Consider the following 230,686-nt stretch of genomic DNA (forward strand, 5'->3'; position numbering starts at 1 on the left):
TACCAATAATATCAAGCCGGAGGATAGCTTTGAGCAGTCCTTTACACGTTTCAAAGATTTTTCTTCGGCCTCCAGCTCCATACAGGCACAAGAGGAGCCGATGATACGGGATATAAACCAAATGCTTACCGAAGACATTTATAACAGGGCGTTTGCTAATTGGTAACCCAGTGGGCCGTCAAGTGAGCGGGGCCGTCTATCCATTGAAATAGTTTAGTTATCGATTATAACAGGACGTGTGTAGTGGAAAATATAGATTATAAGGAACTGTACAACAAGGCATTATCGAACCCATCGGCGGTTGATCAGGATACGTTGTCAAACCTGATAGCACGGTATCCATACGCGCAACCGCTGCGGCTCCTTCGTGCGCGAAAGCAGTTTCAAACCCACGGGGAGGCGGATGACACCGCATTGCTGTATACCGGATCACCCAATTGGTTGTATGGCTTTATCGCAGCGGCGGAACATGATCGGGCCGAGGCAATGATGCCGGAAATCCCGCCTGCTGAAATAGAGACGCCGGACGCGGATGACATCGAAGCGCAATGGGAAGAGGTGGAGGAATTACCTGATCATCCCTCGAGCATGGATTATCTGGTACCGCTGTCCCAGGCTACACCGCACGAAAAGGTAAGCCTCTACAACGATGAGCACATGCCATACAGCTTCCTTTGGTGGCTGAATAAGGCCCGCATGGACCATGCGCACACGTACCAGCCTTATGCGCCGTTGAATAATAAACAGCCCTATGTGATCAACTCAACGCCTAAGGCGGATGACGGACAGCTATTGGACCAGCAAATCAGGGAAAACATTTTCCACTTGCAATCACCGGAGGAAAAACTGAGCATCGGTGATGCAACGAATACGAATACCATATCATTCCAGATCCCAAAAAAGATAGACCCGATTATCGAGCGTTTCATCCGTGAGGAGCCACAGATCAAACCCCCGTCGGTAGACAAAATCGATTCGGAGAACAAAGCACGCAAAAGCGCCGAAGACCAACTGACATTGGTGACCGAAACGCTGGCCAAAATATACGCAGAGCAGGGACTGTATCCGAAAGCAATCGCGGTGTACCAAAAATTAAGTTTGAAATATCCCGAAAAAAGTGCTTACTTTGCCGCTCAAATTGCTGAGCTGGAGAACAAATTAATTTAATATAATACAAAAAATGCAAACGTTATTAATCATATTGATCATTTTGGCCTGTATCCTCTTGGCCTTCCTTGTTTTAATCCAAAACCCGAAAGGCGGCGGATTGGCCGCTGGATTTGCTGGAGGAACGAACCTGATGGGGGTAAAGCGGACAGGTGATATTTTGGAGAAGGGTACTTGGGGGCTCATCATTGCGATCATGGTTTTCTCGTTGCTCATCAACATCATGGGGCCTTCTTCGGGCACGGGCGGCAGCGGTCTTACCGAACAAATCACCCCTGCTGCTCCTGCGACCAGTTCACCGCTTGCTCCGGTAGATACATCGCAAGCGACTCCGGCCCCAGCAGACACGGCACAATAAAACGGGCGATATCTCCGTTTTAACATAGACAATAAAAGGCCCTGCATGCGCCGGGCCTTTCTTTTTCAGCTTACTGACACAATGCTGACATCCTGACACGAGCATGTTTCAATGCGTCACTTCTGTGGCGGAGAAATGAAAAAATGGCAAGTTGGTCCCAAAAAATAAGACTTGGCATAAATGATGAAGTAAGCTAATTGGAAAAATCAAAACACATTAATTTAAGTATTTAAATAAAATCAATTATGGCGTTAAGTATTAAACCTATCGGAGACAGAGTGGTGGTGGAAGCCGCCCCTGCAGAAGAAAAGACGGCATCAGGTATCTACATTCCCGATACCGCCAAGGAAAAGCCACAACGTGGAACAGTAGTGGCAGTCGGTGCAGGAAAAACAGACGAGCCTTTGACGGTTAAAGTAGGCGATCAGGTGTTGTATGGCAAGTATGCCGGCACTGAAATTACTTACGAAGGAAAAGAATACTTAATCATGAAGGAATCCGATATCTACGCGATCGTGTAGTAATCGGTGCACGGATGTGTTTCTTCGTATAATTTTTTGGATTAACCGTTCACACATCTCAAATCTCAACTCAATTTAAAAACATGGCAAAGCAAGTAAAGTATAATGTGGAAGCACGTGATGCCCTCAAAAGAGGTGTAGACACGTTGGCAAATGCAGTGAAGGTAACATTGGGTCCGCGTGGCCGTAATGTCATCATCGAGAAAAAATTTGGATCACCATCGATCACGAAAGATGGGGTCACCGTTGCAAAGGAGATCGAATTGAAGGATGCCCTTGAAAATATGGGCGCCCAAATGGTTAAGGAAGTCGCTTCAAAAACTGCTGACCAAGCCGGGGATGGCACCACTACCGCTACGGTATTGGCTCAAGCCATCATCGCTCCGGGCTTGAAGAGCGTGGCTGCCGGCGCTAACCCGATGGACTTGAAACGCGGTATCGACAAAGCGGTCGCTACGGTGGTAAAAAGCTTACAAGCGCAGTCACAGACGGTAGGTGAAGACAACAACAAAATCAAACAAGTAGCCAGCATCTCTGCTAACAACGATGAGCTGATCGGTGCGCTGATTGCCGAAGCCATGGAAAAAGTGGGCAAAGACGGCGTAATCACCGTAGAAGAGGCCAAGGGCACTGAAACCGAGGTGAAAACCGTAGAAGGTATGCAGTTTGACCGTGGCTATCTTTCACCTTATTTTGTGACGAACACGGACAAAATGGAAGCTGAATTGGAAAGTCCTTACATCCTGATCTACGATAAGAAGATCAGCAACATGAAGGAACTGCTCCCTATTTTGGAAAAACAAGTGCAAACCGGCAAGCCGCTGCTGATCATCGCTGAAGACCTTGACGGTGAAGCATTGGCCACGTTGGTCGTCAATAAAATCCGCGGCTCGCTGAAAGTAGCTGCTGTAAAAGCTCCGGGCTTCGGTGACCGCCGCAAAGCCATGTTGGAAGACATCGCTATCCTCACGGGTGGTACGGTGATCTCCGAAGAAAGAGGCTTCAAATTGGAAAATGCCGACCTTAGTTACCTGGGTCAAGCCGAGAAAGTGGTTATTGATAAAGATAACACAACGATCATCAACGGTTCAGGCAACTCGGATGATATCAAAGGCCGCGTGAACCAAATCAAAGCGCAAATCGAAACCACTACATCGGATTACGACCGCGAGAAATTGCAAGAACGCCTGGCTAAATTGGCTGGCGGCGTGGCTGTACTGTACGTCGGTGCTGCTACCGAAGTGGAAATGAAAGAGAAGAAGGACCGCGTAGACGACGCCCTGCATGCTACCCGTGCTGCGGTAGAAGAAGGCATCGTAGCCGGTGGTGGTGTAGCCTTCATCCGCGCCAGCGAAACGTTGAAAGACCTCAAAGGTGCTAACGAAGACGAAAACATCGGTATCGAGATCATCAAACGTGCCATCGAAGAGCCGTTGCGCCAGATCTGCAATAACTCCGGTATCGAAGGTGCTGTTGTGGTACAAAAAGTGAAGGAAGGCAAAGCTGACTTCGGCTATAATGCCCGCACGGATAGCTATGAAAACCTGATCGGTGCCGGCGTAATCGATCCGACCAAGGTGACCCGTATTGCATTGGAAAATGCGGCTTCTATCGCTGCCATGTTGCTGACTACCGAAGTGGTATTGGCAGATGAGCCGGAAGACGAAAAAGCCGGTGCCGGTGCGCCCCCAATGGGCGGCGGAATGGGCGGAATGATGTAGTCACTATCCCGATGCATTATCGGGGAACATCATCATATACAAAAACGGTACATCTCAATAGGTGTACCGTTTTTTATTTCTTGACTGCCTCGCCTGACTATTTGAGTTTCTCGTTATTCCGATGCCGATCCGCATCCCGGATGTTTTTCTTTTCCAGGTTTTTAGTCAACGCATCGGTGAGATCTATACCCGTTTGGTTAGCTAAACAGATCAGCACAAAAAGCACATCGGCCATTTCATCCGCCAGATCTACCTGCTCGTCGGATTTCTTAAAGGATTGTTCGCCATATTTGCGGGCCATGACACGTGCTACCTCCCCCACTTCTTCCATCAAGATAGCCGTATTGGTAAGTTCATTGAAGTAACGGATGCCTGTCGTGTTGATCCATTGGTCTACCTGATCCTGCGCTTCTTTGATGGTCATGTTGTTGGTGATTAGTGATTGGTGGTTAGTCAGTGGTTATCTTTATCCTTGGTATCCATGACAATGGTTACTGGTCCGTCGTTGACAAGGGAGATCTTCATATCCGCGCCGAATACTCCCGTGGCAATATCCCTGCCTAGCAGCGCGCAAAGCTCGGCGACCATGGCCTCGTACAAGGGAATGGCCTTGATGGGCTTCGCTGCACGAATAAACGATGGGCGGTTTCCTTTTTTGGTCTGCGCGAACAGCGTGAATTGAGATATGAGCAAGATATTGCCATCAACCTCGCGTATAGACTTATTCATCAGCCCGTTTTCGTCGCCGAATACCCGCAAATTGGCGATCTTCTGGGCCAACCACGCTACGTCATCGCTGCTATCAGCTTCTTCGATGCCCAATAGCACCAAATAGCCACGCCCGACCGACCCGGTAATCTGCTCGCTTACGGTGCAAGAAGCCTCAGTAACCCGTTGTATAACGGCCCTCACGCTGTACAGTCAGGTGCGATCCGTGAATTACTTGCCGATTCGGTATAACCTCCCGCCATCTGTAATGGCGTAAAGCGCCCCATCCTTGCCTTGCTGCACATCTCTAAAACGCTGGGCCTCATCGATAAGCAGCCGCTCTTCGCCTATTACCTTGTTATCTTCAATCACCAACCGAGCGATATGCACGCCACTTAGGGCCGCAATGAACAGGTTGTTTTCCCATTCGGGAATCGAATTGCCCGAGAAAAAGGTCATGCCGCTCGGCGAGATGACCGGATCCCAATAATATACGGGTTGTTCTAAACCGTCTTGCTGCTGGATGGCATCGCCGACCTTGTTGCCATTATATTCAATACCGTAGGTAATGGTGGGCCATCCATAATTCTTGCCGGGCTCAATGCGGTTGATCTCATCGCCACCACGGGGACCGAACTCCCCTTCCCACAGGTCACCGGTAACAGGGTGAAATGCCAAGCCCTGCACATTACGGTGTCCGTATGAATAGATTTCCGGCCGGGCATCATCCCTTCCCTCAAACGGGTTACCCGGTGCCGGCTTGCCCTCGGGGGTAATGCGCAAGACCTTGCCCAAGGCCGAATTGAGGTCCTGGGCCTGAGGGCGGGTCACGATATCCGACCGCTCTCCGGTACTGACAACGATGTTGCCGGTTTTATCGAACAGGATGCGCGAACCATAGTGCAGGTCGCTTTTATGGGCGGGTGTAGCGCGGTAGATGACCTGCGCATTTTCGATGGTCTTCTCATCATCGGACAGCCGGCCTTTGGCAACGGCGGTCAGTGTACCCTGTGGAGAATCCTCCGAAAAAGACCAGAAGACCATTCGATTACTGTCGAATGCAGGGTCAACGGTAATCCCCAACAATCCCCCTTGGCCCGCATCCTTGACCGCTGGCAGTCCTGTGATCGGCGCACTCAGATTGCCGTCTTGGGCGGCGATCCGCAGCGTACCGCTTTTCTCCGTGATCAATAGCCGCCCATCAGGCAGCACCGTAAGGCCCCATGGCCGCTCCAGCCCTTCGCTCAGCACCGCCACGTCGTACGGCGTAGTTGTTTTGACACCGGCTATGCGGGTCTGCCCTTCAAACGCCGGTTTATACTCCGTGTTGGGCGCTTTGGTTTCTACCGGCGCATATGTTGAATCAACCTGTCCGTTTTCGTTTTCCTGAGGAGCCGACGAGTCGCAGGAAGAGATCATCATGGTCAATCCCATGAACGCGCTTATTGACTTTAATGTGTGTTGCATAGTGATAATTTTTCCTAAAGATAAATACATTTTTGCTATAAAGTCAACCATACCTTGCCTGTAAATGATAAGCGTATTATTATTTTTACAACATTGCGTCCGTGCCAGCATCGCTGCCGCCGTCTAAAACCGAAGATTCAGCCCCAGTAAAAAGTTAGCCGTTGCCTGCGGGTAGTAGAAATTATAGTCTACCCTATCCGTTTCGGACAAGTAGTATCCCCAGGTGTATCCGCTTGACGCATACTGCGTATTAAACACGTTGTTGACCAAGAGTGTCACTCCCAAGTTTTTCAATTTCCAAAAGGACGTATTGTACGCCACCCGCACATGGTTTACAAAAAACCCCTCGATACTTCTATCTTCATTGCCCGTATTATCCAGATACTGCCTGGACACATATTTGCTGAGCAGCGCCAGTTCAACGGGTTTCCATGGCCTGAAACTTAGCTCGCTTGAGGCCACCCAATCCGGTGAAAACGAAATATCCGTGGTCTCATAAAAATTCTCCACATCGCCGACCACTTCCGTGAAATTGTTAATCTTATTTTGACTATAGACACCCGTGGCGCTCCAGGCAAACCATGGAGTGGGTGCCCACCTTCCGTCAACCTCCAAACCGATGCGATAACTATCGTCGACATTTTTTCTCAACGTACTGCCGACATCATTGAGTTGCCCGGTGAGCACCAGCTGGTTGTCATAAAGCATCGCATAGCCGTTAATCCCGACATTGAATTGCTGTGACCGGATGCGGTAACCGGCCTCCATATCGTGCAGCCGCTCCGCCTTGGGGGTCTGCTCAACAGGCCAATCAGTGAAATCGCTGCGTACCGGCTCCTTATTGGCCAACGCATACGACGCATACACATTGCTTGATGCCGATAACTGGTAAGTAAGTCCAACCTTGGGGTTGAAAAAATCAAATGTGGCACCCTGCGTAATGTCCCGCAGATCATTATCTATACCCGCAATGGCATAGTCAATATGCCGGTATTGGACGTCAGCAAACAAGAACAGCTTATCCAGTTGGTACGAAGCCTTCAGGTAGGTATTGAAATCCTTTTTGGTGGCCTCCCCATCGTAGTAACGATGGGTGGTCTGGAAACCGCCATCTTCACCAATCGGATATGACCGATCGATCGCAAAAGGATATTCGGACCAGACAACATCGCCATAATGCCCTCCTTCGTATTGATTATAGGCCCCTCCCCAGGTAAGCTCAATCCCGCTTTCATGTTCATAGACCAAGGAATAGGTACCGCCGTAAAAGTGATTATCCAACCACCGCTGGCGCACGAGATCCATTGCCGTTATCGTGCGCTCGCCCACAACGATCGGAGACAATCCATAAGCCGCGAAGTCATCCTGATCCCGGAACTGCTCGTAATACCCTTTTCCCCGTGTGTAGTGCAGCGCTGTGTTCAGGGTAAACTGCTCATTCAACGCAGAAGAAAAGAGCAACTGGTAATGGGTCTGCTGGTAATTATCGGTTTCATTGTCATACAGGTATTTATTGTAGCGCCTATCGGAGCGCAATAAGTTTTCGAGCTCATACGCTGTCAGCCCGTCATCCGCTGCGTACGCTTCCATGGCCTGCACATCGCCGGTAAGCCGCGATTCGGGTGTGCCATACCACGCCTGGTACGTCTTTTCCTTGCCGCCGAACACATTGGCACGCAACAGGCTATTCTTGCCGTGCCAAGCTCCGGAGAAGAAGAAAGACTGCAAATCAGCCGTTGCGCGATCGATATAACCATCGGTTTCGATACGCGACAGGCGTCCGTCGAAACTGAACCGATTATCGATTAATCCTGTTCCGATACGCACGGTGTTTTTCCATGAGCGGTAGGAACCGAATGAATTATCCACTTCGGCATACGGTGCCGCCTGAAGGGTATTGGTTTGAATATTGAGGCTGGCACCGAACGCGCCCGCACCATTGGTAGACGTGCCGACACCGCGTTGAATCTGTATATTATCAACGGAAGAGGCAAAATCGGGCAAATTGATAAAAAACGAACCCAAACTCTCCGCATCGTTGAGCGGTATGCCATTGACCGTGACGTTTGTCCGTTGCGCATCACTTCCGCGAATACGCATGCTGGTATATCCGATACCTGCTCCGGCATCCGAAGAGATCACCACCCCGGGGGTTTGATCAAGCAAATAAGGAATATCCTGCCCCAGGTTATTTTTGACGATATCCGCCTTGCCGAGATTTTTATAGGTGGTGGCCGTATTCTCGGTGGCACGCGTAGCCTGTACAACCACCTCGTCGGTAAGCAACGTGGTCCGTTGCAACGATAAACGGACGGTCTCATCGCCCGAAAGCGAAATCTGTCTTATCAACGGCGCATAGCCAAGATGGCTCACCGCAATGGAATAAGTACCCGCTTTTACATTGCGGATAACGGCCTGGCCAGCGGCATCCGTTTGGCCTTGATAAATGGTTCCCTCAACGCGTACGGTAGCACCCGGCATGGGCCGACCACTATCCGTGTGGGATACCTGCACGGTAATACTATATTGTGCCATGGAAATCCCTGCATGCACAACAAACGCAATCCCTGCGATCAATTTTTTAAACATCTGAATTGATTTTAGTTAAATGCCACTGTCATAAGGGGCTAATGACAGCTCAATGATTTAACTTACCTCCCTACGCCGGCATTATCCGGATCAGGTGCTTGGCATCTCAACGCCAATGGGTATAATCTCAGCCTTTATTTGTGTTTGCTTGTACAAACAAGGCACCCCTAAATGATACCGCAAATGTATACTATTTTTTGTTGTGCAACAAATTTTGCCCCGCCAAACCCCCTGCCGTGATTTAGGCAGTTGCAGGTGAGACCTTGGAGACGGAAGCGGAGCGAACCGGATCCCCATCGAGACGCAACCCGCCTGAATCACACTATTTATAAACATTCTAAATATATGTGTTTTACACGTTTCTGACACACCACAGGTAGGAGATGTTGTACTTTTGCTACCAGAAAATTAGGGGGATAGTATAGCCTTGAAGAATCTTAAAGTCATCGCGTTTACCCACAAATATGTGGATTTAAAGGACTTAGGTAACCTTGTGATTTGCAATGAAGAATTGGAAAGTCGGCTAATCAACCTTAAAACCAGCTTTGACATCCCTGAAATTTTTTATATCGGCACCTGCAACCGTGTGGAATTCGTCTTTTATGGCGCCCATGAACTGAAACCGGCGTTCATCAAGGAATTCATGCACAAACTCAACTTCTGTGTTCCATCTGATCGATTGGAGTGTTTTCTGGATCAGGTAACGACTTATGAGGGCCTCGACGCCCTCAACCACTTGCTTCGTATGTCCTGCTCCTTGGAAAGCCTGGTCGTCGGTGAAAAGGAGATTCTCGCACAGGTGCGCAAAGCCTATGAACGCTGCCGCAAGAGCGGATTTACGGGAGATTTTTTGCGATTGGTCATGAATTGCCTGGTCAAAACGGCTAAGGAAGTGTATACACATACCCGGATTTCACGCAATCCGGTTTCCGTCGTTTCACTGGCTTACCGCAAATTAAAAGAGACCAAATTGCATGACAACCCCCGCATCCTCATCATCGGAGCGGGTGAAACCAATCAAAACATCGCCAAATATCTTCAAAAGCATCGGTTTTCCAATTTTGTCGTCTTCAACCGCACCGTGGAAAATGCCCTTGCGCTGAGTACCGAATTAAATGCCAAGGCCTATCCGCTGAGCGAGCTGCCGCATTACAAGGGCGGTTTCGACATCATGATCACCTGTACGGGGGCGCCGGAAGCCATTGTGGATACAGCATTGTATCAGTCGCTGCTCAACGGGGATACCGACAAAAAGGTCATCGTAGATTTGGCCATACCAAACGATATACACCAGGATGTGCGCCAGCATTACCCCATCCATTACATCGAGGTAAGCAGCTTGCAAGCCGTCGCGTCAAAAAACCTGCAGGAGCGCTATGATGAGCTAGCGCATGCCGAGCAAATCATTGCCGATAATATCCGCGAGTTTCTCCCGATACTCAAGCAACGCCGGGTAGAGCTGGCCATGCGTGAGGTACCTGAGAAAGTAAAGGAAATCCGATCGTTTGCACTCAATGAGGTGTTTGCTAATGAGGTGGGTGCGCTGGATGATCATTCGCGAAAAGTACTGGAAAAAGTGATTGACTACATGGAGAAAAAGTACATCAAGGTGCCTATGGTCATGGCTAAAGACATTTTAGTCAAAACAAACCACATCGACTTTAATTAAATCCTGCCTACTGCCATTAGTCTTGTTCAACTTGACAATCTTTTAAATATCCGCGCGGATAATGCTTTTATTCGCTAAATTTGCGTATGCTAATAGAGGAATCCTTGACTAAAATCGCTAAAAAGCACACCCAAAAGGTGGACCGCACGCTCATCATCGGTACCCGAGGCAGTGAGTTGGCGTTATGGCAAGCTAATTATATCAAAGATAGGCTGGCTGATATTGGTATTCAGGCTGAACTGAAAATCATCAAAACCCAAGGCGATATCGTGCAGCACCTGCGATTAGACAAGCTTGAAGGAAAAGGATTTTTCACAAAGGAATTGGAGGAAGAGCTATTGAATGGGAATATCGACTTGGCCGTCCATTCACATAAGGACCTCCCCACCGTGCATCCGGTGGGTCTCACGGTTGCTGCGGTATCATCCCGTGAAGATCCCTCGGAGTTGCTCATCATCCACAAGGATTGTGTAGACCTCAAAAAACGGCTCTCCCTCAAGCATAATGCCACCGTAGGCACCTCATCCAACCGTCGGAAGGCGCAGTTACTGGCCATGCGGCCCGATCTTGAATTTGATGACCTGCGGGGCAATGTCTTGACCCGCATCGAGAAACTCCGCGACGAAAATTATGACGCCATCATGTTGGCCAAAGCCGGCATCACACGCATTGCCGCGGATTTAAGCGATTTTCATATCGAAGAATTGCCCCCCGTTGAAATCATTCCGGCTCCTGCGCAAGGTGTATTGGCGGTGCAGATCCGTGACAATGACAAGCAGCTGCATGACCTCCTGCAAACCATCAACGACACAGCAGTAGCAGATACCATTGCCGTGGAGCGCAAGGTGTTGAATATCTTCGACGCGGGATGCCACGCGCCACTGGGCTGTTATTGCCGTAAGCAAAATGGCAAATACGAAGTATGGACATCCAAAGCCGACAGCGATGAGGAATTTCCTGACCGCTTATATCTTTCAGCTGACGACACGGCTGGATTGGCCGAGCGGATAGCCGCCAAATTTGACAAGAACAGGAAACTGCCTTCCCACGTATTCATCACACGCGATATATCAGAAGCCAGTTATTTTCAACGGGCGATGGCCAAACACGGCATTACGGTGGAAGGCCGCTCGCTCATCCGGATATTTCCCATCATCAACAAGCTGGACCCCTACATTCTCAAGTACGTCGACTGGATATTTTTTGGCAGCAAAAATGGGATAGAGAATTTCTTTAAGCTGAATCCGCGGCTCAGCAAACGGACAAAATTTGCCGTCATTGGTCGAGGGTCAGAAGAAATGCTAAGGCAATTCGGCCATGCACCCGATTTTTCGGGTGAGCGCTTGGGCATCAACATGGAGGAGATTGCTGCTGAATTTGCCAAAGTAGCCTCCGGAACAACGGTACTCATCCCAAGGGCTAAGGACTCACTGGAGACCATCCAAAAATCGCTAACAGCCGAAACGAAGATCATCAATCTGCCCGTCTACCAAACACGCATTGATACAAACGCTTCTAAATCGAATGCGGATGTGCTCATCTTCACCAGTCCCACCAACGTGGAGGCTTATTTTGTTGACAACCTGGTCGATCCCGGCCAAAAGATTATCTGTATCGGGCATTCCACAGGCAGGAAAATAGCGGAGCTGGGCTTATCATACACCTTGCCCTATTCGCCGGATGAAATCGGGTTGGCAGAGGCCGTCTTTGGGTTGGATTACTAATAACGGAAGGGATAGGGCAAACTAAAAATGAGTGAACACATGTTAACCAGACCCAGAAGGAACCGGAAATCTGCGGTTATACGTGATATGGTGCAAGAAACACGCCTGAATGCGGCTAATCTCATATTTCCGTTATTTGTCATTGAAGGCAATGATATCCAGACGGAGGTGACTTCCATGCCGGGTATTTACCGCTATTCCATCGACAAGTTGCTGCATGAGGTAGAAAGCTGCATGAACCTGGGCCTCCGGGCATTCGATCTATTCCCTAACATTGACGAATCACTTAAAGACAAGTATGCCTCGGAAAGCTATCGAGAAGGCAGCTTGTACCTGCGTGCGATCCATGAGGTGAAGCGGCATTTCCCCGAAGCATGTGTGATTACCGATGTAGCCATGGATCCCTATAGCAGCGACGGACACGACGGCATTGTCGAAGAGGGCCAAATACTCAACGACGAGACCCTCGATATCCTGGGCAAAATGGCCTTGGCCCATGCGCAAGCTGGTGCAGATATCGTGGCGCCATCAGATATGATGGACGGCCGCATTGGCTATATCCGCCATGTATTGGATGAACACGGATTCGCCAACGTATCGCTTATGTCTTATACAGCCAAATATGCCAGCGCCTTCTATGGCCCCTTTCGCGATGCGCTCAATTCGGCGCCGAAGCATGGAGATAAAAAAACCTACCAGATGAATCCGGCTAACCAACGGGAGGCCCTGATAGAAGCCGAACTGGACACGCAGGAAGGCGCCGACTTCTTGATGGTAAAACCGGCTTTGGCCTATTTAGATGTCATCAAATTGCTCAAAGACAACTTTGACCTGCCCATCGCTGCGTACAACGTGAGTGGTGAGTATGCCATGATCAAGGCTTCGGCACGCAACGGCTGGTTAGATGAACAACGGGCTACCATGGAGGTACTCACCGGCATACGGCGGGCGGGCGCCACGGCTATCCTCACGTACCACGCCAAAGAGGTGTTGGAAAAGAAATGGCTCTGATGAGCATAAACAAACACGATTCATATCCTACATGTTAAATACATTGAAAAAGGCGTTTGGTGGCAACGATGATTCACAGCCGCCAACGGGCAAAAAAAGAGACATCTCCAGGGAAAAGTCTGCCGCGCTCTATGAAAAAGCCAAGCAGTATTTTCCGGGAGGCGTAAACTCACCGGTACGGGCATTTAAATCGGTATACGGTACCCCGCTTTTTATCGAACGTGGCGATGGATGCTTCCTGTGGGATGCAGACGGCAACCAGTTTATCGACTTCTGCTGCTCTTGGGGACCGCTGATCTTGGGGCATAACCATCCGAAGATACGGGAAAAGGTGACCAAGACGCTGGAAAAAGGGTTGAGCTTTGGCGCGCCCACAGCCCTGGAAAACGAGCTCGCCGAGCTTATTCTCAAACACAATAGTTATATCGAAAAACTCCGTTTCGTCAGTTCCGGCACAGAGGCGGTCATGTCTGCCATCCGCCTGGCACGCGGATATACCGGCCGTGATAAGATCATCAAATTCGAGGGGTGCTACCACGGGCACTCGGATTCGTTGTTGGTCAAAGCTGGATCCGGGTTGGTTACTTTTGGCGAAACGTCTTCGGCGGGGGTGCCCAAGGCATTTGCCGATGAGACCATCGTGATCCCCCTGGATGATCGGAAAGCATTGGAAACAGCTTTTTCCGAATTCAAGGATCAGATCGCTGCGGTCATCATCGAAGGGATCCCTGCCAACAATGGCTTGCTCATACAAGAAAAGGAATACATCAGCTTCCTCCGCAACATCACGAAAGAAAACGGCAGCCTGCTCATTTTTGATGAAGTCATCACCGGTTTCCGATTGGGTTTCGAAGGTGCGGCCGCGTATTACGATATCCAGCCAGACATCATCACCTACGGTAAGATCATCGGCGGCGGCATGCCCGTGGGCGCCTATGGCGCATCGGCCGAACTCATGGGTCACATCTCACCGGATGGCGGCGTCTATCAAGCCGGCACGCTATCGGGCAATCCCGTGGCGATGGCTGCGGGAATTGCACAGCTCACCGAGCTCCGCAGCAACGGCTTCTATAAAAATCTCAATCAGAAGACTGCTGGGTTCGTGGAGGCTATTCAACGATATACCACTGCCAAGAATTACAGGGTCAGGCTGTTCAGCGTAGGTTCTATTTTCTGGTTTGCTTTTAGCGAAAAAGAGCATATCCGTGCGGCGACCGATATCGACCATCATAGCATGGAGCTATATAAGATCTTTCATCGCGAGCTGCTGAACCGGGGCATCTACCTTGGCCCGTCAGGCTATGAGGTGGGATTCGTGTCGGCAGCACATACGAAAACCGAACTGGAAAAAACCAAGCGGGCGGTTTTTGAAAGCTTGGACGAGTTATTCAGGCATAATAAGCCTACCGCCTGAGCCGTGGCTTACGGATTGCTAAAATCCGACACTTTTCAACCGAAGTCCGGCGGTCTCCTCCAGACCGAATAGGAGGTTCATGTTTTGAACGGCCTGCCCGCTGGCACCTTTGAGCAGGTTGTCGATGGCGCTCACGATCAACAACTTGTTGCCATGCTTTTCAACATGCAGGATGCACTTGTTCGTATTGACCACCTGCTTCAAATCGATATTGGCAATACTCACGTGCGTGAAGGGGTGGGGAGCATAATAAGACGCATACAGCGCATAAGCATCGTCTTCGCTAAGGTCGCTTTCTAAATAGATGGCCGATAAAATACCCCGGGCAAAGTCGCCCCGCTGGGGAATGATATTGATACGCTGTTGTGCCTGCTGCTGCAGTGTCGCTTCTCCACGCGGCAAAAAGCCTGGTTGCAATTTTTCCAGCGATTCACTAATCTCTTGCAGATGCTGGTGTTCAAACGCCTTGTAAACCGAGAGGTTATTGTTGCGCCAGCTGAAATGCGAGGTGGCAGCAAGCTTTTGTCCGGCACCGGTAGAGCCTGTTGTGGCGTTGACATGGATTTGCTCCGGCAATGATCCGCTGGCTGCCAACGGCAACAGCGCCAGTTGTATTCCGGTGGCGAAGCATCCCGGATTAGCAATATACTGCGCCGACCGGATGGCATCGCGTTGCAGCTCGGGCAGCCCGTAGATAAACGGCCGATCTTGATATTCCGCATCGGCACTTAGCCGGTAATCCTGTGAAAGGTCGATGATCTTGACGTGCGGCGCGACGGTGTTGGCCGCTAAAAACTTGCGCGCATCGCCATGACCCACGCACAGGAATAAAACGTCGATGTCGCTATGGTACGCATCACTAAATTGCAGATCGGTATCGCCCAGTAAGTCGGTGTGTACATCGGAGACCCTTTTGCCGGCATTGCTGGAACTATGCGCAAATACAATGTCTACATGGGGATGATTAATCAGTATCCGCAGCAACTCCCCTCCGGTATACCCTGCCGAACCGATGATACCTACGTTAATTTTATCCATTTTAAATCCTACTCCTTCTATCCTTGTTCCTACGTTGTTCCTATTTCCCGTTCACCTTATGCCAAATGGAAACCTGGTTTCCGAAAATCTTGGAGAATCCTTTAACGTCATCGCCGGTCCAGGTATTATTCATTTCACCATAGCTGCCAAACTTGCTGGACATCAGGTCGTGCGGCGACTCGATACCGATTACCGTAAAACGGTATGGGTTCAACTCCACGAAGACTTTGCCGCTTACGGTTTCTTGTGCACTTCTCAAAAAGGCCTCGATATCGCGCATTACCGGATCGTGCATCTGCCCCTCGTGCATCCAGTTGCCATAGAATGCCGACAACTGGTCTTTCCAGCTCAATTGCCATTTGGTGAGTGTGTGCTTCTCCAAGGTATGGTGTGCCTTGATGATGATGAGCGGGGCCGCTGCTTCGAACCCCACACGCCCTTTGATACCGATGATGGTGTCGCCCACATGGATGTCGCGCCCGATGCCATAGGGCTGGGCGATGGCCTGCAACTCCTGGATGACCTTCACGGGGCCGATCTGCCTGCCATCCAACGCCACGGGCTCTCCCTTTTCGAAATCGATGGTCACACGTCTCGGTTCGGCAGACGTCACAGGTGTCGGCCAGGCTTCGTCCGGCAGCGTTTCATGTGAAGTAAGTGTTTCCTTGCCTCCTACAGAAGTGCCCCAAATGCCTTTATTAATAGAATATTTCGCTTTTTCGGCATTGAACTCCACACCGTGTTTGTGCAGGTATTCGATTTCCTCCTCGCGGCTCAGCTTAAGGTCGCGGATCGGGGTGATGATCTCCACTTCCGGAATGAGCGTATTGAAAATCATATCAAACCGCACTTGATCATTGCCCGCTCCGGTACTGCCGTGCGCGACATACTCGGCCCCTATTTTCTTGGCGTAGGCGGCGATCGCTGTGGCCTGGCTTACCCGCTCGGCGCTCACCGAGAGCGGGTACGTGGCATTTTTCAATACGTTGCCGAAGATTAGGTATCGGATGCTGCTGTCGTAGTAGTTTTGTGTTTCATCAGCCACAGCATGTGATTTCACGCCGAGGGAATAAGCCCGTTGCTCAATTTGCTCGAGCTCATCTGCAGAAAAGCCGCCGGTATTGACGATGACCGAGTGTACTTCCAACCCCAAATCCCTGGATAAATAAATACAACAAAACGAGGTGTCAAGTCCCCCACTGAATGCTAATACGACTTTCTTCATGATCTATTAAGTTATGTAGCTATACTGTCTTTGGATGCCGGGCGATGAATGCTGTAACCATTTTCTTGGTCGATTTCCACAGTTTTGCCTCGATGCGCTTCAACAGCGACGATTTCTTGGTAATTTGCTTTAGCCGCTCTTTCGCCTTGGCCTTCATCTCAATCCGCTCGCGCAACTCCTTCTCTTTCTCTACCGGATCCCAAAGCATTGCGGTACACATGCAATTTTTACGCTGCTTGCTGGTCAGGATGTCGTAGTTGACACAACTTTGACAGCCTTTCCAAAACTCTTCATCTTGCGTCAGTTCCGAATAGGTCACCGGCTCATATCCCAGGTCCGAGTTGATCTTCATCACGGCCAATCCTGTCGTAAGACCGAATATTTTAGCCTTGGGATATTTCTCCCGGGAGAGGTCGAATATACGTCTTTTTATCGCCTTGGCCAAACCGGCCTTCCGAAACTCGGGACTGACGACCAAGCCCGAATTGGCCACAAAGTCACCGTGGCTCCAGGTTTCAATATAGCAAAAACCAGCCCATGCCTTATCTGATTTGCGCAGTGCGATCACTGCCTTCCCCTCACGCATCTTGTTTGCGACGTATTCCGGACTACGACGGGCGATCCCTGTACCACGGGCTTTTGCCGATTCGGCCATTTCGTCGCAAATCTGTTGGGCATAATCAATATGCTGTTCGGATGCAGGAATTACCAAAAATTCTGAAAGTTCCATTGAATAGAAGAACCAAAAACTGAAAACAGCCAACCGGAGTTGTATGTTTCTGATGATAAAAAACTAAAAAACTATTGATGATGTACAGCTATCGGACCTAATACTGTACGTTTTTCGGAAAAGGGTGCCCCACCATTAAGCCCGGGGCAATATGGGTCGTCGGAACCGGAGCACCGGCTTTTCGGCCGTTGAATCCTCACACAAAAAGCACCTTGTGTGGTACTGAACGTACGACACGGTAGACACTGGGATTATAGTTTTTGTGTTCATCATTAAAGCTATTACAGCCCCGTTGCAATTTGGGTGCCAAATCTAAGAAAAATATTTCTCTTAGACAAAGGTAATGCGATTTTTCCGTCTTTTGGACTTATTTAGCTTTACCGTAGCAAAAGCAGAAAACCGGGATGGCAAGAAGCAGCATTACAAATAATTTTACGACCTTTGTGCCGTTATGACAGGAACCAGCTGGTTTTTTATCTTCATTTTCGCTATTCCGCTCATCGCCTTTCTGATTTGGCTGATGAAACAGGACAAGCGTAAGGGAATATGGGGCATTATTATCGTTGTAGTCCTCACCATAGGCGCTATACTCGCTTCGTCAAGAGCAAGCCGGAATGCCGCGGCAAATTTCGAACTGCGGAAAAAAGAGGCGCAAGAAAAAAGCACCCCTTCCCCTAATCCGTAATCCCTTCCAACGCCAGCAAAAAGGCGTATTCAAGGGCTACTTCTTTGAGGTAATCGAACCGGCCAGATGCCCCGCCGTGACCGTAATCCATCTCTGTCTTTAGCAGCAGCACATGACGATCTGTTTTCGTAGCCCGCAGCTTGGCCACCCATTTGGCAGGTTCAAAATATTGCACCTGACTATCATGCAGCCCTGTGGTCACCAACATATGGGGATAATCCTTCGCCTCGACATTTTCATAGGGTGAATAGCTCTTCATGTAGGCATAGGCCTCCTGCTCATTGGGGTTTCCCCATTCATCATATTCGTTGGTCGTGAGTGGTATGGATTCATCCAGCATGGTATTGACGACGTCTACAAAGGGCACCTGCGCAACGATGCCATGCCAAAGCTCGGGCGCCATGTTGACCACCGCGCCCATCAGCAAACCTCCGGCACTCCCTCCCATAGCATATAAGTGTTGCGGAGCGGTATACTGCTGACCGATTAAAAACTGGCCACAGGCGATGAAATCGGTAAAGGTGTTTTTCTTCTTCATCATTTTGCCGTCTTCATACCACTGCCTGCCCATCTCCTGCCCGCCACGGATGTGGGCGATGGCGTAGACAAATCCCCTATCCAAGAGGCTCAGCCGCGATGAACTGAACGAAGGGTCCATCGTGGCCCCGTATGAACCGTACCCATAAAGCAACAGCGGCGCATGGCCGTCTTTCTTGAATCCCTTTTTGTACACCAAAGAAATAGGTATCAAGGTGCCGTCCTCAGCATTGGCATACAGGCGTTCGGTCACATAATCAGCAATCGTATATCCGCCTACGACTTCCTGTTGTTTCAGCAAGGTCCTTTTACGGGTACTCATATCATAGTCGTAAGTGGACGAAGGTGTCGTAAGTGAGGTGTATCCATAACGCAAGGTTGCGGTTTCGTATTCCGGATTCGTGGAGGGATAGGCGGTATACGCTTCCTCTCCGAAATCGAGGTAATGCGCTGCACTGTCCTTCAGGCTACGGATGGCCAACTGAATGAGACCATCTTTGCGTTCGGAAACGACGAGAAAATCCTTGAACTCATCCACGTCTTCCAGCAGTACATCTTCGCGGTGTGGAATCACTTCCTGCCAGTGTTCCACACCGGTACGGTCAAACGGGCATTCCATCAACTTGAAGTTCTTGGCGTTTTGGTTCGTCACAATAAGGAACCGGTCTTCTAAGGCCGTCACGTCATACAACACATCCTTCATGCGAGGCTGAAACACCTTAAAGGCGCCTGTGGGATCATCGGCTTCCAAATAACGGGTTTCGGACGATAAAGTGCCGCCCGAATAGATATAAATAAACTTACCCGACTTTGCTTTTCCCACGCCGATATAATTGGTATTATCCTGCTCATGGTATACTACCGCATCCTCCCGACTATCCGTATCCAAAACATGTCGCATAACTTTTTCCGTAAGCAAGGTAGATGGATTATTTTGGGTATAAAAGAGTGTCCGATTGTCATTCGCCCAAACAGATCCACCCGACGTACCCGGAATCGCATCCGTCAGCAAATCGCCCGTCTCCAAGTTTTTGACATGGATGGTATACTGCCGTCGCGAAACCGTATCCACACTGTATGCGAGCAGTTTGTTATCAGGACTCACATTGAACCCCGTAGCCGCATAATACGAATGACCCGCAGCAATAGCATCTACGTCAAGAAGCACCTCTTCGGGCGCATCCAAGCTGCCCTTCTTTCGACAAAACTTGAAATACTGCTTGCCTTCTTCGGTACGGGTATAATAATAATAGCCGTTTTTGAGATACGGTACAGATTCATCTTGCTCCTTAATCCGGCCCTTCATTTCGTCAAACAGCTTGGTCTGCAAGGGCTCCGTACCTTTCATCATCGTATCGGTGTATTGGTTTTCCGCCTCGAGGTAGGCGATCACCGCAGCCGAGTCGGGTCCCTTTTTGAAATAATCATTCAGCCAGAAATAATTGTCGATTACCGTATCGCCATGAAGCACCCGGCTATGTTGATGCACGGCCGCTACCGGTGCATCGGCGGTGGGCCATTCATATGTTTTTCGATCGGAACTGTTTTGTGTACAGGAAGTGATGATTGTACTCATTAACAACATATAAGTAATTTTAGTATCCATAAACAAGATCATTTATACGAATACGACATAGACACATCAAAGGCTTTTTGTCATCGCGTGGTTAATCCAATACAAATGAAAGAATTATAATCATTCCGTTAAACCTTTTCATGGGATATTTATCAAACTTAGGCAACTTGCATGCTAAATGCAGGTTGCTGATCTCTCATCTGCCATTGAGAAATTCATGCTCAGATGAAACTTTAACAATTACCTCGTGACAATAAACATTATATTTGCCCGCACACATTAAATTAGACCACTGTATGGCGTTCCACAGGTTGCTCAACGCGTTTTTCATTGCCCTGCTCCCGTTATTTTCTCTTGGACAAACGAAAGAAAAACCTCCTGCTAATTGGTTCAATCTCGATTTTGAGCGGGATGGTGTCATGGGTATCAGTACTGAAAAAGCCTATGAACTGCTGTTGAAAGACAAGAAAAGCACACCGGTAGTGGTAGCCGTCATTGATGGCGGTGTAGACGTGAATCACGAGGATCTCCATGATATCATTTGGATCAATGAAAAGGATAGTGCATCCACAGGTGCTGATGCGGATGACAACGGCTATATCAACGATAAATACGGTTGGAATTTCCTGGGTAATGCCAACGGCGAAAATGTACAATATGATAATATGGAGGTGACGCGCCTCATCAGGGACCTCGAGCCGGAATATGTATCCGTATTACCCTCTACCCCCATGAGCGGAGAGGAGCGTCGGGAGTTTCAGGAATATCAAAAAATGGTTACCTATTACGCCAATAAGATGCAGGAGGCGCGGTTTGGCCAAATCAGTTATGCCGACTTGAAACGCACGATAGACACCATGGTGGTCCGCATGGGCAAAGACAAACCCACGCTCGCTGATTTTGATACCTACCGGCCAGAAGGCGATCTGGAAAAGATGGCCTTAAAGATTGTCAGGAAAGAGCTGAAAGACGAACCGGATTTCAGCAAATTCTATGAAGAGCTGGAGGAAGGTGTGGAACATTTCAATAATCAGGTCAATTACCACCTCAACAAAGAATATGACCCTCGCCACATCATAGGCGATGACTACGAAAACAGCCGTGAGCGCGATTACGGCAATCCCGATGTGGTAGGACCCGATGCCGAACACGGCACGCACGTAGCCGGCATCATCGGCGCCATCCGGGATAATGATACCGGCATTAAAGGCGTAGCTGACAATGTACGCATTATGGCGCTGCGTACCGTGCCCGATGGCGATGAGCGCGATAAAGATGTGGCCAACTCGATCCGCTACGCGGTAGAAAATGGAGCCAAGGTCATCAACATGAGTTTTGGCAAAGCCTTCGCCAAGGATAAGCAGGTGGTGGACGACGCCGTGCGTTTTGCCATGGAAAACGATGTGCTCATCGTACACGCTGCCGGAAACGATGGCCAAGACAACGATGCTGACCCCAATTTCCCCAATCGCAATTACGTCGATAGCCTAGGGATCAACAAAGGCGAGGCCGGTGCCTGGATAGAAGTGGGCGCTACCCATTGGAAAAACGATGGTGATCTGGTCGCCTCCTTTTCTAACTATGGTCGCCGATCAGTGGATGTATTCGCGCCTGGAGTCGATATTTACTCCACCATGCCGGGTTCGACCTATAAAGACCAGCAGGGCACCAGTATGGCATCTCCTGTGGTAGCCGGATTAGCGGCACTGATACGCTCGTATTATCCAACGCTTCCGGCCATGGAGGTGAAACGTATCATCATGCAATCCGTCACACGGGTAGACCAACGGGTCAAGGTAACCGGGCCGGAAGGTCAGAACATGCGGGTGTCGCTGAATGAGATCTGTGTGACCGGCGGAATCGTCAATGCTTATAAAGCCCTTCAATTAGCCGAACAGCAAGCGGCAGAACCGACGCGCAAGAAATAAGCCTCAAAAACGTTACAGTATCCATACTAATATTCGTTTTGTCGCGTTGTAATAAAATATATATCCGCGCTTATGATAGAAACGTGTACAAAAAAAAACTCACCCCGAGGGGTTATTAGAAAACTAGAACGAGAATTCATCCGACTGGATATGGACGATCAACTGTTCTACGATTTCCTGAAAAGCAAGATGGATACCCTGCTCCAGCAACCGCAAACCAGAAGTGTAAACAAAATCACGTCGTATTCGAAAACCTGGCGAACACCTGCGGGCTGATTTAGTCTTTGTTTGTAATTTTCCCTATGTTTGGCTATGCTCAAAAAAGAACGATACCGGGCATTTGTGGACTATTTTTCGGCGCATAATCCCGATGCGCAAACCGAATTGAATTACAGCAACCCTTACGAGCTTCTGGTAGCGGTGATCTTGTCCGCCCAATGCACAGACAAACGCATCAACCAAGTAACCCCTGCATTATTTAACCGCTTTCCGGATGCCGAAAGCCTCGCGGCCAGCACGTCCGATGAGGTGTATACGTACATCCGGAGCGTAAGCTATCCGAATAATAAGGCTAAACACTTGGTAGGCATGGCACAAACGCTAATCCACGACTTCGATGGTGTAATACCCCATACAGTGGATGATCTGCAAAAGCTGCCAGGTGTTGGGCGCAAGACCGCTAATGTCATCGCTTCAGTCGTGTATCAGGCCCCGGCTATCGCCGTAGATACCCATGTATTCCGCGTAGCCAACCGCATTGGGCTTACCGATGATGCAAAGACGCCCCTCGCAGTGGAAAAGCAGTTGGTAAAATATTTACCCAAAGATACTTTGGCGATTGCCCATCATTGGCTAATTTTACATGGACGATACATCTGCCTTGCCCGTAAGCCGAAGTGTGATGAGTGCCCCATCACCTGGATGTGCCGGTATTTTGAAAAAACGAAAAAAATTAGTAAAATAATAAAATAAATCATACCTTTGACTAAATAATTACTAAATCAATGAGCAATCAAGACAAACTAAAGGCCTTACAGCTGACGTTAGATAAACTGGAAAAATCTTACGGCAAAGGTGCCGTCATGAAATTAGGTGATTCGGCAGTGGAGCCTATTGATGCTATTTCAACGGGTTCCATCGGATTGGATATTGCATTGGGCATCGGTGGCGTGCCAAAGGGCCGGGTAATCGAGATCTATGGCCCCGAGTCTTCCGGTAAAACAACATTGGCCACCCATATCATCGCAGAGGCGCAGAAGAAAGGCGGTATTGCGGCCATCATCGACGCCGAGCATGCATTTGACAAGTACTATGCTAAAAAGCTCGGCGTAGATATCGAAAACCTGTTGATATCCCAACCGGACAACGGTGAACAGGCGCTCGAAATCGCCGACAACCTCATCCGGTCCGGTGCCATTGACGTCATCGTCATTGACTCCGTAGCCGCTTTGGTACCCAAGGGAGAAATCGAAGGCGAAATGGGTGATTCAAAAATGGGTCTTCAAGCCCGCTTGATGTCCCAAGCGCTGCGCAAGCTCACGGGCACCATCTCCAAGACCAACTGCTGCTGCATCTTCATCAACCAGCTGCGTGAAAAGATCGGCGTGATGTTCGGCAACCCCGAGACAACCACCGGCGGCAACGCCCTCAAATTCTATGCTTCGGTACGGCTTGATATCCGCCGCATGGCGCAGATCAAGGACGCAGATGAGGTGTCAGGTAATCGCGTGAAGGTAAAGATCGTGAAAAACAAGGTCGCTCCTCCTTTCCGTATTGCCGAATTCGACATCCTATTCGGCGAGGGCATATCCAAATCCGGAGAAATCATCGACTTGGGCGTCGATTTCAACATCATCAAAAAATCCGGTTCGTGGTTCAGCTACGGTGACACCAAGCTCGGCCAGGGGCGCGATGCGGTGAGGACGCTGCTGCTTGACAATCCGGACCTGATGGATGAATTGGAAGCAAAGATCAAAGCGGAAGTAACCGCAGAGAAACTGGAGGAGCTGTAAATAAGCTCCTTTTTTTGCCCTACGTTTATTCGAGCACCACCGCCGTGCCGCTGGCGGTGACCATCAGCATACTGCCGCCACTGCCTACGGTTTCGTAGTCGAGGTCTACGCCAACCACTGCGTTGGCACCCAAAGACGCGGCATATTGCTGCATCTCGTAAACAGCCGTCTCCTTGGCTTCCCGTAATACTTTCTCGTAAGATCCTGACCGGCCTCCTACAATATCACGTAGGCCCGCAAAAATGTCTCTGAAAAAATTGGCCCCAATAATGGTCTCACCGCTCACTAAGCCAATATACTTCACGATTCGTTGCCCCTCTACCTGGGGTGTTGTTGTAATAAGCATAATTGTCCTTTTTTTCTCTTGGATGCTCGCCGTAGAAAAAAGTTACAACCTATGCCGTCTCGAGTTCACTAACCCTTCACCACCCGGTCAAGTATCGCGATATACAACCGGATCCCTTCACCTATTTCATCCACATCAATGTATTCGTCTGCCATATGCGAGCGGGCCGAGTCACCCGGACCGAGTTTGAGTGATGGAATATCGAGCAGCGCTTGATCACTGGTAGTCGGAGAACCATACGTGGTTCGCCCAAGTGCCAAACCCGCCCTCACGATGGGATGGTCTTTGGGAATAGATGAAGGCTTAAGCCTTACCGAGCGGGGTTTGACTTCACAGCTCACATGCTGGCGGATGATTTCGAGCACCTCCTCATTACGGTAGGCATCGGTTACCCGCACATCCACGACAAACTCACAGGTGGCGGGCACCACATTATGCTGCGACCCCGCGTGGATAACGGTCACACTCATCTTGATCGGGCCAAATGCTTCGGACTCCTTGGCGAAACGGTAGCCAACAAACCATTCGATATCCTTGAGGGCCTTATAGATGGCATTATCCCCCTCTTCCCGCGCTGCATGTCCCGCTTTGCCGTGTGCAACACAATCCAACACCATCAAGCCCCGTTCGGCCACGGCCAATTGCATGAGCGTAGGCTCGCCCACGATCGCGAAATCCAACGGACCCAAATCCGGAATAACCAACTCTAGTCCGTTGACCCCGGAGATTTCCTCTTCCGCGGTAGTGGCAATACAGAAATTATACCGAAGTCCTTCCTGCGCGTAAAAGTGCAGAAACGTCGCTATTAAAGACACCAAACATCCGCCAGCGTCGTTGCTGCCCAATCCATATAACTTACCGTCTTCGATATCCGGCGAAAACGGGTTACGCGTATACCCTGTATTAGGCTTCACCGTGTCGTGATGCGAATTGAGCAAGACGGTGGGTTTCGTTGGATCGAAAAATTTATTGTATGCCCATACATTGTTCATCTTGCGGTGCGTGCGTACGCCCCGCTGCTGCAGAAATCGTTCGATGACATCTCCGGTTAGGTTCTCTTCTTTACTGAAAGAAGGGATCCGGATCAGGTCACGCAACAAAGATGTGCTATCTTGGATCAGCTTATCAATCATTATACAGTCCTCCTGCTTTCAGCGCAGACAGTTTGATACCCTTGATAAACGCTGAGCTAAATCCATGATGTTCCATTTCATTCAGTCCGGCAATAGTACATCCCTTGGGAGAAGTAACCTTATCGATTTCGCTTTCAGGATGGCTTTGGGTCTGCAGCAGCAGGTCGGCCGCGCCTTTGGCCGTCTGTACCGCCATTTTCAGTGCATCATGGGCATGAAAGCCGATCTCAACACCCCCCTGAGAAGCGGCGCGGATGCTGCGGAGGAAAAAGGCAATCCCACAGGCACAGAGCGCGGTTGCCGAAGTCATGAGGTCCTCATTGATGGTGACTACGGCACCTACCGTTTCGAACATCTTCGTCACCCGCTCCAATTGGTCGTCAGATGCATTGTCAGATGCGATACAGGTCATCGACTGCCCGATCGCGATGGCTGTATTGGGCATTGCGCGGATGACTTGTACATTATTGCCCAGCTTGTCGCGCACATTGGCACAGGTAACACCCGACACCACCGATACCACGGTTTGCCTTTCCGGTGACACCGCGGGGGCAATTTCTTCCAGTACCTTTTTCAGTTGCTGCGGCAGTACCGCCAATACGATAACGCTGGCGTCGTAGATGGCCACCTTATTGTTGTCGCTCACGTTGAACCCTTTGGCAGCCTCTTCGCTGAGCGATTTCAGGCTGCGCCGCGTCAGGGTGATGTCTTCGGCCCGGCAATACGCCTTGTTTACCAATCCCCTGGCCAATGAGAGACCAATGTTGCCGCTTCCGATGATGGTAATCTTACTCATTATATATGGTTTAAAAATGCTGTCGTAATACTAAAATTGTAAATCGTAAGTCTAATCACCGTATCAATCGGGTGCCGAACTGCCGTTCGCGCAACAAATGAAGATCATCAGCGTGACCTATGCATACCTCGCTGACTCCCTTAGCGATGGCGTCAAATGCATTATGCAGCTTAGGCACCATGCCATCCGCTACGATCCCATCGGCTTTCAGTTGCTCAAATTCTCCGGCGCGGATCTCCGCAATGGCCGAGTCATCATCGTTGACATCACGCAATACGCCCCGCTTTTCAAAACAATATACCAACGAAGTATCGTACCGTCCGGATAGGGCCACAGCCAATGCCGAAGCGATCGTATCGGCGTTGGTATTCAGCAGTTGTCCATGCCCATCATGGGTAATGGCCGAAAAAATCGGTGTAAAGCCGGCGTCCACTAATGTCGCTATGGCATCGGCGTCCACCGATCCCGGCAGGATATCCCCTACAAACCCATAGTCGATGTCACTCACCGGTCGCTTCACGGCCTTGATCGTATTCCCGTCAGCTCCGCTGAGTCCGATTGCATTGCACTTCTGCGCCTGCAGCGTAGCCACGATCTGCTTATTGGTCAAGCCCGCATATACCATGGTCACCACACGCAACATTGCTTCGTCGGTGATGCGGCGACCCTCCACCAGCTTCGCCTCAACGCCAAGGTCGCCCGCGATCCGCGTAGCGATCTTACCGCCACCGTGTACGAGCACTTTATTTCCCCTTAGGGTGGTAAAACGCTCAAGAAAACGACTTAGTCCTTCGGAATGGTCGATAATATTACCACCGATTTTAATCACCCATAAACGTGACGTTCCCATAATTATATCTTACTGACCGATTCTTCTAACAAACGTTTCAGCACCGCCTGCGCTGCCCAGACCCGATTACCCGCCTCTTGGATCACTAGGGATTGAGGACCATCCAGCACTTCGCTCGCCAGCTCAACATCGCGGCGTACGGGCAAACAATGCATCACTTTGGCGTTGCTCGTCAGTGCAAGTTTGTTATTGTCAAGCATCCACTGCCCTTCAACCGCATGAATTTTCCCATAGTCCTCATACGAAGACCAGTTCTTCACATATACAAAGTCCGCTCCCTCCAAGGCCGCGTCCAGCGTGTGGGTTATCGACGCCCCTGGAGTGAAACTTTCAGCAAGCGTATATCCCGCCGGATGTGCAATCGTGAAATCAACCATGCCCTCCGCCTGTGCCCGGCACATCCATTCGGCAAACGAATTGGGCACCGCCTGTGGCAAGGCCTTTACATGGGGTGCCCATGCCAGTACCACCTTGGGGCGTGCTGTACCCTTCCATTGTTCCTTGATCGTAATCAGGTCCGTAAGGCTTTGCAGCGGATGGCGGGTAGCGCTTTCGAGACTTATCACAGGTACCCCGCAAAAGCGGATAAATTTCTTGAATAGCTCCTCGCTATAATCCTCCTCACGATCCTGCAACCTCGGAAACGACCGTATACCTAAGATGTCGCAATACTGTCCCATCACGGCTGCGGCTTCGCGGATATGCTCTACCGTGTTACCATCCATCGCTACGCCGTCCCTCGTCTCCAGCGCCCAGCCATCCTTATCCATGTTCATCACCATCACCTCCATTCCCAGATTCAACGCTGCCTTTTGTGTGCTCAGGCGTGTGCGCAGGCTCGGGTTGAGAAATACCAGGCCCAGCGTCTTTCGTTGGCCCAACTGTTCGTAGCCAAAAGGATTACGCTTCAGCATCAAGGCCTCATCTACGATACCGGACAGGTTCGCTACGTCCGCGACCGAAAAAAATTGCTTCATAGGACTATATTTTATCTACTGAGGTACACGCCTTTCAACCGTTCGTCCAATGCCTCCAAAAACCGGTCGGCATGTGCCTTCGTCAAGCTCAACGCTGGAAGCAATCGGATGACGTTTGGTTTGGCCTCGCCTGTGAAGATACGGTTTTTGGCCAACAAATCTCGCTTGACCGAGGCGAACCGCTCCGGCAAATCGATGCCAATCATTAACCCCCGCCCACGGACCTCCCGGATCATATCAAATTTGCCAAGCTCCTCCGTGAGGTAATGGCCCACTTCGGCCGCATTACGCATCAGTGTTTCTTCCTGCATCACTTCCAATACCGCCAACGCCGCGGCGCAGGCCAAGTGGTTGCCGCCAAAAGTGGTGCCCAGCATGCCAAACCAAGGCTTAATCTTTGGCGATATCGCGATGGCCCCAATGGGAAAACCATTGCCCATCCCTTTGGCCATGCTATAAATATCAGCCTCCACTTCAGCATGATCATGCGAATAGAACTTACCCGTTCGGCCGTATCCGCATTGTACGGAGTCGGCGATGAACACCGCACCGTACTGCTCCGTCAGCGTACGGATTTTCCGCAGGAAGTCGCCCGAGGCCACCTGAATGCCCCCGACCCCCTGTATACCTTCGATAATGACCGACGAAATTAATTCTCCATAGGATGCGAATGCATTTTCTAAGGCTTCTATGTCGTTGAATGGTAAAAAGGTAACGTTATCCGTCTCGTTCACCGGTGCGACGATCTTGGGATTATCGGTGGCCGCCACCGCCAATGATGTACGCCCATGGAAAGCGCCTTTAAACGCAATAACCTTTTTCCGTCCGTTATGGAAGGAAGCTAGTTTCAGTGCGTTTTCATTGGCTTCTGCCCCCGAGTTACACAGAAACAACTGATAATCCTTCTTTCCGGATACATCGCCCAACAGTGCGCCCAATTGTCGTTGCAAGGGCATTTCCACCGAGTTGGAATAAAAACCAATTTTATTCAATTGCTCGGTGATCCGTTTTACGTAATGGGGATGCGTGTGGCCGATGGAAATAACGGCATGACCGCCGTATAAATCAAGGTATTCATTTCCCTGCGCGTCCCATACGATACTGCCTTTGGCGCTGGCGATGGCAATGGGATTAATGGGGTATACGTCAAATAAGTTCATGTGTTGTCAAAATTAAAAAGAGTTTGTCAAATGCAACTAACTGATCAAATAATAATGATGAAAAACGTCCCAATAAAAAAACCCGCTTTTTTTTCAAAAACGGGTTTAACTCATTCACCAAACCAATCGCTTAGTCTTTCTTCTTCCCTTCCTTTGGCGTTTCTTCCGTTTCTGTGGTGTCGTCTTCGGCTCCAGTTGCTTCAGCAACCGTGGCTTCCGGCGTTTCAGGTGACTCTTCGGCTGCTGGCTCGGTTACCACTTCCTCTTCGGTCGTGTTCTCCGTAGCTACCTCAGCAGGGGCAGCGCCTGTCGCACCGGCTTTCTTCTTGCCTCCGCGTCGTCGTGTAGACTTGCGTTCTGTCGTCGCACCATTCTTTTGGTACACCTCATTATAATCCACTAACTCGATGAATGCCATTTCGGCGTTGTCACCCATCCGGTTTTCCAACTTAATGATGCGTGTGTAACCACCCGGACGGCTAGCCACTTTCTCCGAGATTTCACGGAACAGTATCGTCACAGCATCCTTGTCTTGCAAGTAGCTGAATACCGTACGGCGTGAATGCGTGGTATCACTCTTGGATTTGGTAATCAATGGTTCTACATATTGGCGCAATGCTTTGGCTTTGGCCAGGGTAGTGGTAATGCGCTTGTGCTTGATCAGCGAAGTGGCCATGTTAGACAACATCGCTTTACGATGACTTGCTGTGCGGCCTAAGTGGTTGAATTTTTTTCCGTGTCTCATTTTGATTTTAAAATTTGTGCATACCGTTCTTTCGAAGTCAAAAGTTAAAAACCAAAAGCATGACGGCTGTTAATTTTTACTTTTTATTTTTACTTTTTCCTTTGCCAAGAGGAATTATGCAACAGGTCGCTATTTATTTACTACTTATTCTTCGTCCAGTTTGTATTTTGACAAGTTCATTCCAAACGACAAACCTTTCGACTTTACCAGTTCCTGAATTTCACTCAGGGATTTCTTGCCGAAGTTCCTGAATTTCAGCATGTCGGCCACATCATACGTCACCAACTCAGCAAGCGTGCGGATGTCAGCTGCTTTCAGGCAGTTAAGTGCACGTACCGACAAATCCAAATCGACCAATTCGGTCTTCAGGATCTTGCGCATGTGCAGGATCTCCTCATCTACCACCTTCGTCTCTTCCTTGGCTTGCGATTCGAGCAGCATATTTTCATCAGAGAAGAGCATAAAATGCTGAATCAAAATCTTGGCGGCTTCCTTGAGCGCATCTTCAGGATGGATAGAGCCGTCGGTCGAGATATCCAACAACAACTTTTCATAGTCGGTCTTCTGCTCGACGCGGTAGTTCTCGATAGTATACTTTACGTTCTTGATCGGCGTAAAAATCGAGTCCACAGCAATCACGCCCACCGGACCGTCCGTTACCTTGTTTTCCTCCGCATTCACGTATCCCCTTCCTTTATTGACAGTGATTTCCACCTCCAGCGTCACCGAGCTTTCCATATTACAGATGACCAGGTCTGGGTTCAGCACGGTAAAATTGGTAGAAAAATTGGTGATGTCTCCAGCAGTCAGTTGATCTTGTCCATTGACCACCATGAAGATCTTCTCAGAATCACCCATTTCTCCTGTCTTCTTGAAACGCACCTGTTTCAGGTTCAGGATAATCTCGGTAACATCTTCCACGACACCTTTGATGGTAGAAAATTCGTGTGATACACCTGAGAAACGAACCGATGTGATTGCATATCCTTCTAAAGAGGACAGTAGAATACGGCGTAAAGCATTACCAATGGTCACACCGAAACCTGGCTCCAATGGACGAAATTCAAACGTGCCATCGAAATCCGTGGATTTCTGCATGATAACTTTATCAGGTCGTTGAAATGCTAAGATTGCCATTTAACTTATTCTTAATGTTTGTTTACAATAATTGCTATACAGCAGAAATAGCATAGACTAACAAACAGCCCATGCTTTCTCCGCTCATTACTTATTTGGAGTACAACTCGACAATTAAGTTTTCTTTGATATTCTCAGGAATCTCGGTGCGTTCCGGATAATTGAGGAATTTACCCGTCAGCTCGTTTGCGTTCCACTCCAACCAACTGAATTTGTTGATCTTGTGGCCAGCCACTGTGCTGGCAATCGCTTCAAGCGATTTTGAGCGCTCACGGACCGCCACCACGTCACCGGGACGGAGGCTGTATGAGGGGATGTTCACCAATTCGCCGTTTACGGTGATATGTTTATGGCTCACCAACTGACGAGCAGCTGAACGTGTGGGCGCAATGCCTAAGCGATAAACTGTATTGTCCAAACGGGCTTCCAGCAATTTCAGGAATACCTCACCGGTGATACCGTGTTTCGACGAGGCCTTTGCAAACAGGTTGGCAAATTGCCGTTCCAAAACACCATAGGTATATTTGGCTTTCTGTTTCTCCAGCAACTGCACGGCATATTCCGATTGTTTGCCTCTACGCTTTGAAACCCCGTGCTGTCCGGGAGGGTAATTTTTGCGCTCCAGCGCTTTGTCGGGCCCGAAAATAGGTTCTCTAAATTTCCGGGCAATTTTGGACTTCGGTCCTGTATATCTCGCCATATAATTGTTGGTTTTAAAGTATCGTTCAGCCTATAGCTGAAGAATCTTAGCTTTAAAAAATTGTTATTATACTCTTCTACGTTTGGGGGGGCGGCATCCATTGTGGGGCAGCGGCGTAATGTCTTTGATAGCCATTACTTCAATACCCGAATTTTGCAAGGTCCGGATGGCCGACTCGCGTCCGGCACCAGGGCCTTTTACGAAAACCTCCACTTTGCGCAATCCCAAATCGTGAGCCACTTTGCCGCAGTCACCAGCCGCTTGAGAAGCCGCATAAGGGGTGTTTTTCTTAGATCCCTTGAAGCCCATTTTGCCGGCACTTGACCACGAGATGGTCTGTCCCTGATTGTTGGTAAGCGTAACGATGATGTTATTAAAGGTAGCGTTGATATGCGCCTGGCCAACAGGCTCGATGGCAACGATACGCTTCTTGCTTACTTTTTTACTCTTAGCCATTGTCTCTTCTCAATTATTATTTAGTAGCTTTTTTCTTATTTGCAACAGTCTTGCGCTTGCCTTTCCGTGTGCGCGAATTGTTCTTCGTGCGTTGACCGCGGACAGGCAGGTGCTTGCGGTGGCGAAGGCCGCGGTAGCAACCGATATCCATCAAACGTTTAATATTCAATTGAACTTCCGAACGGAGTGCACCTTCTACTTTGATCTCCTCGTTGATGACGTTCCGGATGGCCGACAACTGCTCGTCATCCCAATCCTGTACCTTCACGTTGTAGTCGATACCGGCCTTATTCAAAATACGTTGGGCAGTAGACCGGCCAATTCCATAGATGTAGGTGAGGCCAATCTCTCCTCTTTTGTTTTTCGGTAAATCTATACCTGCAATCCTTGCCATATTAATTATTTACGATGTTATCCCTGACGTTGCTTAAACTTCGGGTTCTTCTTATTGATTACAAATACTTTGCCTTTGCGACGGATAATCTTGCAATCCGCGCTACGCTTCTTGATGGATGCTCTGACTTTCATGATCTTTATATTATCAGGACTCTGCTTTTTTGTTTTTACTTTTAACTTATCACTTATATCGATACGTTATTCTTCCTTTTGTCAAATCGTATGGCGACATCTCCAGTTTTACCCGGTCTCCAGGTAAAATCTTAATGTAATGCATCCGCATTTTCCCCGAAATATGGGCGATGATCTCATGCCCATTCTCCAGCTCCACACGAAACATGGCGTTGGAAAGTGCTTCTTTAATGACTCCGTCTTGCTCAATTGAGGCTTGTTTAGCCATATAGTCTTGATTATTATCTAATTATACCCCAATACAAACAGGGATGCAAAGATAAGCAAAAAAAATTGTTTGTCAACCCTTTTTATTCAAAACTTCATCAATATAGTCAAACGTCGTCAGTATATCTGGCGTCCCCTTCCGGATGGCTACCATATGCTCGTAATGGGCTGATGGTTTGCCGTCTACGGCGCTTACCGTCCACCCGTCGTCCCAAAACTTCACCCCTGCCTTCCCCATGTTAATCATGGGCTCTATGCAGATGACCAGCCCTTCCTCCAGTTTGACTCCCGTGCCCCGTTTCCCATAGTTGGGTACCTCGGGTTTCTCATGAAGCTTATAGCCTACTCCGTGGCCCACCAACTCCCTTACAATACCATAGCCGTATTGGCTTACGTGTTCCTGCACCGTAAAGGCGATATCTCCGACTCGTTTGCCGGCTACGGCTTGCCTCGTAGCGAGCTCCAGCGACTCCAATGTCACCCGCAGGAGCTGCCGGACATCATCGCCCACCTCTCCCACCTCAAATGTATAGGCCGAATCACTGATAAAGCCGTCCAGTTCTACTCCGCCGTCAACGGAGACGATGTCTCCATCCTTCAGCTCATAGGCACTGGGTATACCGTGAACCACCTGATCGTTTACCGAAATGCACAGGGAATTAGGGAAACCGTTATAGTTCAAGAAGGCCGGCCGACCGCCGTGGTCCTGTATATATGCATAAGCCAGCTTGTCTAATGACAATGTCGTGACACCCGGCTTAATTTCCTTGGCTATTTCACCCAGCAACCGCGAAAGTACATTGGCTGACTTTCGCAGTTGCTCGATATCCTCGGCAGACTTGTAATAGACTTTAGACATGCTAAAGGTTATATGACTGATTGAGTAGGTCCTGAACTCACGGGGGTACGCCCCTTTATCCGTCCAGTCTTCATCAACCCGTCATAATGACGCATCAGCAGATGGCTTTCGATTTGCTGCAAAGTATCCAACACCACCCCAACTAAAATAAGCAACGACGTACCGCCATAGAAATGCGCAAACTGATTATTCACTCCGAAAAGGCTGGCAATGGCGGGCATGATGGCAATAATGGCCAAGAAAACCGCTCCTGGCAGTGTAATCTTGGATATCACGCTGTCGATATAAAAATTAGTCGCTTGTCCGGGTTTAATGCCGGGGATAAACCCGCCGTTTTTCTTCATATCCTCAGACATCTGCTGTGGATTGACCATGATCGCCGTATAGAAAAACGTAAACGCAATGATCAATATGGAAAACGTCACGTTATACGCCACTGACGTATAGTTGCTCAGCGATGTCAAAAACGGAGACTGCAGATCAGGGAAAAACTGGCTAAGGCTCATCGGCACAAACATAATGGCCTGCGCGAAGATGATGGGCATCACCCCTGCCGCATTTACTTTCAGGGGAATATACTGCCGCACACCGCCATACTGCTTGTTCCCTACGATCTTCTTCGCATATTGTACCGGTATTTTGCGGACACCCTGTACAATGAGTATCGTGAAGATGACCACAAAAAACAACGCAATAAATTCCAGCAACAGCGGAATTGGGCCGCCGCCGCCCGTACTCATGCGAGAGAACCACTCGGCGGTAATCCCACTCGGCAATTGAGCAATGATACCGACCATGATGATCAACGAAATACCGTTGCCGATCCCCTTATCGGTAATCTTCTCGCCCAACCACATGACAAACAATGTCCCCGCCGTCAGTACAAACGCCGCCAATATCGTAAACATGGGATCCGCAATCATTTTCGCACCCCCATCTATTTGCGTACGAACGTAGGCAACAGATTGCACCAAGGTGATGCCCAGCGTGAGGTAACGCGTGATCTGGCCCATCTTTTTGCGCCCGCTTTCGCCCTCTTTCTGCATTTTCTGGAAATAAGGCACTGCTATCCCCAATAGCTGCACCACGATAGATGCCGAGATATAGGGCATTACCCCTAATGCGAATATTGCCGAACGGGAAAATGACCCTCCGGCAAACATATCCAGCAATCCAAGCAGCCCTTCCTTGGCTTCAGTCTGAAGCGCGGCCGGATTGACCCCCGGAAGCACAATATGGCATCCAATACGGTAGATCAATAAAAAGAGAAGCGTATTCAAAATACGCGTTCTTAGATCATCGATCTTCCAGATATTGGTTAAGGTTGTAATTAGCTTCTTCATGTATTAAAGTTTTACGATCGAGCCTCCTGCAGCTTCAATCGCTTGTTGTGCCGTGGCTGAAAACGCATGTGCTTTTACCTCGATCTTCAAGGTCAATTCCCCTCTGCCCAAAATCTTCACCAAGTCGCTTTTTTTCGAAACCAACCCGTGTGACTTCAATGCATCAAAGTCAATAACAGACAACTTGAATTTATCTGCCAGTCCTTGCAGAACATCCAGGTTGATCCCTACATATTCCACCCGATTGAGGTTTTTGAAACCAGATTTTGGCACACGCCGCTGCAAAGGCATCTGTCCGCCTTCAAAGCCGACTTTCGAACTATGGCCTGAACGCGATTGAGCCCCCTTGTGTCCCCGGGTTGACGTGCCTCCGCGTCCCGAACCGGTACCACGGCCTATGCGTTTCCCGCTCTTTACTGATCCTGCTGCTGGTTTTAGATTACTTAAATTCATCTCTCAAATTCATATTATGCTGCACCTTCGCTTTCACTATACAGGCACAGCGATTAAACGTATGTTATACTTGCTCTATTGCCACAAGGTGATTAACCTTGCGCACCATACCGATGATAGAAGGCGTGGCTTCCACTTCCACTGTGTGGTTGATCTTGCCAAGACCCAATGCTTTAATCGTACGCTTTTGGCGCTCACTCCTATCGATGATGCTCTTTATTTGGGTGATTCTGATCTTTGTCATGATAGTTATCCGTTAAATACCTTATTCAAATCCACACCACGCTGTTGGGCCACGGTATAAGCATCGCGCATTTTCAACAAGGCATCGATGGTTGCCTTCACTACGTTGTGCGGGTTGGATGAGCCCAATGATTTGGCCAATACATCGGTGACGCCAGCGCTTTCCAATACCGCACGCATGGCACCGCCGGCCAATACGCCCGTACCGTGTACGGCGGGTTTGATCAGCACATTACCGCCTGAATACTTGCCATATTGTTCGTGAGGTACTGTGCCTTTGATGATTGGCACTTTAATCAAGTTTTTCTTCGCGTCATCGATTCCCTTCGTGATGGCCTCGGTTACCTCCTTGGCTTTGCCCAATCCATAACCCACTACGCCATTCTCATCGCCCACTACCACGATGGCAGAAAAGCTGAATGTACGGCCGCCCTTGGTTACTTTGGCTACACGCTGGATACTGACCAAGCGATCCTTCAATTCGATTTCGCTCGACTTTACTCTTTTTATATTGCTTAATGACATGTTCTCGATGATTAAAAATCCAAACCGGCTTCCCGGGCACCTTCGGCGAGTGATTTTACCCGGCCGTGGTATAGATACCCATTACGGTCAAAAACTACTTTACTAATTCCCGCTGCCAATGCCTTCTCCGCAATCAGTTTACCCACAGCCTTAGACTGGTCTACTTTATTGCCTGATGCAGCGAAATCCTTAGCCAAGGACGATGCCGAGACCAGGGTTACGCCCGCTTGGTCATCAATCACCTGCGCATATATTGCTTTATTACTCCTGTATACGGATAAGCGTGGGCGTTCCTGAGATCCAGCAACATGCTTTCTGATCCCCTTTTTGATACGCTCCCTACGCGAAACTTTACTTCCTGCCATGGTTACTATTTTTTAGCTGCTGATTTACCTGCTTTGCGACGCAACTGCTCACCAGCAAATTTAATACCTTTTCCTTTGTAGGGCTCTGGTGCACGCAATGAACGGATCTTTGCGGCCACTTGTCCCAATAATTGCTTGTCGATAGACTCCAGTGTGATGGTTGGGTTTTTCCCTTTTTCAGCCGTCGTGGTTACTTTCACTTCCTTCGGAAGGATAAGCACCACCTGGTGCGAAAAACCCAGCGTCAGATCAAGCGTGCTTCCTTGTGCGCTGGCGCGGTAACCCACACCCACTAATTCTTGGACAGTTTTATACCCATCGGTGACACCGACTACCATATTGTTCAGCAGCGAACGGTACAAACCATGGAGGGCCTTATGCCGCTTTTGTTCCGTAGGGCGCTTTACCAACAGCTTGCCATCCTCTTGCTCCACCTGTATATCCTTATCTACCTGCTGGCTCAGCTCACCTTTGGGGCCTTTCACCGTCACTAGGTTTTGATCCGATACCGTTATCGTCACCCCTGTGGGTATGGCGATAGGTGCTTTTCCAATTCTTGACATTTTGTGTGCTCCTCCTGATTAATATACGTAACATAAAACTTCGCCGCCGACATTTTGAAGACGGGCCTCCTTATCGGTCATCACACCTTTCGAAGTAGAAAGGATGGCGATTCCCAAACCGTTCAACACACGTGGCATCTCATCCACTCCCGCATATTTCCTCAGACCAGGCTTGCTCACACGTTTCAAGGTGCGGATAGCAGGTACTTTGCTCACCGGATGATATTTCAGGGCAATCTTGATGATGCCTTGTATTGTTTCATCCTCAAATTTGTAATTCGCAATGTAACCTTTATCAAAAAGCACTTTCGTAATCTCTTTCTTGAGGTTCGATGCAGGAATTTCTACAACCCTGTGGTTGGCCTTGATGGCATTCCTTACTCGGGTAAGGTAATCCGCTATTGGATCTGTATTCATCTATATATTCATTGTGATAACGGTATCCTTCAGCCACCATGGCTTCCGGACCTATTACCGGTTAATAATTCATTTTTCTTCTGGGCCACCAATCACTCACCACCAGTCACCCACCACCCATCACTACCAGGAAGCTTTCTTCACGCCCGGGATCTTTCCAGCCAACGCCATTTCGCGGAAGGTTACCCGTGAGATGCCAAACTGGCGCATGTAGCCCCTAGGGCGTCCGGTCAGCTTGCAGCGGTTGTGCAAACGGACAGGAGAAGCGTTCTTGGGCAGCTTATCGAGCGCCTCATAGTCGCCGGCAGCTTTCAGGGCAGCGCGTTTCTCTGCATATTTCGCCACCAATTTGGCGCGCTTAATTTCGCGTGCTTTAATTCCTTCTTTAGCCATTAGTTACTGTATTTTGATTTTTGAATGGTAATCCAAACTGTTTCAACAATTCCAACGCCTCAACGTCTGTCTTTGCGCTGGTTACAAAGGTAATATCCATTCCCTGGATTTTATTGATTTTGTCAATATCAATCTCTGGAAATATGATCTGCTCGGTGATTCCCAACGTATAGTTGCCACGGCCGTCAAAACCTTTGTCATTGATGCCGCGGAAATCGCGGATCCGTGGCAGCGCTACGGCTACCAACCGATCAAGAAACTCATACATCTTGCTGTCGCGGAGGGTGACACGCACACCAATCGGCATTCCTTTACGGAGCTTAAAATTGGAGATGTCCTTCTTCGACTTGGTTGCTACGGCTTTCTGACCGGTGATCAATGTCATTTCATTGATGGCATTGTCTATTAATTTCTTGTCAGCAGTAGCAGCACCTACCCCTTGGCTCACCGCTATCTTTTCCAGCTTGGGCACCTGCATGACGCTCTTATATTGAAACTTCTCTTTCAGCGTCGTACGGATCTCATCCTTATATTTCGCCTTCAGTCTTGGTACGTAAGTCATTAGTCAATTTCCTCCCCTGATTTTTTTGCAATACGAACGATTTTCTTCTTGCCGTCCACTTCCTTCAATTTACGCCCGATACGAGTAGGTTTCCCAGATTTCGGGTCTACAAAAGCGAGATTGGAGATATGGATCGCGGCCTCCTTTTCAATGATTCCCCCATTGGGGTTGGCTGCACTCGGCTTGGTGTGTTTCTTCACGATATTCACCCCTTCCACGATCGCCCTGTTTTCGGCTATGAATACCTCCAACACTTTACCCTGAGTACCTTTGGAATTGCCAGAAATGACTTTTACCAAATCTCCCGTACGGATTTTAATCTTATGTGTCGATGTCTTTGTCTGTCCCATGATTATAATACCTCCGGTGCTAATGATACGATTTTCATGAACTGCTTTTCACGCAATTCCCGAGCTACCGGGCCGAAGATACGTGTTCCGCGAGGTTCATCCTGATTGTTCAACAATACGGCAGCATTGTCGTCAAAGCGGATATAGGATCCATCCTTGCGGCGGATCTCTTTTTTCGTCCTTACGACCACTGCCTTGGAAACCGTTCCTTTTTTTACGTTTCCTGAGGGCAAAGCACTTTTCACAGTAACAACGATCTTGTCGCCAATTGATGCATAACGCTTGCCGGTACCGCCCAATACGCGAATGACTAATACTTCCTTAGCCCCGCTATTGTCGGCCACATTGAGTCTTGATTCCTGTTGTACCATGTTACTTAGCCCTTTCTAAAATTTCTACTAAACGCCAATTCTTGGTCTTGCTCAGCGGACGCGTTTCCATGATCAACACCGTGTCGCCGATACCGCACGTGTTGTTTTCGTCATGAGCCTTGAATTTGGTAGTTTTCTTTAGGAACTTGCCATAGATCGGGTGCTTCACTTTACGTTCCACTGCCACCACGATGGATTTGTCCATTTTGTTACTCACTACCAAGCCGATCCTTGTTTTTCTTAAATTTCTTTCCATTTCGACTTTCTGTTTATGCCTCAGCGGCTGTTTCATTTGCTGCGCTGGCCGCTTTTTCGGCCTTTTTACGCTTCGTCAACTCGGTCATCAAGCGGGCGATTGTTTTACGCCCGTACTTAATCCGGTTTGGATTCTCTATTGCTGAAACAGCATGTGCAAATTTCAATTTGGTGAGGGCAGCCTTCTCTTCAGCGATCTTGGCCACTAAATCCTCGTTTGACAATTCTACGATTTCTGAATTTTTCATCTCTATTCATTGTTTTACCGGATATCTGCTTCCGATTACTCCCACGGTTTAACACCCCGTAGCGGCTTGCCGGTAACGGCGGCAAGACCAGTGGCAGACAGCGCCAGTTTCATTTACGCTTGTTCGTAGTCTCTACGTATCACAAACTTCGTTTGTACAGGCAGCTTTTGTGCGGCAAGGCGCAAGGCCTCCTTGGCTACTTCCAGGGGCACGCCTTCTGCTTCAAACAGCATGCGTCCGGGACGCACTACTGCTACCCAATATTCTGGAGCACCTTTACCCTTACCCATCCGTACCTCTGCAGGCTTCTTAGTCACGGGCTTATCCGGGAAAACACGGATCCACACCTGACCTTCACGTTTCATATAACGGGTTACCGCAATACGAGCTGCTTCGATCTGGCGGCTGGTAATCCACGCCGGCTCCATTGACTTGATACCGAAAGATCCGAAAGCCAACTCCGCCCCACGGGTGGCGTTGCCTTTCATGCGCCCTTTCTGCATCTTCCTGAACTTTGTTCTTTTTGGCTGTAACATGTTCGTATCTTAATTAACGCTGCCGATAGGCAGTTGCTATTTTTTAAAAATTACTTAACCTCTCCTGTTCTGGCCGCCACGATTTCCACCGCCACCACGGTTCTGTCCGGGTCCTCCGCCACGGCGTTGATCGCCGCCACCGCCACCACGACGGTCATTGCTCCGACGATCGCCACCGCCGCCTCTGCGGCTATCACCCCGGAACTCGCCAGTAGCACCTTCGGTACGTGGCTTCACCCCTGAAGTCTGACCCACGTTGGGAGACAGGTCGCGTTTACCATACACTTCGCCCTTGCATATCCACACCTTCACACCAATCTTACCATACGTGGTCAATGCTTCTACCAATGCGTAGTCGATGTCCGCGCGGAAGGTATGCAATGGGATACGTCCTTCTTTATATTGCTCGGTACGGGCCATTTCAGCGCCGCCCAAACGTCCTGCGCACATAATCTTGATGCCTTCAGCACCCATGCGCATCGTCGAAGCAATTGAAGTCTTCATCGCGCGACGGAAGGAGATGCGCGCCTCGAGCTGCTTGGCAATGCCCTCAGCCACCAGGTGTGCTTCCAGTTCCGGACGCTTGATCTCGAAAATATTGATCTGAACATCTTTCTTGGTCAGCTTCTTCAACTCCTCTTTGATCTTATCCACTTCCTGTCCGCCTTTACCGATGACAATGCCCGGACGCGCGGTGTGGATCGTCACCGTGATGCGCTTCAATGTACGCTCGATGACCACCTTGGATACGCCACCCTTTGCGATACGAACCGACAGATATTTACGGATCCGCTCGTCCTCCACTAATTTATCGGAATAGTTTTTGCCTCCGAACCAATTGGAATCCCAACCTTTGATGATTCCTAATCTGTTACCTATTGGATTTGCTTTTTGTCCCATTACTTGATAAATTAGTTTTGTGTTGCGTTGTTCTTGCTGTCCACTACCAACGTGACGTGATTCGAGCGCTTACGGATACGGTATCCACGGCCTTGCGGTGCCGGACGTAACCGCTTCAATTGGCGTCCTCCGCCCACGAATACTTCTTTGACGAACAATTCGCTTTCTTCCACGGACTTATCTTCATTTTTTGTTTCCCAGTTCTTGATGGCTGAGAGCAGCAGTTTTTCTACACGGATCGCTGCTTCCTTATTCGTATGCTTCAAGATGTACAAGGCATGCTCTACTTTTTCGCCGCGGATCAGATCTACCACCAACCGCATCTTACGAGGCGAGGTAGGGCAATTCAATAATTTGGCAGTAGAAGCTCCTCCTACCTGAGCCTTTTCCTGCTCTTTGCGCTGTTTGATAATAACAGACTTCTTTAGTTTTCGTGTTGCTTCCATTGCCTATTACTTTTTCTTTTCTGCGTGCCCCCTGAATGTGCGCGTTGGCGCAAATTCACCGAGCTTGTGACCTACCATGTTTTCCGTTACATATACGGGAATAAATTTATTGCCATTGTGCACGGCAAAGGTATGGCCAACAAAATCCGGCGAAATCATGGATCTACGAGACCAAGTCTTGACTACCGATTTCTTGTTTGTTTCATTCATAGAAAGAACTTTTCTTTCTAAGTTGTGGTCGATATAAGGACCTTTTTTTACTGAACGAGCCATTATTTCTTCCTTCTCTCAATAATGTAACGATTCGATACTTTCTTCTTGCTGCGGGTTTTGTAGCCTTTGGCCAACAGCCCTTTACGTGAACGCGGATGACCTCCCGAAGCACGGCCTTCGCCACCACCCATCGGGTGATCTACCGGGTTCATGGCCACACCACGTACGCGTGGGCGGCGTCCCAGCCAACGTTTCCGTCCCGCTTTACCCAATACTTCATTGGCTTTCTCCGCATTGGATACCGAGCCGATCGTGGCTAAGCAAGTAGCCAATATCATGCGGCTTTCACCAGACGGCAACTTAATGATCGCATATTTACCATCGCGGGCAGACAGCTGCGCATACGTGCCGGCGCTGCGGGCAATAGTCCCCCCTTGTCCTGGGTTCAATTCAATGTTGTGAACGATGGAACCCAAGGGAATGTTCTGCAAGGGCAGGGTGTTGCCGATTTCGGGAGCTACTTTCTCGCCCGATACAATCGTCTGCCCTACTTTCAATCCCGTCGGCGCGATGATATAACGCTTTTCGCCATCCGCATAATGCAACAAGGCAATACGTGCTGAACGGTTGGGATCATACTCTATCGTGGCAACTGTTGCGGGGATATCTTTTTTATCGCGTTTAAAATCAATCAATCGGTATGCTTTTTTATGCCCCCCACCGATGTAACGCATAGTCATTTTACCGGAATTATTTCTACCGCCTGACTTCTTGATCTTCACAACCAACGACTTCTCAGGAACGTTGGTGGTGACATCCGAATAGACACCGCCTACTCGGAAGCGGGTGCCAGGGGTAACCGGTTTGAATCTTTTAACTGCCATCTCTAATTATATAGTACTGTAAAAGTCAATCGTTTCGCCATCCTTGATCGTGATGATGGCCTTCTTATACTTCGGGGTTTTTCCGGATACAAAACCAGCTTTCGTATAGCGGTTCTTGGCTTTGCCGGCTACCACGATGGTATTCACCGCCAGGACCGTCACGCCGAACATTTGCTCTACGGCTTGCTTAATCTGTATCTTGTTCGCCCTGTGGTCCACTTTGAAAGCATAGCGGTTTAGCTTTTCAGTAAGCAACGATGCTTTCTCAGTCAATACGGGTTTCTTGATAATTTCCATATTACTTGGCAAATGCCTCCTCCAATATTTTAACAGAAGCGGTGGTCAACAAAAGCTTACCGGCGTTCAACACGTCATAGGTGTTCAGCTCACCGGCTGTGATCACTTTTGTTTTCTTCAGATTTCTGCTTGATAAATAAACGTTGTTGTCTTGTGCGGATAAAACCAATAAGGTTTTTTCAGCGGCGATGTTCAAGCTATTTACCAGGTTTACATAGTTCTTGGTTTTGATGGAATCGAAGTTCACTTCGTCCAACACCAATATGTTGTTTTCCTTGGCCTTATAACTCAATGCAGACTTACGTGCCAATGCTTTGAGCTTCTTATTCAGCTTGAAGCTATAGTCCCGGGGCTGCGGACCGAAGATCCGGCCACCACCGTTGAACAAAGGGGATTTAATACTACCTGCACGGGCACCACCTGTTCCCTTTTGCTTATGCAGTTTGCGCGTAGAGCCCGCGATTTCATTACGCTGCTTGGATTTGTGTGTACCTTGACGCTGGTTAGCGAGGTATTGCTTCACATCCAAGTAAATCGCATGGTCGTTGGGTTCTACCCCAAATACCGATTCAGGAAGTTGCACCTTGGCACCTGTTTCTTTACCTGATATATTTAAAACGTTAACTTCCATCTCCTTATTTATCTACGATTACGTAAGAACCTTTGGCTCCGGGGATAGAACCACTGATCACGATCAGGTTTTCCGCTTCATAAACCTTCAATACTTGCAGGTTTTGAACCTTTACACGGTCACCCCCGGTACGGCCTGCCATACGCATGCCTTTGAATACGCGCGACGGCCATGACGAGGCACCCAATGAACCGGGTGCACGCAAGCGGTTGTGCTGTCCGTGGGTAGCCCCACCAACACCACCGAAGCCGTGACGTTTCATTACACCCTGGAAACCTTTTCCTTTTGAAGTACCTACCACATCCACATACTCACCTTCTTCAAAAATGGAAACAGTCACCACGTCGCCAAGTGTTTTCTCGTCGGGGAAGGTTTTAAATTCTACCATTTTACGCTTGGGCTCGGTCTTCGCTTTGGCGAAGTGCCCTTTCAAAGGGGCCGAAGTGTTCTTCTCTTTCGCATCATCGAAAGCGAGTTGAACAGCGGAATAGCCATCCTTTTCATCCGTGCGTATCTGCGTTACCACGCACGGGCCAGCTTCGATCACCGTACATGGGATGTTTTTCCCGTCGGCATCGTAAATGCTGGTCATTCCTACTTTTTTTCCAATAATTCCTGACATGTTTCTATTAATCTATTAACGTCCATCGAAGCAGTAGGGCTTCGTTCAAGACATACCATCCCCTCAAAAGGGACGGCAAAGATAGGAAACTTACTTTAAGTATCAAATAGTTAGTAAATTATTTTTTTACTTTTCCTATTGGGCGTCGCTTCGCGTCTCGTCTGAAGCCGAACTACCCAACGTTTGGCAAACCAATTGACGTTTCTATTGTTCTCTTTTTATCTCTATGACAAACTTCATCGATACGGAGCGTGATCCTCGCACAGTATGGGGCTGACCGATTACGATACGCCAACAGCTTATGATGGCAAGCATATTTCGAATTTCACTAGGGGTATTGCTCATTCTCATCGAAAGCCATTATGCGAATGCACAGACAACCTATGGCGTAACCTACCATTTTGCCGACGATACCGTTGAAACATCAAGCGGAAAAACATTCAGCAATCGCCTCATTGTCCAAAATCACGGAGATTCCGCCGTCACCCTCGCGGTAACAGATACCGCCCAACTGACCGGACTGATCCGCATACCGGCATCCTTTGCATTGAAGCCGGGTGAAACGCGGAGTTTTCCGGTAAAATACATCGCCGACAGACATACGATCAAGAAAAGCGTCCAAGCCATCCGGATAGGGCTCCGGGCCATGGCATCCCAAACGGAGGTGTCGCCTCCGGCGACCTTTTATATCCGGCTGACCAATGTGAGCGGTCTCCTGCTGGAAACCGAACAGCCGGTTTATTACCTCAATCAGGGCAGCAACCAAACGCAGCTCATGCTCAACTGCTCCAATACGGGCATCATCCCCATTGACTTCAGGCTCGTGCTCACCGAAGTTCCCGAAGGCTTGGAATTTACCGGCGAGCAGCTTTCCATGGCCCTTCAACCCGGCGCTTTGCGGCAGCTTCCCTTTACCGCGCGCAACAAATTGAGCATCCGGCAGCCCGCTGATTTTTCAGTCACCATCGAGGCCGTCGATGCCGGCGGCAAGACAATCGCCAGCACGCGCATCCGTATACAGAGCGCAGGCAGCATCAATACCTTTGCCAACGCCCCGTTCGGCAACGTGACCAATAACATGGCTGCCCTGCGTCTGCTCAGCATTAACCAGCATAGTTCCATTTACCAGATGCAGGCAAACGGCGACCTGGATTTCTCCCGGAATCGCAGCCTGCACTATCAACTGCAGCTGGATTACTATCAGCAGTTACAGGGATTCAACGCCTATGATACCCACCTCTCCTTTCACTCGGACCGCATGGGCATCAAATTGGGCAACATCTACGAAAACCTAGACTACGCCATTAGCGGGCGGGGAGGCAAGGCCACGTATCATTTCAACGGCGAAAATCACGTCAGCCTCTATGCCCTTCAGAACAACTATATGCTGGTCAGCAACGTCTTCCAGCAAATTCCCGGCGAAAACATACTGGCTGCAAACTACGCTTTCCTGAAAAACGAAAAAGAAGGGCGGATCACCTACCTGCACGGACGGAATGCGTTCAACGCGCTTGACAACGACCAACTGAGCGGGCGGATACCCATCAACATGAAGACGCCGAACCAACAGTTAATACTCGAAGCGGGATATAGTCGGGAGACCTTCCGGGACGAATCCAGTACCAAGCATGCCGTCGCTGCGGGATTCGACTACTCCATTTCGGCAAACGGTCTGCAGTTCGCCTCCAACAATTACTACAGTACGCCCTACTATACCGGCATACGCCGCGGTCTGTGGCAAAGTGATACCCGGTTGACCAAAACCACGGCAGATGGCCAAATATGGTCCGCTCGGGTCGGGCTGCTTAACAACCGTCCGCAGTTTCAGGGGCGGTGGTACAGCCAACGCTTTAATGCCTATCAGAATGGCATTAACACATTCGAAATCGGTTACAGCCGCACCGTCGGCTCCGTATACCTCACGATCAACCCTTATCTCATGCAGCAGCGCCTGACCAACGGGAGCACGGCGCTCGACGACAACAACACCGAGGTGGCGTGGGCATCATCTGCGATACGTACGCAGATCGGTTTGAACTACGCTTCCCCAAACCACGGCTTTTATGTCCATGCCGATTATGGATACACCTATAAGCACAGCGCCGGCGCATCCACGGCACCCTTCCACTCCTTACGCATCAATGGCAACTATACCAATCCCTTTTTCGGGATCAGCGCCTTCCTGCAACTTAATCCTTATTACCTGAGCGATGTCTTCTCCATCGCTCCTGGCGCCTCGTACCGGTTATTTTCCGTTGGACCGAATACGCGGTTCAGTGCATGGGACAATAAGCTACAGGTCCAGGTAAGTGCCCTTTATAGTTACTACGGATTTACCAATAACCGGAATTATTCGCTTACCGGCAGCGCCCGGTGGCAAATGAAAAATCACTGGGCCATCGCCGCCGATGCCTTTTACACTGTCACGCACATGCGTCCCGCATTCTTCGATACACGGCAATTCCGGGTGGGTATTGAAAAACAATTCTCCGGTCTAACGGCCGCCCGAGGAAAAAAATTGGCGCTGATTTATTATGAAGACCGTAATAATAACGGCATGCGTGACGCCGGAGAGCCCCCTGCGCCCGATATGACCGTCAAAATCAAGGATAAAACGGCTTTTACGGATGGAGAAGGCCGGGTTGAATTCCGGCAAATGCCCCCAGGCAACTATACCGTGGAGCTGCTCACCAACGGAGGATGGGCTGCCGGTGCGCCGATGCATATCGTGGTAGAAAAAAACAAGACCATTGAATTTCCATTGATCAAATCCCAGGTATTGCAGGGCAACCTCATCGTGGTCGGCAAGAACTACCTGACCACAAAACCCGTCCTGTCCGGCATTCGTATTCAGGTAGCCGACGATCAGGGGAAGCAGCAACACACCCTTACCGATGCCGATGGTCATTATACCTTTTATTTGCCTCCGGGCACTTACCAGGTGTCCGTCGCGACAGCTGACATGCCTTTTTCTATTGAAAATGAGCGCGAGCATATCACCATCACGGACAGCAACACGCCATTCGAGCTGAATTTCAAGTACCGTGATGAGCGCAGGCGAGTAGGTGTTACGCGGTTTTAAAGTGCAGTGAAACTATAGATCACCTGCGCACTATACGTTCCTGCGGCTTTCCCCAGCAATCGTGCGGTCTCAGCCGGTGGGATGCTGTAGCGCAGGCTGAGCGTCCTGTCGACCGTCGGGTTGGCATTATCGATGAGCAGCTGAGGGGTGGTAGACAACGTAACGGTATTGACCCCGCTTTGCCCAGGTACGGGGCCGATACGAAGTATGCCGACAGGGACCTCGCCATTGGGAGCGCTGAAATTCTCGCTTGCCGACCGGGCGTATACGCTGTATGGGGTGGTTCTGCTCAAGCGTAGGTGTTGGGCCATGTCCACGGTGATTCCTTGGCGGTAGTCGTCGGTGGTCGCGAAACCCAGCGCCACTGTTTGCTGGTTGGCCACCAGTTCGGCCATATCGCTCACGACAACCTGGAGCGTGCCAGCACGTGTAGCCTGCAATGTGCCGGTTGGATAAGCCGATGCCAATTTGCTCCAGGTGTAGGTAATCGGAACACTATAGGTTCCCGCCTGGAGAAACCCCGCACGCAGATTCGGTCCCGTTATGGAAAGCGCGGCGTTCAGCGTTTGGTTATTCCCCGTCGGCACCGCGATACCCGTAGCCGGGGTAAGCGACTGACTGGTGGTCGATAGGGAAATGACATTCGCACCGGCAACGTTGGAAAGCGTTCCGTTCACCAGGCTGACCGCCGTAGCTGGAAGCTGATTGTATGCAGTACTGGTCGTAAAGCTGAATTGGGCACTGCCCGCATTTAGGTTCAGCAGATAGGGTACTGTGGTGGATACGGTTACACTTCCGGTAGTACTTACCCCGGTTGCCGCCCGGTATAGTCCCAGGCTGTTTACCGCGAGGTTAAACGCGGGCAAGGTCGTCTGTGGCGCGATAAATCCCGGCACATTGATCACCAAGTTGGGCGTGGTGGGGGTGATCTGATTGGGAGACAAGGTACCCGTTCGGAATTGAATCGGTGTGCTATAAACCCCCGCCACCCACGTGTGGCTACCGGTTGTCACCCGGTAATCGGCCGTTACGGCTCCCGAAGAGATGCTGGCCAACGCGGTATAGAGTGTGCCATAGGTCGTGCTGAGCATGACCTCCGTCGAGGAACCGAGCAGGGACAACGATCCGATACTCCGAATGCGGATGTGCATCATGTTCAGCGGTACGGTAGTGGTCCCTCCCGCGGTATTAGCGAAATTGGCGGTATTTGCCTTCACCTGGATCGTTGGCAATAAGGACACCACACTCGTATACGTACCGCTGGCGAGGCTCGCCGTATAGTCGCTACGGGCCGTAATATTGGCTTGGGGGAGGTTAACGGTTATTTGGCTTAAGGCGGACAAACTGCATAACCAGAGACCAAAGCCAACTGCCAGCTTGTCAATATGTAATCTCTTTTTCTGCAACGTTCAATTCATAACGGCCTCCAGCGTCCAATATCGCAATGGCTAGAAATTTCCCTTTCAGGTGCGATGGCAGTTGCACATACACCCACTGCTCCGCATCGGGAAGCATGGCTATGGCCGTAGTGTTCACCGGGATTTCTTCACCCGTGCCCATATCCGTAAGCTCAAAGCGTACATGGGCATCTCGGTTCACCTGCCCCCGGTTTTTGATCTTGACTGCCATTTGCCTCGTCGTGTCCGTAGGCGTCGTGACGATGCCCTGATCCTCAAATGCAAGAAACGCCAATTCGCCGGCGGCGAGCCCCAGCGGACGATTATATACCTGTATGCCCACCTCTAGTAAGACGTTCACGCCCAGCCGTGACTTGGTTTCGCTGATCGGCTCCTGCTCTTTCACCTGTGTGAAGAACACCATGCTATGCGTGAGCCCGGAAAACCCGTTTTCGGGAACCGACAAGGTCACTGATACCGTTTTGGTTTCTCCCGGATTTAGCGTTATTGTGCTCGCCGAAAGCCGTAACCATCCAGCATTCGATTGCGCTAACTCTCCAGCCGGGAAATATATCTTCCGGCCCAGTGTATCCCGCTGCCAATCTTTAATGGACGCCGAGAAGGTCATGTCCCCATCAGAGCGGTTCGTAAACGTGAGCAACTGCGTGGCAGTCTGCCCAGGCGAGCCCTCGAAAAAAATTCGCGAAGGGGATAATGATAAGCCCTGGCCGCTAGTTGCTGTCCATGACAACATCAACAATAATAGTAATCCCGGTCGAATACAGGCATCCTTCATCAAAGCTGTGTAGCGGTATACACGACCGTCGTTGAATATTCCTGGGGAACTTTATCCAACAAAGGTGTTGCGTCTGGAATCGTGTAATTGATATTGAATATCGTCCCCAGCGAAGCGGGTGCTGCGGTGGCCAATACCGTGGTTTCACCCGCTGTTGTCGTAAGCGGCACGACAGCGGTCGTCCCCGCACCCGTCGTCGACCCATCTACACTCACTTGTACCGCATCGAGCGGTATGGGTTCCTCGTTGGTCGCATTGACAGTAAACTCGCCTTGGGCCAATACTGAGACTTCATAGCTTTGGTTGCTCACAACCGTAAAATGCGCGGGCTTCGCAATCACCTGCGCGGTGTTATAGTCTTCGGGGGTTGCATAGACAAACTCCACATCCGGAGCGGCGCCTAACTCAATCGAAATAACCTCGGCCGACAAATCAATGCTTACCGTTACCGGTGCCGTCTGGCTTTCCTGGGCATTCGCCAGACCGACGACCATTGTACATCCAAGAAAAACTGCTGTCAATAAATGCCTTTTCATAGATTACAAATTAAATAAAACAAAGGCCACGCCGTCATTTCATCAACCTATAAAATCGACGCGGCATATTTCTATTACAAGTATATCCGTCAAATGTTTGGTGCCAGCAATGATTTTCTCTTTCGCCCACGGTTGAGGGCGGCTTCAGCATGTATTCGATTACCTTTGCAGCGCTCTTCGATACATGGTCAAGACTGCTCCGAGACTCCTTCGGTATGCACGTACCGTGCAGGCACGGTAAGTCCACGTTGAGTCCACGTTTTACCACATAAACGTGGACTCGCCGTGGTTGCACCCCGGATATACGGTAGCCGCATTTCGACGCAGGTACGGAGCAGTCTCGGAGCGATCCCGAGTCGGCTTCAACGGTTAGCCGAACAGCGACTATCTTTCCAGCAGCCGTTTATATCGCATCAACGCTTCAATGTAGTAATAATCGGCATACGTGAGCGGCACATCGATTTCGCTGCCATGTGGGATGGAACCCACGCTGTACTGTAAAATGAATCCGCCATTGGTCCCGATCTCGGCTTTATAGGGTACCGCGGAGAGCGTTTGAAGGATTTGCTCGGCTTTCGCCAAATAATTAGCGCTTTCCTCACCTTCAGTATGCGTGCTGAGTTCAACCAGCGCCGAAGCCATTACAGCAGCCGCGGAAGCGTCTCGGTTGGCTTTATACTCGGCGGCATAGGGGCTGTCCGTCGGCAGATCAGGTGCATTGAAATCCCAGTAAGGCACAAGGTCGTCCGGCATGTTGGGGTGGTTCAAGAGAAATGCCGCAATGTTCTTCGCAAAATCCAGATAGGTTTGGTCTCCCGTCTCGCGGTACATCATCACATAGCCATACAGTCCCCATGCCTGTCCGCGCGCCCAGGCTGACTCATCATAGGCGCCTTGGGCAGTCTTTTTAGCCACAATGCTGCCGTCCGTTGGGTTGTAGTCGATCACATGATACGAGCTGTAGTCCGGACGGTAGTGGTTTTTGATGGTGGTGTTGGCATGTGTCGTTGCAATGTCCCGGTACTTCGGATCCCCGCTCAACTTGGAGGCTTGGGTGAGAAACTCCAAATTCATCATGTTGTCGATGATCACCGGATAGGTCCACCCCTCCCACGAGCGTATGGCCTTGACCGTCGGATTATACCGGCTGATCAGCGACTCGGCACCCGTAAGCAATATTTCCTTATAAGCCGCTGTATCGCCCGTCAACCGGAGGGCGTTGCCAAAGCTGCAATACAGCATGAAACCGAGGTCGTGTGTGCCTTTATTGTGTTTTTCCTTTTCGAGGATACCCAGTTTGTCTTTCGCCAACTGAAGCAATTGCTCATCGCCGGAATACTCATATAGATAAAGCAAAGACCCCGGATAGAAGCCCGATGTCCACCACTCCGTGTCGGACGTCACGCTCGTGTCGCCCTGAAATGTCCTCGGCATCCGTTCTGCCGGAACGCTGTCGGCCAATACCTTGATCTGCGTCACAGCGGCGTCGAGCTGTTGGTCGATAAATGCTGCACTGAGTTGCAGATCGTCGCGATGTTTCGCGGATTGATTTTGGCATGCCGAAGCTACCGCCGCCGCAACGACGAGGGCAAACATGAACCGTGCTGGAAAAAAAACCATCTTCATTAACTTATAACATTATTACACTGGAGAGTGGCTCAAAAATACACATTTGCCCGGAAAGCGCAAACGTTTACGCGAATCTGGTATGGGGAATACATGGTGTGGCGCTTTATCGCAACGCGAATTTTAAATTTTCAAATTGTAATGGAACTACCTGAACAGGAAATCGAACATCGAATCAAGTTGATAATAACCCACACCTGCTTCTTTTAATTTTTCTGCTTCTTTCTTGGCTTCTTCCATTATATCGTCACTTCTAAATGTCCAAGCATTCAGCACCCCAACCGCTAATATGCCATGCTTCTTAGTCCATTCTACATCTTCCTTGGTTATATTTTTGGAAAACAGGTAATAATCCTCAGACTTAAATCCCGGCTTTAACATATTGTCTTCAAGCTGCTGACGCGTACAACTTAATTTTATCTTCCCGGTAAAAAACGGAGTAGACTCAGTAGTTCCAATCATCATCGCTTGTTCCGAACGTTCATATTTTTTTATTAACTCCACTACTTTGCCGAATAAAACGGTATCATTTCCGCTGATTTTATTATCAATCATCACTTGTAGATTACCTTCTTGACAACGCCTTAACGCTTCTTCAAAAGTAAGGACCTTGTTGTCTAAGTTACCCACCAGTTCCTTGATTTCACTCCAATCCATTTCGGACACAGCTTTATCTACACCAAAGTATCTTTTAAAATTCGGATCATGATGAATAATCAGTATACTGTCTCGCGTTAAACGCAAATCAACTTCGACCATCCAATACCCTTCCTTTGAAGCTTTCTGCAAAGCAGACAAACTGTTTTCAGCCGTTAGGCTATCCACAACTCCTCCACGATGGGCTATTAAACGGTATTTAGTTTGCGTCTCTTCCGTGTTAAGCTGCCCATAGATAGGCCCGAGTAAAAAGAAGAGTCCAATGATCAAGAAGTTGCTCTTAATTATGGTTACGTTCATCTGCGTTTAATTTATGACGCTAAAGGCAGCTCATCAACGCAAATGGACCTTGGCCACTACCGGCTGGTGATCCGACGGATAGCGTTGGTCCTTGGCATCGGTCAACACGGCATATTTTGATACTTGGAAGTGGTTACTGACGAATATATAGTCGATACGATGCTTCATCGGCGCCGTAAACCGGAACGCATTCGTCGTACCCACGGGACCATAAGGCGGCATTTGGGTGACCGCATAAGCATCGTTTAAGATCGCTGACATTCCCTGGATCTGCTCGGTTTCGGGTGTCGAATTAAAATCGCCTGTGCAGATCACCGGAGCATCCTTAGCAATTTCCCGGATCTTCTTCACCATCAACTTACCCGATTCCTGCCGGGCGACCACCCCTTGATGGTCGAAGTGGACATTGAACACATAAAACTCACTATCGGTATGCTTGTCTGTAAATTTTGCCCATGAACAGATCCGGTTACAGCAGGTGGCATCCCATCCCTTTCCGGGTTTGTCCGGCGTCTCGCTGAGCCAGAAATTTCCCGAATCGACAATGGCGAAACGGTCTTTCTTATACAGGATCGCCGAATGTTCTCCTGCTTCCTTACCGTCGTCGCGCCCGGCGCCGAAATAAGCAAACCCAGGGATTTCCAGAAGGCCCTTCACTTGGTGGATAAATGCTTCTTGGATACCCACAATGTCGAAATCATGGTATTGAATCAGGGCTTTGACGTTTTCCTTGCGATGTGGCCATGCATTCAAGCTGTCTGCCGGTGTGTCCATGCGGATGTTGAAACTGGACACATTGATGTCTACATCACCTTCCTGAGAAAATGCGGTAGCAGAAAGAAAAAGGGCAAAAATAATTAGATATACTTTCATGATGGATAAGATTTATCGTATGGCATTTCACTCGTCAAAAATAGCCATATCACATATATAAACAAACTACCAATCTGGATTCTGACCCAATGCCGGATTCCGCTCACGATCCGCTTCGGGTATCGGATACAGATACTTCTTATCGAGCCACTCGCGCGCGCCGGGATTCCACTGTACCTCACCCGAGGTGCCGTTGGACAATTGTATCCTCCCGGTGGCAGACGACGGACTGACATCGACGAATGCAATTGCTGGGTTGGACGGGGTCGGCCGCGTGCCTTGGTAGAAGGATACATCCATCACGCCATCGTCATTCAGGTCGTACTCACCTAACGCAGGTACATACATGCCGTTCATCGGGGCTTCCTCAAATAGTTCCCCGATATGCCACCGTTTCAGATCGTCCGGACGCAGCCCTTCGAACACCAGCTCCACAGCCCGCTCCCGCATGACCTCCAGCAACACCGGATTGGTGAATTTGCCGAGATAATACTCAACCAGATACGGATCGGCAACGGTCGGCATGGTATTCAAGGTAGTGCCTGTGATCCCGGCGCGCGCGCGCAGCGCACCGATGGTCGCCGCCCACTCGGCGTCCGTCATCGCGCCCAATTCGGCCAGCGCCTCCGCCTTGTTCAGCAACACCTCACCCCACCGCATGATGATGTGGGCATTGTCGTTCCGGCTTTCGTCGTCATACGGGAACCGCTCGTCATAGCACCATTTGATGGGTTGGTAGCCCGTAAATGTCTGGTTGAAATTCGGCGGAGCAATCACCGGAACACCATTCTCCGTGCGGTGGTAATCACCCAACCGGACGGTTTGTTTCAACCGCAGGTCACGGTCTTTCACCTCATCGACAAACGGCGTGGTCCGGTAATCGGGGTCGGCCGTAAACGGTGTGCCGTCCAGTTTCAGGTAGGTGTTTACGAATTGACGGGTCAGGCTAGGGCGGCTGCCATAGGTCGGACTGATAAACCGGCGATTGGCTGAGCTGAACACCTGCAGGCTGGCATCCAGCGCCACAGCCAAAATGGTCTCATCCACATAGGGGCTCTTGGTGATGAACAGCTCGCGGTAAGATCGATCACCCGTGGTCCCTTGATGCAGGGTAAACCCCGTAATGCCATTCGCCGCTTCCACCACCTCCTGGTACCAGGCGTCGGCTGTGGACTGCATCTCATAACGAGTATGGTATTTCCTGAAGGATGCTTCATAAAGGCATATCCTTGTTTTGTATGCCCGCGCGACATTTTGGGTGATCCGCGTGCAGCTTGGATCGGAGGTCAGCGTAATGTTCTCGATGGCAAAGTCCAGATCCGCCAGCACGTGGTCCATCACCTCGAAACGGTTGTCGCGGGGCGCTTTCAGCGTTGTGCTATCCGCCACGTCGATCGTCCGGTCAATCCAGGGCACATCGCCGAAACGCTTGACCTTATCGAAGTAAAACAAGGCGCGGAAAAACCGGGCGAGCCCCAAATAGTGGTTTTTCTCGGGCACCGTACTTTCCTCGGCATTCTCGATGAAATAGTTGATGTTGCGCAGGCCGCTCCAGTTCCATCCTGAACTCGTGATGGGGCTCAGTGCGCCGGGAGCCAGGAAATCGTCCACCCCGTTGCGGGCTACCAGATCCGACATGTTATCGTCCTGGAATACCCCCACGTCTGTAGACGGCAAAAGATCGTAAAACGAAAGCGCGTAGAGTTCCATCCCGCTTGCCGATCCGAAAATCGCTTGATTCGTACCGGTATCCACCGGGATTTCGTCCAGATCACACGCCGCGAATGAGAGGAGTGCAAATGCGATCGATAGTTTATATAATGTCTTCATGATTATTCAAACTTAGAAATTAAGGGTTAATCCTAGTGAAATCGCTTTAAGCATCGGATAGTTATACCCATCGCCGCTCGTGCCCCTACCATCACCGCTAAGATCGCGATCCGAGCCGTAGATGTTGGTCACATCGGTATCCTTGGTCCATTTGTACATGGGCGACCATGTCCATAGGTTCTCTGCAGAGAGGTATACCTTCAGGTCGGTAGCATTAAACTTCGAGAGTAACCGGCTTGGCAGGGTATACCCCACCTGGAGGTTCCGGAGGCGGATGTATGCGGCATTTTGCAGGTAGCGATCGTTTGGCACATTCAGCGCACGACCGGTTCCCTGCGCCACGTAGCCGACTAAACGAGGGAGATACGCGTCGAAGTTGCCCAGTTCGGGACGAAACATGTTGTCTTCATGCCAAGCCGGATATTGGTTGTACGGACGATTGTACTGCCCCCAGAAACGTGCTTCCGGTGATGGATAGTAATCCTGCTTCATCACCCCCTGAAAGAATGCCGAGAGGAAGAAGCCATTCCAATCGCCATTTAGGTTGAATCCGTAAGTATAGCGCGGTTCCGAATTGCCGATGATGGATTTATCGCCCGAATCGCCGACCTGGTTCGCCCCTTGGTAGATCTCATCGTCGCCATTCAGGTTCTTAAACTTAATATCTCCAACGTAGTTTTTCCGAGTATTGGTGTTGGGGACATTCGCCTGCGAAGGGGAATTGGCGATTTCCTCTTCCGAACGGAACAGCCCCTCTACCTGATACCCCCAGATTTCGCCCACGCGCTGGCCTACGTAATAATCCGATAGGTTCATCTCGGGATTATTGTACTTGGTGATCGTCGCCCGGTAGTCGGCCAAGGTAACCCGTACATCGTAGCTAAAGGGTTTGCCAGCCGCCATAAATTGATCCCGCCAGTTCACCGAGATCTCCCATCCCGTAGTTTCCAGATCGGCATAGTTGCCCTTGGGCACCGTCGTACCATAAACGGCCGGCACCGTAGGACCAACGGTGAACATGTCACTCGTCCAGCGGCGATATAGATCGCCTACAAACGTAAGCCGGTTATTCAAACTCGAAAACTCCAGACCGAGATTGCCTGTGGTAGATGTCTCCCAAGTCAAGCCATCAGGCACCACTCCCGGCTGGCCTGTCTGCTGCGGACGGGTGCCGTTGATGATGCGCTCAGACTGTGAAATCGAAAAGTTCTCGGTAAACGAATAGGGGTTGATATTACCGTTGCCCAGGGAGCCGTAGGAAGCCCGGAGCTTCACATTGGACAGTGCGTTAGGGTTGACCTTCCAAAACGGCTCTTCCGAAATCCGCCATCCGACGGACGCCGATGGGAAGAAGGCCCATTGCTGGTCGGTCGGGAATTTCGACGAACCGTCGTAACGGCCATTGACCTCCAGCAGATAGCGTTCTTTGAAGTTATAGTTCACCCGGAAAAAACCGCCGGCAATGGCCCATTTCCGATACCCGCCCTGGGTGACGATGCTCTGCCCCAGTGCCAGGTTGATGTCGTCTGCATCCGCGTATACAATGCCGTTCCGTTGTGCGGTCAGGTTTTTGTACAACGATTGCTCATAGTTATACCCGACCAAGAGGGCAATATTATGCGCGGCGTTGAACGACTTCACATAATCGGCGTACACGTTTGTGGCGATATACTCCGTGGTTTGCCTGCGCTCCTGCAGGTCATTGGTGTTCGTACCCGTATACCCGATCACGCCCTCGTAGCGGCTGTACGGCACCTGCACACGGTTTTGCTGCGAGCCGAGGTCCGTGCTCTGAAACGTGAAGTCGCTGCGCAGTGTCAGGCTTTTATCAAAAAACTGCGCTTTGCCGGCTATCCTGTTCTTCAGGAAACGCTGGGCATGATCGGTACCGTTTCTACCAATATAATAATCACCTACCGTGTAGGCCGCCGGAAAGGACAATGTCCCATCCGGATTGAGCAAGGGTGCCAGGGGGTGCCCCTCATCTGCCATATTCCGCCAGATGCCGCTGCCCTCACCCACATTCAGCGGCTGGTGATAGTTCATCCGGGAGTATTCAGTGTTATTTTCCACCGATAACCAGGGTGTCAGCTGGATATTGCCTTTTGCGCGTAGGTTATACATCGCATAGGTGTCTGAGTTGTAGCGGAACAGCCCATCTTGCCCATTATAACGCCCACTCAGGTAAAACGCAGCCTTGTCATTACCGCCGGTCAGCGCCAGGTTATGGTCCTGTGCATAAAACTGATCTTTATACAGTTCGCGGTACCAATCGGTGCTGTAGTAATATTGGTATTCCCCTGTTGATGGATTCACTTCGACCCGCGGCAGCGAAGGGTCTTCCCACCGCCTTTTTATTTCGGCCAGGTAGGCCGGGGAGAACGGCAGCGTTTTGTTTACCGCTGTTGGCGTGTTCCCGTTGTCATTCCACCTAGACCACGCATCGCTGAATCCCTGGGCCCAGGGGTAAGATTCCGTGACATTGTCCGGGACCGTCGTGGGTGATTTGATGGACACGTTGGTCGAATAGGTGATGGACGTCTTGCCTTCAGATGCCGATTTCGTCGTGATCAGCACCACCCCAAACGCCGCGCGGGCACCATAAATAGAAGCCGAGGAGGCATCCTTCAATACGGAGATGCTTTCGATATCGTTCGGATTCAGCATCCGAGGGTCTCCTTCTACCCCATCGATCAGGATCAATGCGTTGCCTCCCTGGCCAATCGACGTTGTCCCCCGCACGTTAAATGCCGGTGATTGGGTTGGTTTTCCGTCCAGCATCCGGATGTTCAGGTTGGGCACCGCACCCACCAATCCCTGTGAGATATTGGGGATGGGCCGGTTCTGAAATACTTCTGAGGTCACCTGATCCACGGCTCCTGTCAGATTAGCTTTCCGTTGCGTTCCGTACCCCACCACCACCACTTCGCTGAGCGCGCCGCTCGCTTCCGCGAGCACAAAATTAACATCTACGCTTTCGCCCGCGCTCACCGATACCGCCTGTTGCTGGTTGCCGTAGGAGATGAAAGAAGCTTCCACGGTATATTCGCCCGCCGGCAACGCAAGCGAAAACCTACCGTCATCACCGGTTGCCGTATTTCGTTGCTGGCCCACGATCCGGATACTGGCGCCCGACAGCGGCAGCCCCTGTACATCCGTCACCCGACCGACGATACGGCCGGGTTGTTGCATTTCCGACGTGCGCGGGAATGCCTGCAATGAGCTAGCAATAGCCGCAATCAGGCAAAGTATAACTTTGTTCATACATCAAAATTGAATTGTTGATTTGTCGGCGCAATGATACACCCCGCCCAACAACTGGGAGTTAAGCCTAGGTTATGTTTGTTTTAACAAGGTAACGATTTAAGTGGTCATCCGCCTCACCAAATCCACCGGGCACACCTGTGGTTCTGCGACAAGGGTTGACGAATCCGAATGGCGGTGTTGAAGCGCATTGATCAGGGTATAGGCCACACTGTCAGCCATCTTGCTCGGGTGCTGCTCGATGGAGGTGATGGATGGGGTGATGATGGCCGTTCGCGGGTCGTTGGAATAGCCGATGATTTTCAGGTCTTCAGGAATACGGATACCCCGCTCCCGCGCAAATTCCACCGCCGCAATGGCTGATGTGTCATTGGCGGCAAACAGCCCATCAGGCACGAGCCCTCCGCCGAATAACTTGCGAAGGGTAGTCCACGCGTTCTCTGCGGTAAGCTCCTGGTGAAATATCCAGTCCTCGCGCAACGGCATGCCCTGTTTCGCCAACGAATCAGCGAAACCGCGGGTACGCGCTTGGTATATGCTGCACGACAGCGGGCCGCTGATGTACGCAATGCGCTGGCAACCGGCCTGCATCAGGTGATTGCCGGCCAGCAATCCCCCACGGTAGTCATCACCCTTCACCACATACGCCCCGGTTTCCGCCGTGGGTACGCGGTCATAAAATACCAACGGTATCCCCTGTTGCATGAATCCATCGAAATGCGAAATATCGGTGGTATAAAGCGTGAGCGATACTACCAGCGCATCCACCCGCGACGAGTATAAGGTATTCGCAAGCGCTGTTTCCACGCTCACCGAATCGTTGGATTGGCAGATCATCAGGTTATACCCTGCGGCCTGCAGCTGCCGTTGCAACGAGGTGATGAAAAAAGCGTGAAAATACATGGATATACGCGGCACGATCAACCCAATGATGTTGGAGCGCCGGTTGCGCAGCGACGAAGCCATGCTATTGTGCCGGTAGCCCATTTCCTTTGCCTTCGCCTTCACCCGGTTGCGCGTCGCCTCGCTGATGCGCGCATTGTCATTAAGCGCCCTGGAGACGGTGGCTGGAGATATCCCCAACGCTTTGGCAATATCGACGATGCTATTTTCTGACTTTGGCCTTTTCGGTGTCATTGTTTGTGTACGGCGTATCAAAACAACATTAATTTATTGGAAAATGCAAATTTGGGCGGACGTCATGAATTGCTTATGTTTGTCGGTAATGCATAAGTTATGCTTCGTGTCAGCGGACTCTACATCTATCCCATCAAATCCTTAAGCGGCATCTCGCTGATGGAAGCCCGGGTGGGCGACCGCGGCTTTACCTTTGACCGGCGCTGGATGCTGATCGACCGGCACAATCGTTTCCTCAGCCAGCGGGAGCAGCCACAGATGGCGCTGTTCCGCGTGCAGCTGGAAACAACCGGATTAGCCGTCACTTACCCTGGCAAAACCAATCTTACTGTCTCTTTTGCCCAATCCTATGAGAAAAGCGAGGCGGTCACCATTTGGGATAATACCTGCCACGCCATGCTTGCCGATCCGACATGTCATCGTTGGTTCAGCGAGGCCCTGGACATCGACTGCCGTTTAGTCTACATGCCCCAAAGTACCCATCGCAGGGTTGATCAGCGCTACGCTGCGGGAGATTATATCACCTCTTTTTCGGATGCTTACCCTTTTCTGATGATCGGCCAGGCCTCGCTAGATGACCTCAACAGTCGGCTGGACACTCCTGTGCCGATGAATCGCTTCAGACCGAATATCGTCTTTTCGGGCGGTGAGCCCTATGACGAGGATCGCATGAATCACCTCCAGATCGGCGCTGTTCCGTTTCAAGGCGTAAAACTCTGCTCACGGTGCGTGGTGACCACCATTGACCAGGGGAATGGGCAAAAAAGCAAAGAGCCACTAAAAACCCTGGCGACCTACCGCAGCAAGAATAAGAAAATCATGTTCGGGCAAAATCTCATCCACCATGGTACCGGTATCATCCGAGTAGGTGATCAGATCAGCATAGAGAGCGTACATACCGAAGACCGGTTTGTGGTGTAATCACTCAGCAACGATATGCTGATACACCCAGATCAATACTGTCCAGTGCTCAGCAGCACCAGTGTACAGGCCTGTAACGTGTCGATTCCGTGTTCCCTAGCGAGCGCCTCCAGTTCAGGATTTTCGGTGCCCGGATTGAAAACAATGCGTTTAGGTTTGGTTTGTAGGATATAGTCATAATAGGCAGGCTGCCGCTGCGGACCGATGTAGAGTGTGATCGTGTCGATATCGGTCAACGGCGCGCCCATCGGCCGGATCGGCACGCCAGCCACTTCTCCCTGCTTGATACCGATATTGACAATCTCGTGCCCCGCTGCGGTTAGCCGGTTAGCTGCCAGATACGCGTAGCGTGCCGGATTGTTCGTAGCGCCAATAATTAATGTTTTTTTCCGCTCCATACCATACAAAAATACGGATATTAATGAAAACTTCACTCCGCCATGAACTCCCCCGTGGCCGAGTAAGCCCCCTGGCGGATCACCGGCATATCCAAGATCTGATACAGCTCGTCCAAATGAAGCAGGCTGCCATTGGTCAGGTTAGAGAGCAGCACGATGGTGATATCTTCCTTCAAGTCGCGGATATACAGGTTGCGGAAGCCATGCCACCACCCCGTGTGATACACGACCTGATGATTGCCGGGATTGAACGTGCGCCATCCGAATCCATAGTTGAAAACCTCCTTGGTGGGTTTGCTATACCCGGCATAGGCCGAGTCCAGGGTCTGCGGTTTGAGCAACCGCCCATCGCGGAGCGCGCAATCGAACAAAAACAAGTCCTGCACGGTGCTATAGATACCCTTGTCGCCCACGGGGCCGTCCTGAAAATTCTGCACCACCGAACGCCGCCAGACGCGGTCATGGCCCACCACTCCTGTGGGTATCTTTTCATACACCGCCTTGGAATACACCGCCGTATTTTTCATTCCCGCAGGTGCAAATATCTTTTCCTGCATGTACACCGCAAAGTCCTGACCGCTTACCTTCTCCACGATCGCCGCCAAAATCATGTAATTGGTGTTATTATAGAAAAATCGCATATCCGGTTTAGCATATGCATCCGGCTTGTACCGGGCAAACAGACTCATGACATCCTTATTGGTCATCCCCTTACGCTTATCCGCCCATATTTCCGTCTTATCCGTAAAGTATATGTAGTTCGTAAGCCCCGAGCGGTGCGTAAGCAGTTGCTTGATCGTGACCTCTGGATAAGGGAAATCCGGAAAAAATTCATCCACGGTCTGTTCCAGCTTTATTTTCCCCGCTTCCCAAAGCAGGAGCACACCTGTCGCCGTAAGCGGTTTAGAGACCGAAGCCAGTTCAAATTGCGAAGCGATCTCGAGACTGTCCTTCATCAGGTAATCCGCCCAGCCAAATGCATTTTGATACAGTATTTTGCCTTTTTTGGCAATCAGCACATTGCCATTGAAACCCGAGCGGCTATGTAGCTTTTGCATAAATGCGTCGAGGCGGGGGTCAGCTTTTGTCGTGTCATAAACCAGCCTCAAGCTATCTTTTTCATGTTGTTTGCGTTCGGCTTTGACGTGTTTTTTTTCCGGTGAGGCACATGATGCGCCGAGGATAATGATCAGTATAAAAATAACGATGTTAAATGGCTGCTTTCCCGTAATGTTCATAACGCGCTAAAGTATTGCAATTGACTTGCAACGACAAATGCTTTGCACTATTTAACGCGTATCTATTTAAATTATTACGCAATTGTTTGCCTGCCTCGCTTACGGGTTTCGCCAAATGGGAATGGCTTGCCCACTTGATAACGTCGGGAAGACTGCTGGTCGTTACCTCATTGGGTATTTACGCATGCACTCACCCGTCTCCATGTCTCCTTGTAACTGACCTGGTTTACCTTTCCTGCGATGACTAAATGACCATCCTCCATAAAATGGTATTGAATCTCATACGCATTCCCCTCCAGACTTTGGTTCAATGCCTGACCGATCTGCTCAACGTAGGTACTGTCAGACAGCACCTTGAAACTCCCCGTTTGGGAATAACACGCTCCAGCTTTTGTCACCACCATAAAGTGATAACTGTTATCCGCTCCGAAAATCTTGAAATTGCCGGGTGGGATTTTGACCGTGTTACCCTGCGTGTTGGAATTTTCTAAACCAACCAGTTCCCACACGCCGAAGAACGTGTCTGCTTTAGATTCCTGACCGAAAGTGCTTAGCGGCAGAAGAGCAATAATCGCCCACAAGTACGGTAATAGCGCCGGCAGTGGTTTATAAATGGTGTATTTCATAACGGTTATGGTTTATTTGCTGCAATATACCGATTTGGTTTCTTATTTTCAAATTATCTCGCCGTCCACTGGGTGGGCTGTTGTTCCAGGAATCGCGCGATCCAACGAACAGGCATGGATAGGCGCGTGTCTTTATGGGGCTGCCATGACAGGGATCCGATTTTCGGCAGTGTGGACAGTTCTATTTCACCCAATGTACCATTGATGGTCAACTGTTGTATCCGAAGTTGGTCAACAACTGGCGCAGCTGATGGCTCGATACTCCTTGATCCGCCCGCGCTTACCAACGGTTCCAATTCATAAACACCCAGATTCAGTCGAGATGCTCCCCTAGCGTTGATCACCAGTTCGTCTAACGCTACCAGTCCGCATCCAAATGACGTCGCCGATGACATATCCACCTCCAATTGCTTGGCATTTCCTTGCCAACTACCCGACGACCCTAGCCTCAAGGTCAGTCGCACGCTATCCCTAAACAAGTTATTGCGGTCTACCGTAACCTTTCCGCCAGCACCTGCTTCGATTTTCAACTGCTGATCAAACACGGAATGATGTATGACGGTATTGCCGTCATTTGCCGTGATACGATCAATCGATGGCGAATAGATGATATATGAACGATCGTCAAAACCTGTGAGGGGATAAATGTGCAGCGCGCTATCCTTTACTTCGAGTTTCACCTGGCGCATGTCAAATTCGTCCTGATATTTCACCCCGTAGACATCAGCCTTTACCCAACCCATACGCGTTCTGTGGTATGGAGTGCCATGCATCGCTTTATTTGTCTCTTGGGGAGTAGGATGCAGTACAATCCGGGTAAATGGCTTATCAAAGCGGTGGCGCTTGTAGTTGTACAGCATGGAGTCAAAAACGATTCCGCTGATTTCATTCTGCCGGAATACGGCTTCGGTCACATAATTTCTCGCCCCGCTCCATTTGCTGAATCCGAAAAAAGACAATAACACGATGACTAATAAGATCAAAAATAAGCTACTGGTCTTCATATTTACTCCAATTGGTCGTTGTTTTCCTTGATAAATTGTTCATATCGCGCTTGGATATCTTCCCACCGGATACCCGTCAATTGCAAGGTTCTAAAGATGGAGGGAAGTTCGTCATCCATAAATACCTGCTTACGCCGTTGCCGGATAATGGCTTTGGCCTGGCGCTCCACAAAAAAACCGATCCCCCGCTTATTACTGATTATCCCGGATTGTTGTAAGGTTTCGAAGGCGCGCATGGCCGTATTGGGATTGACCTCCAATGCAGCGGCAACTTCCCTCACCGACGGGATTTTTTCTCCCTCGTTCCACTTTTCCAACAGGATTTGCTCAGAGAGATACTCCGCAATTTGCAGGAAGATAGCCTTGTTACTATTGAATTCCATACAACTTCCAATCAAATTTCCCTGTCCTTGAACCGATGATATAGGGTCAGACCAGCCAGCAACAGCACCAACACGGTGCAGCCGGCGGTGACGGCAATTTGTTCCAGTAAGGCCGTCTCCCACCCATAATCCACCGCCCTAATTTTTCCATACTTGAGCGAGTCACCTACCATATCACCGAGAAAGGTGGTGACAAAGACGAATCCAACAATGACAACGGCAGTCTTCACAAAAGGCAACTTTTTGAAAAACAGGGTACCTACCAAAAACAACATGCCTATTGCGCTCCAAAGGAGCAGGGGGATGTAGTCATCAGGTGCCCAGCTATCCGAAAAATAAGGAAATCCAAATGTTGTCGGGAACAAAAGATTCCCTGAAAGATCCCTTACCGCGACTACGCGACGCATCGCAGCGATGGAATCTGCGTAGATGTGTTGCAAGGCAGACACAAAGGCGGTGTCTATAACCAGAAAGAGCGTCACATACGTTATTATTCCGCCAAAAACAGGAAATAGCAGCGCACATATGGCACGTTCCAACGCCGATACAGGCAGCGTAAACGCCTGGATATTCCGAGTACGATCATTGAGGTCCCCAAAATAGTTCCCTGCCAATAGCGCCACATACAAGGCACCCACGATGAGCATATACTCTTTGCGCCCATGCAAAGACGAAAAATCCACGAAGCTGCTCGACCATTCGATCACGTACATCTGCTGTCTGACATATAATTTGGTGAGATAATACATGCTGATCACCCCAGCCACGATGGGTATGCTCAGCAAATAGATGCCTCGATGTATCGCCCACTGCTGGTGTACGAATAGCATGAATCGGCGAAAATTAATCCTGTTGTTCATCAGATAGCATTTTTTGAGTGGTAAATTGAGTAGCAACAGCCTGGCCTTCCCTCACGATGGCCTTGAATAACAATTCCAAGTTGACCTTGGAGTATTGTACCGAGGGGTTTCGGTTCACCGTGTGGTAGCCACTTAGCGACTCTTCATAATAGATCGCACCTTTCGGCACCTCATCCGAGCTGCCAAAATAGAGGCGGGTCGCGATCTCGTCCATTGACGCTGCCAATGCCACTCGGGTATCCCGCAACACAATCACCTCATCAATGAGGTTGTCTAGATCACGTACTTGATGCGTGGAAATAAGAAAAAGACGTTCCTTCGTAAGCGCAGAGGACAATACGCGCCTCAATATCGATTTTGACGGAATGTCCAACCCGTTAGTCGGTTCATCCATAAGCAGTAACGGTGTACGGGAAGCTAGTCCAAATGCGATCAGCAGCTTTTTGCGCTGCCCATACGATAAATCCTCGATACGGCTACCGCGATCGATACGAAATTCATCCAATAGGTAAAAAAAATACGTTGCCCCAAACTTTTCGTAGAACGGCGCGTAAAGACCGACATACTCAGCAATGCGAACCGGAGGGAGGTAAAAATCCTCCGGGATAAAAAACAGGTTCGAGAGGAAGGATGCTTGCCGGTGCCTCGGCTGATGACCAAAGGTATCAATATCGCCCGACTTCGGAAAAACCAGGCCGGCCAACAGCTTTAAAAATGTAGACTTCCCCGCGCCGTTTTCGCCCAACAATCCATAGATATGACCCTTTTGCAGTTCCAAACTCACGTTTTCTAAAACGGGCTTTCGCCTGCGATATCCGAAGGAAACCTGTGATAATGTAATAGCAGCATTCATATTATTACTGTATTAGTAAAATAGTACACTGCAAAAATGAAGAATCTATTTCGCTCTACCAAATATTTTTTTTAGAAAATCAACAGGAATCTTACATCAGCAGCGTATCAATGCGGTGACCGTGTACCATTTGCTGTTTTTCTGACCACACGAATACGGTGAAAGCGCCATCTTGGGAAGCCACCATGGCGAGGGAATCGTGCTGGTCATTCACAAATTGTGCGGCGGCGAGGTGTCGCGTGCCACCGATGTTGGTGGCATCGAGCAATTGCGCAGCGCTCCCTTCCACCGGTTCGGTGATCATCAATCGGGTGACGGGCAGGGAGTGGGGCGAGCGGGCCACCTTTGCACCAAAGGCCAATAAGCGGTGATCTTGGGTAATCACGGTGGCGCCATCGACCGCCGAATATCCGCCCACTGCGCGGATCATTTTATGCAACGTATCCATGTAAATAAGACTGGAAAGATTGGATGGCGCTTCTTCGTCATCAACAGGCAGCATCGCATGTGGCTCCACCAAATAGTTGATCGGTGTCACGATCGAATGCAGCCATGCCGAACTGTTGGGGGGCACCACCAAAAGCAGTGCACCACGTCCGTGACCGCGCATGGCTAATGCCAGCTGCACCAGTATATTTTCTGATTGCTCGACGGATGGTGCATTGGAGAGGCCCAATAAGGAAGAGAGCATGCCCGGGCAATCGGTCAGCCCCCAATGGTTGTCATCAATGATGCTAATCTGATTGCCCTTCAGCACCGCCACGTTGATAAATTTACCCAAGCCGTCGCGGTGTTTCTGCTTAACCACCAGCAAACCTGCCTCCACCACTTCTACTACCATGGTATGCGCAGGCACGTCGTGAGTGGTCCCCCATATGTAGAAATGGTCGTCCTCGATCCACACCCCGAGGTGTATGCCCGGCTGCACCACAGCAGGCGACAGCTTGACCAAGTTATGCGGAGTAAAGCGCTGTTGCTGACGGAAAACCAAGCTGTTGCTCGCCATCTCTGGCGAGACAAACGCTAGGGAGATTTTCGGTTCGTAGCCCTCCTCTCGCCGGAGGCTGGCCCAAAAAGCGGTGTCGATCAGGATCTCGATCGTCCGCGCATCCGGATTATCCGTCCTTTCGATTCCCAGATGGGCCTTTGTCAGTTTCGAAAAATGTGCGACTATCCGGTGTGAAACCATTTTCGCCGCTAGGTATGTGGGTTCTGAAATCATTTTTGCTTATCAGCCAAACAATTTAGCCAATATTACGATTGATGGATTATATTAGCAAACTTACTTAATGTATACAACTTAACGAAACAGAGGATTAAAACAAACCCTATGCGCTACATCATTGATCTATTATTGACAGGCTTGGCCATCTTCTTGGCGGCCTATATCCTGCCCAGCTCGGCGGTAAGTGTCGAAAGTTTTGGTTGGGCTATTTTGGCGGGGCTCATCATCGGCTTCGTAAACGCCACCATCGGCACGGTGCTGCGGATTTTCACGTTCCCGCTTAACCTCCTCACCTTGGGGCTGATCTCGTTTATCATCACCACACTGATGGTGCAGTTTACCAGCTATTTGATGGGCAGCAAGTTTGATGTGGCCAATTTTTGGTGGGCAGCGGTGTTTGCGATTATTGTGGCATTGATCCAGCTGCTCCTGAACAGTATTTTCGGATCGAAAAATCCGGAGTGACATTATTGCGCCAGGTATCCTCCATCCACCGCGTAGTAGGCGCCGTTGACGAAAGACGCCTTATCTGTACTCAGCCACAGCACGAGCTCGGCCACTTCGTTTGCCTCGCCCAAGCGGCCGATGGGATGCTTGGTCACCAACCAATCGATGGTTTGGCTATCCATGTCTTTCAACAGCGGCGTATTGATAAATGCTGGTCCCACCGCATTGGCGCGGATACCGCCAGCGGCATATTCCAATGCAATGTTTTTCGTGAGTCCGACCACACCGTGCTTTGCCGCCACATAGGCCGTAGAATTGGCGAAACCCACTTGCCCCAGGATGGAGGCCATGTTGACGATAACCCCACCCCCAGCCTGCAACATGGCGGGTATCTGATAGCGACAGCCGTAGAACACGCCTGAGAGGTTGATGGCGATGACCTTATCCCACCCTTCCACCGGATATTCCCCGGTTGGCGCCGAAGGCCCCCCGATGCCGGCATTGTTGCAGGCAATGTGCAGCGCCCCATACTGCTCGACCGTCTGTTTCACCAACTGATCGTTGTCCTCCGCTTTAGCGGTATCAGCTACAATGAAAAAAGCCTCTCCGCCGGTATCACGAATCAACTTTACCGTTTCCTCCCCGCCGCCTACGCTGATGTCGGAGACGACCACTTTCGCTCCTTCCCGTGCATATGCCTGTGCTACCGCGCGGCCAATGCCCGAGGCAGCCCCGGTCACGATCGCTACTTTATTGGTTAGTGATCCCATAGTCGAGTTGTTTTGATTAGTAATATACAAAGATAAGCGCATTTGGTTGACGTCAAGCATCAAGATTCTCTTAAACAGGAATTACTGGGCAGGTAACCATTAAGGCAGCACCCGCCCAGTAGTTTTTGATTTGGTAGCTTGTACTGGTTTCATTACCTTTGCTTTATGACAACGCTACGGGTTGAAATTAAGAACAAGCAATCGGAAAAGGTTGTGTTGGCCGTATTGAAGGCGCTTGACCTCCGGTACCAAGTGGAGAACGGAGCGTCTGCCACCGCCGAAAATCCCAGCCCTTCTGGGGATAAGTGGTTTCTTGACCCTGAAAATATGGCGCTGGTAGAAAAGGGTATTGCAGATGTAAAGGCAGGGCGGGTTACTAGAATTGAAGACGTCAAGAAATTATGGGAAAGTATTTTGTAGACGTTTCAAAGGAAGCCAAGCAACATCTCGCCTTTCACCATAAGTCAGGAAATAAAGCTACCATCAAAAAGATTGAGCACATAATCGTTGAATTATCAGAAACTCCCTATACCGGAACCGGAAAACCCGAGCAGCTCAAGGGAAATTTAGCCGGGCATTGGTCGCGACGAATCAACCAAAAAGACCGCATCATTTATCACGTCGACGACAGTGTTGTCACGGTGTCGGTCATCTCCGCGAAAGGTCATTATGGGGATAAATAAGCACTTTTCATGAAAACCAGGTGTGTGCTTTACTTGTAAATACCATAAAAGTACGTATCTTGTGAATCTATTTTTTTATTAACCAATAAAGACACACCATCATGTTTGGCGTCGTTACGAGGATGAAGAAATGGATCGTTGGCCTGGGTATTGCACTTGCCATCTTAGCGTTCGCCATGTGGCAACGGAAAGACGAGCCGGTCGATTTCAGTGCGGACGTGAAGCCCATTCTCAACAAACACTGCATCACTTGCCACGGCGGAGTTAAGAAAAACAGCGGCTTCAGCCTCCTGTTTGAGGAAGAAGCTTTTGCGGCAGCAGAATCGGGGAATCCTGCCATTATACCGGGCGATGCCGAGCATAGCGAGTTTATCCGTAGGCTCACCTCGGATGACCCTGAAGAGCGCATGCCGTACGACGCGCCTCCACTGAGCAAACAGGAGATCAAGGTGCTCACCCGTTGGGTGGAGCAGGGTGCTAAATGGGGCACGCATTGGGCATATTCCCTGCCCAAGGAGGTCGAAGTGCCGCGCCGTCGCCTCGCCACGGCCTCGTGGTTCAACTTCTGGGATAGCAACCCCATGCATAGCGATATCGACTATTTCATTAAGGAAAAACATGAGGAACACCAGCTGGAGTTCGCGCCGGAGGCCGATCGTGCCACGTTGCTCCGCAGGGTATCATTAGACCTCATCGGGTTGCCACCTACACCTCAGCAGGTAGAAGCCTTCGTCAACGATACCCGTAAGGATGCTTACGAACGCCTCGTGGATAGCCTGCTGGCTTCGCCCCGGTTTGGCGAACGATGGGCCTCCTGGTGGCTGGACATCGCCCGATATGCCGACACCAAAGGCTACGAGAAAGACAATTCGCGGCAAATATGGGCGTACCGCGATTGGGTCATCAAGGCGTTTAATCGGGATATGCCATTCAATACCTTTACCATCGAACAACTGGCCGGAGACCTGCTGCCCAATGCCTCTAAAGATCAATTGATCGCCACGGCATTCCACCGCAACACCATGGTGAATGACGAGGGTGGCACCGAAGATGAGGAATTTCGCGTAGCGGCCGTTATCGACCGCGTGAATACCACCTATCAGGCGTGGATGGCTACGACATTCGAATGCGTCCAGTGCCACAGCCATACCTACGACCCGATCAAATTTGAAGAATATTATAAATCAATGGCGTTCTTCAACAACACGCGGGACGAAGATACACCGGGTGATTACCCCACGCTCCGCTTTTACAACAAAGAAGACAGCCTCCAGGTCGTACGCATTAAAGAATGGGTGGGCAAGTATGCCGAACCCGAGGCTGTCGCATCCACCGATCTTTTCCTGTATACACTCGAACCCAAAATTCATGCTCATGCCTGTGATCAATTGGTCAACGGGGCATTGGTAGACACCAAGTGGCTGGGCATACGCAACGGCGGCAGCGCCCGGCTGCCGGACATCACCTTGGGCGATAACGACCTCTTTTATGTCAACTATCGCACGGGCGCGAGCGGCGGTAAGCTTGAAATGCGGGCAGACGGTCATCAGGGGCAGGTGTTGGCGAGGGTCGACTTGCCTGCTACCAAGGGGATGCAGACGATAGCCATTCCCATCACTGCCTTGGGTGGCAAACGCGATGTTTACCTGAAATTCAACAACCCGTCGATCCCAGCGGATCAACCGGTGTGCCTCGTCGAATGGATGGCCTTCCGCGAAGCGCTGCCCGGGCACGACGACCCGGAGTACCCGCAGGTGCAACAGACGTTTCTTGAGCTCATCAACAAAAGTACGCCTGCCGTACCGATATTGGTCGAAAACCCGCAGCATATGCGTCGGCAGACCCAGGTTTTCGAGCGTGGAAATTGGCTGGTGAAGGGGCAAACCGTGGAACCTGCAGTACCGCAATTCCTCCACGATTTCCCTAAAGACGCACCCCGCAACCGGCTTGGCTTCGCCCAATGGCTGGTTAGCGAAGAGAACCCATTGACAGCCCGTACGCTGGTAAACCGCCTTTGGGCGCAGCTCTTCGGGCATGGCATCGTGGAGCCCTTGGGCGACATGGGGTCCCAAAGCGATCCGCCCACCCACCCGGAGCTGCTCGATTGGCTGGCGCTGCAGTTTATGCACGAGATGGACTGGAGCGTCAAACGCCTCCTGCGGGAACTGGTCCTTTCCACCACTTACCGGCAGTCGTCAGCGCTGGCGCCCGGAGGGGCAGAAAAAGACCCGGGCAATAAATATTATGCGCGCGGACCACGGTTCAGGCTTTCCGCGGAGCAGGTACGCGATCAGGCACTGGCGGTAACGGGCCTCTTGAGCGCCAAAATGTATGGCCCGAGTGTGATGCCTTACCAGCCCGAAGGGGTGTGGATGAGCGTCTATAGTGGCGAAAGCTGGACCAAAAGCGCAGGTGAAGACCAATACCGCCGCGGGGTGTACACCTTTATCAAGCGCACCAGCCCCTACCCATCGGCCGTCACCTTCGATGCCTCCAGCCGTGAGGTATGCTTGGTCGACCGTATCCGTACCAACACCCCCTTGCAGGCGCTCACCACGCTCAATGACCCCGTATACCAAGAGGCAGCTCTGCATCTGGCCAGGCACATGGAAGCTGCCGGAAAGGGAAAGATAAGTGCGGCTATCCAATCGGGCTACCAATCCGTGATGCAACGACCGTTGCCGCAGGATAAGTTTGCGGCGCTCGAAAAACTCTTCAGGGAATCGCTCGGGCATTACCGCCAGCGACCGCAGGAGGCCGCCAAATTATTGGGCGCCTCGGCGACCGGCGCTGCACAGGCTAATGCCACCACGGCGGCCTATACCATGGTCGCCAGCGCACTGCTGAATCTCGATGAATTCCTCACCAAATCTTAGTGTTGAAATGGAAAAGTTATTAAAAGAAGCACAAGAAGCGCAATTGAAAGCCGTCACCAGGCGGCATTTCCTCATGGAGTGCGTCGCGGGCGTGGGTGGTCTGGCCCTGGGCTCCATGCTTGGTGGATGCATGGGATCTCGTGCAGGGAGCGCACAGGGTACGGCGCCGCTTGCGGACACCATGAATCCGCTCGCTCCCCGGTCTCCGCATTTTGCGGCCCGTGCCAAGAACGTGATCTACCTGCACATGGCAGGAGCCCCTTCCCAATTGGAGCTTTTCGATTACAAGCCCGAATTGCAGAAGCTTCATAACCAACTTTGCCCGCAATCCCTCCTCGAAGGCAAGAAATTTGCCTTCATCCGGGGTACACCGAAGATGCTGGGGCCTCAGACCACATTCCAGCAATACGGCCAAAGCGGCGCCTGGGTATCGGATCTGCTGCCACATTTCTCAACGGTGGTAGACGAAGTGAGCTTCCTAAAGGCCGTGCATACCGACCAGTTCAACCACGGACCGGCGCAGCTTTTCATGCACACCGGCCACGCCCGGTTGGGTAGACCCAGCATCGGATCTTGGGTTACTTATGGCTTGGGGTCGGAAAACAGCAATTTGCCGGGCTTTGTGGTACTCACTTCCGGGGGTAAAACACCCGATGCGGGTAAAAGCGTATGGGGCAGCGGCTTTCTTCCCTCGGTGTATCAGGGAGTGCAATGCCGCTCGCATGGCGATCCGGTACTCTACATCAGCGACCCTGAAGGCGTGAGCCGCGACCTTAAGCGGAAGGCCATCGACGCGATCAATACCGTGAATATGGAAGAGTACCAGACCTATCAGGACCCTGAAATCCTTGCCCGCGTCGCACAATATGAGATGGCTTACAACATGCAGATTGCAGTGCCCGAGGTGATGAATATCAACAATGAACCGGAATATATCCATGAGCTGTATGGCACGGAGCCCGGCAAGGAATCCTTTGCCAACAACTGCCTCCTGGCCCGCAAGCTGGTGGAGCAGGGGGTGCGCTTTGTTCAACTGTTCGACTGGGGCTGGGACAGCCATGGCACCGGTGCCGACACCGCGCTCGACCTGGGATTTCGCAACAAATGCCGGGAGATCGACCGCCCGATGACCGCCCTGCTGCTCGACCTCAAGCAACGGGGCCTGCTGGACGAGACGCTGGTGGTATGGGGCGGCGAGTTCGGGCGCACGCCCATGCAGGAAAACCGCGACAACAAGGATATGCCCTTCGCGGGGCGTGACCACCATCCCGATGCGTATACCATCTGGATGGCTGGCGGCGGCGTGAAAAAAGGCGTCACCTGGGGTGAAACCGACGAAATCGGTTTTTCGGCCGTAAGCGGTAGTACGGCGGTGCATGATGTACACGCCACCATGCTTCACCTGCTAGGCTTCGATCACGAAAAGCTGACATACGAATTTCAGGGTCGCCCATTCCGGCTTACCGACGTGGAAGGCCACCTTATCCAAGCACTCATTTAATCAGCTCATACGTTCAATGAATCTCCTTACACACCTTATTATCCAATTACTTTTCATCAACGTATTATCGTCTGCAGTCAATGCCCAAACACAACAACCCCAGGCTTCGATCACCTACTTCTGTACCGATTGGGGCCGATCCGTACCTTGGGATGACTACTGCAAGCGCGTAGCCGATGCGGGTTATGACGGCGTGGAAACCTGGATGCCTACCGACAGCGCCACGCTGCAAGAATTGCGCACGGCCTTAGACAAATACGACCTGTCTTGCATCTTTCTATGCAGCGGATCCGGCAAGGATTTCAACACCTACCTAAATACCTATAAGCGCAACTTGGAACGGGCCGCTGCCCTTGAGCCTGTGCTCATCAATAGCCATACGGGCAAAGATCATTTCAGCCGCCCGCAAAATGAGGCACTCGTTGCTGCTGCCGATTCGATAAGCCGGGCAACCGACATACCCATTGCGCATGAGACCCATCGCGGGCGCTTCAGCTTCGCCGCCCACGTGACCCGGGAATACCTGGAGCGCCTACCCTATCTTCAGCTGACGCTAGACATTTCCCACTGGTGCAATGTCCACGAATCGATGCTAGACGACCAGCCGGAGGCCGTAGCGCTCGCGCTTCAGCGGACGGCACACATCCACGCCCGTATCGGCCACCCACAAGGACCGCAGGTCAACGACCCACGGGCGCCCGAATGGGCCGACATCGTGCAACGTCATCTCACCTGGTGGGACACCGTCGTTGCCAACCACCGTGCAGCGCGCAAGCCACTGACCATCACCATGGAGTTCGGCCCGCCGAATTACCTACCCACGCTGCCCTATACACGGCAGCCGGTGGCCGACCAATGGCAGATCAACGAATACATGCTTAACCTACTCAAAACCCGTTACAGCGATTGATGGAAAGCAACGGTGATCTTTTCTTGTTTTTAGGCCGATGGCATCCCCTGCTGGTGCACCTCCCCATCGGCATGCTCATCATGGCTTTTTTCTTGGCCCTGCTTGATCGGAAGAATGCACACCCTACCTATTCGCCAGCGGTATCCGTTATCCTTTTATTCGGGGCGGCTTCGGCGGTGCTGGCCAGCATCTCCGGATACCTGCTATCATTGGGCGGCGGATACGATGTCCGTACACTGTCGCTCCACCAGTGGCTGGGCATCTCGGTAGCAGTAGTCAGCACGTTATGTTGGCTCCTATACCGAAAACCGCCAGCCGAAAAAGACGCGTTCCGACCCCTTCGCCGATTCCGCTTGGCCTTCCTCACGCTGATGGTCATGCTGATCGGCATGGCCGGGCACTTCGGCGGTACGCTTACGCATGGCAATGGATATTTGGTTGAAGCCCTACCCGAGGGGATGCGCCGCACCATGGGATGGGAGCCCGAACAGGTCATCATCGAAAACGTGCAGGAAGCATCCGCATATGCCGATGTCATCCAACCGATATTCCGTCAACGCTGCCAAAGCTGCCACGGCGCTAAGAAACAGGAGGGTGAACTCGCCCTGCACACATTGGAGATGCTTCAGCGCGGGGGCGAAAGCGGGAAGGCGATGGTTGCAGGCCGCGCGGACTCCAGCGAGCTCTACCGCCGCCTCACACTGCCCGAGGGCCACGAAGAGCGCATGCCGCCCAAGGGACGTACCCCCATTACCGCCGACCAAATCAAGCTGATCGCCTGGTGGATCGATGCCGGTGCACCGGCAGATAAAAAGGTGAAGGAATTGGAGCAGCCCGAGGCCATCCAACCCATATTGCTGGCGTTGGAAGGCGATACCGGCGATTCGGATGCAACCGGCACCGGCACTTCGTTGGCCGACATCCCACCCGCCGATGCAGATGCCGTCGAAAAACTGCTAGCCAAGGGAATAAAGGTCGTGACACTGGCGACCGGCAAACACCAGCTGGCCATCAACGCCATCAATTACCCGCAATTCAATGATCAAGATGCCCAACTGCTGGCAGCATTAGGTGAACATATCATCCAACTTAAACTTGACGATACGCAAATTACAGACAGTGCCCTGCAACAGATCGGAAAGCTCCCCGCGTTGCAACGATTGCACCTGGAAAATACCGCTGTAGGCAATGCCGGCCTCGCCCATCTCAGCACTTGCAAACAGCTCCGGTACCTCAACCTGGTCAATACCCAGGTCACGGATGAAGGATTGACCTTGCTGGCGCAGCTTCCCGCGTTACAAACGGTATACCTTTATCAAGCGGGCGTAACTAGCCAGGGCTTATCTAGGCTCAGCCAAGCCCGTCCCGAGGTGCAGATCGACACCGGGAACTACCGCCTGCCAGCGCTGCCAACGGATACCATTGTGTATTGAAATACCCGGCCATAAAAATAAGGTGACCGGCGATACGCCGGCCACCTCCTTGCAAACCAAACCACCAACAGGATTACCTATTCCTCTTCGGTCTCTTCCAGTACATAATCCAGTGGCGGCACGTTATTTTCATAGCCAGCGTACCCTTTATTCTGGTTGATCACCGCTTCGGGATTGCCGTTAATAGCGCTAATAGGGATCGGCCATAATACATGGTACGGGCTCATTCGGTAAGTCACGCCGAAATTAGTAACGACATCCTTATTATAAAAGTCGCTTTTGGCCATCACCCGATCATACATGAAATTATCATCGGAGAAATTGGCCAAACTATATGATTTTCCATCATCAGCAGCCATCCCCGTTTGCGCATAGATATAAGCGATGCGCGTGAGTTCCGTTTTACGGGGCTCCTCATAGTACAATTCGCGCGCACGTTCATCCAATACCGCACCCATATTCACCTCCGACGCCTCGAGCGGGGCTGCGCCTGCCCGAGTCCTTACGGCGTTGATGTCAGCCGCAGCGCTGGCCAGATCGCCCTTCCATACATAGGCTTCAGCACGCAGCAGGTAGGTTTCTGCCAAGCGGAACACATACCAGTCTGTATTGCCCCCTGTGGGCTGCACCCGTAGCGGGTCTTCAATGAACAATTTATAGTGTGGCCAACTGAACCATTGGCGGATGGTATCGGCTGCCAATATGGTCCCTTGCGCATTCCTGAACTGCAATGGCTGTCCATAATACGGGTCACCGGCATCTTTCAAGGTCGGTGCATTATATACCAAGTCTTCCATGTCCATCCAGTTGCCCGGCGCATGACGAAGGTCGTTTTCATCATCCCAGATGCCCTGCTGGCTATACCAGGTAGGGCGCAAACGGCCGATACCCCTACCTATTTGCAAGACCAGCGGTATTTCGGCCGTCGCCAAATCAGACGTTCCTCGGCTGCCCGAGGGCGTAATAATTCCCGATGCATGCCAATAGGGTACCGCGTTACGCATCAGTTGTATGCCATCTGCCACATTACCGTCGATGTTGATCCGGTCTATGACGAGCATAAGCGCTTCGGCATTCGCCGCAAGCGATTTATTTTCCGGGCGATGCAAGTCCCAAATCAGGTTCCGGCTGGTATCGTTCTGGAACGCTCCAAACCGTTCGGTCATCAGCTTATAAACACCGCCGTTGATGACATTGTTCGCCGAAGCGATGGCATCGTCAAACAGTCCCAGCGCCAGATTGACCTTGGTCAGCAGGTGACTTACAGCCCCTTTGGTCACCTGCCCTTTGTTCACATTATCCGGTACCCACTCTTGGGCAAACTCCAGATCCTGCTTTAATCGTTGCAAGATCACATCCCTTTTGGTACTTTGAAAATCGAGCTTGGGTTCTTTCGGCATGAAGAACACCGCAGGGATATCGCCAAACTGGTGCACCAACCGGTAGAATCGCAATGCACGGTGAAAATAGGCCGCGCCGAGCAAATGATTTTTTTCTTCTTCTGACTCATAATCCTGGGGCACATCGATGTATTCAATCGCGGTATTGGCATAGCGGATGGCCCGGTACCCTTCCAGCCAATACCATTCGATTTTATTATAGTCCGTATGATTCAATTGGGCATCTGGCGTGATGGCCTGATTCAGATCCTGCGCAGGCCCCGGCTTGTCCGTCGTACCTTCAACAGCCACTTCCGAAAAAATCATCTCGGTAATCAGCGGAGCCGCATCGCCCACATATTCAATCCGTAAGTTCCGTTCACAAGCCACCAAGGTGGCCCACAGCGCGTCCGCCGTCTGGAATGTTTCTTCGGGCGTATAGATGGATAGCGGTTTTGGATCCAAAAACTCCCGCTTACAACCTGACACGAGGATGAGAAAGGAGCTCAGCAATATGCTTCTGTTAGCTAATATTTTCATGATATTCATCTTTAAATTTGTAGATAACTTATAGCGTCAGGTCTACGCCAAAATTGAAAAACCGCGGCGTCGGACCGGCAGATTGGTCGGGATGCCATTCAGGATCCCAGAATTCCCAATCCGGCGCCCACAATGCAGCATTCCGCACATTGACGTAAAGCCGCAATCCTTGAACACGATATCTGCTCAAAAACGTATTAGGTACCGTATAGGCCAGGGAAATATTATCTACCCGGATAAATGAACGTTTGCGATACACGTTGAAACCCGTAGCACTGCCTTCATTGGAGTTGATCCGCGCCCATTCCGTAGATTGATTTTCAGGCGTCCAGTAAGGAAAGACATAGCTATTTGTCCGATCTGGGAAAGAATTTCGGCTCTTCACCCAGTTGAAGGCGGACTGATGACCCCACAGGGAATACATGGAAATGGAGGCACTGAAGTTTTGCAGGAACTGGAATTCATTGCGGAACGACCAACGGAAGCGCGGTTCCGAAAATCCCAAAAACTGACGATCGGCATTGGTATAGAGACCGTCATCGTCGACATCCTCCAAGTGATAGTCGCCCGGACGCAATCCATAGCGGGCAGCTTGTTCTTCCTGCCCCAATTGGTATACTTCTAAAGCCTTCCAATCCCATATCGCGTCAATGGGTTGTCCGATAAACCAGCGGTTTTGGACGTCATCCCGTTCGCGGCCATCCGGACCGTAGTTTCGATAGATATGCTGGATGGCATTTCGGTTGAGCTGGAAGAGTGCGGTGCTGCGCCAAGAGAAGTTTTCCCGCTCAATATTCAGCGAGTTCAATGTTACTTCGAAACCCCTGTTACGCACCTCGCCCAAATTGTCCATTCGATTATCAAATCCAGTTACATTGGGCAAACTGCGCAAGACCAACAGATCGGTCGATACCATTTGATAGAACTCGAGGCTCCCATCCAAGCGGTTATTGAATAACGCGAAATCAAGTCCCAAATTATAGGATGTATTGCGTTCCCATCGGAAGTCAGGGTTTTGCATCCGGCTGATCCACAGCTGGCTGCCTTGTATCACCGTACCATCCGGCTCTACATACAGGTATTTCCCCGTCGTGAGGTCGGCTAGGGCGACATACATGTCTCTTCCGGATCCGACATCCCGATTGCCATTGCTGCCCCAAGATGCCCTCAGCTTACCGAAATTGAACCACTCGCTGTCAAAAAACGGTTCCTCGCTGAATGTCCATGCCAGGGCTACCGAACCGAAATTGGCGCGTGGATGGCGCTGACCGAATGCCGAATAGCCATCGCGGCGGTACGTACCGGTCAATACGTAGCGGTCTTTCAACGAATAGACCAGCCGTGCCATCAAGGCATCGCCGGTGCTGTATGTATCGTTACTGGTCAATACGGGCTTGATACCCCCTTCTATACCGTGGAAACCGCGGTCGTCATTTGGGGCGAAATTTTCATTGGTCATGGTATTGTCCCAACGCTGGAATTTTTCGGCATTGGCCAAGAGCGTCACGTCAAAGCGGTGGATATCGGCCAGTTCTTTTTCCCATTTAAGGATGTTGTCGATCTGCCAATAATAGGTTTGCTGCTGCTGGCGGGAGGCGCGCCCGCCAAAAGCAGCCCAGGACTCGTGGCTGGACTTCTCATGATTATACCGCTCGTACAATTGGAGCTGTGGCGTGAAATTAGTCGTGAAGGTAAGGCCAAAAGGGAGCTTCAATTTGCCGAAGACAGTACCGTTCAACGCGTTGGTCCGCTGCAAGCGGTCCGTATGGAAGGCATCGTATCCGGGGTTGACCCCACCGGAGGCCTCGGTATTCGGTCGCCAAGTCAACTGCCCCTCTTCATCATACTGCGTACCCCAAGGGGAGAGGGCGACAATCTCATCCCAATCATAGGCAATCGCACTTTCGTTGCGCGAGGTACCCTGCATATTTGTGCCCACCGAAAGCCAGTCGGTGATAGTTGCTTCGAGATTTATCCGTGTACGAAGTGTCTTAAAGCGGTCTCCCACGATAACACCCTCGTTATCCAGATAGCCCGCGCCCACATAATAGGAAATATCCTTGTTCCTGCCGGATATGCTCAGGTTATGATCCTGCTGAAACCCATTATGGAATACCTGATCGTACCAATCGATGCTGCGTCCCGCCATATAGTTGTCTACTTCATTAGACTGAAGGTTGAGCCGCCTCAACCATGTTTCAACCGGATCCCCGGTAGAACCATCATAGGCCATCCAATCATCGACACTAATGTCCGGGGGTAGTGCCCGCGGGTCGTCAAACCGATAGGGCTCGGCGTTCGCGTTGATGCTTTTGAATACATCCGACCGCCAATCTACGAACGCCTGCCCTTCATAAACCGGTTCACGTACGGCCATGGATGCTAAGCCGACGGTGGCGTTATAGTTGATCACCGGTTTGCCTTCCTTGCCTTTCTTGGTGGTGACCAAGATAACGCCGGATGCGGACTTAGCTCCGAAAACGGCAGCCGAGCTGGCGTCCTTGAGCACATCCACCGATTCGATGTCCGATGGGTTGATGTCTTCCCATGCTCCGTAATAGATTGCGCCGTCCAGTACGATCAATGGACTTGTGCCGGCATTGAAAGACGTTCGGCCGCGGATCTGCAAACTCCCTCCACCTTTGGCACGTGCGTTGAAACCCACGTTCAATCCGGCGATATTACCCCGGAGGGCATCGGTCAATTGGGTCGGGGCTTCGTTCTGGATTTTGGCCGCGCTGAGTTGCGATACCGCACCGGTGAGATCTCGTTTCCGCATGGTGCCATAGCCTACTACCACCACTTCATCCAGATCGGATACCGAAGCGGTTAGAGCAGCATCCACGTTTTGTTGGTTTTGCACCGCAATCTCGATGGATTCATACCCCACGGACGAAAAAACGAGCATCGCATTGGGGTCTACATTTTGTAGTACATATTCCCCATTTTCGTCGGTGCGAACACCATTATCGGTATCTTTCACCTGCACCGTCACGTCCGATAACCCGGTGTTCGTACCGGCATCGGTAACCTTGCCTCGCACAGTGATGCCTTGCTGGGCAAAAGACCACGCTGGTAATAACAGCATTAGCACCATCGCTCGCAGCATCAGATGCTTAGCCCTAGATTGGGAAAAGCTTCGTTGGTAAATGATCATAATTTATCCTCCTTTGTGTGTTTAATTGGCAGTGGTCAGCGGATGGTATCTGTCTGTGTACAAATACAGCATCCTTTGTACCGAGGAAATGCCCAAAAAACAGCCCAAACCCAAGATGATGATGTGTTTTGTTAACAGTTAAGAAATATTACGGGATAAAAACCGCATTTTCACTACTATTCAATCGGTAGACTGATTTGCGGTTTTGTAACAGGCTTGTTGCTTCCTTCACCTGCTGAGGATGGTTTCTCCCAAAGAAGGAGACCGGAGTTCATAATAAAAATGGGTGTCTAAAAGACCTTCTTCGTATAGGCCTTTTAGACACCCTTATTAGGCAAACACTATCTTGTTTTAAGATCCGGCCTGCGGCCCTAGGACCGTTCCTTCCGCAGGTACCTGAAGCGGGGGCAAATTTCGCTCCGCACCGGGGTAGCCGATGTTTTGATTGATCACACCTTTTGTATTGGTGTTAATCGCATTTGCCGGAACGGGCCAAAGCATATGATGTACACTAATTTTGTATTCCGCCCACTTATGCCGCACACCCTTATTGTAGAAATTGCTTCTCGCGACAACACGATCGTACCAAAAATTGACCCCTTCCTGTTTCACATTTGAACCCGTGCCTCCCGGTCCGCTGAGGTTTTGCAGGTTATAGGTCCGTCCCCCGAATATTTCGCAGGGCTTGCCTGTCCTGGCATAGATATAGGATATCCGCACCAATTCGACATGGCGGTTTTCTTCATAATACAGTTCCCGCGCACGCTCATCCAGGATTTCACCGATGTTGATATCCCCGGCGGTAAGCGGTTCGGCACCTGCCCGGGTCCGCACTTCATTAAGTGCGGTCGCAGCCATATCAAGTTGCCCTTTCCAATAATAGGATTCTGCGATCAGTAGGTATACCTCTGCCGAGCGGTAAATATACCAAGGCGTTTCTCCTCCTCCCCACTGTGTTTGTAAGGGATCGGGCACAAAAATTTTGTAATGAGGCCAAGAAAACCATGTCCGAATAGTATCTTCGACACTCATATTTGCGGGTTTCACAAAGTTTTGGCCGTACCAAGGATTTCCGCTTGTCTGCAAGCTCGGACTGTTATACCTGAGGTCTTCCATCCGCCGCCAACTATCGCGGTTTCGGATACCACGCATGTCGTTAGCTTCCTTATCTGCTCGCCAGATCTCATTGGTGTAATACCAGGTCGGACGTAAGCGACCGATACCCCGTCCATAGGATTTGTTCAAATCCATCTCCGGATCCGTCTCTCCCGCAGCAGGGGCGACGCTGGTCCCGGTCTGTCCATCGGGGGTTTTGATGCTTCCGCTGTTCCAAAAAGGAACGGCATTACGCATGGTTTGGATGCGATCCGACCCTTCCACTTCCGGAAAGGCTACCACATACATCAAGCCCTCTGTATTGGACATGTCCAATTTGGCCTCCACGCTATGTAGATCAAACATCAGATTGGTGTTCGGCTTGCTTTGGTTGGCCGTAAACCGATTCTTCATCAATGGATGCTTTGCCACGATCTCCTGACCAACCTGTATCGCACGGTCGAAATCCCCGAGCACCATACAGACTTTCATCAGTAACACTCCGCAAGCGGCTTTCGAAGTACGGCCGCGGTCTACCACCTCGGGCACCCACTGATAGGCATATTCCAGATCCGTCTTCATTCGCTCTAGAATGCTCCAGCGATCATAGGAATAGAAATCGTATTTAGGCGCTTCAATTTCCCAATCGAGGTAAGGTACGTCGCCGAACTGATGGGTCAGCTTGTAATAGCGATATGCGCGATGGAAATAAGCAGACCCCAGCACGGCATTGCGTTCCTCCTCGCTGTTGAACTCCGTGACGTCAATGCGGGAAATGACTGTATTGGCATACTTGATTCCCTTGTAGCCTTCGTACCAATACCATCCTACACGAGTGTAGTCACCGCTATTCAATTGGGCATCGGGCAATAACGACACGTCCATGTCCATCTGAGGACCGGCTTTGTCGGTAGTGCCCTCAACTGCAACTTCCGACTGAATGATTTCCGTCAATATCGGGGCGCCGTCGCCGAAGTACTCATGGCGCATATTCCGTTCGCAGGTCGTTAGTGCCGAATACATCCCTTCAATATTGGACAACGCGACACCCGGCTCATAAAAGGATAAGGGTTTTGGCGTCAGCCAATCTTCGTTGCAGCTCAGGAAGAAAAATACTGAACCCGCGGCTATCCAAGCGACGTTGTTATATTTCTTTATCCAGTTCATCTCTTTTTGCTTTTCAATTACAGTGAAAAATTGATACTCAAGTTGTAGGTTCGCGGAGTAGGCATGCCCCCCAGATCAGCGTTGTCGTATGATTCCGGGTCTCCAAATTCCCAATCGGGTGCCCAAAACGCCACGTTACGCACCGCGGCCGATATCCGTAAATTCTGAATGTTGACAGACTGCAGGAGCGATGCAGGTACGGCGTACGAGAGCGATACATTATCCAAACGGACGAAAGAGCGTGATACATAATTGGAACCAACGTTCTTCGAGCCTATGCGCCCGTAATCGTTAATCGGATTATCCGGTGTCCATCTTGGGATTGCATAGTCGGTCGCCCGGTCAGCGAAGTTCGCATTATTGGCCGCTCGGTTATAGGTGTCCGTTTGCCCCCAATTGGAGTAGATGAAGAACGAAAGATCGAAGTTCCCGTAACGGAAATCATTGCGCAACGACCAGCGGAATCGGGGTGTCCGCCACTGTTGGAATACCCGGTCTTCATCGGTCATCACACCGTCGCCATCCTGATCTTTGTACTTGAAATCACCCGGTTGAAGCCCGTAGGGCTCTGCCGCATCTTCTTCGCCTACTTGCCACACGCCGATACGCTCGTAGTCCCATATCCGATCCGGGTCCTGTCCGATAAACCATCGATTTTTAATGTCATCCGCTTCACGCTGTCCGATGACATTGCCGTCGGCATCGAGGATATCCACCATATCACCATATAACTTATTGATTTTCCTACGATTGAGCATGAATATGGCAGAAGCATTCCAATTGAACTTCTCGCGCTCAATGATCTTACTATTCAGGGTGACTTCAAATCCGCTATTCTCCAATTCGCCCAGATTCGCAGCCACGCTGTTGAACCCGATAATCTCCGGAAGGGCGCGGTCGACTAACAAATCCAGGGTCGTTGAGGTATACACATCTATGGTTGCGCCGATTTTGTTATTGAATAGCGAAAAATCCAACCCAAAGTTATAAGCCGATCGATTTTCCCAGCGCAATCCAAGGTTCGCCATTCGATTTACATAGAGCTGGGAGTAGAGATAAAGGGCTCCATTTTGGTCGATATAAGGATGTAGACCGGATGTCATATCCGATAGTGCCTCATACTGTCCGATGTCCCGGTTGCCGTTCTGGCCCCAAGACAAGCGCAGTTTACCGTAATCCAACCAGCTGTCGGCACCGGCCATAAACTGCTCGTCTGAGAAATTCCAAGCAAACGCCAGCGCCGGAAAGGTGGCGCGTGGATTCTGCGCACCGAAGGCCGAATACCCATCGCGCCTCACCGAAGCGGTCAACATGTATCGGTCATGCAAGGAGTAGAATAATCGTGCCATTAGTGCATCACCGGTACGATAAGTGTCGTTGCTCGAATTTAACGGCACGGAACCGGCCTGCAAGCGATGCCACCCCAATATGTCGCTCGGACTGTAGTTGGATGCTGTGGCCTGGGTTCTCCAGAACTGGCCCTTTTCCGCGTTCTGCAACAAGGTAACCTCAAAACGGTGTATGTCAAACGTCTTATTCCATCTCAATACGTTGTCAATCTGCCAGTTGTAGGTTTTTTCAAAGGTTCGCTCCGAACGTCCACCGCTATTGGCCCACTCCGGATTCTGTGACGATTCGTGATTATAGTATTCACGCCAGATATACGAAGGCGTAAAGTTCGACTGTAATTCGATGCCGAACGGCAAGGTTATGACACCAAATAGTGTCGCATTCAAGGTATTATACCTGTCGACACGATCTCTGAACAGATTATCGAAAAATGGGTTTTGCGGTGTAGGGTCGCCGGTAGGCAACCTCCGGTAAGGACTGGTGAGATCGTCAATATTGTTTGATCCATAAGGAGAAATAATTGCCGACTGACCCCAGTTCGCCTGCAAGAATCCCTCATTTCGCGTGGCAAAATTGGCATTGGCGCCTACGCGCAGAAATGAGGTGATCTTGGACTCCAGGTTCAACCGGGAGCGCAGGTTTTTAAATCGGTTACCCACGATAATCCCTTCGCGGTCCACATGATTCAATGACCAATAATAATTGATGTTGTCCGTCCGGTTGGAGACACTCACCGCATAATCCTGTTGAACGCCTTGCTGGAAAACCAGGTCCTGCCAATCCGTGATCCGGCCATTCATGTAGTTATCGATTTCTGGAGTACGGAGTTCGAGGCGGGAAAGCCACGTTCGAATAAGCTGCTCGTCGGTTACGGAAGTCACGGGGTCATTTTGATCATAATTGTACCAGTCCAATTGATTGGTTTGGCTTAATTGCCGCGGATCCACAAACATCTCCGGGTATTGCTCGTGATAATCGTTGGTACGTCGACCCATCTCATAGTCATACCGGTAGGCCAGAAATTCATCAGCGGTCATGACACGGGGCATGCCTGCATTTTCCACAAAGCCTAAGTTACCATTAAACGAAATTTTTGGCTTCCCTACTTGACCGCGCTTAGTCGTGATCAGCACCACACCGTTAGCCGCTTTGGCACCGTAAACCGCCGTCGCACTGGCGTCTTTCAAAATGTCAATAGACTGGATGTCGTTCGGGTTCAGATCAGCAAACGTGCCGTCAAATATGACCCCATCTACCACGTTCAACGGGCTGCTACCTGCTTTCAAGGTTCCATTTCCGCGGATCAGCAGCGAAGCATCCCCTTTGGCGGTGTTCCCTTGCCCGATAATCATACCCGCGGCATTCGCGCGTAATAGATCCTGTACCGACCGCGGCGCTTGGGTTTCGAGCTTTTCCGCCTGAATGGAAGCAACCGCACCAGTCAGATCTTTCCTTTTGGCCGTTCCATAACCGATCACCACGACCTCGTCCAGATCCTGGATATCCGCTTCCAAGACCACATCGATTAATGTTCCAGGTGTCACCTGCACTTCTTCCGTTCCGTAACCCGTGAATGAAAACACCAAGGTCACTTCCCCCTCAGGCAGGGGCATCGTAAATACGCCGTCAGCATTGGTGGTTGTTCCCTGCGCGGTACCCTTCACGGTCACCGTCACCCCTTCGAGTGCAAAGCCCAGCTCATTCTTGACCGTGCCGGAGATAGTTTGTTGAACCTGATCATTTGTGATTAGCGTGTTTTCAGACGGCTTGGCCTCCACGTGCTGCACGCCCAAAAGCAGCAGCAATGCCAATAATTTGGCAAACTGTAGTTTCATTGAATCATAATTTAGTTTGTAATCAGTTTTAAATGAATAATGGAGCCGCTATTATAGGCTCCCTTCAGCGGCAAACGCCGTCAGGTAACATCAAACAAATGACGTCTAATCATGCTCCGACAGAAGCATCGCGGGTACATGTCAATCATAACCTTTCCTCCTTATTTTAGTTTATTAAATTGGCAACGGTGAACGCTCATAAAGACATTTCATCTTTCGATGCGACTTCCAATCCATTACATTGAATGTGGTCTTGTCGTTGGTCAGCTGATAAGTTCAGCGTTTAGTTATCCAAAAATAACCCAAACAAAGTTTTATACGGCATAAACGATAAATACGGGCGAGCGCTATGGTATCTTAACAAATAAAAACCGTGTTCTTGACACAATTCAATCGGTGTCTCAATTTTATGTGATTAGCAGCCGATGTAACAAAACAGTAGAAGTCCAGTGCGGCCACCGGGAGTGGCGCTGCGCTCGGGATCAGGCACCCAACGCGTAGACAATGATATTCACGGCAAATTGCGTGTTGTCCTTGGCCAGAAACCGCTTATTGCGAAAATCGTAGTCCCACTCACAGCCGTAGTCTTTATTGCTATACAGCACGCCTATTTTGCCGTCCACCTCGATGGCTTTTAGGTAATCGTGTACCAAGTCATCACCCCAGCCATTTAGCTCAAAGGAGCTGGTGGGAGGGCCTTTTTCAAAAGTGAAAAATGAAGAATAGAGCGCATGGTCATTGGGGATTTTCTTCAGGGCATCGGCACCAAAAAGGGCGCCCATCTGCTCCTCGAAGGATTTGGCAAAGAGTCCGTCGATGTCATGGTTGCAGTCATCTACGAAGACAAAGCCTCCGTTTTGCACGTATTGTTTAAAATGACTGGCTTCTTGTTGGTTGAATTGCACCAGTTTATGGCCGCTCAGGTAGCAGAAGGGATGGTTAAACAATTCGTCGGTGGCCAGATCGACGATCTTCTCTTCCATGGTGAGCGGTATGGTGGTGTATTCCAATAGGGAGTTCAGCACATTGGAAGGCATCCGCTGATCCGTATCCCAATCGCCTGACTGATACTTCAACCGAACAAACGTAAACGTCGATCCTAACATTTTCACAAAGTACTGCCATTATGATAAAAAAACAAGCCGTTTTGTGCCGTTTTATTGTAATTTTATTGATAAGCACACTGCCATTGCTTTATTTTAATGAAAATTGACGCTATATTGAGCATGTTTTCATAAACGGGCGTTTTTTATTTAATTTTTTTGCTTTGAACGTATCAGAAACAACAGTAACAGCATTGGTCGCCAGACTCTCCTTATTAAAAAAAGAAATCCAAAAGGTCATCGTCGGACAGGATGACATCATCGAAGAAATCTTGGTCGCGTTGATGGCAGGTGGCCACTGCTTATTGGAAGGGGTGCCTGGTCTGGCAAAGACCCTGCTGGTCCGTACGCTGGCGCAAGCGCTTGACCTCCCCTTTAAGCGTATTCAATTTACACCGGATTTGATGCCCGCAGACATCATCGGTACGGAAATCCTGGAGGATGAAGACAATCAACCCGGCAAACGCCATTTCCGGTTCATCTCCGGACCGTTGTTTGCCAACATCATCCTAGCCGATGAGATCAACCGCACGCCACCCAAGACCCAGTCGGCCCTGCTGGAAGCCATGCAGGAGTTTGAGGTGACCTATGCGGGCAAAACCTACTCGCTCGACAAGCCTTTCTTTATTCTCGCCACGCAGAATCCCATTGAGCAGGCCGGCACTTACCCGCTGCCCGAGGCGCAACTGGACCGTTTTCTGCTTTACATCAAAATAGGGTATCCCGCGGCGGAGGAAGAGGTGCAGATCTTGCGCAATACGACGGGGACGAAAAAAGAACACGTGGAAGCGATCATCGGCGGTAGCGACATACAGCAGCTGCAACAGCTGGTGCGCGAGGTGGAAATGAGCGACCAGCTGATCGCCCATGTCAGTGCGCTCGTGCGGGCGACACGCCCAGGCGATGGGGCGCTGCCTTATGTAAACGATTGGGTGCAGTGGGGCGCAGGGCCACGGGCCGGACAGGCGCTCATCCTCACGGCCAAGGCCCGGGCGTTGCTGCACGGCCGCTTTGCCGCCATTCCTGAAGACATCCATCAAATGGCTTTCCCCGTCTTGCGACATCGCGTGTTGATGAACTTCGCGGCCGAAAGTGAGAAGATAACGAGTGATGAGTTGACTAAGGAACTGATCAGCATATTGGGCAAGAAGCTTTCTTGACCGCATAAAATATAGCGAAAGGAGATATTGTGAAGCAGCTGCCCGACCCGAAAACCATGATGGCCATCAAGGATCTACCGTTGGTGGCCCGGACCATTGTAGATGGTTTCATGAGCGGCATGAACAGTAGCAGGCTCCGGGGTGAGGGCGTCACGTTCAGCCAGTACCGAAACTACCTGCCGGGGGATGATCTCCGAAACCTCGACTGGAAAGTCTTCGGCCGAACCGGACGGCATTATATCCGGCAGGCGGAGGCCGAAAAGACCACCGCTGTGCACCTGATGATCGATGCCACCGCCTCCATGGGGCACGACTGCGGTGGCTACAGCAAAATCCAATATGCCCGTCAGCTCGCCGCAGCACTGGCATTACTGGCCTACCGCCAGGGTGACAAGGTGGGTCTGACGATATTCAATGGTGAGGGCGTCCAGCGGATCGCACCGAGGCAACACAGCCAGCAGTTGCAGCGCATCTATCACATGCTGGAGCGGATGGAAGCGAAAGGCCGTATCGACCAACTCGAACAATACCGTCAGTTGTACCAAACAGCGGGAAAGGAATTGCTGGTGATGATCACTGATTTCTATGAGCACCAAGACGAGCTGACCAAACTGATGGGCTTGCTCCATGCCCAAGGACAGGAAGTGATCCTGCTCCACTTGATGGCGGCAAATGAGCTGGAAGGCCGGTTTAAGGGATACGATGCATTGGAAGACCTCGAAACCGGGGAGGTCATCACGCTCGGCGGGGCAACCACCGGAAGCGCGGCACGGCTGCACGATTACCTGGAAACATCCAAAAAAACGCTGCTGCGAAACCATGTCTACTATGAGTTGGTCAATGCAAATGATACACCCGGACAAGTATTGAACAGTTTTTTGACGCGCAGAAATAAATCACCGCGATAAGGTGTTTATCGAATTATTATATCCACTTGGCTTCTTGGCAGCTGCCGGCATCCTGGTTCCGGTACTGATCCACCTGTGGCGCAAGGAGCGGCGCAATGTACTGCGGGTCGGGAGCGTCCGCTTGTTTGACAATGCCAAGAAACAACGGATCAATCGCGTGCGGATCGCTAACTGGCCGCTATTGCTCGTGCGTTGCTTCCTTATCCTGATCCTGGCCACGTTGTTAGCGGCGCCTTATGTCGACCTCAACAGGCGGAAAGCCGACGAAACCGGATGGGTACTGCTGGGGGCGGGCTATGGCGAAAACCTGGGAGAAGACCAGCTTCGCTTGGTAGACAGCTTGCGCCAACGGGGATATGGCCTCCGGGCATTTGAACCCGGTTTCCGCCCCATCGATAGACAGGCAGGGGATACCGTCGCTCCCGCCGCGAATCCTTTTAGCCTGGTCCATCAACTCAATGAAATCCTGCCAGCCGATTTTCCGGTCATCATCTTCAGCCACCCGCGGATCAGGTTGTTGACTGGCGAGGTACCGTCGGCAACCTCCAAGCTTACCTGGCAGGCGTTTGCGCAACAGGAAGACTCGACCCGCACGCAGTGGGCCACGCACGCGTGGAAGACCGCGTCCGGCGAGATCGCGCTGACCATCGCCTCCTCCAGCGCCACCGAAACCCGCTTTGAACGAATGATCGTACAGGGCGATGGCAGGCAACAGGGTGTGCAGGTGAAGGTGGAGCAGGGACAGGCGATGGTGAGGTTGGCCAGCCAACCGGATTGGGTGACGGTGGATGACCGCACGTGGCGTGTCCGCTTTGCGACAGATGCCGCCCTGCCTGATGTCGGCTATCTAAAGGCGTTGCTGACCGCTTTCGAGCAGGCTGCCGACCGGCCGATGGAGATGGGTACCTACCAGCCGGGAGATACCTGCGACCTGTTATTTGACTTTACCGCCGCCGGGGTGACCGATACGGCGGCTGCCCGCACTGTTTTTCGCTATATGCCCGGAGAACCGGAGGACCAGCAGGATAATTATCTGGTACATGATGGTTTTCACCCCGGTCAGGATAAAGCGAAAATCCATCAGATGATCGTGGCTGAAGACGACGGCACGCCGCTCTGGTCAGATGCCTTTGGCCGGCCGCTGCTGACGGCAAGCGAGCGGCAGGGACAAACCATGTTTCGCTGCTACACCCGGTTCAATCCGCAGTGGACGGACCTGATCTGGTCTGAAGCGTTTATCAACAGCCTGGTTCCCCTCTTGACCGATACGGAGCGACCGCTCCTTGCAGGTGGCTTTCATGCGCATCCGATGGATGAGAGGACGTTTGCGGGGGCGGTCTCCTTACCGCATCGCGCCAAAACGGCACGGGATATCGGTCTGGTGCCCAAACAGGCAAACGCCGCGCCGTATCTGGCTTGGCTTGCCCTATTGGTCTTTGCCGTGGAGCGGGTGATGACTTATCGCGCGAAACCGAAACCGAGGAATGGAAAATATGAACGGGATGGAAAATACGAACGGGTTGAAATGGATCACGAAGCGTAAGCAGCAGTGGCTGGCGTACCAGCTCACGGCCAAGCTGTTGTATGCGGTTGCGGCGACGCTGATTGTCGCCGCAGCCCTACTGTTCGTCATGCACCCGCCCTTTTGGGTGTATCCGCTGCTATGCGGTGCGTTTTTCACCGCTATGGTGCATTTTTCGGGCATCGCCAAGGTCGGTCACCGCGAAATAGCCAATATGTTGGATATCCGCTTCCCACAATTGGAACACAGCGCTTCGTTGTTACTGAAGCCCCAGGAGTCTTTGGGTTTGCTCCAACAGTTACAGGTCCACCGCCTTTACCGATCGGCATTCGATCTGCCATCCGGCGATTTTGTCAATCACCGCATACTCTATCGGCCCATCACCGCAGCGTTGCTGGCCGCGGCCATCTACTGGGGGGTCTCCCACTACGCCGCTCCCTATTGGCATACCGGCCAAACGCACCCTGCGCAACCGGCGGTTTCCACACCAACCGTGCCGCCGAATCTACCCCCAGCGATAACAGATGCACAAGTAAGCATCAAGCCGCCTGCGTATACCGGACTACCCGAACGCAAACAACGCGATATGGCAATCGCCGCGCCTACCGGCTCGACGATCTACCTGCGCCTCACCGCCAGCGAGCCTATCCGCGAAATGGCCCTATTGCTCGACGGCAAAACACCCGTCAGCCTCCAGCCGCAGACGTCCGACAGCCTACGATGGGAATTGACGTTCAAGCCACAGAAGAGTGGTTTTTATCAACTTTCGCTGGATGGCGAACGCTCTGCCCTTTATCCGCTGGAACTGACGCCCGACATGCCGGTAGCCATCCGCGTGAACGGCCCCAAGCAACATACGGTCATCGATTTCGGTTTCCCCGAAGTGGTCACGCTGAACGCCGCGTTGCAGGACGACTACGCCATCCGTGAAACGCAGCTCGTGGCCACGATATCGACTGGCAAGGGCGAAGGGGTCAGCTTTAAATCACACGAAATCCCGCTCCGCACCGCCGTAAAAAACAAGAAGGAGGCGACTATCGCCCAAAAAATCGATTTGAAGCAACTGGGTATGGGGGCAGGTGATGAGCTGTACTTCTACCTGAAGGCGCATGACAACGCCGGACAGGAAAGCCGATCGGATGTGTTCGTCGTGGTGCTTCAGGATACGGCCGAACTGTTCAGCATGTCGGGCCTGGTGAGCGGGGTGGACCTCGTGCCGGAGTATTTCAGGAGTCAACGGCAGATCATCATGGATACCGAGCGCCTGATTGCCGAGATGGATACGCTCTCCGCGTCGGCTGCCCAAAACAGGAGCAATAACCTCGGCATTGACCAACAGTTGCTGCGCCTGCGGTATGGGCAGTTTCTGGGCGAAGAGGCGGAAGACGCCATCGGCGGGCATGTCGGGCATGACCATGGTGAAGAAGACCAGCAAGGGCACGGTCACCTGCCTAAAGAAGAAGTGGTCGATCACAAAACCGTGCGGGACTGGAAAAACCACGACCCCAATCATGAGGGTCATGCGCAGGAGTCTCAAGAACCCCCGAAAGCGCAAGCGGCGGAAGTGCCGGTGGATGTGAATGTGCTTATCGCCGAGATGTCGCACAAGCATGACCGCGCCGAGGATGCCACGTTTTTCGATGCCGAACAAAAGGCGCACTTAAAGGCAACACTCACCGAAATGTGGAACACCGAATTGCGCCTGCGGACCTATAAGCCTCGTGAGGCCCTGCCCTACGCCTATAAGGCGCTTCGGCTATTGAAAGAGTTGCAGCAAAAATCAAGGGTGTATGTGGGAAAGGCGCCCACCAAAACTACTCCCCTGAAGCCCGAAAAACGGCTTACCGGCGACCTGGAAGCGATCACCGGCGCGAGCAGGCAGTATGCGGTGCTCGAAGAGCCCGATGAAGCGAAGGTGCAGCAGCAGTTGAAACGCGCGCTTGCTTACTTATCCAACCTGAAAATTACCCAGCGACTGGATGATGCTGGCCGGCAGCTACTGATCGAAGCCGAACGCAGCGTGATGGATGCCGCAAGCCTCGAGCCCGCTAAATACCTGAATGCGCTCAAGGCGATACGGCTACTGGAAGAACGAAATGGTAAAAACAGCATGGCAGAAATCCAGCTGGTCGAAAAAACGATCCATGAGCTCTTGCCCGTGCTGAGACAACAGCCGCTGAAGAAAAGCCAAGCCAGCAAGGATAACATCTATCAACTTTATTTTGAACAATTAACCCGCTAAGTGAATATGACGTTGCCTCAGGCGCTTTTTCTATTGATTGCACTGGCGTTGTTCGTGTACGTGGTACGCAACGAAAGGCGGGTCACCAGCAAGGTGCCATTGCTGGTCAGGTATGTTGCGGGCATCCTAGCGCTATTGGCGCTGCTGGGGTTCCTATTTCCCGTGAAGTATCCCATCAGTCGAGGCAGCCAGGGCCAATCCAACGAGCTGGCGGTGCTCACACGGGGTACCCCGGTGGGCAGCATCCGCGCGGCGGCGCAAGATAATCACACGGTGACGACCGACAGCGCGATCTCCCGACGATATGGGGTGCCGCTTATCCGTGACTGGGCGGCTTTTGCAGACCAGCATCCTGCCGCGGCGCTTGCGGTCCACGGGTTTGGCCTCACGCCGCGCCAACGGAATGCCCTGTCGACCCAATCGTTGCGCTATCACCGCCCACAACCTCCGCAGGGCATTGTTTTTTGCGATTGGCCCCAGCAGTTGCAAGCTTCCACACCGTTGACCGTGCAGGGCCGTTATCACAACCCCTCGGACCGTAAGGTAAAAATCGTCTTACTGAGTGCCTCCCAAGCGGTCGATTCGGCCACGGTGGCGCCACAGGGCATTCACCCGTTTGCCTTGTCTTACCAGCCCAAGCAGGTCGGCAACAATTTGTTCGCTTTAGCGGCGATAGACGGACCGGATACGGTGCAGGTTGAGCAAGTGCCGGTATCCATCGAACCTGCACAAACACTCGCCGTGGTCCTGCTGGCCGCCTCGCCGTCTTTTGAGTACAAATTCATCTCCGGCTGGTTTCAGCAACTGCACTATGGCACGGCCCTCCGGACGCGGATCGCTACGGGCAAGTTTTCCACAGCCTACAGCGAGCATATGCAGACATCGCTGGCGTCCCCGCTTCGCGACGCGACGTTCAAGGATATCGACCTCCTGATTGCGGATGAGACGGAATTGGCGGCGCTCTCTTCACACGAGCAGCAAGCCGTTTCCAACGCGGTCCAATCGGGCATGGGCCTGCTACTGTTCATGGACGGTGCCGCAAACCGGTCGTTGCCGGGCAGGGAATTTCGCCTTTTGGCCGCATCAGGCAATCAGGAACAAGCTGTGGTCCTCAGGTCAATAAACCAGCAGACCTACCCCGAGTTGCGCATCGCTGCGCTCAGCGGCATACAGTCAATGCCCGCTCAGCAGCCTCTCCTATACGCAGGTGACCGGCTTGTGGCGGCTTCGCAGGGGTATGGCAAGGGACGCATCACGGCCACGACCATCCACAACAGCTATTCCTGGTGGCTCAGAAACCAACAGGAGGCTTACGCCCAATTTTGGTCCTTTTTGGTGGATAACACGACCTCCGGCCATCAACAAGGGCGCCTCGACATGCAGCTATCCCGCTTCCCGACAGCTCACACCTGGATGGACGTGCTGGTGCAGCAGCGTGCGGATACATTGCTTGCCATCGATGGCCAACCCTATCCCGCGCTCCAGCATGAACAGTTACCCGATTTCGTTCAGTTGTCCTTTTGGCCATCCGCCGCCGGATGGCATTCCGTGAAAGCATCGCCCGCTGACAGTACTTGGTTTTATGTATACGGCCAAACCGACTGGCTTCCTGCAAAAGATTTCGATAACATGCAGGAGATGGACGATTTTTATCGTCGCTATGGGGAAGATAGGACATTAAACACCTCTAAAGAAGCCGAAACACCAAAAGAATTGGTGCCGAAATGGGTATTTTTTCTAATTTTTCTTGCTGCTTCTGGAACATTATGGTACGCATCCAGACATTATAACCAAAATGTTATATAAATTTTGATTATTTTGCGCTTACAAACCTTATTTTGGATTGCTCATTCAACTATTAGCAACCGAAGGGCTATTTTGCAACACTTTAAATGATCATACAAACTTGAAAAGAAAAGACTTCTTAAAAATAACCGGCTTAGGTTTGGGGGCTTATGCACTGGCAGACGTACCTGCTTTCGCCAACGTGATCGAACCGGAAAGGGCATTGGAACGGATAGCGGTATCGCTGAAGAAAGAGCTGGCAGATGTGGCGCTCAACGTTGCCAAAAGCAAGGGCGCTACCTATGCCGATGTCCGCATCGGGCGATACCTCAATCAGACAATCGCGACGCAGGAAAAACGGGTAAGAGGCCTGCAAAGCACCGAATCGTACGGCGTAGGTATTCGGATCATTGCTGATGGATGCTGGGGGTTTGCGGCAACGGATAAGGTAGATAAGGACAGCATTGCCCAGGCAACGGCCTTGGCGATCGCCATCGCCAAAGGGAATGCCCGCTTTATGACGGAGCCTGTACAGCTGGCACCCCAGCAGGGTCTTGGTGAACAGACGTGGGCCACCCCCATCGAAAAGAATCCCTTCGAAGTGCCCGTCGGCGAAAAAGTGGACCTGCTGCTGTCGGCTAACCAGTCGGCGCTGGATGCGGGGGCTAATTTTGTAACCTCCAACCTGTTCATGATCAATGAGCAGAAGTATTTCGCCAGCACAGACGGTTCGTACATCGATCAAGACATTCACCGGATCTGGCCGACATTCACCGTCACGGCTATCGATAGGGCCTCGGGCAAATTCCAGACCCGTGATAGCCTTAGTGCGCCCATGGGAATGGGCTATGAGTACCTGACTCCCGGTAACCCTTATCATATTGACGGCGTGCCCGTGACCCTGTATAACAAACGGTACGATATCCTCGCAGACGCTGCCGCAGCCGCCCGCCATGCCAAGGAGAAGATCAGCGCTAAATCGGTGGAACCCGGCAAGTATGACCTGGTCTTGGATCCGCTGCACCTGGGGCTGACCATCCACGAGTCGGTAGGCCACTCCACCGAGCTCGATCGCGTGCTGGGTTATGAAGCGAACTATGCAGGTACCAGCTTCCTCACGCTCGATAAGTGGCAATCCAAATCCTTCAACTTTGGCAATGAGCTGGTGAATGTGGTGGCGGACCGCACGCAGGTAGGCTCCCTGGGCGCTGTGGGGTATGACGACGAGGGCGTACCTGCCGGCAAATGGGACATCATCAAAGACGGCATATTGGTCAATTACCAAACCATCCGCGACCAAGCGCATATCCTGGGCCTCAATGCGTCACAGGGCTGCTGCTATGCCGACAGCTGGAACAGCACCCAATTCCAGCGCATGCCCAATATTTCCCTGCAACCCAATAAAAATGCCCGCAAGGTTGCCGACATCATCAAAAACGTAGAAAAGGGTATCTATATCGTGGGCCGCGGATCCTATTCCATTGACCAGCAACGGTACAACTTCCAGTTCGGCGGACAGCTTTTCTATGAGATCAGCCAGGGCAAGATCGTGGGCATGCTCAATGACGTGGCATACCAGGCCAATACGCAGGAGTTTTGGAATGCCATGGCCGATATCGCCGACGAAGAAGATTATCGCTTGTTCGGCACTTTTTTCGATGGCAAGGGGCAGCCATCTCAGGTCAGCGCCGTGTCACACGGGTCTTCAACAGCGCATTTCAAAGGCATCAACGTCATCAATACCGGCAGAAGCATCGGATAGTAACAACCAACGTGCAAATAGGATTCATTTAACCAATTTATAGGAGACGACACATTGAACAGAAAAGATTTCCTCTACTACACATCGATGGGGATGGGGGCATTGCTGACGCCCAATGTGGGGTTATTCGCCCGACCCATCGACCCGTTGGAAGCCCTGACGGAGCGAGCAGACGCCCAAGCCAAAAAGGCATTGGCGGATGTGGCGCTGAATGAAGCTACGTCAAAAGGCGCTACCTACGCCGATGTACGCATCGGGCGTTACCTCAACCAATTCGTCTCCACGCGGGAAAAACGGGTGCAGGGCGTAGCCAATACGGAGTCCTACGGCATCGGTGTCCGCGTCATCGTCAATGGCTGCTGGGGATTTGCCGCCACCAATAAAATGACGGAAGATGACATCGCTAAGACTGCGGCGCAGGCGGTGGCCATTGCCAAAGCCAATGCAAAGATCCAAGGCAGCCAGGTTACCTTGGCCCCACAACAGGGTTATGGGGAGGTCAGCTGGCAGGCCCCCGTGGAGATCAATGCCTTTGAGGTACCCATTAAGGAAAAAGTGGACCTGCTGTTGCAGGTCAATGATATCGCCCTCCAAAATGGGGCAAACTTCGTCAATTCCCTTATTGCGGCCATCAACGAGCAGAAGTATTTTGCCTCTACCGATGGCTCTTATATCGATCAGGACATTCACCGCATCTTCCCCACTTTCAATGTGACGGTCATCGACCGCGCCTCGGGCAAATTCCAAACGCGCAATGCGCTGAGCGCACCGATGGGCATGGGCTACGAATACCTCCACGCCCGCCCCGAAGATAAGGTAGCCGGCGTGGTCACCCGCTATAAGCAGCGGTATGACATGCTGGAAGACGTAAAGGCGGCTGCACAGAACGCCGCCGAAAAGATAAAAGCCAAATCGGTCGAACCCGGCAAGTACGATGTCGTGCTCGACCCCTCGCACCTGTGGCTTACCATCCACGAATCGGTAGGGCACTCGACAGAGCTCGACCGCGTGCTGGGCTACGAGGCCAATTATGCCGGAACAAGCTTCCTCACCATGGATAAATTGAATTCCAAAAACTTCAACTTCGGCAATGAGCTGGTCAATGTGGTGGCCGACAAAACACAGGTCGGTTCGCTCGGCGCGGTAGGGTATGATGATGAGGGGGTAAAGTGCAAAAAATGGGATTTGATCAAAGACGGTATCCTCGTCAACTTCCAGGCCACGCGCGATCAAGTGCATATCCTCGGCGAAAACGCATCGCATGGCTGCAGCTACAGCCAAGGCTGGGAAGATGTGCAATTCCAGCGCATGCCCAACGTATCGCTGCAGCCGGGCAAGGACCAGCTATCGGTAGATGACCTGATCAAAGATGTCGAAAGGGGCATCTACATCATCGGCGACGGCAGCTTTTCCATTGACCAGCAGCGTTACAACTTTCAATTCGGTGGTCAGCTGTTCTATGAAATCAGCAACGGCAAGATCGTCGGCATGCTCAATGACGTAGCATATCAATCCAACACGCAGGAGTTTTGGAATTCCTGCGCCGGCATCTGCGATGCTTCTGACTATCGGCTGGGCGGTGCATTCAACGACGGCAAGGGTCAGCCTTCACAGAGCAACGCCGTGTCCCATGGCAGCGCCACCACCCGGTTTAACGGAGTTAATGTAATCAACACAGCACGAAATATTTAACGATTATGGCTATTTTAAGCAAAGAAGAAGCACAAGCAATATTGACTAAGGTACTGAGCTTTTCCACGGCCGATGAATGCGTTGCCTCCCTGGGGGGCAGCGACGACGGAAATATCCGCTATGCCAACAATGCCGTATCAACTGCGGGTGCGGCGAGCACGATGAGCTTATCCGTGAGCTCTGTATATGGCAAAAAGGTAGGATCCGCCAGTATCAACGAATTCGACGATGCCTCCTTGAAAAAGGCGGTGGCACGCTCGGAAGAACTGGCGCGGCTCGCACCGGAAAATCCGGAGTACATGCCCATGCTGGGTCCACAGACCTATGATGAGTCGCTCACGTATGTCCAAAGCACTGCGGCCATCGATCCCGCCGGGCGTGCCGACATGGTGGCCCAAAGCATACAGGTATCCAAAGGCGAAAACCTGGAGGCTGCCGGGTTCTTGAATAACAGCACAGGATTCAGGGCCATGATGAATTCCAAAGGTCTTTTCGCCTATAACAATAGCACGAACGTGTCCTTTTCGGTAACCATCCGCAACCAGGAAGGTACCGGATCGGGCTACACCAGCAACAGTTTCAACGACGTAAACAAGCTGGATACCCTCGCGATGAGCAAGGTCGCCGCTCAAAAGGCTAAAACCTCGGCGGGCGCCAAAGCCATCGAGCCGGGCAAGTATACGGTGATATTGGAGCCGCTGGCCGTCAGCGATCTGGTGGGATGGATACTGCGCGGATTTGACGCGCGGAGCGCCGACGAGGGGCGGAGCTTTATGAGCAAAAAGGGCGGCGGTACACGTTTGGGCGAGCAGCTCTTTGACGAGCGCATCAGCATCTTTTCGGATCCTTTGAATCCCGATTTGCCCTCATCGACGTGGGACGGTGACGGCCAACCGCTGAAAAAGACCACCTGGGTAGAAAACGGCGTAGTGAAAAACCTGGCCTATTCCCGGTACTGGGCGGCGCAAAAAGGCGTAGACCCGCTCCCTTCAAGCTGGGGCATGATCATCCCCGGAGGCAGCTCCTCGTTGGAAGAGATGATCAGCAGTACCGAAAGGGGCGTCTTGGTCACCCGCTTCTGGTACATCCGTTCGGTAGATCCGCAGAGCCTGCTCCTCACCGGACTGACCCGCGACGGTACGTTTTACATCGAAAATGGGCGGATCCAGTTCCCCATCAAGAATTTCCGGTTCAACGAAAGCCCCATCATCATGCTCAACAATGTGGAGGACCTGGGCAAGACCCAACGTTCGGACAATATCATGGTACCACCCATGAAAATCAGGGACTTTACATTCACTTCCCTGTCCGACGCCATCTAGTTCACCGCGTTGACAAAAAACGAAGGCCGTCCGAGAACGCATATCCGGACGGCCTTTTCTGTTGTCTTCAACGATCGCGACCTGCCCGCGATCTACTGTTCGTCTTCAAACTTCCATCGCACAAACGCTTCAATGGCTTCGTACTCAGCCATACCCAAGCGGTCATATAGCCGCGCCGTTTCGCGCGTGCGTTCCTCCGCACGCACCCAAAATTCGCGGGCATCGTCACCCGGAAATACAGGCACATCTTTCTGCGATTGGTGCTTGAAGATGGCATGGCGTTTACGCAGCACCTCATTGGGCGACAGGGGCACCGCCATCTCGATCTCATGGACATCAAACTCATGCCATGCGCCGCGATAGAGCCATACCCAGCAATCTTTGGTCCATTCTTCCGTTTTCCGGAGGCGTTTCATGGCTTCATGGATGATATCGAAGCACACTTTGTGCGTGCCATGCGGATCGGCAAAATCGCCCGCGGCAAAGATCTGGTGAGGCTTGATCCGCTGGAGCAGCAGCATCGTCTGTTGGATGTCATCTTCGTATTCCAGGCTTTTGCTATACTTGCCCCGGTCGTAAAACGGCAGGTTCTGGAAGTGAATGTTTTCATCCGGAAGACCAGCAAAACGGGCCCCTGCAATCGCTTCCCCTTTACGGATAAGCCCTTTCACCGTCAGCAGCTCCGCTGTGTCAATCTGGTTAGGTTTTTTGTCCGCGATAAATTGGCGCGCCTCCTTATACAGCGTTTCCAATTTCTGCGTGTCCATGCCCTGTGACTTGGTAAAGTCGGTGGCGAATTCAATGAAGCGCAACGCGTCATCGTCCCACACGGCCGTATTGCCGGATGTCTGGTACGCTACATGCACCTCATGCCCTTGGTCGGCTAAGCGGATAAACGTACCGCCCATCGAAATCACGTCATCATCCGGATGCGGCGAGAAAATAACGGAGCGTTTCTTCGCCGGCTCACGGCGCTCCGGGCGCTGGCTGTCGTCTGCGTTCGGCTTCCCCCCCGGCCATCCGGTAATGGTATGCTGCAATTGGTTGAAAATATCGATATTGATATGGTATACGGGGCCTTTCTCCGTAGCCAACTGCGCCATACCATTGTTGTTATAATCATCCTCAGTAAGCTTGAGCACCGGCTTACCTAAGTGCTCCGAGAGCCATACCACCGCCTTTTTGATTGTCTTGCCGTCCCAATCACAGTCTTTCACCAACCAAGGCGTGTCAAAGCGCGTCAATTGCGAGGCGGCGTCCACGTCCAGCACAAACTCCACATGATCCGACAGCTGAAGGAAGGTCGCCGGTACATCGGCGGAAATTTCGCCTTCCACCGCTTTCTTCACGATTTCGGCTTTCTTTTCATTCCAAGCCATGAGGATAATTTCGCGCGCCTTGAAGATGGTACCGATACCCATGGTGATGGCCTTGGTCGGCACATTTTCCTTGCCCCCGAAATCACGAGAAGCGTCCCGGCGGGTCAAGTCGTCCAACGTCACCAGCCGCGTACCCGAATTGGGTGCCGAACCCGGCTCATTGAATCCGATGTGTCCCGTACGGCCAATGCCGAGTAACTGCAGATCCAACCCGCCGAGGGCGGTGATCTTTTGCTCATATGCCAGGCAATATTGGTGAATTTCCTCCATGGATAGCGTGCCGTCGGGGATGTGCACGTTTGCCCGTTCGATGTCTACATGGTCAAAGAGCGTGCGGTTCATGAAAGCCACGTAGCTTTGCTCCGAGTCGGGCTGCATGGGATAATACTCATCCAGGTTGAAGGTCATTACGTTTTTGAAGCTGAGCCCTTCTTCCCGATGCAGGCGCACCAACTCTGCATACACTTTTACAGGGGTCGCACCTGTAGCGAGACCAAGGATGGCCTGCTCACCTTTTTCTTGTTTGCCACGGATCAGGTCGGCAATACGCTTAGCCACGGCCAACGATGCCGCGGATGGGTCGGAGTAAACACTTACGGGTACTTTCTCGAAGCGTGTTTCCTCCAGTAAATTTAATCTTGCCATGTTCGGAATTACGTATAAGGTGAGACGCAAAAGTACTTATATTTGATTATTCAGCAAAGCCAATCCCCACAATTAGGAAAATTGGGCAATCGGTTGCGTTGCAAAAGTGCTTTGATAACTCGGCAAACTGTACTATACTTGCTAAGTGTAGGCAGCCAGTCAAGCCAGCGCTCCTAACGAGCTAATGCTCATTTGTATGACGATCCCAAATGCCCAGTTTATGAAACCTTCATCAAAGGTTCCATCTGACTATTGAAATTAAATTATAACCAGATGAAATATAACCGAAGAAATTTCCTCAAAAACGCTACCCTCCTTTCGGGAGCCGTGGCAGCCTTACCAGCCGCTGCGCGCGAAGCAAGCGTCAACAGCGAAACTCCTACATTTCCCTATCAACCAGCTCGGCCCCAACGTTTTAACATGAGCGGTTATGCCGCCCCCAAAATCGATAAGGTCCGCATCGGCTTCATCGGCCTGGGCCAACGGGGGCCAGGGGCCGTACAACGAATGTCACATATTGATGGTGTGGAAATCAAAGCGCTCTGTGACAAGTATCCGGATAGAGCAACGAAAGCCCAGGGCATCCTCGAAAAAGCGGGACTCCCCAAGGCCAAGGAATATTCCGGTGAGGATGGATGGAAGGATATGGTCGCCAACGAAGAATTGGATCTCGTCTATATCTGCACGCCCTGGCATCTCCATACACCCATGGCGGTCTTCGCTATGGAGCAAGGTAAGCATGCCGCTTCGGAGGTGCCCATTGCCATCACGATCGATGAGTGCTGGCAGCTGGTCGAGACGTCAGAACGGACCAAGAAACACTGCATGATGCTCGAAAACTGCTGTTACGACTTTTTCGAGATGCTCACCCTCAACATGGCGCGCAACGGCCTATTCGGTGAGATCATCCACGCCGAAGGTGCCTACATCCATAATTTGCTCGACCTCAATTTTGACAAAGACGGGTATGCTGACATGTGGCGGCTGCGGATGAATGCAACGCACAACGGCAACCTCTACCCCACCCATGGCCTGGGACCCATCGCTCAATGTCTCGACATCAACCGGGGAGACAAGATGGATTACCTGGTATCGATGTCTACCAATGACTTCTTGATGGCCAAAACGGCCGAAGAAAAAGCAAAAGAAGATGCTTTTTTCCAACCGTTCGTTGGCAAGTCCTACCGGGGCAACATGAACACCACCATGATACACACCGCAAAGGGGAAGACCATGATGGTACAGCACGATGTCACCTCCCCGCGTCCTTACTCCCGCATACACCTCGTCAGCGGCACCAAGGGTGTGGCATCCAAATGGCCTTCGCCCGAGCGCATCAGCTTCGGTCACGAATGGATTAAAGAAGACGAATTGAAAGAACTGTATACCAAATACACCCCGCCGCTTATTCAGCATGTCGGCGAGGTAGCCAAACAGGTAGGCGGCCACGGCGGCATGGATTTCATCATGGACTGGCGCCTCATCGATTGCCTGCGCAATGGTTTGCCGCTGGATCAGGATGTGTACGATGGCGCATCGTGGAGCTGTGTATTTCCGTTGAGCGAACAATCCGTAGCGAAGCGTTCGCGCTCACTGGATGTGCCTGACTTTACCCGCGGTGCCTGGCAGACCAATAAACCGGTAAGCCTGACCTTGGAAGGCGGAGCCACCACCGGCGTGCGGAAAAATAGTTAATGTAATAAACGATAGGCGGGATAAAAGACCCCGCCTATCGTTAAAATTCCAGTCGAATTGCTCCTATACTTAACAATCAGTAAAAAAAGCATGCTTTAATCGAAAATCTGCAATAAAAACCCCCATTCAATTGTAAAATTCCCGTTAAACCGCGCCTTTTACCTTATCTTTACAGTTTTTTAACACAAAATCTCTTGTTCCTAAAACTAACTTTAAATACTTTTGGCGCCGAACATGGAATTGCTGCTGAAATTCATCATATCACTTTGCCTTGCGCTATTCAGCGTAAACCATCAACCTTACGCGCAACAGCATAAACACAGCCGACAGCTTCAGCAAGCCCGCTTTCTTAATGTTCATCATCCACCGATAGGTCATGCTGCCTGGCATCCCCGGCACGTCATTTCCAAATCCACATCATCGGGAAAAAACCAACAAAACCACCGTACGAGCAAACACGACATTGCAGAGGAATACAATGAACTCAACACGTCGAAAAAGCAGTTAGCAACTCCGGTCGCGCTCCTGTTCCTTTGTCTTGGCTTAGCCTTCGGACTTACCTTTAACCTGAAATCCGGCCTGTTTTTCAACGGGCGGCCAACCCCATACCGTGCATCCGACCCGCTCTACATCCGCCTGCGTACCATCCGGGTCTGACTAGCTTCTCCCAGGCAGGCCAGCTAATGTTGCCTGCACCACCTTCTCAATATTTTCCATTTTCACGCCGTAAGTAGCCTTATCGGCATGGCTATGCGATGCGTTAACAGTGTTGACTAAACAATCAAACGAACACAATAAGATGACAACAATTACCAGAACTTTGCTCCTGCTCGCAGGTTTGTGCACCGTGCTGTGCCATACCAGCTGCCAAACAAAAAAAGAAGCCAAACACGAAGAGGAAACGAAATACCTCGTTACCTCCCCGATTAAAAAAGATACCACCGTCACCAAAGACTATGTCGCCCAAGTGCACTCGATACGCCATATCGAACTCCGGGCCCGGGAAAAAGGGTATTTACAGCATATGTTTGTCGATGAGGGCCAGTTCGTCAAAAAAGGGCAACTCCTGTTTCAGATCATGCCCAACCTATATGAAGCCGAGCTCCAAAAAGCCGAAGCTGAGGCTAAGTTTGCCGAGATCGAGTTCGAAAACACCAAAAAACTGGCCGACAGCGGTGTCGTCGCACCCAATGAACTGGCCATGGCCAAAGCCAAATTGGACAAGGCCAATGCCGATGTGGCGCTGTCCCGGGTTCACCTCCAATTCACGGAAATACGCGCCCCATTTGACGGCATCATCGACCGTTTCCTCGTCCGGGAAGGGAGCTTCCTTGATGAAGGAGAGTTACTTACCGAGCTGTCGGACAACAGCCACATGTGGGTGTACTACAACGTGCCCGAAGCCGAGTACCTCGACTACAAGCTGGAAGCCGATCCGGACGACCCCAGCTCAGTGAACCTGCTAATGGCAAACAACCGGTTATTCGACCACCCCGGCGTGATCGGAACCATCGAAGCCGACTTTAACAACGAAACTGGCAATATCCCATTCCGCGCCACGTTCCCTAATCCAGACGGATTGCTACGGCATGGCGAAACCGGCAATATCCGCATGTCCATTCCCATTAAAGACGCCATCATCATCCCTCAGAAGGCCACGTTTGAAGTCTTAGACAAAAAATACGTCTTCGTCATTGACAAGGATGGCATTGTCAAAACTCGGAAAATCACCGTTGGTGAGGATATCGAAGACCTGTTCATCGTGAGCGAAGGCCTGACCGAAAACGATAAAATCCTGTTAGAAGGAATCCGCAAAGTAAGGGATGGCGATCAGATTGCCTACACCTTCGAAGACCCCAAGAAGGTCGTGTCCAACCTGAAATTGTATGCTGAATAACGTAGTGACTAAAATGTAAGAAGATGTTCGATAAATTCATTCATAGGCCCGTACTCGCCATCGCGATTTCCATCGTGATCATTTTTATGGGCATCCTATCCATCAAAACCCTCCCGATATCCCAGTTTCCGACCATCGCTCCGCCGATGGTGGTGGTGAATATCGCCTACCCTGGCGCCAGCGCCAATGTCTTGGTCAACTCCGTACTCATCCCGATGGAAAAAGCCATCAACGGCACCCCAGGCATGAAATACATGACCTCTGATGCCACCAGCGCCGGAGAGGCCACCGTCCAAGTGGTGTTTGACTTGGATGTAGACCCTAACCAGGCGGTCGTCAATGTCAAAACCCGCATCGAGCAGGTCACCAGCCTACTACCCGAACTGGTGCAGCGCGAAGGGATTGTCGTCAGCTACACCTCGCCCAACATGCTGATGTACGTCAACCTGTACAGCGAAGATGAACATGCGGATCAGAAATTCCTCTACAACTTCGCCAATGTGAATATCATTCCCGAAATCAGCCGCCTCAAGGGCGTGGGAAGCGCCAAGATCCTGGGCAGCCGCCAGTATGCCATGCGTGTCTGGCTGAAACCCGACCGCATGCGCGCCTACAATGTATCCACCGAAGAAGTGATGGAGGCCCTACAGGAACAGAGCATCATCGGTTCACCAGGCAGGTTGGGCCAAAGCTCCGGAAAAAGCTCCCAGTCGCTTGAATATGTCCTTACCTATCCGGGTCGGTTTAATCAAACGGAACAATATGAAGATGTCATCATCCGGGCCAATCCCGAGGGCGAACTCCTGCACCTCAGCGATGTGGCCGAAATCGAACTCGGCAGTGAGTTTTACGATATTTACTCCAACTTGGATGGCCACCCGTCGGCCGCCATCACGCTGAAGCAGACCTATGGCAGTAACGCCAGTGACGTCATCGCCGAGGTAAAAGCGAAGCTCGAAGAAATTAAAGCCAGCTCCTTTCCTCCGGGCATGGAATACCAGATCAGCTACGACGTATCCAACTTCCTGGATGCCTCCATTGAGAAAGTCATTCATACCTTGGGCGAGGCCTTCCTCTTGGTTGCACTGGTGGTGTTCATCTTTCTCGGCGATTGGCGCTCCACGCTGATCCCCACGTTGGCCGTACCCGTATCGCTGATCGGCACCTTCATCTTCATGCAGTTTTTCGGGCTTACCATAAACCTCATCACCCTGTTTGCCCTCGTCCTGGCTATTGGCATCGTGGTCGACAATGCCATTGTGGTCGTCGAGGCCGTGCACGCCAAAATGGAAGAAGCGGGGCTTTCACCATACAAGGCCACGGTAGACGTGCTCCATGAGATCAGCGGCGCCATCATCGCCATCACCTTCGTTATGGCGGCCGTATTTATCCCCGTGGCATTCATGACCGGTCCGGTCGGCATCTTCTACCGGCAGTTTTCGATTACCATGGCTACCGCCATCGTGCTTTCCGGTGTGGTAGCGCTGACACTCACGCCCGTGCTGTGTGCGATGATTCTGAAAAATCCGCATGGCAAGCAACGCAGGAAGTCGCCGATCGACAAATTGCTCGATGCCTTTAACCGGTGGTTTGAAAAGCTGACCGGACGGTATGCGCGTCTGCTCGGCAAGATGGTCAGCAAACGGGTGATTACGTTCGGCATCTTGCTGCTGTTCAGCGCCGGTATCCTGGCGATCAATGGCGTACTACCCTCCGGCTTTATCCCCAACGAAGACCAGGGCATGCTCTATGCCATTATCCAGACGCCGCCCGGCTCCACGCTGGAGCGGACGAATGATGTCGCGCGGGAACTTCAGGAAATTGCCGAGCACGTAGAAGGCATCCAATCCGTATCAGCGCTGGCAGGCTATGAGGTACTGACCGAGGGTCGGGGATCCAATGCGGGAACCTGCCTCATCAACCTGAAAAACTGGTCCGACCGCCATCATTCCGCTGCGGAGATCGTCGAAGAGCTGGAAGAGAAAGCACACGAAATTCCCGGTGCAACCATCGAGTTTTTCCAACCACCTGCCATTCCGGGTTACGGTGCAGCCGGCGGATTCTCCCTGCGCCTGTTAGACAAAACCAACACCGGCGACTACAACGCTTTTGAAAAGGTCAACAGTGCCTTCATGGAGGAGTTGGAGAAACGCCAGGAGTTGACCGGTCTATTCACCTTTTTCGCAGCAGATTACCCTCAATACGAACTGGAAATTGACAATAAGGCCGCCATGCAGAAGGGCGTATCCATTGCCAAGGCACTGGATAACCTGTCCATCCTCATCGGCAGTACCTACGAACAGGGGTTTATCCGCTTCGGCAGTTTTTTCAAGGTTTACGTGCAGGCCGCGCCGGAGTATAGGCGACTCCCCGAAGACGTCATGAAACTATACGTCAAAAACGACCGTGAGGAGATGGTGCCTTACTCCTCCTTCATGAAGATCAAGAAAACCCAAGGGCTTAACGAGATCACCCGGTACAACATGTACACCTCATCGGCCATCAACGGTTCACCGGCCCCCGGCTACAGCAGCGGCGAGGCCCTTGGTGTCATCCAAGAAGTAGCGAAGCAAACCTTGCCACGCGGATATGACATTGACTGGCTCGGCTTGTCAAAAGACGAAGTGGCCCGCGGCAACGAAGCACTCTACATTTTTCTGATCGTGCTGGCTTTCGTATACATCGTGCTCGCCGCACAATACGAGAGCTTCATCCTGCCGTTTGCCGTCATCCTATCACTCCCCATCGGGGTATTCGGCGCCTTTATGCTCATCAAATTCATGGGTCTGGCAAACGACATCTATGCCCAGGTCGGCCTCGTGATGCTGGTCGGCCTACTCGGCAAAAACGCCGTATTGATTGTCGAGTTTGCCGTCCAGAAACAGCTGCAGGGTGCCACTATACGCGAAGCCGCCATCGAGGGCGCTAAGGTGCGTTTCCGTCCGATTCTGATGACCTCATTCGCGTTTATTGCGGGGTTGATTCCCTTGCTGTTTGCTACCGGGCCGGGTGCTATCGGTAACCGGACCATCGGTGCCTCCTCTGCGGGCGGTATGCTCTTGGGGACACTGTTTGGCGTACTTGTCGTCCCAGGGCTGTACTATGTATTTGCCAAGCTGGCCGAAGGCCGCCACCTGATCAAAGATGAAGATGAAGTTCCGTTAACCGAAGAAATCGATCACCATGTTTAAGAGAATAATCAAAATAAGTACCTACGCGGCCTGCCTCTCATCCGCCTTCATGGCGTGTAAAACACCAGCGTTGGTGGAGAAAACCGTAAACACCGCCGTTCCCGCGAGCTACAATGGCTCATTGGACACCCTCCATTCGACCACCGTGGCGTGGAAAGACTACTTCAGCGATCCTTACCTCAGCGCGCTGATCGACACCGCACTGAAAAACAACCAGGAGCTGAACATCACGTTGCAGGAAATCGAGATTGCCCGCAATGAAGTCCGCGCCCGGAGAGGGGAGTACCTCCCTTTCGTCGGACTTAAAGCCGGTGCCGGCGTAGACAAGGCCGCACGCTATACGAATATCGGCGCCCTGGAGCATGCCACCGACATCGTTCCGGGCAAGGAAAGGCCGGAGCCATTGCCGGATTTCCTGGTGGGCGCCTATGCCACCTGGGAAGTCGACATCTGGAACAAACTGCACAACGCCAAAAAGGCCGCAGTAAGCCGTTACCTGGCTACCGTAGAAGGCCGCAATTTTGTGGTCACCAACCTGGTAGCCGAAGTGGCAAACTCCTACTACGAACTGCTGGCGCTGGATGCGCAATTGGACATTGTCAAGCAGAACATCGACATCCAAAACAACGTGTTGAAAATTGTCAAGCTGCAAAAAGAAGCGACGCGGGTCACCGAACTTGCCGTACGGCGATTCCAAGCCCAGGTACTCAACACCCAGAGTCTGCAATTCGACATCCAGCAGCGGATGACCGAAACCGAGAACCGGATCAACTTCCTGTTGGGCCGGTACCCACAGCCCATCTCACGGCAACACGGTGTATTCACCGACCTGGTACCCAAAGCCCTCCAGGTCGGCATCCCTTCACAATTGCTGGCCAACCGTCCAGACATCAAACAAGCCGAGCTGGAGCTAGCGGCCTCCAAACTCGATGTCCAGGTCGCCAAGGCCCGTTTTTACCCATCGCTGGGCATTTCGGCTGCGGTGGGTTACCAAGCCTTTAATCCGAAATACCTGCTCAACACCCCTCAGTCGCTGCTCTATTCGCTGGCTGGCGACCTGATGGCCCCGCTGATCAATAGAAACGAGATCAAAGCCACCTATTACAGCGCCAATGCGAAGCAATTGCAGGCGGTATACGAATACGAGCGCACGATCCTGAACGCCTATGTCGAAGTGGCGAACCAACTCTCGAAAATAGACAACTTGCAGCAAAGCTATGCACTGAAATCCAAACAGGTCGATGCACTCACCGAATCCGTATCGATTTCGGACAAACTATTTAAATCTGCACGAGCGGATTACATGGAAGTTTTGTTGACGCAACGTGAAGCACTGGAATCCAAGGTCGAACTCATCGAAACCAAGATGCAGCAATTCGCCGCCACGGTAGCGGTATACCGAGCATTGGGAGGGGGATGGGAATAACCCCACCGGAAACGCCTCACACGGTACCGATAGGTGTGAGGCGTTCCATTCGGTCAACATGCCCGGCTTTCCCGGAGGATTTCCCGGTAAAAACGGATGCTATCTTCCAACTGAGCAATATAGGCTTCCTTATCGTGAATGATTTTATGATACAGGGCTTTCTCCTCGCTGATAAAACGGGCGACGTCATCGTTGTCCATTCCATCCTTACCCAGCAACTGATGCAGGTCCGCACCCAACACTTCGGCGATCTGCCCAAGGCGGTCAATATCGATACGGGTAACCCCGCCCTCGATGTTCTGGTAGGTTTTCAGCGCAATGTGCAGGGCTTCTGCCATGTCAGCCTGTGACAGTCCACGTCCTTTCCTCAACTGCTTGATTTTACCCAAAATGTCCAATTGTGCCATGCCTGCCTTTTTAGGCATAAATCATGCTTAACGAAGCATGATTTATGCGTTTTTTACCTTACATAAACCACTTACCTTTGTTTCAAAGCAAAGGTATTATTTTTTATTAAAAGACTACCAAATTAGTAGATTTTATTTGTCCATGCTGCAAATGGCAGGCACATGATAAGAGGTTTGTTTGTTGTTTAGTGAAAGCGGTGCGTGGCGACACGCGCCGCTTTTCATTAAAAAGCACACCGCAGCGTCACCCCGTACGTCCTGGGATCTCCCAGCACACCCGCGTAGTGGCCCACATTGCCCGCACCGGGCAGCAGCTGCTCAAAATACGCCCTATCCAACAGGTTCCGCGACCACAGGAAAATCGACACGCCATCCGTGGCCCTGAAGCCTAAGCGGGCATTCAGCAGCATATACCCCTCAACCACCAAGTAGCTCGAAGGCGATGGGTTCGACGAAAACAACGAGCGGTAGTAGCCGTCCAATCCCAAAAAGAACTGGCCCTCCTGACCAAATAACGTACCCCTTGGTGTGGCCGCCTCACCACCGAATGAGGCCGCCCAGTTGGAAATGCCCGGCAGCTCCCCGCCCGAAATATCCTTAAACGTCGGCCCTCCCGTTTCTTCCAAAGGCGGCGGCGCATTGGTAAAGGACACATACTTGCCATCGGTATAGGCAAGCGCACCATATAACGAAATGTTATTATTGACCTGTAGATTTCCGTCAAACTCGATCCCCTGCACCCGTACCTGCTCCGCATTGGCCAGGTAGCCCCTGTTGACGGAGAGATCAGCCGTCTGCACCTGTGCCTGATAATCGCGGACATCGGTACGGTATGCGACCAAATTCAATGAAACCTTGGCCGTCGGCTGAGCCTTTACCCCGACTTCGTAATGATTCACCCCTTCGGGCTTGATGACCGCCAGCTCGAGCATCGGTTGGCCGTTGGCACTGGGCAGCCCGCCCAGATTAAGACCTACCGGCTTAAATCCATTCGCGTAGGTGGCGAAGGCGTTGATTCTCTCCGTTACTTTGAAGGCTACGGTCAGCTGTCCCGATACATTGGTATCATCAATATCCGCCCGAAAAGCCTGCGCGCTATACAGCGAATTCTTGAGCGCGATCAGTTCGGGATCATCCGTCTCCAGTCCACCGTAAGGTTCACGGCGGAAGTCGACCGACTTATCGTCATAGTTGAGCCTGATGCCCGGCAATATCCGCAATCGGTCGGTAACCGCCCAATCGACCTGCCCAAAAACAGCCCCGCTGAAGGTGCGCAGGCTGGGATAGGTCTTCATGCCAAACCCGTCAAACAGTCCCGGTGTCTGCCACAGCGGGCTTTCCGAGCTTTGGGAAAACCGCCATTGGTCCCTGCCCGCCTCTTCCGTATGCGCCGGATCCGCATCCAGGGCCTGCCAGAAAGCGAAGACACCCACAACAGCGCTCACCCGGGAAGAAAACTCACCTGCCCACCGGACCTCCTGCGACCATTGTTCATGCCGAGATGGGGCCTGTGACAGGGCAAGGCCCTGCAACCCGAGGAAATCACGGTCGTTCGATGGGTCCCAATTCCAATAGCGCCACGCCGAAGTCGATGTCAGCGTTCCCGGTCCCAGCGCCACGTCCACGTTGGCTGATACACCCCCTAGGTCTTGTCCCGACCGCCACGGCGTATCGTGGTCAATCAGCCGGTCAAACGGATCACGGCTTGGCAACTCATAGCCGAGGTCTGCGATGATCCGCTCGAACTGCCGGTACTCGGCACGCTGCGTTGGTGCCACGCCCGCAAACACTTGCGCATAGCCATCCGGTCGCTGGCGGCTTACATCTCCCGCCAATAGCACTTGCAGCTTATCCGAAGGCGTGTATAGCAGTTGCCCACGTAATCCCAGGTTGTTTAGGTCATTTACCGGCTTTTGCGTGGTCACGTTGTACAGTACCCCATCCCGCTGCGTACCACTGAACGATAATCGCGCCGCCAACTGCCGACCCAGCGGTCCGCTTACGGACGCCTTTGCTTGGATGTAGCCATAGTTGCCGTAGCTCAGTTCAACATTCGCTTCGGGCGTAAAGCTCGGTTTGCGGGTGATCATATTGAATGCGCCCGCTACCGTATTCTTCCCAAATAACGTCCCTTGTGGACCACGCAGCACCTCAATTTGTTCCACGTCAATGAAGTCAAACGTCGTGGCGGCGGTCCGGGCATAATACACCCCATCGACATAAAATCCTACACCGGGGTCTATCCCATCGTTGGTCAGCCCAAAGGTGGTGCCTAACCCGCGGATGCTCACGCCTGTATTGCGGGGATTTGAAGAATACAGCTGTACCGTTGGAATCAACTCTTTCAGCCGGTTGACATTAAACGAGCCGGTTTCCTCGGCAAACGTACCGCTGATCACCGAAACCGGGATGGGCACTTCCATCAACAACTCCCGCCGACGCCGTGAGGTGACCACCACCTCATCCAAACCGGTCGCATTCCGCTCCAGTTCAATCGTCAGCGGACTTTCCGTTGCGATCACTTCTTTCGTTTGATAACCGATGTAAGAAACGATGATCGTCAACGGCAGTTTCTGTCCCGTCACAAACCGAAACCGTCCGCGGCTATCGGTCTTTGTGATGTGGGTGACACCGGCCAGCTGCAAGGTAGCGCCAGCAAGGGGATCCTGGGTTGCCGCATCCAGCACCACACCATCCAGCGTGGCGTTGACCAAGGGTGTGGTCTCTTGAGCATGTACGGAGGTAAACACCGCCGCACCGGAACTTACGAAGACAAGCAGGCCTAATGCCTTTAACTGAACATGTATCGTTTTCAACATAAAAATCAAGATTACGTTCATTGTCGCCACTTCCTTTAGGTTGCTGCATTCGTGCAGGGAAGGGACTGAACAAAAGTATACTTATTCAGTAGACATTAAAAGGCATAAAAACTGCCTACCATAGGCAGAAAGTATGCGCAAAAGGCGGTATTATGGTATAAAAGGGAAGACCTCGCTCTCGGTATGTGATGCCTCCATAAAGGTTTCTATCTGCTGTACAATGTCGGGATGGCTCGCAGCGACATCATGTGTCTCGGCCACGTCGCTCTCCAAGTCGTACAATTCAATGGGCGCCTGCGGATCCGTTAGCACGTTGAGCCGTACACCTTTCCACTTTCCGTATCGGACAGCCTGTTTGCCTCCCCGTTCGTGAAATTCCCAATAGAGGTAGTCGTGTTGTTTTGGTTGTTCGCCTCCCAACAGTGTGCCCGCAAACGAAATACCGTCCACGTTTTCGGGTGCCTCGCCCCCGGCTAGTTCCACAAAGGTGGGCAACAGATCCCAAAACGCTCCAATGTGTGCGTTGGTTTGATTAGACTTGATTTTGGCCGGCCACCGGGCGACGAAAGGTACGCGGATACCGCCTTCGTAGAGATCGCGTTTGAACCCCCTAAGCCCCCCTCCGCTGTTGAAAAACTGGGGGTCGGCACCGCCTTCTACATGCGGACCGTTATCGCTGCTGAACACGATCAGGGTTTGCTCATCAATGCCCAGCTCCTTTAACCGCTCAACCAATTGCCCGACGTAAACGTCCAGCCGGCTCACCATGGCGGCAAAGGTGGCGCGCGGATAGGGTTGCGAGGCATACCCGCCGGGCTTGGCCCCACTTCCATAATCGTCGCCTTGATGCGGGGTTTCCGCAAATGTCCCCTTATAGCGGTCAAATAGCGAGTCGTCCGGCACCAGCAGTTCCGCATGGGGAAGGATGTATGGCAGAAATAAGAAGAACGGTCGTTCCTTGTTTTCGGTCACGAACGACAGCGCTTCCTGCTGGATCAGATCGGGCGCATATTGCCGTTGGTATTCCAAGTTGCCATTCTCTTCGAGGATTACCTTCTGATCATTGTGCCACAGGTGCGTGGGATAATAGCGGTGTGCCAAGGATTGGCAATTATAGCCATAGAATTGGTCGAATCCCTGCTTGTTGGGGTCGCCCTCGGAGCCGACCGGGCCTAACCCCCATTTGCCGAAAGCTCCGGTGGTGTACCCCTGTGCCTTAAGCGCTTCTGCGAGCGTAAACAGGGAATCCGGAATGGGGTATTGTCCTTCCGGTTCTACCCCTTTGTTTCCCCGGATAAACGTATGGCCGGTATGCTGGCCGCTGATCAGGGACGAGCGCGAAGGGGCGCATACGGTAGTCCCCGCGTAAAATTGTGAAAAGACCATCCCTTCCCGGGCCAAACGATCAAGATTGGGTGTCTTGATCCGCTCTTGTCCGTTAAACCCGACATCGCCATAACCCAGGTCATCGGCCAGGATAAAAATAATATTGGGTTTTTTGCTGGCCTGGGCAGATACCGCAACCACACTCAGTATTCCACATACGATTAACAGTAGCCTAATCATCGATCTATTTGTTTTGGTATCCTTAATTTACTTGGTACGCAGGCAAGCCCTTCCACCAGTCCAGCATGCTGGCCGTAAACCGCCTTACCAACGCTTCATTTTCAGCCGCCACATTGTGGCTTTCCGTTTGGTCTGTTGCCAGGTCATACAGTTCTACCCCGCTGCCATCGGCATTCATCAAAAACTTCCAGTTTTTTTCCCGCATGGCCAGTGCCGGGCTCCGGTTCTTCCCTTTCGGGTAATTAAAGGCGGTATCATTCCGGCCATATTCCCAGTAGATCGCTTTCCTCCGCCGTGACGCCTTTCCCAACAGGGCATCGCTCCGGTCTTCTCCGTCCGATCGGTAATGCCGATCTGGCCTTGCGCCGGCCATGCGGCAAAACGAGGGGAGCAGGTCATTGGCCGCGATCACCGATGTTGAATCGACTGCCCGATTGATTTTACCCGGCCAGCGCACAATGAATGGAAGCCGTATGCCGCCTTCGTATAAGGACAGCTTGCTGCCGCGCAACTGCTTGGATCGGTCCTGCCTGAAATTGGGCATGGGACCGTTATCGCTGGTAAAAATCACCAGCGTGTTATCGTCAATGCCTAATCTTTTCAATCCCTCCATCAGGCGACCGATTTGGCGGTCGTATTCCGCCAACACGGCGGCAAAGTTCGGTTCCCCTTGAAAGCCTTCGCGCAATCCCTCGGCTCCCTCAGGCACCCACGGGGTGTGCACATCATCCGGCCACAGGTTGATGTAGCAGGGCTTGCCTTTGTTTTCTTCAAGAAAGCGCAGGGTTCTGTCTACGAAGTATGCGGTGCGGTCCCACCGTTTGATGCTGTCCTGGTCACTCCATATCCAGTCGGTGGCGGTGAGCAACGGATCCGGATCCGGACTCTCATAGGTGCTGGCCCATTCATCGAAACCGTATTGGTCGAAGTTTGGTGCCTCCGTCACATCCCGCCCCCCACCCATGTGCCACTTGCCGAAATGGGCGGTGGTATAGCCAGCGGTTTTCAGGAATTTGGCAACAGTCGGTGCACCCGGATCCAAAAAATCCTTCTGCTCGGCGTGCCGATTGGCCTCCTTGTTATTCAAAAATGTCGTAAAATTCCACCTCCCCGGCGCCATGCCCGTCAATAGACCGACGCGGGAAGGCGAGCATATGGGTGCGGCGCTGTAGTAATTCGTAAAACGGATACCCTCTTCCGCCATTTTGTCGATATGGGGGGTACCGTACGGACCGCCATAGCTGCTGATATCCCCGTATCCCATGTCATCTGTCAGGATCAGAATGATATTCGGTTTCGTTGTTTCTTGTGCCGTGAGGGGCATGTTCGACGCCAGAAAGGAAAACAGGATGATCCAGACCGGTTTATTCGTTATGGTGTGATGCATGTTCAAAATAGTTACCCAAAAAGCAACCAGGCAATGGCCAGTGTCACTAATATATTAAATGACTGTGCAATTAGGAACGCCCAAAAAGGCTTGATATTGTTGTTGCCGAACAACTCCTTCACGTTTGTCTCCAAGCCGATGCTGGTAAACGCCAGCGCAAACCAAAGCCCTTGCAAATTCTTGATGCCCGATTTCACCTCGCTCACCGTGCTGGCATCCAGTACAAATGAAAACAATAACGATGCGGCGAGAAACCCAAGGACAAATTTTGGAAAACGCTCCCAGATGATGCCCAGCCCAGGCTTTTCCACTTGCGCTCCCATCGGTGTGCCGCGATAAGTCCAATAAATGGAAATGGCAAGAGCAGCAACACCCAATAGCACGTTCTGCGAAAACTTCACAATCGTGCTGATTTCCAACGCCCGCTCACCCACCAAGCTGCCCGATGCCACCACTGCACCTGTCGTATCGATGCTCCCGCCAAGCCAGGCGCCGGTCACCTCTTCCGATAAGCCGAGCATACGGGCAAGGTAGGGCATGCCGATCATCATCGGTATCGCCGTAATCAACACCATCGAAACGACGTATGATAGTTTTTTCGAATCGCCTTTGATGGCTCCCGAAGTCGCAATCGCCGCCGAGACACCGCATATCGATACCGCACTGGAGATCATCATGGTCAATTCCTCATCTACTTTCAGCTTCCGGCATAGCCAAAAGGCAAAATACCAAACGGACAATACCACGATGAGCGATTGCACCAACCCCAACGAGCCTGCTTTGAGGATGTCCGAAAAAATCACACCGGTACCCAGCAACACCAAGCCGATCTTGACCAGCAATTCGGCATTCAGCGAATCTTTGAACCACGTTGGCAGCTTAAACAGGTTGCCGATCAGCAACCCAATCAGCAAACTGAAGATCACCGCCTCCAGTCCGAGGTCATTCAAAAACGCATTACCGGCCAACAGCAGCGCCCCGATGGTCAGGGCAAACACGATGGGAAACCCCAGTAACTGCGGCTGGATGGGCTTGCCCGTCACGACCGCACCGATGACTACGATGGCATAGGCAAACAGAAACTGATAGACGGCGCTGAGTCCGTTCGTCGCGGAAAACAGGGAACCCAGTTCAGGGCCATTCGCCCATTGATAAGCCGGGGTGGGAATCGTAAGCCCCCAAACCGCCAGCGCGATAATGATAAATCCCAACAGGACGACCGCCCAATCTTCGGTAAGTTTCATCGGTTTAAAAAATATCTTTCAATGCCTGTTTAGCAGCATAATACCCCCCCATACCGTGCACGCCCCCACCTGGCGGCGTCGATGCCGAGCAGAGATAAACACCCTTGGCCGACGTGCGATAAGGCGAGAACCGCAAAGCAGGCCGGTTGAACAGCTGGGCGATATTGACCACGCCGCCATTGATGTCCCCACCGATATAGTTTGGGTTATACGCCTCCATTGCCGCGGTATTGAAGGTATGTGTAGCCAATATGGTATCCCGGAATCCGGGAGCGAAACGCTCCACCTGACCGGTGATCGCTTCGGTCATATCCGCTGTCGATCCATTCGGCACATGGCAATAAGCCCAGCCGGTGTGCTGCCCCTTGGGGGCACGCGAATCGTCAAATACGCTCTGCTGTGTAAATAAAACGAATGGTTTATCCGGATGCCGGCCCTGCCAGACCTGCCGCTCCCCATTGGCCACCTCCTCGAATGCCCCCCCTAGGTGCACGGTCCCTGCCGCCCGAGCAGCATCAGCGGTAAAAGGCACCGGTTCGCGCAACGCCCAGTCTACCTTGAATACCCCCATCCCATACCGGTGCCGATTCAGTTGCCATCGATAAAGCCGGGACAGCCTGTCCCCGCAGATGCGCAGCAGCTGTTTGGGCGATACGTCGAAGAGTACCGCTTTGGCGTCGGGCAGCTCGTCCAGCGTCCGGACCTCCACCTTCGTCTGTATGGTTCCCCCCAACGATTCAAAGTAAGCTCCCAGCGCATTGGCAATGCCCTGCGATCCGCCTTTCGGTATCGGCCATCCACTGCGGTGGCCTGCGATGGTGAGCACAATCGCAATGGCCGATGAGGTCAGCGCTTCCAGCGGGATCATGCTATGGGCCGCGATGCCTGACCATAGGCCCCTGGCTGCTTTGGTGCGGAAGCGGGCCGCGATCCCTTTGCCCGACTGGAGGGATTTCAGGCCAAATGCGGCCAGCGCAAACGGATGGGTTGGAATCTTCAGCATCGGCCCTAAGATATGCGTGTCAATAAGCGGCCAGTTTTCAATCAACGGCTCAAAAAGCCGCCGATAAGCAATGCCATCCGCTCCCAGTCCAGCTACGGTCTCATCGATCGACTGGTATAAGGCGGCCGCGGTGCCATCGTCAAACGGATGGGCAGCCAGCACGTCCGGATGGATATACGCTAGCCCAAATTCGTGCAGGGGCAATGACCGCAGGAAAGGAGAAGCCGCGCCCATCGGATGGACGGCCGAGCACACATCGTGGTGGAATCCCGGCAGCGTCAACTCGCTTGTCCGCATCCCGCCACCGATGGTTTCCTTGGCTTCCAGCAATAGCACCTGCAAACCCTCCTGCTGCAACGTGATGGCAGCCGCCAGGCCATTGGGGCCTGAGCCTACTACGATGGCATCATATGTTGTAGGAAGTATTGCCAACGCTTCAGGGATTGGATGGCCGTTCTTTTAGGGGACCCGTGTACCGCCGTTCACCCGCCCTGATGGCGATTGACAGGTTGTTCTCCGCTGGCGGCACCGGGCAGCGGTAGCCGCTGCTGTACGCGCAGTACGGGTTATAGGCATCATTGAAATCGATGACGAGCTGCCCATTGCGGATATCGGCCGTCGACAGGTCGATATAACGTCCGCCGCCGTAGGTCTCCTCGCCATTTGTCCCATCGGTAAAGGGCAAAAACAGGTGGTTGCGGTAAGCCGAGTCGGCAAACAACGCCACGCTCCGGTACAGCGTCAATTCCACAGGTTCGCCATGGAACCGGAACCTGGCCTTGGCGTACCGCACATATTCCTTACTCGTTCCGTCAGATGTCGGGATCCGGAAAGGCTGCTCATTGATCAGCAGCTCAACAGTCGCCTGCACACGGTATGTGCTGTCCGGGTCATAATAATGAAGGTACCCCGTATCAGCCGCGCTCAGCGGTGCTCCGGGATCTTCAGCAAAGTTTGCGGCCTTGGCCTCCCGGAACGCCAGGATGTTATCGCGGTAGGTCTGCGCCATCCCGAGAGGAATGCCGACGATCGATAAGATGAAGCATAAATGCGCGATGCGTAACGAAAAGACCATACGCAAACTTAGTTAAATTTGCGGTACATGCAAACTACTGCCGGTCTTTCAGTAGTTCCATATCGCGCGAAGTCGCCCAAAGCATCAGCCACGTGAGCGCCGCGTTATAGACGATCAATTCAAAGCCAATGACGTATGCCGTGTAGGGTACTAGCACATAGGTATTCACCACATAGCATACGATCGGCGATAATAAGCAGATGTAAGGCACCAGCCGATCGGTTACCTGCCGTTTGGTGAGGATGCCGAAAGCGAAGAGGCCCAATAGCGGACCATACGTGTAGCTGGCGGCGGTGAAAATAGCGTTTACCACCGAATCATCGTTGATCACGCGAAACACCAAGATCACCAGGAGCATGACTATCGAAAATGCGAAATGCACCCGGTTGCGCGTCTTCACCAGCGCCCTATCGTTGGGATCAAGCTTTTTATTGAAATTGAGGAAATCCACGCAGAAAGAGGTGGTCAGGGCAGTCAACGCCGAATCCGTGGTGGCAAATGTGGCCGCGGTAAGCCCCATCATAAAAATAATGCCCGGCACGATCGCCAGGTGATGCAACGCGATTTCTGGATACAGATAATCGGGCGTAGGCAACCCGGCGACGTCGATCCCCTTCTGCTCCGCATAGATATAGAGCAGCGCGCCTACGGCCAGAAAAAACAGGTTGATGACCACAAAGATGCCCGTAAACGTCAGCATGTTCTTCTGGGCTTCGCCGATGGTTTTCATGCTCAGGTTTTTCTGCATGAGGTCCTGATCCAGGCCGGTCATGCCGATGGTCACAAAGATACCGCCGATGAAATGCTTCCAGAAATGCATCTTATTGCCCAGCAAATCCTCCCAAAAAAACAACTTGGAATAGCTGCTCTCCTTCACCGTTTCAAGCGTTTCCATCAGCCCCAGCCCCAGGCTATCCGCCATGAAATAGATGGATAGGACCACGGCCAGCACCAGAAAAAACGTCTGCATCATATCGGTGATGATGATGGTTTTCAGTCCACCTTTGTTGGTGTACAGCCAGATCAGCAGCAGACAGATGATGATGGTCACGGCAAAGGGCACGTTCCATGCATCAAAGATAAACCGCTGCAATACGATGGCTACGAGGTATAGGCGAAAGGCGGAGCCGATCGTGCGTGATATCAGAAATATCATCGCCCCGGTCTTATAACTCCGGTGCCCCAGCCGCTCCTCCAGGTAGGTATAGATGGACGTGAGGTTCATCCGATAATAAAGGGGCAACAACACATAGGCGATGATCACAAAGCCAACCGCATTGCCCAGTATGAATTGGAAATAACCGAAGTCGCTATTGCCCACCGCGCCCGGCACCGATATGAAGGTCACACCCGACAGTGCCGTACCGATCATCCCGAAGGCGACCATATACCACTTGGCGCTCCGGTTGGCCACGAAGAAAGTCGCATTGTCTGCTGACTTGCGCGAGGTAAAATACGCTACACTAAGCAGCAAACAGAAATAAACGACGAGAAAGAGCAAGAGAACAGCAGGTGTCATGTCGCTTCGAGATTAATGATCCGTCACGCGGGAATGCTCGATCGCCTTGCGCACACTACCGTACTTTTCCAATAAATCCGATGCCGTTTGCGCATCGATTCCGGTTTCCTCCATGATGATCCGGATGCCGCGGCTGAACAGTTTGTTGTTCGTCAGCTGCATGTCTACCATCTTATTCCCTTTCACCCGGCCCAGCTGGATCATCACCGTCGTGCTGATCATGTTCAATACCAGCTTCTGTGCCGTCCCGGCCTTCATCCGCGTCGATCCGGTGACAAACTCGGGACCTACGATCACCTCTATCGGATATTTAGATTCGGCAGCGATAACCGTATTGAAGTTGCACACGATACAGCCCGTCACCAGTCCCGCGGCATTCGCCTTGTGAAGCCCGCCCTGTACATAGGGCGTGCCGCCCGATGCCGCTATACCGATGACCACATCTTTGCTGTTGATGCCATATTCCTGCAAATCGATCCAAGCCTGCTCCTCGTCATCCTCGGCAAACTCCACGGCCTTGCGGATGGCGGTATCACCACCGGCAATGATCCCGATAATCCAGTCATACGGCACGCCGAATGTAGGTGGGCACTCCGATGCATCCAAGATCCCTAAGCGGCCGCTGGTGCCCGCGCCGATGTAAAACAGCCGTCCGCCCTCTTTCATGGAAGCCACCGTCGCCGCTACCAGGCGTTCGATCTGCGGAATGGCCTGCTGCACCGCCAAGGCAACCGTCTGGTCCTCCTTGTTGATATTCGCCAATATCCCACCGACAGACATCTTGTCCAAATCTTGGTAATTCGATTCTTTCTCCGTAGTGTTTGTCATCTCGCTCTCTTATTGTATTTAATTTATTTCTTAGTGATTGGTGACCGGTGTTCTGTGACCAGCTGTCATCGTCAAATTATCTTGCGTAAAAACCGCCGCAAATTACTGAAATAATTTATCTATCCGTTCAAACCCATATCCCCTCGCCTGCAACTCCTTCATCAACATCGGCAGCTTGTGATACAATTTATCCGTCCGCCTTGGGTCGGTGCCCAAATGTATTAATAACATAAAACCATTCAATCCGTTTGTCTGCTCAGCCTCATGCGCCAGCACCTGTTCATAAAGCCCCTGTGCGTCTGCATACCGCTTGCCCATTTCCGGATAGGTATAATCCGCTGCGGTGCGCACACCGGGCGTAAAATTGACCAACTGTATACCTCGCTCCGCTGCCCATTCCACGATGCGGCGATTGTACCACTCATAGGGCGGCATAAAGAAGCGCGCTTCTCCTTCCCTGACACCCCATTTGGCCATCTCGGCATAATTCGCCTCCAGATCCCGGTCAAAATCCGCCTTGCTCACCAGCAAGCTATCCCGCTTGGCCCAATCGCAATACAGCAGGTGCCTGTCCGAATGCGGACCAATATAGTGTCCATCGGCCACCATCCGCTTGATCGCCGCGCGATTATCCGGTTCACGCAGGTAATTCCCCGTTAAAAAAAAGGACGCCTTGACCCCCTCACGGTGCAATGCCGTTAATATAAACGAAGCACCCTCCCCAAATTCGTCGGCCGTAAAGACCAGCGCCAGCTTCCGTTGGGTGCTATCCCCCCGGATCAGGCACCCATAGGCATCGCGCACTACTTTTTTGGCTGAGCCGCCTCCACAGACTCCTGTTCTTTCGCCGCCAACAGATAGATCAACGATGCCGTGCCATCCATCGTCGGCTCATTCGTACTATAGTCGCCATAATCGTCGTGATACACCGCCAGATCCGACTGAAACGGCGCATGCGCATCCACCTTGGTCAGCTGTATGCCGATCAAGCTATTGAATATGCTTCCGTATACCGGTCCGTCTACCAATCCGCCGTCAATCGGGAAGTTCCCCAAATGCGTAAAGGCCGAATGCGGATCCCTGGGTGTATCGCCCCACGCCGGAAGACCATACACCATGCTCGTGCCCCAGGGATTGCAACCAAAGAGCCAGTCGACATTGGCCTGCTCCAGCTGCGCATACGTTTCATCCCCCGTCAGTTCCCGATACCACAGGCATTGGATGGCAAACGACGTGGTGAGGTTATTGCTGCACCAAATAAAGGGCACGCCTCTGAAAAACGCATTCTGCTCCGCTCTCGCCCACACCTGCTCAATACCCTTGCGGTAATACGAGATGATCTCCTCCCGGCCAGCGGAGTCGAGCTGCTTGGCCAGTTCATAGTGGCCCAGGTTGATAAACGGATACCATTGGTAATGCGCCGCGGTATCCCGCTCCATCCAGGGCGTCACCTGTTCCTGCCGCGCATAGCCCAGGCCTTCCCGCAAAAATGCAGCATCCCCGTTTACGCTACCCTGCGTAGCCGCCGCCAGCTCCATATCATCCACCCAATTGTCTTCTGCATAGATATAAGGCGACTTCACCGAGGCGGTCTGCGTGACGCCCGGTTTCCGCTGGGCAAAGGCATATGCCGTCGCCGCCTTTTCGCGCATCTTGCGCGCGTAGGAAGCCTCCAGCATTTCAAACACCTGACTGCCCAGGGTAAAGGCACTGGTAAATTTCGCCGCCGTAGAGCTCGTACCTGTCGTGTTGTTCATAAACTTGCCCCGTTGCTGCGGCTCACCGCTCACAAAATATACCGGTCGCTCATGGCCCCTTCCATAGAAATCATCTTCGGCAGGCAGGCGCATGCTGGCATGATCGCGGTCGTCGGCGATCTGGTTAAACAGCAGCTGCGGTTCCGGATGCATCTTCAGCAGCCAATCCAAGCCCCACTTCGCTTCATCCACCACATCCGCCAGCCCATTGCTCCCGTCCAGTCCATTCGCCTGCTGACGATCCCCAAACGCTCCGGGGAAATCCCGGTATGCCGCCAGCAGGTGGTACGTCGCATTCGCCGAAGTCGTCGCATATTGCAGGTAATCCGAGGCATCGTGCCATCCGCCCCCCACATCGATCCGTGTACTGTCCGGCAGACCGGCCTCCGCGGCATATACCGTAAAACCATCATGCGTATGGCAACTGTCTTTCAAAAAGGGGTTAAACAGCGTACGTTGCTGGCGCATGTACCGCAACGCGAAATCCGCCGCCCCATCATATACCTCGGCTGCGACGCGGAATTGAGGCGAACGCGCGCCATCCACCTCCAGGTAATACGTACCTGTATCCGCATAAGCCGAAAAATCCAGCCGATAGGAAGAAGCAAACGGACCATAAGCGCCGAAATCCTTGCCCGCCTTGCCCTTGAATACTGGCTCCCCGGTTTGCGCCGATACCAATGCAAACCTGGATACCCGCTGCGCCCCCTTACTGCCCAATACCGCCACCTTGCTACCCTGCGGCAGATACCCCAGTTGGTTGATGCGTATCCAAGCCCGCCGTTCTTCAAGACCATATTCCAGGCACACCACCTTACCGTCCATCGTGCTGGCCACTAATCGTTTCCCGTCCAGCACCAGCATGGGATTCACCATCCCGTTAGACAATTTATACTGCCAGGCCACCTCGCCGCTTGAAGCATTGAGGCCGCTCACCAATCCCGAATGGCTCGGGATGAATACCAATCCGTCCTTGGCCGAAATAGCTGAAGGCGTGAGTTCATATGGCAGCTGCAGCGTCGACCGCCAGTCGATCTGCATGGTATCCGCGGTAGTCGACACCCCCAGCACCTGTCCATCCATCGTCTTCACATATACCAAGCGTCCATCCTCGGATAGTCCCATGGATTCCCGCACCCGTATGCTGTCTATCTTTTTGCGCCAGATCTCCGCACCGCTAGCCGCATCCAGCGCCGTCATGTACCGATCCGGCGCTACGATGAACACCCGTCCGTTGACCCCGACGGGGTAGCACGCCGCGGGCGACAGCATCCGGCTGGCAGACCCATTAGACCATTCCCATTTCAACCGGCCGGTTACCGGATCGAGTGCATAGAACCCATTCCCCCAAGAGCCGAAGTACAGCGTATTGTCATACCACAGCGGCTTACCCGATACATAGCCCTTCACCTGGTCAAACGACCAGCGCAACCGGCCCGACCGGATATCAAACGCCCGGAATTTCCCGTCAGAGGCCCCGATGTAAGCCACACCATGGTGCACCAAGGGCGATCCCAACACCGCCTTTTCAGCAGCGTGTTTCCACAGCAGCTTACCCGTCTTGGCGTGCAGGCAATAAATAAAATGATCGGACGATCCCACCACGACGAAATTCTTCCAGACAACCGGAGTAGCATACACCTTGCCCCCCGTCTGGAAGCTCCACGCTTTCCGTCCGGTACGGGCATCCAGCGCATACACCTGCCCCGCCGTGTTCGCCGTGATCACCAACTCCTTATAGGCTGATAATCCCGCGCCGATATCGCTTTCATCCTGAAAGGCCCATGCTTCCCGCACTCCGGCAAACCGCGTATTCACCGCATAGTCCGGCCGGTGGTACAGTTTGCGCTCCGCGGCAAAATCATGATCCTGCAACGGGATGATCGCCCAAGGCTGCTTAGTCCCCACGCCGGGGTTGCGCTCTTGATAAGTTGCCTGTCCGTCAGCAATCGTCACGATGTTATACCCCCCTACGGAATCCTTCGCTCGCAGGTTCGAGCGGCCCATGATGCTGGGAATGCCCTCAAAGTCATATTGCTTATTCTGATGACCGTGCCCGCAGAAAAAGAGCTGCACGTTGCGGGTCTTCACCCGGTCGAGCGCCTCGAACCAGTTGTTGAGCGACGAATCCTGCGGATAATGATTGATATAGATCAGCGGCATATCCTGATCAGGATGCGCCGCAAACAGCGAATCCATCCATACCAGGTTTTCGCGGGGCACCTGTCCAGGGCTCATCCGCATATTCGGACCCGAATTGGTGCCCACGAAAAAAAAGCCCTTATGTTCAAATGCAAACGTCTCCCCGCCAAATACCTTGCGGAAGCTGTTGCCCCCGCTCTCCGACCAATTTGTGTCGTGATTACCCGGGATGACATACCAAGGGATGCGCAAACTATCCAACATCCGCTTCGCTAAGGCCAGTTCTTCGTCTGAGCCAAACTCCGTGACATCGCCGGATAGGATCACGAAATCCAAATTGGGATTGGCGTTGATATCCGCTACCGTGCGCCGCAGGTCCTCCTCACCCGTGGCACCCCCCACATGCGTATCCGTCACATGGGCGAATTGGAAGGGCTGGCAAACGCCGCAAAACGTCACCAGCCACAGTACCCATGTCAGCATATAGCGTTTTACCATACCGCACTCAACCCGTTTAAAGCATTATTCAAAATCTTCGTAAAGCAAATATTTTTTTCTCATTGCCTTGTAGGCGGTCAACTCGGCAGCCCAAGATGCCCTGATCTCGTCCTCCGTCTGTCCGGCGAGGATCTGTTTCCGCAACTGGTCCGTACCGGCGAGCTTGTCGAAAAACTCCGGACGGGCGAAGAATTTGTCCTTGAAAGGTGCCTTTTCGTAAAAATCGAGCAAGTATTTCAGCGTAAACTTTTCCTTGGCAGCGTCCACCTTACGCAGGTCAACTCCATAGCACAAATTACCCTGTTGCTCCACATGCGCAGCCATGCCTGGGCGCGTACCGGGCGTGAAGGTAAACTCGCCAAATACCGGATCGGGGTAGCCCACCACTTGGAAAGGCCAGTCCGTGCCGCGACCAATGCTAAAATCGGTTCCTTCGAACAAGCAAAGCGACATATACAGCCTTACCGATGTATAGTTCGGCAAGCTGGGCGAAGGAATCACCGGCAGCTCATAGGGCGTGCTGTGGTCCCAATTTGCCACCGGGACCACCTCCAAGTCACACGGTTTTCCACCATCAAGCCAGCCCTCGCCATTGATCATCAGCGCCAGCTCACCGACAGTAAGCCCGTGAATCATGGCGATTTTGTGGTAGCTGATGTTCGCTTTAAACTTATCGTCTTTCCGCACTGGACCATCCACCTGGTCGCCATTCGGGTTTGGTCTATCCAACACAATGATCTTCTTGCCTTGGTTTGCACAAAGCTGCATCACCCGGTGCATGGAAGCCACATAGGTATAAAACCGCGCGCCCACATCCTGTAGGTCGAAAATCATCACATCCACAGAGCCCACGATGGAATCGGCCTTTTCGTTCTCGCCATACAAGGTATGCAGCGGCAGGCCGGTTTTCGCATCCGTTGTATTATCCACTTTCTCACCGCGCTCGATATCGCCCCGGAAGCCATGCTCCGGAGCGAAGGCGAATTTCAGATCAACCCCTTCCTCCAACAAGACATCCACCAGGTGACGGTCGCCCACCACGGAGGTTTGGTTACCCATCAAGCCCACTTTCTTGCCTACCAACAAGGGAAGGTATCGGTCGAGTTGGTCGGCGCCGGGAAGTATAACTGCTGAGTCAACATTGTCCGTAAGCGTTGCTTTCCGACTGGAGGCTTGACCACATGACAATGCCGCCGTTAAAAGCCCGATTACACTAATTACAGAAATAATAGTTTTCATGAGTTTTCTTTTTAACACCGAGGTACCCCATTCGAAATTATCATACCTTGACGTTATTGGAGGTGCTATTCCCATCCCGGATTTTGTATCAATTCAATACCTTGATCCTGATACAATTTAATCTGATCGAGCGGTATTGGATCCAAGTACACCCGGTCATTATCAAACACCCGATAGGCCTGAGGTGCTGCTGGACGGATGTATCCTTCGGTACCACCGCCCTCGATAACCACATTTGGCAGCGAAGATGAGTAATCTGCCTTATTTATCCACGCTCCCCGATTGATATCCGGACGCGAAGGATTATCGGTATATTCCAGTTTCTTCCACCTCGCCAAATCATCAAATCGAAAACCCTCCATTGTCAGCTCAATTCTACGTTCCCTTCTGATTTCCCATAACAATGAGGAAACCTCCGAATCTTTATCCGGATCGGTGTACGCCACTCCGTCAATGGCCGGCATGCCACCAACAACCTGCAAGTCGGGCATATCGATTCCATTACGTTTGCGCAACACATTGATTGATATATCCAAATCCTGTTGCGTCAATGTACCCAACTCTGCAGCAGCCTCAGCATAGTTCAACAGCACTTCGCCATAGCGTATAATCGGTGCGTCCGTTATATTTTGATTTTGCAATCCAGCAGGGGCATCCTTTAATTCCTCGTTGAGGAATTTATGAACGACATAACCACTTGTGGAATAATTCGGATAAGGAAGATCCGGATCGCCGTTGAGCCGCAATTCAGGTGCAAATGTCTCATGCATCCTGGGATCCCTATCTGCCATCACGTCTTCAATCGATTTGTCTCCAGCGTAAGCAGGGGATATCGATATAGGCAACCCGTCGTCCATGAGGTAGCTCTCCATAAGATCTTTGGAAACTCCGGTTTGCGGCTCTCTATTGACATAGCTCATTAAACTATGCATGACTTGTGCCGTATTATACTGCCGATACATAATGATCTCAGGATTACCGGCCAAGTCTTCCGAGGTAAACAATGCCCGGTAATTTGGTCCCAATGCGTATCCGCTGTTCATCACCTCCGATGCTGCCCATTTTGCAGCCTCTAAGTAGGTTTGTGCTTTCGCTTGATCGATATCATGATACTTGAGAAATGTGCCTTCAAAGAGGAAAACCCGAGACATAAAGGCCAGCACAACATCCCTGTTGATAATTAATCCCTTTGGTCCGGTCTCTTCGTCCGCTACGCGCACGTTTTCCGCGGCAAACTGAAAATCTGCCAACACATTATCCATCACCGTTGTGCGCGGATCACGAGGACGATACAGTTCAGGAGAATCCTCTTCTAGCACTTGGTCATACCAAGGCACATCGCCAAAAGATTTCACCAAATTGGCATATTCTAAGCCACGGAGAAAACGTCCCACTCCCGTCCAATGATTAATGGCTTCTTCATCCATTGGTACCCGCTGGATACGATCAATATACAAGTTTATTTTCCTCACTTGCGTGAAGGACCACCCCCCACCGGAAGCAGGCACCACCGAAGTAAATGTAGACGGATTACCCGGTGCAAAATCATCATTCAGCGACTGCCCCGAGAAGTAGCCTCCCCAACCTAAATCATATCCGGCAGAATAACCGGGAAAAACGGTAGTATAAAAACTCCACGTAAATGTCCGCACATTATTTTCATTCGTCCAATAGGTCTCGTCTGTCAACCCATCAAGGGGTAGTTTATCGAGAAAATCATCCTTGCAACTTCCCAATACCATCAGGGAAAGCACCATTGTCGAGATAATATATATTTTCTTATTCATGACTTTTTCTTGATTATAACGTTACCTGGATTCCAAAAGACAGTGTTCTCCGATAAGGATAAACGCGCCCAAATGACGTTAGGTCTGTTTGTTCGGGGGTATAGTCGATCTCCGGATCAATTGGCATGCCCACGTTCGAAAACTCAAATAAGTTCTCGCCGCTGAAATAAATACGAACTTGACTCATTTTAGCCCGGGAAATGAGCTGCTGCGGAAGTGAATAACCCAATGTGATGTTTTTCATCCGAAGATACGACAGATCCAGCAAGTATCTCGATTGTGTCCTGAAATTGAATGCATCATTCCGTTGGTTGGTCTGCGAGATACGTGGATAAAACGCATCAGGATTTTCCGGAGTCCAATAATCGGTTTGATGGGCATAGAATGCCTCCGTACGATAACCCGGAATGAATATGGGGCCTGAAGCCCAGAAGTCTCGTTTCCCGACACCTTGTAAGAAGGCATCGAAGTCAAAACCTTTCCACGATGCTCCTAGTCGAAAACCGTATTGCCACCTGGGTGTAGAATTACCAATTACTTCAAGATCTCCGTGATCATCAAGCGTAGAAGAACCGTAGTCAATTACGCCATCCCCATTTAAGTCTGTATACTTAACATCACCCGGTCCATACTGAAACCAAGACCAAGCAGCATCCTCCGCCGAAATCAGCGGGCCCTGAGTTGCAATGCCGTCATTGAGTATCCAGCGTCCAAGCTCATTCTGCCCTGAAAAATCACCTTCCGTAAAAAGTCGATCAGTCTGTAATCCCCAAATCTCGCCCAGAATCTTCCCTTCATAATTGGAATTGACATTTTGGGTTGTATTGGCAAATTTCGTGATCTTTTCCTGGAAATCAGACAACATTCCCATCGCGTTCAATTGCAGGCCGTTGTCAAATTGATGATTCCAATCGATGGCCAATTCCCATCCACGTGTTTGCAATTCACCGTAATTCCGCCGAGGAGCACCCGCGCCGAATGAAGAAGGAAGTGTAATGCCGGGACTCAGCATATTGCTGGTAGTGCGGTCATACCAGTCAAAAGTAAGACCTAAGCTGTTACCTATGAAACGCGCATCTAACCCCACATCCAACGTAGTTACTGTTTCCCAGGTCAGGTTGGAGGAAACCGGCGCCGGAGTTCCGATGGTCAATTTATTTTCATCACCTATCCACCATCCGGAGTTTTGGGTATCCATAATCGGTATGAACGGATACAGTACCACATTGCTATTTCCACTTCTCACCACATCCTGATTACCCACGCTTCCCCAAGATGCCCTTACTTTCAAGAAGGATAAGGCTTTTGATATGGGTTGCATAAACTCCTCCTCGGTAAGCACATAGCCGGCCGACATAGAGGGGAAAAAGCCCCATTTTTGATTGAGCGGAAAGCGCGAAGAACCATCATACCTTCCATTAAACTCCAATAAATACTTATTCTTATAAGCGTAGTTAATCCTACCGAAGAACCCTAATGTTGACCAATGTCTCCGGTATCCACCAACAAGTTGCTCCCCGGTAGCGAGTGAAATTTCTCCGAGCTGGGGATCAAACATTTCCTTTCGATGGGACATCTGACCATTATATTCAAACAATTCCAGGTCTCCTCCAGCGAGTAGCTTGAAGTCATGATCATTCACCTTCTTTCCGTAGGTGATAAACATCTTACCCGTATTGATTTCATCCCAATTGGAATTATACTGAACCCGGTCATAGGAAGCCGATTGATAATTTTCCAAATAATTCAATGTACCTGCCCAAAAGTCAATTCCAGAAGTCCCACCGCCGACAGAGCGAATGTGCTGGTTTAAGCTGGAATACGTATAATCAAAATCAATCGTCAAATCGGATATCGGCCGCAAGGTAACTCCTCCGGATACCCGGGTATATTGCTTTTTGTCGGAATCCATCTGTGCCTGTTCCGTTTCTGTCAGTGCACTCCGAAATGGCTTGCCCTCGTAGGTACCATAAGGATATACAGCAGGCCAACGGTACAGATAATACCAAGGGCCGTACGTCGCATTAGAAAAACTAAAAGGGGTCTCGGTTACCGTGTTAGAGAAAATGACTTTACCCCTAGCGTCAATCCAGTCATTTATTGCCGAATTAACCCCCAAAGAAAGGTTATACCGATCAAATTTATCAGGCTTCACCTTGAGCACGCCATCTTGCCCTTGATAGCCCAAACCGAAATTATAGCTTGTTTTTTCACCTCCTCCAGAAAAGGAAAGGTTGTGCCGTTGCTGCGGTGTCCAGGTTTTCATATACCGCTCGTTCACATCCCATGGCCGATAAAAAAACAATTTATTATCCCGGATTTCAAAATCACGACCCATTACCATTTCATCGCCTAGTCCAGTTCCATCGCCATACTGATCTACCCATTCACGGATTTTTTGCAGACCAACTTCGTCGAAGGACATACCCAGCATGGAAAACTGAGATATGTCAGGATTATTTGCCGTCCGCCTCAACGCATCAAGTATCATTTCCGTACCTTCCACACCCCCTGCAATTTCAGGTGTTTGGGTCGGCGTTTGCCATGCGAGGTTGTTACTGTAGGAAATCTTACTTGGTGCTCCTTTCTTACCTGATTTTGTCGTAATCAGAATAACACCCCAAGCACCCCTTGTCCCGTAGATAGAGGTAGACGCAGCATCTTTAAGCACAGAAATGGACTCAACATCATCTGGGTTGACCAACTGCAAGCTTTGAATTTCCACGTTGTCCAACAAAATAAGCGGTTTTGCTCCTGCCGCATTGAGCGAACCGGTCATACCACGTAGCCGGATATTTGCATCTCGGCCCAAATCGCCACTGGCGGTCGTTATTGTCAAACCCGGAGAAGCTCCCTGTAACCCCCTGGCCAAATCCGCCACCGGCCGTTGTCCAATGGTTTTTTCCACATCAATCGTCGCGACAGCTCCTGTTAGGTTAGCACGTTGCTGAGTTCCATAACCTACGACGACCACCTCATCGAGCGGATTGCTTGAAACTAGGCTCACATCGACAACTGTACTTTGGCTGACCGTTCGTTCCACAGGTTGTGCGCCGATGTAGGTAAAAACCAAGGTCTGTCCTTCTCCAGCAGCAATAGCATAACGACCATTATCGTCGGTGCTGGTGGTCGCCCCTGTTTCCTTCACCCGTACGGTGGCACCGACCAAAGCCGATTGGTCTTCGGCTGCGGTCACTGTCCCCGAAACAGTCTTTTGTTGTGCCATCACATAGGGGGAGACGAAAAGCAGCCCCATGCATAGCAAAAGTAGTGTTCGTTTCATACTTGATTTAGTTAACAATTAGGTGAAAATATGTTGATTATGTGATATTAGTTTAAGAACGTTGTGTGTTAGTTAATTATATGCTTTTGATATTTCTACTTACGCTAAATCAGATTTAGTTTCAGTGTCGATTGATCGTTTAGTTACCCAAATGAAACCTCGCCGCTTCGCATATTCGCTTTTCAATTGGTCACACAAGTATAGAAACTATTTTTGAAATTATGCATGTTCTTGCATGTTTTTTTTTATTCATTCACAAAATTGAGCAAAAAGACACAATAAGTTAACTTATGCCGCTGTTATTCGACATAAAAACGCATAACTATGATAATATTCGAGAGTGGTGGTGACGTACGGCGGTGGATGCGGGATGGCTGATCTTGAATGGCGTGGTCATTGGAAACTACGGTCTAAAGGAGCAGTCGGTGAAGATCCCGCTTGAGTATGATCGGCACATCTAACCCGACGCGTGGGCTACATCCCTTTCGGGTAGGATCGGAGCGGCCGCATCCCCCTGTTTGCCGTTGTCATATAATGGCAAGGCGAGAAAAAAAACCGAGCCTCGGCCCAGTTCGCTTTCCGCCCAGATACGTCCATTTAACCGGAGCGCGAGCTCACGGCACAGAAAGAGGCCTAATCCAATCCCCTTTTCGCTTTCGGTGCCGTAAGTCGATTGGATATGGCCATTGAACGCCTGCTTTACGTCTTCATCGGTCATGCCTACACCATCATCGCGCACAGCAATCGTGCACTGTTTGTTTGCGATATCCTCCATCAGCGACAGGGATACCGTACCGTTTTGGGGAGTAAACTTCAGGGCATTGTTTACGAGGTTGCGGATGATCACTTCCAGCATTTCGGCATCCGAAAGCACGTTGATTCCCTCCTCGACGTTTAGCTGGATAGTTATTCCCTTCTTCTCGGCGATGAACGCCTGCACCGCCAATACCCGCTCCATCACCATCCCGGGCGCTACCCACGTGAGTACCGGGTTGATGCCCTTGATCTGCCCGGATACCCAAGCAAGCATATTATTGAGCAAGTCGGATGTATTGCGGGCTGCAATCAATAAATCATCTTTGAGTTTTTTCCGTACATCAAGGGGCAGGTCTTCCGTTGCGAGGATTTCGAGCGTGCCGGTAATGGCGTTCAGCGGATTCCGCAGGTCATGGCCCAGAATGGATATCAATTCGATCTTTTCGCGATTGGCTTCGGTCAATAATTGGTTCTGGGACCGGATCCGCTCGTTTTGACTTTCGATTTGCTTCGCGTGGGCCTCGGCCGCCGCCCGTTCGCGCTCGTACCCTTTCCGGAGGTAGCTCGTTGCAGCAAAGATGCAGACGACGACAATCGGAAAGGATGTCATCAGGTCAAAAAAACGCGCGCTTCTAGCGTCGTATTCAGCAACCACTACCGCCGGGTGGAAGTATTCAATCAGCAGCAGACCCGCCGGTAGCAGGATATGCAGTACCGTCCAGACCCATTGCAGCCGTATACTGGTGAATGCGATCAAGAGCTGATAGGTAAGCAGGAAAAAGTAAAGCGCAGGCCCCGCACTGCCGCCGTTATACAGGTAGGTGAAGATGATCAGGAAATAACTATAGATGGCGTATACATGCAAGCCCATACGATGCAGGCCCCGGTAGCGCGATAGACTGAACATCGTGATCAACATGACCTCGGTCACGACCAGCGCGACCAAGATTTCCCATAGGCCTAGGTAAATGTCCAGCGGGATCAATACCGCCAGCAGCGCGATCGTGTACAGCGATACGACATTGAAGCTGCGGTTTTCGTGCGGCAATTCACCCGGTTTCCCCACCAGTGCCTGCCAGCTTGTCCTCATTAGCAACTCAAAAAATGACCGGGAGTGTCTGCCTTTCAATAGCAATTTTCAATTTGTGTACACCGAATTGCAAACTTAGTTGAAAACAATCTAATTTCCATGAATCCAAGTCCACATTTCTGTCATAGTAGCCCCATAGTCAAAAAGCCTTCGTGACGGGTATGCGGCGCAAGGTGAATGAAGTGGTACAGGCGTTTTTGGAAGACAGGGTAGCCGCCGGTTATTTCTCCGAGCCCAGGCTGGCGCTGACGGTTTATCTGGAGCTTCGGCGCGAGCTGTCTGTTGGCTCGTTTTCCATTGCCGATCTGGATAAAAGCCTCGCGGTGCTTACACGGGCGGGTGGACCGCTGGTGCGCTCGAAGCTGGATACGCAGCTGCGTTATCATGAGCCGCTGGCAAAAAAGAAACCTAAATCCGATATCTAGCTGGTAAAGTAGAGAAAGCGACCATTGAAAGGATTTTACAAAAGCGAAAAGCCCGGCCTTTTGGGATTGCCGGACTTTTCTATCAACCTAAACCTATACAAATAAACGCAGAGCGACGGCGTGTATTGTGTTTGACAATCCCAAGTACTTGGATTTTATAAACCAACTGCTTACCTTTAACAAAAACGGACGCGACCTGGGCCTGAAATAAGGGGATAATTTTTGGTTTGAGCGATTACGGATATCTTGGATAAAGATTTCGAAGAGATCAAAATGTTGGCTGGTGCTATAGACGAAGAATCGGATTAAAACGGAGGCAATGAGATATCCATATCATTTTGGCTCCGCAATTGTGTGTCAAACTTAACCGAAACAGAGACTAAACCGAATCAAGAAATGTTTGAAAACCGGCTTAATTGATACCAATTGGGGGGCCCATTTGGAACCGCCGAACCGACAAGTCAAGAACTAAATTAATTTTATCATGCATATAATCGAAATCGCTAATTTATTAAAGAAAATACGGCCAAAGCTGGAATTTCAGCGGACTATTTTAAATACCGGTAATGCCAAAAAGAATTATTTAAATGGCCTTACAAAATTTAGACTTCTAATTCAAGATCTGGCGGCAGTACCAGCACTAGACGTCTCTCTTGAACCGATTTCAAAGTCTTCCATTTTCCAAACCGATTCTGATGAACTGTATATTACAGATCAAGAGCTAGGTGCTCTTGATAGGCAAATGGAAAAGTTGCATTTTGCGTTAGATGCAATCATTTCATTAGGAGAAACGTCCGATTCGCACGAAGATCATATTAGAATAAAATTGCCCCCATTCCAAACCTTTGAGGATCTCCAAAAACTTTCGGGGGACTTAAAATTAGCAATTGAAATCCCGCTAAAAAATAGCAAACTGGATACCTCTGTTAGCATAAATAAATTGGAACCGGGCTCCACCTGGCTCGTAATCGGATTGGGAGTTCGTTTAGCTACACAATTCTTGGCCGACTTAGCGAATTTGGCTTTGAACATCAGAATGAAAAAAAGCGAATCAGATAAACATATGGAGTATGCAAAACAGATAAAGGCAAACACTGAAATGTTGGATGCTATCTCTAAATTAACGCGAGAATCTGTTGATCAGTACTTGAATGAACAAACTAAACAACTTCAAAATAAATATTTCGATCAAAAAAAGAGCAATGATATATTAAACGTTATAAAAACCTCTACAGAAACTTTTGCCAATCTCTATGAGAAAGGAATGATTATTCAAAGTACCATCCCCAGCGCTACTCAGAATGATAAAAACTTGGTTGAATTTCCTTCTTTGGATAAAATACGATCCATCAAGGAAGGTGTAAAGCAAATTTCTCCGGGCGAAAATGATGCGGAAGAAAAAACAGAGAACCCTAAGATTCGTAAACACAACCATGTAAACAAATCCCCGATTCAAAAAAAATCATGAGGTACAACGAGGACTTATTATACAATCATCAAGAAAGATTTTTACCCTCCAAGCCAGATCGAATAAAAGCTCAAATGAGGGTGATATCCGATGCTGAGCCATATGAATTTGAAATTTCATTTCCAAAAAAGACCAACGGCGACAGCATACTATTAAATCACAGGGTAATCACCGATAACGGAGATTTTAAATATATTGCACCTAATGACTTTGAAGATTCTTCGGGGATGATGCATAAAGCGATCTATGATTGGTCGGTAACCGTAATGAATAAATTATCTGATTTTAAAAAGCTATATGGAAATGGCTTTGAATAACCAATGCCTCAAAGAAAATCTCTATATATTATTTATTTTTGTCAGTAATTAATCCAAAAATTGGGTCGCCAATAAAATATCCAATAGCAAAACAACTACTTATAAAAACCAAAATAACTATTATCCAGTGAAAGATATGGACTTGTTTTATGTTGTCGCGTGTTATAATCCAAATTAATAATACAAACAGACATAGCGAATAACCAAAAGCCATGATGAACCGATAGTATACGTGAGGATCATAAGCGACTTCTTTTTGTGAGAATATTTGAATGCTTCCTATTGAGAATAGCGCGACCGCAGAAAATATAGCGAGGATTTCCACAGATCTCCTTTCTTGATTGCGCATCTTTGCCGATGACTCATTCACGTCTTCAACTACATATTGTAATTTGTCATATACCGAATCTAATGTGTCGTATTTGAGCTTTCGCAACTGTAATTCGTCCTTTGACCTCGACGTTTGGCCATAGTTTAGGGGTAGTAAAAAAGACGAAAAGAAAAATAATTTGACCTTAGGGTACCCGTCGATAGTTATTTCGTAATCCGACTGGCATTCTCCGAATGGCATTTGTATCGGCAAAAAACTTTTAAACCTACTCCACTTTAATGTCTCTTCAAATTTGCCTAGTGTCTTGGAGTACAGAGCCAAGAAAATTTTAAACTGTTTATATTTTTCTTTGTCAACCAAGTTATTAAGCAGAGCCTCAATTTTTATTCCAATAGTCTTTGCTAGCTTCTCCCAAGGAAAATAATTCCGTACATTATTGATATTCTGATGATTGCGTATTCCATCATATAAATCAACACATTGCTGATACGTAATTTTTGAATTTTCACATTGAAGCGATACATCATTGTTAAATAAGTAAGAATAGGTGACTTTTCTGGCATATTCGTCCAGTCTCAATGAGGACAACACTGGCTTCTTACTAAATTCTGTTAGCAGATTCGACGTCTGTTCCTTATTCTTTGTATCATCCTTATAGATTTTTATCAAGCCATGAAAGTCTTTATAGCAATAATTAGCTTGTAGCTTTTCATATATGCTTTGGACGCGCTTACGTTGTTCCGATTTAAAATTTGAAGTAAAACCATAATGGGTTTTTATAAGGCCGTCCCATTTGGTTAGACTTTCATCAATTGAAATACCGTCAACACTTAGTTCCCTGTCAGCCTGTTGATCAAAAGAATATATGAGTTCTGCAGCTCCATCGGCACTTGTGGTCTTAATTCTATACAGAATCTTCTTAAGAAGGAAGTTCAGTTTCACTAAAATTGCACTTTTTAAATTCTCGTCTTTAATCAGCAACTCGCTCACTTCTTTTTCCAGAAAAAGCAGATCTTTAACTACGTTCTCATTTTGATGATAACGAAAATGCTCTATTCTGGTAAAATATATTGTATGTTCAAATGCTCTAGAATATGCCAAAACATCTTGATCTGTATCATGTTGCTTTTCTCCTATTTTGTCTCCTCGGAATAATTGCCTCTTATGTTCAAGGTCAAACTGAACCCGCAAATCACGTGCAAGATAATCGATATGGAGTTTAATGGTATGTTTCAGGGGATGTAAAATATTATCGAAAAATCTACTTTGCAATTCAAGCTGAATTTCTCCATTCTCCTTAATTTCAATTTGACTAGACACTTTTTCGAGAAAGATTTCAAGGTCTCTGATACTGAGACTTTCATTATCTTTGTCAGACAGACGGCAATATTCTCCACTTAATATTAACAGAGTATAATATTTGAAAATTTCTGTTGAGGCATTAATAATATTATTTACCAAGACATCTTTATAAGTGTCTGCGGAAATCCCACTTGGCACTTTTAGCCAGTTTTCATGAAAAAAATCCGATTCAAGCTTAGTTATAAGAGTGGAGATAGGTAAAATATACTCCATAGGCGGGTTAGGTTAATATAAGCTGTACAATTTAGTCTCCTGTTGTATAAGTTCTTTACTAATTGGCTTTGAATAAAACCCTGAGTTCCTTGCTTGCTCAAAAGTATATCTCCATGAAAACCACCGATGACTTAACTCAACGAGGTCAAAAGGCGGCAACGATATAAGATCAAAATTTTGTGTTTTTAGATTGTTGACAATTTCATCCATAACAAACGACTGTTCATGTTGAATGTCGTTCAAATTCGAGCCAGGCCTTATTAGCAACTTAAAATTTGTAACATCAAAATGCTCCAATGTTGACAAGGCATTATACACTTCACTTTCGACATGCCCATATGGCATAGCACGAAAATCATCGAAGATTTCTAAAGCTTCATGGCTGGTTGAACAAGCAAAAAAATGCAGCTTTACAACCTTGAGCTTGCTTAGGTCGTTCGATAGATGATTATTAAATTCATTAATGCTAGTGTTATGATATTCGCAAAACCATTCCATCAATCTCTTGAGAAAATATTCGAACAAAATGATTTTTGGAGTCATATAATGAATTTCTACACTGTTAATTCTAAGATATAATTATGTCAATATCAATAAAGTAGATACGATTCGGCTAGACAAATGTTTTGGTTACCGCTTACTCGCCCTTATCTCGAAAGCAGCTATTAAATATAATTGTTATATTTAATAATAGCAAAGGTAAAATTTATTTTTTATCAGCTTCGAGAAAATACCATGTTTTATTCTTTTTTAACAGAAATCGGTTTGCTGTATGATAAAACAATTTCAGAAAAGCGAAAAGCCCGATGTTTTTGGATTGCCGGACTTTTCTATCAACTGGATCTATCTCGATTAAACGCACAGATATAGCATCCATTAACAAAAATCGGAGGCCTTTTAATCAAAGAACCTCCGACGGTCTGTCTCTACTTTCAATTACGGTTCTATGGCTTATCCCACCACACAGGCTCGCTGAGATAAGTTGGGTTTCCCGCATTAGGATTCGCCGCGCGTACTTGTTCGCTATTGTAGTTGATTTCATAGCTTGCCACCGCAAATCGCCTTGGCCAGTCGGTTGCCGTTGGGTACGCCTCCACATAGACGTGCGAGGGACGCTTGAATCCTTTGTAGACGCCTGCGGCTTCGTTATAATTACCCGAGGCATCCGTACAATAGTCCATACGCCTCAAATCCGCCCATTGCTCTGGCGAATAAGAAAGTGCAATATATTTCTGAATCATAATATGGCTCAACGTGAGGTCACTTGGATTTTGAATGACCGATGTGCTGTTGAGAAAGGCGTCGATCTCGCCACCGTCAACACCCATAATGTTCATGTGTGATCGTATCCCAGCTTTATATGCAGCCAGTGCTTCGCTGGCCTGACCTTGGCGGAATTTCACCTCTGCTTCAATGAAACGCGCCTCAGCATTCGTGAACAATAGCCCTTTCCCTCCCCGCTGGGTGTACCACACACCCGTTGACAGCTTCCGGGGGCTACCCTTATACATCCCGTCGGCCACCCGCATTTGGATGTACACGGAATCCGCATTAGAGAATTTCTCGTCATCGGCACTATAAGAATATTGGGCGGGACCGGTATTGGGCAATTCTGATGTCATATCTACTCCTTGCGATAATCGGAACGTGCCGTCAGGTTCCTGCGAACGGGGGATCAGAAGGGTCAGCCTCGGATCTACCATATCATTAGTCCCCGTAGGCGCACCCGTATAGTTATTGGTGATATAATCTACATACAGCTTGGTGACGCGCGCGGTCAATCCCGTATTTTGATATTGCAGGGCGGACTTTGCCAGATTAGTGGTCGTCTCTGATTCATCCACATATTGCATGATCGAACTTTGGTCATCCGTCTGCGGACCATTGGCGAGCGCACCCAATACCGCTTGTGAATCGTAAGACGCCTTCTTGGTCAAATGGTTGAGCTGACGGGCTTTCAAGCCGTATGCAAGCCGGATCCAATTATCCACCCGGCCACCGTTCAAAATGTCGCCTTCGGCCAAGTCGGGGGCCCCAACTTCTTGCGTTTTCCCTAAATCAGCGATCGCCTCATCCAGCAGTTCGAGGACTTTGCCATGGATATACTCGCCGTCGTCAAATTTAGGCGTAATGGTGCTTACATCATCGAACTCATCGTAAGGCATCATGCCATAAAAATCTGAAAGCGCTGCAAAACCCCACGCTTTGATAATCTTCGCGACGCCGATATAATGGTAGGCGCCAACTTTCTCCGCAGCGGCAATGGTAGGCGTTATATTCACTGCGCAATTGACATACCAAGCCTGCCAGGGCCAATTGGCGCTGGATTCGTTGGAGTACCAGCGGGTAAGATTCCAGTTGTTGTTGATGGCATAGGTAACCGCCAGCTGTTGCGTTAAGAATGCCGCCCTTGTGCCAGCACTTTCGTAACCGTCTGAAAACTGTGCTAACAATGGCGGGAGGCGCTGTTCTGGTGTAGGTACGGTAGAATTAGCCGAATTGGGGTTGTCATTGATGTCCAGCCACTTTTCGCACGATGCAAAAATGAAAGACAACATGAAGATATATATGATTCTTTTCATCGCATTAAACTTAAAAATTAACATTCAAACCCAACGTAAACCCAGCTGTATTGGGCACGCCGGCATAATCAATCCCAACAGAACCTGATCCGATCACTCCGGCACCGGCGGCACTGGTTTCCGGATCCATCCCCGAATAATTGGTGAATAACAGCAGGTTGGTTCCTGTAGCTGTTACGGACAACCCTTTAATAAAACCCGTCCGGTTGAGCAATTGTTGCGGAAGTGCATATGATAAGGAGACACTACGCAATCGCAGCCAGTTGACGTTTTCAACAAAGAATGGCGTGTGATTCAAATAGATATCGCGGTAATACCGCTCATCGGCAGCAACCTCCCTCGTGACAGCCTCGTATTGACTGGTCTCCGGATTAAGCGACATGCCGGTGAATGTAATGGTACTGCCTCTATTTTCCGTCATTTTACTCAGGCCATAGGCGGTCAACAAATACTCCGTGGCATTGTATACATCACCACCTTTGCGGAAATCAAACAGGAAGGACAGATTCCAGTCTTTATAGCTTAATGAATTGTTCCATCCGCCAATGAAATTGGGTTCCCTATTGCCAATGGGCAGAGTGGCCAGCGTGGAGGTGAGCGGGTATCCGGTATTCCAATTCAGCAATAAATTACCCGCTTCATCCGTTTGCCATTTGGATCCGCTAATGCCCATGAAGTTTCCGTCTCCGAAAGAAGCAGCTTTGCCATTACCGACCTGTACATCGGTCACATACAAAATAGGCAGCGCGCCGGGCAATTCCTTCACTACTCCTTTGTTGTGAGACAAATTCAATGTGGTTTCCCAATTGAAATTTTCCCGTTTAATCGGTGTAGCATTGAGCGTCAGTTCGACACCTCGGTTTTCTATTTCACCGGTATTTACATAACTCAATATATACGCTGTGGCATTACTTACGCGAGGCTGCAAAATCTGGTCTTTACTGTTATTCACGTAGTAAGCAAAATCCAACCCCAGCCGATTCTGCAAGAAGCGCAGTTCTGTGCCTATTTCCATGGAAGTGGTAGTTTCCGGTTTTAACTGGTCATTGCCCCGTGTCCAATAATTTCTAAATCCGCCGCCGATGGTCAATTCGGGACCGAACAGATAGGTATTAGTCTGATAAGCCGGGGCATCCTTCCCAACCCGCGCCCAGGATGCGCGCAGTTTACCAAAAGACAAGATATCATTTGGCTGGATTAACTCGGAGAACACAAAACTGCCGCTGAATGACGGATAAAAAAATGACCTGTTTTGTATGGGAAGCGTAGAAGACCAATCGTTCCGCCCCGTGACACTTAAGTATGCCATATTTTTGTATCCTAAGCGGATATCGCCATATACGCCCACCAAACGCCTTTCTGTGATTGCCTGGTTGAAATATTTGTTCTCTTGCTCTGCATTGTTCAGCGAATAGAAATTGGGAATGACAAAATCCTCTGCCCTTGCCGAATTGGATTTTATCCGTGTATCTTCCGATGTAGTCCCCAGTAATAGATTGAAATCCCAATCCGCCGCAATGGTTTTATGGAAATTCAGCATCAGATTCGAATTGATATAATTGTAACTTCTATCCGTTTCCGAAAGCATCCCATTCTGCCAGGCCTCTTTTACACTCGATCCGGGGACAGTCAAACTGGAAAATCCGGTGGTATAATTGTCTATTCCGAGCCGGTAAGTGGCCTCAAACCAATCTGTTATCTTTACCGTGGTGTAGGCAGTCCCGATAAACCGGTCTGTTTGATCCTTTTGTGGATTTCTGTTGATGATCCAATAGGGATTATCCGTGTCACTATCCAAAGCAAGGTCAGGAAGCAACCGATGCTTTGTCCCATCGGGATTCAGCCAGTTTTTCATGTCATCATTCCGCGGCCAGGCAATGATGCTCTCCATATAACCACTTCCATTGGATCCCCAGAGACCACTTCCCGTCAGTGTTTTACGGGTATTGCTTTTGGCATAAGAGGCATTGACACCGAACGTGAAAATTCCCGCTTTCTGTTCTCCGTTAAATCGGACCGTACTCCGACCATAATCGGTTGTGGGAACTACCCCCGACTGGCTAAGGTTTGAAGCGGACAAATAGAAGTTTCCATTGGGACTACCCCCGGAAACACTGAAACTATTGTCGTATGCATATGCCGTTTCGAAGAAATCGCCCATATTGTCATAGATTGGTTCATCGGCCGCAAAACGGTCACCCCACGAACGCGAAGTTTGATCAGTGAATGTTCCGTTGTAATAAGTCCCTTGCTTATACATCGCTTGCTGCTCAGGAAGCTTATTCACCCAATTGGACATGAACCTCGATGATACCGATACGTTCGTCCTACCCTCGGAGCCTTTTTTAGTGGTAATGATAACCGCGCCCGCGGCGGCCCGAAGCCCATACAATGCCGCAGCGGCAGGACCTTTTAGTATCGATATGGATTCGATATCCTCCGGATTGAGGTCCATCGCACGGTTACTGTTGGTGGTCGATAAGTTGACCGAACCGTCAAAAGCACTGTTATCTCCCTGACCGGTCGAATTGTCCATTGGCATCCCGTCAATGACAAACAATGGTTGATTGTCACGTTCAAGAGAGGTGCCCCCGCGGATAACAATGGAAGCCGACGAACCCGGTGCACCGCCAGCGTTGGTTACGTTCACACCGGCTATCTTACCATTTAATGAGTTGATAACGTTGGGATTCTTGTTCTTTAGCAATTCATCAGATTGTATTTCTTGTGCCGCATAACCCAGCGCCCTTCGTTCCCGTTTAATTCCCATAGCCGTCACAATGACCTCGCCGAGCGCCTCGGCTGACGGAGACAATGCCACATTAATGACTGATGCCACGCCTACTTCGCGTTCCACAGATTCAAAACCGACTGATTGAAAAATAAGCGTTCGGCCTTGTTGCACCGAAATCATGTACGCCCCCGATCCATCTGTTTGAGTCCGGGTGCTGCTCCCCTGTATCGTCACCGTCACCCCCTTCAAGGGCTCACTGGTTTCAACACTTGTCACTTTGCCGGTTACGGTTTTTTGTTGCGCCATTACATGGGGGGAAATACACATTAGCCCCATGAACAACAGAAGTAACATTCTATTCATGTTTTGAAGATTTAATTAAGTGATTTTATGATTGATTAAAGTGCCGTCTGCGTTTTTAGTTGATTGTAAGATTTTATTACTTCATATCGTTTAGTTTTAGGTAAAAAGCAGGTTAAATGATGATATCGAGAACGAATAACAACTCCCAAGCAGTTTTAACTCAAAAATCTATCCTACGTCAATTGGCAACAGGTCAATACTAATTGGATATGCAAGTATAAAACTAAATTTGGAATTTTTGCATGTTTTTGCATGATTTTTTTTATTCATTCACAAAATTGAGCAAAAAGACATAATAAGTTAACTTATCTCATGTGTTCTTCGACATAAAAACGCATAACTATGATAATATTCGAGAGTGGTGACATGCGGCGGTGGACACAGGAAGGCCAATCAAAAAATTAGTAATATTGTCAACGTATTACCATAATTTTAAGTAATTTTGTCAACAAGTTGACGATTTTATATGAAATTACTGCCGAGAACAATAGAATCCCAATTGAAAGCACTTATTGGGCAAAATAAGGTTTTGCTGATCCTGGGTACCCGACGCGTGGGGAAGACCGTGCTGATCAACAAATTGGTCAAAGAATACAATGCCCCTGCTGTCGTATTGAACGGAGAAGACCTGGATATTCAAGAATTGCTCCAACGGCGAAGTGCTGCCCATTATCAAAAGATCGTGGGGGCTGCTAAACTCTTGGTGGTGGATGAAGCACAAGCTGTGCCGGAAATCGGAAAAATTCTTAAGCTGATGATCGATACCCAACCCGAATTGACAATAGTCGCCACCGGTTCATCTTCATTTGATTTGCTGAACAAAGCGGGAGAACCGCTAACCGGACGCAAAATCCAGTTTCAGCTTTACCCGATTGCGCAAATGGAGCTGAAGGATCGGGAAACTTTTCTGGAAACCCGGCAGCACCTAGAAGAACGCTTGGTGTTTGGCTCTTATCCTGAGGTGTTATCGCTACCCTCTTATCGAGAAAAAGAAAACTACCTATATGAATTGGTTCAATCTTATCTACTGAAAGACATCCTCTCTTTCGAAGGTATCCGCCAAGCCGATAAAATAACCAAGCTATTGAGACTCGTCGCGTTTCAAACCGGCAGTGAGGTTTCTTATAATGAGCTAGGCAATCAGCTGGGTATCAGCAAAAATACCGTAGAGAACTACCTGGATTTATTGAGCAAGGTGTTTTTGATCTATCGTCTATCCGCATACAGCACGAATCAACGCAAGGAGATTTCCAAAGGATCAAAATGGTATTTCACGGATAATGGCATCCGGAATGCCATTATCAACGACCTGCGCTTGCTAGATATACGCCAAGACGTGGGTAGCTTATGGGAAAACTATCTCATCACCGAACGCATAAAGCGCAACAGCTACCTTAACGAACATGTCCAATATTATTTCTGGCGAAATTACAACCAGCAGGTAGTGGATTTGATCGAACTGCACAGCGGAGCACTTCATGCTTATGAATTTAAGTATAATAGCAAAAAAACGGTAAAAATCCCCATGGCATTCAGCGGTGCTTACCCGGCTGCGACCTTTACCTGTGTATCCAAAGAGGACTACTTGGATTGGATCGGTGGTTAACCGTCCAATAACCCGCATCGGCAATGTCGCGGAAGGGAACACCAAAAACGCATAAACTATCAATAGTGGCGTTAATAAATCCAAAAAAAGCCGCCCCTTGGGCGGCTTCTGCTTTAAATATTCCATTTCATAGCATCAGGGCATATCCCACCAAAGGGGGGTATCCAGCGATTCCTGCGTGGGAATATTGACCCTGTTGCTTACGATTTCCGTGTTGGGTATCGCTACCCGGCGGATAAACGTCGGCAGCACAGCCCCTCGTGGCATCTGAAACCCGTCATATTCATAGTCATGCCGGCGGGCATCGTTCCATGCCTCGTAATTGAGGTAGGTGGCCACGTATTTTTCCTTGAAAATCAGATCCAATGTCAGATTACCCGCGCCTACACCGACCGTTGCGTGCCCCATGTAGGCGGTTGCTTCGGCGCTGGGCACCCCCAGCTGGTCCATGCTGGCCCGTATCCCTTCGAGATAGGCTTCGTACGCACGGGGTCTGAGCCCCGCCCGCAGCGCCGCCTCGGCTTCAACGAATTTCAATTCGGCATAGGTCATGATATAAATCGGAGAAGCTTCGCCAGTCACCGGGCTGTTGGTAGAAATATAGCATTCATCAAGAACCGTGTTTGCTAATGGCCCTTGGTTGCCACCGCCGTTGGGTGTGCCTTTATAATCACCATTCACCGTCATATCGGTAATCCTGCTCACGCGAGGATCTACAATACCATAGGTCACGCCGTTGAGGTGATTCACCCAATTGGAAGAGAGCCATCCTCCAAGCAGACCACCCAGGTTGCTGGTGGCAATCTCTGACCAAGGGTTGTTCCCGGTAAATATGCCTAACTTCATGTCGTCACCAGCCGATGCATACGAATTGTCCAATGCGGCAAGCACCGCTTGGGGATCATAGCTGGACTTCTTACTGATTTTGTTCAGGTGCCGGGCTTTTAACCCATAAGCGGTGCGGATCCAATGTGCTACATCTCCTCCGTGGATAACATCGAGGTTCGGATCAAGTGCCATCGTGGCGTCGGTACTGCCCAATGCGGCAATTGCTTCGTCGATCAGCTGGCCGATCGTTGCATACAGCTGCTCGGGCGAATCGTAGACCGGCGTCAAGGTTTCTACCTTATTAAACGCTTCGGTATAAGGGGCAGTGCCCCAGGTGTCGAAAACAAGGCTCAATTGATAGGCCGTCAACAATTTCCCTACGCCCACGTGCAGGTCTGCCCCAGACGCCTCGGCCATCACGATCATATCATAAGCATCTGACATGCCGTAATAGGCTTGCGACCACGAAGTGGATAAATCCGTGATGTCGTAAATATCCGTAGCCGATGCCGCCGTCGGACTGGCGATGTATTGCACATAATTGGCTACCGCGCTGCCATACCGGTAGGCATTCATCCCTGTACGATGGGTCACCGAAGCCAATAAGGAGTTCAGGCTGGGCTCCGTCACCAGGTTCGGGTTATTGCCCACATCAAAATAATCGCCGCAACTTTGGAAGGCCAAAGTAATCGACAGTGCTCCTATAGCTAGTTTTTTCGTTAATTTCATTATTGAGGTATTCATGATGTCTCCCAATTAAAATCCAACATTTAACGTGAACAAATAACTCCTCAACGCGGGGTAGGTCATCCCCGCAAACCCTTCTGCATTCGATCCGCTGTTGGTGGTTGAGTTCTCGGGGTCGTAGCCGTTGTAATCCGTGATCACCAAAAGGTTATTGCCCGTCACACCTACGGAAGCGTTCCTGATGAACCGCGTGCCGAACCACTTGGCCGGCAGGTTGTAGTTGATCGAAACCGAACGCAGCTTCACCCAGCTGGCATCCTGTACGAAGGCCTCCGAATTTCCGCGGTAGTAGTCACGATAATAGCCATTGCCGTAGTCCCGGTCGGTCACCTCATCGTATCCTTGGCCCAACCATACCTGCTGGGTATTGGGCGACCCATCGGCCAATACCCCCTCAAAGACGAGGTGATCGTTGCGGTTGAGGGTGTAATCTGCCATGCCGAAGGCAGCCAAGAAGTTGTCCATCTGGTTGTAGTATTTCTGGCCGAACTGCCCGTCAATCAACACGGAAACCGCAAGGTCTTTGTACCGGAAGTTATTATACCAGCCCCCGATTAACTTGGGGAATACATTTCCTAACTGTTTTGCATCAGCCACCGGGCTCAATATTGGGAAGCCGTTTTCTCCGATGAGCAGGGGCCGGTCTTCATCCACCGCCAGCGATTGGTCTACGCCCGCCTCGATTTCATCAGGCGAATAGTAGCGCTGGTACGTACGGCCATAGAGGATGCCATAAGGCTGCCCGGGAATCACGCGCATTTCCACGTTGGAGCTCAAGTAGCCAAATTCGGAAGTGACCACCAGCTCCCCGCCGAGCTCATCGTTGAGCGACAGCACCTTATTCCGGTTGGCCGAGAGGTTCAATTCGGTATCCCAGGTAAAGTTTGAGCCTTTCACCGGCGTCGCCCCGAGGGTCAGCTCCACGCCAGTATTCCGTATATCCCCTACGTTGATGGACGCCGTACCATATCCGGTAGTCGTTGATATCGGCGCCTGCATAATCTGGTCTTTTGAAATTGAACGGTAGAAGTTGCCATCGAATCGCAAGCGGTTGCTAAAGAAATTCAAGACCAAGCCCACCTCGTAAGTGTTGGTAAACTCAGGCCGCAGATCAGGATTGCCCAGCAGCGCTCCCCGGGTAAATCCGGTGAAACCGGTCGGCAACGAACTGTATCCCGTATAGCCCAAGCTGGTCGCATAAGGTATCGCATCCTTGCCGATCTGTGCATACGAAAACCGCAAACGGGCATGGTTGATTGCGTCAGGAAGCTGCAGGTGATCAGACATGACGTAGCTGATGCTGGCCGATGGATAGAAGAACGAGTTATTCGGCTTCAATAGCGATGAGGTGATGTCGTTCCGGATGGTTGCATTCAGGTAAAGATATTCCCTGAAACTCAGCGTCGCATCGGCGAATGTACCCATTAACCGGTACTCCTCGCGATTCGTACCCAGAGCAAGTTGATTGACGTTGCTCATATCAAACCAGTTCCACACGGAGAGGTCCCAGCCTTCCGCGGCAGATTGATAGCTTTTCCGATCAAAAATTTCGTTACCCAACCGCAGTGAACCATGGAAATCCGGCGTAAACTGATGGGACAGGTTGGCCATGAAGGTACTGTTGAACGTCCGGTACTTGGTGTCGTATACATTGTAGAACCCACGACCGGATGCCCCTTCTCCTCCATTCACCCCTACCAATATTTCTCCTTCCAATCCCTGAAATCCGGGAGCCGTGCCCTGGCGGTTGTCCCGATAGGCATCCACCCCGAGGGTATACGTAAAGCCCAGCCATTCAAAAGGATTGTAATTGAGTGTCGTATTGCCTATGAAACGCAGCACATCGTCTACGAACCTATTGGTCTTGGCTACATAAATGGGGTTTTCAGACAATCCCGGGAAGGCCATAAACAACGTGCCGTCTTCCTTTTGGTAGTCCCGCACATCCCAGCGCGGTACCCAGTAGGCCAGCTGCTCGTTGTACAATCCGGCATTGCCGCGGCTACCCCCGCTATTGTTGATGCTCATGTTGGTTGCAATGCTGAACTTTTCACTGGCTTTCACCTGGGTATTCAACCGTGCCTGGATGTTCTTGAAATCCGTGAATGGCATGATACCCTCTTGCTTGAATTGGGACAGGGAAGAATAATAGGTGATCTTATCTGAACCCCCTGAAATGCTCAGCGTATTTTTATATTGATGCCCCGTATCGAAGGCATCCTCCAGGTAATTGTACAACTCGGCCGGGTGGGTCGGATCGATCTCGCGGGCTTCGGCCACTGTAGGGCCAAAAGCCGGCCAAAAGGACCCCGTGTCATATACGCCGCCCCATCCCTGGGTGTAGACATCCTGCATTTTGGGGAATTTGTTTACCTCATCCAGCCCTACGGAACCCTGATAATTGATCCGCACGTCTCCGCTTTTTCCTTGTTTGGTGGTGATCACCACCACCCCATTAGAACCGCGTAGGCCGTACAGCGCTGTTGCGGCACCACCCCTCAGGATGTTCATCGACGCAATATCATCGGGGTTGATGTCGACACTGCGGTTGCTCATCCCACGTCCCGCAGCCGATGAACCTTGTGTGGAGGTACTGTTGTCCATGATCACGCCATCGATGACAAACAGCGGCGAATTATCGCGGCTCGGATCCAGGGAGTTGACGCCCCGTATCTGAATCTTGGCACCCTGCCCCGGCGCACCGCCAGTGTTGCGGATCTGCACCCCGGCAATTTTACCTTGCAGGGCATTGACCATGTTGGGTTGCTTGTTGACGGTCAATTCCTCGGATGTAACCGACTGAGCGGTGTATCCCAGCGAGCGTTCTTCCCGCTTGATGCCAAAGGCCGTCACGGCGACCTCCTCCAAGGTTTCCGAAGATTCATCCAATGTCAGGTTGATGGTGGAGCTGCTACCGACGACGACTTCCTTGCGCCCCATACCGATCAGGGAGAACACCAGCGTGTTGCCCGTTGATGCCGAGATGCTGTAATCGCCATTGCTATTCGTGAGCGTCTGTCGCCCAATAGTCGATACCGACACGGTAACCCCTTCAAGCGGCTGGCCTTGGGCGTCTACCACTTTGCCACTGATGGCACGTTCCTGCGCATAGGCCAATGGCACCAACCATAGGAATAGTAGCATAAGCCCGCAGCATTTGTTAAGTTTGGTTATGTTCATAATTAATCCGTTGTTTGTTGTTATTTTGGTCAATTGAAAAAATACTCCGAAAGGAATCGTGGTCGCCACGCTAATCAGCGCGACGTGGAACATAAGGGTTAAATTTTCGCTTCATATCAAAAAATACCCCTTCGACCTCGGAATCGGCCCACAATTGGTTATGCCTAGCAATAATAGGAAATAAAATGAAGATTTGACTATGTTTTTGCAATTTCATTCCGACTATTTCATTAAAACCGCACAAAAACTATTAAATAAGGAGAAATTCCATACTAAAAACATACATATGCGCATAAAAACGCACCGTATCCTCAAAACTTTCCCCATTAAAAGTGGCAAAAAACCAACTACAACGTTTTCGTAAATAATACTGTGTAAACGTTTGCATATTTAGCGTTTCTTTATTACACTTGCATTGACTAACGATTATATTATAAACAATACCAAAATTATGAAAGCGGAATAGGTGCAGAAACAGCCTCCTATTTTAATCCTTCATAAAAACATGTCTAATGCAATTTTTGGCCATCCCCAAACCGGAATGTCCAATAGTTGAAATGATTGTCCTTTTAAAACCAATGGTCAATATGAATTTTTACGTTATCCCTCCTTAGCCCCCGTCGGCGATCCATAGGAGATAATCCATGTTACATATTTTATTGGACCAGATTATGAATAGAACCAATTACAACCAAATTTCCTATTGCTATTTGCCCACGAAAAATAAGTGGTTAGCCGTATTGCTGCTTTTCTTGTTTTCGTTTGCTGCTGAAGCCGTCCCCACCGGCCGTGTGGATCAGAAAATCATTAAAGGTTTGGTCAAAGACCAGAATGGCGTACCCTTGCCGGGCGTAACGGTGACCATCAAAAACTCCACAACCCACACCACGACCGATGAGAATGGCAGTTTTATATTGGATCGGGTGCAGCAGGGCGACATCCTCGTGATCACCTCTGTGGGTTATTCACGGATAGAGGTCACGGTAGGTGCCGACGACTTCATCGACATCACCATCGAAGAAGACCAAGCACTGCTTGATGAGGTCGTCGTGGTCGGCTACGGCCAACAGAAAAAACAGAGTGTCATCGGCTCGATCGTGCAAACCACCGACAAGGAATTAAAACGGCAGGGAAACCAGCCTGACCTAGCTCAAGCGCTTACCGGACAATTACCTGGTATTGTCACATTAACGTCCTCCGGCGAACCCGGAGGGGTCACCACCGGTGAAAGCGCCACTAACATCTTTATCCGCGGAAAAAACACGTGGAATGGTGGCCAACCGCTCATTCTTGTAGATGGTGTTGAGCGGGCGATGAACAACATCGATGTCAATGAGGTGGCCAGCGTGTCCGTATTGAAAGACGCTTCTGCCACCGCCGTATTCGGTGTTAAAGGTGCCAATGGGGTTATCCTGATTACGACCAAACGGGGAATGGAGGGTAAAACCCAGCTTAATTTCAACTATACGGCGATGGGCATGGCCATTTCAAAGCTTCCGCAAAAGCTCGATTCATACGCCGCCATGATGGCCAAGAATGAAATAATTGAGCGCGAAGGCGTACTAAACGAGCCCTCATGGAACAATTATGTGCCATATGAGATTGTACAACGCTACCAGCTGCCCCAAACACCGGAATATGCTGAAATCTATCCCAATGTCGACTGGCAAAAGGCCATGTTTAAGGATGTAGGCTTTTCGCATAAAGCCACCTTGAACGCCAGAGGGGGCAATCAGATGGTGCAATATTTCGGTTCACTCGCTTATCTCCACGAAGGGGACATGTTCCAGGACATGGACAATGGCAAGGGCTATGAACCAAATTACAACTTCGATCGCTTTAATTTCCGCAGCAACATCGACATCGCATTTACCAAGCGAACCAAGATGAAGCTCAATTTGGCGGGTTTCTACGGACAAAAAAACACCAATTACAACAACGAAGGAAGCACTAGCCGGGCTGACGCGTGGATGTGGCGTTCGGTGTATGGCCTTGCCCCTAATCTCTACCTGCCTATGTATTCTGATGGCCGATGGGGGGCATATCAAGAGGGGGGCAATAATACCTTAAATCCGCTTGCCGTTGCTTACAACTTGGGAATCCGCCAAGCGCGCTATACCGAGCTGAATTCTGATTTTCACCTGGAGCAGGATTTAGGTTTCATTACCGAAGGGCTGAGTGCTGTCGGTTCGTTCTTCTACGACAACAATGTGCGGTCTGAAGGGGGTATCTACGATATCACCAATCATACCCGCCCCGGTGAGGCAGCTACCAATGTGATGTTCAAACAGATTTATCCAATGCTGTATAAAGGTCCGGATCAAGACCCGAATGAATATACGTTATACTTGCCCACCAGTGACGAGGAATACGATTGGATTATCCGTCCGTGGACCATCCGCCAGGAGGAAATCGCAAATTCCAACTGGATCGGCTACATTCCCATTACGCGGCGGATGATGTACCGGGCGCAGTTGAAATATGCCCGCCAATTCAACGACCATAATGTGACAGCGATGGGGTTGTTCCAACGGGAAGAATCAGCCCGGGGAAGCGCCTTCAAAACCTATCGTGAAGATTGGGTATTCCGCGCGACATATGATTACAAAACCCGGTACCTCCTCGAAGTCAACGGTGCCTATAACGGTTCCGAAAAATTCGGGCCGGGCTATCGGTTTGATTTCTTCCCTTCCTTGGGTATGGGCTGGTACCTCTCCAACGAGCCGTTCTTCAAGGTCAATTGGGTTGATGCCCTCAAATTCCGGTATAGCATCGGCATGGTGGGCGATGATAGCGGTGGTGGCAGGTGGCTTTATGCTTCGCAATATGCGTTTGGTACAGCGGCACGGCTGAACAACGCAACCGATGGCCAAAGCCCTTACACCTTCTACCGGGAAGAGACGATCGGAAATCCCAATGTGCATTGGGAAACCGCGACCAAGCAAAACCTCGGACTGGACCTGGCGCTGTTCAAAAATGTGCTAACGGTAACGGCCGATATCTTCAACGAAAACCGCACGAATATCCTGATTGCTGGCGGCAGCCGGAATGTCCCCCCTTTCTTTGGCACCACGCCACCGGCGGCCAATCTGGGCCAGGTAAAATCCAAAGGCTATGAGCTGGAAGTTGGGGCTACCAAACGATTCAACCCATCGATGACGCTATGGGGTAAAATAGCCATCACCCACAACGAAAATACGGTCATTTTCAGGGATGATCCGCCGCTCCAATATGACCACATCAAAGCCGCCGGCTATCCCATAGACCAGCGGAAAAGCTTAATAAATTCGGGGTTTTATACCAATTGGGATGAGGTATATGCCAGCGTTCCAACCGAGACGAACGACATGCAGAAATTACCCGGATATTATGATATGGTGGACTTTAATGCTGACGGTGTCATCAAAGCTAACGAAGACGCCGCTCCAATCGGCTATTCCGGCGTCCCTCAAAAAACGCTAGCCTTTACCGTTGGGTTCGACTATAAGGGGTTCAGCATGATGGCCCAGCTTTATGGCGCCAGCAACGCTACGCGTTATATCCCATTCAATAACTTCAATTACGACACAGACATTGTCTTTGGGCATGTCAGCGACTACTGGTCAATGGATAACCCCGACGCTTCCTCGTTCTTACCACGATGGAAGACACAGGCCGAAAACATCGGCAACTACTATGTCTATGATGCGTCGTTCCTCCGCCTGCAGAATGCAGAAATCGGCTACTCTTTCTCCAAAAACGGATGGATCAACCGAATCGGCCTTGACAACCTACGGGTCTTTGTGAATGGAACAAATTTATTTTTCTGGTCGGACCTACCCGATGATCGCGAGGGTTCGTACAGCGGGGGTAGTGATACGGAGGGGTCTTATCCCAACATGCGACGGTTTAATGTCGGAATTGATGTATCCTTTTAATTCGTGAGCGATGAACATAAATTCAAAAATTAGAGCAGTGTTATTTCGGATGGCGTGTTTATTCGCTGTCCTCGTGACCTCATCTTGCGAAAAATACCTTGACAAAGCACCCGAAGCCGATATTTCCGAGAAAGATGTATTCGGAAATTTCATCAGTTTCCAAGGGTTTGTCGAAGAGATGTATAACTGTATCATGGACCCCAATAAAGGTGGAGCGTGGAACCAATACCTTTTTGCAGACGAGACACTCAATAATAGTCCATACGCCTTTGACAATGGCAACTACTGGGGCGACCACGGCTACTTCTTCGGGCAATCCGTGGCGATGACCAACCGAGATACACGTACTAAACGGGTTTGGGAATACGCTTGGTACGCCATCCGTAAAGCAAATGTGGCACTGGCCAAACTGGATGAAGAGGGGCTATTCGAAGGTTCCCAGGAAGAACGGGACCACCTACGCGGCCAGGCGCTGTTTTTCCGGGGTTGGTTTTATTTTGAGCTCGCGCGCTATTGGGGTGGAATGCCGTATGTGACGCGCGCACTTGAGGCCTCCGATGAACTGACCACCGAAGAGTTCCAGCGCTTGAATTTTCAAAATTGTGCGCTGCGGATGGCGGACGATTTCCGGGCAGCAGCGGCCTTATTGCCCGTGCATTGGGATCAATCCGGACCTGGACAGCGCACGTTGGGGCATAATAGCGACCGCATCAACAAATTCCACGCGCTCGGTTATTTAGGCAAGGCATTGCTCTATGCCGCCAGCCCGATGATCAATGAGGAGGCAACAGGGAACAACGTTTTTGATGCCGAACTATGCAAGCAAGCGGCAGAGGCGTTCGGCGAACTGTTGCAGCTCGCTGACGAAACGGGCACCTATCGCCTGCAATCGTGGGATTCATGGACAGACAATTTCTGGCGTTGGAATTGGGAGCGGCCAGGCGGTACCGAATGCATCATGATGCCCACGGTCTACCAGCGTGATCGAGTGCGCTGGTCTGCACTCGGTGGCACCGTACCCTCTTCTCTGGGACTCAATAGCGGTAGCGCTGCCGATGTGCCTACCCACAATAATACGCAAAACTACGCGATGGCAAATGGCTTACCCATTGATGACCCCGACTCGGGTTACGACCCAAGTGATCCTTGGACAGGCCGCGAACCCCGGTTTTATAAAGACATTCTGAAAGACGGCGATCAGATCATCAATGAATCGGGGCCGGATCGTTTTGCGGAATTATACAATGGCGGTCGGCATCGTTCGCAGATTAACCCGCCCAGTGTTACGGGTTACTATGCCAAACGTTATTCGCCGATGGGCAGCGAACTGACCATCTCGCGCACCGGCGCTTTGCAGGCCTACGTTCCTTATCTTCGACTGGCAGATATCTACTTGATGTATGCAGAAGCGGTGCTCTTCAGCCCCGGCGGGACACCGAAAGCTGCTGCAAGCAATTATGCGATGACCGCAGAGGGTGCAGTGAATGTGGTGCGTAACCGTGCCCAGCTTCCAAACATCGCGGATAAGTATACTGCCACGAATGACGCGTTTTTTGAAGAAATCGTACGGGAACGTGCGGTGGAACTGAACTTCGAAGGGGCCCGTTTCTGCGACCTCCGCCGATGGAACCGGAATGGTGACCCCAGGTATCTGGACAAAACCGCCATCGACTTCGCCCGTGGAAGCGACGGGAAGCCCATCAACCTCCGTGAACGGGTGGTGGTCAGGCGTGTGGCCGAACGGAAACATAATTGGCTGCCAATCCAGGTAAAATTTACCACGCAATACGAAGGGTTCCCGCAAAACCCGGGATGGTAAGTTGGTTCAAGTTGTAAATCTAAATGGAAAAATTGATGAACTGGAAATATAACATTCGACGGAAGACCGTTTTGTGGGCGCTGACCGCGGCTATCGGGCAATCCGTGGTCGCACAAGAAACCGACACCACCGCGACCCAACAAGAAGTGAACATCGCTTTCCGGCGTGTGAAAGCGGACGGAATTGTGGGCGCCGTTACGAAAGTGGATGCGGTAGACGTAAACAACAAGGACAACACCATCTGGACCAATAATGTTCTCAACGGGCGGACATTGGGGATGCTTGGTTCGACTACCATCCGCGGACTTGGTATTAATATCAACACCTCCGATGTGACAGGGACGGGCACCCAATCCGGCAATGCGCTGTTCATTGTCGATGGACTCCCGCGCGACGTCGAAAACATCCGCCTTTCGGAGATCGAGAGCATTACCGTTTTGAAAGATGTAAACGCCGCCGTATTATATGGCAGTGCGGCAATCAACGGCGTGGTATTGATGACCACCAAACGCGGCGAATCTGACGGCAAACAACACGCCAAATTCGCGCTCAATTATGGCGTATCATCACCATTGGAATTACCGCAATTCCTGAATTCGGCCGACTACATGTCGTATTACAACCAAGCCCGGCTGAACGATGGCCTTTCCGAACAATTCAGCCCGCAGACCATTGCCAATTACCGGAACGGTAACCGGTACCGGTATCCGGATAACAACTACTATGGCGATGACTACCTGAAAAATTATAAGCCTTATTTTGATTTTCTCAGCGAATTTTCAGGGGGTAATGAAAATGCCCGCTATTATGCCAACATGGGTTGGAACTCCGTGGGCAGCCTCATTGACTTCGGCGACTGGAATAAAGCGCGTTATAATACATTTAATGTGCGGGGGAATGTGGACCTCAAAGTCGCCGAATGGATCACCACACAGGTGGATGTGGCTGGCTATTTTGCCGTTGACCGCGGGCAGCGTGGCACATTCTGGAGTGGTGCGGCAACCGAACGCCCTTATGAGTATGCACCCTTGCTTCCGATTGACCTGATTAATCCGGATGACCCGACACTACGAGCGCGGAAAAATGATATCGGCGGACAGTACATTCTCGGCGGTACGGCCAACTACCTGACCACCGGTGCCGGTTTTGGCTATTCCGGAGGAAGAAACGAGCGGGTGGACCGCAAGTACCTATTCAATAACCGGATCAATTTCGACCTGGACCGTATTACCGAAGGGCTCTCCCTACACACCAACATCAGTTTTGACTACTACCTCCGATACGATCAGGCAATCAATAACCAATTTGCGGTCTATGAACCGGTCTGGGCGGAAGATGAAGACCGTATCGTGTCCTTAAGGCAACACGGCACTGATGCACGGCCCGGCTCATTGGATATCGGCAGCCGTACGTTTAAGCGTCGCTTCGGTTTCTATGGGATGTTGGCTTACGACCGGGTATTCGATCAGGATCATCAGGTATCCGCAAACCTGATCGGTTTCGGCAGCAGTTTCAAAGAGCCGGGCAATTTGCAAACGAGTTTTCAGGGGGTCAAGCAGGCACACCTTGGCCTGCAGGTTACGTACGGCTTTAAGGAAAAGTACTTGGTCGACTTCAGTGGTGCCTATGTCAATTCCGTAAAATTGCCGGAAGGCAACCGCCTTGGCCTGTCACCCACATTTGGTATTGGATGGGTAGTAAGCAAAGAAGACTTCATGTCTGCCGTGAATTGGGTGGATTGGCTGAAACTACGGTTGACCGGAGGGTATATCAATTCCGACATCCCGGTGGGCGATTTCTTCTACTACGATAGCCGCTATACCACATCGGGAAGCTACAACTGGTACGAAGGAACGCGTAGTCGAAGTGGCGTGATCTCCAGCTGGCCCAGCAATCCCAACCTCGGATTTGCCAAACGCAAAGAAGTCAACTTCGGACTGGAAGGCCGGTTCTTCAATAACCTGCTGGGTATTGAAACGAACCTATTCTATAACCGGTACGCTGACCTGATTGTCAGACCGGGCACCCAATACCCGAGTTTCTACGGCAATTTCATCCCCTACGAGAATTTTGGGGAGGATGAATACCAAGGTGCCGAACTGGGCATTGATGTGCAGCGGTCTTTTGGCGATTGGCGGATTTACGCAGGCGTGAATGCGCTCTATGTGACCTCCAAAAGATTAACCGTGGATGAGATATACGATGATGAATACCAATACCGTGCAGGACGGCCCGTGGATGCGACATTCGGTTTGGAGTCTATCGGGCTCTTCCGTGACCAGACGGACATCGACAATAGTCCTGCGCAATTCTTCGGAACGCCACGCCCCGGCGATATCAAATACAAAGATCAAAACAACGACGGAATCATCGACGTGAACGATGAAATTTACCTGCGGCGCTGGCAAGCTCCGCTTTCGGGAGGACTGCAGCTGCAGGTGGGGTACAAAAATGTTGGGCTTTACGTCTTAGGAGCCGGACAATGGGGCGCCAAGAACTTCCGCGAAGGTGATTATTTCTGGGTGGATGGGAACAAAAAATATTCCGAGGTCGTATTGGATAGCTGGACGCCCGAAGCGGCTGCTACAGCCACCTATCCCCGGCTAAGTACGCAAACCAACAGTAACAATTTCCGGCGATCCAGCTACTGGCTGTATAGCAATGATTTCCTCCAAATACGGAAAATACAATTGACTTACCGCTTTGCGGACGCATTTTCCCGTAGGTTATTGATGGACGGACTTGACCTGTTTCTCGATGCTAATGACGTTTATCAATTTGCGAAAAACCGTAAAATACGGGAAACGCAAGTGGGCAATGAGCCCTATTATCGGACTTTTTCCATTGGTGTAAAGGCACAATTTTAATCAGACTGTAACATGGAACGTAAACTACATATCTTTTTGTCGCAAGTGATGGTGGCAGTCCTATGCCTGCAATCGTGCAGCCTCCTGGAACCTGAAGACGACAACCACAATACTATTAAACGGGTATATGATGATCCGGCTTTCGCCGAGGGACTTTTACTGACGGCCTATACATTGATTCCCACTAATGATTATCGATTTGATGACGTGGCAACTGATGATGCGGTTTCCAATGATCGGTTCAATAATTACCTCCGGATGGCCACTGGTGAATGGTCTGCCGGGTATAATCCACAAAATCTTTGGGACGATTGCAACCGGGCCATTCTTTATATCAATCAGTTCCTGGGCATTGTAGACAGCGTGCCCTGGAAATGGACCAACCCGGATATTTCCGCCCTGTATATCCGTAAGTTCAAGGGCGAATCATATGCATTAAGGGGCTTGTTCAAATATTTCCTGCTGCGGAACCACGGAGGGCCGGCCGGGGGCGGTCAGCTGCTGGGCACCCCGATCTACAACGAGTTCCTTACATCGGAAGAGCAGTTTGCGGCACCGCGTGCCGATTTCCAGGGATTTGTAAACAGCATTACGGCAGATTTCGAAACCGCACTAAGTTTTTTGCCCTCGGACTATGGCAATGTGGGAACCCCTCCTCCGGGCTTCGATGATGTGAATGTCGATCATTATAACGAGGTCTTCGGCGATTTTGCCGTGCAACGGATGAGCGGTCGGCATGTACTGGCTATGCGGGCACGTCTTGCCCTGCTGGCAGCCAGTCCGGCATTCAACCCCAATAACGATGTAGCTGCCTGGGAGCATGCCGTCAATGAGTTTGCCGCCTTGCTTGATGACATCGGAGGCGTGGACGGCTTGGATCCGAATGGCCACCATTTTTACCTGAAGGCACAGGTAGATGAAGCCGACATTACCACCGGCAACCGGTTGGACCTGCAGGAAATCCTTTGGCGCAGGCCCATTTACAACAATAATGTACGTGAGGCGGACCACTTTCCTCCCTCGCTTTATGGTAGAGGACGGCTCAACCCTACGCAGAACCTCGTCGACGCGTTTCCCATGGCCAATGGATTTCCCATTGATGATCCAAACAGCGCATATGACGAAGAGAATCCGTATGAAAACCGGGATCCGCGTCTGTCGCTATATATCATTTATAATGGTAGCCAATTTAAGGGAAAGACCATCAACACCAGCACTTCCGGTGGCGAAGATGGGCTGGATCGACAACAGACGTCAACACGTACAGGATACTACCTCAAAAAACTACTGCGTGAAGATGTGAATATGGATCCGGCCTCCTCTTCCAGCCAAAAGCACTTCAATACGCATATCCGCTATACCGAATTATTTCTTTCTTTCGCAGAAGCGGCCAACGAAGCATGGGGACCCGATGGGAATGGCCCCGGATTCAGTGCCCGGGATGTGATTGCGGCCATCCGCAAACGGGCAGGGATCGAACAGCCCGATGCCTATCTGGCTTCCGTGAGTGATAAAGAAGCGATGCGGAATCTTATCCGTAATGAAAGGCGGCTTGAGTTGTGCTTCGAAGGCTTCAGGTTCTGGGATCTCCGCCGCTGGAAGGCCGACCTGACTGAGCCCGCTATAGGCGTCCGCATCGACGGAAATACCTATAACGAATTCACCGTCGAAGCAAGAAGCTATGACAACGATTATATGCACTATGGCCCCATTCCGCAAGGAGAAGTGGTTAAATTTGGATTTGAACAAAACAACGGTTGGTAATGAAAAAGATTTTTCTATTTATTTGTATCACAGCGGGGATTTTTGGATGCAAAAACAGTGAAAACACGTTTCCGGATTTTGGCTATACCTCCGGCTATTTTCCTTATCAATTCCCCGTGAGGACGCTCATACTCGGCGATGATATCTACGATAATGCTAACGACAATGCCCACCGGTTCGTCATTTCCGTGGCGATGGGAGGAGTATATACTAACGAACTCAACCGGGTGTTTGACTTTGAGGTTGACGAGTCCCTGTGCGAACAGGTGACCTTCGGCGGCAGTGATAACCCAATACGTCCGTTGCCGAGGTCCTATTACACGCTGAGTTCGGATAACCAGATCGTCATTCCCAAAGGGGAAATGAATGGTGGAATTATCGTCCAGCTTACCGATGCGTTCTTTGAGGATCCCGATGCTATTGGCCTGAACTATGTCGTCCCTATTCGGCTGACGGGATCAAACAATGTGGATTCTATCCTCAGTGGGAGCACAACCCGCGCCAATGCCGATATCCGTTTCGCAGGTGACTGGAATGTGGCTCCCAAGAATTTCACGATGTTCGGCATCAAATACATCAACGAATTCCATGGCACCTACTTCCACTACGGCGAATGCACGGTAAAGGACGCCAATGGCGCTACCGTTGATGAAAAAACCTATCGTGCAGACTATGTCGAGCAAAATACCCCGGTGAACCTCGTTACTGCAGCAAGGCACCGGATCTCCATCAGCACTTCTTTCCAATCGGAACTGATGGAGGGATCATTGGATCTCGTCCTCAACTTCGACGGCAATTCGTGTACCGTTTCAGCTCCCGAAGGGGCTTCGTATACGGTAACCGGAAGCGGCGAATTTAAGGAAGATGCGTATTCGTGGGGTAATAAGTCCCGCCATGGACTGACCATCAATTACACAGTATCCAACGGAACACATACCTACGAGGCCGACGATACATTTGTGGTTCGTGATCGCGGTGTCGTTATGGAAGTGTTCAATCCTCAGGCAGCCGAATAGGTCATCATCATGAATATTATGCAATATCACGTCAAATGCGCCTTATATTTGCTGGTGACCATCTCGGTCACGGCATCCGCAACCGCGCAACCGAATCGCGATTTTATAGTCATCAGTGACCGCCTAAAGACTTCGCTGCTTTCGGGCACTGTCGAAACGTCTCAGCTCGCGAAGATCACCGCCGAACTGGCCGATGACGGAACTTGGCCCTCGATCAACTACCAAGATACCAGCAAGACAGGATTCGAACACAGCGTCCATCTCGGGAACCTACAGGCGATGGCCAAAGCTTATCAAAAAGCGGATGGCGCATACTATCACGATGCCCGGCTTTTAGCTGCGTTCAGGAAAGCATTGGCCCATTGGCTGCAGCAAGACTATCGCTGCGAAAATTGGTGGTGGAATGAAATCGGCACACCTGATGCCATGGCAAATATCCTGCTATTGATGCGCGACGAGCTGAGTGACGATGAGCTTGCCGCAGGATTGGCAATTGCCGCGCGTTCCAATTTTGATGCGTTCGGAGCCCGTCCCGGCGGCGATTTCATCAAGATGGCAGCGATAAATGCGGTCACGGAATTGGTTCGGCAGGATACCGCGGCTTTTGCACGGGCCATCAAAACGATGGGCGACCAGATCTATATCACGGAAGACCGCGGCATCAAGCCCGATATGAGTTTCCACCACCGGACGGATGGTGTGCCTTCCACGTTGTCCTATGGCCGTCAATATGCAGGTTCCTTCGCGTACTGGGCAGACCTCGTGCGCGACACCCGTTTTGCGTTCGAACCCCGCGCCATCGCACTGGTGATCGACTACTACCTCGATGGTATGCGCAAAGCCATGCCGTTCGGTCGCTTTGACGACCCCGGAATCAAGAACCGTGACGTCTCCAGACGGTCCTCGACGGGCCAGCGGGATGACCCTACCGGTCGACTGCTGGCGCGCATCAGCAACTATCGGAAAGATGAGCTGGAAAATCCCAACTTGCGCAGTAATCAATATTTCTGGTATTCCCATTATCATTCTCATCAACGGCCGAAGTATTTCGCGTCGGTACGGATGTACTCCAACCGCTCCAATAACATCGAATCTCCCTATAACGAAGAAGGCCTGAAAAATCATTTCTATGCGGATGGCAGCCAATTCATCTCCCGCACGGGGCGTGAATACCGCAACATTTATCCTTCATGGGATTGGCGGAAAATCCCCGGCACCACCGTGGTACAGGTCGACACGTTTCCGCATTGGGACGATATGGTCAAGAAAGGGACGACCGCGTTTGTGGGCGGTGTATCCGACGGCGAATACGGTGCAACTACCTTTGACCTGCTCAGTCCGCTTTCAGGGCTGAAGGCCCATAAGTCATGGTTCTTTTTCGACGACGAGATCGTCTGTCTCGGCTCGGGCATTACGTCGACAGCTTCTCAACCGGTGATGACCACCCTGAATCAGTCGCTATTATACGGCCCGGTATGGGCGAATGATAAGCGCGAAAGCGAGGAAAAAGAACAACAAATACAAGGGCCTGCGTGGGTCAATCACGACAGTATTGGCTATATCATCTTAAATACAGACCGCATTTGGCTCCGCCAGGGAAAATCTACGGGAACTTGGCGCAGTATCAGTCATCAGGATGCAGCCACCGACGAACCCATCACGCAAAATACATTCACATTGGCCATCGACCACGGCACGCGGCCACACGATGCAACCTACGCATACATCGTGCTGCCGGCGACGGACGAATCGCAAACCCGGGCCTATGCCCGACAGCGGCCAGTGGATGTCATAAGCAACACCGTCGAATTACAAGCGGTATCGCATAGGGGACTGGGTCTTCACTATGCGGTGTTTTACAAACCCGGTCGTGTGGCCTTTCCGGACGGCACACACCTGACAACTAACGAACCGGCCTTGTTCATGATCAAATCTTCACAAGGCAGCGTGCAATGGATTACCGTGGCCGACCCAACCCGCAAATTAACGAAACTCACGTTCCGACTGGAGTTTGCCACAGGGCACGATACGACCCTCACCGTGCCGCTACCCCAAGGCACCCTTGCCGGAAAATCACTTCGATTGAATGCCCAGCAGGACGGTTTAGCATTGACCGATGAATTTGTAAACAAAAATCTGAAGGAAGCCGTCGCACAATATCACACATTGATGAAACGGGTGCCCGAAGGCGTATTGCCCCGCACTTACAATAGTGCCGATGATTCTTTGGTCACAGCCAAAAGCAGCTCCTGGATATCGGGATTCTATCCGGGCACGTTGCTTTACCTGTATGAATATAGCCGGGATGGCGCGTTGCTAAAGGAAGCAGAAAACCGGCTTCAGCTGCTGGAAAAAGAAAAAGAGAACAAGGGCACGCATGACCTCGGTTTCATGCTGTATTGCAGTTTTGGCAATGCGCTGCGACTTACGGGTAATAAGCAGTACGAGTCAATATTGCTTACCGGCGCGGAGTCGCTCGCCTCGCGTTTCAACCCAGCAGTGGGCTGCATACGTTCGTGGGATCACAACGGCGACAAATGGACATTTCCGGTTATCGTCGATAACATGATGAACCTCGAGTTCCTGAATTGGGCATCGCGCGTTTCTGGAGATTCCAAATACGTCGACATTTCGAAGACACATGCAAATACCACGCTTAAAAACCACTTTCGCGCGGATAACAGTTCCTACCATGTTATTGACTACGACCCGGAAACCGGAGCCGTACGCAACAAGCATACGCACCAAGGTGCTCATCATGAATCGGCCTGGGCGCGCGGACAGGCCTGGGGACTCTATGGGTATACGCTCATGTACCGGGATCTCAAAGACGAGGCGTACCTCAACCAAGCCCGGAAGATTGCTGCCTTCCTATTGGATCACCCTAACCTTCCGGAAGACGGCATCCCCTATTGGGATTTCAGCGTGACCGATGCCAATGCACCGCGGGACGCCTCGGCGGCTGCGATCATGGCGTCTGCACTTCTTGAGCTCTCGGGCATGGTCAAGGGAAAAGAAAGCAAACGTTACCTTCAAGCTGCCGAACGGATGCTCGCTAGCCTGTCGTCTCCGGCTTACAAAGCACCCGTTGGCACGAACGGCGGGTTCATCCTAGAACATTCCACCGGGCATCTGCCTGGAAATAGCGAGATCGACGTGCCCCTATCTTATGCCGACTATTATTATGTGGAAGCCCTGCTCCGTTATAAAAATTTGTTGAACCTGTAAAAAACCATATCAGATGGATACGAAGACAAAACGATTCGGCCTTTACCTTTTTATCTACGCATCGGTATGCATCATTGCGGTGCCGACCTCAGAAGCGCAGACACCTGCTGGAAGCAGTCCAAAACTGCAAAACCCCATCACCGTCGCATACCTTAAAAAACACCTGTACAAGTCCAAACCCCGTTTGGTGCTCAATGGCGATATCGAAAAACAGCTTAAGCAGAAACTGGATACCGACCCCATCACACAAAACCTCTATAAAGCCATCCAACGGGATGCCGCGGCGATTCGGGATGAGCCTTTACTGGAACGCAAGCAGATCGGTCGCAGGCTCCTTTCCGTATCCCGGGAAATGCTTCGCCGGATGAATATGTTGGGTATGGTCTACCGGATAGACAAAGAGCCTGGGGTATTGCAGCGCATCAACGATGAGGTGCTGGCCGTCTGCCGGTTTTCCGATTGGAATCCTTCGCATTACTTGGATGTGGGCGAAATGGCGATGGCGGTTGCCATCGCGTTGGACTGGACCGCCGGTGACTTGCCCGAAGCGACCATCGAGGAAGCGGAGAAAGCGCTCATCGAAAAAGGGATCCTGCCGAGCTGGCCAGCTGATGGCAAAAATCCATCGTGGGCCTATGGCAACAACAACTGGAACCAGGTATGCAATGGCGGAATGATCGCGGCGTCCATCACGATCGCCGAGCGTGATCCTGAACTAGCTGCAAAAACGCTCTACCGCGCACTCGACGGGCTCCCGAACGCCTTGCATGAATATATGCCGCACGGCATTTATCCCGAGGGGTCTACTTATTGGGACTATGGCACCGGGTTCTCCGTTATTTCGATAGCGATGCTGGAAAGTGCTTTCGATACCGACTTCGGCTATGGCGACTTCCCCGGATTCCTCGAAAGCGCCACCTTCCGGGTGCTTACCAACGCCCCATCGGGCATGTACTACAATTTTGCGGATTGCGGGGACCGCCGGGGACGGAACGGCGATATTGTATTGGCGTGGTTTGCTAAGCGAACGGGCAACCCCACCTACCTGGAGAAAGACCGCTTTTTGATGCCTGTAGAGGAGATGGGGCACCTCTCACGGCTGGATGGCGCGGGTTTGGTTTGGCTGGCGCAATTCGAGGAAAAAGCCGGAGCGAATATTCCCACCGCTTGGAAAGGGGATGGCTCCAATCCGGTAGTCTTTTTTACCGGGGGTGAAAACGATGTCCGCGGCTATTATTTCGGCGGCAAGGGCGGACGCGGCACGGTCAACCATGGCAACATGGACGGGGGTTCGTTTGTCTTTGAACTGGACGGCGTACGGTGGGTCATCGACCCCGGTAACCAAAGCTACGAGGACCTTGAAAAAACAGGCTTCGATCTTTGGGGGAAAAAACAAAATAGCCAACGCTGGACCTTGCTTACCAAAAACAATTTCGGCCACAGCACGCTTACTGTCAATGGGCAGTTGCACCAAGTAGACGGGATGGCAACCATCGCCGATTTCAAGGACGGTGCGACACCCGAGGCTACTATTGATCTCTCCGCGGCCTTCGGCGACCTGCTAACGGCTGCCCGCCGCCGTTTTGTGAAAGATAGCCCGACGTCCCTAACCATCGAGGATGAAATCGTCGCATCGGAAAAAACCGAAGAGGTGACGTGGCAGCTGCTGACGACAGCCGATGTGGTCCTTCAACCTGACGGTGCCCTGCTGCGTCAAGATGGCAAGGAATTGCGCATCGAAAACATTTCTCATCCGCAGCTCAGGTTTTCCGTGATTTCGTTGGATCCGGCCCCCCTGCAACTGGACAGGCATATCAAAGGATTGAAGCGCATCGAATTGCGCATACCACGCTCGACCATGGCCGACGGCGCAGAGACATTGAAAATCCGGCTCGCAGGCATCGAACCATAATGATTGACCTATGATGACGGCATCCGCTAACGGATGCCGTTTACCTTCCCGCTACGTAGTCATAAAACAGCCGTGAAACCCCGGATAGCGCGGCTTTCGACTCGGTTTCCCCTAAATTACCAGACAGCAATACCAATACGTACTTCCGTCCGTCGGGCAGGTATACAATCCCCGAATCGTGGTATATTTTGGTGATCGACCCTGTTTTGTTGGCCACCTTTACCCCATCAGGCAACTTGGCGGGAATGGTACCCCGAAAATGCTGATCCATCAAGATCTTCACCATCTGCTCGCAGGCTTCTTCATTCACGATGCTGCCCTTCGCCAGCTGCTCGAACACCAGCATCAGGTCGTAAGCAGTGGTGGTGTTATTCAGACCTTTTTCATAAGCCTTATCGTCCTCCACCCCGCGCAGCACCTGGATGTCGTTTGCACCGATCGCCTTCATCGTCTTCATCACGTTTTTGGCGCCCACCTGGTCGATAACGATGTTGGTGGCCAGGTTACTGCTCTCGGTGATCATGCGGTATAATAGATCATACCAGGTGACCTTTTTGCCTACTTCGGTATACAGTGCTTGTTCGCTGTCATCCTCCGGGGAGAGGGAGTAACGGCTCCGGTCGACAATACTTTTGAATTCATTATAAACGGTAATGGAGTCCGTCAACGCGAATTTCCCTTGTGTCGCTTGCTTGAATGCTTCAATCATCACCGGAGTCTTCATCGTACTGGCTGCATGGAACGCCTCCTTTTCGTTATACAATACCCGTTCGCCGGTAGCCACATCCATGAATGCATAAGCAAAGCGGCCTTCGGGATACTTGTCCAGTGTCTGCTTGATACGGGCATTGAGCGCTACTGTATCCAATATGGCATCCTTGTCTGGCCGCAGCACCAGTCTCGTCAGCGAATGCCCATCGTCGGAGCGCTCGGAGACAAAACGGGCTTCGCGGATGGATTTATCGGCATTCAACAAAAAGGTCAGGAAGGCACCACCATCCCGCTCTGGATTGTCCGCCACCAACCGGAACAGATCACCATGGAAGTGCGATAGCCTACCGCTGTATTGCGGCGACTTCACCAGGTCCAGGCGCAATGCAGTATCGCCAAGTTGGGTAATGACGGCACGGCCGATGAATTCATCCTGATAGGTCCCTGTATATGCGGCAAGCGGCAGCGAGCGCTTCAGCGTACTGTCCGGCAGAATGGGCTTAAGCCGCCGTCTGCTGGAATCCTGCCGAGCCAATGAGCGGTCGACATCTTTCTTATACCCCGCAATCCAATCGAAGGGCTCAGCCTTCAAGTAGTGATCCAGAATCCGATGGATAATGGCCCAATAGGCTCCCGAGATGGATTGGTTTGTCAGCACCACCACGCCGAGCCGCCTGTCGGGCAGCATGGCAATTTGCGATACAAAGCCGGTGAGCGCCCCTCCGTGGCCCACCACCTGTTCCCCCCGGTAATCGTACGTCCGGAAACCTAATGCATAACCATAAAAATGCTTCTGCGCCGGTTTCAGCCATTCGGGTTCCTTGCTGACCGGCATCGGCCGCACGATCTTCCAGAGTTCTTCGGTGACCTTGGGTGTAAACAGCCGGCCCTTCTCAGGTGTCCGTCCGGAATCCAAATGGGTGATCAGCCACTTGGCCATATCGACAGCCGATGCGGCAATGCCTCCTGCCGGATTTCCCGGATCACCGATGTTGGAATCAAAGAAGTGCTCAATGACTTTCACCTCCCCGTTGCGGCGCGCATGCGAATAAGCCACATTGGGTTGCTGCCGCAGCGTCGAAAATCGGTCGATGCTATTCGCCATGCCCACTTTGTCAAATATCCGCTCCTTCACGAAATCCTCCCAAGAGATGCCCGATACCGCCTCGATCACCTCCCCTGCCGCCAGGTACAGGATATTGTCATAGGCATACACCGAGCGGAAATCGTATTCCAACGGCACATCCTTGAGTTTGAGCAGCAATTCCTTGCGGCTTAAATTTGCCGGCGGAAACAAGAGCATATCATTGGCATAAGCGGGTAGTCCGCTGTGGTGCACCAGCAGGTCGCGCACGGTGAGGTGCTGCGTCACATAATCGTCAGACAAGGCAAACCACGGCAGGTATTCCGTTACGCGGTCTTCCCATTTCAGCTTGCCTTCTTCCACGAGCATCGCCAGGGCCGTAGCGGTGAATGCCTTGCTATTGGACGCGATGCTGAACAGCGTATGTTCATCCACCGGATCGGGGCTTCCGAGTTTTTTCACGCCATAGCCCTTGGCCAGCACCACCTTCCCGTCTTTCACAATGCCCACCCCCACACCAGGCACGTCAAATTCAGCAAGCACCTGTTCGATATAGGTATCCAGACCGGGTGGAAGGTCCGCTTCCTGGCCCATCACAGGCATCCACCAATGAAGGCTGCAAACCAACGATAGCAACCCATATGTAATCCATTTATTCATCACGCCAATGTCTGTTGTCTCATGTCTGTTGTCTGTTGTCTCAAGTCTATTGTCTCATGTCTATTGTCTCACGTCTGATGTCTCGTGTCTCAAGTCTGATGTCTCGTGTCTCACGTCTCATATCTACGGCTTCAAATGCTTCACCAAAAAATCAGCCGTCGCCTGATCCACTTGCACCTGATGCTTATATTGCATCCAGTGGTGGGTCTCGTCCGGTATCATGAGTGTTTCATGGGGTACGCCTTGCTGCTGCAAGCGCCGGAGGAGATCAAGTGTCTGCTCAAAATCGACATTGGCGTCATCATCTCCGTGGATGAGCAGTACGGGCGACTTCCACGTGTCTACATAAGACACCGGTGAGGACGTCTTCGCCAGCTCAATGGCCTTCGCCGCATCGGGCGCAGGCTCAGCGCTCACCGGCGGGATACGGCCGATGTAATTATGCACCCCATGGATGTCCACGCCCGCGGCGAAGAGGTCCGAATCCTTGCCCAGGGCAAGCGCCGTCAGAAAGCCCCCATAGGACCCGCCGTACACGCCTATCCGGTCGGCATCTACCTGCGGCTGCGCAGCCAGCCATTCACCGGCGGCCTTGATGTCTTGGTATTCCGAGGCCCCATACCGTCCGGCAAGCAGTGGCTTGTGGAAATCGAAACCATAGCCGATGCCCAAGCGATAGTTGACCGAGAGGACGACAAATCCCCGGCTGGCCAGGTACTGGTTGAGCGCATAGGTATTGGCGTAGTAGTCGCCGTAGTGCCACCCCAGCAACATCTGCCGTTGCGGACCGCCATGGATGAAGACGACGGCAGGCTTCTTGGCTGGCCCTCCGACCGGTTCGAACAGCTGCCCATAGACGGTCATGCCATCCGGCGCCTTGAATTCCACGCGCTTCGGTGTCACCAGCGGCGCATTCCGCAGCGCATCCGGAATCAAGTGTTCGCCCAGTAGGCGCATCTCCCCCTTCGCGTCGGGCCAGGGCAATATAGCCGGTACCGTCGGACGTATCGCCGTAGCGCTGAGAAACACGACATGCGTTCCGTCGCCGGTCACCGCTGGGAAGGTTTCGATGTCATCACCGGGGGTCATGACCTGCATATCGGCCCGGTCCACCGGCGCGCGAATAAGGTGGCGGCGGTCGATATCATCCCCATCAGGCCCGGCATTGGCGCTGGCCAGCAGCCACTGTCCGTCGGGCGATGGCTTGACATGCTCCACCATGAAGTTTCCGGGGGTAAGCAACAGGGCTTCGCCTCCTGTATCGGATACCGAATACAGGTGCGGCCAACCGTCGTGGTAGGAAACAAATGAAATCCGATGGGGCACAGTCCAGTGGAGGTTAGTGCCGCCGTGCGTGCTCGGCACCGCGCCTTGCGGCGTATTCGGCGCCATCCAGATCTGCTCGGCCGTTCCGGTTTCCACATCCGCTACCCATATCGCCCAGGGATCCATCTGGGGGGCCAAGATGGAATCGGGGGCTCCCCCAGACGCATGCCGCCTAACAAACGCGATGCGCTTACCATCCGGTGACCATTTCGGAGCGGCATTCCGCGCGAAGGCGGGAGCAACCCATTGGATGGGGGTGTCTTTATCGCGGAATACGCCTATCAGGGAATGACCTCCCCGCGAAGACACGAACGCCAGCGCCTGCCCATCGGGCGACCACTGCACCGCGCCATTGGAGCCACGCGCATAAAACAGCTGCTCGGCCTTGTCTGAGCCATCGACAGCGCAGGTCCACACCTGCCCTTGGCGGATGAAGGCAACGCGATTTCCCTTAGGTGAAACGACCGGATCATCTCCCTCACCCAGCAGTATAGGCTTGCCGCCGTCAAAGGCAATACTCCACACCTGTACCTTGGTGGCCACCGGCAAGGAAGCCGGGTTACGGGGCGTGTTGGCATTGGAGCCGCCGTGGTCACCTCCTTTGACGTACACGATCCATTTGCCGTCAGCCGAAAGTTGCACACTGGTGATCTCGTCGCCCAGATCATCGTCGTAAGCCGTTAGTTTCCGCAGCTTGAAATCAGGGCCTTCCGCTACGTAAAGGTTGCGCCGCCCCTGTTCATTAACAGCCAACGCCAGCCGGCTGCCGGTCGATGCCGTGGTCAATTCGGAAGGGAATGGATACGCCGTATACTGTGCCATGGTCATTTCCTGAGCGAAGAGGAGACTGCTTGAACAGGTAAACAGCAGTAAAAAAAGAAGGTATTTCATGTTGTAAGTCGTTATGGTGATTGTCTTTTATTTGTTGGCCACTTTTTTACTCTCATTCCCCAGGCGGTCCACCGCCGTCACGATTACCTCGCCGAGCTTGCTTACACCATCGGGGGCATACCTCGGCAGCGTCAGCTCCGTCACACCCTGCTCCAGGATACGATAGTCCCAAGCCTCACCCAGGTGGTAATACACCACCCACTTGAACACCTCGTTTATCCGTGGATGCTGCCAGTGTATGTCCACCTCCTTGCCACGGTCTTCCAAAACAACGGTTGGCGCAGGGAGTTTGCCCTTGCCCAGCCAGGGGCTGGTCGGTACCAAAGCTTGCTGTTTGTACGGACCATCCAACAGCCCCTGCGCAAGCAAGGGGTGGCGCGTCAGCGACGAGATGCTCCAATGGATCGCCCCCTTGCTGGCCGGCACCATGCCGCGGGTGATCATGAGCTCGTTGACCACCTCTTTCAAGTTTGCCGTATCTCCGCCGCGGCCCACATTCATACCCGGCCACAGGTGGCGCCCCCGCGTATTTTCGGCCTGCCACCACCCCAGCAACACCGGAAAACTCTGTGGGAGCTGTGCGATGGGCCAGTAGAGCTGGGGGGCGAGGTAATCGACCCAACCCTTATTGAGCCACAGCTTCGCGTCGGCATAGAGTTTATCGTATTGATCCATACCTGCAATACCTTGCGGATAGCCGGGTCGCCAGATACCGAACGGACTCAGCCCTAATTTAACGTGTTTTTTGGTTGCCTTGATCTCCTTGTATACGCGCTTGATAAACCGATTCACGTGGCTTCTGCGCCAGTCGCCCCTGGAAAGGGCGCCTCCGCTTTGCTGATATGCCGCCCATGAATCGTTATCCGGGAAATCGGCACCGCCATTGTAGGACTCGTAGGGGTAAAAATAGTCGTCGAAATGCACCCCATCGATGTCATAGCGCTTCACAATATCCATCACCACGGCCGCTGAATGATCTTGTGTGGTCTTTTTGGCCGGATCGAACCACCAATATCCCTCCTCCAACTTTACCACCGACTCGCGCATGGCATGGACGAGCGAAGGCGGCTCCACCTCTCCCGCCGCAATATGGTGCGCGCGGTATGGGTTGAGCCACACATGCAGCTCCAGTCCGCGGCGGTGGGCTTCCTCGACCCAGAACGCCAGCGGATCATAATAGGGATCAGGCGCAAGACCTTGTTTCCCGGTGAGGTAGTATGACCACGGCTCCAATTCGCTGGCATAGAGGGCATCCGCCTGTGGCCTCACCTGGAAAATCACGGCATTGAAATGGTGGTCCCGCAGAAAATCGAGCAGGATCAATGCCTCCTGTTGCTGCTCGGCCGTGCTTAATCCCGGTTTGCTGGGCCAGTTGATGTTGTCTACGGTGGCGACCCACGCCGCCCGGAATTCCCGCTCGGTTGCGGGTAGGGACTCCAAACCGGGAGCATCCATGGACAACGGCTTCGTGGAACCGCAAGATGCCAGCACCAACAAGCCAAGGAAAAACAAGATGTGTATATTTTTTACCATTCCAATCCTCCGATCACTCAATTCCACTCAAAAACCCGCGCAACCCATCCACGATGCTGCCAGCCACTTCGTCGTGAAACGCCGCATCAAGCAACCGCTCCTCGTCAGCTGGGTTGGAGAGGAATGCCACCTCCACCAGCACGGAGGGAAAGGCCGTGGGCGAATTAAGGGTAAAGTTAAACCCACCCACGTTGCCGAAGTCTGCCAGCTCCAACTTCCGCATTTCGGCCAGAATATGTTGCGAAAGCGGACGGTAGGCTTGGTGACGGTAATAGGTGGATGTCCCCTGCACCAAAGGATTTGCCGATGCATTGCAATGGATGCTCACTAAGAGATCCGGATTTTGTTTCTCGAGCCACTTCAGCCGGTCGCCATTATTGACCGACCGGTCATCCTCGCGTGTCATGATGACCCTGGCGCCTTCTTTTTCCAGTACCGATTTCAGCTTCAGCGCCATCGACAGGTTGAGGTCTTTTTCCAGTACGCCGGTCATGCCACTGGCACCGCGGTTGCTGCCACCATGGCCAGCATCCACGGCCACTGTGAGTTGCCGGAAGGCAAGATCCGTGGGTTGCGGCTTCACCCGGATAAGCAGTTGCCGATCGTTGTAGTGTACATCATACCCCCAGAGCTGCGTTTTCTTCGTTTCGATGTATACCCTGAACACGTCCTTACTCAGCTGCTCGTACCAAACATTTTGGATAGCGATCAATCCATCTTTTTGCGTGATCCAATTGCTGTTTGACACCGCGCCGTAGACATCTACCACAATGCGCGTAGGGTCTTGCTGCACGACCGCCGTGTAGGGGAGCCGCTCGCTCAGGCCGATGCTGACAAAGTCATTGGTGCTGTCTGAATACACCGACCAGCTCCCCGTGAGGGAGTATGGCCGGAAATGTACGCCCTTTTGCAAGCGTACATCGCTCACCGGAACATACGCCTGCACCTGCTCGGAAAGCCGTATCCGGTACATGTCGTTCATCTTGCCCGTGATTTCCAGCTTGACCAAGCTATCCAAATAGCCCATCTTGGCACCTCCCAAGCGGTCTGTACCCAACCCATAAAACAGGGGAACTTGGTCTGTCGTGGTGAGGCCCGTCAGCGCATACGGTTGATTGAGTACGGTGAGCTGCTGTCGGCTTTCCACCGATACTGCTTTCTTCGTGCCTTCATCGCGCAGGTAGAACCGGATGGGTTGATTCTTCAGGCTGTCCGACGGCTGGATGGTATATTCGCCCCGGTAGATGCCCGCAACCGGCACCTCGGAAGTGTCCATTTCAATAAGCGGAATATCCTTGAAAAATGTAGCCTTCATCCCAGGTGTGGCTTTCATCTCCACCTGCAGCAGGTCGCCCGGCTGCAACCACAGGTCGCCTCCGGTGGATAGGTGCACGGATTCAATGGCGAATCCCGCGGTAGGCACAGGTGGAACGGGCTTTTTATAGACAACCACCATTCGCTTTGACAGGGTGTCTGCTGCCAGCACATGCAACACCTGAAATTCGTTGAACCCCTCATTCAAGCGCATAGGCCCCGCAAAAACACCGGTGCCGGCCACTGCTATGGTATCCCCGTTGAGCAACAGCGTCCCTTCTGGGTTGGCAAAACCTTTGAAATAGGCCGTTTCCTGATTGACTATACTGCTATCCGCGGCGGGAGCGACCACCTTTAGCCTAGGCGGTTGGCCCGACACCTCAAAAACGGAAAGCATGCTCCCGAAAGCCGTCAGTATCCAAAATAAAATGCGATCTAATTTGCCCATACATATTAATTCACGACAGTACCCCGTCATCCCTAAATGTTCCCGTCGAATTTAACCGGTTGGTCTTTTGGCCAAGCAAGATTAACTAAATATTTTGATAAAATTGCATGTTTCTGCCTTTACAATCAAAAATGTTGCAACAATGCGTAATGCAATTATTTCTCCAGACTTTTAAGTAAACTTGCACCATGGAACCCGCTGCACTATACCCCTATTTCCTCCAGCATCCGCTCATCAGCACGGATACGCGCAACATTCAGCCCGATAGCTTGTTTTTTGCCCTCAAGGGAGCCACCTTCAACGGCAACGCCTTTGCTGCAGAAGCGCTTGAAAAAGGCGCTCAGTACGCCATCATCGATGAGCCCCAATACGAAGCGGACGAGCGGTTTCTACTGGTAAGCGATGTCCTCACCGCGTTGCAGGAATTAGCCCGTCACCACCGCTCCCGGCTCCGCATCCCATTCATCGGGATTACAGGCACGAATGGCAAGACCACCACCAAGGAACTGGTACATGCCGTGCTTTCGCAGCAATTCAATACCTACGCCACCAAGGGCAACCTCAACAACCACATCGGCGTACCGCTCAGCGTACTTTCCATTACCAACCAAACCCAAATCGCCATCATCGAGATGGGCGCCAACCATGTGGGCGAAATCGCGTTCCTCTGCGGCATCGCCCGGCCTACCCACGGCCTCATCACGAATGTAGGCAAGGCGCATTTGGAAGGCTTTGGCAGCTTCGAAGGTGTCAAAAAGGCCAAAGGTGAGCTCTATGATCACCTGGCGGCGGTTGACGGCACCCTGTTCCTGCAGCATGACAATCCATTGCTCCGGCAAATGGCGGAGGCTCGACCGATCCGCCACGTGGTCCACTATGGCTTCTCCGTGGAAAATGACCTGTTCGGCGAATTGGTCAGCGCCAACCCCCTGCTGGAAATGCGCTGGCGGGAGAAGGGCAGCGAAACCGACCATATGGTACGCACCCAGCTGACGGGTTCTTACAATGCAGAAAATATCTTGGCCGCGGCCTGCATCGGTAGACACTTCGGCTTGACCCCCGAGAAAATCAACCAAGGCATTGCTGGTTATACCCCCGCCAACAATCGTTCACAACTTACGCAGACAGCTGCTAACCTCCTCATCCGCGACTATTACAACGCCAATGCCAGCAGCATGGCCGCGGCCTTGGACAACCTCCGCATGCTGGATGCTGATAAGAAAGCAATCATCCTCGGTGATATGTTCGAAATGGGCGATGACTCACATGAGGAGCACGGCAAGGTGGTGCAAGCGGCCGCGGAATTGCACGCCAACCGTACCCTCTTCGTGGGCAAGGCGTTCTACCAGCACCGCCACCCCGATGCTGAATTCTATGAAACCACCGAGGCGGCCAAAGAAGCCTTGTCCAAACGTCCCATACAGGGGGCTTTGGTATTGCTCAAGGCTTCACGAGGCATGGCTTTTGAGAAACTGGTAGATATGTTGTAAAATCCGTAAACTTGCAGGAATCATAAACAAATGCCATGACCCTACGCTGCTTGATTACCTTGACCCTCATTAGTATTGGCTTTGGCTTTTCGGTCAACGCCCAGCCCGCACCCGCCGAACTACTATATGTACGCGAGCATTACCATAAAAAAGAAGTGATGGTGCCCATGCGTGACGGCACGGAGCTATTTACATCCATCTATGTACCGAAGGACACCACCAAAACATATCCCATCCTATTCATGCGTACGCCTTACAGCGTAGCCCCATACGGGGAGCAGGCGTACCGCCCGTCACTCGGTCCGAACATCCAGTTTACGTACGAAGGGTTTATCTTTGTTTATCAGGATATCCGGGGCAAATACATGTCAGAGGGCGACTTTGTTGCGGTGCGCCCCTATCAACCCGACAAAAAGAGCAACGCTGATGTCGATGAGAGCTCGGATACGTATGACACGATCGACTGGCTCGTCAAGAATATCCCGGGCAATAATGGAAAGGTGGGCATGTGGGGCATCTCCGCTCCCGGGGGCTACACTACTGCGGGTTTGATTGATTCACATCCGGCATTGGTAGCCGCATCGCCCCAAGCGCCGGTAACCGATTGGTTCATGGGTGACGATCGCCATCACAATGGTGCGTTTATGCTCATGGGATCGTTCTCCTTCGTGTCTTCATACGGGCGCCAGCGGGATACCCCATCCCCACAGGGTATGCGTGGATTTACGGCCTATGGGACGCCCGACGGGTATGACTTCTACCTCAAGGCAAAAACGCTTCAGCATCTTACCGACAAATTAACGGGCACCAATAACATCCTGTGGAATGATCTCATGACCCACGGCACCTATGATAGCTTCTGGCAGGCCCGCACACCGCTTCCCCATCTAAAAAACATCAAACCGGCCGTCCTCACCGTCGGCGGATGGTTTGACCAGGAGGATCTCTACGGTCCCATCAAAACCCAGGCCGCCATTGCCGGACAAAGCCCGGAGACGAAGCAGCACTTCATCATGGGACCCTGGTATCATGGCACGTGGTCACGGGGCAAGGGCGACTGGCTTGAAAACGTTCCGTTTGGATCGGCCACCAGTGAATTCTACCGGGAACAGATCGAATTGCCGTTTTTTCTGCACCACCTGAAAGGGAGGCCCGATCCGCACCTGCCAGAGGCGTATATCTTCGATACAGGCAGCCACGCATGGAATGCCTACCACCAATGGCCCCCGGCGGCGGCCCAGCCCCGGAAACTGTATCTGCATCCACAAGGGCGGCTGGGCTTCGATGCGCCGCGCGCCACTGGCGATTCCGCATCGGCAGCCTATTATAGCGATCCCAACAAGCCCGTGCCCTACACCGCCGAAACCCGGCTGATCCGGGGTAGCGCCTATATGGTCGAGGACCAGCGCTTCGCTGCCCGACGACCGGATGTACTGGTGTTCTCTACGGAGCCCTTAGAAGAAGATATCCAGATTGCAGGTCGGTTGGCTGCCAACCTGTTTGTCAAAACCACCGGCACGGATGCCGACTTCGTCGTGAAGCTCATCGATGTCTTTCCCGATACCATGACCAACCATCCTGAAAAACCTACCGCGGTAATGGGCGGCTACCAGCTGCTGGTCCGCGGGGAGGTCATGCGCGCCAAATTCCGCAAGAGCTTCGAAAAGCCGGAACCCCTCGAACCGGGCAAGATTACCGATGTCTCCTTTGACCTACAGGATGCCGCACACACCTTCAAAAAGGGACATCGCATCATGGTGCAGGTGCAGAGTTCGTGGTTTCCATTGGTCGACCGCAATCCGCAGGTATTTACGGATATCTATCACGCCGATGAAGAAGACTTCAAACCCGCGTGGCATGAGATCCACTTTTCAACGGAACATCCATCCCATATCGACCTAATGGTGCTAGACGGACCATCCGAAAAATGATTGTACGCTACCGCACATCCGGTGTCCGATATCGGACAGTTTTATTTTGGCGCATGTGGCAATAACCTGTTTTCAAATCAGTTATATTTTTGGCACCGGCGTTGTATAGTGGTAGTCGGTCACCGACCACTGATCACAAAAAGAAAAATGGACAGAGCATTACCAAAGAAAACATGGAACAGTAAGCGCATCGCGATGGTTGCGGGCGGGGTAGGTATCTTGGCGTTGATATTCGCCAGCTATTATTTCACCTCGGGCAATTCCCGGCTCAATGTGGCTGCTGAACGCATCACCATATCTGAAGTCAAGGAAGATTCCTTCCGCGAATTCATCCCGGTAAATGGCGCCGTACTGCCAATCACCAGCATTTTCCTGGATGCCTCCGTCGGCGGACGGGTGGAAGAGAAGTTTGTCGAAGATGGTGCACACCTCAAAAAAGGTGACCCCATCATGCGCTTATCCAATACCGACCTGGAGCTGAGCTTGGTGAGCCAAGAAACCAACGTATATAATACGCTCACCCAAATGCAAATCTCGCAAACCAGCGCGCAGCAAGCTTCCATCGCCAACCGCAACCAGATGGCGGAAGTCGAAAATGCACTAAAAGAGGCCAAACGGGTTTATGAGCTCAATAAAAAACTGTACGAGCAGAAAGCCATCGGCTCCCAAGAATTCCAACAGGCAAAAAACAACTACGATTATCAGGTTGAGCGGATCAAGCTGACCAGGGAAAACCTCCTGCAAGACTCCATCCGCACCAGCCAATCGCTCGAACAAAGCCGCCGGGCTTATGCCAGCACGAATGCAGCGCTGGAATTAATGCGGCAAAAAGTGAACGACCTCATCCTTCGTGCCCCTGTCGATGGGCAGCTCACCTCGTTCGATGCCGAAATCGGCCAGAACAAACCCGCTGGCGACCGCCTCGGGCAGATTGACGTGCTCACCGGCTTCAAAGTACGCGCAGATATCGATGAGCACTACATCTCGCGGATTTATCCCGATCTGGAGGGCGAGTTTACATTTGCCGGCAAAAGCTATAAATTGGTGATCAAGAAAGTATACACGCAGGTGACCAATGGCCGCTTCCAGGTAGACATGGAATTTGTAAACGAGGTGCCCGATGGCATCCGTCGCGGGCAGACACTGCAAATCCGGCTGGCGCTTAGCGACGAAACCAAGGCCGTATTGCTCGCCAAAGGTGGATTCTACCAACAAACCGGCGGCAATTGGGTGTTCAAGCTCACCGATGATGGCAAAACCGCCTACCGGGTAGATGTGCAGCTCGGTCGCCAGAATCCCGACTATTATGAGGTCGTCAGCGGCCTGAAGCCGGGCGATAAGGTGGTGACCTCGAGCTATGAAACCTACGACCGGGTGCAGGAGTTGAGTATCAGTAATTAGCCATGCTTAAAAACTATTTCAAAACCGCCTTCCGTACGCTCGTCAAGAACAAGTCGTACTCAGCCATCAACATCTTCGGGTTGGCGATCAGCCTTACGGCGGCCATCCTTATCCTGCTGTGGGTATGGGACGAACTAAGCTTCGACCGCATGCATACCAAGGGTGATCGGATCTATGTAGCCGCTGCGGCCATCGGGAAAGGCAAAGATCAGCTTTGGCCGGTCACCAATGCCCCACTCGCTATTTTCGGTAAGGCTGAAATCCCTGCCATTGAGGACGCTTGCCGACTATCCACATTCAACGGGAGTATGCTCCTCGAATATGGCGACAAGAAATTTGACGAATCCACCATATATGTTGATCCGAATTTCTTTCAGCTCTTCGACTTTAAGCTATTGGAAGGCAATCCTGACAAGCCATTTGCCGACAACCGTTCCATTGTATTGAGCAAGGCTACCGCTGAAAAATACTTTGGCAGTGAACCTGCTATGGGTAAAGTACTGCAAGTAAAAGATGGCAATAGCTATAAAGTGACCGGCGTCATGGAGGATACGCCGGAAAATTCTACGTGGCAGTACCCACTGATTATGCCTTTTGACATACTGGCAGAAAACAGACCCAATAATCCACTGAACGCGGATTGGGGTAATCTCAACTACCAGACGTTCTTTCTGCTCAGGCCTAATGCCGATGCAGCGGCAGTGGGCAAGCAATTGGCCGACATCCACCGGAAAAACCAACCAGCGGATTTCTGGAAGGATCTCAACTACCTGATGCAGCCGCTTACCAAGTACCATCTGTATTCGCCGGATGGTGATGAACAGGGCATGAAACAGGTGAAAATCTTTGCCTTAGTCGCCGTCGTGATCTTGCTGATCGCCTGCATCAACTACGTCAACTTGGTCACCGCCCGCGCTACCCGCAGGAGCAAGGAAGTGAGCGTGCGCAAAGTGGTAGGGGCCAATAAAGGTCACCTATTCTGGCAATTCATCTCCGAGTCTTTTGTGGTGTTTTTCATTTCCATGCTTATTGCCATCGGGCTGCTGTATGCGTTGATGCCGCTGTACAATAGCCTATCGGGAAAGGAGATGGTATTCAGCTTGCTGGATGGCAAAGTATGGATTATATTCGGTTTGTCCTTATTAGCCGTACTAGCACTGGCCGGCGTATACCCCGCCTTGATGCTTTCTGCTTTCAATCCCGCCCTGGCGCTCAAAGGCATTATACCCGGACTTGGAAAGAACAGCGGATTCCGCAAGGCCTTGGTGGTGATTCAGTTCACCTGCTCCGTAGTATTGATCATATCGACCATCATCATCAGTAGGCAGCTGGAATACATCAGGAGCCTGAATTTAGGGTATTCCAAAGAAAACGTCTTTACGTTTGAGAGCTACAACTTCAGGAAAAATTACGAAAACATCAGCCAACAATTGGAACAACAGCCCGGCATACTGGGCGTAACCACATCCAGCCAAGGCATATTAAACGTGCAAAGCTCCACGGGTGATCTGGAATGGGAAGGGAAGCCGGCCAATATGAGCAGCTTTATGATCAATCAACTGTCCGTTGACCGTACATTTCCCGAAGTGATGGACATGCAATTGGTTGCCGGTAATGGCTTCACGGGAACCCCCGCAGATAGTGGCCATTATCTATTGAACGAGACGGCGATTAAGGTGATGGGGCTGGAAGATCCCATCGGAAAGCCCGTGACGTTTCACGATGAACCCGGCATTATTGCCGGTGTGGTTAAGGACTTCCATTTTCAGGACATGAAAACCGCCATCGAACCCTGCATCTTGTTCATGGATCCCGATTGGAGTTGGAACACCATGTATGTAAAAACTACTGGAAATGACGCCAAAATAGCCCTTGCAGCGGTAGAAAAGCTTTGGAAACAACATAACGCTGACTATGAATTCAATTACAAATTCATGGACGAATCCTTCGACAATATGTACAAGAGCGACATCCGCTCGGGCAAATTGTTCAACATCTTTGCAGGGGTTGCCATCCTGCTTTCCTGCCTCGGCCTGTTCGGTCTGGTCACCTTCACCGCTGAAACCAAAGTGAAGGAAATCGGCATCCGCAAGACATTGGGCGCAAGTGTATCCAACATCATCCTGTTGATATCGAAAGACTTCCTCAAACTGGTGGGCATTTCCTTCTTAGTGGCTTTCCCATTGGGGTGGTGGATGATGAACAAGTGGCTGGATAATTACGTGTACCGCACGGGCATCGAATGGTGGGTGTTTGCCGTTGCCGGTTTCGCCGCCTTTGCCATCGCGGCCATCACCGTATGCGGCAAGTCACTGAAAGCCGCGCAGGAGAATCCGATTAAGGCTATACGGACAGAATAATAAACGACAATGATCAAACCATCCCGATCATTATCGGGATAGCTGAAGCACCATTAAAAAGCAGACAAAATGCTGAAACCATCCGCTTGCGGATCGCTGTAACACCTAAAGAAGACAAATATAATGTTACAACCACCCGAGCAATCGGGTAGCTGAAGCACCGATAAAGACGAACAAAATGCTGAAAAACTACCTCAAAATCGCTTGGCGGAATTTGGTGAGGAATAAGGTTTACTCGCTTATAAACATCTTAGGGTTGAGTATCGGGATGGCCTCGTGTATGTTGATTTTGATCTGGATACAAAACGAAGTCAGCCACGACCAATTTCACGAAAAGAAGGACCGGATTTTCATCGCCAACAACAGCGACGTCAACGAAGGGGTGAAAAATGCCTGGGCATGGACACCAAACATCCTGGCGCCAACGCTCAAACAGGATTACCCTGAAGTCGAAGATGCCATCAGAGTCGATGACTACAATAGCTTCCTGTTTACCGTGGGGGACAAAAAACAAAAGCAATCGGGTGCATTTACCGATCCGGGATTTCTGACCACCTTCTCCTTTCCGCTGAAACAGGGTGATCCCCAAACAGCGCTGAACGAAACCTATAACATCGTACTGACGGAAAAACTGGCGAAAAACCTGTTCGGTGATGGCGATGCCATGGGAAAAATCATAAAAATCGACAGCGCGGACAATTTTACGGTATCCGGCATTCTAAAAGATTTGCCCGGTAATACCCGTTTTGATTTCGATTATTTACTGCCTTGGGATTACAGTGTCCGCCTAGGCTGGAGGGACAGCTCCTGGGGGAATAATTCCCTGCAAACCTTTGTACTGTTGAAGGAAGGTGTGTCGCACGCCGCATTTGATCAGAAAATAAAAAGCATTACCAAAGACCATCTGGCCGACAATCCCTTGTACAAAAACCGTGAGGTGTTCACACAGCCGCTAACGGATGCCTGGCTGTATTCCAAGCAAGAGAATGGCCAATATACGGGCGGCAGGATTGAAATGGTGAGGCTTTTTTCAATCATTGCCGTGTTTATTCTTGTCATCGCCTGTATCAATTTCATGAACCTGAGTACGGCACGAAGCGAAAAAAGAGCAAAAGAAGTGGGTATCCGCAAGGTTGTAGGGGCGCAAAAAGGATTATTGATCGGCCAATTCCTGGGCGAAAGCATTTTACTGGCATGCATCGCCTTCGTCTTTGCATTGGCCATCGTGTTTTTCACGTTGCCTCCCTTTGGCAACTTGGTCAACAAAACGTTGTCAATAGACTTCGCAAACCCTTTATTTTGGTTGCTCTCCCTTTCCTTTATCGTCATTTGTGGGCTGCTGGCCGGTAGCTATCCGGCCTTCTACCTATCTGCTTTCAACCCCGTCAAAGTACTTAAAGGCCTTTTCAAACGCAGCAATGCCGCGGTGAACCCGAGAAAAGTATTGGTGGTATTGCAATTTAGCTTTGCCATCATACTCATTATTTCTACGATCATCGTCTCCCAGCAAATCAAATATGCCCAATCCAGGGACAATGGATACGACCGTACCGACCTGGTGTATTTCCAGATTGAAGGCGCGATCGATGGCAAATATGAACTCATCCGGAACGAATTGATCAGCAAGGGAGCTGCAGTAGCCGTCACCAAATCCATGAGCCCGATCACCACCCGCTACAGCGACAGTTGGGGATGGAGCTGGACGGGTAGCACAGAAGAAGACAAACGGATAGACTTTGTAAGGATGGCTTCCGATGCAGACTTTGTAAAGACCATGGGTGCAAAATTGGTAATGGGTAGGGATATTGACATTTATAAGTTTCCGGGTGACTCCACATCGATTGTATTAAACGAGACTGCGGCAAAGATGATGCACCTGGACGATCCGCTGAGCACCATTTTGAAAGCAGACGGCATGGATTGGACCGTAGTGGGCGTGGTCAAAGACTTTATTTATGAATCGCCCTACGATAAGGTACAACAATTGGTTGTTTTCGGGCCGAAATCATGGTTTTCGACCATTCATTTCAGATTGAACCCGGCAAATCCCACCTCGCATAATTTAGCGGTTGCGGAACAAGTTCTGAAAACATACAACCCCGATTATCCATTTGAATATCACTTTGTTGATGAGGCCTACGCGCGGAAATTCCAGGAAGAACAGCGGGTGGGTACATTGGCGGCACTGTTTGCTGGTTTGACCATTTTCATTTCCTGCCTGGGTTTGTTTGGGCTTGCCACATTCACGGCGGAGAGCCGGATCAAGGAAGTAGGTGTGCGGAAGGTGCTCGGCGCTTCGGTATTCAGTGTGACCGTCTTACTATCTAAAGATTTTTTGAAGCTTGTATTTATTTCATTTGTGATCGCTTCCCCAGTAGCGTGGTACGCGATGAATAAGTGGCTAGCGGGCTATACCTATAACGTGGGGGTGGCATGGTGGGTCTTTTTGCTGGCGGGCGTGTTATCTATTTTGATATCACTACTGACGATCAGTTATCAGGCAATCAAAGCGGCCGTGGCAAATCCCGTAAATAGTTTGCGGGACGAGTAAGTGCCGAGTCGTTCGATAAAGGTTTTGCCGCCTTTGCCATCGCGGCCATTACCGTGTGCGGCAAGTCACTGAAAGCCGCGCAGGAAAATCCGATTAAGGCGATTCGGACAGAGTAGCTTTTTTATGAACTTCGCCTTGTTTTATTTCGTTAATCAGAATAAACAAAAATCTATTAAATTGTTTATCATAGTAAACAGTTTTTGTTATATTTGTTGATCGAGATAGACATTATGGAAAAGCTGGCCGAGAAATTCAGGCAAAAAATCGGATATACCTCACTGGACTTTATCCGAGGCACCATCCAAACAATCAATTGGAATGCGCGCTTTATTGGCATCAAGGGTCCGCGTGGAGTTGGCAAAACAACCTTACTTCTCCAGTATATCAAGTCGCGTCTGGCGGATCGCTTGGATACCGTCTTATATGTTAGCTTGGATGATATCTGGTTCAGCAATAACAAGCTCGTAGACTTAGCGGACGACTTCGTAAAACGCGGAGGAATGTACTTATTTCTGGATGAAGTGCATAAATATCCCAATTGGTCGCAGGAGCTAAAAAATGTCTACGATGACCATCCAGCGTTGCAATTGGTCTTCACCGGTTCTTCGTTGCTGGAAATCCTCAACACGCGCGCCGACTTGAGCAGGAGAGCCATTGTGTATACCATGCAGGGACTTTCTTTCCGCGAATACCTCGCCATTGAACACGGCGAAACGCTGGTGGCCGCCTCGCTTGCCGATATAGTAGCCGATCATACAGCAATTGCTGAACACATCATCGGCAAACTTAAACCGCTGAAGTACTTTTCTACCTATTTGGAAAAGGGTTACTATCCATATTACCAAGAGGAACCGGATCTATACGGGCAGCGTGTGGAAGAAACCATCAATATGATGCTCGAAATTGAGTTGCCGATGCTGCGGAATATCGACCTTGCCTACGTAAACAAAATCAAGCAACTGCTATTGATCATTGCAGAAGCAGCGCCGTTTGTTCCGAATGTCAGCAAAATCAGCGAAAGAATAGGCATCAACCGTACCACACTACTCGCTTACTTACACTACTTACAGGAGGTGGGCCTCACCCATAACCTGTTCCGGGCCTCAGGAGGAATCAGTCGACTACAGAAGCCGGACAAAATCTTTCTGGAAAACCCCAACTTGGCCTTTGTCCTTGGAAAAGCCAATATTGGGAATGTCCGTGAGACCTTCTTTGCCAACCAGTTGTCGCACGGCCACAAGCTGGAGTATGCCGAACGAGGCGACTTCTTAGTTGACGATCAGTTTATCTTTGAAGTCGGTGGAAAGGATAAATCCGCTTCTCAGGTACGCGGAATAGACAACGGCTACATCGCAGCCGATGATGTTGAACTTGGTTACCAACACAAGATCCCGCTTTGGCTATTCGGATTCCTCTATTAAATGCTTTTTCCCCTGCCGATGTACGATTCCGAACAAAAAGTGTCTGAAAACGAACACTTGAATCGATCAAACAAATTATAACTCGCTAATAACAAATGGTTTGAAATTTTGGAACGATATCCGCTCCGTTTTATTAATAGTCAACAGCTGATAATTGACAGCCATGATCAAACCGTCCGCCAGCTGGCGACAGCTGAAGCACCGATAAAAACAGACAACATGCTGAAAAACTATCTCAAAACCACCTTCCGCAACCTCTGGAAAACCCGGGGGTACAGCTTTCTGAATATTTTCGGGCTTGCTATTGGCATTACCGCTGCATCGCTCATTTTCCTTTGGGTGGAAGACGAGGTAAGCTATAACCAGCACTTCCCCAATAAGGAGAATATATACATCTCTAAGTCCTTGCAGGCGTATGACGATGGCTCATATGTGTTTGAGGCCAACCCAGGACCCTTAGCCCCGGCCATTAAGGCCGAATTGCCGGGCGTCAAATATGCGGCACGTGCAAACTGGCTCATGCCCCTGCTGTTCAACCTGGGCGATGACAATCTTTACCAGAATGGGTTTTATGCCGATCCGGATTTCTTGGACATTTTTTCCCTTGAATTCACCGAAGGCACCCGAGCGACAGCCATGAATAACATCAACGACATGGTCATCACGCAAAGCGCTGCGAAACGGCTCTTTGGCAACGAACCTGCGCTGGGGCAGCACGTGCAAACCAACAACAAAGAAGGTTTTACCATAACGGGCGTGGTAAAAGACCTTCCCAAAAATAGCAGCGTAACGTTTGATTGGATCATCCCCTTTGAGAAACTCGAACGGCTGAATGAAGGAGGGTTTGAGGGTTGGGGCAATAACAGTCTGCTGACCTACGTGCAGTTGGAGCCTTCGGCACGTCTTGCCGATGTCAACAAACAGTTCTATGATTTTGCCGAGCGAAAAGCCGGAAACGATTTGTTCTACAAGAATTTCCTGTACCCGATGGAGCGGTGGCGCCTGTACAACAGTTTTGACAAAAACGGCAACGAACAAGAAGGCCGTCTCAAATACGTGCGCCTGTTCAGCATCATCGCCTGGGTGGTATTGCTCATTGCCTGCATCAATTTCATGAACCTGGCGACCGCCCGGTCGGAGAAACGGGCCAAGGAGGTGGGCATGCGCAAAGTGGTGGGGGCGACCAAAACCTCGCTCATCAGCCAATTCTTAGGCGAATCCGTCATCCTGGCCGTCCTTTCCGCGCTGGTAGCGATTGGACTCACGTTCCTTTCCATCGGGGCATTCAACAACCTGGTGGAAAAGGAATTGACCGTGGGGCTGTTTCAACCCATGCATCTTGCTTTCCTTGCCGGAATCGTACTGATATGCGGATTGGTTTCGGGCAGTTACCCTGCCTTTTACCTATCGGCCTTCAACCCCATTACCACGTTGAAAGGGGCCAAGCAAAAAGCCGGGGCGGCCGGCTTCGTCCGCCGTGGGTTGGTGGTGCTCCAATACGCCGCCTCTATCACGCTTATGGTGTGTACCGTCATCATCTTCCAGCAGATCCAACATGTCAAGGGACGCGATATGGGATTCGACCGCAGCCAGGTGCTCACTACTCCTTTACAGGTCGAGATGCAAGAACACTTAGATGTGATCAAAGAACAATTGATTGGCACCGGCGGTGTGGAAAGCGTAGGATTGAGCAACATGAATGTACTCGGCATCCACTCCAACACCAGCGGCATGAATTGGGAAGGCAAAGATCCGGATAAAAAGATACTGGTAGGCTTCCTCCATACCGATGCCGACTTCATCCCCACCTTGGGCATGCAATTGGTCGAGGGCCGCAACTTCCGCCCGCGTATGCTGGGCGACAGCAGCAGCATCATCATCAATGAAGCTTTTGCCCGGCTCATCAAACCGGATGGCAAGGTGACCGGACAGGTCGTCCGTTGGGGAGATACCCCTTATACGATTGCCGGCGTGGTCAGCGACTTCGTGTACAACAATGTTTATGCGCCTTCCGAACCGGTATTTTTTCATCCGTTCCAATCCAACTTCGGGGTCATCAATATCCGTACAAAAGCAGGCGTCGACTTATCGGAAACCGTCGGACAGATTGAAAAAGTGATCAAGGCCAATAATCCCGGGTATCCCTTTGAATATCATTTTCTTGACGACTTATTTGACGAAAAATTCAAATCCGAAATGCTCATCCAGAAATTGGCCGGTGTATTTGCGGTATTGTCCATTATCATTTCCTGCCTCGGCCTGTTCGGCCTCGCCGCCTTCACCGCCGAACGGCGCACCAAGGAAATGGGCATCCGCAAAGTGCTCGGTGCATCCATTTCATCATTGGTCGGCTTGCTCAACCGCGAGTTTATCGTGCTCGTATTGCTCTCCTGCGCCGTGGCCTTTCCCATCGCGTGGTGGATCATGAACGATTGGCTGGGCAGCTATCAATACCACACCGACCTGCACTGGTGGGTGTTTGCACTGGCCGGGGGTGGGGCGCTGCTCATTGCCCTGCTGACGGTGAGCTCACAAGCCGTCCGAGCGGCATTGACCAACCCGACAAGGAGTTTGAAGGATGAGTAATTGCAAATTTGACAACTAAACTTACCATTTTTGCATCATTATTGATAACAGCAATTAACATATTATCCTATATTTGCAATGAAAGCATTGCAAATGGAAAAGCTCATTATTAAATCTTCCTATCTACGAGAGGAGGTCTCGACAGAACATATTCGTCAGCTCTATCAGCAAATCGACTGGTCAGATCGGTTGATTGGTGTATTGGGGGCTCGAGGAACGGGAAAAACAACACTTCTACTTCAACGCTTGAAGCTGGCGCTGCCTCCGGACACGTCAGCGTTGTACATTTCTTTAGACGATATTTATTTCGCTACCAACCGGCTCGTTGATTTAGCTGAAAGCTTCCGATTGCGCGGAGGCAACATTTTGTTTATTGATGAAGTGCATAAATACGATGGCTGGGCGAAGGAAATTAAAAACATCTACGACACGTATAAAGACATTCATATCGTATTCACCGGATCATCCGTCATAAACATTTACCGGCAGGAAGCCGACCTCAGCCGCCGAGCGGTTTTCTATGAATTGAGTGGCCTTTCATTCCGCGAGTACCTACACTTTGCGGATGTCTATACGACCGGAATCCTATCCTTACAAGATATCCTCGCGCATCATACACAAATTGCATTGAATTTGAGCAAGGATTTTCGACCGATTCGCCACTTTGAAGCTTATCTCGACCATGGCTACTACCCGTTTTTCAACGAAAATATCCATACATATTTTATACGTATCGAGCAGGTAATACGATTGATCATTGAAACCGAACTCCGTTTTATTGATGGTTTTGATATTAACAACACTGGTAAAGTCTTGCAATTATTGGCCATTTTAGCCGAAAACGTGCCTTTCAAACCAAATATCAGCAAATTGAGCGACAAAATAGGTATCAGCCGCCAAACCGTAGTCCAATACCTGCATTATCTGGAGAAGGCACGATTAATCAATATCCTCGACGCCTCGGGAGCCAGTATCAGTACACTACAAAAGCCCGAAAAGGTCTATTTAGAGAACCCCAATCTTCATCGTGCCGTTGCCGCTACACAAGCCAACAGCGGCAGCCGCCGGGAATCGTTTTTACTCAACCAACTTCGTAATGCCAAACATAAAGTCTCCCTGCCGGCCAAAGGCGATTTTCTGGTAGACCGTACCATTACCATTGAAGTGGGTGGAAAAGCCAAAGGACAGAAGCAGCTTGCTGGTGTCGACCGGGCTTTCATTGCTGCGGACAACATTGACGTGGGCATCGACAATAAAATCCCGCTTTGGTTGTTTGGCTTACTGTATTAACCCGTCGCACCTACGCTATAAAGATACCGGACTGCCGGTCTTCACCGATTCATCGCAAGCAAATGCAATACGCAAGCTGTTCAGCGCATGCTCGGTTGCCTCGGTCAGGTCCAAGTCTTCCTCGATGGCTTTCAGGAAGAACCGCTGCTCCCGGTTACACAATTCCTGGTGGTCCGGTTCGTCCGTTAGATCTATCCATTCGTCCGGTGTTACAAACGAATTGGTATCATCGATAGCGGCGTGGTGGAAACGCAGTGACTCTGTCTTGGTATGGGCCGCTACGTCATCGGAATGCCCGCTGCCACCCGCTTCCTTCGCCACGATAGACACCGAACCCTCCGGCCCGATGACATCCTTCACGAAAAACGCCGTTTCACTGATCATAGGCCCCCACCCGGCCTCGTACCAGCCTACCGACCCATCTTCAAAGCGGATCTGCAACTGTCCATAATTGTAGTTCCCCTCCGGGATATCATCCGTAAGCCTGGCACCGATGGCATTGACCTGGATAGGCTTGCTGCCTGTCATCTGACACATCACGTCGATATAGTGTACGCCGCAATCCACGATGGGGCTCAGGCTTTTCATCAGATTCCGATGCACATTCCACATCGTCCCCTGGCTCTGCTGATTGAGATTCATCCGCATGACCAATGGCTTTCCCAGCTTGCCGCTGAGCTCGATAAAGCGCTGCCACGACGGATGATAACGCAATATATAACCCACCACCAGCTTCCTCCCCGTACGCGCGGCCACAGCCGCTACCCGCTCCGCACCCTCAACACTGTCGGCCAAAGGCTTTTCGATAAACACATGGCAGCCGGCCTCCATAGCACGAATCGCATAGGCTTCATGGGTGTCCGGATAGGTGGAGATACAAACCGCGTCCGGACGCGTGGCTGCAAGTGCCTCCTCGAAATCACGGTACAGGAGATATCCGCCTCCCAACAGCGCATTCAGTTTCACTTTACTATCGCCGGTAGATACCAGTCCACAAATTTCAAATTCATCCATATCGTGATAAGCTTGGGCGTGGGAGGCCCCCATATTGCCGCAGCCAACCACCAATACCCGCAGGGGTCTCTTTTGCTTTTCCATCGTTTGCTATCGTTTACGTGCGTTGTTCTCCTTAAAAATCAATAAAAATAGTATACATTCTTGCTGTTTAACGATTATGAAATTCGAGCCAATCGATATTGAACAGTGGTTGCTCCCGTCCCGCTTGATTGACGAATACAACATACAGGTCATGCTTGCCTGAAGTGTTACTGACTGCCCCTACGATCTCACGCCAGCCGTCCTCCGCACCGCTGTAGTTGCCCGTGGGCACGTCGACGCGGGAAACCACTGCGCCCGCCATGCTGTCCAGACGAAGCTCAATGGCGCCGCCCACCCCGCTTGGCTGGATGCGATACGCGATACGTCGTACCTCCGTAAGGTCTACATCCCGGAAGGCCACGTAACTACTGTCCTTAATGTCGTATATATAAGACAAGAAGGCCGTGGTAATCGTGGCAATCCGCACATTTCCTGCATCAAAATCCTCCGCTTGCACTCGCGGACGGCGCAGCAGGATATGATCGTGCGCGCTGAGGGGCGGAATACCGCCCGCACCGTTGTCGGTATAGGTGGCGCGGAGCAGGTACACGCCATCACCGACTCCGTTTTGATGCGCGGTCAACGCCAGCTTACCTGACACCGGCAGCCGCTCGCGCTCACCCGCGAAGGAAAGAATATAGCGCACCATCTCCTTTGCATCTTCCCGCGGCAACGCCGGATGCGGCGACATGGCCCGCTCTCCCCAATTGCCGCTTCCGCCCTGGATGATCTTGTCAATGAGCAACTCCTCGGATCCGGCCTTTTTGGCATACCTCACCGCCACCGCTTGGTACGTGGGGCCTACCGATTCCTTGTCGATGGAATGGCAGGATTTGCAGTCCAGATTGGCAATCAACTGCTGTCCCTTCAAGTGCTGTATACGGCTTGGATCCTGCCCCCCGCTCAGCACCAAGGCGGCATCCTTGCCATTGGGGATATAGCCGAACACTGTCTCAATTTTATCCTGAGAAATGGTATCCTCGGCATCCGTTGCCCTCACCTGATAATCCAACAGGGCACCGTCCCAATAAAAACTACGGTTGGATGAGGTCTGGATAGCTACATTGGGCGGGGTATTGCCCACATATATGCGCGCAGTGGAGTGTCCGACACCGCCATGATCGTCACTCACCGTCAGTTCCACCTCGTAAGTACCTGGCTTGGAGAAGGTGTGCGACACCCTTTCGCCATCGTAACCCTTGCCTTCAATGCGCCAGCGGAACGATAGCTGGTCTCCTTCGTCGTAATCCTTGGATCCGGTAGCCGAAAGTTGCACCGCAAACGGAGCTGCCCCGTACTGCTTGTCCAACGCGATATCGGCGATAGGTTTCCTGTTGCCCTCCGCATATTCGATCCTTATCAAACGGGCATTCGTATTTTTGGAAAACCAATTCGTGCCATATTCCAGCACATAAATAGCTCCATCCGGCGCAAATTGCATATCCACCGGAGCATCGAACTTCCAGTGGTCCAGAAAGGGTTCCATGCCACCGAAATTGCCGTTTTCATCAAAACTGACCGCCATGATCCACCCCCTGATCCATTCAAAGATGAAAAGCTTGCCGTTGTAATAGTCCGATAGTTTATACGGGGCATCCTTGAAATGCTCGCTGTAATAAACCGGTCCGGCCATGGCAGAGGCACCCCCATTGCCCACCAACGGAAATTGCTTTGAATCGCCCTTGCCATACCAGATCATGGCAGGCGTTGCCGGGGGCAATTCGCGCAGCCCGGTATTATTGGGCGACTCATTCAAAGGCTTGGCGGGGTCCTTTCCGGATTCGAGCTGCTTGGTTGCGTAGTTGTATTTCGGAAAGACATCGTTATTACCCAGGAAATATGGCCATCCGAAGAAACCCGGTTCCCGCACCTGGTTGATCTCATCGTAGCTCATTTTTTCGCCCGCTGGCGATTCCACCTGGGTGTCCGGACCGACATCGCCGAAATAGAGGAATCCCGTCTCGCTATCGATGCTGAACCGATAGGGGTTACGGGTACCCATCACATAGATTTCCGGGCGGGTATCTGGGGTACCCGGCGGAAAGAGGTTGCCCGCTGGTATGCTATAGCCCCCTTCTGGCAGGGGCCTGATACGCAGAATCTTCCCCCGTAGGTCGTTGGTATTGGCCGCCGTCGCTTGATCATCAGCCAATTCGTGTCCGGGCCGCTCGTCTACCGGCGTATAGCCTTCTGTCTCTTCGGCATTGGTGTTGTCGCCGACAGAAAGGTACAGGTTGCCCGCCATATCAAACCGCAGGTAGCCTGCCGAGTGGCAGCAATAAATCCGCTGTGTCGGAATTTCCAGGATCACCGTTTCCGTAGCCTGCAGCAGGCTGTCGTTGCGGAACTCGAAACGCGATAACCGACTCACCGCCTTTTCGCCCGCTACTGCATAGTAAAAGTACACCCAGTGATTCTTTTCATAGCCCGGATCCATGACAACACCCAACAAACCATCCTCAATGCCGCTGAATACACTGAAATTGGCAATCGCCTTCAGGTCCCCGCTTCCCTGTTTATAAAGCTTCACACCGCCCTTGCGCTCGACAAACAGCACGTCGCCCCCCGGAAGGATGGCCATCTGCATCGGTTCGTCCAGCCCTTCGGTCAGCACGACACGAGTATAGCGGCTGCTGTCGGGTTTCGTACCTGCGCCCCCTTTGTGATGCTTGCAGGTTGCGAACAAGCCAGCGATCAAGATACCGGCAAAAAGAATAAGGAATGATGGCTTCATTATCGTCATTAAGTTAGAAAAGTCGCAAGTGATATTCTTTTCATCGTTCAGCCGCCATCCTATTCGTCACGCCATTCGGTTTCGATCCCCTGTACCCGGATGAACTGCTGGAATCCTTGAAGGAGTTGCTGGTCACTCCGCACTTCCTTGGGAGCCACCTGCTTGCGCATCGCGTAGGTAAGCAGCAGACCCACGGCCTCGCCAATGCTCCACTCTACCGGATGGAGCCGATAACAGCCATTGGTGATATGCGTGGTGCCGATGTTCTTGTTGGCAGGCAGCAGGTTTTTTATCCTGATCGGCAAAAGCGCTCCTAAGGGGATCTGGAACCGCAGGGAATCAAAATCGATGTAGTTGGTTCCATTACAGCTTGGATGCAGGTCGATGTGGTAATACCCAATGCCCACGCTGTCATGAAACTCGGCAGCCTTATCCACGGGACCGCCAGCGACTAGCTCCCTATTCTCTTTGCCCACATGTTCCTCCAATATGGTAAAGACCGCCTTGATGCGGCGCGACTCCCGCACGTAGGGATACTTGGCCAAACCATCTTCCGTGCCCATGATGTCTTTGCGCAGACGGAGGCCTGGCCACCCCTTGCCACCGTCGGGCCTGGGAGCCTCGGTTTGCAGCCAGTAAAGCAACGAAAGGCTCAGCTCTTTGGCGGCAGCGACATGTTTGTCGAATTCCTTTTCGGAAACACCGACAAGGTTCCCCAGCATGTAGTCGTTCTGTGGCCAGTTTACCAAGGTGATATCTCCGGCATAGGCCCCCTCCCTAAAGTTGTTCGTGCTGATGATTTTCCGGTAGTTCCACAGGTTCAGGGTATTCCCCGTAGGCACCCCTTCCGGATGGAACCCAAGCATTTTCGATTCCAGCGTCTGTGGACTGGAGTAATGCAGTCCCAACAATTCGCCCGGCCATGGGGGATTCAGGTCCGGCACATGGCTTCTCCAAAACGCGTAATTGGCCGGCTGCTTGATCGTATGGTCCTCACCCGGCAGGTAGTCCATTGCGAAACAGACGGTAAATGCTTGGTTATTATCCGGATCAGCCACTTCCGGAGCGTGTAGCTCTTCCGTATCCTTTTTAGCCTCGGTTCCGGTCACAAATTCGGTTCCCGTCAGCGGCAGCAGATCGCCCAGTTCAGTCGCGTCGACGAAGTAAGGAGCCATGAGCGTTTTCTGCCTGCCCGAGCGTAATTCCTTCACCAGCACGGCCCGTACCTCGTCGCCCGCCGTTTCGGCACTTATCGCCTTGTGTTCCAGCAACAGCACCAGGCGGCCGCTACTCAGGTAGGGATCGAGCATAGCTGTCAACACGGCCAGCGCCACCCGCGGCTCGTGGCACAAAGCCGAGACCACGCCATTGCCCGGATTCAGCAACGGATTGCTTTTAGCTTCATCGGTCAGGGGATAGTTCCGTTTATAATATTCCCTGACGCCGTTCCGGAAATCCCGGTAAAGCTGCGTGGCTCCCATGGTCTCTATCCATGGATGCTCATCGGGCGGTACGCCTTGTTGTGTCAGCTGCCCCCCTATCCAGTCCGTTTCTTCGGTCAGGATAACCGTGTGCCCGTTGCGGAGCGCCGCCAGGGTAGCGGCAAAACCACCTAAACCGCCCCCGGCGATCACAATATCTGCCTCCAGCAGCTCGCCGCCCGTTCCGCCCTGCCCCTTCACTTCAGCCGCGGCGGAAAAGCCCGTTAACGGGGTAGCAGCAATCGCGCTCCCACCGATGGCTAATGCTTCTAAAAATGTTCTGCGTTTCATCACGATAGTTGGATCTTCAAAAAATTTGAGTGCATGCTGCGTATCCTTTAAAAACCCGACCGCGCGATCCCGCGTTTGATGGCATCCCATTGATCGAATCCGATCACCTGCACGATGTCGAACACCATTAACCCATCGGAATCTTTGAGGCAAAGATAAACAGCCTCTTCTATATTGTCGCGATGATTCAATGCATATATACTCCCATGCATTTTGGTATCGCCATGGAGCAGCCGCTTTCCCCTGGCCAGCCCATATTCGATACTTTCCGGATTATCAGACCCAAAAACACGTCAGACACAATTTCTTCAGCGGCTTCCCTGCTTCGGACGAGGCGATAGGCAAAGAAACGCAGTGCTTTGCCATGCAATTGGATGAAATGGTACAAACCTGATTCGCACCCTTCCTGTAATTCACATACGTATTTTTCGCTTTCGGTCATTGGGCATGGAAGCCTTGAGGCATTAACGGATTTAATAACGCAATTATAAAGAAAAAGTAAAAATTAAGACGGTTTGAGCCATTAAAAAAAAGCGGAACATCCTTTAATCGGATATTCCGCTTTTTTCAAAAGTTGTACGGTCAGAATATGGTTACTGCGCAGCAGCTTCTACATCGATACCGATCTCAATATCTTTGCTGATACCCCATTCAGCAGGATCCGCTTCGGAGGTGCCGAATTTAATGCCCCAATCAGCGCGGTTAACGGTAAATTGTGCTTGTACAGACGCTTTTCCGCCGGCCACAGCAACTTTCGCCGGGAAAGAAATATTCAGCGTGCTGTCAAGCAAGGTCAAATTTCCGCTCACGGTCTTGTTAGCCCCTTCGATCGCTCCGGTGGCCGAAGCCGTATCCAAGTCAGCAACCTGCGTGATCTTGAACGCTGCGGTGGGAAATTTGGTCACATTGAAAAAGTCCTCATTCTTCAAGTGGGCTTCTAAGTCGGTATGTTTCTTATCCGCCTCGGTTACCGATGCCGAATCCACCTTCAGTGATTCGAAGTCGATGACGAAGTCACCGGCCGTAATGTTGCCATCGGCCACCGTAACTTCTCCGGATTTGATGCCCAATGTGCCCCAGCGCGGCGCAAAACCGCCCTTGTGATACGCCTTCCAATTGACCGCCGAATTAGCCAAATCAACCGCATAAACATCGCCTTGTTTTTCGGCAACCTCTTGCTCTTCGCTAACGGCAGCGTTCTTAGACGCGTTACCGCATGACACCGCGAAAAATGCCAGGCCTGCTAAGATTAGTACATTAAATTTCTTCATGTTTTTAATTGTTAATATGAAGCCGCAAATAAAACAACATTAAATTACATGTTCAAACACAATTATATTATTTGACAATTTGGCTACATTAGTTGCAGATGAGTAATGGTTCGATTGAAATTATCACTAATATTGGCCCGGTAACTTTTCGCTGTAATTGCTATGCAGACATCCAAGCGCGCGGCCATCGGTTTTATCTTCGTCACCTTGTTGATCGATGTCATGGGGTGGGGACTCATCATACCCGTAATGGCTGATTTGATCGCCGAGCTAAAGGGCATCCCGGTTAACGAGGCAAGCACCTATGGCGCCCTGTTGCTGTCGGTATTTGCCATCACGCAGTTTCTGTTTTCCCCCGTGATCGGCAACCTCAGCGACCGGTATGGGCGGCGTCCGATCTTGCTTTTTTCGCTGCTGGGTTTCGGTATCGACTACATGATCCTCGCCTGGGCACCCACATACGGTTGGCTGTTCCTGGGCCGCGTCATCGCCGGTATCACCGGAGCCAGCTTTACCACCGCTGCATCGTATATCGCCGACATCAGTACGGATGAGACCACGCGGGCAAAAAATTTCGGCCTTATCGGGGCTGCATTTGGCTTAGGCTTCGTGTTGGGTCCCGCATTGGGCGGATTGCTCGCCGTATGGGGGCTGCGGGCACCGTTTTATGCCGCTGCGGCACTGTGCCTGATCAACTGCCTATTCGGATACTTCCTGCTGCCCGAGTCGCTTCAAAAGGACAATCGCCGGGCGTTCGAATGGAAACGGGCCAATCCTTGGGGCTCACTGGCCTTCCTGACCAAGCATCCGGAAATCGGCGGACTTGCGCTTAGTTTTTTTCTTATTTATCTCGGCGCACAGGCCGTGCAGAGCAACTGGAACTTTTTTACCATTTACCGTTTTGACTGGAGCGAAAAAATGATCGGCTTTTCCCTGGCTACGGTCGGTGTCCTCACGGGCTTCGTGCAGGCGGGCCTCACCCGTGTCATCACGCCGAAACTTGGAAACGAAAAAAGTATCTATCTCGGGCTTTCTTTATATACCTTAGGGCTGGTGCTCTTTGCCTTTGCTTCCGAAGGCTGGATGATGTTTGCGTTCTTGATTCCGTACTGCCTCGGAGGCATCTGCGGCCCATCGCTGCAAGCGGTCATTGCCGGGCATGTCAATAGCAGCCAGCAGGGTGAGCTTCAAGGCGCGCTGACCAGCCTGATGAGCCTCACCACCATCTTAGGGCCGCTCATCATGAATAACACATTTTCTTATTTCACGACCGATAAGGCTCCTTTCCACTTTCCGGGTGTCCATTTCTTGATCGGGGCCATATGCATGCTCGGTGGACTGATCATTATCCATCGGGTGATGACCAGGAAGAGGTAAATTTGTCCTTATCGTTAACCAACAAAAAAACCAAATGGAATCTTTCGAACGAGTCAACATCACGATTCTATCACTTTGTCTGCTGAGCATCGCCTCGTGCACCTCCCTGAAGCAGACCGACCAAAGCGGGAAAATCAAAACACGGGAAAAAACCAGTTTTCAGACCTCCCAGCATTGGAAGCCCGTTACCGACACACGGGCAGACATTGCCATGGTTTACGGCGTCGGCGGGAACCCCTCCGACAAACACAAGGGGAAATCCTTTGAGGAGCGGGTACAATCCTGGCGGGAACGCGGGTACACCACCCATTTCATGACGGGGATCGCCTGGGGTGAATACCAGGACTACTTCACCGGCGAATGGGACGGCAAATGGCACTTAGACGAAGGGCAGGTAGAGCAGGACGGCGACACCATCTGGCATGGCCGCATGGTTCCCTATATCGTGCCGACCGCCAATTACCTGAAATACATCAAGGAGAAACATGTGAAACGCGTGATCGATGCGGGTATTGATGCCATCTACATGGAAGAACCCGAATTTTGGGCGCGCGCGGGGTATAGCGAAGCGTTTAAGCGGGAATGGCAGGCGTATTACGGCTTCCCGTGGCGCCCGCAGCACGAATCGCCCGAAAACACGTACTTGTCCAGCAAGTTGAAATATCAACTGTATTATAACGCCCTGAAAGACGTATTTACCTATGCCAAAGCCTACGGGAAAAGCAAGGGCATGGATGTTCGCTGTTATGTGCCGACGCACTCACTCGTCAACTATTCACAATGGCAGATCGTGAGCCCCGAGGCCAGCCTGGCTTCGCTGGATGTGGTAGACGGTTATATTGCGCAAGTGTGGACAGGCACTGCCCGGGAACCGAACTATTTCAACGGCAAGGAAAAGGAGCGTGTATTTGAAACAGCTTTCCTGGAATATGGTTCCATGGAATCCATGACAGCCCCTACCGGCAGGAAGATGTTCTTCCTTACCGATCCGATCGAAGACTGGCCCCGCGACTGGGTAGACTACAAGAACAACTACGAAGCCACGTTTACCGCCCAGCTGCTGTATCCCAATATCGCCGACTACGAGGTCATGCCCTGGCCCGACCGCATTTATGAGGGCCAGTACCGGGTCAGCAAAGACAGCGAGGAGAAAGCAAACATTCCGCGTCACTATTCGACGCAGATGCAGGTCATGATCAATACCCTGAACCACATGCCGCTATCGGAAAACACCGTCTCCGGCAGTCCCGGCATCAGCGTGTTGATGGCCAATTCATTGATGTTCCAGCAGTTTCCCACCCATGACGGCTATGAAGATCCGCAACTGTCAAATTTTTACGGGCAGGCACTGCCGTTTCTGAAGCGGGGTGTTCCCGTGAAGACGGTTCACCTGGAAAACGTGTCGTACAAGGAGACCTTAAAAGACACCAAAGTGCTCCTGATGACCTATTCCAATATGAAGCCCATGTCGGCCGAGGGGCATGCCCACATCGCCCAATGGGTTAAGGAAGGCGGCGCGCTGGTGTACAGCGGGCGCGACGAGGATCCCTATCAGACCGTCGAAGAATGGTGGAATGCCGAAGGGAATGACTACCAGCGCCCCTCCGATCACCTCTTCGAACAGCTGGGGATCGCGGCCGGTGCCCCTGATGGGGAATACCCATACGGCAAGGGCGTCGTGCACATCCTCCGCAGCGACCCGAAAGAGTATGTACTGCAAGAAGGTGGAGATCAGAAATTCATTCAGGTGGTCAACGCGTTGTATGAGCGGAAGTCGGCCGAGCCGCTTCTTTTCAAGAACCAGCTGTATTTGGAAAGAGGGCCATACGATATCGCTGCCGTCTTGGATGAACATGAAGATGCAGCCCCCTTTACCATCGACGGCCCGGTGATCGATCTATACGATCCGGAGTTGCCCGTGCTTGCCCAAAAAGTCATCCAGCCGGGCCGGCAAGCGTTGTTATACCACATCAGCCGGGTTGACGATCCTTCCAAGCCACAGGTACTGGCCTCCGCTTCGCGGATCTACGACGAGGATGTCACCGGAAATGGTTACGCTTTTGTCTGCCGGAGCCCCTTGAATACCACCAATGTCATGCGCGTGCTGTTGCCAGCAGAACCCCGTCAATTCACAGTCACGGATCCTGCCGGAGATCCCGTCAGCGCCGTCAAAACATCGTGGGACGCATCATCGCATACGTATTTTCTCCAGTTCGAAAACCATCCGGATGGAATGCACGTGAAACTCGATTGGTAAGCAGGTAACGGTACAGGAAAAATGATAGACCGGCGGGAAGCAATGCTCTTCCCGCCGTTTTTTATTGGCTGAAAGGCTGCTGGTTGAGAGGTTGCCAATTGGCCATTGCTTTTTAAATTATTGGGTATATTATAGGTATTTTATAGGGTTTTTATAGGGACATGATAGGGTCAAATACGAATGACAAGCGTACTATCTATTAATTATATTCGATTAATATTTCAATAATTTTAGAAAACAGTTTATATTTGGAGGTGAAACATCAGGAGATAACAGTATGGCAGTATTCAAAAATGGACCCAATGGAAGCTTCAGCGGAAAAGTAGGGAGCGTCGTTGGTTATAAATGGAAAGGCCTTGATGTGATCCGCGGATTGCCCCGCAAGAGCCATAAACCACGCAGCGAAGCGCGACTGGCCAATGAGCAGGCCATGAAACGTATCATGGAGGTGCTCCAGCCGCTCAAGGTATTCATTCGAATTGGCTTCCGAGATGCCGCGGCGTCCTTGAACATGAGTGCCTTCAACTTGGCCCTGTCATTGAACAAAAAGAATGCACTCAAAGGTGAGTACCCTAATCTCGAAATCGACTGGACGAAACTCCAGGTTAGCCAAGGTGAGTTGCCGGGCCCCAAGGAGCTAACCGCTGTATGGACTGCTGCCGGATTACGGATCATGTGGCACAACAATGCCGGTCAATCACATGCCCACGTGGGCGATTTGCTCTCCTTCGTTATCTATTCCGTTTCGCTGGATCAGTGGTTTCCTTTCTTCAACGAATCGACACGCGATGCGGGTGAATGTACCATTGAAGCGGATGAAGACTGGGCAGGCACCGAAGTGCACGCGTTCTGTACGTTTATGTCCTTTGGCGGTGAAGTCGTTTCCGACAGCGCATACTTCCACCTTCCTGCCGAGACTAGGTAATGGCAATCAGCGCTCATCCAATCTATACCCCAGCGCGCCAATCCGCTTGACTGAGCCGGATCACACTTGAGGGTTATCTCCGTATCGCCAACGTAATCAAATTAATTGTCCGCTTGCGGACAACAGGTGTTCGATATCGAACAGTCTTAAAATCAATAGGCGAATCATTTGACTGACTTTCAATACATTAAAATTTTGGAACGATAATGTATATGAACGATTAACGTGACTGGCACACAAACAGATGATTGACATAACTGGAATTAACCAAACAATATAAGTAACGAACCACGCATAGGCTGACTGCCGAAAGTTGATAGCCGACTGCCGAAAGCTAAATAACATGATTAAAATTACAGAACTGCAAAAATTTTATCGCACCGAGGAGGTGGAGACGATTGCGCTCAACAACCTGAGCATCCATGTAAAACAGGGTGAATTTGTGGCGGTGATGGGACCCTCGGGCTGCGGCAAGTCTACCCTGCTCAACATTGTCGGCTTGCTGGACGACCTGGATAATGGAAGCTATCTTTTCAACAACATCGAAGTAGCCAAATTCAACGAACGGAAACGCTCCGACCTGCGCAAGCACAATATCGGCTTCGTGTTTCAGAGCTTCAACCTGATCGACGAACTGACGGTATTCGAAAATGTGGAACTGCCGCTCATCTATACGAAGGTGCCTGCTGCCGAGCGCAAGAAACGGGTGGAGGAGGTGTTGGAGAAGGTGCAGATCATGCACCGCCGCAACCACTTTCCGCAGCAGCTTTCCGGTGGTCAGCAGCAGCGTGTGGCCGTGGCCCGTGCGGTGGTGAACAACCCCAAACTGATCCTGGCGGATGAGCCCACGGGTAACCTCGACTCGAACAACGGTAACGAGGTGATGCAGTTGCTTACCGAACTGAATGAAGCCGGTACGACCATCGTGATGGTGACCCACAGTGAACACGATGCCCGCTACGCCGACCGCGTCATCCGCATGCTGGATGGACAGGTACTGATGGAAACGGTTGGTTAACGTTGGTGGTGGCCGGTGACCTGTAATGGGTGATGAGTGGCCGGTGATTGGTCTGTTGTCTAACGTCTAAAAAAATGATAACGAACTACTTCAAAACCGCTTGGCGCAATTTACTGAACAACAAACTGTTCAGCCTATTGAACATTTTCGGGCTGGCCATAGGGCTCAGTGTAGCGCTTCTCCTTTCGCTCTTTGTCATCCAGGAGCGGTCATTCGATACGTTTCCCGATCGGGATAAGATATTCCGTTATATCGCACACGTCAACCACGAAGAGAGCAAGATGCTTTGGGCCGGTGTACCCAATGCGATAGGCCCCACGGTGCGAGACAACATCCCCGAAGTGAAACGGTCTGCCCGCACCTTGCTGAACGGCTTCGGCGACAATGCGAGTATCACGATCGGGAGCGATGCCTATATCGAAAGTCGCCTGTACTGGGCCGACCCGGACATCGTGGAAATCTTTGACCTTCAGTTTGTTCATGGCGATCGAAAAAAGGCACTCAGCGAACCAAACACCGTACTCCTTTCGGAACGCAAGGCCAAGCAGTATTTCGGCGATGAAAGTCCGATCAATAAGACCGTGGAATTGGATAGGAATACCACACTGAAGGTGACCGGGGTCTATGCCGATTTGCCGGCGACCAGCACGTTTGATGCCGACTTGATCGGTTCATTTACTACATCGGGCTTTTCGAAAGACCTCAAGTGGGACAATGCCAGCTTCGAAACCTGGATTATGTTGAACGATTCCGACGATTACCGCAAGGTGGAAGATTACCTTCCGAAGATGATCAATGAACATGTGGGTGCCGAAGGCACGTATTATACCTTGTCGCTCCAACCGTTGACAGACGTGCATTTAAATTCGGCGGAAATCAAAGCCTACAGCAACCGGCGGGGCGACGCCAAACAACTTCAGCAACTTACTTACTTAGCGATCGCATTGCTGCTGATGGCCGCCATCAACTACATGAACCTCGCTACTGCACGTGCACAGCAACGCAGCAAGGAGGTGGGGGTAAGCAAAGCCCTTGGTGCCAGCCGGAAGGGACTGGTGGGTAAGTTCTATGCCGAAACAGCCTTGTTGACACTGATTTCCATCTTGTTCGGACTGGCGCTTGCCGTCATGGGCATTCCCCTATTCAACGCGTTATCGGGCAAAATGCTGGTATATACTACCCTTTCGCACCCTGTTTTTTGGATGGGACTGCCCGTACTTTGGCTTTCACTGACGTTGGTTTCCGGCCTTTATCCGGCCGTCATCCTTTCTTCCTATACGCCGCTGGAAGCCCTCCAGAAGGGAAAAACCGTCAAGACGGGTTCGGCGCTTTTCCGCCGGGCACTCGTCGTATTGCAGTTCAGTGCCAGCATCGTCCTCATCGTAGGCGTTGTGATCATGTACCGCCAAATGGACTTCGTGAGCCAACGCAAGCTGGGCTATAATCCGGAGAACGTCATCGCGATCAGCATAGGTTCGCTAAAAAACGATCAAGAACTGGATGCCCTGCGAAACCAGATCAGTGCATTAGCCCCCACGCAAAGCATGGTGGTGTCCCAAGCGTTTCCGGGAAGGGGCGAAAGCGGTCATTTTATCCACAGAGACGATTCCGATAAGCAGGGGGCAGCGCTCTCTGCAAACCGGGTCATTGGCGATATCGAAAGCGTATTGCAACTGGAGTTGTTGGCGGGAAGAATGGTCAACGAACGGGTAAATAGCGATACCACGCAGGATGGGGGATGGATTTTCGAAGCTGTGCTCAATAAATATGCTGTAGATTACCTTGGCCTCACTCCGGAAGAAGCCATCGGCAAGAAGGTTTCGGCCGGCTTCGGCGATAACACCTACATCGTCGGCGTGGTCGATAATTTCAATTATGCCACGTTGCATAATCCCATGGGTGCATACGCCTTTACGAACACTCCCCAGACCGTTCGTTATCTGATGGTGCGTTTTAACACGGGCGACTTAAGAGAAACATTACGTCAATATGAGGCGGCTTATAAAAGGGTTGTGCCTGACGCTCCGTTTGATTATACCTTCCTCGACAGCCATTTGAAAAGCCTGTACCAATCCGACCAGCAGACGGCATCGGTATTGTTGTCCTTTTCGGTATTGGCCATATTCGTGGGATGTCTTGGCTTGTTTGGCCTTGCGGCTTTTACTGCCGAGAAACGCACCAAGGAAATCGGTGTGCGCAAGGTACTCGGCGCCACGGTACCTTCGCTGGTGCGCCTGTTGAGCCTTGACTTCATCAAATTGGTGATCGTGGCGTTCGTCATTGCCTGTCCATTAGCGTATTGGGGCTTCAGCAAATGGCTTGAGAATTTTGCCTATCGCATCGATATCCAATGGTGGATGTTTGCGATGGCTGGTCTAGCTGCTATGGCGATTGCATTGCTGACGGTAAGTTGGCAGGCCATACGGGCGGCGGTGGCGAACCCGGTGGAGTCTTTGCGGGATGAGTGAACTATTTCTTCTTATCGGTCAATTCCCGGCGGATTTCCTGGACAACTTCAAGTGGAACGCCTGCGGCCTTGGCTGCCTGCTGGTCTGAAAAATCAAATTCCGTAATCAAATTGCGGATGGTTTCGAGTTTGCCTTGCTCTAGGCCCTGTTCTAGACCTTGTTCTAGGCCCTGTTCGAGACCCTCTGCATAACCTTTCTCACGGGCCGTCTCCCGCACACTGTATTCGTCCCACCTGCGTTTTAAACTGACATCATACATGGTTCGTTCCTCCTTGTTGAGTTTACTGTATTCCGATATATCAAACAATTTCTCAAATATCGGTTTTCTGAGGTAAATCGGCAACTTGTCCATTCCAGACATATTGGTCAACACATGTAACCACCGGTCCAGATCGGTCTCCAACTCCGATTCTTCCTTCACAAAATTAATCAATTCAATATAGAAATAACCTAATTCCTCATAAAACACTTTACCAGTTTCCCTGTTGCACAGGCAAATATCATGCAGGTACCTACCATCGCTGCCCCCGGGCATGGAAAATCCATCCATCAGTACGATCACATACACCTCGCTGATGCCGTAGTTCCATGCCGCACGCCGGCCCCGCGGTGCCTGGTCGGCTATCAATTTGCTTGAGTAATACAGCATCCGTTGCTTGAGGTATGATTGCTCCGTACGCTGCACCTCGATCAGGAACTGCGAGCCGTCGTCGCCCGTACACGTCAGGTCGAATATCACCGAACCAATCAGTTCCCCGTCGCCCACATGCTCGTTCTTGTTGTACACGACATCCGTGATAACCTTTCGACCCCCGAATATCCCGTTGAGCAGGTCGATCAGCAAATCTTTGTTCGGCTCGGTGCCGAATAGCCGTTTGAACGAAAAATCCGTCAGTGGGTCGATGTACCTTGGTTGTTTCATGGTGGTTGATGCTAATAATTTACTGGATGCAAATATAACAACAATAACCAAAAAGCTAAAATAATTAGTAAATAATTTGCGGTCACGATGTCCCCGACTTATCTGTCCGCAAATGAACAACAGGTGTTCGATATCGAACACCTGTTGCAGCACAAAACAACATAAATATCTGATTAATAAATATTTATCAATTTGGCGCAAAAACTGCAACGAATTAAGTGATTAAACAGCGGAGTAAATTCCATGGCCAGTTTAGTCTCTTGTCTAATGTCTGTTGTCTAATGTCTGTTGTCTAGTGTCTGTTGTCTGTTGTCTAGCGTCCAGTGTCCAGTGTCTAAAAATGATCAAAAACTACCTCAAAATCGCGTGGCGGAACCTGGTGAAGCACCGGCTCTATTCGACCATCAAAATCGGTGGGTTCGCATTCAGCATAGCGGCCTGTATCCTGATCAGCCTGTACATCCTCCATGAAACCAGCTATGATCAATTCTATCCGGATGCTGACCGACTCTACCGTGTGGTGGGACAGTTCAACAATGAAGGTAACACGGTAAAAGGTGTTGCATTTGAAGCACCGCTTGCCGAAACGATGAAGGCAGATTTCTCGGAAATCGAGCTGGCGGGCCGCCTGCTCCCCAACCCGCTCTTCGGTGCCGGGAGCAATCAGGTGTCTACCGATGATCACCCCGAAAGCACGCATGAGGGAGGCGTTGTCTACATGGATCAGGAACTGCTGGAATTGCTGCAGCTGACTATGGTGCATGGCGACCGACGCAATGCCTTGAGCGAACCGAATACGGTGGTGTTGACAGCGTCCAAGGCACGCAACTATTTTGCCAAGGGCAATCCGGTCGGTAAGATCATCTACCTGAACAACGACAAAAGCAAACCCTATACGATCAAGGGTGTCATCGCAGACATCCCCACCAACTCCCACCTGCATGGCTATGATTTTTTCCTCACGCTTACCGAGGCCCCATTCTACGATGGGGAGCAAACCAATTGGTTGTCCAGTAATTATGTGACGTATTTCAAAATCAAACCCGGCACGGATATCGGCCTATTGGCGAGTAAGATCACCAAAAACGTATTGGAGAATTACAAGATCCCGACCTATATCGCAAACGGGCGGCAAGTGCCTGAATTCTTGAAAACAGCACAACTCCACCTTCAGCCCTTATCGGCTATCCACCTGCATTCGCATGACTTCCGGGAGTACAATGACGCGGGGCCCAAGGGCGATATCCGTTTCGTCTGGCTGTTTGGCGCTGTGGCTGGATTTATCCTGTTGATTGCCTGTGTCAATTTCATTAACCTGGCTACGGCTAAGTCGGCCAGCCGCGCCAAAGAAATCGGTTTGCGGAAAGTGGTCGGCTCTTACCGCAGTGCGCTGATCGGGCAATTTCTTTCCGAATCCATGCTGTATAGCTTACTGTCCGTTGCCTTAGGTGTCTTGCTTGCATGGGGCTTTCTGCCGCTGTTCAATCAGCTTGCGGGTAAACAATTAGTATTTCCGTGGAGCAATCCTTGGCTGTTCCCCATCATTGGCGGATCGGCGGTGGGCATCGGCTTGCTTGCGGGGCTTTATCCTGCCCTTTATTTATCCAGCTTCCGTCCGGCTCAGGTGCTGAAAGGTCAAGTAAGCCGTGGTGCCAAAAACCCGCTATTGCGCAATGGGCTGGTCGTGTTCCAGTTCACCACCTCCATCATCCTCATCATCGGCACATTGATCATCAACAGTCAGATGCATTTCATCCTGAACCGTGAAATTGGCTTTGATAAGGACCAGGTGATGGTGATCCAGGGCACGCATACGCTCGGCAAACAGGTGGCAACACTGAAAGAGGAGCTCCGGAATATTCCCGGCGTGCAGCAGGTGACGGTGGGCGACTACCTGCCGGTGCACGTGGATGGGGTGAAGCGGAATGGCAACCCGTTCTGGAAAGCAGGGCGGGTCGACGAAGATCTTTCGGTTAGCGGCCAGCTCTGGCGAGTCGATGCAGATTACATCCCGACGTTGGGTATTCGGCTCCATGAAGGACGCAATTTCAACAAGGAGCTGGCCACCGACTCGGCAGCGGTGATCATCAACCAACGCTTAGCCAAGTCGCTCAACTTAGGTAATCCCATCGGTGCCCGTATCACCAATGGCGGTGCTGACATGCTCGTCATCGGCGTCGTGGAAGATTTTAATTTCGAGACCATGAAGGATGAAGTGGGGGGCTTATGCATGGCCCTGGGCAACAGCCCTAGCATGATGGCGGTCAAGATCAGCGGAGAAAACCTGCCGACAACCCTCGCGGCCATTACTGCGCAATGGAAGGAATTTGCTCCGGATCAGGCCATCCGGTTCACTTTTCTAGACGAGAGTTTCGCCAATATGTACCGCAGCGTACAGCGTACAGGCACCATCTTTACTTGCTTCGCAATCTTGGCTATTGTGATTGCCTGCCTGGGGTTATTCGGCTTAGCCGCCTTCACGACCGAACAGCGGACTAAGGAGATCGGTATCCGAAAAGTATTAGGTGCGTCCGTTGGCGGCATTGTACAGCTCCTGTCTAGAGACTTTGTAAAATTGGTGTTGTTTGCCTTGGTCATCGCTTCACCAATCGCATGGTGGGCGATGAACCAATGGCTGCAGGATTTTGCCTACCGCATCGAGATCCAATGGTGGGTATTTGTAATCGCTGGATTGGCGGCTGTACTGATCGCGTTGCTGACGGTGAGCTGGCAGGCGATACGGGCGGCGGTGGCGAATCCGGTCGACTCTTTACGCGATGAGTGATTCATGTTGTTTATCATCCGTTCAACTGTTGCTCATCCGTTTACAACTGTTGCTCATCAACTGGAATCGGTTCGCGCTGCTCCCAATTCCTAGGTTGATTCTGCAACAGTATAAACTGAACACAGAACATTGACAGAACACTAAAAAATGATTAAGAACTATTTGAAAGCCACTTGGCGCGGCCTCATTAAACAAAAAGGATACAGCGCAATCAACATTGGTGGCCTCGCCGTGGGCATGGCTGTGGCCATGCTGATCGGATTGTGGGTGTATGATGAGTTGACGTTTAACACCTACCATAAACATTATGATCGCATTGCGCAGGTGATGCAGCACGCCAACTTCAACGGAAAAATCGAAACACAGGTAGCCAATCCGGCTGTCATGGGACCGGAACTGCGGGCCAAATTCGGCAGCGATTTCACCTATGTGGTGCAGGCTTCGTGGAGTGGCGCCCATATGCTGTCCATTGGCGATAAACACCTGAATAAGGAAGGCATTTACTTTGAACCGGATGCGCCCGAGATGCTGACGCTGACCATGCTGAAGGGAACAAGGGCCGGACTGCGCGATCCGCATTCGATGATGCTGTCGGCCAGCGCTGCCAAGGCGCTGTTCGGCGAGGAAGACCCGATGAATAAAACCATTACATTAGATCGGCTCACGGATGTCAAAGTCACCGGCGTATACGAAGACTTGCCTGATAATACGACGTTTAGCAATGTGGAGATCATCATGCCCTGGGAACTCTGGCTCATTCAGAATCCCTGGGCGAAGCAAATGGACAATCCCTGGGGCAGCAATTTTTCCCAAACCTTCGTGCAGGTTGCCGAGCATGCAGACATGGAAGCCCTTTCGGCAAAAATCAAAAATGTGAAGCTGGATAACATCAGCGACGAAGAGAAAAAATACCAATGGGTCGCGTTCCTGCAGCCCATGCATAAATGGAATCTGTACAATGAGTTCCGCAACGGGATAAACACAGGCGGAAATATCCAATACGTCTGGTTGTTTGGCATCATTGGCGTATTCGTTTTGCTGTTGGCCTGCATCAATTTCATGAACCTGGCCACGGCTCGCAGTGAAAAGCGCGCCAAAGAAGTGGGCATCCGAAAAACAGTGGGTTCGCATCGCTGGCAACTGATCAGCAGGTTTTTTGCCGAATCGTACCTGACCGTATTGCTGGCGTTCGTGCTGTCGTTGATGTTGGTGATCTTATTCCTGCCCGCCTTTAATGAAGTGGCGGACAAGAAAATAGCGCTTCCCTGGCTTAACCCCCTATTCTGGGTTTTTAGCGTTGCCTTTATGTTCATTACCGGGTTGTTGGCCGGCAGTTATCCGGCATTTTACCTATCGTCTTTTCAGCCCATCAAAGTGCTGAAAGGGGTATTCCGGGCAGGTCGGTATGCATCGATTCCGCGTAAGGTGTTGGTGAGTGCGCAATTTACGGTTTCGGTGATGCTGATCATCGGGACCATCATCGTGTATCAGCAGATTCAGCACGCCAAAAACCGGCCTGTGGGCTATACCAAAAACGGATTGATCAACCTGAGTCTACAGGCCGAAATAAAAGACCATTTTGAGGCGGTGCGCACCGAATTGAAAAGCGCTGGGGCGATCGAAGAAATGGCCGGATGCTTCAGTCCGTTAACCAGCGTGTGGAATACCAATGGCGGTTTCGAATGGGAAGGCAAAGACCCCAATTTGGCGGTCGATTTTCCCAACAATGCCATATCGCATGATTTCGGCAAAACCGTGCAGTGGGAGATCAAAGCAGGCCGGGATTTTTCAAGAGACTTTGCAACGGATTCGCTGGCATTCGTCGTCAACGAATCAGCCGCCCGGTTTATCGGGTTCGAAGAACCGGTGGGCAAAACACTACAGTGGGATGGCCGGGCCTATACGATCATCGGCGTTGTAAAAGACATCTTGCAGGAATCGCCGTTCTTTCCGGTTCGTCCAACGTTATACCGCTTAGGAGCGCCCGATGAACTGGCAAATTTGGTGTTGAAGCTGAATCCGCAGCGAAGTACCAGCCAGTCGCTGAGCATTATCGAGACCGTCTGGAAGAAATACACCCCTACCGTGCCGTTCGGTTATACGTTTATCGACGAAGATTTCGGCAGCAAGTTCAGGGTAGAAGAACGGATCGGAAAACTCGCCTCTTATTTTGCCGTACTGGCCATCTTCATTTCCTGCCTCGGGCTGTTCGGCATGGCCAGCTTCGTGGCCGAACAACGGACCAAGGAAATCGGCATCCGCAAAGTGCTGGGCGCCAGCGTGGCTAACCTCTTGCGTTTGCTGTCGACAGAATTCATACTCTTGGTGCTGGTGTCGTCGGTCATCGCTGCACCCATCGCGTGGTACTACCTGCATCAATGGCTAACGAATTACGATTATCGGATCGAGATAAATTGGATGGTTTTTGTCTGGGCGGCGGTACTAGCGCTTATCATTACGCTGGTTACCGTGAGCTTCCAAGCGATCAAGGCAGCAACGGCGAATCCGGTGAACTCGCTAAGGGATGAGTGATTAATGTTTTATCATCCGTTCATACTGTTGCTCATCAACTGGAATCGGTTCGCGCTGCTCCCAATTCCTAGGTTGATTCTGCAACAGCATAGACTGACTACAGAACACTGACTATAGAATACTAAAAAATGATTAAGAACTTTTTCACCACCACCTATCGCCACCTATGGCGCAACAGGCTTTTCACGGCATTGAACTTGCTGGGACTGTCTATCGGGATCAGCTCGGCCTTGGTCATCTCCTTGATCGTCTATTACGAATTCAGCTTCGACACTTTCCAGCCGGATCACGATCGGATATACCGGGTGGTGATCGATGCCAACTTCAACGGTGTGGAGGGGCATAGTGTCGGTGTGCCTGCACCGTTGGGCAGTGCTATACCACAGGAACTAACGGGGATTGAACAGACCGTCCCGGTATTCCAGTTTCCGAGAGACGCCACCGCCGAGGTACGGATGGAGGGGGACAATGCTGCTAAACCCCGCGTGTTCAAAAAACAAAAAGACATTGTCTTTACCAACGGTGACTACTTCCGGTTGCTGGGATACGAGTGGCTTGGCGGGGAGAAATCGAATGCTATTACTCAACCATTCACCGTGGTGCTGACCAAAAGCCGGGCGCAGCTTTATTTTCCAGACCTTTCACCCGTGGCAGCCATCGGCAAACAGCTCACGTATAACGATATGACGCTTACCGTCTCGGGTATTGTCGATGATCTGGATAAGCCTACGGATTTCAGCGGTAAGGAGTTCATTTCCCTGGCGACCATTGAAGCTTCTCCGCTGAAGGACAATTTCATGATGGAGGTATGGAATGACTGGATGGCGTACTCCCAACTGTTCGTCAAATTGTCAGCGGGTCATACCGCCTCCGTTATTCAGGCCCAGCTCAACACACTTTATCAACAACACAATACGGAAACCGGCCGGGATATGACGCTTACACTGCAACCGCTCAGTGATGTCCACTTCAATCCGCTTTACCCCAGTGTCAGCGGCCGCATAGCACAAAGAACGACGTTGTACGCCCTGATGGCCGTGGCTGCCTTCCTGTTGCTATTGGGATGCATCAATTTCATCAACTTGACTACAGCCCAGGCATCGCAACGGGCGAAAGAAATTGGCATCCGCAAAACGATGGGCAGTTCTAGGCTGCAATTGATTAAGCAATTTCTGGGCGAAACCATCGTGTTGACCAGCATCGCTACCATCGTTTCGGTGCTATCCATACCGGTTATCCTTCGGTTATTTTCCGATTTCATTCCCGAAGGGCTGACCACCGACCTCATCTTCCAACCGGGTTACCTGTTGCTACTGGTCCTCTTGGTCGTCGCGGTCAGTTTTCTTTCCGGATGTTACCCCGCACTGATCCTGTCCGGGTATACCCCGGTATCTGTTTTAAAAAATCAAGTGTCGGGTTTTACCGGTCAGACCCGGCACGCCAGCATACGGAAAATACTCACCGTATCGCAATTCACCATTGCGCAGTTCTTCATTTTGGCGACCGTCATCGTCAGCCAGCAAATTAACTACTCCATCGATTCTGAAATGGGGTTCGACAAAGAGGCTGTTTTCAAGTTTGATACGCCCAGGGACACCGTTGAGGCGCACCGGACACAACTATTGCACGCCATCCAATCCACTCCGGGTGTCGAATTGACCAGTACCGGATTTTTCGCTCCCGCCGACCGCGGGATGTCCTTCACCAATGTCTCCTACCATAATGGGACAGAAGAGTTAAAACCGACTACACAAATTCGTTGGGGAGATGAAAATTACCTTGATGTGTACGGAATCAAATTGGTGGCGGGCAGGGACGTATTGCCCGATGATTCCACAAACGAGATCCTTGTAAACGAGCAGTTTGCAAAGGAAATCGGCTTTCAACAACCAGCAGAAGCGCTGGGTAAATTCCTGAACTGGAACGGCAAAGCCGTACCCATCGTGGGAGTCATGAAAGACTTCCATCATCAATCCACCCGGTCGCACATTATGCCGCTGTTGTTTGAAAAAAATCACGGATCGACCTTCCACGTGCGGCTCAAGCCAAACCGAGAAGGCCAGTCGTGGAGCGATGCGATCGCGCAAATCCAAAAAGCGTATCATAGCGTGTATCCCGATGAGGAGTTCAACTACCAATTTGTGGACGAGATGATTGCGCAGTTTTACGAACGTGAACAAGCCACCGCCAGCTTATTGACCTGGGCGATGTCGCTTTCTATTTTGATCAGCTGCTTGGGATTGCTAGGATTGGCTACTTATACCATCAATACACGCACGAAAGAAATCGGCATCCGCAAGGTGCTGGGTGCAACGGTGGGTAGTATTGTGCGTCTTTTATCAAACGATTTTGTGAAACTGGTACTGATCGCCATTGCCATCGCCTCTCCCATCGCATGGTGGGCTATGAACAAGTGGCTGGCCGACTTTGCCTACCGCATCGATATCCAGTGGTGGATGTTTGCGGCAGCAGGTGTTGCGGCGGTGGTGATTGCCTTGCTGACGGTAAGTTCACAGGCGATACGGGCGGCGGTAGCGAATCCGGTGGACAGTTTGAGGGATGAGTGACGGGTTACTTGTCGTCGTAGTGTCCCATAGCGGAAACCACGGTTACGGTTACAACATTTTCCTGAACAGCGTAGACCAGTCTATCTTTTCGGTTGATACGGCGCGACCAGTATCCGGAGAGTTCATGCTTTAATTTTTCAGGAGCTCCAGTACCCGTATATGGATTTTCTTGTAGCTCAACTAAAATCTTTTCGATTTTCTTATAGGCAGCGTTGTTTCCAGATTTCTTATGGGCCTGAATATCTTTTTGGGCTTCCGGCTTGACAATGATTACAAACTTTTCAGCCATTCTTCTACGTTTTCTACCTTAACCCCTTTTTGCTTCTCTGCTCTACGCACTTTAGCTACAAATTCAGGATTATAGGATCTTGGTTCTTGCGTGGGCGGCGTAGTGTCCTCAACCGTTATAAACGGCAAGGTTTTCACAAGCTCCATGAAAGCTCGACCTCCTTTGGTTCGCTCGTTTACTTTTAACGTGATGATAGCCATAAGCTTTGAGTTATTTTCTACAAATGTACGCAATTAATATTTTTATAGGGATGCCGCCCCTCCAGAATAAAACCACCATTCTTTCCCGAACTTATGATCACCGCGCTGATGGAAAGTTTTCTTATTCCAACGGTTTTTCTACGATGACGTAGTGATATCCAAGCTGCTTTGACCACTTATACTTGAGCTTGGGAAGCGTTTTTCGCTTGGTAATCCTATGCAATACCGCATAGAGGTTCATCGGTTTGATTGAATCCCAAAGCAAACTCTTGCATTTGACATACAGCTCATGAGGTGTCCGCTCTTTATGAAAGTAGTTCAATGCCATAAGCGCGTCAACAGCGATCTTCAGCGATTCCTTTTCATCTTCCGTGTGATGTTTGTGGTAGTCTATCTCGGGGTTTTCATCTTTCAAGATAAACAGTGTTTCCGTTTTGTCCTCATCAAGCAACCGCTCCATGTGATATAGGATGCCTTCTGAATTGATGGTTTTGGTCAGTCGATAGGTAAACCTGCTATCATCAGCGGGATTATGTTGATGATGGAAAAAGGAGAGATCAGCAGCACCTAAGCCTTTTCCGATGTCAGCCAATTCATCTAGATATAAATCCGGATGTTCCAACCGCTCAATTTCTCCGAAGAATGATAGTTTCCTTCCCATGAGGAAAGAAAGTTCTTCCGGTGAATAATGGTTAGCGATCCGCTGCAATATAATCCGATAAATGGCATTCATCGTGACTAGAGACAATTTCGCCTCATACGAACTCGACTCGGGAGACTGTGCTTTATTCATTGGCAAAGGGCTTAGGTATTCCATATTGTATAGTTTTTCTATACAAAAGAACAGGATTTATTTCTATTTCCAAAACAATTGTACAGTTTTTTTATACTAATATTAGTTTTATCGATACAAAACGAATAACATAGAAATGACCAAGTTAGGAGAATACCTCGCTAGACGTTCGGTAAATAAATCCATGGTAGCCAGAAGGACGGGGTTGAGCAAGGCTCGCCTCAATGAGCTTACACTCAACGACAAATCAAGGCTTCGTGTGGAGGAATTATTTTTGATAGCCAAAGCTATCGATGCAGATGCTTGCCACATGCTACAAGAACTTTGCAGGCACCTTGAATTACAAGCTTAGCGTTTTGATCGATGAATGAGGATTGGCAGGCCCGATGTACTGATGCAACAGTTTGATAGATTTTGCGTCTGTTAGGGAGGAAGCAATTACAACCCGAAAGCTATGATCAGGAATTACATCAAAACTGCTTGGCGCAATCTGCTGAAGAACAAAAGGTCGTCTTTTATCAACATTGTCGGACTGGCATTGGGTATGGGTGTCTTCATCCTGATTGCGTTGTGGATCTGGGATGAGCTGTCGTATGATAAACACCATAAAAATTACGGCCGGATTGGGCGGGCTATACAACTCCAGACCTGGAATGGGGAGGTCTACAGCGGCCAAGCGATTCCACGCCCGCTGGAGCAGGAACTGAAAACCAACTATCACGAGCACCTGCAATACATTGTCATGGCATCATGGGAGGGAACCCATGTATTGTCGCACGAGGACAAAAACCTTACGCAGGACGGCATCTATATGGACGCAGATGGCCCCAAGATGCTTTCGTTGGACATCATCCATGGCAGCATTGACGGCCTGCAAGACCCCAGCAGCGTGATGCTGTCCCGATCGGCGGCCAAGGCATTTTTCGGCGACGAAGACCCGCTGAATCGCCTGATGAAGATCGACCAGAAACTGGAGGTGAAGGTGACCGCGGTTTACGAAGACCTGCCGTACAATACAACCTTCAGGAATCTGAAATTCATTGCGCCGTGGTCACTATACGTCACGTCTGAACCGTGGGTAACAGCGGCGGCCACCCGATGGGGAAACAATTCCTTTCAATTGTTTGCTCAAATCCCGGAGGGCAGCAACTTTGCTAGCGTCAACGCAGCGATTATAAACGCCAAGCAAAATAATGTGCCCGAAGAAGATAAAAAATTCAACGCGCAGATTACCCTGCAGCCGATGAAAGACTGGCACCTGCGGAATGAATGGAAAGGGGGCAAGGTCGTCGGCGGGTTAATTGAATATGTAAAGCTTTTCAGCATCATCGGTGTATTTGTCCTGCTGTTGGCGTGCATCAATTTCATGAACCTCAGCACAGCCCGCTCGGAGAAACGGGCGAAAGAAGTGGGCATCCGCAAAACCGTGGGATCTGCCCGGCGGTTGATCATCGCCCAATTTCTGAGCGAATCCGTATTGATAGCGCTCATTGCGTTCTTGCTGTCCATCTTGCTGGTCATGGCGGCATTGCCGTGGTTCAACGACGTGGCAGACAAAAAAATGTACATCCCTTGGCTTAACGGCTGGTTCTGGGGCGGTGGACTACTATTCTCCATCCTGACGGGCCTCGTCGCTGGCAGTTACCCTGCATTTTACTTATCGTCATTCAATCCGCTGAAGGTATTGAAAGGCACGTTCCGGGCAGGGAAGCTGGCCAGCGTGCCCCGCAAGGTGTTGGTGGTGGTACAATTTACCATTTCCGTAGCGTTGGTCATCGGCACCATTGTCGTATTCCGGCAGATCCAGTATACCAAAGATCGCCCTGTAGGATACAACCGTGATCGGCTGATGATGGCGCAGATGGTGACACCCGATTTTTACGGCAAGTTTGACGTGCTGCGCGCCGCACTCAAAGAAAAAAATACCATTACAGAGATGTCATTATCGTCAAGTCCGCTTACCGATGTATGGTCCAACAACGGCGGGTTTGATTGGGAGGGCAAGGACCCGGACCTATCGACGGATTTTGCCACGATATGGGTGACCCACGAACACGGGCAAACCATTGACTGGTATGTCAATGTCGGTCGGGATTTTTCGCGGGCGTTTGCAATGGATTCAACGGCCATCATCATCAACGAAGCCGCCGTAAAATTCATGGGTATTAAGGACCCAGTGGGCAAGGTGATGAAGTGGGATGACACCGATTTTCGCATTATCGGCGTGGTGGATGATATCGTGATGAGTTCGCCATTCGAGCCGGTGAAGCAGGCGGTGTATCTATTGAGCTATGACAATGTCAACTGGATGAATTTCAAGCTCAATCCGCATAAAAGTACGGCTGCATGCGTCGAAGACATTCAACATGTCTTTAAAGAGGTCGTCCCTAATGCGCCTTTTGAATACAAATTTGCGGATTCGGAGTATGCAGAGAAATTTGCCCAGGAAGAGCGGGTTGGTCAGCTGGCCACGTTCTTTGCCGTGCTGGCTGTCGTGATCAGCAGCTTGGGGGTATTCGGACTGGCATCGTTTGTGGCCGAACAGCGTACCAAAGAAATCGGCATCCGCAAGATCGTGGGAGCCTCCATTTTCCAGCTCTGGAAGCTGCTTTCAACGGATCTAGTGGCATTGGTATTTATTTCATGCGTAGTGGCTATCCCAATCGCCTATTATTTTTTGCATGAGTGGCTGCAAAAATACACCTATCGCTCAGCGTTATCCTGGTGGATTTTTGCTGCGGCAACCATCGGTGCTTTGCTCATCACCATGGTAATCGTCAGCATCCAGACCATCAAAGCCGCAACGGCCAATCCGGTGGATTCGTTGCGAGACGAGTAATTGTCCGCTATTGAACAACAAGTGTTCGATATCGGACACTTGCGGTGGCTACAAACAACGCAATCGACTGATTACAACCAATTTATCAATTTGGCGCAAAAACTGCGACGAATTACGTGGTTAAAATAGCAGGTCACCGAACACTGAAAAGAAATGATCAAGACTTATTTCAAAATTGCGTGGCGGGCCATCCGCAAGAACAAGCTGTACAGCTTTGTGAATATCTTCGGACTTACCACCGGCATCGTGGCCTGCCTGCTCATTGGCATTTACGTATGGAATGAAGTAACGTATGATACCTTCCACGAAAAGGCAGACCGCATCGCTCGGGTGACGATGGAATATCAATTTTCGGGTGCGAATAACAAAATTGCCGTCACTGGCACCAAGGTGGGACCTGCTTTTAAACGAAATTTCCCACAGATCGAACGTTATGTGCGCACCTACAAATATCCACGCGTGGTTTCCGATGGCCGCCAGGCATTCGAGGAAAAACAAGTGGTATATGCGGATAACGATTTTTTCAACATTTTTTCTTTTCCCCTTTTGCGGGGTAATGGCCATACGGCGCTGGATGTGCCAAATAAAATCGTGCTTTCGGAATCCACGGCAAAAAAATACTTTGGCAGCGGAAATCCCATTGGAGAAACTTTGACCTTGGACGGTGAACCACTCGCCTACGAAGTTACTGGCATTGTGGAAGATGCACCTCAAAATTCGCAGATTCAGTATGATATGCTGGTTTCTTTTGCCAGCATGAGCGCAGCCGCCAAGGAGGAATGGAAGAGCGCCAACTACATCACCTACCTGTTGCTGAATGATGGCAGGGAGCTGAACGGGTTAGCCGACCAGATTACGGCATACATGAAACAGGTGAACCGAGAAGAAATGGGTATGCCGGAAAACGGCCCCGACTTCTGGACGTATCATCTTGAGCCATTAAAATCGGTGCACCTACATTCCCAACTCGATGGTTTGGAACCGAACGGCAATATCGTCTATTGCTACGTACTGAGTATTGTGGCGTTGCTCATTCTATTGATTGCGTGCGTGAATTACATCAACCTGGCCACGGCCCAATCGGTAAGCCGTGGCACGGAGATTGGCATTCGCAAGGTGATGGGTGCCGGCAAATCGCAGTTATGGAAGCAATTCTTGGGGGAATCATTTTTTATAACGCTGTTGGCAACGCTTTTAGCGTTGACAATCGGCACCGCACTCTTACCCCTATTCAACGCGGTGACTGGCAAGGAGTTTTCGAGCACCGCGTTTCTCCAGCCGCGTTTTTTGGCCTTAACCCTATTTTTAAGTATTGTCATCAGCTTTATAGCCGGTGCCTATCCGGCTTTTATCCTGACGAGCACCAAATTGGTGAATATCCTGAAATCGGGCATACGGGTTTCCAGTTCAGGCGGCTTGATCCGGAAGTCATTGATTACCTTCCAGTTTGCCATTGCCGTCTTTCTAATAGCAACTACACTGATTGTGACGCAACAGTTATCCTATATCCAAAAAAAGAACTTGGGTTACGAGCGCGAGCAGGTGGTGATATTGCCTGTGGATGCCAAGACCAAACCGCTTTATCAACAGTTGAAGACTGCTTTCCAAAATACGCCGGGCGTGGTAAGCGTGACAGGCTCCTATGAAGATCCCACTTCCATCGGATGGGGAGACGGCATTACGGTAGCGGGCGACCACGGCACACAGGAATTGTCCCTGAATGCGACCCCGGTGGATCTCGACTACCTGAAAACGATGGGTATGGAACTGGCGGCGGGACGGGATTTTACGCGCGCAGATCTCGCCCTCCAGGATACCAGCAACAATTACCAGAACTTCCGGTCTACGTTTTTGCTCAACGAAAAGGCAGTGGCCGAGCTCGGCTGGACACCCGAGCAGGCTGTCGGGAAAACGGTTTTGCGGTACGGACCTGGAACAGTCGTCGGCGTGGTCAAGGACTTCCATTTCGAGTCGTTGCATGCACCTGTCGGCCCGCTACTGATTTTCTTAGACACGAATGCGATACGGCAACTCTTTGTAAAGATCCAGACTCAACATACAGCTGAAACCCTGTCTGCATTGGAATCGGTGTGGAAATCGCGCATTGCGCACCGTCCGTTTGATTACCACTTCATGGACGAAGACTTTGATGCACTCTACAGGGCAGAACAACGCACCGCCAGCATCTTTTCGCTGTTTTCAACGGTCGCCATTGTTTTGGCTTGTCTCGGATTATTTGCCTTAGCGGCGTTTACGACCGTGCAACGTACCAAAGAAATCGGTATTCGGAAGGTACTCGGAGCGAATACCAGTGACATTACATTCATGGTGTCCGGGCAGTTTCTGAGGTTAGTTGCCATCGCCATCCTGGTCGCCTCGCCCCTAGCTTGGTGGGCAGGCAGCAATTGGCTACAGGACTTCGCCTATCGCATTGACATACAATGGTGGATTTTCGCCGCGGCTGGTTTGCTCGCCATCGTTATTGCGCTGGCAACGGTGAGTTATCACGCCATCCTGGCGGCAGTGGCCAATCCGGTGGACTCGCTAAGGGATGAATAATTAGTTGACCATGATCAGGAACTATATCAAAACCGCTTGGCGTAATTTAATCCGGAACAAGGGTTTCGCGATGATCAACCTGATGGGGCTGACCATCGGGATGGCCTGTACCATGCTTATTCTACTGTGGATACGGGATGAAATCAACTATGATAAATTCCATGAGCACTACGATGATATTCATACGGTAATCGCCAACCGGGATTTTAAGAACCGGATCTTCACCGATTACAACATGGTATTGCCGCTTGCCGGTGCATTGGAGGATACCGACCCTCAGATCCGCCATGCGGTGGTGACGACACAGGGTTATGACCTAACCCTTCGCTACAACGATGTCGTGCTCCAAAAGAGCAGCTATACGGTAAGTGAGCATTTCTTCGACGTATTTACCTGGACATTCATCAAAGGGAATCCCGCAACGGCGATCGCCGACCCTTCGTCCATCGTGCTGACACAGGCTGCAACCAAGGCCATATTCGGCGATGAGGATCCCATCGGCAAGGCCATCACCGTTGTGGAAGAGAACAGGGAGCTGACGGTAACGGCGGTGGTAGCCGATCCCCCGGGCAATTCGAGCTTCCAGTTTGACCTGATACGTCCGTTCAATTATTCGGATGAAGATGTCCGGCAGATGATGAATAACTGGAACGGGTCGAGCTGGCGGCTATACATACAGTCGGTTCCGGGAGCAGATATGCAGCAAATAGACAAGACCATCAATGCCGTAAAAAAACAACACGATCCTCATGATGCGGGTAGCACCTACTTCACCTTCCCGATGAGCAAGTGGCGGCTGCACAGCGAATTCAAGGATGGGAAAAATGTGGGCGGCATGGTTACATACGTGCGGCTTTTTGGGATCATTTCCGCAATCATCCTCCTGATCGCTTGCATGAATTTCATGAATCTTTCCACGGCGCGATCCGAGAAACGTTCAAAAGAAGTCGGTATACGCAAAACCCTTGGGAGCGGAAAACTGTCTCTGGCGCTGCAGTTCTTTTGCGAATCCACCATCCTCGTGCTGGCGGCTTTTCTACTTGCCGTGATGGCGGTTTACGTATTGTTGCCGGCATTCAATACCTTAGTCGGCAAAGACCTGTCACTCGATGTCGGCCAACCTTATTTCTGGATAGGGACATTTGCTATTGTTTTCCTTACCGGTATCATGGCTGGCAGCTACCCCGCATTATATCTTTCCTCCTTCAACCCGGTGAAGGTGTTGAAAGGAACATTCCTTGCGGGCAGCAACGCGGCTATGCAGCGGAATTTTCTCGTGGTAGTGCAGTTTGTTATTTCCATCATGCTCATTTCAGCCACCGTCATCGTATATCAACAGATACAACATGTCAAGAATCGGGATATGGGTTATGAAGCCGATAACCTGATTATGGCAACAGGTACGGACAATACCGATAAAAACTTCGCCGTCATCAAGCAAGAACTGATCGAAAGCCGGCTGGTACAGGCCGTTACCCGGTCAAGTTCGCCTATTACCCAGGTCTGGTGGAAATCAGGCGCACCCGATTGGAACGGGAAACCTGCCGATTTGAGCCTGATCGTTTCAGGTATCCGCGCGGATGTGGATTTTACCAAAACAATGGGCATAGCGCTGCTGCAAGGACATGATTTCACGGGGATGCCTTCCGATTCGGCTTCCATATTGCTAAACCGCGCGGCTATTGAAGCCATGAATCTGGAAAATCCGATCGGCATGGAAATGCGTTTCGGTGAGGAAAAATACGAGGTGATCGGCGTGACGGAGAACATCATCATGGAGTCCCCGTATCAACCGGTAGACCCGATGCTCACGTTTTACAATCCGGACAATACGGGTGTCATCAGCCTGCGCCTAAACGAGGGCGTACCGCCGCAGCAGGCGTTGCCATTCATTGAATCGGTTTTCAAGAAGTACAATCCGGCCTATCCTTTCGTATACCAGTTCGCCGATGAAGAATTCGACAATAAATTCCTGACAGAGCAGCTGATCAGCAAGGTCACGAACATTTTCGCTGGCTTAGCCATTTTCCTCTGCTGCATCGGTTTGGCTGGTCTGGCGGCATTCACGATAGAGAAACGTTTCAAGGAGATCGGCATCCGGAAAGTGCTGGGTGCCACGGTGCAGCAGGTACTCTTTCTGATATCGAGGCAATTTTTGAAACTGGTGCTCCTTTCGTTCGCCATTGCTGCCCCCATCAGCTGGTGGTTGATGCACAATTGGTTGACGCAGTATACGTACCATATCGAAATAAGCGTATGGGTATTTGTCGCGGTGGGATTGCTTGTGTTGTTGCTGGCATTGGCCATGGTCTGTCTGAACACCCTTCGTGCAGCGTTGACCAATCCGGTAAATAGTCTGAGGGATGAGTGATGTTGGGGTTTTAGCCCATTGCTCCCCGTCTGGATCCGAGGCGCTCCGCTTTCGTATCCTAGGTCGGGTCCGCAACAGGCTAAAACAGTGAAGGTAGGAAAAGGAATTGGGGATAAGTAAGTGGTGGTCGGTGAGTGGTGAATGGGGAGTGGTAGCGGGCCAGTCTGTTGTCTAGTATCTAGTGTCTAAAAAATGATCAGGAACTATTTCAAAACCGCGTGGCGTAATCTCTTTCGGGGAAAGATATTTTCTGTCATCAATATTATGGGGCTGGCCATCGGGCTGACCGCCTTCCTCCTACTGGCCTTGTACATCAAGGACGAGCTGAGCTACGACCGCTTCCACGAAAAGGCAGACCGGATTTATCGGGTATCGCGCGAATTTCTGTCGGAAAGCGGGTCAACCGATCTGCACTTAGCCCGCGTTGCACCTCCATACGGCCCATTGATTGCTCAGGATTTTCCAGAAGTGGAGCGGATGGTCCGCATGCTGGAAACCGGCATCACCTTCCGGTACGGCGAAAAATTGTTCAACGAAGAGCGGGTGTTCTTTGCCGAAGATGGTTTTTTTGACCTGTTTACGGTTGACATGGTGCAAGGCGACCCGCAAACGGCCCTGAAAAATCCGCTTACGGTGGTGCTCTCGGCGCCTATGGCTAAAAAGTACTTCGGCAACGAAAACCCTATCGGCAAGATGATGCGCGTAAACAACCAGGGAGAAGTGATGGTGACCGGGGTATTCGAACCGCTACCGGCGCAATCAACCATGCATCCAAATGTGCTGATCTCTTTCGCTTCGTTGAACGACGATAACATATACGGTGCGGAGCGGTTGCGGACGGACTGGGGCAACAATGCCTTCAACACGTTCCTGCTGCTACCCAAAAGATATGACCCGCAACGATTGACTAAGGCGTTCCCTGCTTTCCAAAACAAGCACATGGGCGAAAATACTTCGAAGTATTCGGTGCTGCACCTGATGAAGCTTACGGATATCCACCTGCATTCCCACACGGATTCAGAAATCGAGCCCACGTCGGATATCCGCTATGTATACTTCTTTTCCGCCATCGCCCTCTTCATTTTAATCATTGCCTGCATCAACTACATGAACCTGACCACGGCGCGGTCGGCCAAGCGGGCCAAGGAAGTGGGCATGCGCAAGGTGGTGGGTGCGCAGCGCGGCCAGCTGATCCGGCAGTTTCTTGTCGAGTCGTGGCTCTTTACCGTGGCTGCCCTGCTGGTGTCATTGGCATTGGTCGCCCTCGCCCTCCCTTTCCTCAACGAACTGGCGGGCAAAAACCTCCTGTTTGCTGACCTGCTGACCCCCACGTTTATTGGCATTATCGGTGTTGTCATGCTGTTTACCGCACTGGCCTCCGGCAGCTACCCCGCTTTTTTCCTTACGGCTTTCCAACCGATCAAGGTATTCAAGGGCAAAGTGGCCACGGATGTCAAGAAAGGAAAGTTGCAACAGGTGCTGGTAACTACCCAGTTTGCCATCGCCGTGCTCCTAATTACCTGCACGATGGTGGTGTACAGCCAAATGCGGCATATACAGGATTTCAAGTTGGGTTATGCCAAGGAACAGGTTGTCCTGATACCCGCGGCGGGCGATTCTATTACTTACGAATCTGTGCGCGAGCAGCTGCTGCAAAACCATGGCATCGTAAACGTGGCTCGTTCGTCACGTACTCCCACGGGACGGTTGCTGGATGGCCAGTCCGCCTATGTCATGCGGGGAAATGAGCTGCAGCCCGCGGAGGCGATGATCAAGGGATTGGCCATTGATGAGCAATTCATCCCCACCTATCAGATTGATATGGCCGCGGGACGCAACCTGTCCAAAACGCATCCCACCGACCTGAAGGAAGGATTTATCCTGAATGAGACCGCCGCAAGCGCCCTGGGGTGGACCAACCCCGAGGATGCCATCGGTAACACCTTTGCCTACGGCGACCGCAAGGGCCAAATCATCGGGGTAACGAAGGATTTTCATTTCGAATCCCTGCACCAGCAGGTGGTGCCCCTGGTGATGTTTTCACATGCGCCTAACTTCGGCTCATGGTCAGTTAGACTGGCAGGTGGCGATACACAATCGGCTTTGGGGTACCTGGAATCGGTTTGGAAGACCCGCTTCCCGGAAAACCCGTTCAGGTACGAGTTTTTGGATGACCGCTTCGGCGCCCTATACGAGCGCGAGCAGGTCCAGCAGACGTTGTTTGCCCTCTTCGCAGGCATCGCCATCTTCATTTCCTGTCTTGGGCTCCTGGGGCTGTCGATGTATATGGCCGAACTGCGGATGAAGGAAATCGGCATCCGGAAGGTACTAGGGGCATCGGTGATGGGCATTGTGCGGTTGTTGTCGACTGATTTTTTGAAATTGGTGCTGATCTCCATTTTCATCGCCACGCCCGTAGCGTGGTGGCTCATGAACACCTGGCTCGCTGACTTTGCCTACCGGATCACGCTCCAATGGTGGATGTTTGCCATCGCGGGTTTGGCAGCTGTCGTGATTGCGCTGGCCACGGTGAGCTGGCAGGCCATGCGGGCGGCGGTGGCGAATCCGGTCGACTCTTTACGCGATGAGTAAATCGCGTAATAGGAGATCCCGATGGATATCGGGATGGATTCGCTAAGGGATGAGTGATGTTGGGGTTTTAGCCTATTGCTCCCCCGTCTGGATCCGGGGCGCTCCGCTGCCGTATCCTAGGTCGGGTCCGCAACAGGCTAAAACAGGGAAGGTAGGAAAAGGAATTAGAGAATAAGTAAGTGGTGGTTGGTGAGTGGTGGTCGGTGAAAAGGAAGTAAGGTTTAAGATTAAGGAACAAAGATAAGGGAATAAAGGCATTTGCAATGAACGATAATAACCATCAAGGTCACTGAACGCTGGCCTCCGATCACAGAACACTGAAAAAAATGATCAAGAATTATCTCAAAATCGCGTGGCGCTCGATGGCGAGCAACCGCGCTTATTCGGTGACGAACTTGGTGGGACTAACCATCGGCCTTACCGTGGTGCTATGCATCGCCACACTGGTCATGGACGACCTCTCATACGACAAGCAGTGGACGTTGTCGGAAGAGCTGTACACCATCAATTCGGTGAACACAGACCAAGACGGAAATGTGCTCTACCGGGGTCCAGGTGCCATTGGTGGCCTCGGAAACGCGCTGCAACAGGAGTTCCCCGAAATACTGGGTCACACCACCCTCAGCACGGAAACACTACACCTGATGCTCGACCAGCAGGCCAACCGTTCCATTAAACTGACCACCTTAAACACCGATACCAACTTCTTCAACCTGTTTGATACCCAACGCCTCGTGGGCAACCCGAAACAGGTTGTTTCCGGGGCCAAGAACCTGGTGATTACGGAAAGTCTGCACAAAGCATACTTCAACGGGGCGAATATCATTGGCGAAACGTTCTACAACCGCCCTGCAAACGGTACCCCCCAAGCCTACGTGGTGACGGCCATTATCCGGGATTTGCCCCAAAACACCCACCTGCGCGCACAGGCCATCCAGCTTTCGGCAACAGCACCCCAGGCGCTGAGCCCCTACGGCGCAGGCTATGTGACCAAACAATATGTACGGATAAGACGGGAAATCAACATCGAGGCACTTACCTCCAAAACAAATGATTGGTACCTGAATTACCTCACACAGGAAGGGGATTACCGCATGGGTTTTGAATTCCAAGCCATCAAGGACGTTTATCTCCATTCAGCCTTCGGCAGTAGCAAAGCACTGAAAGACGTTTATGTGTTGGGCGGCATTGGCCTGTTGATTTTAATACTCGCCTGCATCAATTTCATCAATTTGAGTTTTGCACATGCCATAAAACGCACCTTGGAGATGGGCGTACGCAAGACCTTCGGCGCCCGGCGATTCCAACTGATTCTGCAGGGCATTACCGAAAGCCTGGTTTTCTTCGGTTTTTCGCTGGCAATGGCATTTTTCCTATACCTGCTGGTCATCCCTGGGTTTGAAACCTATCTTGGTTATTCGCTGACCCAGGTATTCCATCGGTCGTTCCCGTTGGCTTTGCTGCTGCTCGTGGGATGGTTGGGTCTAGGCCTGCTGTGCGGCTTGGCTCCGGCGTTGTCACTGGCCAAGACAAAAACTTCATATGCATTGAAAAAACGGATGGAAATCCTCCGTATTCCGTTAAAGACCGGCCTGACCAAAAGCCTTCTTGTTTTGCAGTTCAGCATCGCCATGGTTGTCATCATTGGTATGCTTACCGTACAGCAGCAACTGAGATATATGCTGAATAAAGATCTGGGCTATGATTCTGCCAACCTGCTGATATTGGACTATATGTCATGGGAGGGCAAAGGTGCGGCATTCAAACAGTCGTTGCTGCAACAGCCCGGCATCACCGCCGTAAGCCTGTCGCAATGGGCGCCCATGAGCGGGTCTTATCAAACCTTGCGCCTTTCCACCCCGGATAATCCAAATGAAAAGGTAGAAACCAGCTTTATCGAGAGCGATTTCGATTTGCTCAAGACAATTGGATTTAAGCTTATCGATGGGCGTACGCTGCATCCTTCCTTCGCAAAGGATGACCTTTCAAATATCGAAGGATGGGATGAGGGGTATCGTATCGGCTTCCCCAATGCCTTGTATACGGAAACCGCAGCCCGCCGATTGGGTGCCTCCTTGAATCAAGCGGACGAAAACGGTTATAACGTGCCTGTCGGTATCCTACAAGATTTCCATTTCCTCAGTCTTCGGAATCCGATAGAAGCGGTGATCATCCAAGGCCGACATGAGTTGAATTACGCATCCATGCTGGTCCGTGTGGCTAAGGGTAAAGAAAGGGAAACCCTCGCAGCGGTGGAAGCTACATGGAACCAAGCGTTCCCCGGTCGGTTGCCACGAATCAATTGGGCCGATGAAGAGCTGGCCAATCAATACAAGGGTGAACAGCAGCAGTTTCACCAGCTCCTATTTTTCAGCGGCATCAGCATGTTATTGGCCATATTGGGTGTGTTTGGTATCGTGGTGTATACCGTAGAGCGTAAGGTAAGGGAAATCGGTATCCGTAAGGTATTGGGGGCTTCGGTATATTCCATCATGGCGCTGCTCTCCACCAACTTTTTCAAACTGGTATGCCTTGCCGCGGTAATTGCCTTCCCCATCGCTTGGTGGGTCATGAATGGCTGGTTGGAAAACTTTGCGTACCGCATCGAAATCCCTTGGTGGCTCTTTGCGCTAACGGGTTTGCTCGCACTATGCAGCATGTTTATCGTGGTTGGGCTTAGGACCTTCAAAGCAGCCACGGCGAATCCGGTCGACTCGCTGAGGGATGAGTAATGTTGGGTTTTCGCCTATTGCTCCCCGTGTGGATCCGAGGCGCTTCGCTGCCGTATCCTAGGTCGGGTCCGCAACAGGATAAAACAGTGAGGGTAGGAAAAGGAATTGGGGATAAGTAAGTGGCGGTCGGTGAATGGCGGTCGGTGAGGGATGAGTAAATCGTAGCAGGCCAGTCTCTTGTCTAAAGTCTAATGTCTCTTGTCTAATGTCTAACGTCTAAAAAATGATCAAGAATTATCTCAAAATCGCGTGGCGGAACCTGAAGAAAAGCAAGGCTTTCTCCTTCATCAACATTATGGGCCTCACCGTGGGCATGACGGCCAGCTTTTTGATTTTCCTGTACGTCAATTTTGAGTTGAGCTATGACAGGTTCCACGACAAGGCTGACCGCATATACCGGGTGGTGGCGGACATCAAAACGCCTACGGAAACCATCAACGCCAACAAACCTTCTTGGGCAGTGGCGCCCAATGTGATTGACGAGTTTGCCGAGGTGGAGGCATTCGTCCGTTTCAACAATGCGGATTTCATTGTCAAGAAAGACGACATCCAGTTTCAGGAAGACGCCTGTGCCTTTGCCGATTCGGCCTTCCTGTCGGTCTTCGATTTCCCGCTGCTCCAGGGTGATCCCAAGACCGCGTTGAAAGAACCGTTCAATATGGTGCTGACCGAAAGCGCTGCTAAAAAATATTTTGGCGATGCCAACCCTATCGGACAAACGCTACTCATCGCCCAGGAAGAACTGGCGGTGACCGTCACCGGCGTGATGGCGGATATGCCTGAAAACACCCGGTTGAAAGCGGATATGGTGGTATCGATGAGTACACTCACCCAAAAGCTCAATGCCGGGCTTGACGAACAGTGGGGCAACTATGGCGCCGAGGCCTATCTATTATTGAAGCCCGGTGTTGATGCCGAAGGCTTGCAAACCAAATTCCCCGCATTTCTGGAAAAACGCAACGGCAGCGAGATGAAACAAAGCCAGATGTTTGTGACGCTCTTCTTGGAGCCGCTCAACGATGTGTACCTTCACTCTACCCGTGATGGCTCTAATGCTGGTAAGATCAAGAATGTCTATATTTTTTCCATCGTTGCGATATTTATCCTGCTGATCGCGGCTTTCAACTTCATCAACCTGACCACCGCCCGATCGACGGAACGGGCGAAGGAAATCGGGATCCGCAAGGTGGTGGGCGCTGAACGCCCGCAGCTCATCCGGCAATTCATTGGCGATTCGGTGCTGCTGTGCCTGATCGCGTTTGTCCTGTCGGTAGGGATTTCCATCCTGTTGCTGCCCCTATTCAACCAACTGGCGGGAAAAGTGGTCAGCGAGGGGATTTTTCCAAGCTTGGCCCACATCGGCCTCCTCTTTCTCACCGCAGTCTGCGTAGGACTGCTTGCGGGCATTTATCCAGCGCTGGTATTATCAAGCTTCAAACCCGTGGCCGTATTAAAAGGGCGCTTCGCTACCGGCACGAGGGGGATTTTCTTGCGGAAAGCGCTGGTGGTGGTGCAGTTCACCATTTCGATCGCGCTTATCTTCGGCACCATCACCGTATATCGCCAGATGCAGTACATGCGCAATCAAAACCTCGGATTCAGCAAAGAACAGACGGTGGTCATCGATACCAAGGGCAGTCCTGCCAAGGAAGCGTTTCGGCAGGCCCTCGCAGGCATCCCCGCTGTAAAGGGCACCGCTTTTTCCGGAAGTGTGCCGGGAGGCGGCAACCCCGGGGCGTATTCGGAAATTGAAAATACCAACGGGGATCTGCAAATCGCGAATCTCGATCTTTATTTCGTAGATTTTGATTACATCGACCTTTATGATATTAAAGTAGCCGCCGGACGTGGATTTTCACGCGACTTTGGCACGGATTCTACTCAGGCGATGATCATGAATGAAGCGGCCGTCAAACTATTCGGATACAGCACCCCCGCCGAGGCGGTTGGAAAACGCTTCAAACAGTGGGGACGTGAAGG

At 51.0% G+C, this 230,686-nt stretch carries 171 protein-coding genes (2 of these 171 running past the window's edge); 70 read left to right on the forward strand and 101 right to left on the reverse strand.

The annotated features are described in order from the left end of the window. The 5 genes from ACMGDE_RS03025 to groL all read left to right on the forward strand — a co-directional run. Window positions 1-166, forward strand: partial view of an LptE family protein gene (locus ACMGDE_RS03025; protein WP_436831282.1) — the 3' portion only. Its footprint begins 350 nt before the window's first position; the window shows 166 of its 516 coding nt (coding positions 351-516); its start codon lies off the left edge, out of view; its stop codon occupies window positions 164-166. A 77-nt stretch (window positions 167-243) separates the two neighbouring features. Continuing rightward, entirely contained in the window at window positions 244-1,167 is a 924-nt protein-coding gene (locus ACMGDE_RS03030; RefSeq protein WP_436831283.1) for a DUF8458 domain-containing protein, read from the forward strand. Between the two features lie 13 nt (window positions 1,168-1,180). Next, window positions 1,181-1,525: a preprotein translocase subunit SecG gene (gene secG, locus ACMGDE_RS03035; protein WP_436831284.1), complete on the forward strand. Its 345-nt coding sequence runs from the start codon at window positions 1,181-1,183 to the stop codon at window positions 1,523-1,525. A 245-nt stretch (window positions 1,526-1,770) separates the two neighbouring features. Beyond that, the gene (groES, locus tag ACMGDE_RS03040; protein ID WP_079718112.1) at window positions 1,771-2,046 is read left to right on the forward strand and encodes a co-chaperone GroES; all 276 of its coding nucleotides are present in this window, start codon (window positions 1,771-1,773) and stop codon (window positions 2,044-2,046) included. A gap of 83 nt (window positions 2,047-2,129) precedes the next feature. Further along, window positions 2,130-3,767, forward strand: a complete 1,638-nt coding sequence (gene groL / locus ACMGDE_RS03045) for a chaperonin GroEL (protein ID WP_436831285.1) — start codon at window positions 2,130-2,132, stop codon at window positions 3,765-3,767. 97 nt (window positions 3,768-3,864) lie between these two features. Here groL and ACMGDE_RS03050 read toward each other — a convergent pair whose 3' ends face one another. The 4 genes from ACMGDE_RS03050 to ACMGDE_RS03065 form a co-directional block, all read right to left on the reverse strand. Next, a complete protein-coding gene (locus tag ACMGDE_RS03050; protein ID WP_436831286.1) occupies window positions 3,865-4,191 on the reverse strand; it encodes a nucleotide pyrophosphohydrolase in 327 nt (108 codons plus the stop codon). A gap of 29 nt (window positions 4,192-4,220) precedes the next feature. Beyond that, window positions 4,221-4,679, reverse strand: a complete 459-nt coding sequence (gene dtd / locus ACMGDE_RS03055) for a D-aminoacyl-tRNA deacylase (RefSeq protein WP_436831287.1) — start codon at window positions 4,677-4,679, stop codon at window positions 4,221-4,223. A gap of 27 nt (window positions 4,680-4,706) precedes the next feature. Beyond that, window positions 4,707-5,942, reverse strand: a complete 1,236-nt coding sequence (locus ACMGDE_RS03060; protein WP_436831288.1) for a PQQ-dependent sugar dehydrogenase — start codon at window positions 5,940-5,942, stop codon at window positions 4,707-4,709. A 123-nt stretch (window positions 5,943-6,065) separates the two neighbouring features. Then, window positions 6,066-8,531 carry a TonB-dependent receptor gene (locus ACMGDE_RS03065; protein ID WP_436831289.1) on the reverse strand — a complete coding sequence of 822 codons (2,466 nt, stop codon included), beginning with the start codon at window positions 8,529-8,531 and terminating at the stop codon, window positions 6,066-6,068. 427 nt (window positions 8,532-8,958) lie between these two features. Between ACMGDE_RS03065 and hemA the strand changes: the two genes are divergently transcribed. From hemA to hemL, 4 genes are all read left to right on the forward strand, one after another. Beyond that, on the forward strand, window positions 8,959-10,200 hold the full coding sequence (gene hemA / locus ACMGDE_RS03070) for a glutamyl-tRNA reductase (RefSeq protein ID WP_436831290.1): 1,242 nt from the start codon (window positions 8,959-8,961) through the stop codon (window positions 10,198-10,200). 137 nt (window positions 10,201-10,337) lie between these two features. After that, complete coding sequence (gene hemC / locus ACMGDE_RS03075) at window positions 10,338-11,924, forward strand: hydroxymethylbilane synthase (RefSeq protein ID WP_436831774.1); 1,587 nt, start codon at window positions 10,338-10,340, stop codon at window positions 11,922-11,924. A 39-nt stretch (window positions 11,925-11,963) separates the two neighbouring features. Further along, window positions 11,964-12,935, forward strand: coding sequence for a porphobilinogen synthase (gene hemB / locus ACMGDE_RS03080; protein WP_436831291.1), 972 nt, complete (start codon window positions 11,964-11,966; stop codon window positions 12,933-12,935). 31 nt (window positions 12,936-12,966) lie between these two features. Then, entirely contained in the window at window positions 12,967-14,349 is a 1,383-nt protein-coding gene (gene hemL / locus ACMGDE_RS03085) for a glutamate-1-semialdehyde 2,1-aminomutase (protein ID WP_436831292.1), read from the forward strand. Window positions 14,350-14,367: 18 nt separating this feature from the next. On the opposite strand, the gene argC is transcribed toward hemL, so the two are convergent. From argC to ACMGDE_RS03100, 3 genes are read right to left on the reverse strand one after another with little or no spacing between them, the layout of a single operon-like run. Next, a complete protein-coding gene (gene argC / locus ACMGDE_RS03090) occupies window positions 14,368-15,387 on the reverse strand; it encodes an N-acetyl-gamma-glutamyl-phosphate reductase (protein WP_436831293.1) in 1,020 nt (339 codons plus the stop codon). Between the two features lie 40 nt (window positions 15,388-15,427). Continuing rightward, the gene (gene argG, locus ACMGDE_RS03095; protein ID WP_436831294.1) at window positions 15,428-16,612 is read right to left on the reverse strand and encodes an argininosuccinate synthase; all 1,185 of its coding nucleotides are present in this window, start codon (window positions 16,610-16,612) and stop codon (window positions 15,428-15,430) included. Between the two features lie 19 nt (window positions 16,613-16,631). Next, the gene (locus ACMGDE_RS03100; protein ID WP_436831295.1) at window positions 16,632-17,342 is read right to left on the reverse strand and encodes a GNAT family N-acetyltransferase; all 711 of its coding nucleotides are present in this window, start codon (window positions 17,340-17,342) and stop codon (window positions 16,632-16,634) included. A 451-nt stretch (window positions 17,343-17,793) separates the two neighbouring features. On the opposite strand from ACMGDE_RS03100, the gene ACMGDE_RS03105 reads away from it, so the two are divergent. Then, window positions 17,794-18,027, forward strand: coding sequence for a hypothetical protein (locus ACMGDE_RS03105; RefSeq protein ID WP_436831296.1), 234 nt, complete (start codon window positions 17,794-17,796; stop codon window positions 18,025-18,027). Here the strand turns inward: ACMGDE_RS03105 and ACMGDE_RS03110 are convergent. Beyond that, a complete protein-coding gene (locus ACMGDE_RS03110) occupies window positions 18,017-20,140 on the reverse strand; it encodes a S9 family peptidase (protein WP_436831297.1) in 2,124 nt (707 codons plus the stop codon). The two genes, ACMGDE_RS03105 and ACMGDE_RS03110, sit on opposite strands and share 11 nt — an antisense overlap. A 296-nt stretch (window positions 20,141-20,436) precedes the next feature. On the opposite strand from ACMGDE_RS03110, the gene ACMGDE_RS03115 reads away from it, so the two are divergent. The 4 genes from ACMGDE_RS03115 (at window position 20,437) to recA (ending at window position 24,080) form a co-directional block, all read left to right on the forward strand. Then, complete coding sequence (locus ACMGDE_RS03115; protein ID WP_436831298.1) at window positions 20,437-22,068, forward strand: S8 family serine peptidase; 1,632 nt, start codon at window positions 20,437-20,439, stop codon at window positions 22,066-22,068. Window positions 22,069-22,218: 150 nt separating this feature from the next. Continuing rightward, entirely contained in the window at window positions 22,219-22,344 is a 126-nt protein-coding gene (locus ACMGDE_RS03120) for a hypothetical protein (RefSeq protein WP_436831299.1), read from the forward strand. Window positions 22,345-22,380: 36 nt separating this feature from the next. After that, window positions 22,381-23,040 carry an endonuclease III gene (nth, locus tag ACMGDE_RS03125; protein ID WP_436831300.1) on the forward strand — a complete coding sequence of 220 codons (660 nt, stop codon included), beginning with the start codon at window positions 22,381-22,383 and terminating at the stop codon, window positions 23,038-23,040. Between the two features lie 32 nt (window positions 23,041-23,072). Continuing rightward, entirely contained in the window at window positions 23,073-24,080 is a 1,008-nt protein-coding gene (gene recA, locus ACMGDE_RS03130) for a recombinase RecA (RefSeq protein ID WP_436831301.1), read from the forward strand. Between the two features lie 25 nt (window positions 24,081-24,105). On the opposite strand, the gene ACMGDE_RS03135 is transcribed toward recA, so the two are convergent. From ACMGDE_RS03135 to rplC, 35 genes are all read right to left on the reverse strand, one after another. Then, window positions 24,106-24,426, reverse strand: a complete 321-nt coding sequence (locus ACMGDE_RS03135) for a heavy metal-binding domain-containing protein (RefSeq protein ID WP_436831302.1) — start codon at window positions 24,424-24,426, stop codon at window positions 24,106-24,108. Between the two features lie 68 nt (window positions 24,427-24,494). After that, complete coding sequence (locus ACMGDE_RS03140; protein WP_436831303.1) at window positions 24,495-25,559, reverse strand: M20 family metallo-hydrolase; 1,065 nt, start codon at window positions 25,557-25,559, stop codon at window positions 24,495-24,497. Next, window positions 25,552-26,355, reverse strand: a complete 804-nt coding sequence (proC, locus tag ACMGDE_RS03145; protein ID WP_436831304.1) for a pyrroline-5-carboxylate reductase — start codon at window positions 26,353-26,355, stop codon at window positions 25,552-25,554. The genes ACMGDE_RS03140 and proC overlap by 8 nt, the downstream gene beginning before the upstream one ends. Before the next feature lie 55 nt (window positions 26,356-26,410). After that, complete coding sequence (gene argB, locus ACMGDE_RS03150; protein ID WP_436831305.1) at window positions 26,411-27,205, reverse strand: acetylglutamate kinase; 795 nt, start codon at window positions 27,203-27,205, stop codon at window positions 26,411-26,413. 2 nt (window positions 27,206-27,207) lie between these two features. After that, entirely contained in the window at window positions 27,208-28,182 is a 975-nt protein-coding gene (locus ACMGDE_RS03155; RefSeq protein ID WP_436831306.1) for a Rossmann-fold NAD(P)-binding domain-containing protein, read from the reverse strand. Window positions 28,183-28,193: 11 nt separating this feature from the next. Then, entirely contained in the window at window positions 28,194-29,342 is a 1,149-nt protein-coding gene (locus ACMGDE_RS03160; protein ID WP_436831307.1) for an aspartate aminotransferase family protein, read from the reverse strand. 130 nt (window positions 29,343-29,472) lie between these two features. Next, window positions 29,473-30,087, reverse strand: a complete 615-nt coding sequence (gene rplQ, locus ACMGDE_RS03165) for a 50S ribosomal protein L17 (RefSeq protein WP_436831308.1) — start codon at window positions 30,085-30,087, stop codon at window positions 29,473-29,475. Between the two features lie 144 nt (window positions 30,088-30,231). Beyond that, window positions 30,232-31,224 (reverse strand): DNA-directed RNA polymerase subunit alpha, encoded by a 993-nt coding sequence (locus ACMGDE_RS03170; RefSeq protein ID WP_436831309.1) that lies wholly within the window; start codon window positions 31,222-31,224, stop codon window positions 30,232-30,234. Between the two features lie 91 nt (window positions 31,225-31,315). Next, window positions 31,316-31,924 (reverse strand): 30S ribosomal protein S4, encoded by a 609-nt coding sequence (gene rpsD, locus ACMGDE_RS03175; RefSeq protein WP_436831310.1) that lies wholly within the window; start codon window positions 31,922-31,924, stop codon window positions 31,316-31,318. 66 nt (window positions 31,925-31,990) lie between these two features. Next, window positions 31,991-32,380: a 30S ribosomal protein S11 gene (gene rpsK, locus ACMGDE_RS03180; protein WP_436831311.1), complete on the reverse strand. Its 390-nt coding sequence runs from the start codon at window positions 32,378-32,380 to the stop codon at window positions 31,991-31,993. A 16-nt stretch (window positions 32,381-32,396) separates the two neighbouring features. Next, window positions 32,397-32,774, reverse strand: coding sequence for a 30S ribosomal protein S13 (gene rpsM / locus ACMGDE_RS03185; RefSeq protein WP_436831312.1), 378 nt, complete (start codon window positions 32,772-32,774; stop codon window positions 32,397-32,399). A gap of 17 nt (window positions 32,775-32,791) precedes the next feature. Further along, entirely contained in the window at window positions 32,792-32,908 is a 117-nt protein-coding gene (ykgO, locus tag ACMGDE_RS03190; RefSeq protein ID WP_013665024.1) for a type B 50S ribosomal protein L36, read from the reverse strand. Between the two features lie 49 nt (window positions 32,909-32,957). Beyond that, a complete protein-coding gene (gene infA, locus ACMGDE_RS03195) occupies window positions 32,958-33,176 on the reverse strand; it encodes a translation initiation factor IF-1 (protein WP_013665023.1) in 219 nt (72 codons plus the stop codon). A 72-nt stretch (window positions 33,177-33,248) separates the two neighbouring features. Beyond that, the gene (gene map / locus ACMGDE_RS03200) at window positions 33,249-34,034 is read right to left on the reverse strand and encodes a type I methionyl aminopeptidase (protein ID WP_436831313.1); all 786 of its coding nucleotides are present in this window, start codon (window positions 34,032-34,034) and stop codon (window positions 33,249-33,251) included. An 8-nt stretch (window positions 34,035-34,042) separates the two neighbouring features. Then, window positions 34,043-35,377, reverse strand: coding sequence for a preprotein translocase subunit SecY (secY, locus tag ACMGDE_RS03205; protein ID WP_436831314.1), 1,335 nt, complete (start codon window positions 35,375-35,377; stop codon window positions 34,043-34,045). 3 nt (window positions 35,378-35,380) lie between these two features. Next, a complete protein-coding gene (gene rplO, locus ACMGDE_RS03210; RefSeq protein WP_436831315.1) occupies window positions 35,381-35,830 on the reverse strand; it encodes a 50S ribosomal protein L15 in 450 nt (149 codons plus the stop codon). Between the two features lie 64 nt (window positions 35,831-35,894). Next, complete coding sequence (gene rpmD, locus ACMGDE_RS03215; RefSeq protein WP_436831316.1) at window positions 35,895-36,074, reverse strand: 50S ribosomal protein L30; 180 nt, start codon at window positions 36,072-36,074, stop codon at window positions 35,895-35,897. A gap of 5 nt (window positions 36,075-36,079) precedes the next feature. Continuing rightward, complete coding sequence (gene rpsE, locus ACMGDE_RS03220) at window positions 36,080-36,598, reverse strand: 30S ribosomal protein S5 (protein ID WP_188751169.1); 519 nt, start codon at window positions 36,596-36,598, stop codon at window positions 36,080-36,082. Window positions 36,599-36,609: 11 nt separating this feature from the next. After that, window positions 36,610-36,963: a 50S ribosomal protein L18 gene (gene rplR / locus ACMGDE_RS03225; RefSeq protein ID WP_436831317.1), complete on the reverse strand. Its 354-nt coding sequence runs from the start codon at window positions 36,961-36,963 to the stop codon at window positions 36,610-36,612. 5 nt (window positions 36,964-36,968) lie between these two features. Continuing rightward, entirely contained in the window at window positions 36,969-37,526 is a 558-nt protein-coding gene (gene rplF / locus ACMGDE_RS03230; protein WP_436831318.1) for a 50S ribosomal protein L6, read from the reverse strand. An 18-nt stretch (window positions 37,527-37,544) separates the two neighbouring features. Next, window positions 37,545-37,943: a 30S ribosomal protein S8 gene (gene rpsH, locus ACMGDE_RS03235; RefSeq protein ID WP_436831319.1), complete on the reverse strand. Its 399-nt coding sequence runs from the start codon at window positions 37,941-37,943 to the stop codon at window positions 37,545-37,547. A gap of 123 nt (window positions 37,944-38,066) precedes the next feature. Beyond that, on the reverse strand, window positions 38,067-38,336 hold the full coding sequence (gene rpsN / locus ACMGDE_RS03240) for a 30S ribosomal protein S14 (RefSeq protein ID WP_436831320.1): 270 nt from the start codon (window positions 38,334-38,336) through the stop codon (window positions 38,067-38,069). Further along, window positions 38,329-38,898 (reverse strand): 50S ribosomal protein L5, encoded by a 570-nt coding sequence (gene rplE / locus ACMGDE_RS03245; RefSeq protein WP_436831321.1) that lies wholly within the window; start codon window positions 38,896-38,898, stop codon window positions 38,329-38,331. Before rplE ends, rpsN begins: the two co-directional genes overlap by 8 nt. Next, window positions 38,898-39,248 (reverse strand): 50S ribosomal protein L24, encoded by a 351-nt coding sequence (gene rplX, locus ACMGDE_RS03250; RefSeq protein WP_436831322.1) that lies wholly within the window; start codon window positions 39,246-39,248, stop codon window positions 38,898-38,900. Before rplX ends, rplE begins: the two co-directional genes overlap by 1 nt. Window positions 39,249-39,250: 2 nt before the next feature. Next, window positions 39,251-39,619 (reverse strand): 50S ribosomal protein L14, encoded by a 369-nt coding sequence (rplN, locus tag ACMGDE_RS03255; protein WP_073405786.1) that lies wholly within the window; start codon window positions 39,617-39,619, stop codon window positions 39,251-39,253. Between the two features lies 1 nt (window position 39,620). Beyond that, window positions 39,621-39,875, reverse strand: a complete 255-nt coding sequence (rpsQ, locus tag ACMGDE_RS03260; RefSeq protein WP_436831323.1) for a 30S ribosomal protein S17 — start codon at window positions 39,873-39,875, stop codon at window positions 39,621-39,623. A gap of 13 nt (window positions 39,876-39,888) precedes the next feature. Beyond that, on the reverse strand, window positions 39,889-40,122 hold the full coding sequence (gene rpmC, locus ACMGDE_RS03265; RefSeq protein ID WP_436831324.1) for a 50S ribosomal protein L29: 234 nt from the start codon (window positions 40,120-40,122) through the stop codon (window positions 39,889-39,891). Between the two features lie 113 nt (window positions 40,123-40,235). Further along, window positions 40,236-40,658 (reverse strand): 50S ribosomal protein L16, encoded by a 423-nt coding sequence (rplP, locus tag ACMGDE_RS03270; protein WP_090628731.1) that lies wholly within the window; start codon window positions 40,656-40,658, stop codon window positions 40,236-40,238. A gap of 54 nt (window positions 40,659-40,712) precedes the next feature. After that, the gene (rpsC, locus tag ACMGDE_RS03275) at window positions 40,713-41,558 is read right to left on the reverse strand and encodes a 30S ribosomal protein S3 (RefSeq protein WP_436831325.1); all 846 of its coding nucleotides are present in this window, start codon (window positions 41,556-41,558) and stop codon (window positions 40,713-40,715) included. A gap of 11 nt (window positions 41,559-41,569) precedes the next feature. Further along, window positions 41,570-42,004 carry a 50S ribosomal protein L22 gene (rplV, locus tag ACMGDE_RS03280; RefSeq protein WP_436831326.1) on the reverse strand — a complete coding sequence of 145 codons (435 nt, stop codon included), beginning with the start codon at window positions 42,002-42,004 and terminating at the stop codon, window positions 41,570-41,572. A gap of 6 nt (window positions 42,005-42,010) precedes the next feature. Beyond that, entirely contained in the window at window positions 42,011-42,277 is a 267-nt protein-coding gene (gene rpsS / locus ACMGDE_RS03285) for a 30S ribosomal protein S19 (RefSeq protein WP_436831327.1), read from the reverse strand. Next, on the reverse strand, window positions 42,277-43,101 hold the full coding sequence (gene rplB / locus ACMGDE_RS03290) for a 50S ribosomal protein L2 (protein ID WP_436831328.1): 825 nt from the start codon (window positions 43,099-43,101) through the stop codon (window positions 42,277-42,279). The genes rpsS and rplB overlap by 1 nt, the downstream gene beginning before the upstream one ends. A 6-nt stretch (window positions 43,102-43,107) precedes the next feature. Continuing rightward, on the reverse strand, window positions 43,108-43,398 hold the full coding sequence (rplW, locus tag ACMGDE_RS03295; protein ID WP_436831329.1) for a 50S ribosomal protein L23: 291 nt from the start codon (window positions 43,396-43,398) through the stop codon (window positions 43,108-43,110). 1 nt (window position 43,399) lies between these two features. Beyond that, a complete protein-coding gene (gene rplD / locus ACMGDE_RS03300) occupies window positions 43,400-44,029 on the reverse strand; it encodes a 50S ribosomal protein L4 (protein WP_436831330.1) in 630 nt (209 codons plus the stop codon). A 4-nt stretch (window positions 44,030-44,033) separates the two neighbouring features. After that, window positions 44,034-44,651, reverse strand: coding sequence for a 50S ribosomal protein L3 (rplC, locus tag ACMGDE_RS03305; RefSeq protein WP_436831331.1), 618 nt, complete (start codon window positions 44,649-44,651; stop codon window positions 44,034-44,036). A 304-nt stretch (window positions 44,652-44,955) separates the two neighbouring features. Between rplC and ACMGDE_RS03310 the strand changes: the two genes are divergently transcribed. Continuing rightward, entirely contained in the window at window positions 44,956-47,733 is a 2,778-nt protein-coding gene (locus ACMGDE_RS03310) for an SdrD B-like domain-containing protein (protein WP_436831332.1), read from the forward strand. Here the strand turns inward: ACMGDE_RS03310 and ACMGDE_RS03315 are convergent. The 9 genes from ACMGDE_RS03315 to ACMGDE_RS03355 form a co-directional block, all read right to left on the reverse strand. Further along, window positions 47,730-49,076: a hypothetical protein gene (locus ACMGDE_RS03315; protein WP_436831333.1), complete on the reverse strand. Its 1,347-nt coding sequence runs from the start codon at window positions 49,074-49,076 to the stop codon at window positions 47,730-47,732. The two genes, ACMGDE_RS03310 and ACMGDE_RS03315, sit on opposite strands and share 4 nt — an antisense overlap. Window positions 49,077-49,113: 37 nt before the next feature. Further along, entirely contained in the window at window positions 49,114-49,881 is a 768-nt protein-coding gene (locus ACMGDE_RS03320; RefSeq protein WP_436831334.1) for a COG1470 family protein, read from the reverse strand. Window positions 49,882-49,925: 44 nt separating this feature from the next. Beyond that, window positions 49,926-50,462, reverse strand: coding sequence for a hypothetical protein (locus ACMGDE_RS03325; RefSeq protein WP_436831335.1), 537 nt, complete (start codon window positions 50,460-50,462; stop codon window positions 49,926-49,928). Window positions 50,463-50,846: 384 nt separating this feature from the next. Then, complete coding sequence (locus ACMGDE_RS03330; protein WP_436831336.1) at window positions 50,847-52,088, reverse strand: glycoside hydrolase family 88 protein; 1,242 nt, start codon at window positions 52,086-52,088, stop codon at window positions 50,847-50,849. A gap of 147 nt (window positions 52,089-52,235) precedes the next feature. After that, window positions 52,236-53,045 (reverse strand): glycerophosphodiester phosphodiesterase, encoded by an 810-nt coding sequence (locus ACMGDE_RS03335; protein ID WP_436831337.1) that lies wholly within the window; start codon window positions 53,043-53,045, stop codon window positions 52,236-52,238. Between the two features lie 33 nt (window positions 53,046-53,078). Then, window positions 53,079-53,918 carry an endonuclease/exonuclease/phosphatase family protein gene (locus ACMGDE_RS03340; protein WP_436831338.1) on the reverse strand — a complete coding sequence of 280 codons (840 nt, stop codon included), beginning with the start codon at window positions 53,916-53,918 and terminating at the stop codon, window positions 53,079-53,081. Between the two features lie 66 nt (window positions 53,919-53,984). Continuing rightward, window positions 53,985-55,748, reverse strand: a complete 1,764-nt coding sequence (locus ACMGDE_RS03345) for a RagB/SusD family nutrient uptake outer membrane protein (RefSeq protein ID WP_436831339.1) — start codon at window positions 55,746-55,748, stop codon at window positions 53,985-53,987. Between the two features lie 12 nt (window positions 55,749-55,760). Further along, window positions 55,761-59,012: a SusC/RagA family TonB-linked outer membrane protein gene (locus ACMGDE_RS03350; RefSeq protein WP_436831340.1), complete on the reverse strand. Its 3,252-nt coding sequence runs from the start codon at window positions 59,010-59,012 to the stop codon at window positions 55,761-55,763. Between the two features lie 99 nt (window positions 59,013-59,111). Next, window positions 59,112-60,149: a LacI family DNA-binding transcriptional regulator gene (locus ACMGDE_RS03355; protein ID WP_436831341.1), complete on the reverse strand. Its 1,038-nt coding sequence runs from the start codon at window positions 60,147-60,149 to the stop codon at window positions 59,112-59,114. A 99-nt stretch (window positions 60,150-60,248) separates the two neighbouring features. On the opposite strand from ACMGDE_RS03355, the gene ACMGDE_RS03360 reads away from it, so the two are divergent. Further along, entirely contained in the window at window positions 60,249-61,070 is an 822-nt protein-coding gene (locus tag ACMGDE_RS03360; protein ID WP_436831342.1) for an MOSC domain-containing protein, read from the forward strand. 32 nt (window positions 61,071-61,102) lie between these two features. Here ACMGDE_RS03360 and ACMGDE_RS03365 read toward each other — a convergent pair whose 3' ends face one another. From ACMGDE_RS03365 to ACMGDE_RS03400, 8 genes are all read right to left on the reverse strand, one after another. Further along, window positions 61,103-61,468, reverse strand: a complete 366-nt coding sequence (locus tag ACMGDE_RS03365) for a CoA-binding protein (RefSeq protein ID WP_436831343.1) — start codon at window positions 61,466-61,468, stop codon at window positions 61,103-61,105. Between the two features lie 32 nt (window positions 61,469-61,500). Then, window positions 61,501-62,706: a serine hydrolase domain-containing protein gene (locus tag ACMGDE_RS03370; RefSeq protein WP_436831344.1), complete on the reverse strand. Its 1,206-nt coding sequence runs from the start codon at window positions 62,704-62,706 to the stop codon at window positions 61,501-61,503. Between the two features lie 167 nt (window positions 62,707-62,873). Then, window positions 62,874-63,332 (reverse strand): DUF4488 domain-containing protein, encoded by a 459-nt coding sequence (locus ACMGDE_RS03375; protein ID WP_436831345.1) that lies wholly within the window; start codon window positions 63,330-63,332, stop codon window positions 62,874-62,876. Window positions 63,333-63,385: 53 nt separating this feature from the next. Then, a complete protein-coding gene (locus ACMGDE_RS03380) occupies window positions 63,386-64,336 on the reverse strand; it encodes a GIN domain-containing protein (protein ID WP_436831346.1) in 951 nt (316 codons plus the stop codon). 2 nt (window positions 64,337-64,338) lie between these two features. Continuing rightward, window positions 64,339-64,719 (reverse strand): GntR family transcriptional regulator, encoded by a 381-nt coding sequence (locus ACMGDE_RS03385; protein ID WP_436831347.1) that lies wholly within the window; start codon window positions 64,717-64,719, stop codon window positions 64,339-64,341. Window positions 64,720-64,730: 11 nt separating this feature from the next. Next, window positions 64,731-65,579, reverse strand: coding sequence for a hypothetical protein (locus ACMGDE_RS03390; protein ID WP_436831348.1), 849 nt, complete (start codon window positions 65,577-65,579; stop codon window positions 64,731-64,733). After that, entirely contained in the window at window positions 65,563-66,432 is an 870-nt protein-coding gene (locus ACMGDE_RS03395) for an ABC transporter ATP-binding protein (protein WP_436831349.1), read from the reverse strand. Before ACMGDE_RS03395 ends, ACMGDE_RS03390 begins: the two co-directional genes overlap by 17 nt. A 91-nt stretch (window positions 66,433-66,523) precedes the next feature. After that, on the reverse strand, window positions 66,524-67,654 hold the full coding sequence (locus tag ACMGDE_RS03400; RefSeq protein WP_436831350.1) for a putative sensor domain DACNV-containing protein: 1,131 nt from the start codon (window positions 67,652-67,654) through the stop codon (window positions 66,524-66,526). 108 nt (window positions 67,655-67,762) lie between these two features. Between ACMGDE_RS03400 and ACMGDE_RS03405 the strand changes: the two genes are divergently transcribed. After that, the gene (locus tag ACMGDE_RS03405) at window positions 67,763-68,122 is read left to right on the forward strand and encodes a phage holin family protein (RefSeq protein ID WP_436831351.1); all 360 of its coding nucleotides are present in this window, start codon (window positions 67,763-67,765) and stop codon (window positions 68,120-68,122) included. Between the two features lie 2 nt (window positions 68,123-68,124). Here ACMGDE_RS03405 and ACMGDE_RS03410 read toward each other — a convergent pair whose 3' ends face one another. Continuing rightward, entirely contained in the window at window positions 68,125-68,874 is a 750-nt protein-coding gene (locus ACMGDE_RS03410) for an SDR family NAD(P)-dependent oxidoreductase (protein ID WP_436831352.1), read from the reverse strand. Window positions 68,875-69,039: 165 nt separating this feature from the next. Between ACMGDE_RS03410 and ACMGDE_RS03415 the strand changes: the two genes are divergently transcribed. From ACMGDE_RS03415 to ACMGDE_RS03440, 6 genes are all read left to right on the forward strand, one after another. Next, window positions 69,040-69,294 carry a hypothetical protein gene (locus tag ACMGDE_RS03415; RefSeq protein WP_436831353.1) on the forward strand — a complete coding sequence of 85 codons (255 nt, stop codon included), beginning with the start codon at window positions 69,040-69,042 and terminating at the stop codon, window positions 69,292-69,294. Then, window positions 69,276-69,557 (forward strand): Txe/YoeB family addiction module toxin, encoded by a 282-nt coding sequence (locus tag ACMGDE_RS03420; protein WP_436831354.1) that lies wholly within the window; start codon window positions 69,276-69,278, stop codon window positions 69,555-69,557. Before ACMGDE_RS03415 ends, ACMGDE_RS03420 begins: the two co-directional genes overlap by 19 nt. 122 nt (window positions 69,558-69,679) lie before the next feature. Next, entirely contained in the window at window positions 69,680-72,433 is a 2,754-nt protein-coding gene (locus ACMGDE_RS03425; protein ID WP_436831355.1) for a DUF1553 domain-containing protein, read from the forward strand. Between the two features lie 7 nt (window positions 72,434-72,440). Beyond that, window positions 72,441-73,934 carry a DUF1501 domain-containing protein gene (locus ACMGDE_RS03430; protein WP_436831356.1) on the forward strand — a complete coding sequence of 498 codons (1,494 nt, stop codon included), beginning with the start codon at window positions 72,441-72,443 and terminating at the stop codon, window positions 73,932-73,934. A gap of 16 nt (window positions 73,935-73,950) precedes the next feature. Next, the gene (locus tag ACMGDE_RS03435) at window positions 73,951-74,844 is read left to right on the forward strand and encodes a sugar phosphate isomerase/epimerase family protein (RefSeq protein WP_436831357.1); all 894 of its coding nucleotides are present in this window, start codon (window positions 73,951-73,953) and stop codon (window positions 74,842-74,844) included. Continuing rightward, window positions 74,844-76,277 (forward strand): c-type cytochrome domain-containing protein, encoded by a 1,434-nt coding sequence (locus ACMGDE_RS03440; RefSeq protein WP_436831358.1) that lies wholly within the window; start codon window positions 74,844-74,846, stop codon window positions 76,275-76,277. The genes ACMGDE_RS03435 and ACMGDE_RS03440 overlap by 1 nt, the downstream gene beginning before the upstream one ends. Window positions 76,278-76,354: 77 nt before the next feature. Here the strand turns inward: ACMGDE_RS03440 and ACMGDE_RS03445 are convergent, their stop codons facing one another. The 5 genes from ACMGDE_RS03445 to ACMGDE_RS03465 form a co-directional block, all read right to left on the reverse strand. After that, the gene (locus tag ACMGDE_RS03445; RefSeq protein WP_436831359.1) at window positions 76,355-78,196 is read right to left on the reverse strand and encodes a RagB/SusD family nutrient uptake outer membrane protein; all 1,842 of its coding nucleotides are present in this window, start codon (window positions 78,194-78,196) and stop codon (window positions 76,355-76,357) included. A 28-nt stretch (window positions 78,197-78,224) separates the two neighbouring features. Continuing rightward, window positions 78,225-81,353 (reverse strand): SusC/RagA family TonB-linked outer membrane protein, encoded by a 3,129-nt coding sequence (locus ACMGDE_RS03450; protein WP_436831360.1) that lies wholly within the window; start codon window positions 81,351-81,353, stop codon window positions 78,225-78,227. A gap of 351 nt (window positions 81,354-81,704) precedes the next feature. Further along, window positions 81,705-83,615: a RagB/SusD family nutrient uptake outer membrane protein gene (locus tag ACMGDE_RS03455; RefSeq protein WP_436831361.1), complete on the reverse strand. Its 1,911-nt coding sequence runs from the start codon at window positions 83,613-83,615 to the stop codon at window positions 81,705-81,707. Between the two features lie 17 nt (window positions 83,616-83,632). Next, entirely contained in the window at window positions 83,633-86,800 is a 3,168-nt protein-coding gene (locus ACMGDE_RS03460; protein WP_436831362.1) for a SusC/RagA family TonB-linked outer membrane protein, read from the reverse strand. Window positions 86,801-87,282: 482 nt separating this feature from the next. Further along, window positions 87,283-87,906 (reverse strand): DUF4159 domain-containing protein, encoded by a 624-nt coding sequence (locus ACMGDE_RS03465; protein ID WP_436831775.1) that lies wholly within the window; start codon window positions 87,904-87,906, stop codon window positions 87,283-87,285. A gap of 161 nt (window positions 87,907-88,067) precedes the next feature. Between ACMGDE_RS03465 and ACMGDE_RS03470 the strand changes: the two genes are divergently transcribed. The 8 genes from ACMGDE_RS03470 to ACMGDE_RS03505 all read left to right on the forward strand — a co-directional run bounded on the left by ACMGDE_RS03470 (window position 88,068) and on the right by ACMGDE_RS03505 (window position 100,296). After that, the gene (locus tag ACMGDE_RS03470) at window positions 88,068-89,063 is read left to right on the forward strand and encodes an AAA family ATPase (protein ID WP_436831363.1); all 996 of its coding nucleotides are present in this window, start codon (window positions 88,068-88,070) and stop codon (window positions 89,061-89,063) included. 29 nt (window positions 89,064-89,092) lie between these two features. Beyond that, window positions 89,093-89,971: a DUF58 domain-containing protein gene (locus tag ACMGDE_RS03475; protein WP_436831364.1), complete on the forward strand. Its 879-nt coding sequence runs from the start codon at window positions 89,093-89,095 to the stop codon at window positions 89,969-89,971. 1 nt (window position 89,972) lies between these two features. Next, window positions 89,973-91,514 carry a BatA domain-containing protein gene (locus tag ACMGDE_RS03480; RefSeq protein ID WP_436831365.1) on the forward strand — a complete coding sequence of 514 codons (1,542 nt, stop codon included), beginning with the start codon at window positions 89,973-89,975 and terminating at the stop codon, window positions 91,512-91,514. Further along, window positions 91,474-93,735 carry a hypothetical protein gene (locus tag ACMGDE_RS03485; RefSeq protein ID WP_436831366.1) on the forward strand — a complete coding sequence of 754 codons (2,262 nt, stop codon included), beginning with the start codon at window positions 91,474-91,476 and terminating at the stop codon, window positions 93,733-93,735. The genes ACMGDE_RS03480 and ACMGDE_RS03485 overlap by 41 nt, the downstream gene beginning before the upstream one ends. After that, window positions 93,736-95,541 carry a hypothetical protein gene (locus tag ACMGDE_RS03490; protein WP_436831367.1) on the forward strand — a complete coding sequence of 602 codons (1,806 nt, stop codon included), beginning with the start codon at window positions 93,736-93,738 and terminating at the stop codon, window positions 95,539-95,541. A gap of 100 nt (window positions 95,542-95,641) precedes the next feature. After that, on the forward strand, window positions 95,642-97,282 hold the full coding sequence (locus ACMGDE_RS03495; RefSeq protein ID WP_436831368.1) for a TldD/PmbA family protein: 1,641 nt from the start codon (window positions 95,642-95,644) through the stop codon (window positions 97,280-97,282). Between the two features lie 54 nt (window positions 97,283-97,336). Beyond that, window positions 97,337-98,974 (forward strand): TldD/PmbA family protein, encoded by a 1,638-nt coding sequence (locus tag ACMGDE_RS03500; protein WP_436831369.1) that lies wholly within the window; start codon window positions 97,337-97,339, stop codon window positions 98,972-98,974. Window positions 98,975-98,979: 5 nt separating this feature from the next. Continuing rightward, window positions 98,980-100,296 (forward strand): TldD/PmbA family protein, encoded by a 1,317-nt coding sequence (locus ACMGDE_RS03505; RefSeq protein ID WP_436831370.1) that lies wholly within the window; start codon window positions 98,980-98,982, stop codon window positions 100,294-100,296. A 92-nt stretch (window positions 100,297-100,388) separates the two neighbouring features. On the opposite strand, the gene nagB is transcribed toward ACMGDE_RS03505, so the two are convergent. Next, window positions 100,389-102,320 (reverse strand): glucosamine-6-phosphate deaminase, encoded by a 1,932-nt coding sequence (nagB, locus tag ACMGDE_RS03510; RefSeq protein WP_436831371.1) that lies wholly within the window; start codon window positions 102,318-102,320, stop codon window positions 100,389-100,391. 273 nt (window positions 102,321-102,593) lie between these two features. Here nagB and ACMGDE_RS03515 point away from each other — a divergent pair, with 273 nt between their 5' ends. The 5 genes from ACMGDE_RS03515 to ACMGDE_RS03535 all read left to right on the forward strand — a co-directional run bounded on the left by ACMGDE_RS03515 (window position 102,594) and on the right by ACMGDE_RS03535 (window position 110,529). Then, window positions 102,594-104,015, forward strand: a complete 1,422-nt coding sequence (locus tag ACMGDE_RS03515; RefSeq protein WP_436831372.1) for a Gfo/Idh/MocA family protein — start codon at window positions 102,594-102,596, stop codon at window positions 104,013-104,015. A 222-nt stretch (window positions 104,016-104,237) separates the two neighbouring features. After that, the gene (locus ACMGDE_RS03520; RefSeq protein WP_436831373.1) at window positions 104,238-104,672 is read left to right on the forward strand and encodes a hypothetical protein; all 435 of its coding nucleotides are present in this window, start codon (window positions 104,238-104,240) and stop codon (window positions 104,670-104,672) included. A 142-nt stretch (window positions 104,673-104,814) separates the two neighbouring features. Beyond that, complete coding sequence (locus tag ACMGDE_RS03525) at window positions 104,815-105,912, forward strand: efflux RND transporter periplasmic adaptor subunit (protein WP_436831374.1); 1,098 nt, start codon at window positions 104,815-104,817, stop codon at window positions 105,910-105,912. A gap of 23 nt (window positions 105,913-105,935) precedes the next feature. Next, a complete protein-coding gene (locus ACMGDE_RS03530; protein WP_436831375.1) occupies window positions 105,936-109,103 on the forward strand; it encodes an efflux RND transporter permease subunit in 3,168 nt (1,055 codons plus the stop codon). Then, complete coding sequence (locus tag ACMGDE_RS03535) at window positions 109,096-110,529, forward strand: TolC family protein (protein ID WP_436831376.1); 1,434 nt, start codon at window positions 109,096-109,098, stop codon at window positions 110,527-110,529. The genes ACMGDE_RS03530 and ACMGDE_RS03535 overlap by 8 nt, the downstream gene beginning before the upstream one ends. A 53-nt stretch (window positions 110,530-110,582) precedes the next feature. On the opposite strand, the gene ACMGDE_RS03540 is transcribed toward ACMGDE_RS03535, so the two are convergent. The 15 genes from ACMGDE_RS03540 to ACMGDE_RS03610 form a co-directional block, all read right to left on the reverse strand. Then, complete coding sequence (locus ACMGDE_RS03540; RefSeq protein WP_436831377.1) at window positions 110,583-110,954, reverse strand: helix-turn-helix domain-containing protein; 372 nt, start codon at window positions 110,952-110,954, stop codon at window positions 110,583-110,585. A 206-nt stretch (window positions 110,955-111,160) separates the two neighbouring features. Next, window positions 111,161-113,755: a TonB-dependent receptor gene (locus tag ACMGDE_RS03545; protein ID WP_436831378.1), complete on the reverse strand. Its 2,595-nt coding sequence runs from the start codon at window positions 113,753-113,755 to the stop codon at window positions 111,161-111,163. 150 nt (window positions 113,756-113,905) lie between these two features. Further along, complete coding sequence (locus tag ACMGDE_RS03550) at window positions 113,906-115,321, reverse strand: arylsulfatase (RefSeq protein WP_436831379.1); 1,416 nt, start codon at window positions 115,319-115,321, stop codon at window positions 113,906-113,908. A 22-nt stretch (window positions 115,322-115,343) separates the two neighbouring features. Further along, window positions 115,344-116,708 (reverse strand): sulfatase-like hydrolase/transferase, encoded by a 1,365-nt coding sequence (locus ACMGDE_RS03555; protein ID WP_436831380.1) that lies wholly within the window; start codon window positions 116,706-116,708, stop codon window positions 115,344-115,346. A gap of 11 nt (window positions 116,709-116,719) precedes the next feature. Then, window positions 116,720-117,952, reverse strand: coding sequence for a YeiH family protein (locus ACMGDE_RS03560; RefSeq protein ID WP_436831381.1), 1,233 nt, complete (start codon window positions 117,950-117,952; stop codon window positions 116,720-116,722). A 4-nt stretch (window positions 117,953-117,956) separates the two neighbouring features. Next, on the reverse strand, window positions 117,957-119,381 hold the full coding sequence (locus tag ACMGDE_RS03565) for a phytoene desaturase family protein (RefSeq protein WP_436831776.1): 1,425 nt from the start codon (window positions 119,379-119,381) through the stop codon (window positions 117,957-117,959). A 10-nt stretch (window positions 119,382-119,391) separates the two neighbouring features. Beyond that, window positions 119,392-120,030 carry a DUF1684 domain-containing protein gene (locus ACMGDE_RS03570; protein WP_436831382.1) on the reverse strand — a complete coding sequence of 213 codons (639 nt, stop codon included), beginning with the start codon at window positions 120,028-120,030 and terminating at the stop codon, window positions 119,392-119,394. A gap of 34 nt (window positions 120,031-120,064) precedes the next feature. After that, window positions 120,065-121,549: a sodium:solute symporter gene (locus ACMGDE_RS03575; protein ID WP_436831383.1), complete on the reverse strand. Its 1,485-nt coding sequence runs from the start codon at window positions 121,547-121,549 to the stop codon at window positions 120,065-120,067. A gap of 12 nt (window positions 121,550-121,561) precedes the next feature. Then, window positions 121,562-122,377: an N-acetylmuramic acid 6-phosphate etherase gene (murQ, locus tag ACMGDE_RS03580; RefSeq protein WP_436831384.1), complete on the reverse strand. Its 816-nt coding sequence runs from the start codon at window positions 122,375-122,377 to the stop codon at window positions 121,562-121,564. A gap of 102 nt (window positions 122,378-122,479) precedes the next feature. After that, entirely contained in the window at window positions 122,480-123,181 is a 702-nt protein-coding gene (locus ACMGDE_RS03585; RefSeq protein WP_436831385.1) for a polysaccharide deacetylase family protein, read from the reverse strand. Continuing rightward, window positions 123,181-126,774, reverse strand: a complete 3,594-nt coding sequence (locus ACMGDE_RS03590; protein ID WP_436831386.1) for a glycoside hydrolase family 9 protein — start codon at window positions 126,772-126,774, stop codon at window positions 123,181-123,183. Before ACMGDE_RS03590 ends, ACMGDE_RS03585 begins: the two co-directional genes overlap by 1 nt. A 24-nt stretch (window positions 126,775-126,798) precedes the next feature. Beyond that, a complete protein-coding gene (locus ACMGDE_RS03595) occupies window positions 126,799-128,013 on the reverse strand; it encodes an exo-beta-N-acetylmuramidase NamZ family protein (RefSeq protein ID WP_436831387.1) in 1,215 nt (404 codons plus the stop codon). Window positions 128,014-128,078: 65 nt separating this feature from the next. Then, entirely contained in the window at window positions 128,079-129,800 is a 1,722-nt protein-coding gene (locus tag ACMGDE_RS03600) for a RagB/SusD family nutrient uptake outer membrane protein (protein WP_436831388.1), read from the reverse strand. A gap of 13 nt (window positions 129,801-129,813) precedes the next feature. Next, entirely contained in the window at window positions 129,814-133,083 is a 3,270-nt protein-coding gene (locus ACMGDE_RS03605) for a SusC/RagA family TonB-linked outer membrane protein (RefSeq protein ID WP_436831389.1), read from the reverse strand. A 457-nt stretch (window positions 133,084-133,540) separates the two neighbouring features. Further along, entirely contained in the window at window positions 133,541-134,929 is a 1,389-nt protein-coding gene (locus ACMGDE_RS03610; RefSeq protein WP_436831390.1) for a sensor histidine kinase, read from the reverse strand. 161 nt (window positions 134,930-135,090) lie between these two features. On the opposite strand from ACMGDE_RS03610, the gene ACMGDE_RS03615 reads away from it, so the two are divergent. The 3 genes from ACMGDE_RS03615 to ACMGDE_RS03625 all read left to right on the forward strand — a co-directional run bounded on the left by ACMGDE_RS03615 (window position 135,091) and on the right by ACMGDE_RS03625 (window position 137,139). Continuing rightward, window positions 135,091-135,354, forward strand: a complete 264-nt coding sequence (locus ACMGDE_RS03615; RefSeq protein WP_436831391.1) for a hypothetical protein — start codon at window positions 135,091-135,093, stop codon at window positions 135,352-135,354. Window positions 135,355-135,838: 484 nt separating this feature from the next. Beyond that, window positions 135,839-136,822, forward strand: a complete 984-nt coding sequence (locus ACMGDE_RS03620) for a hypothetical protein (RefSeq protein ID WP_436831392.1) — start codon at window positions 135,839-135,841, stop codon at window positions 136,820-136,822. Further along, entirely contained in the window at window positions 136,819-137,139 is a 321-nt protein-coding gene (locus tag ACMGDE_RS03625; protein WP_436831393.1) for a hypothetical protein, read from the forward strand. The genes ACMGDE_RS03620 and ACMGDE_RS03625 overlap by 4 nt, the downstream gene beginning before the upstream one ends. A gap of 28 nt (window positions 137,140-137,167) precedes the next feature. Here ACMGDE_RS03625 and ACMGDE_RS03630 read toward each other — a convergent pair whose 3' ends face one another. The 4 genes from ACMGDE_RS03630 to ACMGDE_RS03645 form a co-directional block, all read right to left on the reverse strand. After that, window positions 137,168-139,045: a hypothetical protein gene (locus ACMGDE_RS03630; protein WP_436831394.1), complete on the reverse strand. Its 1,878-nt coding sequence runs from the start codon at window positions 139,043-139,045 to the stop codon at window positions 137,168-137,170. Between the two features lie 12 nt (window positions 139,046-139,057). Further along, window positions 139,058-139,588 carry a hypothetical protein gene (locus ACMGDE_RS03635; protein ID WP_436831395.1) on the reverse strand — a complete coding sequence of 177 codons (531 nt, stop codon included), beginning with the start codon at window positions 139,586-139,588 and terminating at the stop codon, window positions 139,058-139,060. 401 nt (window positions 139,589-139,989) lie between these two features. Further along, window positions 139,990-141,627 carry a SusD/RagB family nutrient-binding outer membrane lipoprotein gene (locus tag ACMGDE_RS03640; RefSeq protein WP_436831396.1) on the reverse strand — a complete coding sequence of 546 codons (1,638 nt, stop codon included), beginning with the start codon at window positions 141,625-141,627 and terminating at the stop codon, window positions 139,990-139,992. A gap of 10 nt (window positions 141,628-141,637) precedes the next feature. Further along, window positions 141,638-144,724 (reverse strand): SusC/RagA family TonB-linked outer membrane protein, encoded by a 3,087-nt coding sequence (locus tag ACMGDE_RS03645; protein WP_436831397.1) that lies wholly within the window; start codon window positions 144,722-144,724, stop codon window positions 141,638-141,640. A gap of 499 nt (window positions 144,725-145,223) precedes the next feature. Between ACMGDE_RS03645 and ACMGDE_RS03650 the strand changes: the two genes are divergently transcribed. Next, window positions 145,224-146,330 (forward strand): ATP-binding protein, encoded by a 1,107-nt coding sequence (locus ACMGDE_RS03650; RefSeq protein ID WP_436831398.1) that lies wholly within the window; start codon window positions 145,224-145,226, stop codon window positions 146,328-146,330. A gap of 135 nt (window positions 146,331-146,465) precedes the next feature. Here the strand turns inward: ACMGDE_RS03650 and ACMGDE_RS03655 are convergent, their stop codons facing one another. Next, complete coding sequence (locus ACMGDE_RS03655) at window positions 146,466-147,902, reverse strand: SusD/RagB family nutrient-binding outer membrane lipoprotein (RefSeq protein WP_436831399.1); 1,437 nt, start codon at window positions 147,900-147,902, stop codon at window positions 146,466-146,468. A gap of 12 nt (window positions 147,903-147,914) precedes the next feature. Continuing rightward, complete coding sequence (locus ACMGDE_RS03660; RefSeq protein WP_436831400.1) at window positions 147,915-151,085, reverse strand: SusC/RagA family TonB-linked outer membrane protein; 3,171 nt, start codon at window positions 151,083-151,085, stop codon at window positions 147,915-147,917. A gap of 671 nt (window positions 151,086-151,756) precedes the next feature. On the opposite strand from ACMGDE_RS03660, the gene ACMGDE_RS03665 reads away from it, so the two are divergent. Genes ACMGDE_RS03665 through ACMGDE_RS03695 form a run of 7 tightly spaced genes read left to right on the forward strand, consistent with a single transcriptional unit; the run spans window position 151,757 to window position 167,608 of the window. Continuing rightward, window positions 151,757-155,002 (forward strand): SusC/RagA family TonB-linked outer membrane protein, encoded by a 3,246-nt coding sequence (locus tag ACMGDE_RS03665; protein ID WP_436831401.1) that lies wholly within the window; start codon window positions 151,757-151,759, stop codon window positions 155,000-155,002. 49 nt (window positions 155,003-155,051) lie between these two features. Further along, window positions 155,052-156,821, forward strand: a complete 1,770-nt coding sequence (locus tag ACMGDE_RS03670) for a RagB/SusD family nutrient uptake outer membrane protein (protein WP_436831402.1) — start codon at window positions 155,052-155,054, stop codon at window positions 156,819-156,821. Window positions 156,822-156,856: 35 nt separating this feature from the next. Beyond that, complete coding sequence (locus ACMGDE_RS03675) at window positions 156,857-159,688, forward strand: SusC/RagA family TonB-linked outer membrane protein (protein WP_436831403.1); 2,832 nt, start codon at window positions 156,857-156,859, stop codon at window positions 159,686-159,688. 12 nt (window positions 159,689-159,700) lie between these two features. Beyond that, window positions 159,701-161,452 (forward strand): RagB/SusD family nutrient uptake outer membrane protein, encoded by a 1,752-nt coding sequence (locus ACMGDE_RS03680; protein WP_436831404.1) that lies wholly within the window; start codon window positions 159,701-159,703, stop codon window positions 161,450-161,452. Continuing rightward, on the forward strand, window positions 161,452-162,468 hold the full coding sequence (locus tag ACMGDE_RS03685; protein WP_436831405.1) for a DUF5627 domain-containing protein: 1,017 nt from the start codon (window positions 161,452-161,454) through the stop codon (window positions 162,466-162,468). The genes ACMGDE_RS03680 and ACMGDE_RS03685 overlap by 1 nt, the downstream gene beginning before the upstream one ends. 9 nt (window positions 162,469-162,477) lie before the next feature. Then, window positions 162,478-165,696: a polysaccharide lyase family 8 super-sandwich domain-containing protein gene (locus tag ACMGDE_RS03690; RefSeq protein WP_436831406.1), complete on the forward strand. Its 3,219-nt coding sequence runs from the start codon at window positions 162,478-162,480 to the stop codon at window positions 165,694-165,696. A gap of 13 nt (window positions 165,697-165,709) precedes the next feature. Continuing rightward, window positions 165,710-167,608 (forward strand): heparinase II/III domain-containing protein, encoded by a 1,899-nt coding sequence (locus ACMGDE_RS03695; protein ID WP_436831407.1) that lies wholly within the window; start codon window positions 165,710-165,712, stop codon window positions 167,606-167,608. A 40-nt stretch (window positions 167,609-167,648) separates the two neighbouring features. On the opposite strand, the gene ACMGDE_RS03700 is transcribed toward ACMGDE_RS03695, so the two are convergent. From ACMGDE_RS03700 to ACMGDE_RS03715, 4 genes are all read right to left on the reverse strand, one after another. Beyond that, on the reverse strand, window positions 167,649-170,063 hold the full coding sequence (locus tag ACMGDE_RS03700) for a serine hydrolase (protein ID WP_436831408.1): 2,415 nt from the start codon (window positions 170,061-170,063) through the stop codon (window positions 167,649-167,651). 123 nt (window positions 170,064-170,186) lie between these two features. Further along, entirely contained in the window at window positions 170,187-172,280 is a 2,094-nt protein-coding gene (locus ACMGDE_RS03705) for a S9 family peptidase (RefSeq protein WP_436831409.1), read from the reverse strand. A gap of 27 nt (window positions 172,281-172,307) precedes the next feature. Further along, window positions 172,308-173,813, reverse strand: a complete 1,506-nt coding sequence (locus ACMGDE_RS03710) for a glycoside hydrolase family 10-like protein (protein WP_436831410.1) — start codon at window positions 173,811-173,813, stop codon at window positions 172,308-172,310. A gap of 13 nt (window positions 173,814-173,826) precedes the next feature. After that, the gene (locus ACMGDE_RS03715; RefSeq protein ID WP_436831411.1) at window positions 173,827-175,575 is read right to left on the reverse strand and encodes an N-acetylmuramoyl-L-alanine amidase; all 1,749 of its coding nucleotides are present in this window, start codon (window positions 175,573-175,575) and stop codon (window positions 173,827-173,829) included. 188 nt (window positions 175,576-175,763) lie between these two features. Between ACMGDE_RS03715 and ACMGDE_RS03720 the strand changes: the two genes are divergently transcribed. The 8 genes from ACMGDE_RS03720 to ACMGDE_RS03755 all read left to right on the forward strand — a co-directional run bounded on the left by ACMGDE_RS03720 (window position 175,764) and on the right by ACMGDE_RS03755 (window position 190,605). After that, on the forward strand, window positions 175,764-177,065 hold the full coding sequence (locus ACMGDE_RS03720) for a UDP-N-acetylmuramoyl-tripeptide--D-alanyl-D-alanine ligase (protein ID WP_436831412.1): 1,302 nt from the start codon (window positions 175,764-175,766) through the stop codon (window positions 177,063-177,065). Between the two features lie 35 nt (window positions 177,066-177,100). Beyond that, window positions 177,101-178,996, forward strand: a complete 1,896-nt coding sequence (locus ACMGDE_RS03725) for a CocE/NonD family hydrolase (protein ID WP_436831413.1) — start codon at window positions 177,101-177,103, stop codon at window positions 178,994-178,996. Window positions 178,997-179,143: 147 nt separating this feature from the next. Continuing rightward, complete coding sequence (locus ACMGDE_RS03730) at window positions 179,144-180,397, forward strand: efflux RND transporter periplasmic adaptor subunit (protein ID WP_436831414.1); 1,254 nt, start codon at window positions 179,144-179,146, stop codon at window positions 180,395-180,397. Between the two features lie 2 nt (window positions 180,398-180,399). After that, a complete protein-coding gene (locus ACMGDE_RS03735; RefSeq protein ID WP_436831415.1) occupies window positions 180,400-182,757 on the forward strand; it encodes an ABC transporter permease in 2,358 nt (785 codons plus the stop codon). Window positions 182,758-182,935: 178 nt separating this feature from the next. Beyond that, entirely contained in the window at window positions 182,936-185,308 is a 2,373-nt protein-coding gene (locus ACMGDE_RS03740) for an ABC transporter permease (protein ID WP_436831416.1), read from the forward strand. Window positions 185,309-185,538: 230 nt separating this feature from the next. Then, on the forward strand, window positions 185,539-186,729 hold the full coding sequence (locus ACMGDE_RS03745; protein ID WP_436831417.1) for an ATP-binding protein: 1,191 nt from the start codon (window positions 185,539-185,541) through the stop codon (window positions 186,727-186,729). A 219-nt stretch (window positions 186,730-186,948) separates the two neighbouring features. After that, window positions 186,949-189,315, forward strand: coding sequence for an ABC transporter permease (locus ACMGDE_RS03750; protein WP_436831418.1), 2,367 nt, complete (start codon window positions 186,949-186,951; stop codon window positions 189,313-189,315). A gap of 78 nt (window positions 189,316-189,393) precedes the next feature. Then, the gene (locus tag ACMGDE_RS03755) at window positions 189,394-190,605 is read left to right on the forward strand and encodes an ATP-binding protein (protein ID WP_436831419.1); all 1,212 of its coding nucleotides are present in this window, start codon (window positions 189,394-189,396) and stop codon (window positions 190,603-190,605) included. A 15-nt stretch (window positions 190,606-190,620) separates the two neighbouring features. Here the strand turns inward: ACMGDE_RS03755 and ACMGDE_RS03760 are convergent, their stop codons facing one another. From ACMGDE_RS03760 to ACMGDE_RS03780, 5 genes are all read right to left on the reverse strand, one after another. Next, window positions 190,621-191,703: a Gfo/Idh/MocA family protein gene (locus tag ACMGDE_RS03760; protein ID WP_436831420.1), complete on the reverse strand. Its 1,083-nt coding sequence runs from the start codon at window positions 191,701-191,703 to the stop codon at window positions 190,621-190,623. A gap of 67 nt (window positions 191,704-191,770) precedes the next feature. After that, window positions 191,771-194,437: a PQQ-dependent sugar dehydrogenase gene (locus ACMGDE_RS03765; RefSeq protein WP_436831421.1), complete on the reverse strand. Its 2,667-nt coding sequence runs from the start codon at window positions 194,435-194,437 to the stop codon at window positions 191,771-191,773. A gap of 59 nt (window positions 194,438-194,496) precedes the next feature. Next, window positions 194,497-196,209 carry an FAD-dependent oxidoreductase gene (locus tag ACMGDE_RS03770; RefSeq protein WP_436831422.1) on the reverse strand — a complete coding sequence of 571 codons (1,713 nt, stop codon included), beginning with the start codon at window positions 196,207-196,209 and terminating at the stop codon, window positions 194,497-194,499. Window positions 196,210-196,256: 47 nt separating this feature from the next. Continuing rightward, window positions 196,257-196,472 (reverse strand): alpha amylase family protein, encoded by a 216-nt coding sequence (locus tag ACMGDE_RS03775; protein WP_436831777.1) that lies wholly within the window; start codon window positions 196,470-196,472, stop codon window positions 196,257-196,259. A 330-nt stretch (window positions 196,473-196,802) separates the two neighbouring features. Next, on the reverse strand, window positions 196,803-197,480 hold the full coding sequence (locus tag ACMGDE_RS03780) for a YceI family protein (RefSeq protein ID WP_436831423.1): 678 nt from the start codon (window positions 197,478-197,480) through the stop codon (window positions 196,803-196,805). A gap of 162 nt (window positions 197,481-197,642) precedes the next feature. Between ACMGDE_RS03780 and ACMGDE_RS03785 the strand changes: the two genes are divergently transcribed. The 5 genes from ACMGDE_RS03785 to ACMGDE_RS03805 all read left to right on the forward strand — a co-directional run bounded on the left by ACMGDE_RS03785 (window position 197,643) and on the right by ACMGDE_RS03805 (window position 205,525). Then, window positions 197,643-198,857, forward strand: coding sequence for a TCR/Tet family MFS transporter (locus ACMGDE_RS03785; RefSeq protein ID WP_436831424.1), 1,215 nt, complete (start codon window positions 197,643-197,645; stop codon window positions 198,855-198,857). 34 nt (window positions 198,858-198,891) lie between these two features. Continuing rightward, on the forward strand, window positions 198,892-201,114 hold the full coding sequence (locus ACMGDE_RS03790; protein ID WP_436831425.1) for a hypothetical protein: 2,223 nt from the start codon (window positions 198,892-198,894) through the stop codon (window positions 201,112-201,114). A gap of 277 nt (window positions 201,115-201,391) precedes the next feature. Next, entirely contained in the window at window positions 201,392-202,039 is a 648-nt protein-coding gene (locus tag ACMGDE_RS03795) for a DUF6266 family protein (protein WP_436831426.1), read from the forward strand. A gap of 343 nt (window positions 202,040-202,382) precedes the next feature. Then, window positions 202,383-203,057, forward strand: coding sequence for an ABC transporter ATP-binding protein (locus tag ACMGDE_RS03800; protein ID WP_436831427.1), 675 nt, complete (start codon window positions 202,383-202,385; stop codon window positions 203,055-203,057). 74 nt (window positions 203,058-203,131) lie between these two features. After that, window positions 203,132-205,525: an ABC transporter permease gene (locus ACMGDE_RS03805; protein WP_436831428.1), complete on the forward strand. Its 2,394-nt coding sequence runs from the start codon at window positions 203,132-203,134 to the stop codon at window positions 205,523-205,525. Between the two features lies 1 nt (window position 205,526). Here the strand turns inward: ACMGDE_RS03805 and ACMGDE_RS03810 are convergent, their stop codons facing one another. Further along, window positions 205,527-206,447: an Rpn family recombination-promoting nuclease/putative transposase gene (locus ACMGDE_RS03810; RefSeq protein ID WP_436831429.1), complete on the reverse strand. Its 921-nt coding sequence runs from the start codon at window positions 206,445-206,447 to the stop codon at window positions 205,527-205,529. A gap of 340 nt (window positions 206,448-206,787) precedes the next feature. Here ACMGDE_RS03810 and ACMGDE_RS03815 point away from each other — a divergent pair, with 340 nt between their 5' ends. The 3 genes from ACMGDE_RS03815 (at window position 206,788) to ACMGDE_RS03825 (ending at window position 214,331) form a co-directional block, all read left to right on the forward strand. After that, the gene (locus tag ACMGDE_RS03815; RefSeq protein ID WP_436831430.1) at window positions 206,788-209,232 is read left to right on the forward strand and encodes an ABC transporter permease; all 2,445 of its coding nucleotides are present in this window, start codon (window positions 206,788-206,790) and stop codon (window positions 209,230-209,232) included. 147 nt (window positions 209,233-209,379) lie between these two features. Beyond that, the gene (locus tag ACMGDE_RS03820) at window positions 209,380-211,764 is read left to right on the forward strand and encodes an ABC transporter permease (RefSeq protein ID WP_436831431.1); all 2,385 of its coding nucleotides are present in this window, start codon (window positions 209,380-209,382) and stop codon (window positions 211,762-211,764) included. 128 nt (window positions 211,765-211,892) lie between these two features. Next, window positions 211,893-214,331, forward strand: a complete 2,439-nt coding sequence (locus ACMGDE_RS03825) for an ABC transporter permease (RefSeq protein ID WP_436831432.1) — start codon at window positions 211,893-211,895, stop codon at window positions 214,329-214,331. A 4-nt stretch (window positions 214,332-214,335) separates the two neighbouring features. Here the strand turns inward: ACMGDE_RS03825 and ACMGDE_RS03830 are convergent, their stop codons facing one another. From ACMGDE_RS03830 to ACMGDE_RS03840, 3 genes are all read right to left on the reverse strand, one after another. Further along, window positions 214,336-214,620: a Txe/YoeB family addiction module toxin gene (locus ACMGDE_RS03830; RefSeq protein WP_436831433.1), complete on the reverse strand. Its 285-nt coding sequence runs from the start codon at window positions 214,618-214,620 to the stop codon at window positions 214,336-214,338. After that, window positions 214,602-214,820 (reverse strand): DUF2683 family protein, encoded by a 219-nt coding sequence (locus tag ACMGDE_RS03835; RefSeq protein WP_436831434.1) that lies wholly within the window; start codon window positions 214,818-214,820, stop codon window positions 214,602-214,604. The genes ACMGDE_RS03830 and ACMGDE_RS03835 overlap by 19 nt, the downstream gene beginning before the upstream one ends. A 121-nt stretch (window positions 214,821-214,941) precedes the next feature. Next, window positions 214,942-215,613, reverse strand: a complete 672-nt coding sequence (locus ACMGDE_RS03840) for a hypothetical protein (protein ID WP_436831435.1) — start codon at window positions 215,611-215,613, stop codon at window positions 214,942-214,944. A gap of 136 nt (window positions 215,614-215,749) precedes the next feature. On the opposite strand from ACMGDE_RS03840, the gene ACMGDE_RS03845 reads away from it, so the two are divergent. The 7 genes from ACMGDE_RS03845 to ACMGDE_RS03875 all read left to right on the forward strand — a co-directional run. Then, the gene (locus tag ACMGDE_RS03845; protein WP_436831436.1) at window positions 215,750-215,965 is read left to right on the forward strand and encodes a helix-turn-helix domain-containing protein; all 216 of its coding nucleotides are present in this window, start codon (window positions 215,750-215,752) and stop codon (window positions 215,963-215,965) included. Window positions 215,966-216,067: 102 nt separating this feature from the next. Next, complete coding sequence (locus ACMGDE_RS03850) at window positions 216,068-218,452, forward strand: ABC transporter permease (protein WP_436831437.1); 2,385 nt, start codon at window positions 216,068-216,070, stop codon at window positions 218,450-218,452. Between the two features lie 153 nt (window positions 218,453-218,605). Beyond that, window positions 218,606-221,011: an ABC transporter permease gene (locus ACMGDE_RS03855; RefSeq protein WP_436831438.1), complete on the forward strand. Its 2,406-nt coding sequence runs from the start codon at window positions 218,606-218,608 to the stop codon at window positions 221,009-221,011. A gap of 10 nt (window positions 221,012-221,021) precedes the next feature. Continuing rightward, a complete protein-coding gene (locus ACMGDE_RS03860) occupies window positions 221,022-223,382 on the forward strand; it encodes an ABC transporter permease (RefSeq protein ID WP_436831439.1) in 2,361 nt (786 codons plus the stop codon). Window positions 223,383-223,574: 192 nt separating this feature from the next. Then, entirely contained in the window at window positions 223,575-225,974 is a 2,400-nt protein-coding gene (locus ACMGDE_RS03865) for an ABC transporter permease (protein ID WP_436831440.1), read from the forward strand. A gap of 326 nt (window positions 225,975-226,300) precedes the next feature. Continuing rightward, on the forward strand, window positions 226,301-228,706 hold the full coding sequence (locus ACMGDE_RS03870) for an ABC transporter permease (RefSeq protein WP_436831441.1): 2,406 nt from the start codon (window positions 226,301-226,303) through the stop codon (window positions 228,704-228,706). A 223-nt stretch (window positions 228,707-228,929) separates the two neighbouring features. Next, window positions 228,930-230,686 carry the 5' portion of an ABC transporter permease gene (locus ACMGDE_RS03875; protein WP_436831442.1) on the forward strand. 625 nt of this gene lie beyond the right edge of the window, so the window shows 1,757 of its 2,382 coding nt (coding positions 1-1,757); the start codon lies at window positions 228,930-228,932; the stop codon falls past the right edge of the window.

It is taken from the genome of Parapedobacter brassicae, assembly GCF_051400755.1.
Taxonomy (GTDB): domain Bacteria; phylum Bacteroidota; class Bacteroidia; order Sphingobacteriales; family Sphingobacteriaceae; genus Parapedobacter.

Coding starts and splice junctions, on each gene's coding strand:
- secG (WP_436831284.1), top strand. CDS start 1,181: ATGCAAACGTTATTAATCATATTGATCATTTTGGCCTGTATCCTCTTG.
- groES (WP_079718112.1), top strand. CDS start 1,771: ATGGCGTTAAGTATTAAACCTATCGGAGACAGAGTGGTGGTGGAAGCC.
- groL (WP_436831285.1), top strand. CDS start 2,130: ATGGCAAAGCAAGTAAAGTATAATGTGGAAGCACGTGATGCCCTCAAA.
- ACMGDE_RS03050 (WP_436831286.1), bottom strand. CDS start 4,191: ATGACCATCAAAGAAGCGCAGGATCAGGTAGACCAATGGATCAACACG.
- ACMGDE_RS03060 (WP_436831288.1), bottom strand. CDS start 5,942: ATGCAACACACATTAAAGTCAATAAGCGCGTTCATGGGATTGACCATG.
- ACMGDE_RS03065 (WP_436831289.1), bottom strand. CDS start 8,531: ATGTTTAAAAAATTGATCGCAGGGATTGCGTTTGTTGTGCATGCAGGG.
- hemB (WP_436831291.1), top strand. CDS start 11,964: ATGTTAACCAGACCCAGAAGGAACCGGAAATCTGCGGTTATACGTGAT.
- hemL (WP_436831292.1), top strand. CDS start 12,967: ATGTTAAATACATTGAAAAAGGCGTTTGGTGGCAACGATGATTCACAG.
- argC (WP_436831293.1), bottom strand. CDS start 15,387: ATGGATAAAATTAACGTAGGTATCATCGGTTCGGCAGGGTATACCGGA.
- argG (WP_436831294.1), bottom strand. CDS start 16,612: ATGAAGAAAGTCGTATTAGCATTCAGTGGGGGACTTGACACCTCGTTT.
- ACMGDE_RS03100 (WP_436831295.1), bottom strand. CDS start 17,342: ATGGAACTTTCAGAATTTTTGGTAATTCCTGCATCCGAACAGCATATT.
- ACMGDE_RS03105 (WP_436831296.1), top strand. CDS start 17,794: ATGACAGGAACCAGCTGGTTTTTTATCTTCATTTTCGCTATTCCGCTC.
- ACMGDE_RS03110 (WP_436831297.1), bottom strand. CDS start 20,140: ATGAGTACAATCATCACTTCCTGTACACAAAACAGTTCCGATCGAAAA.
- ACMGDE_RS03115 (WP_436831298.1), top strand. CDS start 20,437: ATGGCGTTCCACAGGTTGCTCAACGCGTTTTTCATTGCCCTGCTCCCG.
- ACMGDE_RS03120 (WP_436831299.1), top strand. CDS start 22,219: ATGGACGATCAACTGTTCTACGATTTCCTGAAAAGCAAGATGGATACC.
- nth (WP_436831300.1), top strand. CDS start 22,381: ATGCTCAAAAAAGAACGATACCGGGCATTTGTGGACTATTTTTCGGCG.
- recA (WP_436831301.1), top strand. CDS start 23,073: ATGAGCAATCAAGACAAACTAAAGGCCTTACAGCTGACGTTAGATAAA.
- ACMGDE_RS03135 (WP_436831302.1), bottom strand. CDS start 24,426: ATGCTTATTACAACAACACCCCAGGTAGAGGGGCAACGAATCGTGAAG.
- ACMGDE_RS03140 (WP_436831303.1), bottom strand. CDS start 25,559: ATGATTGATAAGCTGATCCAAGATAGCACATCTTTGTTGCGTGACCTG.
- proC (WP_436831304.1), bottom strand. CDS start 26,355: ATGAGTAAGATTACCATCATCGGAAGCGGCAACATTGGTCTCTCATTG.
- argB (WP_436831305.1), bottom strand. CDS start 27,205: ATGGGAACGTCACGTTTATGGGTGATTAAAATCGGTGGTAATATTATC.
- ACMGDE_RS03155 (WP_436831306.1), bottom strand. CDS start 28,182: ATGAAGCAATTTTTTTCGGTCGCGGACGTAGCGAACCTGTCCGGTATC.
- ACMGDE_RS03160 (WP_436831307.1), bottom strand. CDS start 29,342: ATGAACTTATTTGACGTATACCCCATTAATCCCATTGCCATCGCCAGC.
- rplQ (WP_436831308.1), bottom strand. CDS start 30,087: ATGAGACACGGAAAAAAATTCAACCACTTAGGCCGCACAGCAAGTCAT.
- ACMGDE_RS03170 (WP_436831309.1), bottom strand. CDS start 31,224: ATGGCAATCTTAGCATTTCAACGACCTGATAAAGTTATCATGCAGAAA.
- rpsD (WP_436831310.1), bottom strand. CDS start 31,924: ATGGCGAGATATACAGGACCGAAGTCCAAAATTGCCCGGAAATTTAGA.
- rpsK (WP_436831311.1), bottom strand. CDS start 32,380: ATGGCTAAGAGTAAAAAAGTAAGCAAGAAGCGTATCGTTGCCATCGAG.
- rpsM (WP_436831312.1), bottom strand. CDS start 32,774: ATGGCAAGGATTGCAGGTATAGATTTACCGAAAAACAAAAGAGGAGAG.
- ykgO (WP_013665024.1), bottom strand. CDS start 32,908: ATGAAAGTCAGAGCATCCATCAAGAAGCGTAGCGCGGATTGCAAGATT.
- infA (WP_013665023.1), bottom strand. CDS start 33,176: ATGGCTAAACAAGCCTCAATTGAGCAAGACGGAGTCATTAAAGAAGCA.
- map (WP_436831313.1), bottom strand. CDS start 34,034: ATGTCTAAAGTCTATTACAAGTCTGCCGAGGATATCGAGCAACTGCGA.
- secY (WP_436831314.1), bottom strand. CDS start 35,377: ATGAAGAAGCTAATTACAACCTTAACCAATATCTGGAAGATCGATGAT.
- rplO (WP_436831315.1), bottom strand. CDS start 35,830: ATGAATTTAAGTAATCTAAAACCAGCAGCAGGATCAGTAAAGAGCGGG.
- rpmD (WP_436831316.1), bottom strand. CDS start 36,074: ATGACAAAGATCAGAATCACCCAAATAAAGAGCATCATCGATAGGAGT.
- rpsE (WP_188751169.1), bottom strand. CDS start 36,598: ATGTCATTAAGCAATATAAAAAGAGTAAAGTCGAGCGAAATCGAATTG.
- rplR (WP_436831317.1), bottom strand. CDS start 36,963: ATGGCAGGAAGTAAAGTTTCGCGTAGGGAGCGTATCAAAAAGGGGATC.
- rplF (WP_436831318.1), bottom strand. CDS start 37,526: ATGTCAAGAATTGGAAAAGCACCTATCGCCATACCCACAGGGGTGACG.
- rpsH (WP_436831319.1), bottom strand. CDS start 37,943: ATGAATACAGATCCAATAGCGGATTACCTTACCCGAGTAAGGAATGCC.
- rpsN (WP_436831320.1), bottom strand. CDS start 38,336: ATGGCTAAAGAAGGAATTAAAGCACGCGAAATTAAGCGCGCCAAATTG.
- rplE (WP_436831321.1), bottom strand. CDS start 38,898: ATGACTTACGTACCAAGACTGAAGGCGAAATATAAGGATGAGATCCGT.
- rplX (WP_436831322.1), bottom strand. CDS start 39,248: ATGGGACAGACAAAGACATCGACACATAAGATTAAAATCCGTACGGGA.
- rplN (WP_073405786.1), bottom strand. CDS start 39,619: ATGGTACAACAGGAATCAAGACTCAATGTGGCCGACAATAGCGGGGCT.
- rpsQ (WP_436831323.1), bottom strand. CDS start 39,875: ATGGAAAGAAATTTAAGAAAAACAAGGATCGGCTTGGTAGTGAGTAAC.
- rpmC (WP_436831324.1), bottom strand. CDS start 40,122: ATGAAAAATTCAGAAATCGTAGAATTGTCAAACGAGGATTTAGTGGCC.
- rplP (WP_090628731.1), bottom strand. CDS start 40,658: ATGTTACAGCCAAAAAGAACAAAGTTCAGGAAGATGCAGAAAGGGCGC.
- rpsC (WP_436831325.1), bottom strand. CDS start 41,558: ATGGGACAAAAAGCAAATCCAATAGGTAACAGATTAGGAATCATCAAA.
- rplV (WP_436831326.1), bottom strand. CDS start 42,004: ATGGAAGCAACACGAAAACTAAAGAAGTCTGTTATTATCAAACAGCGC.
- rpsS (WP_436831327.1), bottom strand. CDS start 42,277: ATGGCTCGTTCAGTAAAAAAAGGTCCTTATATCGACCACAACTTAGAA.
- rplB (WP_436831328.1), bottom strand. CDS start 43,101: ATGGCAGTTAAAAGATTCAAACCGGTTACCCCTGGCACCCGCTTCCGA.
- rplW (WP_436831329.1), bottom strand. CDS start 43,398: ATGGAAATTATCAAGAAACCCGTATTGACTGAGAAAGCATCGTTGCTT.
- rplD (WP_436831330.1), bottom strand. CDS start 44,029: ATGGAAGTTAACGTTTTAAATATATCAGGTAAAGAAACAGGTGCCAAG.
- rplC (WP_436831331.1), bottom strand. CDS start 44,651: ATGTCAGGAATTATTGGAAAAAAAGTAGGAATGACCAGCATTTACGAT.
- ACMGDE_RS03310 (WP_436831332.1), top strand. CDS start 44,956: ATGGCAAGCATATTTCGAATTTCACTAGGGGTATTGCTCATTCTCATC.
- ACMGDE_RS03325 (WP_436831335.1), bottom strand. CDS start 50,462: ATGAAAAGGCATTTATTGACAGCAGTTTTTCTTGGATGTACAATGGTC.
- ACMGDE_RS03330 (WP_436831336.1), bottom strand. CDS start 52,088: ATGAAGATGGTTTTTTTTCCAGCACGGTTCATGTTTGCCCTCGTCGTT.
- ACMGDE_RS03335 (WP_436831337.1), bottom strand. CDS start 53,045: ATGAACGTAACCATAATTAAGAGCAACTTCTTGATCATTGGACTCTTC.
- ACMGDE_RS03340 (WP_436831338.1), bottom strand. CDS start 53,918: ATGAAAGTATATCTAATTATTTTTGCCCTTTTTCTTTCTGCTACCGCA.
- ACMGDE_RS03345 (WP_436831339.1), bottom strand. CDS start 55,748: ATGAAGACATTATATAAACTATCGATCGCATTTGCACTCCTCTCATTC.
- ACMGDE_RS03350 (WP_436831340.1), bottom strand. CDS start 59,012: ATGAACAAAGTTATACTTTGCCTGATTGCGGCTATTGCTAGCTCATTG.
- ACMGDE_RS03355 (WP_436831341.1), bottom strand. CDS start 60,149: ATGACACCGAAAAGGCCAAAGTCAGAAAATAGCATCGTCGATATTGCC.
- ACMGDE_RS03360 (WP_436831342.1), top strand. CDS start 60,249: ATGCTTCGTGTCAGCGGACTCTACATCTATCCCATCAAATCCTTAAGC.
- ACMGDE_RS03365 (WP_436831343.1), bottom strand. CDS start 61,468: ATGGAGCGGAAAAAAACATTAATTATTGGCGCTACGAACAATCCGGCA.
- ACMGDE_RS03370 (WP_436831344.1), bottom strand. CDS start 62,706: ATGAACATTACGGGAAAGCAGCCATTTAACATCGTTATTTTTATACTG.
- ACMGDE_RS03375 (WP_436831345.1), bottom strand. CDS start 63,332: ATGAAATACACCATTTATAAACCACTGCCGGCGCTATTACCGTACTTG.
- ACMGDE_RS03380 (WP_436831346.1), bottom strand. CDS start 64,336: ATGAAGACCAGTAGCTTATTTTTGATCTTATTAGTCATCGTGTTATTG.
- ACMGDE_RS03385 (WP_436831347.1), bottom strand. CDS start 64,719: ATGGAATTCAATAGTAACAAGGCTATCTTCCTGCAAATTGCGGAGTAT.
- ACMGDE_RS03390 (WP_436831348.1), bottom strand. CDS start 65,579: ATGAACAACAGGATTAATTTTCGCCGATTCATGCTATTCGTACACCAG.
- ACMGDE_RS03395 (WP_436831349.1), bottom strand. CDS start 66,432: ATGAATGCTGCTATTACATTATCACAGGTTTCCTTCGGATATCGCAGG.
- ACMGDE_RS03400 (WP_436831350.1), bottom strand. CDS start 67,654: ATGATTTCAGAACCCACATACCTAGCGGCGAAAATGGTTTCACACCGG.
- ACMGDE_RS03405 (WP_436831351.1), top strand. CDS start 67,763: ATGCGCTACATCATTGATCTATTATTGACAGGCTTGGCCATCTTCTTG.
- ACMGDE_RS03410 (WP_436831352.1), bottom strand. CDS start 68,874: ATGGGATCACTAACCAATAAAGTAGCGATCGTGACCGGGGCTGCCTCG.
- ACMGDE_RS03415 (WP_436831353.1), top strand. CDS start 69,040: ATGACAACGCTACGGGTTGAAATTAAGAACAAGCAATCGGAAAAGGTT.
- ACMGDE_RS03420 (WP_436831354.1), top strand. CDS start 69,276: ATGGGAAAGTATTTTGTAGACGTTTCAAAGGAAGCCAAGCAACATCTC.
- ACMGDE_RS03425 (WP_436831355.1), top strand. CDS start 69,680: ATGAAGAAATGGATCGTTGGCCTGGGTATTGCACTTGCCATCTTAGCG.
- ACMGDE_RS03430 (WP_436831356.1), top strand. CDS start 72,441: ATGGAAAAGTTATTAAAAGAAGCACAAGAAGCGCAATTGAAAGCCGTC.
- ACMGDE_RS03435 (WP_436831357.1), top strand. CDS start 73,951: ATGAATCTCCTTACACACCTTATTATCCAATTACTTTTCATCAACGTA.
- ACMGDE_RS03440 (WP_436831358.1), top strand. CDS start 74,844: ATGGAAAGCAACGGTGATCTTTTCTTGTTTTTAGGCCGATGGCATCCC.
- ACMGDE_RS03445 (WP_436831359.1), bottom strand. CDS start 78,196: ATGAAAATATTAGCTAACAGAAGCATATTGCTGAGCTCCTTTCTCATC.
- ACMGDE_RS03450 (WP_436831360.1), bottom strand. CDS start 81,353: ATGATCATTTACCAACGAAGCTTTTCCCAATCTAGGGCTAAGCATCTG.
- ACMGDE_RS03455 (WP_436831361.1), bottom strand. CDS start 83,615: ATGAACTGGATAAAGAAATATAACAACGTCGCTTGGATAGCCGCGGGT.
- ACMGDE_RS03460 (WP_436831362.1), bottom strand. CDS start 86,800: ATGAAACTACAGTTTGCCAAATTATTGGCATTGCTGCTGCTTTTGGGC.
- ACMGDE_RS03465 (WP_436831775.1), bottom strand. CDS start 87,906: ATGTTAGGATCGACGTTTACGTTTGTTCGGTTGAAGTATCAGTCAGGC.
- ACMGDE_RS03485 (WP_436831366.1), top strand. CDS start 91,474: ATGGAAAATACGAACGGGTTGAAATGGATCACGAAGCGTAAGCAGCAG.
- ACMGDE_RS03505 (WP_436831370.1), top strand. CDS start 98,980: ATGGCTATTTTAAGCAAAGAAGAAGCACAAGCAATATTGACTAAGGTA.
- nagB (WP_436831371.1), bottom strand. CDS start 102,320: ATGGCAAGATTAAATTTACTGGAGGAAACACGCTTCGAGAAAGTACCC.
- ACMGDE_RS03515 (WP_436831372.1), top strand. CDS start 102,594: ATGAAATATAACCGAAGAAATTTCCTCAAAAACGCTACCCTCCTTTCG.
- ACMGDE_RS03525 (WP_436831374.1), top strand. CDS start 104,815: ATGACAACAATTACCAGAACTTTGCTCCTGCTCGCAGGTTTGTGCACC.
- ACMGDE_RS03530 (WP_436831375.1), top strand. CDS start 105,936: ATGTTCGATAAATTCATTCATAGGCCCGTACTCGCCATCGCGATTTCC.
- ACMGDE_RS03535 (WP_436831376.1), top strand. CDS start 109,096: ATGTTTAAGAGAATAATCAAAATAAGTACCTACGCGGCCTGCCTCTCA.
- ACMGDE_RS03540 (WP_436831377.1), bottom strand. CDS start 110,954: ATGCCTAAAAAGGCAGGCATGGCACAATTGGACATTTTGGGTAAAATC.
- ACMGDE_RS03545 (WP_436831378.1), bottom strand. CDS start 113,755: ATGTTGAAAACGATACATGTTCAGTTAAAGGCATTAGGCCTGCTTGTC.
- ACMGDE_RS03550 (WP_436831379.1), bottom strand. CDS start 115,321: ATGATTAGGCTACTGTTAATCGTATGTGGAATACTGAGTGTGGTTGCG.
- ACMGDE_RS03555 (WP_436831380.1), bottom strand. CDS start 116,708: ATGCATCACACCATAACGAATAAACCGGTCTGGATCATCCTGTTTTCC.
- ACMGDE_RS03560 (WP_436831381.1), bottom strand. CDS start 117,952: ATGAAACTTACCGAAGATTGGGCGGTCGTCCTGTTGGGATTTATCATT.
- ACMGDE_RS03570 (WP_436831382.1), bottom strand. CDS start 120,030: ATGGTCTTTTCGTTACGCATCGCGCATTTATGCTTCATCTTATCGATC.
- ACMGDE_RS03575 (WP_436831383.1), bottom strand. CDS start 121,549: ATGACACCTGCTGTTCTCTTGCTCTTTCTCGTCGTTTATTTCTGTTTG.
- murQ (WP_436831384.1), bottom strand. CDS start 122,377: ATGACAAACACTACGGAGAAAGAATCGAATTACCAAGATTTGGACAAG.
- ACMGDE_RS03590 (WP_436831386.1), bottom strand. CDS start 126,774: ATGGTAAAACGCTATATGCTGACATGGGTACTGTGGCTGGTGACGTTT.
- ACMGDE_RS03595 (WP_436831387.1), bottom strand. CDS start 128,013: ATGAAAACTATTATTTCTGTAATTAGTGTAATCGGGCTTTTAACGGCG.
- ACMGDE_RS03600 (WP_436831388.1), bottom strand. CDS start 129,800: ATGAATAAGAAAATATATATTATCTCGACAATGGTGCTTTCCCTGATG.
- ACMGDE_RS03605 (WP_436831389.1), bottom strand. CDS start 133,083: ATGAAACGAACACTACTTTTGCTATGCATGGGGCTGCTTTTCGTCTCC.
- ACMGDE_RS03610 (WP_436831390.1), bottom strand. CDS start 134,929: ATGAGGACAAGCTGGCAGGCACTGGTGGGGAAACCGGGTGAATTGCCG.
- ACMGDE_RS03615 (WP_436831391.1), top strand. CDS start 135,091: ATGCGGCGCAAGGTGAATGAAGTGGTACAGGCGTTTTTGGAAGACAGG.
- ACMGDE_RS03620 (WP_436831392.1), top strand. CDS start 135,839: ATGCATATAATCGAAATCGCTAATTTATTAAAGAAAATACGGCCAAAG.
- ACMGDE_RS03625 (WP_436831393.1), top strand. CDS start 136,819: ATGAGGTACAACGAGGACTTATTATACAATCATCAAGAAAGATTTTTA.
- ACMGDE_RS03630 (WP_436831394.1), bottom strand. CDS start 139,045: ATGGAGTATATTTTACCTATCTCCACTCTTATAACTAAGCTTGAATCG.
- ACMGDE_RS03635 (WP_436831395.1), bottom strand. CDS start 139,588: ATGACTCCAAAAATCATTTTGTTCGAATATTTTCTCAAGAGATTGATG.
- ACMGDE_RS03640 (WP_436831396.1), bottom strand. CDS start 141,627: ATGAAAAGAATCATATATATCTTCATGTTGTCTTTCATTTTTGCATCG.
- ACMGDE_RS03645 (WP_436831397.1), bottom strand. CDS start 144,724: ATGAATAGAATGTTACTTCTGTTGTTCATGGGGCTAATGTGTATTTCC.
- ACMGDE_RS03655 (WP_436831399.1), bottom strand. CDS start 147,902: ATGAATACCTCAATAATGAAATTAACGAAAAAACTAGCTATAGGAGCA.
- ACMGDE_RS03660 (WP_436831400.1), bottom strand. CDS start 151,085: ATGAACATAACCAAACTTAACAAATGCTGCGGGCTTATGCTACTATTC.
- ACMGDE_RS03665 (WP_436831401.1), top strand. CDS start 151,757: ATGAATAGAACCAATTACAACCAAATTTCCTATTGCTATTTGCCCACG.
- ACMGDE_RS03670 (WP_436831402.1), top strand. CDS start 155,052: ATGGCGTGTTTATTCGCTGTCCTCGTGACCTCATCTTGCGAAAAATAC.
- ACMGDE_RS03675 (WP_436831403.1), top strand. CDS start 156,857: ATGAACTGGAAATATAACATTCGACGGAAGACCGTTTTGTGGGCGCTG.
- ACMGDE_RS03680 (WP_436831404.1), top strand. CDS start 159,701: ATGGAACGTAAACTACATATCTTTTTGTCGCAAGTGATGGTGGCAGTC.
- ACMGDE_RS03685 (WP_436831405.1), top strand. CDS start 161,452: ATGAAAAAGATTTTTCTATTTATTTGTATCACAGCGGGGATTTTTGGA.
- ACMGDE_RS03690 (WP_436831406.1), top strand. CDS start 162,478: ATGAATATTATGCAATATCACGTCAAATGCGCCTTATATTTGCTGGTG.
- ACMGDE_RS03695 (WP_436831407.1), top strand. CDS start 165,710: ATGGATACGAAGACAAAACGATTCGGCCTTTACCTTTTTATCTACGCA.
- ACMGDE_RS03700 (WP_436831408.1), bottom strand. CDS start 170,063: ATGAATAAATGGATTACATATGGGTTGCTATCGTTGGTTTGCAGCCTT.
- ACMGDE_RS03705 (WP_436831409.1), bottom strand. CDS start 172,280: ATGAAATACCTTCTTTTTTTACTGCTGTTTACCTGTTCAAGCAGTCTC.
- ACMGDE_RS03710 (WP_436831410.1), bottom strand. CDS start 173,813: ATGGTAAAAAATATACACATCTTGTTTTTCCTTGGCTTGTTGGTGCTG.
- ACMGDE_RS03715 (WP_436831411.1), bottom strand. CDS start 175,575: ATGGGCAAATTAGATCGCATTTTATTTTGGATACTGACGGCTTTCGGG.
- ACMGDE_RS03720 (WP_436831412.1), top strand. CDS start 175,764: ATGGAACCCGCTGCACTATACCCCTATTTCCTCCAGCATCCGCTCATC.
- ACMGDE_RS03725 (WP_436831413.1), top strand. CDS start 177,101: ATGACCCTACGCTGCTTGATTACCTTGACCCTCATTAGTATTGGCTTT.
- ACMGDE_RS03730 (WP_436831414.1), top strand. CDS start 179,144: ATGGACAGAGCATTACCAAAGAAAACATGGAACAGTAAGCGCATCGCG.
- ACMGDE_RS03735 (WP_436831415.1), top strand. CDS start 180,400: ATGCTTAAAAACTATTTCAAAACCGCCTTCCGTACGCTCGTCAAGAAC.
- ACMGDE_RS03740 (WP_436831416.1), top strand. CDS start 182,936: ATGCTGAAAAACTACCTCAAAATCGCTTGGCGGAATTTGGTGAGGAAT.
- ACMGDE_RS03745 (WP_436831417.1), top strand. CDS start 185,539: ATGGAAAAGCTGGCCGAGAAATTCAGGCAAAAAATCGGATATACCTCA.
- ACMGDE_RS03750 (WP_436831418.1), top strand. CDS start 186,949: ATGCTGAAAAACTATCTCAAAACCACCTTCCGCAACCTCTGGAAAACC.
- ACMGDE_RS03755 (WP_436831419.1), top strand. CDS start 189,394: ATGAAAGCATTGCAAATGGAAAAGCTCATTATTAAATCTTCCTATCTA.
- ACMGDE_RS03760 (WP_436831420.1), bottom strand. CDS start 191,703: ATGGAAAAGCAAAAGAGACCCCTGCGGGTATTGGTGGTTGGCTGCGGC.
- ACMGDE_RS03765 (WP_436831421.1), bottom strand. CDS start 194,437: ATGAAGCCATCATTCCTTATTCTTTTTGCCGGTATCTTGATCGCTGGC.
- ACMGDE_RS03770 (WP_436831422.1), bottom strand. CDS start 196,209: ATGAAACGCAGAACATTTTTAGAAGCATTAGCCATCGGTGGGAGCGCG.
- ACMGDE_RS03780 (WP_436831423.1), bottom strand. CDS start 197,480: ATGAAGAAATTTAATGTACTAATCTTAGCAGGCCTGGCATTTTTCGCG.
- ACMGDE_RS03785 (WP_436831424.1), top strand. CDS start 197,643: ATGCAGACATCCAAGCGCGCGGCCATCGGTTTTATCTTCGTCACCTTG.
- ACMGDE_RS03790 (WP_436831425.1), top strand. CDS start 198,892: ATGGAATCTTTCGAACGAGTCAACATCACGATTCTATCACTTTGTCTG.
- ACMGDE_RS03795 (WP_436831426.1), top strand. CDS start 201,392: ATGGCAGTATTCAAAAATGGACCCAATGGAAGCTTCAGCGGAAAAGTA.
- ACMGDE_RS03800 (WP_436831427.1), top strand. CDS start 202,383: ATGATTAAAATTACAGAACTGCAAAAATTTTATCGCACCGAGGAGGTG.
- ACMGDE_RS03805 (WP_436831428.1), top strand. CDS start 203,132: ATGATAACGAACTACTTCAAAACCGCTTGGCGCAATTTACTGAACAAC.
- ACMGDE_RS03810 (WP_436831429.1), bottom strand. CDS start 206,447: ATGAAACAACCAAGGTACATCGACCCACTGACGGATTTTTCGTTCAAA.
- ACMGDE_RS03815 (WP_436831430.1), top strand. CDS start 206,788: ATGATCAAAAACTACCTCAAAATCGCGTGGCGGAACCTGGTGAAGCAC.
- ACMGDE_RS03820 (WP_436831431.1), top strand. CDS start 209,380: ATGATTAAGAACTATTTGAAAGCCACTTGGCGCGGCCTCATTAAACAA.
- ACMGDE_RS03825 (WP_436831432.1), top strand. CDS start 211,893: ATGATTAAGAACTTTTTCACCACCACCTATCGCCACCTATGGCGCAAC.
- ACMGDE_RS03830 (WP_436831433.1), bottom strand. CDS start 214,620: ATGGCTGAAAAGTTTGTAATCATTGTCAAGCCGGAAGCCCAAAAAGAT.
- ACMGDE_RS03835 (WP_436831434.1), bottom strand. CDS start 214,820: ATGGCTATCATCACGTTAAAAGTAAACGAGCGAACCAAAGGAGGTCGA.
- ACMGDE_RS03840 (WP_436831435.1), bottom strand. CDS start 215,613: ATGAATAAAGCACAGTCTCCCGAGTCGAGTTCGTATGAGGCGAAATTG.
- ACMGDE_RS03845 (WP_436831436.1), top strand. CDS start 215,750: ATGACCAAGTTAGGAGAATACCTCGCTAGACGTTCGGTAAATAAATCC.
- ACMGDE_RS03850 (WP_436831437.1), top strand. CDS start 216,068: ATGATCAGGAATTACATCAAAACTGCTTGGCGCAATCTGCTGAAGAAC.
- ACMGDE_RS03855 (WP_436831438.1), top strand. CDS start 218,606: ATGATCAAGACTTATTTCAAAATTGCGTGGCGGGCCATCCGCAAGAAC.
- ACMGDE_RS03860 (WP_436831439.1), top strand. CDS start 221,022: ATGATCAGGAACTATATCAAAACCGCTTGGCGTAATTTAATCCGGAAC.
- ACMGDE_RS03865 (WP_436831440.1), top strand. CDS start 223,575: ATGATCAGGAACTATTTCAAAACCGCGTGGCGTAATCTCTTTCGGGGA.
- ACMGDE_RS03870 (WP_436831441.1), top strand. CDS start 226,301: ATGATCAAGAATTATCTCAAAATCGCGTGGCGCTCGATGGCGAGCAAC.